Below are 220857 nucleotides of genomic sequence, written 5' to 3'. Positions count from 1 at the left end.
GCTGCTAATCTCCTTTACAGTGTTCAATACAAAAAAAAATCGCATTTATAGAAATGGTAAATACGTTCATTTTACAACTCGTCCACATAATCACAAGTTGTGGATAAAAGTTAACCAAAGGCTGTGATAAAAATTATCCACAGCATATTAACAGTTGTGGATAATTAAAATGTTCGTTTTAGTTTTCAACAAAGTGAAGCACAGTAATCGTATCAGAAAAACAAAGCCATTTCAATAGTTTGTGAAACTTATCCACATAGCTTATAGTTATGCACTTTGTAGTTGTCCACAAGCACTGCTTATGTGAAAAACCTGTAGATAATTGTTGTGGATAAAAAATAATGCAAAAAATACTATACACAACTCTGTGTAAAAAAGACAAGTACTCTGTGGATAATTATTTTTATATTTATGAATTAAAAATCTCGCTTGTAAAAATCTGAAGACTAAAAAATTGAAAATAGAATAAATACATAGTTCGACTGATTAAAAGAAATTTATGAAATTCATTGACAAAATAACTAGATACTTTATATAATATTCGAGTCTGTATGTTGAAAAATTCAACTCAATTCAGGAGGTGTCTATATACAATGAAACGTACTTACCAACCAAAAAAACGTAAGCACAGCAAAGTACACGGTTTCCGCGCACGTATGAGCACGAAAAACGGTCGCAAAGTTCTTGCTGCTCGTCGTCGTAAAGGAAGAAAAGTTTTATCAGCATAAAATAAGTCCACTGAGCCACATCAGTGGTCTTTTTTTTCTTTATTTTTGGTAAACCTAGAAATGAGGATCAAAAGATATTATCTAATAGCAGGTGAAAGAAATGAAAAAACGCCAACGAGTGAAGAAGAATGATGATTTTCAAAAGGTGTTTAAAAAAGGTAAATCTTTCGCTAATCGTCAGTTTGTTGTTTATTTTTTAGCAAAAGAGGGACAAACGGAATTTCGTGTAGGTTTATCAGTTAGTAAGAAGCTTGGGAATGCGGTAACACGCAACCAAGTAAAACGCTATATTCGACAAAGTATTCAAGAATTAAAAAATGATCTAAAGCCGAATATGGATTATGTTATTATCGCCAGACAACCGGCGGCCACTATGGATTTTCATGAAGTGAAGCAAAGTTTGCAGCATGTACTACGAATCGCAAAGGTAATGAAAAAAGTGTAATGTATGCAACCAAGTGGTGAAATTACGCCTGTACAGTTAGCAATAGAATAGAAAATGTGCAATTTTGCATACAATTATAAGTAAGTGAATTATACGTATAGGGGTATTTTTGGCGTGAGTTTTTGCTTAAATTTTGCTTAAAATATGTAAAATTCGCAACTTAACTCAGGAATAAGTGTATGTAGTTAGAATATTTAGTAGAGTGAACGTTATAGGCATGATAAAATAACTGATAACTTTATCTTCATCGAGGACTCTCAAAATTGGACTGAAATAAAGATAAGGTTACTGGCTGTTAACCGATTATGTCAGTATAAAAAGAAGCATATAGAAATAAGAAAAAGTGAATAGTAATTGTAGGGGGAAGAAGGTTGAAAAAACAACATTGGGTAATTTTGTCACTAGTATCAGTAGCCTTACTACTTTCTGGTTGTACAGAATTCAATGAACCAATTTCCAAAGATAGCACAGGCTTCTGGAATGAATTCATTGTTTGGCCGTTGGTATCAGCGATAAAATACTTTGCTGATCTGCTAGGTACGTATGCATGGGGGATCATTGCCGTAACGATTATTATTCGTTTAGCAATTTTGCCATTGATGATCAAACAAACAAAGAGTTCAAAAAAGATGCAAGAAATTCAGCCAAAATTGAAGGAACTGCAAAAGAAGTATGCTTCTAAGGATGCTCAGACACAACAACAATATCAGCAAGAAATGATGAAGCTAATGAGTGAATCTGGAGTAAATCCACTAGCTGGATGTTTACCAGTAATCATTCAAATGCCAATCTTAATTGGTTTCTATCATGCAATTAGCCGTATGAATGCTACATCTACATTTGATTTAGGGAATTTCTTTATCTTCCCGTTAGCAGATCCTGCACCTGCATTAGCCATTACTGCAGGTTTAATGCAATTTATCGTGTTACGTACAGGACCAGCAATGGATAATCCTCAAATGAAAATTATGATGTATATTATGCCATTCATGATTATTGGTTTTGGTATGGCCTTACCAGCTGCATTATCATTATACTGGGTGATCGGAAACATTATTTCGGTTTTCCAAAACTTGTATATTTATAAACCTTGGAATAAAGATAAAACACAACCTGCTCAAAATGGAGGGGCTAAAAAGTGAAACAACTTACGCAAATAGGCGCAACAACACAAGAAGCGGTCTCATTGGCGTTACAGAAACTTGGCAAAACCCGTGAACAAGTAGATGTTGAAGTTTTACAAGAAGGTAAAAAAGGATTTTTAGGTTTTGGTGCACGATCTGCAGAGGTACGTGTAACAGTAAAGGAAGTTCAGGTTCTGACAATTGAAAGTGACAATGCTGAAACGCAAATGGCAACTCAATTAAACGAACCAATAGTAGTAGATGATGTTGAAACACTAAGTTCACAAGTTTCTGAACAACCAAGTGAAATGGAAGACGTTCAACAAGTCGTTAAAGAACAAGATGAAGATGTAGACTCAGCAAATCCAATTGAAGAGGCAAAGGCTTATTTAATAAGTATCGCTGAACAATTGGCTATTCATGATCTTGATATTGCTACGACACGCGAAGGGAAATATGTATTATTTCAACTAAAAAGTGAGAAAGCTGCACTGCTTATAGGGAAACGTGGTCAAACATTAAATTCCTTACAGCAATTAACGCAACTCGTATTAAATAAAAGCGCTAAGCAGTTCTTAATGGTGAAATTGGATGTAGAAAACTATCGAGAGCGTCGACAAGTAGCTTTAGAATTACTTGCAGATCGAATGGCGGATAAAGCATTACGCTTAAATCAACGTGTGGCATTTGAACCAATGCCGTCTTACGAACGAAAGATAATTCATAATCAACTAGCAAATCGTCTAGATCTTGAAACGTATTCAGAAGGTACAGAGCCTAATCGTTATTTAGTAATTGAACCAGTAAAAAATAATTAGATGTTGCTCATCACCATACAGACAGACAATATATTTTGAAAGGTCATTTTATCTTCGAGATAAAATGACCTTTTTTAATGAAAAATAGCAAAGTTTGTCGAAAATAGGATTAGCGAAAAAATTGATTTTATCCACATTTGGAAATCATCCTTACTTTAGATTTTGCTGAAAATATGTTAGTCTAAGGTGTTAGTAAGTATTGGTCGGTTTTGATTATCCACATGTGGATAACGTCGAGGAGGTCATTAAATGGAGTTCGATACAATTGCTGCGATATCCACACCAATGGGTGAAGGTGCCATAGCCATCGTTCGTTTAAGTGGGGACGAGGCAGTGACGATTGCAGATAAAATATTCAAATCACCCGGGGGAAAAAGTTTAACAACGAAAGATTCGCACACTATTCATTATGGGCATTTAGTTGATCCTAAAACTAATGAGGTAGTAGAGGAAGTAATGCTATCGCTGATGCGCGGACCAAAAACATTCACGCGTGAGGATGTAGTTGAAATAAATTGTCATGGTGGACTAGTTTCAGTCAAACGTGTGTTGCAACTTGCCTTAACGAATGGAGCAAGGTTAGCTGAGCCTGGCGAATTCACAAAACGAGCATTTTTAAATGGACGCATAGATTTATCACAGGCTGAAGCGGTTATGGATTTAATAAGAGCTAAAACAGATCGTGCGATGAACGTTGCTTTGGGTCAAATGGATGGAAAATTATCGAGACTTATTGGTGATTTGCGCCAAGCTTTACTAGAGACATTAGCACAAGTAGAGGTTAATATAGATTATCCAGAGTATGATGATGTAGAAGAAATGACAGTACCTGTATTAGTAGAAAAATGTACATGGGTAAGAAATGAAATTAGCAAACTTCTACAAACATCTTCTCAAGGAAAAATTTTGCGTGAGGGATTATCAACTGTTATTTTAGGTCGTCCGAATGTAGGGAAATCTTCACTATTAAATAGCTTAGTACAAGAAAATAAGGCCATAGTGACAGATATTGCAGGGACTACTCGTGATATTATAGAAGAGTACGTCAATGTCCGTGGTGTTCCACTTCGTTTAGTGGATACAGCGGGTATTCGGGAGACAGAAGATATTGTTGAACGAATTGGTGTAGAACGCTCACGAGAAGCTCTTCGTGGAGCAGATTTAATTCTGTTTGTATTAAACTATGCGGATGAATTAACTGCTGAGGATGAGCGTCTATTCGAAACAATTGAAGCGATGGATTACATCGTCATTGTCAATAAAACAGATTTACCGCAAAAAATTGATTTGGCACGTGTCAAAGAATTAGCTGGTGAGCATCGCATTGTAACAACATCTCTGTTACAAGAGGAAGGTATTATAGAGCTAGAGGAAGCCATTGCTGTATTATTCTTTGAGGGACAAATCGAAGCGGGCGATTTAACATATGTTTCAAATGCAAGACATATAGCACTTCTGCACCAAGCGCAAGCAACGGTTGAAGATGCAATAGCAGCTGCACAGGATGGTGTACCAGTTGATATGGTACAAATTGATGTAACAAGAACATGGGAAATACTTGGTGAAATCATTGGTGACACTGTACAAGAAAGCCTAATTAACCAGCTATTTTCACAGTTCTGTTTAGGAAAATAATTTTAAGAAAGAAAGGAAGGTACGAGCATGCCAACAAAATATGAGGCAGGCACGTTTGATGTTATCGTGATTGGCGCAGGTCATGCAGGCTCTGAAGCTGCACATGCCGCAGCTAAAATGGGTGCTAACACATTAATGCTAACAATCAATTTAGATATGATTGCATTTATGCCATGTAATCCATCTATCGGTGGCCCAGCCAAAGGAATTGTCGTACGTGAAATTGACGCTTTAGGTGGCGTTATGGGAAAAGTGATAGATAAAACACATATACAAATGAGAATGTTGAATACAGGGAAAGGTCCTGCAGTACGTGCATTACGTGCACAAGCAGACAAAGTTTTATACCAACAAGAGATGAAACGTGTGTTGGAGGATACGGAAAACTTAACAATCCATCAAGGAATGGTTGAAGAGCTGATTATTGAGGATGGAGAAGTTAAAGGAGTCATTACACAAATTGGTGCCGTTTATCGTGCTAAAACAGTCGTTGTGACAACAGGTACTTTCCTACGTGGTGAAATCATTATCGGTGATATTAAATATTCAAGTGGACCTAATAATCAGCAACCGTCAATCCGCTTAGCTGATAATTTAAAAGAGCTTGGTTTTGACCTAGTTCGCTTTAAAACAGGTACACCACCGCGTGTGAATAACCGTACAATTGATTATGACAAAACAGAGATTCAACCAGGAGATGACGTTCCGCGTGCATTTAGTTTTGAAACAACTGAATTCATTATGGATCAGCTACCTTGCTGGTTAACATACACAAGCCCTGAAACACATGAAATTATTGAGGCGAATTTACATCTTTCACCGATGTACTCAGGCATGATTAAAGGGACAGGTCCACGTTATTGCCCATCTATTGAAGATAAAGTGGTACGTTTTAATGATAAGCCAAGACACCAAATCTTCTTAGAGCCAGAAGGCCGTAATACACGTGAGGTATATGTTCAAGGTTTGTCAACAAGCTTACCAGAGCATGTCCAAACACGTTTACTAAAATCTATACCTGGTTTAGAAAATGCGGAAATGATGCGTGCTGGTTATGCTATTGAATACGATTCAATTGTGCCAACACAATTATGGCCAACTTTAGAAACAAAACGTATTAAAGGCTTATATACAGCTGGTCAAATTAACGGTACATCTGGCTATGAAGAGGCTGCCGCGCAAGGGTTAATGGCGGGAATGAATGCTGCTGCCAATGTACTAGGTAAAGACGAATTAATTTTAAGCCGTTCTGATGCTTATATTGGCGTTTTGATTGATGACCTAGTGACTAAAGGAACAAACGAGCCATATCGTTTATTAACATCTCGTGCAGAGTATCGTTTACTATTACGTCACGATAATGCAGATCTACGTTTAGTAGAGTTAGCCTATAAAATGGGGATGATTCCACAAGAACGATATGCAAGTTTCAATGAGAAAAAAGAGCTGATTGAAAATGAAATTGCACGTCTTCGTGAAGTCATTATTAAACCAAATGAAGCGACTCAATCTGTTATTCGTTCTGTTGGTGGTAGTGAATTAAAAGACGGTATACGTGGCGCAGATTTATTAAAACGCCCTGAAATGCATTATGAGTTAATTTCTTCTTTAATTCCGGCAGAAATCGAATTGACGGATGAAGTGAAAGAACAAATTGAAATTCAACTTAAATATGAAGGCTATATCGAAAAAGCATTGCAACAGGTAGAGAAACTACACAAAATGGAAAATAAAAAAATCCCTGAAAATATTGATTACGATGCTATTTCAGGATTAGCAACAGAAGCGCGTCAAAAATTAAAACAAGTTACACCACTTTCTATTGCGCAAGCCTCTCGTATTTCTGGTGTTAATCCAGCTGATATTTCAATTCTTCTTGTTTATATTGAACAAGGTAAAATTGCGAAAGTAAGCAGCTGATCAACAACAGTAAGGTAAATAAGAGGCGGGCATACCATTGTGCCCGCTTCCTATTTTTAGGGCTATACTATTAATTGTAGTTGTATAGCTAGATCAACAAAGGAGACTTAACATGAACGAACAACAATTTATTGAGGCTCTGAAAGAGAAAGGTATCGAACTTTCTGATACGCAGATTGCTCAATTTAAAAAGTATTTTGAATTACTTGTTGAGTGGAATGAAAAGATGAATTTAACCGCTATTACAGATTTAGAAGGCGTATATTTAAAGCATTTCTTCGATTCAATTAGTCCTTCATTTTATTTTGATTTTGCAAAAGTAGTAACTGTTTGCGATGTTGGAGCTGGAGCTGGTTTCCCAAGTATCCCCATTAAAATCTGCTTCCCACATTTACATGTTACAATTGTCGACTCCTTAAATAAAAGAATTACCTTTTTAAATCATTTAAGTGATGAGTTACAATTAGAGAATATGCATTTTGTACATGCTCGAGCAGAAGAGTTTGGTCAAAATGTAAAATACCGTGAGCAATTTGATGTGGTAACAGCACGTGCTGTAGCTCGTTTATCAGTTCTATCAGAGTTATGTGTACCTTTAGCAAAACAAGAAGGGCATTTTGTTGCTTTAAAAGCCGCAGCCGGGGCAGAAGAATTAAAGGATGCTAAAAAGGCTTTAACAACATTAGGTGTTAAACTGAGAGAGGAATTTTCTTTCAAGCTACCTGTTGAAGAAAGTGACCGCATTTTATATATATTTGATAAAATAAAAGGAACACCGAAAAAATATCCGCGTAAGCCAGGTGTACCAAATAAAACACCAATTCAATAATTAGTGTTTCATGTGAAACTTCTCAAAGTGGAAAATATTTTTTCTATTTTGAGCATACATACTAGTTATGGATGGTTCACGCAAAAGACATCTATGAACTATATACATTTAAGGAAATATAATAAATAATAATAGAATGACACAGAGCAAGATAGTTACTTAAAGGTGGTGCCACTTGGATGAAAAGTCCTTTTTCACGTTTTTTTGGAGGCGGAAGTAAAACAGAGCCTATTGTGAAAAATGAAGTAGAACAAGCAGAGGCGGTTCATGCAGCGGAAGAAGTTATAAAGTTGCCTATTGATCAAATTGTACCTAACCGTTTTCAGCCACGTACTATTTTTGATGATGAAAAAATTGAAGAATTATCAAGAACCATTCATACACATGGTGTGATTCAGCCAATTGTTGTACGTAAAACATCAGAAAATCAATATGAAATCATCGCTGGTGAGCGTCGATATCGAGCGATGAAAAAGCTACAATGGACAGAGGTCCCTGCTATTGTACGTAATTTAACTGATAAGGAAACAGCATCTATTGCGTTAATAGAGAACTTGCAGCGTGAGGAGTTAACAGCAATTGAAGAAGCGGTAGCCTATCAAAAATTATTAGAGCTTCATGAGCTAACACAGGAAGCTCTTGCCCAAAGACTTGGAAAAGGACAATCCACTGTAGCCAACAAATTACGTTTATTAAGGCTGCCAGATGAAGTACAGCAAGCTATTTTGAAGCGTAAAATATCTGAACGACATGCACGTGCATTAATTGCTATTAAAGATCAACCATTGCAATTAGAAATTTTACAGCTAGCAATGGATAATGATTGGAATGTGCGACAGCTAGAGGAGCAAATCCAGGCCATATTACATCCTGTAGCTGACGAGCAGGAAGAAACAATCCCAAAGAAAGCTAAACCGAAACGTAAGGCCATAAGTAAAGATGTGCGTATTGCTTTGAATACCATCAAACAGTCGTTAACGATGGTAACGAAAAGTGGGATTACGGTGAAAACTGAAGAAGAAGATACAGAAGAATACTATCAAATTACAGTGAAGATTCCTAAAAAGAAAAAAGTGTAATAAATTATTTTAGTAAAGTAATTTATAATCAAATTCATCACTGTACAGGGGAGATATCTCAAAAGATTAATTGAGATATCTCCTTTTTTGTATATATTCTTAATATTTTATACAACTCTCTTCAATTTTTTTGATAGAATGAAAGTTAGATAGCGGATTAAATAGTGATTTTACAAATGATTTGTCAAAGTAAACTTTGATAGATGAAAGCAGGTGCTTTTAAATGGGTAGAATTATAGCAATCGCCAATCAAAAGGGTGGCGTAGGTAAAACAACAACTTCGGTCAATTTAAGCGCTTGCCTAGCATACTTAGGTAAGAAAGTGCTTTTAATTGATACTGATCCGCAGGGGAATACAACAAGTGGACTTGGTATTAATAAAGGAGAAATACAAGGGTGTATTTATGATGTGCTCATTGATGATGAAGATGTTGAAAATGTCATTCAAATAACCAATGTAGAAAATTTATCTATCGTGCCCGCAACCATTTCACTTGCAGGCGCAGAAATTGAATTGGTTTCGACTATTTCAAGAGAAGTACGTTTAAAACATGCTCTACAAAATGTGAAAGAAGATTTCGATTATATAATTATTGACTGTCCACCATCTTTAGGGCTTTTAACAATCAACGCTTTAACAGCTTCAGATGCGCTCATTATCCCTGTACAATGTGAATATTATGCATTGGAAGGGTTAAGTCAATTATTATCAACAGTTCGCCTCGTTCAAAAGCATTTGAATCAACAGCTTTACATCGATGGTGTTTTATTAACAATGCTAGATGCACGCACGAATTTAGGCTTGCAAGTTATTGATGAAGTGAAAAAATATTTCCAAGATAAAGTATATAAAACAATAATTCCTCGTAATGTGCGATTAAGTGAGGCACCAAGTCATGGTCAACCAATCATCACTTATGACGCAAAATCTAGAGGTGCAGAAGTTTATTTAGAGATGGCGAGGGAAGTGATTAAAAATGGCTAAGGGTCTAGGAAAGGGTATTGGTGCATTATTTCCAGGAGAGTCTTTAGAACACAGTGGACAAGTGGAAGAAATCCAATTAGATTTAATTGTTGCGAACCCATTTCAGCCTCGTAAAATTTTCGATGAAGAGAGTTTACAAGAATTAGCAGATTCTATCAAAGAACATGGGATTTTGCAGCCGATTGCCGTGCGTAAAAAAGCACGTAAGTTTGAAATTGTTGCTGGAGAACGTCGTTACAGAGCGTGCCTATTAGCAGGCCTAGAGGTTATTCCTGTTATTATAAAAGAGTTATCAGATGCACAAATGATGGAGCTAGCTATTCTAGAAAACCTCCAACGTGAGGATTTAACTGTAATTGAAGAAGCTGAAGCCTATCAGAGTTTAATGGAAAACTTACATTTAACACAGGAAGAGTTATCGAAGCGATTAGGAAAAAGTAGACCACATATTGCAAATCATGTTCGGCTACTTGCTTTACCAGAAGATGTACGTAAATTGATGAATGATGGAACATTATCGATGGGGCAGGGACGAGCTTTACTCGGCTTAAAAAATAAAAGAAGAATTTCAGAAGTGGCCAATAAGGTAATAAGTTTAGGATTGAATGTACGTCAAGTTGAATTATTAGTGCAAAACTTAAATGAAGAAGTTTCACGTGAAACAATCCCGCCTAAGAAAAAAGATATCTTTGTAAGTGCAAAGGAGTCACAATTACGTGATTACTTTGGCACAAATGTTCAAATTAAAAAAACAAATAATAAAGGGAAAATTGAAATTGAATTTTATTCTGAAGATGATTTAGAACGTATATTGGAAATATTAAACATACAGGAAGAATAAAATAATATTTCTATAACTTAATCAGAGCGCCAAGCAAACAGGCGCTCTCTATTTTTTAGAGAGAAAGAAGGCTTAAGTGTGGTATTACTAGGAGCTTTGATAAATGCTGTGTTAATTGTAGCAGGAGCATTAGTAGGGCGCATTTTTAAAAATATCCCTGAATCTATGAAGTCTACGGTCCTATCTATTATTGGTTTAGCCGTAACATTATTAGGGATAAAAATGGGCTTTGAAAGTGATAATTTTATTATATTGGTAGTAAGTTTAGTGGTAGGTACAGTAATAGGTGAGTGGTTAGATTTAGATAAGCAAATGAATCGTCTTGGTAAATGGGTAGAGAGTTTATTTCGTACAAAACGGGATGGCCAAAATCAAATTAGCATAGCAGAGGGCTTTGTTACTGCTTCCCTAATTTTTGTTGTTGGCTCAATGGCTGTTATCGGTGCACTCGATAGTGGTCTTCGTAATGATCATAATGTACTCATTACAAAAGGATTAATAGATGGATTTACATCCATAATTCTAGCATCCACATTAGGTATAGGTGTATTGCTATCCGCTGTACCTGTCTTTGTTTATCAAGGATTAATAGCACTTTTTGCAGGTGTTATAAGTTCCTTTATCCCTGATGCCGCACTACAAATGTTCATTACAGAAATGACGGCTGTTGGCGGGGTTATGATTATGGCAATAGGGTTAAACATTGCAGGCTTAGCTAAGATCAAAGCTGCTAACTTGCTGCCAGGTATCGTCATTGTTGGTATTATGGTGGCTATCTTCTACACTTTTTAGTGAATAACGATGAGCAGCCAGTAATAATGCTCTTGAAAGCTTTTCAGCCATTGCATAAGAAATATGAAGTCTTGTGTTTTGTAAAACAAGCATTTCCATAAAGCCTCCAATATTGACGATTCCTTTCACGGAAATGTCTCCAATTGGGGGTAATTCTTTTTTTACAGCTTTTCCAGGGAATATCGGTCCACTTTGAACGGAAATATGACCAACATTTTGCTCACTGCCAAGACAGGCATCAATCGCAATAATGAATGGTTTTGTAGTATGATTGTGTAGCTGTTGCATTGTAGAATCTAGGTTTAGAGCATGTAAAGGATCTTCTAAGGATCCTACAATTTCATAAGGAAAGCTAACAGATTTTTTTAAGAAACTACCAGTTAATGGCCCAAGTGTATCACCCGTACAACGATCACTGCCAATACAACAAAAAATTAGTCTTTCATGATGAAACGGTATATGTTCTAAAAATAATGTACTTAATTGCCAAACAGCATTTTTACTCTCGTGATGAAGGGAATAAGGTAGTAACAAATTTGGTATAGTATTCATAAAAAAACTCACTTTCTTTTTATTTTTAGAAGTGCTCAATTTTTATGCAGTATACGCAAATTTTTAGCAAGTTATTCAAGAGGTGGTAATGATGGAAAAGAATAAAAAATTAATGGAGAAATACTGGGATAAGCTCACATCTGAGGATCTTTGGGAACATGTTATTGATGCATCTATAGAAATTGTGCTCATTCTATTAGCTTCATGGATAGCGGTAAGACTAGGTAAAAAATTTATTAAAAAAGTGTTTTTAATCCGTATGCGTTCACCATTAAGCCACTCAGAGCGACGCCAACGAACAATTTCAAGATTATTACAAAGCGTGATTTCCTATGTTGTTTATTTCTCTGCAATCATTGGTATTCTTTCTTCCTTAAATATAAAGGTAGCAGGTTTATTAGCGGGTGCAGGAATCGTTGGTTTAGCAATAGGTTTTGGTGCTCAAAGCTTAGTAAAGGATGTTATTACTGGATTCTTTATTATTTTTGAAGACCAGTTTGGTGTAGGAGATTATATAAAAATAAATGCTGCAGAAGGTACGGTTGTAGAAATTGGCTTACGTACAACAAAAATTAATGGTGCTACTGGTGAACAGTTCATCATTCCCAATGGTGCCATTGGCGAAGTCGTCAACTATTCTGTTAACAACTCCAAAATTTTTATAGATTTACAAATGGCCACAGATGCTGATTTTGAAAAAGCAGAAGGGGTTATTAATAAGTATTTAGAGACATTGCCTAAGATGCATAAAGAATTAATTGCCGCTCCAGTATTTCTAGGTGTGCAAAATGTTAAAGGGACAGAAGTAACCATTCGTATAGCTGCTGAAACCTTACCACAGCAACAATATGGAGTAGCACGTATCATTCGTCGCGATATTACGAAACTCTTTGAAGAAAATAATATACCAATGGCCTATCCAAAAATGATGTTCTATGGCAAAGATGAGGGGAGAAGTGAGTAAGATGGAGGCAAAGAAATTTGGTTTAAATGATATTGTTGAAATGAAAAAACAACACCCATGCGGTACTAATAAATGGAAAATTATTCGTATGGGGGCGGATGTACGTATCAAATGCGAAGGATGTCAGCATAGTGTCATGATTCCACGTCGTGAATTTGAGAAAAAAATGAAAAAGGTTTTATTTTCTGCGAATGAGTCGTAACATCAGGCATATTAGACTTTTTCTGAGTGAATCAATATAATAGATAAGGTTATATGAGAGAAAATTTGAACTGAGTATAGAAAGGTTGTGTCCATTCATGGCATTAACAGCTGGAATCGTTGGTTTACCTAACGTTGGAAAATCAACATTATTTAACGCAATAACAAAAGCGGGCGCATTGGCTGCAAACTATCCATTCGCAACGATTGATCCGAATGTTGGTATCGTTGAAGTACCTGATGCACGTTTAGATAAATTAACAGAATTAGTTGTACCGAAAAAAACTGTACCAACTGCATTTGAATTTACAGATATCGCTGGAATTGTTAAAGGTGCTTCCAAGGGTGAAGGATTAGGAAATAAATTCCTAGCTCATATTCGTGAAGTAGATGCAATTTGTCAGGTAGTACGTTGTTTTGTAGACGAAAACATTACGCACGTTTCCGGTGCAGTAGATCCAATTGATGATATTGAAGTTATTAATCTAGAGCTTGCGCTAGCTGACTTAGAATCTGTAGATAAACGTTTACAACGAGTTAGCAAAATGGCGAAACAAAAAGATAAAGAGGCTATGATCGAAGAGCCAGTACTTCTAAAAATTAAAGAGCAACTAGAAAGCGGTAAACCAGCTCGTGCAGCTGAGCTATCGGATGATGAATTAAAGGTAATTAAAGGTCTTCATTTGCTAACAATTAAACCAATGCTTTATGTAGCAAACGTTTCAGAAGATGAAGTAGCAGATGCTGACAACAACGAGTATGTGAAAAAGGTACGTGAGTATGCATCGGCTGAAGGTGCTCAAGTTATTACAATTTGTGCTAAAATCGAAGAAGAAATTTCTGAGCTTGATGATGAAGAAAAAGCTATGTTCTTAGAAGAATTAGGGATTAAAGAATCTGGTTTAGATCAATTAATTCGTACTTCTTATGATTTATTAGGATTAGCTACGTACTTTACTGCAGGTGTACAAGAGGTACGTGCCTGGACGTTCCGTAAAGGAATGAAGGCACCACAATGTGCAGGTATCATTCATACTGACTTTGAGCGCGGCTTTATTCGTGCAGAAACAGTTGCATATGATGATCTACTAGAGGCAGGTTCTCAAGCAGCAGCTAAGGAAGCTGGTAAAGTACGTCTTGAAGGTAAAGAATATGAAGTACAAGATGGCGATATTATGTTATTCCGCTTTAATGTATAAAAACTAACATGGGCAATCTATATGGTTGCCCTTTTTCGATTGCATAGTTATCAGAATTTTTAGTGTATGGAGGCAACCTTTGAATGAATGTTATGCAAATTAAGGAACGTGGTTTAGAGTTTGAGCAATTGGGGATGCTGCCACAAGATGTCTTAGATTATATTTATGAACAACAACTATTCAAATTGTTCACTTCAAGAGAATTAGGTGGTAAGGATTTAGATTTAGTAGAAGGTGTAAAGGTATTCCAGCAGATGTCTGCACTTGATGGCAATTTTGGGTGGCTCATTACGATTGGTACAGGTGGAAATGCATTTATTCCAACATTCAGTCAGGAAATCTGTGAAAAAATCTATTCTCCTAAAGAAGCAGTTATAGCAGGTAGTGGATATCCAACGGGTATAGCTGTCAAAACAGTTGGTGGCTACTATGTAACAGGGCAATGGAAGTATTGTAGTGGTTCTAATTATGCCTCGACATTTACGATGAATTGCTTAATTGAAGAAGATGGTATCAAAACAGAAAAAATTATTAGCTGCTCAGTGAATCCACAAGATGTTGAGATTTTGAATGATTGGTCTGCAATGGGTTTGAAGGCAACAGCAAGTCATACAATCCGTGTAAACAACGTTTGGGTGCCTCAGGAAGCTACTTTTCAATTAGGTACAATCAGAAATGATTATGGCAATTCAGTGCATAGCTTTCCATTCACCACTTTTGCGGAGGCCTCCTTTTTAGGTGTTTGTCTTGGGATTACAGAGAATTTTTTAGAAGAAGCTTTTGCTTTAATGAAGCAACGAAATGATGATATAAGCAGAACTGAACGAATTGGAGCCTTACAATTTTTATGGATGCAGCAGCAGAAACGTTTCAAGCAATGTGAAGAGCAGTTCTTTGCAACATTATCTGTCTATTGGCAAAAGCATCAAATAGGTGATGAATTAACAGAAGAGGAATTATCACAATTTACCCAAATGACTAAGGATATAGCTGCTGCTTGCTTAGAGCTAGCGAATAATTTAATACGCAGTCTCGGTATGGATGCTATTACAGAAACATCCACGATTAATCGAATTTGGAGAAATTTATATACAGCAGCCCAGCATGGATTTTTAACTCCTTAAAGTATAAATAGAATCTGTAGCTATTCATTTTAATCTACAGATTCTATATGTTTATGTAGTCTTACTTTACTGGGCATCCTTTTTCTTTGATGTATAAACATACAGCTTTGGTAATTTGGGATCATCCTGTACGATAGCATTTCTCGGATATTTCCGTAGTTCTTTATACATGGCAAAATCACCTACGGCACCGGCTATTAACACCGCCCCTATCAAGATTAAAACGGTGCTGTTAAGATAAAACCCAATGATAGTTGGGAGTACACCAGTTGTCCAGAATGGCAGTAATAGAGCCTTTTTCATAGCATGATTGTAGAGAGGTTGCTCAGTAGTTGCATAGGCAATACCCAACTCTAAATTTACGCCATATTTCAAAGCTTTATAGGGCACTTTGCCAAAAATCATAAAGCCAATTAAATGAAAAGCCTCATGTAGGATAATAAAAATTATATACAGTACGACAAATAGTGCTGTGCCACAAACCATATTCCAAAAAGAAAAATGAAAATCTTTAAAGCAAATATATTGAATGGCTATAAATAATATGACAAGACCACTTGTAATGACAAAATTGTCGATCATTAATTTTTTTAAATCTAATTCGATAACGATAGGTTCCTCATCATTGATGAACATGAAGGCACTCCTTTCATAGATAATTGAAATATACTGTTATTATATAATGAATTATTAGTTTGTGACTTGAAAGACATGTACCTATATGTTACAATTCATTGATGTGAGTAATAATTAATTACTTGCTCCTTGCTCCCTTAAATAGGAGAGCCTAAGTCCATAAGGAGGTGTAAACAGATGAGAAAATACGAATTAATGTACATCGTACGTCCGAACATTGAAGACGAAGCGAAGAAAGCTTTAGTTGAACGTTTCAATGAAATCTTAACTTCTAACGGTGCAGAAGTCATCGAATCAAAAGAGTGGGGCAAACGCCGCTTAGCTTATGAAATTCAAGACTTCCGCGAAGGTTACTACCAAATCGTAAAAGTAAACGCTACTTCAGATGCAATCAACGAGTATACACGTCTTGCTAACATCAGCGAAGACATCATTCGCCACATTGCAGTTCGCCAAGAAGCTTAATTATTAAATTTTTACAAAATGCTGAAAAGGAGGTTGTATTCTGATGATAAACCGTGTCGTATTAGTTGGAAGACTAACAAAAGATCCTGAGCTACGTTATACACCGAATGGAGTTGCGTCTACAAGATTTACAGTAGCTGTAAACCGTGCATTCTCAAATCAACAAGGTGAACGCGAAGCTGATTTCATTAGCTGTGTTGCCTGGCGAAAACAGGCTGAAAACCTAGCGAACTTCATGCGAAAAGGGAGTTTAATTGGGGTAGAAGGTCGTATCCAGACAGGCAGTTATGAAGGACAAGACGGTAAGCGAGTATACACAACAGATGTCGTGGCGGATAGCGTACAGTTTTTAGAACCCCGTAATGGTAGCGGTGCTCCTGCTCCTCAATATGGTGGTGGACAAACTTACGGTAATAACCAACCGTCATATGGCGGTGGTCAACCACAACAACAGTTTGGTGGCGCTATGCCAGGGCAGGGTTCCTATGGCGGCGATGCTTATCAGCAAAATCAACCACCTATGAATCAGCCGAATTATACACGTGTAGATGAGGATCCATTTGCGAATAGCAAAGGACCAATAGAAGTATCAGAGGATGATCTTCCATTCTAATGCTTCTAAAAGATAAAAAAAGATAAGGAGGAGACACACTATGGCACCACGTCGCGGAGGCCGCAAACGCCGTAAAGTTTGCTACTTCACTTCAAACAATATTACGCATATCGATTACAAAGATGTAGATCTTTTAAAGAAATTCATCTCTGAACGCGGTAAAATTTTACCACGTCGCGTAACTGGCACAAGTGCAAAGTACCAACGTAAATTAACTTCAGCTATCAAAGTATCTCGTATTATGGGATTACTTCCATTCGTTGCTGAAGATAAATAAAATTTATTTATTAATAAAAGCACAACAAGGTTTTCATAACCTTTGTTGTGCTTTTTTTATTTATACTGTTTTCTCAAAGATCGTTGCTATAAAGGAAAGTTAGGATTATTCCACAATCGCACCCGATTGTGGAAGATCATAAGCATATTTCTTCTTAAACTAAATCACCTGTTAATTCAATTAGTAACACATTATTTAAGCAACGGTTGAAGACCTATTAGCAAGGGTGCATACACGATTAATGGAATAAGCAAAATTACTGCACCAATTTCTTTAATTCCCTTTTGTAATAGTAAAAGAGAAGTAATGAAAAATAATGGGTAAATAATAAACGCAATTATTAATATACCATCAACTAATTGATATAGTTTTCCTGAAAATGCGCCTATGAATGGGATTGAAATCCATTCTAGTAAGCTAAACGTAATAACTAATATCCATAACCATTTGAGTGTCATCACTAATCACCTCTAAATCCCTGATTGGTCAAAAAAGTAAAAAACCTTATTCCACTTTACATAATTATTTCAATGCATTGTATTATATTACCGAGAAAACTGATTTTTGTTAAATTAAATTACCTCTTTAGTTTAAGTAAAAATCTTCACGATAGGTACCTAAAATCGACATTCTTATCTACTATTGCAAACGAATTACACAATTTAATAAGGTTAGATTCGGATATAAGCCTATTGGAAAATATTTTTTCAATTTTAAGCACTGATCAGTTTTTAGGTAAGATTATTTTCTAAAATTATTTTATATAAAATGTCACCAAATGGTATCTTCATGTGTGTTATAAGTGAAAGGAGTTGATGGGTGTTGCAACAATTAGTTTGGTCGAACGAACTAGATATAGAACGAATTGTTGATAAATATGGAAATATGCTTTTTAGAATATGTCTTGTTATTCTTTGCAATGAGAATGATGCAGAGGATGTCGTACAAGACACTTTTATTACCTACCTAACTAAATCTACACCATTTAACGATTCAGAACATGAGAAAGCATGGTTGATTACTATTGCTACAAATCGCTGCAAGAATATGAGAAGGTACAATATTATTCGTAAACATATGGATATCAATGATTTGCAACTATATTGTAAGGGTGATGAAAACTATGGTTTAATCGAACATCTTATGAGATTGCCAAATAAACATAAGATTGTATTGTTACTTTATTATGTAGAGGGCTATAAAGTAGATGAAATAGCAAAAATACTTGTCATTACTACTTCAGCAGTTAAAAAGCGATTACAACGTGGACGAGAGCTTATTCGAGAAAGATATCGAAAGGAGAATGAATGATGAACTTTGATAAGATTAAAGAAGCTGTTAATTCTATTGAAATGTCAAAAACTATGAAAAATCGCCTGAAAGAGAATAGTAATTTTATTAAAAAGAAAAAATCGGGACAATTAAATTTTAAAAGGTGGATTTCTGTAGCTTGTGCATTTGGAATCCTATTGTCAATTATGATAGGCATTCCACTTTTCAATAAGAATGGAAACTTTCAAGGCGCAAATTTTGCAATCACAGCTTATGCATTGAGTAATGATGGGAATCAGTCTAATACCAAACTTTCATCAGATAAAGCCACTTTTGAATTATCAACTGAAACTAGAGGTATTACAATTGATCGAACTGGTGATACAGGTGGTTTAATTTTTACAAATATTATGCTAAATATAAGTGGAGAACATATCGACTCAATTACTTATACCATTAACAAAGGCAAGTTTTTAGAGGATGTTATACTAACAGCTAAAGAATATGCAGACAAAGACTGGTTATTGTCAGAAAAGATAGTCACCATTGGAAATTCGCCTGGTTCAGATATATATTCTGCTACAAAGGACATTGGAAATACCTATACAGTTAAGTATAATGAACAGGATAAATATAAATATTCATTTGTAATTCATCATGATGGTAATTTGGTAATAGATGATGACATAATAATCAAAGTAATTATAAAATATACAGATGGAAAGTCTGAACAACAAGATATTATTGTAACTCAAGAATCAAATTCTATCGAATCAAAATCTATTTCATTAAAGCTAAATTAAAATAATCGAGATGATAATACTACTGTACAAAGAACTAAGTTAACTGGAGAAAAGAAGAACTAGTAGAAAAATCTACAGGATAGATTAGAAACCAAACATTGGCGAGGATACTTATTACTCTTGGTAGTATTGTTGGCTACGGAATTTATGTAGGATTTAGAAAGTTAATTAGTACGTATATTTATATTTTATAAAATATGTAGAAACTTTTCTCCAACTAAACCATCCAATAGTTTGTCAATATTTATTAATGGAAAATAAAAATAGTTCATTTTATACTAAATTTGGGCATGCCAAATAACCGCTAATAACATTACGCATATCGACTATAAAGATGTAGATTTATTAAAAAAATTCATCTCTAAACGCGGTAAAATTTTACCACGTCGCGTAACTGGCACTAGCGCTAAGTACCAACGTAAATTAACTTCAGCTATCAAAGTATCTCGTATTATGGGATTACTTCCATTCGTAGCAGAAGACAAATAAGATTGATGATGGTAAGGTAACTGACCTTACATCAATTTTAAAAACCAGCATATTACGATATTCGTATCGGGTATGCTGGTTTTTTGTTATGGTTAAAAAGGAAATTACCAACCACTTAGGTAAAAGTCTGAATTAAAATTGAAAAAATAAAGACAATGTACATAGTGATCTAAGTGATTTTTGTTCAATACTATGAAAAAATGGTACAATAAAGGGTAGTAAGTTTGACTGAAAAAAAGGAAGGTTTTCAATGCCGAATAATCAAACAAAAGCGCTTGTACAAGGCTCAATGATGGTTGCACTTTTTACAATTTTAATGTTAATTTCTGCATATGTACCATTCATCTTTATAGTAGCTTTATTATTCGCTCCACTACCGATTGCTTGGTATAGCGCAAATTACAAGCGTTCCACATCAATACTCGTAGCAATAGTAGGCTGTATCCTAACCACTATAACGAGTGGAATATCCATGCTGCCATTTGCCTTTATTTTAGGGTTATTAGGTGTCGTTATGGGTAACGCCATTTATCTGAAGAAGAGTAAGCTTTATTTATTTATGTCCATGGGGATTGCTAATCTTATCTCGATGGCAGTTGTTTATATTGCCTATGTAAAGCTTTCAGGAATTGACTTCATTAACATGAGTTTAGAGATGGCGCGTAAAAATTATGAGCAATCTAATGAATTTGCAAAGAATGTAACAGGTCAAGTAGCCATAAATCCAGAACAGCTTGAGGCGATGTTTAAAACAATTGAACTGACTATGCCTGCAACGATAACAATCTCAGCATTTTTTGCTGCATTTATTATCATTACAGTAAATTTACCAGCTCTAAAACGACTAGGAGTAGATGTTCCTAAATTTGCTCCGTTCCAAAATATGAGATTACCACGCTCTATTTTATGGTATTACATGATTGTTTTATGCATTAATTTATTCATGCGTCCAGAGGCTGGTTCTACGCTAGATATCATTGTATTAAATGTTTCTTATATTTTATGGTTGTTACTCATTCTACAAGGAATATCTTTTATCCATTATTTTATTTCTAAAAAAGGGATGCCAAACGGTGTTAAATGGGTAGCTACTTTGTTAGCAATTCCTTTATCATCCTTCATGATCTTACTCGGTATTGTTGATTTAGGTTTTGACGTACGTTCACTTGTAAAGGGGAAGACTAAAGAATAAGGGGCTGATTGTAATGGGGACTTTTAGAAAACGACCAATTCGCTATCCGCTTTTTGTTCTTTCCATATTTGGAACTGTGACGTTCGTGCTTCTATGTATTTGGAATATCGGGATAGGTATCGGTTATGGAGTAGGTTTTGTTTTACTGATGACCTACACATGGAAGGTAGAAAAGATAGCTTATGAAGAAACGGAAAAGCATATTGAATCTATTTCCTTCCGTATGAAAAAAGTAGGGGAAGAGGCATTGCTTGAAATGCCGATCGGGATACTTCTGGTTAATGAGCAATATGAAATAGAATGGTCTAATCCATATATGCAAGGTATCCTTAATGTGGAATCATTAGTGGGTGAAGGTATTGTCAATATATCCGATGATATCTACGTGTTAATGAAGACCGAGGAAACAAATGAGGCTACGATTACATTACGTGATCGGAAATATCGGGTTTATTATAAAAAAGAGGAACGACTACTGTATTTCTTTGATATAACTGAACAGATTGCCATTGAAAAGCAATACTTTGCAGACCGTACAGTAATCGCTATATTGTTTGTCGATAATTACGATGAAATCACGCAAGCCATGGACGATCAACCACGTAGTTTAACTAACACAATGGTTACTTCAATTGTCAATGAATGGGCTGCGGAGCATGGTGTGTTTGTCAAACGAATATCATCCGATCGTTTCCTAGCAGTATTAAATGAATCCATTTTAACGGAGCTGGAAAAGAAAAAATTTGCTATCTTAGATACCATTCGTGAAAAAACAGCTCAAAAGAATTTATCGTTAACATTAAGTATTGGGGTAGGAGCTGGATCATCCTCATTAGTTGAGCTTGGTGAGTTGGCACAATCAAGTCTAGATCTTGTATTAGGACGAGGTGGTGACCAAGTGGCGATAAAGCAACCTACTGGAAAACTTAAATTCTATGGTGGAAAAACAAATCCAGTTGAAAAACGTACACGTGTTAGAGCGCGCGTTATTTCACATGCATTACGCGATTTAATTCAAGACAGTGATCAAGTGTTTGTTATGGGACATAAAAATCCTGACATGGACTCCATTGGTGCGTCTGTAGGTGTACGGAAAATGGCTCAAATGAATGATGTAAAGGGCTATGTCATCATCAATTTTGATGAATTAAATGGTAGCGTTACACGATTAATGAATGAAATAGAGAGTAAATCAGATTTCTATGAAAATTTCCTTACACCAGAGGAAGCCGCTGGTAAAATGACTGAGAAATCGTTGCTCGTTATTGTTGATACACATAAGCCGAATTTAGTAATTGATGCACACCTATTGAAGTTAGCTGAAAAGGTGGTTGTAATCGACCATCATCGTCGAAGTGAGGACTTTATCGAAAATCCTACACTTGTTTATATGGAGCCATATGCGTCGTCCACAGCTGAGCTAGTGACAGAGTTATTAGAATATCAGCCGAAGCGTGCAAAGATCAATATGCTAGAAGCTACTGCATTGCTGGCAGGTATTATTGTTGATACCAAAAGCTTTACACTTCGAACAGGAGCACGTACATTTGAAGCTGCTTCTTATTTACGAACGAATGGTGCAGATACAGTATTGGTACAACGTCTCTTAAAGGAGGACGTGGACACATATATAGAGCGCTCCAAAATTGTGCAAACAGTTAAGTTCGTAAAACCTGGAGTGGCTGTTGCTGTAGGTGAAGAATCGAAAGTGTATGACTCTGTCTTAATTGCGCAAACAGCAGATATATTACTAACGATGAAGGATGTTAGTGCATCCTTTGTCATTGCGCATCGGGCAGATGGAAAAATTGGTATAAGTGCACGCTCACTTGGCGAGGTCAATGTACAGCTAATTATGGAGAGGCTCGGCGGCGGTGGACATTTAACAAATGCTGCCTGCCAAATAGATGCTAAATCCATTGATGGTGTGAAAAAACATTTAGAAGAGGCCATAAATGAGGTCTTTGAAGGGAGTTCTGACTAATGAAAGTAGTATTTTTAAAAGACGTTAAAGGAAAAGGAAAAAAAGGTGAAATTAAAAACGTAGCTGATGGCTATGCACAAAATTTCTTAATTAAGAATGGCTATGCAGCGGAAGCAAATGCGCAAGCTTTAAGCCAATTAGATGGGCAAAAAAAATTAGAGGCCAAAAATGCGGCTGCTGAATTAGCTGAAGCACAAGCATTAAAGGAAAAAGTAGAAGCACTAACAGTTGAGCTAAAAGCAAAATCAGGTGAAGGTGGCCGCTTATTTGGCTCAGTATCTACAAAGCAAATTGCTGATGCATTACAAAAAGTGCATGGCATTAAAATTGATAAACGTAAAATGACTTTACCTGATGGAATTCGTTCACTTGGCTTTACAAATGTTCCTGTAAAACTACATCATGAAGTATCAGCAACGTTAAAAGTACATGTAACGGAAGAATAAGGAGCGACGATCCATGAGTGAACCGATGATGGACCGCGTTCCACCGCATAACCGGGAGGCGGAGCAATCGGTTATCGGTGCTATCTTCCTTGAGCCACAAGCATTAATAACAGCATCAGAAATTTTATTGGCAGATGATTTTTATTTAAATGCCCATAAGAAAATTTTCGAAACGATGTTGCGCTTGAGTGATCAAGGAAAAGCGATAGATGTTGTAACAGTTACTGAAGAATTATCAGCTAAAAAAGAGATTGAGGACGTTGGCGGGCTTTCTTATTTACTAGAGCTCGCCAATGCTGTCCCTACAGCTGCCAATGTCGCCCATTATGCCAAAATCGTTGAGGAAAAGGCCCTCTTACGTCGATTGATTCGGGTCGCTACGAAAATCGTCGAGGACGGCTATACGCGTGAAGACGAAGTAGAGGCATTATTAGGTGAGGCAGAGAAGAAAATGATGGAGGTTGCCAATCGTAAGAATGCAGGAGACTTTAAGCATGTTAAAGATGTGCTAGTGGAAACTTTCGATAATATTGAGCAACTTCAATCACAAAAGGGAGAAGTAACGGGTATACCAACTGGCTTCCGTGATTTAGATAACATTACTGCTGGCTTTCAGCGCAACGACTTAATCATTGTTGCTGCACGTCCATCTGTAGGGAAAACGGCCTTTGCATTGAATGTTGCGCAAAGTGTTGCCGTACAAGCGCGTGAAAATGTAGCAATCTTTTCTTTAGAGATGGGTGCAGAGCAACTGGTAATGCGTATGCTTTGTGCAGAGGGAAATATAGATGCACAAGTTTTACGTACAGGTGCTTTAACTACAGAAGATTGGGGTAAACTAACTATGGCAATGGGTAGTTTATCGAATTCAGGGATTTTTATTGATGATACACCTGGTGTACGTATCAATGAAATTCGTGCAAAATGTCGTCGTTTAGCACAGGAAAATGGACTAGGAATGATCTTAATCGATTATTTACAGTTGATTCAGGGTAGTGGCAAGCCAGGAGAAAACCGTCAGCAAGAGGTATCAGAGATTTCACGTTCCTTAAAGGGATTAGCCCGTGAATTAAAGGTACCTGTTATTGCTTTATCACAGTTATCTCGTGGAGTTGAGCAGCGACAAGATAAACGGCCAATGATGAGTGACTTACGTGAATCGGGAAGTATTGAGCAAGATGCTGATATTGTTGCGTTTTTATACCGTGATGATTATTACGATAAAGAATCTGAGAGTAAAAATATGATCGAAATTATCATTGCGAAACAACGTAATGGTCCAACAGGAACCGTTACATTGGCTTTTAAAAAAGAATTCAATAAATTCATTAATGTGGATTGGTCACAAATGCCACCACCACCGCCACGTGATTAGTCATGTTATTCGTCATTCAGATAAGTTGCCTATCCGTAATGAAATATTACCCTTAGAATGAATTAATCTGAATGTTCGATAATATTCATACCATTCTGTTATTAAACACGAACGTTGAATCAGATTTCTTGATTTTATGTTCGTGTTTTTCACTATTTTTTATTGACGAGTTGTTTCTATCATTGTTACAATAATTGAGGCTTGAAATTTGAGATACAAAGGTATCTAACGGAGGTGCTGATTATGACATCAGTAGTAGTTGTAGGAACACAGTGGGGAGACGAAGGAAAAGGTAAAATTACAGATTTCCTTTCGCACAAAGCCGATGCCATCGCTCGTTATGCCGGTGGAGATAATGCAGGACATACCATTAAAATTGATGGTGAAACTTATAAATTACATTTAATTCCATCAGGGATCTTCTATAAAGAAAAAACTTCAGTAATTGGTAATGGATTAGTTGTGAATCCAAAATCACTGGTAACGGAGCTTAAAGGTTTACAAGAGCGCGGTATTAATACAGATAATCTACGTATTTCTAATCGTGCACATGTTATTTTGCCTTATCATATTAAACAAGATATAGCTGATGAAGAAAGTCGTGGAGACAATAAAATCGGCACAACTTGTAAAGGAATTGGACCTTGTTATCAAGATAAAGTAGCACGTATTGGGATTCGTATGGCTGACTTACTTGATAAGGAAATCTTTGAAGAAAAACTACGTCATAATTTAGCCATTAAAAATAAATTATTTGAGAAATTCTATGAAGTTGAAGGCGTAACATTCGAAGAAATTTTCGAGGAATACTATGGTTATGGACAAGAAATTGCAAAATATGTCGCTGATACATCTAAAATCTTAAATGATGTCCTTGATGAAGGCGGTAAAGTGCTATTCGAAGGTGCACAAGGAATTTTACTTGATGTCGATCAAGGTACGTATCCATATGTAACATCTTCAAATCCAGTTGCAGGAGGAGTAGCGATTGGCGCTGGTGTTGGTCCATCACGCGTGACAAGTGTTATAGGTGTATCCAAAGCCTATACATCTCGTGTAGGAGATGGTCCTTTCCCAACAGAGTTATTTGATGAAGTGGGTCAACAAATTCGCGAGGTAGGTCGCGAATACGGTACAACAACTGGTCGTCCACGTCGTGTAGGCTGGTTCGACACAGTCGTTGTTCGTCATTCACGCCGTGTAAGTGGCATTACTCATCTTGCCCTTAACTCTATCGATGTTTTATCTGGTTTAGAAACAGTAAAAATTTGTACAGCATATAACTATAAAGGTGAAACAATTACAGAATATCCAGCAAATCTTCATATTATTGAACAATGTGAGCCGATTTATGAAGAGCTTCCAGGCTGGTCAGAGGATGTAACAAGCTGCCGAACTTTAGAAGAGCTACCTGAAAATGCACGCCGCTATGTGGAGCGTATTAGCGAACTAACGGGCATTCAAATTGCTACTTTCTCTGTTGGACCTGCACGTGAGCAAACAAACGTGTTAGTGGACGTTTGGGAAGCATAATGAAATAAAATGAAAAGGGCGTGCCAAATGCGGCATGCCCTTTTTTAGTGAATATCCTTCTTCTTAAAGCGACCACCTTTTACCTCGGCGATATTACCGATGGCTAGAAACGCATTGTCATCTATTTCAGCGACGATTGTTTTCAATTTAGACTCTTCTAAACGAGTAATAACGGTAAATATGACTTTCTTGTCATTCCCCGTATAAGCTCCTTCTCCGTGAAGGAAAGTAACGCCACGACCAAGTCGATCCATAATAGTTTGTCCAATTTCATCAATGTCATCACTTATGATATAAACAGATTTCGATTCTTCCAATCCTTGAATAACAATATCAATCATTTTATAGGCAATATAGTATGCAATGATGGAGTACATGGCTTGTTCCCAATTAAAAATAAATCCTGCCACCGTAAAAATAATGACATTGAAGAGCATAATGATTTCTCCAACTGAAAAAGGTGTCTTGCTATTAAATAAAATAGCTAATATTTCAGTTCCATCCAATGAACCTCCATAACGAATGACAATACCGACACCAACTCCTAAAATCATTCCTCCAAAAACTGTTGCCAATAATGTGTCTTCCGTAAATGGATGGATATTATGTAAGGCAAGTGTTGCGAACGAGAGTACGGTAATACCTAGACCTGTCGACAGTGCGAAGGTTTTACCAATTTGTTTATAGCCTAAAAAAATAAAAGGTAAGTTTAAAATGAAGATGAAAATACCAAGGGGTAAATTTAATAAATGAGATGTGATAATGGAAACACCTACGATTCCACCATCCATAATGTGGTTAGGTACTAAAAACAATTCTAAGCTCAATGCCATTATAATCGCACCTAGCGACACCATAACAATTCTTGCAAAAACTTTCCGCATGCTATTTTTCTGAGGTCTCAACATTTTTGTTGTGTTCTCAGAGGTTTGTGAATCACTCAATTTAATCGCTCCAATCAAATAGTGTACCTTCTATATACATTTTATCGGAATATTAAAAAAGTAAAAAGTATTAAGCCCAAATTCACTTGAAAAAAATTAAAGAATAGTATACCCATGATATTTTTTAAATTGTATTTTAAGAACCAGTATATGAATAAAAATACAGTATTTATAAACTATATAAAATATATTCTATGTAACAATAAGTAGATAAATAATACATTTACATTACAAAAGAGCGAAATCGTTCAAACGTCATTTTCTTTATGGTACATTATAGGGGTGCAAAAAATCCTTGTGGGTAAATCATCCTACAGTAGGGTAAAGTTGGAAGGGGCTTTATTGATGAATTCGTTTTGGAATAGAAAAGAAGAAAACAATAGATTCACCTACAATTTTTCTTCTTTTAAAAAGGCTTCAATCATTGTAGTTTTAATGACAAGTCTAACGATTAATATGGGATTTGCTAAGGAATATAACAAAGAAAACTTAAATAAAATTTACCACGTTTATGTGGGGAATGAATATATTGGTGCAGTGTCTGATGAGAAAGCGATTCAAGAAATTATTGCATCAAAAGAAAAAGTAGCAAGTCAGCAATTCAAAGGTTTATCCATTGATGCTAGCTCAGCTGTTAAAATAATCCCAGAACAAGTATTTACAAATGAAACAAAAGATGCAGAAACATTATCAAAACTTAAGCAATCTTTAGTAGCTAAATCTGATGCCTTTACATTATTAGTAAATCATAAACCGGTAGTATCATTAAAGAATACGGAAGCTTATGAAAAAACGGTTCAAATGTTAAAGCTACAATATGTTTCTCAGCAAGAATTAGAGAAATTATCTAAAAACCAACAATCTAATAATAATTTACCAGAATTACAGAATGGTGAGTCCCGACTTCTAGATGTTTCTTTTAAACAAGGAGTTTCAGGATTATCACAAAAAGTTACACCAACTGATATTGTATCACCTGAGCAAGCCGTGAAATATTTAATGACAGGCTATCTTGAGCAGGAAACGTATAAAATTCAATCTGGAGATGTGTTAGGGTCGGTTGCTAAAAAACATAATTTAACAACAGGCGAACTGTTAGCTCTGAATTCTGATATTACAGTGGATACAGTTTTACAAATTGGACAAGAATTAAATGTTACTGTGGCAAAGCCGTTTGTAACACTTGAAGTAAAAAAGGAAAAGAAAGTTGCGGATATCATTCCGTTTAAAAAAGTAGTCGAAGAAGATCCTACTCTGTATAAAGGCGAAAAGGTCATCAAGCAAGAAGGTGTTAATGGAAAAAAAGAAACAACCTATGCATTAACATCTGAAAATGGTACGCAGACATCAAAAGTTGCCTTAGAGGAAAAAATCCTTCAACAACCAGTAGATGAAATTGAAGTAGTCGGTACAAAGGTTATTTCTTCACGTGGAACTGGTGAATTTGCATGGCCAGCAGTCGGGGGCTATATTTCAAGTGGTATGGGTGAACGTTGGGGAGCCTTCCATCGTGGTATTGATATCGCTCGACCAAGTAACTATAATATTTTAGCTGCTGATAATGGTGTAGTTGTTGCAGCTGGCACTTCTGGCACCTATGGTAATCGCATTGTTATTAATCACAATAATGGTTTTACAACACTTTATGGACATCTATCTTCAATCAATGTTGAAGTAGGACAAGTAGTGGAAAAAGGTTCTGTGATCGGTATTATGGGTTCCACTGGAAATTCGACAGGTACACATTTGCATTTTGAAGTTGAAAAGAACGGTTCATTAGAAAATCCGTTATCTTATGTAGGCCGATAAACATGTTGAATAGAAGGCAGTCCAAATAATGGACTGTCTTTTTCTATTATTTCCCGAGAAATAATTGTTGAAATACATCGCTTTATGTCACAGTATTAGAAGGATCGAATATCGATTAATGCATAGAATGCGAAAGCATGATAGAGTTAAGAGTAGTGAATTTACCAATACACATTGTTTAAGAATAGATAAAAAGCGAAAGGGAGAGAATGTATGAACAAAACAATTTTAGTTGTTGACGATGAGAAACCAATCGCAGATATTTTGCAATTTAATTTAATAAAAGAAGGCTATAAAGTTATTTGTGCCTATGATGGTGATGAGGCATTAAAGAAAGTAGAGGAAGAGCAACCAGATTTAATGCTTTTAGATATTATGCTGCCAAAGCGTGACGGAATGGAAGTTTGTAGAGAGGTACGTAAAAAATACGACTTCCCGATTATTATGCTAACAGCTAAAGGCTCTGAGATTGATAAAGTATTAGGGTTAGAGATGGGTGCAGATGATTATGTCACAAAGCCATTTAGTACACGAGAGCTGATTGCGCGTGTGAAGGCCAATATGCGCCGTTTACAAGTGGTCGCTCCAGCAGCAGAAGAGGCTGAGGAAGAGTCGAATGAGATTGTCGTAGGATCGCTTGTTATTCAACCAGATGCTTATTTAGTAATGAAGCGTGATGAGGCAATTGAACTGACACATCGCGAATTTGAGTTACTTCATTATTTAGGGAAATATATTGGACAAGTAATGACACGAGAGCACTTACTACAAACAGTATGGGGCTATGATTACTTTGGTGACGTACGAACTGTTGATGTAACCATTCGCCGTTTACGTGAAAAAATTGAGGATAATCCTAGTCATCCTGCTTGGATTGTCACACGACGTGGTGTAGGTTATTATTTACGAAATCCTGAACAGGAGTAATAGGAATGCAGAAAGTGAGCTTCTTTAAATCGATTCATGTCAAACTAGTACTGATTTATATTTTATTAATATTACTTGCTTTACAAATTATCGGTATCTATTTCGCTCGTGAATTAGAACGAAATTTGAAGAGCAACTTCCAAGATTCCATTTTTCAGCGAGTTGACTTGATGCAATATAGTCTTCGTGAAGAAATTTTAAAGGAACGCGATGAAAGCATGCCTAAACTAGAGGAAAGCCTAAAGTCAATTGTTATGGAGTTTTCTACTGGTTTAAGGGATGTTTCGAATGGTGATATTTTAGAAATCCGTGTTATTGATGATAGACAAAGAATACTTGCAACATCTGAGCTTGAAAATCAAAATTTAATAGGCCAACGCTCTAATACGGATCTTGTACGTCGAGCAATATCTGCTGAAACACTATTTGATATTATTAAGCTGGACAATAAAACGAGAAATCGTGTGTGGGTATTAGCGAACCCCATTCGTGCTGGTGCAGGACCAGACGATGAAATCATTGGTGTACTCTATATTGAAGCCAATATTGAATCCGTTTTTGAACAAATGAATGATATCAATCAGATTTTCCTTGGTGGTACGGCAATGTCCTTGGTCATTACCATCTTCTTAGGTATTCTTGTGGCACGAACGATTACACAGCCAATTGCTGATATGCGAAAGCAGGCTCAGGCAATGGCTAAGGGGAACTATTCTCGGAAAGTGCGTGTATATGGTACAGATGAAATCGGACAGCTAGCCGTCACCTTTAATCATCTAACCAACCGTTTACAGGAAGCACAATCGACCACAGAAGCTGAACGCCGTAAGCTAGATTCAGTTCTGAGTAATATGACAGATGGTGTTATTGCAACAGATCGTAAGGGACGTATTATTCTAATCAATGACCCTGCACTAGAATTACTGCATATTTCAAGAGATATTACATTAGGGCGTCCTATCGCCTCCGTATTGGGGATTGATCAGGAATATAGCTTTGAAGACTTAATCCATATGAATGATGCAGTCAATTTAAACTTCAGTACATCGGATGCACCCTATATACTTCGCGCTAATTTCTCTGTTATTCAAAAAGAGACGGGCTTTATTAATGGTCTGATTACAGTATTGCACGATATAACAGAGCAAGAAAAGATTGAAATGGATCGTAGGGAATTTGTATCGAATGTATCACATGAGTTAAGAACGCCATTAACAACAATGCGCAGTTATTTAGAGGCACTAGCAGATGGGGCATGGAAAGATGAAAATATTGCTCCTACATTTTTAAATGTAACGCAAACCGAAACAGAGCGTATGATCCGTCTAGTGAATGATTTATTGCAGTTATCTAGAATGGATAGTTCAGATTATGAGTTGAATAAAGATATTGTCTTATTTAATTCATTCTTTAACCGTATTATCGATCGATTTGAAATGTCTAAGTCTGACAAAGTACAGTTTGAACGATTATTCCCTGAAACATCCTTTTATGTAGAAATTGATACGGATAAGGTCACACAAGTCATTGATAATATCATTTCGAATGCTATTAAATATTCACCAGATGGTGGGAATATTCGCTTTGGCTTTACTGGACAAGAGGACATGCTGAAGGTCATGATTTCAGATGATGGCATGGGTATTCCTAAAGAAAACGTTGGTCGTATTTTTGATCGCTTCTATCGTGTGGATCGTGCTCGTGCTCGTTCTATGGGAGGAACAGGTTTGGGATTAGCTATTGCGCGGGAAATGATTGAAGCACACGGTGGTAAGATTTGGGCTGAAAGTGAAGAAGGACAGGGTACAACAATTTTCTTCACATTACCATATGATGCAGATGAATTTGGTGAGGCAGGTGAGTGGGAATGAAATATATAGAGCCGGTTAAATCTGTTGTATTATTTCTACTTGTCATGCTGAGTGTGATCTTAACCTTTTTAATTTGGACTTATACACCTGATTATAAATACATTGAAAAAACAGAGGGAGAGGAAATTTTAATTAAGCCGCAAAAAGATATGGAGGATATTATTCGCCCATACAAGGCTATTTTCCGTTCTGAAGAAGAGTTTACAGGTACGGTTTCTAACGCAGCTATGAAAGATATGATGAAAGTATTTAAAGGCTGGAATGTTTTAGATTTAGTGCCTGTAAACAACAATCTTTCTGCAAACTATGTGAATCAAATTATTGGTGCAGATCATCGGATGACTATCTTTTTTACCGGAGAGATTCCCTTTTCAGCTTTTAACACGACTTTTCAGTTCACTGATAAGGAATTACCAGAAACAACGTTCAATCGTATGATTATAGATTGGAGTAATTATAATAGCAAAGAATTAATGTTGTATTACATTAGTGGCAATAACCAATCATTATTCCGCTCACATGTCAGTGTGCCAAACATGAATCAATTTATACAGGAAGTCATTGAGCCTGCAAAAAAATATGAGATTTTTAAAGAAGTGGAGAGAGAGGGCTATACATCTCTTTATCTGGCAAACAGTAATATTGAATCTGTAAAATATACGTACTTTATTGAGGATATTACACCAGAATTATTTAAAAATGTGTTATTCCCAGATCCAAATATTGTGCAGCGTAATGTTGAAAGTGCATCCTCTGAAAAATATACAGATGGTATGTCATTAATGACCTTAGAAACAAATCTAAAATCATTAAACTATGTATATCCAGCTGCAGAAAGTAGTATTAGAGTCGAGCCTTCCAAGCTTTTAAAGGATAGCTTTGAATTTATTAATGAGCATGGAGGATTTACGGCAGATTTCCGCTATGCTTCATCCAATACCAATAAAAATCAAATAGATTATCAAATGTATCTGCAAGGTTTCCCTGTCTATAGCAATCATGTCATTACACGAATGACAACAATTTGGGGAGATAGTCGAATTTTCCATTATAAGCGTCCATACTTCTCATTGGATATGGATATATCATTAGAGAAAGAAATTAAAGAATTAGCATCTGGTGCGGAGATCGCAGAGAGATTAAAAAGCGCTAACAGTATACCTTTGTCTGATATTGATGAAATTGTCTTGGGCTATTATTTAACACAAAATCAAGAACAGAATATATTTATATTCGAACCTTGTTGGTTTGTTATTCGTAATGGTAGCTGGACTAAACTGACTCCTGAAGTATTAGGAGGTGTTAAAAATGGATTGGAATAGAACAAAATCTATTTTTATATTCGTTTTTTTAATACTTAACATCTTCTTGTATTCACTTTATGTCAATCGCTATAATGAAGCGAAAGATATTGAGGTACCTGGTGAAAGAACAATAGAAGCTCGTTTAAAAGATGACAATATTACATATGGCACATTACCAAATAATATTGAATCTGCTTCGTATATGACAGCTCAAGTGCATAAATTCACACCAGCTGAATTTAGTAATAACAACCAACAAATTAAATTTAAAGATGATAATAATACAAAGGCACGTGTTATTTTTATGAGGCCTATTAAATTACGTAATGTGAGTGATGATGCAAGCTTTACAGATTTTGCCCTTGCAAACATTATTGAAGGAGCATCTTATGCTTTATGGAAAGTAGATCGCGAAGAACGAGTAGCGATTTTTTTCCAAAAGACAAACAACCGAATGTTCTATTATAGCGGTTCATTAAAAATCAAATGGAATGCAAATAACGAAGTAACAATGTATGAACAAACAATGATTGATAATATTGAAGAAATGGAACAGCAGGAAACAGTTATTCCACCACTTCAAATTATTCAAACTTTGTATGCAAAAGGACCGCTCAAGCCAGACTCGCGCATTACACAAATGAAACTAGGTTACTCAACGCTTGTTAAATTGACACGTACACAGGTATTGGTGCCAACATGGGAAGTTCAAGTGAAATTATCTGATGGGACAAAAGAGGAGTACTTTGTGAATGCAGTAGAAGGAAAAGTCATCGAAATCCAGGAGGACAAGCAAGAGAGCGAAGAAGAAGACTGGGGAGTTGAATAATGCGATTTAGTGTTTTAGCAAGTGGCAGTACAGGGAATTCGATTTATGTAGAGAATGACGATCATGCTTTTATCGTCGATGCGGGTCTTAGTGGGAAAAAGATGGAGCAACTCTTTACAAAAATCGACCGTAATATGAAGCAACTCAGTGGTATCTTTGTTACACATGAGCATAGTGATCATATTAAAGGAATTGGTGTACTGGCACGAAAATATCATGTACCAATTTACGCAAACGCCAAAACGTGGCAGGCGATGGACGGGCTTGTGGGTGACATTCCTGTTGAGCAACGTTTTGAATTTGAAATGGATACAGTGAAGCATTTTGGTTCTTTAGCTGTTGAATCCTTTGCCGTTTCACACGATGCAGCAGATCCAATGTTCTACACTTTTCATGAAAATGATCGCAAGCTAGTCATTATTACAGATACGGGCTATGTTAGTGATCGTATGAAAGGAATTATCCGCGGCGCAGATTCTTTTGTCTTTGAAAGTAATCATGATGTCAATATGCTTCAAATGGGACGGTATCCTTGGTCTATTAAACGTCGTATTTTAAGCGATGTAGGACATGTGTCTAATGAGGATGCAGCGATCGCTATGAGTGAGGTTGTATTTGATAAGACGACCAATATTTATCTTTCACATTTAAGTAAAGATAATAATATGAAAGAGCTAGCACGTATGAGTGTCGCACAAACTTTGCAATCTTGTGGCATCCTTGTTGGTGAGCATGTTCATCTTTATGATACGGATGCAGAAGAACCAACAAAATTAGTCACAGTTTAATCATAAGCTATTTAGGCAAAACTTGAAGCTGTTCAATGCATTTAAAAAAATGCATTGGGCAGCTATTTTTATGCCCATTTTATTTGTTTTTCATCTGATTTTAATGTTTGAATCGTAAGATTAGGGTAACAATTAACAAATAGCAATCAAAGGAAAGGATGAAGAACATGAGCTATTTCCAAGATGATGATAAAAACAGTGATTTCTTAAAAAATGATGAAGTACCGAAATCACCTCTTCAAGAAAGACTAGAGCGTGAGGAGCAAGAAATGCAGACTAAGCGTCTTAAAAAGAAAGGTGGCGGAGGAAAAGGCGGCTATTTCTTTAGTGGTCTGATTGGCGTCATTATAGGTGCTTTACTTGTATGGCTTATGCTACCGGGACTTGTCAACCAAATGCCTGGGACAACATCAAGTAATATAGAGAAAAATAACCCAACAATTAATCAAGTAGCAACAGAAATAACGACAGATGTGACAACAGCAGTTGATAAAGCCTCACCCGCAGTTGTTGGCATCACAAACATTCAAGAAGTCACAAGCGGAGGCTTTTGGAGTCCATCATCAACGACAACAAAAGAGGCAGGAAGCGGATCAGGTGTTATTTATAAAATCGAAGGTGACAAAGCCTTTATTGTCACAAATAACCACGTTATTGAAGGGGCAAAACAGTTAGAGGTCACAATGCCGGATGGAACAAAAGAACCTGCACAATTAGTAGGTCTAGACGTTTGGACAGACCTTGCTGTTATTTCAATAAGCTCAAAGAATGTAAAAACAGTAGCAACTTTCGGTAACTCTGATGTGCTAAAACAAGGCGAAACAGTTATAGCAATCGGTAATCCACTTGGCTTAGATTTCTATGGCTCTGTTACAAAAGGTGTTGTTTCTGGTAAAGACCGTTCTGTACCAGTAGACTTAAATGGTGATGGGACAGAAGACTGGCAACAAGAAGTGTTACAAACAGATGCAGCAATTAACCCAGGGAACAGTGGTGGAGCACTAGTGAACTTAGCCGGGGAATTAGTAGGGATTAACTCCATGAAAATTGCTGAATCCTCTGTTGAAGGTTTAGGTTTCTCTATTCCTATTAACTCAGCTATTCCAATTATTGAGGAATTAGAGAAAAACGGTAAAATGGAACGTCCAACAATGGGAGTTTCTTTAGCAGATTTAACAGATGTGCCATCATTCTATCAGCAACAAACATTAAAATTACCTACAGAAGTGACAACGGGTGTTGTGGTAACAGATGTAATCAATAACTCAGCAGCATCAAAAGCAGGAATCCAACAATATGATGTTATTGTTGAAATGGATGGTCAAAAAATCGAAACAACTATTGATTTACGCAAACATTTATATAATGACAAAAAAATTGGTGATAAATTAACGTTAAAAGTTTACCGTCAAGGTAAATTAGTCGAACTATCACTAACATTAACAAACGGTAATACAATGTAAACAATATGAAGAGCGGTGGAGATTTAATCAATCTCCATCGTTTTTTTGTGAGGATGGAGAAAATACTTTTATGAAATATTGTGGATAACTAGAAAATTGTGAATACTAATGCTACACAGGAAATCGTGAGTAAAAGGCACTTCTTCCATACATGCCATTCCTTTGTTACAATAGATTGTGGATAACATAGACTGATTTGTGAATAAGTTTGTGGAAATTTCGGAAAATAAGGAGACATCAGAAAATGGAAAAATACAGCTGTGAAAGCCATATAAATCACGCTTTAGACATGTTTGTAGCAGAACAAAAAGTGTTCCCAATTATGGATAAAATCGAAGAGGGTAAAAAGTTATCCACAAAGTGTAGCTACTGTGAACAGCCAGCAGAATATATTGTATCAAGTAAATAACTTTACACAATATATAGAAGTAACATGTGGATATGTTGATAACTTTTGTGGATAATTTGTTTGTAAATGAATTGTAAAGGTGGATAACGTGTGAATATAACGATTGTATCAGTCGGCAAACTAAAAGAAAAGTACTTAAAAATGGGGATCGATGAGTACGTAAAACGTCTTGGCGGCTATGCAAAAATGGATTTGATTGAAGTGCCAGACGAAAAGGCACCTGAACAACTAAGTGAAGCTGAAATGGACATCGTCAAGAAAAAAGAGGGAGAACGCATCCTAGCGAAAATCAGTCCAGATGCCTACGTAATCGCCCTAGCCATCAACGGAAAAATGAAAACCTCCGAGCAAATGGCAGCTGATATCGAATCTCTCATGACCTACGGCAAAAGCAAAATCGCCTTCGTCATCGGCGGCTCCCTCGGTCTGCATGATGATGTGTTAAAGCGTGCAGATGAGCAGCAATCATTTGGTAAGATGACACTTCCTCACCAGCTCATGAAGCTCGTGCTAGTCGAGCAGATTTATCGTAGTTTTAGGATTATGAAGGGTGAACCGTATCATAAATAAGTGTGGTTTTAAGAAAATTTCTTAATAATTTACTTCCTTTTTTAGGAATGGAAATTAAAATATAAATAGAGGAGGTAGATTATTATTAATTATTTAAGTGAACTTTTAATAGGAACTATAGGAGAAAACGAAATTTCAGACGTAACAAAAATTAGAAATAATTTATCGGATACTATTAATAATTTTTGTATTGAATTATTGGATTTAGATTTAGAAAATAGTAAACAAAGGTTACTAGCTCCTTTTTATGCTAGAACAATTTTAGAAGCTAGTATGACTTTACTGTTATTAAGGGTTGACCCGTTTAGGATATTATCCATTTATAAAGTTCAATCTTCCTCAAAGTATGATGTTACAAAAAAGTCTAATGTTGCGTTATTATGGACAGGTGATATTATTGCCGTATCTAAAGCTAAAGAGGATATTTGGAATCCAGAAAATAAGGTTTCAGATTTTGATAGGGCTTTACTTGGGAGACACTGGGGAGAATTGTTATGGATTCCTACATTAACAAAATTACAAGATCATATTGCAGAAAAACAAATAGAAAGTAATTGGTTAAACAATTTCTTAAGTGAAGAAGCAATAGCATATTATGAACGTATAAAGACAGATTCAATGAAATTGTTCTCATTTTTTTCAAAAGGGATACATTATGAGTTCTTAATAGATATTGAAAGTGCATATGACAATTTAACAATGCAAAATAATTTATATTCTATGTTCCAAAAACTGGCCTTACTTGCATTAGTTAGTCATTTTGATCCTAGTGTAAATCATAATATAAATAAAGAAGATTCAACAACTTTATTTCTAAAAATAGAGGAGGAGATCGAAAAATGGTATACGAAAATGAAACCGTAAATTTATTACTAGCGGCTGAGGATTTCTCCAATGAAGAGTTTGTCCGAAATCACCATTTCCTTTCCTATGAAGAAAGTATAATAAAAAATTTAATGGCCCATGGACCAATTTTATTAAAAGGCGGGCGTGGTACAGGGAAAAGTGCATTATTAAGAGAAGCGGCTAGAAGATTAGATGAAGAACCATATAAAAATGAAGTTTTAGGAATTTATTTAAGTTTAAGACATCTCCCACTATTACGTACAAGAGGTAAGATTTATGAAGTAGAGTTACTAAGAATATTAAGTGATAAAGTTAATGAGGTCACACAACAAAAATATAATATAGAATTCCCTAGTGTCTATGAAGTATATGACATGCACAATAATTTAACCAATTTATCACTTAAAATTGATAAAAGAATAGTTTTATTATTAGATGATGCGGCTCATATTGGAAGAGAGGCATCTTTAGAAGAGTTTTTTGATATTTTTAGAACTTTATCTAGTAGTAGAGTATCTTGTAAAGCAGCAATTTATCCCGGAGTGACTAGGTTTGGCAGTAGATTTGATATTTATAATGATGCAACTGTAATTGAAATTCAGCGTAGAGAAGGAAAACCAGGATTCAATGAGTTTTTTCAAGCTATAATGGAAACGCGTTTTCCAAAATCAAGAAATAAGGATGTTTTTGTTAACGAGTTAGATATAAAAAAGGTTTCAAATTTTCTAGGTATGGCTGTAGTTGGAAATGTGAGGTCTTATGTTAAACTTTGTGGAACGTTATTTGCAAATGGTGTTTATAAAGGTATTGGTTACACCAAAATATCAGAGACTTTATTAGAAGTAAGTAGTGACTATTATTGGCCGATGATTGAGGAAATTAAATTAAAATTAGGAGTTTATGAACCTCTAATTGAGCCTGCACAAGAATTTGCAGATATAATTTACTCACAATGTGGTCAAAAAGAGGTTCCCACATGTATTATACATCGAGATATAATGCTGAAAACAAATAAATTATTGGAAATTCTTGAATATACCGGTTTTTTATCTAAGCGTGAAGCTTCAAGGGGAATGAAATCAGGGGGAAGAGGAGCTAGATATTTTGTTAATTTATGTAATTTATTGGAGAAAGTTCCTGGTTCACGTTTGACAAAAGAATTATTTGAAGAGTGGGAAGGAAACAGGAAAGAGGATATACAATTTTCTAAATCCAGTGTTTTAGGTAAATATGATTTTGATTTAAAAATTGATTCTGATGGTGTAGATGATGTGCTTAGTATTTTAGAGTTGCCGATTGATAAACTGAAAAAATCTAATGTATTTCCTTATGGAATTACAGATAATAAATTAGAATTATTAGAATCAAATGGTTATAAAACCGTTTACGATTTAGCAAATGCTAGTGATGGGGACATTTTAAAAATAGATGGAATTGGTAGTAAAACTTTAGAAAGATTTAAAAGTGTATTAGGTCAAGCGATTTGGATGTAAATTAACCGCTTATAGATCAGTCACGGAGAGCCTTATCATAAGTAACTGCGGAAAATTAAGAAACCAGAACTGTTAACTTAAATAGTTCTGGTTTTAATCGATTTATAATTTATTTTTAGTTGTATTTTCTTTGTTATTTAAGTATTTAAGAAAAATGGAATCTATAAATGTCTCTTCATCAGTGATAGTTATATCTTTTTCTACAGTGCTATCATTGATATCTAAAAAACGATTTTCTAAATCTAAAATAGCATAATCTAATTTTGACATATTTAATCCTCCTTAAAATATTTATTATAAAAAGAATGATTTATTTCTGGAGTAAAATAGTGTTTTCTTTTAATCCATACAAAACCATCCCCCTTAGTAATTAATGCGACATCGATAGGCCCACCTACAGTTTCTAAAGCATCAGATGACTTTCTTTTAAAAGAAGTTATATGTATTAATGTTTCTGCCATTTCACTTAATTCTTCTTTTGGAAGGATTTTTACAATGTTTTTTATTGGTTTTCGGAAATTATTTTCTTGATAATTCCTGCTTAATTCTATGAAGCTATTGTTTTTATTTTGTAATAAATGATTAGTTGTTTCAAGAAGTTCATTAACTTTAATAGGATTATTAAAAGTGGTCTTGATACTTTCTTCTAGAACATTAAGAATATTTTTATCTAACTGTTTAAGCACCCTTAGTTGATATCTTTCTAAGTTTGGGTCTATGCCATTTAGAAATAACTCAACAACTTCACTTTGAGCAAAAGGAAGAATAGTATTGTATTGTTCTTCAGATGAATCTGTAATTGAAGCGTCTGAAATTTTTAATGTTCCTTCAACAATACCATCAATTTTAAAATCAAAAACAAGTGGTAGTACTTCATCTTCACCAAATCCTGCAATAACAATTCCTGTTGAATATGGTGAGAATTCTTTAATTAAATGATTCCAAACATTATTAAGTATTTTAGTGAAAATTTCTTCGGAAAAAATTAGACTTTTGAATATATGATTAACTAAGCCATTAATATGACTTTCTAATTCATTTGAAATTGTATCGGTATCTTCAAAACAATCTAAAATATTTTTTTTATCTAATCGGTCAGTTTCATTATCTAACATTTTCTCTAGTAATTCTTCAGAAAAAATTAAAAGTTGTTTTCCGGATAAATTCTTTTCTTCAGAAGTAGCTTTTAAGCTTCGTATATACTTAGAGTAGAACTGTTCTAGATATGCATTAATTACTTGAAGTAGATGTTTATCAACTTCTCTATTGGTACAAATCTGAGAATAACCATTATCTACAAGAAATTCAATAAAAGCATTTCCATAGTCGATTAGATTAGGGTGTTTAGATTCACCTAAATTTTTCCTGAAAAGTTTTATAATTGTTTCGAAGGGAACCCCTACAAAACTTGCATTATTATATATCATGATTCCTACAGGAGCATATTTAGATAGAGCAAACAATTTATTGGCACTGTTATATATTTTTTTGCCATTTCCAATTGTTACAGCACTATCTGCACCTAATGCCACACCAAGTTTATTTATAACGCAAATCTCTGCTGTCATATTATACCTCCTTTTCTTTATAATAACTTAAGATAGTTTTTAATTATATAGTATATTTTTGGCCTTAGTCACATTAGGGTGAACTGTATCATAAGTAAGTGTGATTTTTAAAAAACAGTCATATTTGCATGAAGCGAATGTGACTGATCTGATTTGATTTGAATCTCTACTAAAGTATCTATTTAAAGGATGTTTTTAAGATTACGAGTGATAATGGTATAATTATAGCTTCAACAAATAACGTGAACTTTGAAATGAGAAAGTTTAAAACATTTATTGATAAAGCATTCAAAGAGACAAATACACGTTACAAAATACTAGAACAACATCAGATGCCTGAGGATTTTGCTGTTCCACATTATTTTATAGACAAAAAGGATGAATGTAATGAAATATAATAAATCAATTATGCTAAAGCTAATCAATGAACATCGAACGTTGCATGATGAATTAAAAAAGCTAAAATCCGAAATGGGTTTAGAGAAAAATTTTGCAGTAAAGGCATTGTATCATTCATATGTTGCAGAGGATGGTCCTTATATGAAAGAATATCAGGACTTAGAGCGATTATAAATCGGGGTGCTACTAACAAATGGTTAGAAGGATAAGTGGAAATCTTTAGTTTAAATGATTCAAGAATTTCGGAAACACTTTTTCTATTTTCATTAAAACCACACTTTATTATGATACAGTTCTCCATGACTAGTCTAAATGCAGTTTTCATATTGCTTGTAAGTCGTATTCCATAGGGTAAGATTTTATAAAAAATCTATTTGACGTGCTGTACTATTTTTTGTACGATATTGAAGAAAAGAATGCCCGGACTAGAACGGGAGAGGTTCATAGCTGATACCCTCTATAAAAAACTATGGAAACATGACAATATGCCATGTCCATATCGGACGTGGCTTTTTTATGTTTTTACTTATGTTTTAATAGACTGATTGGTGATGCCTCTCTTGAAAAGTGTTGGGAAACATTTTTACAAGGAGGTTTTTTTATGTCTGGCAGAAGTCATGAAGAAGGATTAAAGGATTTAACCCTATTAGGTAATCAAGGTACAAAGTATTCCTATGATTATGCACCTGAGGTATTGGAGGCAGTGGATAATCTACATGCCAATCGAGATTATTTCGTTAAGTTTAATTGTCCAGAGTTCACTAGTTTATGCCCGCTGACAAATCAGCCGGATTTTGCCACGATGTACATCTCGTATATCCCGGATAAAAAAATTGTTGAGAGTAAATCACTAAAATTGTATTTATTCAGTTTTAGAAATCACGGCGATTTCCATGAAGATTGCGTCAATATCATTATGAATGATTTAATTGCATTGCTTGATCCACGATATATCGAGATTTGGGGGAAATTTACTCCACGTGGGGGTATCTCGATCGATCCATGGTGTAACTATGGGAAGCCAGGAACGAAATATGAAGAAATCGCCAATTATCGTTTAATGAACCACGATCTTAATCCAGAAAAAATTGATAATCGATAAATGAAGATTTGAATAGTTCAATCAAGAAAGAGGTTTTTAGCTACCCTCTTTAAAAAACTAAGAAGAAAGCAGCACTTTTTCTTAGAGTGCTGTTTTTTTGATATAAGGGAGTTTTATAGATGAAGCAGGAAAAAGCAATTGTTGTATTTAGTGGGGGTCAGGACAGTACAACTTGTTTGTTTTGGGCAAAAGAACGTTTTGAAGAGGTTGAGGCAGTCACTTTTGATTATGGTCAAAGGCATCGTCTTGAAATTGAATGTGCAAAAGAGATAGCGAGTGAACTTGGAATCAGGCATCATATTCTTGATATGTCACTCCTGAACCAGCTTGCTCCGAATGCTTTGACACGACAAGATATTAAAGTAGAAGACGGAGATAATGGTGAGCTGCCATCGACTTTTGTTCCTGGTCGAAATCTTCTCTTTCTTTCATTTGCAGGTGTTTTAGCGAGTCAAGTAGGAGCTAAGCATATCGTGACTGGCGTTTGTGAAACAGATTTTAGCGGATATCCAGATTGCCGAGATGTTTTTATTAAATCCTTAAATGTAACGTTAAATTTATCGATGGATGATTCTTTTGTAATTGATACACCATTGATGTGGCTGAATAAGGCACAGACATGGGAGCTTGCTGATCAGTTCGGGGCATTGGACTTTGTTCGAGAAAGAACGTTGACTTGCTATAACGGTGTCATAGCTGATGGTTGCGGTGAATGCCCAGCATGTAAACTACGAAAAAAAGGACTTGATGAGTATTTGCGTTATAGGAAGGAGTCTTAAGGCATGTCAGATTTTAAAATCGTCGAGAGACTTCAAAAAATTGATGTGGATATTCAAAGAAATCAATTGAACTATCATGCAAAGCGTGTTCTCGTAAGCAAGGAATTTACCTTCGATGCTGCTCATCATTTACATGATTATGAAGGGAAATGTAAAAATCTGCACGGTCATACCTATCGTGTAGTATTAGGGCTGAGTGGCTACACAGATGAACGTGGTTTGCTGATTGATTTTGGCGATATAAAAGAAATATGGAAACAAAAAATAGAGATTCATTTAGATCACCGCTATTTAAATGAAACACTTCCACCTATGAATACGACGGCAGAGAATATAGTTGTGTGGATTTACGAAAAGTTGACAGTGGCCTTGCTTGATGAAGGATATAACGGTGCGCGTGTAGAGTTTATCAAACTTTATGAAACTCCGACAAGCTATGCAGAAGCGAGACGGGAGTGGATGGAAGTTGAGTAAGATACCTGTGATTGAAATCTTTGGACCAACAATTCAAGGTGAGGGAATGGTCGTTGGCCAGAAGACCATGTTTGTGAGAACTGCAGGATGTGATTACTCCTGTTCTTGGTGTGATTCATCGTTTACGTGGGATGGCAGTGGAAAGCATCTTATTGTCCAAATGACAGCGGAAGAGATTTGGGCTGAGTTGAAACGACTGGGGGGCAATGGTTTTTCATTTGTCACGATTTCAGGAGGCAATCCTGCACTCAATCCGAATTTAGCAGAGCTCATTGCCATTTTAAAAGAAAATGACATGAAAATCGGGGTAGAAACACAGGGGAGTAGGTGGCAGAAATGGATGTATGAGATTGATGAACTGACAATTTCACCAAAGCCACCTAGTTCTGGAATGACCACAGACTATTCTGTGCTTTCTTATATCTTCGAAAAACTTAAAGATCGAAACAGCAATCACCATGTATCCCTCAAAATAGTCGTTTTTAATCAAGAGGATTACGATTATGCTAAACAAATTCACCATCGATATCCAATGATTCCTTTTTATCTTCAAGTCGGTAATGATGATCTCACGACAACTGATAATTCACAATTAATTATGCATTTATTGGATAAATATCATGCGCTGATTGATAGAGTAATGAAAGATGAAGAATTAAGAGATGTTAAAGTACTGCCACAGTTACATGCCCTTGTTTGGGGGAATAAAAGAGGTGTATAGTGTGCCATTACGAAAAAGCTTTTAAATTTACTTGAGGAGTAATAGTATGAGCGTATTATTTTATTTATTATCTATTGTTATCGCTAATGTGGTAACGGCAGCATTTGCACCATTGCACTTTGGTATGTTTATTGTTCCAATGGGGACACTTTTAATTGGGGCGACCTTTATTTTTCGTGACCTAGTACAAAATAAATATGGTAGAGCAAAAACGTATGTATTTATTATTACAGCTTTAATTTTATCAGCAGTGGTATCATTCCTACTGGGAGATACACTTTTGATTGTAGTAGCATCAGCGCTATCATTTGTTGTCGCTGAAACGGCTGATACAGAAATCTATACTCGATTAAAATTACCAATGGCTTGGCGTGTGTTCTACAGTGGAATTGTTGGAGGCTTTCTAGATTCTGCAATTTTCGTAGTAATCGGCTTAAGTCCACTTGGCGCCAATATATTGCCATGGGAAGCGGTACCTGCCACTATTTTGGGGCAAATTATTGTGAAGACGATTATTCAAATGGTTGGTGCAATCATTTTAAATAAAGTTGGACCAATGAAAGAAAAACATCTCATTTCAGGATAATTCTTTGAAATAGCCTTCCTTATTATGAAGATTCGTATCACAAGTAATTGTTTTAATAACAGGCCCATTCACTTTATGCGAATGGGTCTGTTTGATTTATATTCTTACTAAAGTGCATCTTTATGCCATTTTCTTTTGTTTATGATCTAAATGATAACTAAAGAAAGTTAGCAGACTTGCACAGACGGCAACTATACCACCGACCCATGTGACATTCATCAAATTTCCTTGATGATACACAATTCCGCCTAATGCAGACCCAAAGGCGATGCCTACGTTACTTGCCACTGGCATAAGAGAAGCAGCGAGTCCTTTAGCATCTGGTTTATAAATTTCGGCCAAATCTATTAAATAAAGCTGAGTAGATGTTGTTAAGAGGATGGCCATTAGTGACATTAATCCGATGTTTGCTAGTCCTAAAATAAAATGATTTGTCGTCCAAAATAAAGTTGTCAGTACAATTGCTTGGACGAGAAAAACAAACCGAAGTCGACCTATGGCATTGTGACTGGCAATTTTACTGGCAAGAATGTTGCTGAAAATCGAAAGAAACCCGTAACCGAATAAGATTAAACTGATAGAATTATTTGGTGCACCCATCCCCTTTAAAATAGGAACAAGGTACGTAAAGACTGCATAGGTTGCACCAAACCCAAGCGCAGGAATGAAAAAGGCAATTAAAATTCGTGGTTGGATTAGTAAAGAAAATTGATCGCGTATCGAGCTTCGTACTTGGCTGAGTCGAGTAGGTAAGACAAAAAAAGATGCCGCAAACGCCAACCCTCCGAGAAGAGTGGTTAACATGAAAGTGGCATTCCAGCCGTACCATTCGGCGATAACAATTCCAATGGGTACGCCAACTACATTTGCCAGTGTGAAACCACCGAAAACGAATGATATAGCAAGGCCGCGTTTGTTAGTCGGCATGGTTTCGCTTGCAACAATCATGGCTAGAGAGATCAATACGCCTGTTACAATCGCTGTCATAACCCGAAGTATAAGGAGCATACTATAGCTCGTTGAAATTACGCACAGAGCATTTAAGGCAATGAAGGAACCTATCAAAAACAGCATCCATTTACGCTTTGGAAAATGGCTTGTTGCTGACATCACGAGTGGTGTGGCTATGGCAAATGTAATAGCGAACGCAGAAACGAGTGTGCCTGCTTTTGCATTTGTCATATGAAGGCTTGAAGAAATATCAGTTAAGATCCCGACAATAACAAATTCGCTTGTCCCAAGAACAAATGTTAATAATGCTAGTGTTAAGATAAGTAACCAATGTCGCTTGGATAACTGTGTATGATGCATAAATACCTCTTTCTTAGATGAATGTAACTGTGTTACTTAGTAGACACAATTTAAACATCATAGCATAAAATGTTTTTATGAGAAATTAGATTGGTTTTCCTTATATGTTGTCAGTATTTGTTTCCAACGATTCCCCTTAAGAAGGATTTTGTAAATATTACTCGAATTTTCTATTGGAAGATTAACTTTAAAATTGTTTGATGTGTATAAATAATAAGGGGAAAAGGGGGATTCACATGATTCAATTCCTTCAGATGGGAGAAAATACAGTTATAAGTTCCCAAAAAGGTAGTGTTACTATTAGCTACGAAATGTCTAATTTGGTCGATATTTCGTTAACTGCATTTCTTTTAACGGATGCAAACAAGGTACAAGGAGATAACGGAATTATATTTTATAATCAACCAACTAGCATATCTGGTGCAGCTACCCTGATACCATCTGAGAATGTAGGGAATATAAAAATACATAAAATGAATTTTGACATGAGTAAAATTCCTGAAGGTATTACTAAAATAGCAATAACACTTACAGAAGATAATAGCCGAGGTTTTTCAAATGTGAAAAATTTAAAGGCAGAGATATGTACTGATAGCACTGTTATCGATTTAGCGCCATCTAAGTTCGCAAATGAGAATGGAATAGTAGTATTAGAATTATATCTAAGGAATAGTCAGACAAAGGTGAGATCTATTTGGCGTGGATTTGATTCTGGGTTAGAGGGGTTATGTAAAAATTACGGTGTTGAAGTTGAACCTGATGAACAAAACAAGCTTTCTGAATCTACAACTATAAAAAAACAAACACCGAGAGAACCTGATAAATCACTAACTGTTCAGGAAAATACAAATAGACAAAACATGTTGTCACCGATAAATCTTGAAAAGGTAAAGGGGAATGTCAGTCTTACCAAAGGTCAAAAGCCAGTTATCATTGATAAAACGCCTGAAATTACTGCTACGGTATCTTGGAAAACTGGTACTGACTACGATATATATGCTTTAGTCTATACAAAGGATGGTCAGCAGATCGATGTAGCTATGTTTGGGGCGAAAAAAACACCTCCACTGAGGAGTTTTGGCAACGGAGTAGTCGAACACATGGGGGATGTTGGGAGAGCTGGTGGATCAACGAAAACTGAAGTAATCAAATTGAGACTAAATAATAATGTTCTGGCAGTTGTTCCTGTCGTTTACTCCGCTCAATCAAATGGCACAGGCTCATTCTACAGGTATAAGGTGTCCATGAGTATAGATAATCATAATGGAACCTCCGTTACTATTTTCGCTAAAAATGCCAATAATAATGATAGAATTTATTCCTGTGTGCCTGGAATACTTCATAATACTCCGGATGGCGTGATTATCAGTCCATTAGAGCTTTATAGTGAACCGAATTCAGAACGTAGACCTCAACTGAAGATGGGGTCCTCTAATATGGTAGAAGTTCTAATGGATAAAGGTCCAATCAATGATTACAAGTAAAAGCAAATACAAGGGAGATTGGCTATAGCCAATCTCCCTTAGTGTTGAAAAACAAAACCATCAATAGAATTTTTGTGAAAGGTGAAAATGGTTTCCGTTACAGGCTACTTGCTTTCCTGTGGGCGAGCGCCGAATCGCTTCCTCCGCTACCGCTCCGTTTAGAGTTTTGCCTGTCTCGCTATCCCACGGGAGTCAAGTAGCCCTCCACTCCAACCTACAAAATGTTAACTTTTTAGAAAAGGTCTTCAAATAAAGTGAAGGTCTTCACTACCCATTTTATGGAGGGTTTTTGACACTCATCACTTCTTCGCAATGAAATTAAGAGTCTATCCTTTCTCTAATCATACAAATAATAGGCTAATTTGATTACTACGGCTAGCTAGTATGAAAGATAAGGAAAAGCCACTTTTGCAGCATGGTTGATTGGAGTGGAGCCAGCGTCACAGAGGAGACCCTGGAGCGAACGGAAGTGAGTGAAGCGGCTCATCGGACGCCCCCTGGAAAGGACGCTGGCCGAACGGAAATCAACCCCTCACCTTGCAAAGTTGCTTTTTCTGCCGTTGACATCCTCTTTATTTGTCGCAACTTATAATAAAGGTTTACTCCGTTAGTTCGAGGGCAATATACGCAGCTAGTATTTCACGGACTTCATCAGTAGAATTTGCGTTCAGTAATTGAACTCTCAATTGACTAGCCCCTTTGAAGCCACGTACATATATTTTAAAGAAACGCTGTAATGCTTTAAATGAACGCGTTTCGAATTCCTTGGCATAGTGGTCATGAAGATCAAGGTGTAAGTATAGTAAGTTAAGGTATTCTTTGGCGCTATGCTCTTTAGGTTCCTTTTCAAAGGCAAATGGGTTTGAAAACACACCACGTCCAATCATTACACCATCGATACCGTATTGCTCAACCAGTTTTAGACCTGTTAAACGATCAGGAATATCACCGTTGATTGTCAGTAATGTTTGAGGAGCAACTTCATCACGTAGTTTTTTGATATCTGCAATTAATTCCCAATGTGCAGCGACCTTGCTCATTTCTTCCCGTGTACGGAGATGAATAGAAAGATTGGCGATATTCTGTTTTAAAATATGGGTAAGCCACTCACGCCATTCTGCTACATCCGTAAAGCCAAGTCTTGTTTTAACACTAACTGGTAATCCACCTGCTTTGGCTGCTTGAATAATATCTGCGGCTAGTTCAGGGTGAAGAATTAAGCCAGCTCCTTTACCTCTTTCTGCTACATTATCAACTGGGCAGCCCATATTAATATCAATTCCCTTAAAACCTAATTCCTTCATACCAATACTCATTTGACGAAAATGTTCTGGGTTGTCTCCCCAAATATGTGCAACAATGGGTTGCTCATCTTCTGTGAAAGCTAAGCGATTACGTACATTATCTAAGCCATCTGGATGACAATAGCTCGTCGTATTGGTGAATTCCGTAAAAAATACATCAGGTCTCCCTGCATCCTGAATGACATGACGAAATACAACATCTGTCACATCCTCCATAGGAGCTAAAATGAAAAATGGCCGTGGTAAATCAAGCCAGAAATTATTTTGATTCATTGATAAATATCCTCTCTTTCCAAAATACTACCTTGCAAAAAGATATCATATTTACATTATTTCTACATAGTTAATTGGCTTAGCTTAAGGATGGAAATGCATAATCGTATTTAGACTTAGGTTCTCTTAGATTAGAGGAAAAAATATAATAAGTTAGAATTTAAAAAATCTGGCTCTGCACTGCGGATTTAGTCTCAGGTAGTTTGCCTATATTTCATAAATATTGACATTTATTTTTTAGACAACTAAGCTTAATGGAAAATAGAGTTGGGAGGGCTGCCAGTGGAATTTATTAAATTAAATTGTCCAAATTGTAATGGGAAAATTGAATATAAAGAAGAGCAAACATTCAAATGTCCTTTTTGTGATACTGAAATCATGTTAAAAGAGAATAAAGTTTATTATGTAGATCAAACGATTAATAATTATTATGGAACAGCTTCTCCTAATACAACATCCCGTCCAAAAACAAATTTAAAGCTGCTCCTTCTGCTACCAATTATCATGATGTGCGTATTCCTTGGGTATTTCCTTTTAAGCAGTAATCAAACAGAGCATGGAAACCGTGAAGAAATATCTGTTCGAACAATGCCTGAAAGTGAAGTTCTTCTGTTCTTTTTAAAAGATATTTTTGATAAAGGTGGGGCGATGCCAGCAAAAGAAGAGATGGCAAGTATTCGATATTTGGCTGCCTACTATTCTGACGAACAATGGCATTTTGATTATAGTCTAGAAGATCCTTTTACAAATAAGGAAGCTAAAATTTCTACGTATATCATTATGGATAAGATATTAAATACGCAAGAAATCCAACAAAAGGACTTTGAGGCCTTTACTGGATTAACGGTTTTAAAGCTCATGAATGATTATGAAATATCACAAAGTGAAAAAGTAAGCTTCCAACATCTTAAAAACTTAAAAAGTTATACAGGTAGCTTTAATGAATCATTTAGTAAAATTGCAGAATATTTTAGTGATAAGTCAAATGTTAAAGAGCTCTCTATCCAAATTAGAAGTAATGATGAACTTGCTTTATTATTAGAGTTTCCTAATCTTCAATCACTTGAATTATCTTATGTGACTGAAGAGGTGACGGATTTCCAGATTCTAAATAAATTACCACTGAAATCACTGTCCTTAAACTCAATCAATGATTTAAAGTGGCTGTCTACATTAACTAATTTAGAGTCGTTAGCAATAGACATTAGTGAAGCTACAGATTTTAGCCCACTTTACTCACTGACTCAATTACAAGAATTGAAGCTTACATCAGTAAGAAATTTAAAAACGCTTGATTTTATACAAAACATGCCTAAACTACAATCTTTAGATCTTGAATCCATGAATATAATCAATTTAGATAGGCTTAGAAATATGTCATCTTTAACAAAGCTACGATTAGCCTCTCCTGGTCAAGTGGAATTATTGGATATTGTGAACAGTCTAACGTCACTAACGGAGTTATCGTTAACTGGTTATCATGGTGATATGTCATCGATTGTAGCACCCCATTTGAAAAAAGCAGAACTAAAGAGTTCGTTTTTACCAAAGTTAGAGGCACCAGCTTTAAGAGATTTGACGGTTTCTATAAGCGGTTCGGAATCCCAATTGAATGGTGCAGAATTATTGAAATATCCACAGCTAGAACAGCTTACAGTCATGGAGTATGGAATTCTTAAAGGTATTCGTTCATTAAATGACCTACCAGATTTGCAAACAATCAATTTAAATGAGACCCTCTTTTATGAAGAAACCAATGACTTATTCAATTTACAGCACGTAAAAACGTTAAACTGTTATGAATGTAATTTTCAAGTGAATAGTAAACCATTTACGAACAACGTGCTAGAGCATTTAACTTTGAAGGATGTCTCGATTCAAATTGATAATGACAATTGGGTACAAGAAGTGGATAAGATCATGCCTTACTTTGCTGGCTTTTCAAATTTGCGTTCTTTCACGTTACAAGATAGTTCACTACAATCGTTAAATTTCTTGGGAAATTGGCAACAAATAGAGGTGCTTCATTTAGAAAATAACGCCATTTCAAATGTAGAGCCATTAGTGAATTTACCTAACTTAAAAAAGCTATATATTTTAGGAAATCAGGTACAAAATCAATCTGTTTTAGACAAAGGGATTATCATTTATTGAGGTCATGCACATTTATAAAACAACTAAATTCCAAATGTGTAAGCAGAGAATATTGTCATTTTGCAACATACCACTTTAATAGAGTAGAAATAAAAAGTAGAGACGATGATAGGAATATCCTGTCATTGTCTCTCTTAGATTTGTCCTAAAGATTGGATAGTTTTATAATGAATTGATGTTTAACAAGAGGAGTTGAAAAGGATATGTTCGCACGTAATAAAGGTTTGTATTTTATGCTATCACTACTTGCCATTATTGTTGTTTTGACAGGCTGTGGTACAGCTAAGGATAGTGATAAAACAGAGAGTAACACGGCTAAGGAAACGCAAGAAGCAGTGGATTATGCGTCAAAGGTGAAGGAAAATCCAATTGTGACGATTACGATGAGCAATGATGAAAAAATTGTTATTGAATTAGAGCCTACTGTAGCACCGAATACAGTAGCTAACTTTATTGCTTTAGTAAAAGATGGATTCTATGATGGCCTTATTTTCCACCGTGTTATTCCTGATTTTATGATTCAGGGTGGAGATCCTACGGGAAATGGTACTGGAGGACCTGATTATACGATTAATGGTGAGTTTTCTTTAAACGGATTTGAAAATAATATGAAGCATGAACGTGGTGTTATTTCGATGGCCCGTTCAGATGATCCAAACTCAGCAGGCTCACAATTTTTCATTATGGTAAAGGAAGCATCACATCTTGATGGGAAATATGCTGCTTTTGGGAAGGTGATCGAGGGGATGGAAACAGTCGATGCCATTGTTGCGGTTGAGAGAGACGCCACAAATAAACCACTAGAAGATCAGCAAATGAAAAAGGTAGAAGTGGATACAAAAGGCTTTGATTATCCAGCACCTCAGGTAAACAAGTAGTTTGTGTCTCAATGCTATTTGCTAAAATCCAAAACTTAATATAAACATTAGAAAGGCTAAATCAATTGAGATTTAGCCTTTTATATTTGTTAAAAAATTGAAATTATAAATATTTTTGCGTAATATGAGAAGAAATTTAAGATTGAGCGATGTTTTATATAAAGGATCCTTTATGTTGGTGGAAGAAAGGGTGTTTGCATGAGGGTAACAGATGAAAATTTTATAAAACATCTTAAGAAAAAACGGGAAGAAGCACTTCAATATGTCATTGATGAATATATGGGGATTGTCAAAGCGATTATTTATAATGCTCTAAAATCCTATAATGATCCTCAAATAATAGAGGAATGTATTAGTGATACATTTCTAGGGGCTTATGAAAATGCTAAACAATTTAGAGGCGATAAAGAGGATTTTAGAAGATGGATTTGCACGATAGCAAAGTTTAAAGCCATTTCACAACAAAGAAGGTTGTCTAAAACGCCATATTTTTATGAGCTAAATGAAACAGGTGAAGCCGCAATATCGGCTGAAGAGGAATACTTAATCAAGACAACGACGGAGGAATTGCTCATAATGATGAAGCAATTAGAGCAGTTAGACCGAGATATTTTTACGATGAAATACTTTTTAAATATGAAAAACGAAGAAATTGCTATCCATTGTGGTTTAACAAAAGCTGCTATCGATAATCGATTATATCGTGGGAAAAAACGATTACAGCAAATTCGTTTGGGGGGAAGTATGACATGAAAAAGCTATATAAACAATTTAATGATTTAAATCTTGATATCAATATAGAGCCGATGGAAGTGAGCACGGTTGAAAAAGAGAGAGTTAAAAGAAATGTCATGATGGTCAAAAAGAAAAGGCATTTCATTAAAAATTTTATTGTTGCAGCTACTTTTTTTATTGCGTTCAGTATGACACTTGGTTATACATTTCCTACATTTGCTGCAAAATTACCGTTTATCGGAAATATATTCGAATTGTTTATTGATGATGAAAGGTATGTATTTAACAATTATGATCACTATTCTACAAGTGTTGGAGTGAGCCAAGAAAGTAATGAAGTTGAAGTCACCGTTACAGATGCTGTATATGATGGCGAAAATATTACGATTGCTTACACTATTAAAAGTGAAAAGGATTTAGGAGAAAGGCCAGTATTATATGGTGAGAATCGTGAACTAACTGCTGAGGAATTTGGTAATAGGTATCGATATGACGGCTATTCAACAAATTATTTGGTTCAAAAGATAAACAGCAATGAGTATGCAGTATTGTATATTTTTGAACTCATTAGAGGCTCAAAGCCCGAGGAAGTTCACATTAATTTTCAAGGAAATCAAATTGTTGATTTAAATAATGTAAATAATTCAGTAGCAGGCGACTGGGCATTTGAATTTACTTTAGAGAAGCTTGAAAGTGAAACAATAAAGGTGGAAAAGGATAGTATGAAAACAGAAGGGGAAGGTATAAAAATTGAAGCTTTTAAAATAACGAAAACACCTATCTCTACGACATTTTATCTTTCCGAAGAAGTTTTGGTGGAAAAAGAAAATGAAGCTTGGCGAGGAGTTCTTATTGACTATATTGTGACAGATGATTTAGGGAATGATTATAATGTCATTCATTTTAGAGGAACTAGTCATAATACTGATTTTAAAGGGCGTGGAAATTTCCCTCGTATTGTTGCAAACAACTTTGATGAACAAGCTACCTCGATTATGATCACCCCTGTAGTAGGTGTATACAAAATTAAGGATAGTACAGGAGCATTAGAACCGATAAAAGAGCCGTATACATTGAAGCCTATTGTTGTTCCGATAAAGTAAAAATATGAAAAGAGTATGTAAGAAGAACAACCTTACATACTCTTTTTACTTGTCAATTTCCCTTGGTATCGAAATAAGCCATAAAAAATCATCTTCTATCAAGATTTGAATGTCTTGCCCCTGACTCATTAGCTGCTCGGCTTTATGCTGCTTGGCGCTTATACCGCGACGTTTATCACCAAGAATGACGAAATCCGTTTGCTGTGTAACAGCTCCCTGTAAATACCCTCCATAAGCTTTTACTTGTTTGGCGGCTTCGGAACGTGTCATGGTGGAAAGTGCGCCTGTAAAAACGATTTGTTTATTATAAAAAGGGTGGGTTAGATTTTCAACTGAATCAGAAAAGAAAATGATTTCTGCGTTGTCCTTATTGATCATATTCGTTACTCCTTAAAAATTCACTTTTAGATGCAATTTAATCAATAAATAAATCCACAAAATTTTATATGTATGCTACATTAAAATTAAAAATTTAAAGAGGTACATAGACATGAATTCGCAATTGACTGCTTTCATTACTCTTAGCTGTACATCAGGTGTACTAAATTTGTATTTATGTTTATACGTATTTCTACAACGCTACAATTATACAAAAATTGCTCAATTGTTTATTAGTTATACCGCATTAATTGCGGTATATTGTTTTGCCTCTGCTTTTGGTTTAATCGCTACAACATTGGGCACCATCAAGGTTTGGACAGCCATCCAATATGTAGGTATGGCTTTTTCAACGCCTCTCGGATTATTGTTTATCATGCAATACCTGGGTTTTCGTCTAACAAGGAAAAAGATAATGGCCCTTCTTGCCATCCCTTTTATTAGCTTAATTATGGTTGCTACAAATGACATTCACCATTTTCATTATAGAGTATTTGAAATAGATCCTGTATTAGGGACGCCATATGTTTATCAGGAAATTGGCATATGGTATATCATTCATGGCATGTTTACTTTTGGCTGTATGTTCGTATCTTTTTTATTAGTATTAATCCATTGGAAAGAGACTACTAAGGCCTATCGGCAACAATTAATTGCCCTAATGTGTGGTCAACTTATTCCTATGATAACAGCATTCATCTATTTATTGGGCTTAACACCTCAAGGGGTTGATCCTGTTCCTATGGTATTATGGGCTTCTTCATTTTTGTATTTATGGTCTATTAATTCCTCACGGTTATTTAGGGTGATGCCTGTTGCCAAGGATGCAATATTTCATAGTATCAATGATGGGGTTATTGTGTTAGATGAATCTGAACGATTAATAGAGTTTAACCAAGCCTGCAGCAAGGTATTCCCTCAGCTAACCAGATCCATGATTGGTAGGGACATTAGGAAAGCATGGCTTGAAGTAACTGGGCAAACGATGCCCTTTACATTGGAGGCAGCGGTGAATACGCAAGACATCGAGATTGTGCTTTCGAATCATACTTATCAAGTGCGCATTACAGAACTACAGCATGTTAATCATGGTAAGGGATTATTACTCATTTTCACTGATATTACAGAGTTAAAGGAGCTACAAAGACAATTAGAACAACAGGCTTATTATGATGAACTTACACAAATCAATAATCGTCGAGCCTTTTTCCAACAATGTAATCAAGCTTACAGCGAGGCAGGAGAAGCATCATCGGCTTTTACTGTCATTTTAATGGACATCGATCATTTTAAAAACGTCAATGATACGTATGGGCATGCTATTGGTGATCAATTACTAGTTCATGTCGTAAAGGTTTGTCAGAGTGTATTGAAAAAAGGAGAACTGTTTGCACGGTATGGCGGTGAGGAATTTGTTCTTGCGCTCAAGGACCATACATTATCAGAGGGACAAGCATTAGCTAATTTGCTCTGCAATAGCGTAGAATCCCAACCGCTTATGACTACGGAGGGAGCAATTCGTGCTACCATTAGCTGTGGTGTAGCTGAAGGTACAACAGGACAAGAGACATTGTATCAGCTTTTAAACAATGCGGATAAAGCATTGTATGCGGCAAAACAAGCAGGACGTAATCGAGTACATGTTTATCTAGAATAAAAAAGCTAAAATATACAATCATTGAGGGAATGATGTATATTTTAGCTTTTTACTTACCAATTTGTATGGAAAACACCTTCTGCATCAATTCGCTCATACGTATGCGCACCGAAATAATCACGTTGTGCCTGTAACATATTAGCATTAGATGAACCTGTTCGATAACTATCGTAATATGTGAGAGAAGCACTTAAGCAAGGGAATGCATTTCCTGCTTGGATGCCTTCACAAACTATTTTTCTTAATCCATTTTGATAATCCTTCGTCTTTTCTGCAAAGTATGGATCAATTAATAAATTATCTAGTGAAGGTTGCTTTTGATAGGCTTCACTAATAACATTTAAAAATTCTGCTCGAATAATACAACCACTACGGAAAATTAATGCAATATCTTTTAGTGGTAAATGCCATTCATAAAGCTCAGATGTCATTTTATATTGTGTAAATCCTTGCGCATAAGCACAGATTTTCCCCATGTATAAGGCTTGGCGAACGTATTCAATCCAGACATCCTTCTCTAGATTTTGCTGATTGTAATTTGGTACAGATAGTATTGCCTCTGCTCGAATTCGTTCCTCTTTTAATGATGAAATATAGCGGGCGAATAAGGCCTCCGTAATAATTGATGTAGGAATTCCATTATCTATGGATTGCAGGCTTGTCCATTTCCCAGTCCCTTTTTGACCAGCTTTATCAAGAATCATATCAATCAGCGGTAATCCTGTTACCTCATCTTTTTTCCGTAAAATTTCAGCTGTTATTTCGATTAAATAGCTTTTCAATTCGCCTTGATTCCATGTTTCAAAGATAGTAGCAATTTCTTCAACGGATAATCCTACATTTTTTCTTAAAAACGTATAGGCTTCCGCAATGAGTTGCATATCGGCATATTCGATTCCATTGTGTACCATTTTGACGAAGTGACCTGCGCCTTTAGGACCTATATACGTACAGCATGGTGTATCATTCACTTGTGCTGCAATCTTTGTCAGAATAGGTGCTACTTTGTCATAGACCTCCTGATCGCCACCAGGCATGATAGATGGCCCTGTCAATGCTCCTACTTCACCACCAGAAATACCAATCCCTAAATAACCGATTCCTAAAGCTTTTAGTTCATCGTATCTACGCTCTGTATCTTTATAATGAGAGTTACCGCCATCCATAATCACATCGCCCTCTTCAAGGAAAGGCACTACTGATTGAATAACTGAATCAATGGCTTTACCAGCTGTAACCATTAAAAAAATCTTTCTCGGTTTTTCTAAAGCTTGTACAAACTCTTCAATTTCATAGTAAGGAGTAAGCGCCTGTCCTTCGACTTTTTGTAGAAGCTTGTCGGTTAAATCTCGTGTGTAATTATAAACGGCTACTTGCTCGCCCTTATTAGCCATGTTTAAAGCGATATTACTGCCCATAACACCTAACCCAATAACGCCTATTGTATTTAACATTGTGCTTGCTCCTTTTTAACATTTTTTAAACAAATAAACTAAGTAATAAAATAAACCCTAAACCAGCCACAGATACAATTGTTTCTAGCAAGGTCCAAGTAGCGAATGTTTCCTTCATGCTTAACCCAAAATATTCTTTAAACATCCAGAAACCAGCATCATTGACATGGGAAGCAATTAAACTTCCTGCACCTGTTGCCAGTACGACCAAGGCAAGATTCACATCACTTTGACCTAACATTGGAATGACTAGCCCTGCTGTTGTTAAAGCAGCAACTGTAGCCGACCCTAATGAAATACGTAATATAGCGGCAATAATCCATGCTAGTAAAATTGGCGATAAGGTAATGCCTTGGAAGAGTTCAGCTACATAATCACCAACACCACCATCGATTAATACCTGTTTGAAGGCGCCACCGCCACCAATTATTAAGAGCATCATACCAATATGCGAGATTGCTGTTGTACATGATTCCATTACTTGCTTAATAGGAATTTTCCTTGCGATTCCCATTGTATAGACAGCAACTAATAAAGAGATTAGCATGGCTGTACCAGCTTCGCCGATAAAGCGGATACCTGCTAAGAAGCCATTATCTTCAAAGCCAACTGTTTTTTGTAACAGTGTAACAATAGTAGCAATGGACATTAAAATAACGGGTAGTAATGCAGTGAAAACACTTATACCAAAACTTGGTGTGTCCTCTAGTTCAAATGTTTTTTGTTCACCTAGAGAGGCAATATTTCCAGTTTTGTTGAATGATTCAGGCACTAACTTTTGCGCCAATTTTGTAAATAATGGTCCTGCTAAAATGACAGTTGGAATGGCGATGATAAAGCCATAAAGCAATACTTCACCAATGTTTGCCCCAAATTCACCAGCGATGACGGTAGGCCCCGGATGAGGTGGCAGAAATCCATGTGTGACTGATAATGCTGCTGTCATCGGAATTCCTAAATATAAAATAGAAACTTTTAATTGTCTTGAAATGGCAAAGACAATAGGGATTAATAGCACAAGTCCTACTTCAAAGAAAAGAGCGATACCGATAATAAAGGATGCGGCTACTACAGCCCATTGGATGTTCTTTTCCCCAAATTTATTCACAAGGGTCATGGCAATGCGCTGTGCACCACCAGAATCCGCAATTAACTTACCTAGCATGGCACCAAGTCCAAATATTAAAGCTAAGTGACCCAGCGTGCCGCCTAATCCAGCTTCAATTGTTTTGACAATAACATCTAAAGGCATACCGAGGGCTAGTGCGACACCGAATGAAACAATGATTAATGAGATAAACGTATTTAATTTAAAGCCCATTATTAAAATTAATAGCGCAATAATACCAATACCTACAATAACTAATGGCATGTATTCTCCTCCTCTTTAGTCAGGCTTAATTAAGCTCCTTTGATACTGAGCAATTGACGCATAGTCATCTGCTAACACTCTAGATAAACGAATGAAAATTGGGAGTAGCTGTCTATATTCTTTGGCCGCCTCTTCGATTGGTGTATGCTTATAAGTGTCACCAACCATATCAGCGACAACGTCAAAGGAATCGATTTTTCCCATAGCATATAAGCCTAAAATACAAGCACCAAGACAGGAGCTTTCATAGCTTTCAGGGACTACCACTTCCGATTCAAAAATATCAGCCATCATTTGTCTCCAAATCTCAGAGCGTGAAAAACCACCTGTTGCTTGAATACGAGTGACAGGGCTTTCCATACATTCGAGTAAGGCTAAATAGACAGTATATAAATTGTAGATAACCCCTTCGAGGGCAGCTCGTATCATATGTTCTTTTTTATGAGACATGGTTAAACCAAAAAATGAACCGCGCACATCTGGATTCCATAAAGGCGCACGTTCACCTGATAGATAAGGATGGAATAGCAGTCCATCAGCACCAGGTCTAACACGTTCAGCGATTTTCGTTAACACTTCATATGGATCAATACCCAGTCTTTTAGCTGTTTCAATCTCAGAAGAGGCAAACTCATCACGAATCCAGCGTAATACCATACCACCATTGTTTACTGGTCCACCAATGACCCAATGGTTTTCTGTTAAGGCATAACAGAAAATTCTACCCTTCACATCTGTTTTGGGTTTATCAATTATCGTACGGATTGCACCGCTTGTCCCAATTGTAACGGCAATCTCACCTTCTCTAATGGCATTCACCCCTAAATTGGAAAGCACGCCATCACTTGCGCCAATGACAAAAGGTGTTTGTGGGTCAATGCCAATTTGTTTAGCTAAATGGACATTGCAGTTAGAAAATAACTTAGTTGTTGGTACGAGTGTCGATAATTGTGCTCTTGAAATACCTGCAATGGTTAAAGCTTCCTCGTCCCAATCCAATGTGTGGAGGTTCATCATACCCATACAGGAAGCTAATGAATAATCCACAACATATTGGTCAAAGAATTTTTTAAAGATATATTCCTTAATACCGATATATTTCTTTGCTTTATGAGCGATTTCGGGATGCTCATTCACCAGCCAAGTGATTTTGCTTAATGGGGACATTGGATGTATAGGTGTACCCGTTCTTTTATAAACTTCATGTCCATTCCATTCATCTTTAATTTTATGTGCCCATGCTTCACTACGATTATCCGCCCAAGTGATGACAGGTGTTAACGGTTGGTCATTTTCATCTACAGCGATAACACTATGCATAGCACTACTAAAGGAAACAAATAGTAATGGTTTGTCGGAATGGACTTTCATAATACTGGTAATGGCTTGCAGTACAGCTTGAAAGATTTCTTCTGGATTTTGTTCAGCTGTCGAAATATCAGGGGTATATAAGGGATACCCGATATTTTCTTGTTGAATAACCTTTCCGTGTTCACTAAATAATACGGCCTTTGTGCTAGTAGTCCCTATATCAACACCTAACATATAGTTAGTCATCTTGTTGCTCAACCCCTTTAGATAGCATTTGCTGTGAACGCCATAGATCTTCTACTTTGCCTTGAACATCATCAAAATTTTCATGTAAGGATTTAATCATGAGTTCTCGGTCTTTGGCTCTAATCGCATCAATATATAGTTCATGATTTTTCACAATTCGAGTGAAATCCTCATATTTTTCTTTAAAGCGCATGCGCATAGATAGCAAAATCAAGCCTTCCATTACTGGTTTTAAATTATTCCAAATCATTGTGATATAGGAATGTCCAATGGAGCGAATGATAGCCTCGTGGAACATAACATCCTGGTAAGAAAATTCGTCCGCATCACTATATTTAATGGCAACCTTCATCATTTCTAATGTTTTGCTAAGCTCCATTGCTAAGTTCGTTGTATCCATTTTAATTAGACGTTCAAACACGAATGTTTCAATCAGCAAACGAACATCATAAATTTCTTCTATTTCCTTTTCTGATAAACCGATGACAACAGCGCCCATTTTTTCTAATCGAATGATATTTTCAGAAGCTAATATTCTTAAGGCTTCACGAATGGGTGAACGACTTACTTCAAAATCAGCTGCCAGTTTGTTTTCAGAAAGAATGGTACCGCTTTCAATTAAGCCTGAAATAATGCGCATTCTAAGTTCATATGCTACGCGATCTCCTGTTGACGCCTTAGAAAGCCATTTTTGTGGATATAAATAGTCCTTAGATTCGCTCATAATATCACCTTTTTTAGTTTTGAGTATACTTGTATACAAGTATTATAGTCAGAAAGAAAATAAGATTGCAAGCGACTTACGAACAATTAGAAATTGAAAAAGCCTCAACACTATACTTAGCTAAATAAAAAAAATAATGCACATTGTTTTTTTCTCATTGGACAAACTTTAGAATGAAAAGTTCCTAAAACACATAAACAGTTTTAAAGCTTTTCAAATAATCGATGGAGGATGGTTATGTCAAATATGAATACAAATCGTAACAAAACAACAAATGGTACGAGAAGTGCAAATAAAACAAACCAACAGCGTCAGAAACTTCATCGTGAGGAGTTTGGTGCTGAGTTTGAGCTTGATTCAGCTTCAGCACAGATTAACAACTTTGCTGAAACACAAGGAAAAACAGGTAGCAAGCAACCAGCCAGTGAGAGGACTGCCTGGCACTAATTTATATTTGACAACTATTTTTACATTGAGGGGGGAACTAAGGCAGTAGCCTTAGTTCTTTGATTATAGCCTGGGAAATATTGTGTTTTGTAACTTGGCGTTATTTTCTTCCATACATATTTTCGGGGCACTTCATAATACTACATCTAGAACAATGAAAACTTTTTAAGAAGGGAAGATGTATACATTGGCTAAGCACTCCGATACAAGTTGGAAGCAAGATCACCCTAGTATATTGTTTAGTAACTCCGTGCTAAAGGCAGATCGTTTGTTGAAGCATGCTAAATCACATCCAGAGGAAATAGCGCTAGAACATGCTTTCAATCAAATTAAGCATGCTGAAAATGCACGTTTCAATGCAGAGCAATATGGTGAACATTTGGATATTGTGCAGCAAAATAAAGAAAGCCTAGAGCAAATTAAACAGCAATTACATGAAATGAAAGACGATATGAATAAGTAATAACAGATAAAAACGGCTTAAATTCTCATAGTGAGGTTTAAGCCGTTGCTCATTTCAATGATGAGGTTAACACCAAACTATGATTTCGTACGGTGTGGTTTGGGCAGGAATACTTCTAGTGGAAGGGCCATAAATGACAATGAGGTTTCGATTTGCAGGATTATTGGAAAAAGGCTGCCCATTTTTAAGTGAGATAACCGTAGTGGGGGAAAGTTTTAATTGTAATTGTCCATCACTACTTAGCAATTGATGATTAAAAAAATCTACCTTTACATTTTGATAGTTGCTATCTTTAACAATAATTAAAGCACGATATTGAGGTGGGTAAATCATTGGAACAGGTGCATCTCCATCATAATATCCTGTTACCCATTCACCCGTTGTAACAATTTCACGATTAACAAAATAGGTGGAGGGAGAAATAATAAAATTGACAACCCCGCCAGCACCATCTTCTAAGGTCATCATTTTATAACAACCGTTCTTATCCCCGTTTTGCCCTACAGGAAAATCACTGATTTGAGTGATGACACCTCGAAAAGATTTAAAATTGACCATAGCCATTCCTTTCTTACATATTTCTCTTTTGTAGCGTATCATTTTAGTTTATGTAGCATTGTAAAATTAGGTGACAGGCAGTTAATAGGGATGCTATTTCATCCCAATCCATCTATACTTAACATGCTTACTATTACGTCAGAGGAGTGGAATCTATTGAATTGGATTTCTAAAAATAAGAAAATCTTTCTATTATTAATTTTTGTTATCGTTGTCATTGCAGGTGTACTCGATATTAAATATGAGGGCTTATTCTTTCAGCTATTACCAACATCTATGCAAACATTTTTAGCTGGTTTATTTTAATATGTTGAGAACCGTACCTTATAAGAAGGACGGTTTTTTTATTAAGGAAGGTTTTTTAAAGAAATTTTTCATTACATGCAACCAATTGTTTGGATTATCTACTTTATAAGTAAGAGTACATAAAAGGAGAAAAAGCAAATGGACGATGAAAAAATAGTTGCTTTATATATACAACGCTCACAGCAGGCTATTTTGGAAACAAGGGAGAAATATGGAGCATACTGTAGAGTAATTGCGAGAAAAATCTTGTCAAATTTGAGGGATGTTGAAGAATGTGAAAATGATGCCTACCTAGCTGCATGGAATACAATCCCACCACAAATACCAAGAAAACTATCTATTTTTTTAGGGAGAATCATCCGTAATATTGCGCTAGATAAGCACAGCTATAATACAGCAAAAAAGAGAAGTAATGAATTTGAGATGATTCTCGCAGAGCTGGAAGAATGTCTAGCTTCCTCTCACACAGTAGAAACATCCTATGAAGCTGGTGAAGTTGCACAATACATTAGCCAATTTTTATACACCCTAGATGAACAATCTAGAAATATTTTTATTCTGAGATATTGGTACTCCTATTCTATTAAAGATCTCTCTTTACACTTTCAAATGAGTAGTAGTAAAGTAAAATCCAACTTATTTAGGACACGTAATAAACTAAGATTTTATTTGGAAAGCGAGGGGATACAGATATGAAAAAAGAGGAGCTATATCGAGAGTTTGGATTAATAGAGGAAGAGTTAATTGAAGCTGCCAAACATGATGTAAAGAAAAAAAGTTTTTCTAAAAAATGGCTGGCTGTGGTAATAAGTATGATGATCGTAAGCTCCGTTTCTACTGCCACAATAGCAGCAGCTTACTATAAACATCAAAATAATGAGCTTTATATTCGTTATTTATCGGCAGAGGATATGGAATTAATGCCGGCTACAGAGTATGATGCAGAGAAATTTCTAAAAGCGCTAGATAGCGACAAAGAGGAGTATATCTATATTGCAATCAATAGATTGATCGAGAGCTATAATAATGAAAAGTTTAGAAATAAGGCGTTAAAGGCTATTCAGCCCTTTATACAAAGTGATAACGAAAAAATTGCGAATGCGGCTATTTTTGCAGTAGATATTTTATCAGGAAGCTTTAAAAGTCAGTATGTATATAAATTAGCAGATGGGAGTATCTTTTTTACTTTATTCAATAATTACTCTGACTACGGAAGCCAAAATGTTCTTTGGCGGATAAAAGATGATGTGCTAGAGGCGTATTCCAGCTTCTCCAGCCCCTCTATGTATATTAAAAAAATAATCCCTTCACCTGATCAAAAGTTAGTCGCCATTGTCACCAATTCTAATAAAAGCGAATTTGTCGAAGTAATCAACGTGGAAGAGCGTATGGTAAGTCCAGAGTTAGTTGAATCTTCTAGGGTTAAATATGGTGCTGAACAAGGTTTAGATACTTGGATTCGAACAGATCATGAAAACTATAGCTATGTGGATCATCTTAAATGGAAGGGAAATGCAACGATAGAATTTGAAGCTAGCCTTTCCTATGATGACACAGCGATTATTAAAAATGTGTTAGTTACTTATGAAATTAACCAAAAGAAATTAACCGTGAAAGAAATTGAATAATGACGTGGAAAGTAAAACAGATTTTCTATTTTTTGAATAGTATTGTAGAAGAAAAAGGAAGTGAATGATTGATGGCAAAATGGACAATAGCCTTAGAAACATTCTTAAAAGATTGGCAAGACAAAGAGGAAGTTGTAGGAGCACTCGTTTGTGGGAGCTATGTTACTGGAAATCCTTCTAAACGCTCTGATATCGATGTCCATATTATTTTGGCAAATAATGTGGAGTGGAGGGAAAGGGGCAATCGTGTTATAGATGGCTTTTTAATTGAATACTTTGCGAATCCACCAGGTCAAATTCGGGGATATTTCCAAGATGATTTTAAAAAACGAAGAACCATGTCGATGGTGCAATTTAAAACAGGTAGAATTTTATTTGATTATACTGGAATAATAAAAGATTTGAAATTTGAAGCAGAAGAGCGCCTCAAAGAAAACTATAAACAAATGAATAAAACGCTCTTAGAAATAAAAAAATATGAATTATGGGATGCACTAGACAATTTAAAGGATTGTTATGAGCAAGAGAGAAAGGACTTTTCCTTTACCTACCATCACTCATTAGCCATTTTGTTTTTAGCGTACTGTCAGTTTTTAAATCTAGAAACGATACCCTTCTATCAAATCCATGCCTATCTGGAAGATCCAATATACCTGCAAAAATATAGTAAGTCGGCTTTTCCAGATGCTGACTTTAAAGAAATTTTTATGAGAGCAATGCAAGAGGACCATGCTGAAAAGATGATGGCACGATATGAAGCATTAGTGGATTATGTGTTAATACAAATGGGCGGTTTTCATATAGATGGATGGTATGTAAAAAGTGCAATCGATAGTTAAGCTTGAAGGATGGAAGTTAGTTCAGAAACAAGACGAGCTACATATTTTATGTTATTATACAGATATAATAATAAAAAGAACCTATTTTTTATGAAAATGTCAACCATTTTTAGGCCGATTATTCCATTAAGCTTAAATTATTCAATTTTTATTTAGAACAAAAAGTGATTTTTTTGCTTGAATTATGAATGGAAAGGCTCGAAAAAAGCTGATAACTCTCATATAAATAGTTGATATTTTATTCTTGAACTAATTGTGATAAACTGCAATAAGGTAATAATTGATACAGAAATGGTGTGCTCCAAGGTTGCTCCATGGCTACAGTACTTCTAAAGTGGGAGTGCTTACATCCTTTCTGCAAATCTTAATATATAAGGAAGGTAAAAATGAGTAACAGACAAATTAAATCAGATGTTATCTTAATTGGTGCCGGAATCATGAGTGCAACTTTGGGAACATTACTCAAAGAATTAGCACCAGATTGGAAAATTACAGTGTTTGAAAAGCTTGAAAAAGCAGGCGAAGAAAGTTCTCACGAATTAAACAATGCGGGAACTGGACATGCTGCATTATGTGAGCTGAACTACACATCAGAGAAAAAAGACGGATCAATCGATATCAAAAAAGCGATTAATGTTAATGAACAGTTCCATGTTTCAAGACAATTCTGGTCGTATCTTGTAAACAATAAGCTGATCAATAATCCACAAGACTTCATTATGCCTTTACCACATATGAGTTTAGTACAAGGGAAAGAAAATGTTGAGTTTCTAAAGAAACGTCATGAAACGATGACAAAAAATCCTTTATTTGAAGGAATGGAATTTTCTAATGACCCTGAAACACTAAAAAAATGGATTCCACTTATTATGGAAAATCGTCCTGCTGGTGAAGACATTGCTGCAACGAAAATTGACACTGGTACAGATGTTAACTTTGGTGCTTTAACACGTATGTTAATTGACCACTTAAAAGCAAAAGATGTTGATGTTAACTACAATCATAGTGTTGAAAGTTTAAAACAAGCTAGTGATGGTACATGGGAAGTACGTGTGCATGATTTAGACGGCTGTAAAATGGAATATCATTCAGCAAAATTTGTCTTCCTTGGAGCTGGTGGAGGAAGCCTAGAATTACTACAAAAATCAGGTATTCCTGAAGGGAAACATATTGGTGGATTCCCAATTAGCGGTTTATTCTTACAATGTAATAATCCAGAAGTGGCTGAACAACATCATGCAAAAGTGTACGGAAAAGCAAAAGTTGGTGCTCCACCAATGTCAGTTCCGCATCTTGATACTCGTTATATTGATAATAAAAAATCATTACTATTTGGACCATTCGCAGGTTTCTCACCGAAGTTCTTAAAAACAGGTTCAAATATGGATTTATTTGCTTCAGTAAAACCGCATAATATCACAACATTATTAGCGGCAGGCGTAAAAGAAATGGGATTAACAAAATATTTAATCCAACAACTTATGCTTTCAAAAGAACAACGTATGGAAGAACTACGTGAGTTCATTCCAAATGCGAAGAGCGATGATTGGGATATTACCGTAGCTGGTCAACGTGTACAAGTTATTAAAGATACAGAAGCTGGCGGTAAAGGAACACTTCAATTCGGTACAGAAGTTGTAAGTGCTTCTGATGGCTCGATTGCAGCTTTACTTGGAGCTTCACCAGGTGCATCTACTGCTGTACATGTTATGCTTGAGGTTCTTAATAAATGTTTCCCTCAACATATCAAGGAGTGGGAACCAAAAATTAAAGAAATGATTCCATCTTATGGTTTATCATTAGCAGAAAACCCAGAGCTTCTAAAAGAATTACATGCAACAACAGATAAAGCACTTGGCTTAAAATAAAAGTAAGTCATGTAAGCGTTTAAGAAAGAGCTCTCAATCTACTCAGATTGAGAGCTTTTTTAATGTTGAAAAACAAAACAGTCAATTGAAAGGTGAAAATGGATTTCCGTTGCAGGCTACTTGCTTTCCTGTGGGCGAGCGCCGAATCGCTTCCTCCGCTACCGCTCCGTGCAGGGCTTCGCCTGTCTCGCTATCCCACGGGAGTCAAGTAGCCTTCCACTCCAACCCACAAAAGTGTTATCTTTTTAGCAAAGGTTTTCAGCTAAAGTGAAGGTGTTCACTACTCTTTATGAAGAGGTGTTGTCACGCATCACTTCTTCACATTAAAAATAAGTGCCTCTCCTCTCTCTAATAAGACAAATAGTGGGCTATTTTGTTCACTACTACTAGTATGAAAGACATTTTCAGAATGGTTGATTGGAGTGGAGCCAGCGTCACTCCTAGGGGATTGAGCGTCACAGAGGAGACCCTGGAGCGAACGTAAGTGAGTGAAGCGGCTCATCGGACGCCCCCTGGAAAGGACGCTGGCGGAACGGAAATCAACCTCTCACCTTGCAAAGTTACTTTTTCTGCCGTTGACATCATCTTTTTTCAACAACATGAGAGCTCTCAATCTACTCAGATTGAGAGCTCTTTTTAATTAGAATATATCCTTTCCTGGGAAATTTTTAATCCAGTTGTGTTCTTTTTAATAAAAGAACCGTCAAAATTAATATAAATCTTGCCTTGTATTTTATGACACTATAGCTCTATGTCCCATTGTTTTGTAAGTGGTTGTTTTCTATACTTTTTATAAATGTTAGAAGGGAGCCCATCTATAGATGATTAAGCTACAAGATATTGGAACATTTCAAGAACTACCAGAGCTTGCAATGCATATCTATACTGGCAATATTACTGCTTTGCAGGCTGCGAGGGATAAAGGCTGGAATATTGAAGAAGAGATACGTTTAAGTCCGCATACATCATTAAGCCCGTTGGATTTAGCATTGATTGCACAAAGATTTGAGGTAGTAAAATTATTAGTTGAATATGGGGTCAATTTAAATGTGGAAAAAAATCCTGCTTTTTTAAGAGCTGTTCGATATTGTAAGGAAACTATCGTACGTTACCTTGTTGAACAAGGGGCAAGATTAGATGGCTGTAATCAAGTTGGATCTGGGGCCTACTCTCAGGCGTACTATGGCAATAAAAGAAATATCCCACTTATTCATGAATTGGGACTTGATATAAAGCTGCATGGGGGAGTTGTATTACGTCAGGCTGTGTCGAATTTTGACAGGAAAACGGTCACTTATTTACTTGATCACGGAGTAGATATTAATTATCAAAAGCCTGACATGGTCTATCCCTATGAGGCAACACCATTAACAATTGCAACACGAATGGGTAATATCGCTATGGTGAAATACTTGATTGAACGAGGTGCAAATGTCACTTTAGCGGAGAAAGATGGGGAGAGGGCTTATACAATTGCAGTAGGTATGAAAAATATGGAACTAGCAAATTATTTGAAGGCTCTAGAACCTATTGAATTTCATACTTTAGAGAACAAAAAAGAGGCATTAAAAAAATACAAATTACCAGATGAATTGGTGAATTTTCTGACAGGCGATCGATTGCATCTCGAACTTGCACCAAATGACTATGGCATTCACTATATCGATTTTTTTAAACTAACCGATACAATTGAGATGAAGTTGGGTCGTCGAAAGCTCCTTCTTCTTTCCGCAAATATCGACAATTATTCTGATTTGCAAATAGTCTGGAATCCAAAAGGAGAGGGGCAAGTGGGGTGCTATGATGTAGAGCATGAGGAATATGCTGATTTATGTAGTTTTAAAGAATTTCTTGCTAGACCAGAAATATACCTTATCCATTTTCTTGAGGGGGAGCTTTAGCCGTGCTGATAAAAATGTGAATCAGCTAATAAAATGATCCTTCATGCTGTTCAATATTTTATGTGTTCTTGTAATAAATTTAATTTAAAGTTGTTGAGAGTAAGCATACTCCGCCCAAAAATATGCTTACTTCTTTTATTGCTCTATATTCGAAGGTTTGATAAACAAAAAACTATAGAACGTTTAATATATGTGGCACAAAAGAACAGCAGTAGAGCTATTAACAGTGAGAAGGGGATGCTGAACATAACTGGAAGAGCTACACCATACCAGAGGCCCATTTTAATTTGTTCCAGTCCGAATGTTCGTAAAAAGCCAGCGATTATGGATAAGCCAGCACTGAAAAGTAATCCAACATAAAGTACAGATAATACCACTAAAGCTAATAAGCAAAAAAAAGTCTTTAGCATTTTTAGGAGTGTCACTCTTTTTCCCTCCGTATAATGTGATGCACCTTTGCACTTGAAGCAATCGAATAATCATCTGTGTAGGAAAGTGTCCCGATTACACAATTTTCCCCCACTTGTACCACTTCACCTTCCACAAACTCAGCCTTTGTATTAGAGAATTGTAGGTGTTTACCGCTTACCGTGTGACAACGTAACATTTTCTTAAATAATGGAAGGAGCGTCATCCTATCCTTTTCGATGATCACATTTTCAGCCATTAACCTGCCAATTTCACTTTCTCCTGATAACTTCAAATGAAAATGATGAGCGATTATTTCCGCAGCCTTCACTATACCTATAGCGTCAAATTGCTCGCTTTGTAATTCCCCCTCAACCATTAGTTTTCCAGAACTATTGATTTTTTGGATTAGACCATTACGTATTTTAATATTACCGGCATTTGTCAGTTCTTCGATTTCACAATAATCCTTTAATGCACACGAGCCAGTGCTGTTAAATACCTGCGCAGTAACTGGATAATAAAAGGAGCTATGACCATGTGTGGACACTTTTTTTAAGTGTACTTCTTGATGTAGCGATACAGCTCCTCGAATATTTAATTGTTCATAACCAGCATTCAAATGTTTAATAGAGCCATTCGTTTGTGTTAGGGTACGGAGTTTTTGAAACAAAAAATTCACCTCATTATAATTTAATTAATATATATTTTAATTATTAAAATATATATTAATTAAATTATATGTAACTTCCATTTGTCAAGAACAAAAGCATTGCCTAAAAGTTGAGCAATAAAAAAAGGATTTCAATTTGTTGAAATCCTAAAGAATTTTATTCATTAATTGGTTTACTTCACGTAAGATATTGGCCATGTCTATCAGTTTATCCTGAGAAAACTTTAAAAAGATTTCTTGGACTTTCATGTCACCAGTATTTGTTAAAGCCATGATGACCACACGTCGATCATTATTTTCTCTAATTCGTTGTATTAGCTCTAGCTTTTCCAATTTATCGCACATGGAAGTTACAGCTCCGGGGGTTACACTAAAGAAATCAGCAATTTCTGTTGCCTTCATCCCATCATTTATTTTTAGTTGCAGAAGCAATATTAATTGGTTTTGTGATAACGCTTCCCCTTCAGATAAAAGATCTACAAACATTTTTGACTTCTGCTGTATTTCTAGCATTTCTTTCATAATAATTTCTACATTGTTTAGACTTTCTGCCATATAATCACGTCCGTTAAAATATTTAATAAGTAAATTATATAGCAATTAAACAAACGATGTCCATGTTGGAAATACAAGTGCCAATAAAAGTAATGAGGTCATGATTAAGACAAGATATTTAATGAACTTTTTAAAAGTTTTCATAGAATACCTTCTTTACATGCGTTTCATAAAAGTAGCATGATACATTCTTCTTTTATACACATAAAAGTACATACTTAGAGGCCACCATAGCGTAACAAAAACAGGGTAGATTGCCCATATAACATTTGGTGAAGAAACAACGTTAACTGTAATGAAAAAGATACTAATTAGTATAGTAGCTGTAACGGAGAATGCTACAAAGGTTTTTCGTTGTGCGTGATATAAGGCTAGAGGCCACCATATCACTAAAAATGCAGGATAAATTGCCCAAGGGTATTGAGGAGATACAATGATATTCAGTATAGTGTAATAGATGATTGTAGAAGCACAGCCAATTAGTGCTGTTTTTAACGTTTTAGCCTTTTCATCTAAGTACATTAGGATTGGCCACCAGATAATTGGATAAATAGCATAGACAAACCATAAATGATTCGGTGCGTATAAATAATTTTCAACTATAAGAAACGCAATAATTAAGGCACTACAAACGATTGAGTATTGTTTATACAATTTTTTAGCCATAAAGAATAAAGTAATTGGCCATAGTAGTAGCAATAAGCATGGGTATATAAACCACATTGTTTGAGGAGATGTCGTATAATTAACAATCCCTAAAAAAACCATTGTCATCAAGCTCCCAGCTATAGAAAAGTTAATAAAGTTCCTCATGTTTATTCACCCCATTTCTTGCGGGACCACACAAAGTACATAGATAAAGGCCACCAAAGAATGGCGAAAATCGGATAGATTGCCCAAATTGTATGTGGTGTGTAATAAAGATTAATAAAAATAAAAAATGCAATGATTAAGCCACTACCCCAAATTGAAAATTCTAGATTTAATTTTGCCATGTTTTTCTTTGCTGGCTCTTTAACACCTAATTCTTGCTTTAAGTCTTCAATATCTCCAAATTCTACGATGGCTTTATTGATGGCATCTTCTTGTTCTTTCCCTTGATCCATCAAATAAAATACTTTTTCTTCGAGATTTTCAATGATTTCTTGTTTAACCATTTCCGTTTCGTTATTACGAGGAATGTCTTTAAAAAGCTCATCAATATGGTTTTTTATTCTTTTCATTCTAAGCCCTCCATAAATAAATCGATTATTTCTTTTACTTCCGACCATTCTTTCACTAGCTCATTTAAATAGGCTTTACCTAATGAGGTAATACGGTAATACTTTCTTTTGCCTCCGTGTGAGACATCTCCATAATAGGCTTCAATAATTTCCTTTTTTTCGAGACGTTGAAAAACAGCATACAAAGTTGCTTCCTTGATTTGAAACCGATTGTTTGTACGGAGACTTATTTCCTGAGAAATTTCGTAGCCATAACGGTCTTTTTCTGAAATTAGCCGTAAAATAATCGAATCCAAATGTCCTCGGATAATATCACTGCGAACCATAAGTCACCTACTTTAATTTATTGCTCTATCTGACAGAGTAATAGTAACAAACATTACTCTGTCTGTCAAAGTAATTTATTTCACTTTTTTAGCCATGACGAGACCTTCCTATAAAAAAACTCCATTCGCAGAAAAGCCCAAAAGGACTGTTTCTTAGTGAATGGAGTTTGATTACTCTTTTTACATATACAACGCAGCAAGAAAAATCCCTAAAGATTCCTCGTAAATGTCATCAAACTGACTGACTGGTAAAGGGTTTGTGCCACTGCCTAACTCAACAGTGAAGCCAGGTCTACGCCAATCCTGGATAAACCAATCCTTATAGCCAGCATAGCTTCCAGCAGATTGAACGGGCTCATAGCCACTTACTCTACTAAATTCATTGACAAGAACCTCTGATTCGGGGGGCTCTAGATTTTCAAAGCCCCAATATATGACGCGTCCCTGTGTGTGAAAGGCTAATACTCTAGAAAAATCACGTTGCTTGGTCAAATCAGCCATTGCAATGGCTTCAGGTTCAGATAATGGTCTTTCACCTCCATAATCTCTTGGCCCTGGTGTTTTTGGATTACGGGCACTTTCAAGCTCCCATTCTGCAGGAAATTGGTCATTTAAATCAATTCCATGAATGTTTGCTTTCCAGCCAGAAAAATCAGCGCTATCATTATTCCATGCGATCAGTTGATTTCTTAACGCTTCATCATTTGGTGGGCCTTGTATCACTAAATCAACTCCATCAGGATTCACCATTGGTACGATGGAAAGGAATGCTTGCTGATAAAGAGAGAATGGAGAAATACCACGAATACTACTTTGATTGGTGAGAGCGAGCAAATAGTCATTTAAAAATGTTAGAATAATAGGTGTAGTAATCCATTCGTTCGCATGGAAGGAGCCATTATAGTGAACACGTTTTGCACCATGGCCAATTGTCAGCTCAGGTAGCTCTTTCCCTAAAACGGAACTGCCAATGTTTGAACTATGAAGAAAAGGATAGGCATCAAGGAGCTTTCTGAGATCATTCATCATATGGGTATACGTGTAATTTTGCTTACCTTCAACTAAACGCCATGTAATCCGTTGAGGTATGCGAATCATTTGACCGATTTGTAAGCGATTTGGATTGAGACCAGGATTAACGAGTAATAGGGCGACTAGGGGAAGGTTTCGACTCTGGGCAATCCGCCAAAAAGAGTCCCCTTGTTTAATTTGATAGTTGTTGGTCACAAAACCAGGAATACGAACGCGTTGTCCAACTCTTAAAAATTGGGGATTTATATTTTCATTGGAATCTAAAATGAGTTGAAGAGGTATTTTAAACACTTCACTGAAATGCCAAAGTGAATCTCCTGGCCTTACGATAATATCCACATGTTTTCTCTCCTTAATTAGAAATAGTTCAATATAAAATGTATATGAAAAATGCATAGACTTATTAATACAAAATAAGCAAAATTTCTTGTTACGAGTCCTAAAAGAAGAGCTAATCAGTTATTTTTGCATGTATACTAGTAATAATAATAGAGTTCAAGAAAGGTAAAGGTAGGAAAACCAAATGTTAAATAGATTGAAATTGGGTATACGCTCAAAGATTACATTAGGTTATATCGTAATCATTCTTTGCTTACTTGCGACGGTTGTCATATTAAATAATCAAATTACATCTCTGCAAAAGGAAAGAAATTATATTATTAAGTACGATTCCAATGTTCTATCTTTAACGAACGAAATTGAAAAATATATATTGGATATGGAATCGAGTCAGCGTGCTTTCATCATTACAGGTAAGCAAAGTTATTTGGAACCCTATGATGATGCAGCTGAGAATTGGAAAATAGATTTTAATGATCTCTATCAACAAATGAAAGATAAACCAAATCAGCAGGACAAACTAAAAGAGATTGAGGAAACAATTGAACATTGGATTGCCACTGCAGGCGAGCCGACTATTCAATATAAAAAGGATAATAATGTAGAAGCATTAAATGAGTTTTTTAAAGTAGATAATGGTCGTCAAGATATGGAGAAAATGCGCAAATTATTTGATTCATTCCGCGCCACTGAAAATGCTTATACACAGGCAAAGGCAAGTCAGTTAGACAAACAAAATAATAAATTAACAAGTGGTTTATTTGGGATCTTAATTTTAGTGTCTACAATAGCCATTGCAATAGCTAGTGGAATATCCCGTTCGATAGTAAAAACGATAACGGAAGTAACACAAACGATTCAGGAAATAGCCGCTACAAAAGGTGATTTCAAGAGAAGAATCCATGTGAATACTAATGATGAAGTGAATGAACTTGCTGATGCAACGAATAATCTTTTAGAGTCAGTGGAAAAGAGAGAATGGCTACAAAGTAATGTTGCTGAAATCGTGACAAATTATCAAGGCATTTCAGCAATTACAAAATTGGCGGAAACCTTCCTGTCAGAAGTAGCGCAGAAAACACAAGCATCACTTGGCGCATTCTATGTTCGAGAAGTAACAGAGAACCAAGTACAATTTGTGAAAAAGGCTGCTTTTGCTGACATGGATGATGGTGTTGGCATGGAGAGCTTTAAAATAGGACAGGGATTAATCGGTCAATGTGCATTAGAAAAAAGAGTATTATTCTATGATAATATTCCAAAAGAATATCGTTTAATTAGAACAGGAATAGGTGAAATAAGACCACAAAATATTTTATTGATTCCTATTATTTTTGAAAATGAAGTCATAGCGGTTGTTGAAATAGCAACAATGGCTAAATTCAGTAAGTTACAGCAAGAATTAGTTAGACAAGTCACTGAAACCTTTGGACTAACAGTGAATAGCGTTCTAGGGCGTATGGAAATTGTTCGTCTATTAAATGAATCGAGAGCAATGACAGAGGAATTACAGGTTCAATCAGAAGAGCTTCAGACACAATCAGAGGAATTACAAATGCAGACGGAAGAGCTGACAATGATTAATGAGCAGCTTGAAGAGCGCACGAAAGAGGCTGAGTCTAAATCAAGAGAGCTAGAGAAGGCGAAGAAGGAATTAGAAGAAAGTGCAGAGCAACTTATTCTTAACTCCAATTACAAATCCGAATTTTTAGCGAATATGTCACATGAATTAAGAACACCTTTAAATAGCATATTAATCTTATCAGAGATGTTAGCAGAAAATAGCCATCACAACCTAACAGACGAGGAAGCAGAATTTGCTAAAGTTATTCATTCTTCTGGAGAGGACTTGCTTGCTCTAATCAATGACATTTTAGATTTATCTAAAGTCGAGGCTGGAAAGCTTGATATTATTTTTAATGAAGTCAATATGAGCGAAGTACCTGTGCAAATTGAACATACCTTTGCACCAGTTGCGATGAAGAAAAACTTAGCATTCCATATTTCAAAGGCAGATCATGTAGTAGATATATTCTATACAGATGAAAAGAGATTCCAGCAAATCTTAAAGAATTTATTATCTAATGCCTTTAAATTTACTGAGAATGGATCTGTCACATTAGACATTAACCAGCTTACACCACAACAACTAACAAACAATATGCAGGATATAAGTACAGATTGGCTAGAAATTACTGTTTCAGACACAGGAATAGGTATTCCGAAAGACAAACATCAGCTGATTTTTGAATCATTCCAGCAAGCAGATGGAGCTACAGTTCGAAAATATGGTGGAACAGGCCTTGGACTTTCTATTTGTAAGGAGTTTGCCAAATTACTTGGTGGCTGGATTACGTTGCAAAGCGCTGAAGGTCAAGGTAGTAGCTTTAGATTAACAATTCCAAGTCTACCAAATGGAATCGAAGAGGAGCATTGCCAAAAGCTTGCCATGAACGAAGTGGCTGCTACGACGGTGAAAGAGGAAGAAGCACCAGAGCAACCACAAGCAATGGAAGAAGCTCTTCAACAAGAGGTAGAGGTTTTCCAAGGGAAGAATATCTTAATCGTTGATGATGATAACCGTAATATTTATGCGTTGAAAACAGCATTAGAAAAAAGAGATATGCATATTCTAGTTGCCAAAGATGGGCTAGAATGTTTAGAGGTCTTGCAAGCTAATCCTGATATCGATCTTGTTCTGATGGATATCATGATGCCTAATATGGATGGCTATGAAGCGATGACTATAATTCGTCAGCAAATGAAGCGTATTGATTTGCCGATTATTGCATTGACTGCTAAGGCGATGAAAAATGATCGTGATAAATCATTGCAGGCAGGTGCATCTGATTATATTAGTAAGCCATTAAATTTAGATCAATTAATATCAGTTTTAAGAGTATGGTTGGTTTCTAAGGGGAGTTAATGAACATGGAACAATTTCAGCCTTTGGAGCAAAATATACAATTAAATAAGCAGACAAATTTAGAAATTGATTTGTTACTAGAGGCTATTTATCGTTTATCTGGTTATGATTTTCGTCAATATAATCGTTCATCCATTTCGCGTAGAATCTACAATAGAATGGGGATCAATAACATTCCAACGATTTCTCGCGTACAGGAAAAGGTCATTCATGATAAAGAATTTTTAGAGCAGCTATTGAATGATTTTTCGATAAATGTAACGGAGATGTTTCGTAACCCTAGCTTTTTTAAAGCTTTTCGTGAAACGGTCATCCCAGTTTTGCGAGAATATCCAGAAATCCGTATTTGGCATGCAGGGTGTGCGACAGGTGAAGAAGTATATTCTATGGCCATCTTGCTGCAGGAAGAGGGGCTTATAGAGAGAGCTGTTATTTATGCAACAGATATGAATGAGCAAGTATTAGAAAAGGCTAAGAAAGGTGCTTTTCCAATTCATAAAATGCAGGCATATACGAAAAACTATATGCTGGCTGGAGGTGCCCATGCTTTTTCAGAATACTATCAAACAGATTATCAATATGCTTACTTCCATCCAACATTATTGAAAAATATTATTTTTGCTCAACATAATTTAGTAACAGATCATTCATTTAATGAATTTCATGTCGTCCTGTGCAGAAATGTTCTTATTTATTTTTCACCTAAGCTGCAGAGTCAGGTACATCAATTGTTTTATGAAAGTCTAAGTGACGAAGGATTTTTATGCTTAGGGGATAAAGAAACATTGCGATTTGAAGAGGTCATTTCAAAATATAGTGAAATTGCAGGCAACGAAAGAATTTATCAAAAAATGTATTAACGAGTAAGAGGCTATCTTTAATTGATAGCCTCTCATAGTGTTGAAAAACAAAACCATCAATAGAATTTTTGTGAAAGGTGAAAATGGTTTCCGTTGCAGGCTACTTGCTTTCCTGTGGGCGAGCGCCGAATCGCTTCCTCCGCTACCGCTACGTTTAGAGTTTTGCCTGTCTCGCTATCCCACGGGAGTCAAGTAGCCCTCCACTCCAACCTACAAAATATTAACTTTTTAGCAAAGGTTTTCAAATAAAGTGAAGGTCTTCACTACTCTTTATGAAAAGGTGTTGTCATTACACATTGAAAATAAGAGCCTATCTAATTATACAAATCATGGGCTAATTTGATTACTACGGCTAGCTAGTATGAAAGATAAGGAAAAGCCACTTTTGCAGAATGGTTGATTGGAGTGGAGCCAGCGTCACTCCTAGGGGATTTAGCGTCACAGAGGAGACCCTGGAGCGAACGGAAGTGAGTGAAGCGGCTCATCGGACGCCCCCTGGAAAGGACGCTGGTGGAACGGAAATCAACCCCTCACCTTGCTAAAAGGTCTTTTTTTTGCTAGTGACATGATCTTTTTCAACAACATAAGAGGCTGGGACAAAAGAAAAAATGTTAGACCATTTACAAGTTTGGTCTAACATTTTTTTGCGTTATTAGAACACATATACTTTAATAAATCGCAAAAATAACATTCATTTTTTGCTTTTTCTCAATAAAATGAGTTATGTCCCAGCCTCTGCTTTTTTATTTATATAGAATTAGTGCTAGCTTGAATCATTAATACACACATATCATCAGGCTGATTTTCTTGTTTATCCTTAGGTAATAGGTTATCGATTAGGCATTGTGAATAATCCCACTTGGAGGATGTTAGCGTTTGCAAATGCTTTTCGGATTCTATTTCACAAGGTCCCATCGCCTCTAATACACCATCAGTAAATAACACAATTTGAATATCATGCTCATATTGAATATATTGCTTTTTCACTTTAATTTCATCGAAGAAGCCGACTGCACAGCTACCCTGATCTAATGGAATACATGTTTTTTCATCGATTAGTGCATAGCCAGGAGGATGGCCAGCATTTATGTATTCGACTGTTTTGTGCTCTGTATCAATGATTAAATAAATCGCTGTAAAATAATAAAGATTATTCTCTTTACCATCTTGCAATAGTGTCATATAACGATTCAGTTCCTTGATGACAAGTTCGGGTTCGATCAATTGCTTAACCGCCTCTCTTAGAACAGAGGAGATGAACATACAAACAAGCGCTGCAGATATACCGTGACCCATCATATCCAATAGTATGATGGCATAACGATGATCGTCTATTTTGTACCAATAATACATATCCCCTGCTAAATTAGAGGAGGGTAAATAGGAAACCTCAATACGGATGTCCTTCTCATTTAATGGTGGACTAAGAAGACTTCTTTGTACATGGGTGGCTAAATCTAGTTCATATTGTATTTTCTTTTCATGCTGTGTGTGCCAGTCTAATTCCGCTTTTAAACGCAAGGCAACACGCATTCTGGCAAGTAACTCTGTTTTATTAATTGGTTTTGTAATATAATCTACGCCACCGATGTCTAGGGCTTCTGCCAGTTTATTTTTATCCTCGAGTGCTGTGACAAATATGATTTGAATATCTTTCAATCTCTCATTTTGCTTAATACGTTTGCAGGCCTCAATACCATCTACTTCCGGCATCATAATGTCTAACAAAATTAAATCTACTGAATTTCCTGTCGGATTGGGTGCATCTAATTGTAAATAATCAAATAGCTCATAAGCAGATGAAAGAGAAACACAGTTATCATAACCTGCATTTTTTAGTATTTTTTCAATGACAAATAAATTGACTTGATTGTCATCTACTAGAAGAATGGTCATAGTAATTTCCCCTTACTCTGATTGAATTGTGCAGATTATTTTCATGTATATAAAATACTTTCAACTTTATCATTATACAAAACATCAGAGAATAAAGGTATTTTAGCGATTTCAATAGGGGGATTTTATACTCTCGCTTTTTTAAATCCTTGATAGATATCAAATGCATTTGCTAAAACAGCAATAATTATACTAAATAGTAGGATTTTATCTATAGTAAAGGCAACCTTAGCTGATGTTGTTTCTAGGATAGCAGCCATGTATGGAATGGAGGCACTATGAATAAAATCTTGGTGCATCGCCATTAAAATAAACACGATCGTTCCTACACTTTGAAGTAGTGCATTAGTGATGGCGATAGGCACTGTCCACTGACCCGCACGCCATTTTAAAAAAGTTAAAGTGAGACTAAGGATAATACATAGTAAGACTACAGGAACAAACGATTGTAAAATATTTTGATTAAAGATTGGCATAACAAATTTCAAGCTCCCGTTGTCATTTGTTGTATAAATACCTAAAAGACGATAGGCATTCCAATAAACAAAAGAAAAAATAATGATTCCTAGAAGGCTAAAAATTGTGTCACTTAAAGTAATGATTTTATCTTTGGGAATCTTTTTAATCTGTACTAAATCATCAGGTGACCATTGCTTGGTATCTTTCAAAATGGGTAGGGAAATCTTTTCAGCACCAGAGCGTTCCTTAATGATAAAAATAACCGTAACCCAAAACAATACGTGAAATAATACAGCAATAATGGCAACAATGATTCCCACAAAGGCTGTAATAATGGCTGTGAGAAGTGCTTCTTCTCCCGAATAGAGCACCATTTTCTCTATTACTTGAACAATGATCGTAATGAGAATTGCCCAAGGAATAACTAGCTTGATGGTTCTTGTATATTGATCAAAAATCTCTGGACCAATTAAAAAACGGGGAGTATCCTGATAGCTTGCAGCAACCTCTACAGGGCTTCCAAGTTTCTTGAGTACTTCCTTCACCTCGGATTCTGAATATTGCTCTGGCAACATATCCTCAATTGTAGCTTTTAGTTCAATCTTGATTTTCTCACGTTTATTTTTTTGTAGCCTTTTAGACACTTCGTGAATATAAGAATCAATTAAAGTCATACATTTTCCTCCTTTACTCATTTTCAGTACTCATTATTTTGTCGTGGTAATATATGTTATTATGGGGTATAAAAATTCATAAATAACATGCAACAATGTGAAAATGGAGGGGACATGATGAGAGTTGTAGAGAAATTAGTAAAAGAACAAGATTTTGTATCCTTTGTGAATATCGTTATAGGAGCCTATCCAGGAAGAATGGATGGGGCACACACAACAAAAGAACAGCTGACAAAGCACTTTATGCAAAATCAAAGCAATGATGAATCTCTTCAGTATTATGGACTATGGGAAGATGACAAGCTCATTGGCGGTATGCGACTACATGACTTTCAAATGAACCTGTTCTCTACAATGCTACCAATCGGTGGGGTAGGGCTTGTTGCAGTTGACTTATTACATAAAAAAGAGAAGGTTGCAAAAGAATTAATCCAACATTTCTTTAACATCTTTTTAGAAAAAGATATTCATTTTGTGGCTTTGTATCCGTTTAGACCAGACTTTTATAAGAAAATGGGTTTTGGCTATGGACCGAAAATCTATCAATACTTGGTAGAGCCTTTAAGCTTCCCTAAAGGGCCAACCAAAAAGCACCTAAAATATTTGACAGTTGCAGATCAGCAACAGCTAATAGATTGCTACAACAGGGTAGTAGCTAAAAAACATGGGATGTTTTTTAAAACACAACCGGAGCTATCCTTTATTTTTAATAATCCAAACAACTATGTGATTGCAATGGAACAGGAGGGTACAGTACAGGGCTATATTGTTTTTTCTTTTAATAAGCAAAGCGAGAGTAATTTTATGCTAAATAATTTGGTGATTAAAGAGTGGATCTACGAGACTCCTGAGGCTTTGTTAGAGCTTAGTACATTTTTAAACAGTCAAGCAGACCAGGTAAACCGAATTGAATGGAATACACAAGAAGAAAATGTACATTTCTTTTTAGGGGATGTAAGAAATGGGACAAATCATTTGATTCCAAGTGTCTACCACGCAAGTGCTGTGTCTGGGGTTGGACTAATGTACCGTATTATTAATGTGAAAGGCTTTTTTGAAGAGCTAAGAACACGCAATTTTAACGGTGTCACCTTGACATTCAAATTGAATGTTACGGATTCGTTACTTGCTAAAAATAATCAGCAACTCATTGTTGAAGCTGTTAACGGCACAATTAAAATGATAGAAAGTGGTAGCTATGACGTTGAAGTCACGTTAGATGTGGCTGAGCTTTCATCACTGGTAATGGGTGTAGTAACGGTCCAAGAGCTATTTATGCTTAGTCAAATACAGATTAGTGATAATCAATATTTACAGGCTTTACAGCAATTTTTCTATGTGTTTGAAAAGCCTACATGTATATCGGCATTTTAGAATGGTAGTGAGAGCTTTTAATCTTTTTTGATGAGAATGGATGAACGTGTTGGTCTTTCAAGTGGCGTGATATTAATAATAAAGTAGCTTATGATTAGGATTAGGATAATTAATGAATAGATTAGAGTATTTAGAGGGTGGTCATGCTCCACAATAATTAATCGAATCATCGCTGTGATACCGATATAAATAAAGTATCGGAGTGGAAAATGGTAGTCCTCCTTAAAATATTTAATAATCATTGTGATGAATTCAAAATATAAAAAGAAAATAAGAATATTGGCAAGGAATAGTTTATAATCACCATCTTCCTTAGCAAATAGTAATATTTTAAGAAATTCAATTAGCTCCTTAAATAACAAAAAAGAAAGAATGAGTGCTAATAGTACAAGGCAAACATTGAGAAATAGCTGTAGAGATTTTGGCACAGCTTTAATGAGCTGTAAATAAGTCGTATTTTTTTGATTCATCCAATTCCTCCAATCGATTTTAGTAAATACATCATCCTATGGTTGAGTAGTAGAGTATTATGATATAAATATAACAATTTGCCGTAAATCTTTTCTGTTGTTTTTGTAAAGTTTTGGTATATTTTTATGAAAGAAAGTTTTCAAAATAATTTAGTGGTATGCTAAAATAGATGTGCATGAATATAAAATATAAAAGGGGTTTTTAAAATGGCAAAAGCTGCAAAAACTGATGCGAAAATTACACCAGAACGTTTAGAAGAAGCGTTAAATGTTCGTGATCGTCTTATTATCGAGCTATTGGTACAAGTACTTGATGAAAAATTAGTAATTGAGCGCCCTGTATTACGTGAACGTCTAGGAAACCTTGTAGATCTTGCTGATCATGATGCAGAGCTTAAGGAAACAATCCACGCAGTAATTAACAAACTATAATGTTAAGAAGAATGCTACGGATATGCGTAGCATTCTTTTTTATATGGTATTTTTCATGTAAAGCGTTCTACTAAGTCGTACATACGCTCTGCCTCAGTATGAAGCTCCATAGAGGAGTGCATGATAGACGTCACCGCTGACTTCTGTTCGTCAATGGAGGCGTTAATTTGTTCAGTAGCTGCGGCAGATTGTGTAGCGACACTTGCTATTTCATTAATAGCATTCATCACAACTATTCGATTTTCCGCCATGTCATTCATTCCTTTGTCTAGAGAAACAAGGTGCTTTGTAATATCATGAATGGAATCTGCTAGGAAAGTAAAGGCTCCCTTTACTTCCGTAATCGACATTGCCTGATTTTGTGAAAGTTGGAGCGTGTGTATCATTTTTGCATCTGAATTAGCAGTATCAACCTCAATACGCTGTAATAGATTTCTAACACGGTTAGTGGCTTCATTTGTATCCTCTGATAAATGGCGGACTTCCTCAGCTACGACAGCAAATCCTTTACCATGTTCTCCCGCACGTGCTGCCTCAATACTTGCATTTAGTGCTAATAGGTTTGTTTGTTCAGAAATGGATGTAATGGTTTGTACCACTTGATGAATTTCTTTCATTTGGCTCGTCAAGCTTGAGAAATTTGTACGTAACTCCTCAATTACTTGTGTAAATTCACTTGAATTTTGCAGTAATACATCTACTTTTTGTCTACCATTTTCTTGAGATTGATTAATGATATTCATATTTTCAGTAATCTCACCATATTTATCTGTAGCATTTGAGATAAGTGAGGACAGAGTTTCAACTTTACTAATGGCCATTTCTGCTTCTTCAGCTTGTACAACGGCTCCCTTAGAGATGTCATTGATTGCTTGATGAATTTCGTCAGCAGAAGCAGTAGTTTCCTCTGTAATGGCACTCAGCATTTCTGAAGAAACTCGCATTTGGGATGCACTATCCTTTGTGTTGTTGACCATTTCATGCAAGCTATGTTTCATATTATTCACGTTACTAGCTAGTATGCCTAGTTCATCCTCTGTAGTAACAGGTATGTCATCACCAGTTAGCTTGCCTTTAGCAATATCAGATGTGATCACCATAATTTTTCGTATATAGGTTGTCATTCGTCCAGAGAAGAACCAGAAGAGTGATACACCAATAATCGTTGCAAGGATTGTCATACCCAGTGTGTAATATAAAACATTATTAGTACCTGCATTAAAGTCCATTTCGTATGTACCAGCTGCTATAATCCAACCCCAATGCTTGTCCATTTCCACATAAGTAATTTTAGGCGCAACTATTTCAGGGTTTGAGGGAAGAGCCCAATCATAACGTACATATCCTCCTCCGGCTTTTGCTGCTTCAATCATTTCTCTTACAAAATAGCGTCCATCACCTGTTTGTAAATCTGAAATATCTTGTCCTTCAAGAGATGGATGGGTTTCAACCATACCGCTATCTTGGAAAGCATAGAAATAAAAATTATCTCCATATTTGACAGGATTATCGATGGATCGTTTATTATCTTCAATTTTTTTACCAACAATCTGTGTTCTTGCACTTTCCTGAGCTTCCTCTAGCGTTATTTTCCCATTTTGAACTTGAGTGTCTAACTGTGCAATTAATTCAAGTATGCCAAGTGTGCCATTTTTAAGACTATCTCGACCTACCTGATCGAGTTCTCCTTTCACCACAATATAATTGACGGTTCCAACTAGTCCTGTTGATAGTAGAATAACTATAATGGCAAGACTAACAAGTTTATTACGTACTGACTTCATTAGAAACAACCTCCGTCCCTTCATTACTTCAATATAGTTCTATTATAATATATAGTTTTTTAATAAAATAGAAAATTCTGAAAATAAATACCATATTTTAATTCATCACATTAAAAGAGATAGGTCTCCAAAAAATCACCCCAATCAAGAGTAAGTGGCTCTTGATTGGGGTGATGTTAGCGGGTATACACTAATTAGTACACTTTATCTCCGTTGAAAATAGAGTTTTTCACGATTACATAATCAACATTTCGAATAGCCTCTAGCTTTGTGCCACCAGCATAAGAAATAGATGACTGTAAATCTTGTTGCATCTCGATTAAAGTATCTTTGATGCTACCTTTATGTTCAACGTACATTTTCTTACCTTCGACGTTTTTACGTTCGCCTTTTTGGAATTCAGAAGCAGAGCCAAAGTATTCCTTCACTGTTCTACCTTCGATTTCGATTGTTTCACCAGGTGATTCTTCATGACCAGCAAATAATGAACCGATCATTACCATTGAAGCACCAAAACGTACAGATTTAGCGATATCGCCATGTGTACGAATACCACCATCAGCAATGATTGGTTTTGTAGCAGCCTTTGCACACCAACGTAATGCAGCTAGTTGCCAGCCACCAGTACCAAAACCTGTTTTGATTTTAGTAATACATACTTTACCTGGTCCAATCCCAACTTTCGTAGCGTCTGCACCAGCATTTTCAAGCTCACGCACCGCTTCAGGTGTCCCTACGTTACCTGCAATGACAAAGCTGTTTGGTAAATGCTTTTTAATATGTTGAATCATACGAATAACAGCATTTGAATGACCATGTGCAATATCAATTGTAATAAAATCAGGTACCAAATTAGCAACTGCTAATTCTTCGATAAATGTATATTCCTCTTCTTTTACACCAACGCTGATAGAAGCAATTAAGCCATTTCCTTGCATCTCTTGAATAAAGTTTCGACGAGTTTCTGGTTGGAAACGGTGCATGATATAAAAGTAACCGTTTTCAGCAAGTTTCTTAGCTAGATTTTCATCGATAATTGTTTGCATATTTGCAGGTACTACTGGAAGTTTAAATGTGTGTCCACCTAAAGTAACTGAAGTATCACATTCTGAACGACTTTCTACAATACATTTTGCGGGAATTAATTGAATATCCTCATAGTCAAATACGTTATCCATTATATACACTCCTAAAATACGAATATTTTTTAAGATTTAATTTAAATTGTTCGCCATTTGGTAATTTACATGATTTTTGAGTAAATGTCAAAGCTTTTGCGAAAATAAATAAAAAATTTAAAAAGTAGAGAAGCAAGCTTAGTTTGAAGATGAATTATTCTAGTTATAATTTGTGTTATGATTTGTAATCCATGTACAATAGAATTGCTTCAAAAAATGACAAAGGAGTGTTGGAAATGGCAGTAGAGGTTTATTTAAATTTTAATGGAAATTGTCGAGAGGCAGTAGCGTTTTATGAATACGTTTTTAATACGGACAAGGCTGAAATTATGACGTTTGGAGAGACACCACAAAATCCAGATTATCCATTACCAGAAGAAGCAAAAGATCTGGTCATGCATACACGACTTTCTGTATTTGGTAGTAGAATTATGTTCTCAGATACATTTCCAGGCATGCCATTTTCCACTGGGAATAATGTCACATTAGCTGTTGTATCCGATGATGAAGAGCAAATGCGTCAAGCATTTGATAAGCTTAAAGATGGTGGTAAAGTGAGAATGGAGCTTCAAGAAACATTTTGGAGCAAATGTTACGGCTCACTTACAGATAAATTTGGCGTTGAATGGCAATTTAGCCATGAGGTAAATGAATAATTAAATAGCATGATAAAAAGCACGATGATAGGGCTAAACCAAGTATCATCGTGCTTTCTTATTTAGTAATTAAAACGATCTACATAGCCTTGTAATTCATCTGCCATATCGAGTAATGTTTTAGCAGAAGAGGCGATTTCTTGCATGGAGGATAATGTTTGCTCCGTTGAAGCGGCAACTTCTTCAGATGCAGCTGCGTTTAGTTTTGCATGGTCTGACAGTTCAATAGCAGTTGCGGATACTTCCTCTACAACGGCAGACATTTCTTGTGCAGAAGCTGATATATCTTCCATTTTCGGAGCCATTTCTCGAAGGCTTTCAACGATACTTGTAAATTTCTTTTTCGTGTCCTCAGATAGCTGTAAACCTTGTTGAACGTCTGCTGAAGCTTTTGTCATCGTTTGTACAGATTTAGCTGTATCTTGTTGTATACCTGTAATAAGAGTAGAAATTTGCCCTGCTGATTGATGAGATTGTTCAGCTAATTTACGCACTTCATCTGCTACAACTGCAAAGCCTTTACCATGTTCACCAGCTCTTGCAGCTTCAATAGCAGCATTAAGAGCAAGAAGATTCGTTTGATCTGAAATAGCGCTAATGATTTCTATAATGGAGCCTATTTCTTTTGTTCGATCAAACAGGGATTTAATCATCATATCGGATTGAGCCACAGAATCATGGATGGAAACCATTTGATTAACAGTGTGCTCAACAGATTGACTACCTTCTTCCGCTAATTGGATGGCTTGGCTGGATAGGTCTGAAACTTGTAGTGCGCTATCTGCTACTTCTACAACGCCCTTTGCAATCTCCTCAATAGAAACAGCATTTTGATCGATTCCTGTTGTTTGTTTTTCAGTACTAATAGCAACCTGTTGCATAGCCTCTGTAACCTGCTCAGATGCAGCAATATTTTGCTCTGCGTTTGCTGAAAGACCTTGTGCAGAGGTTTGAACATGTTGTGAGCTTTGATCAACATTGCGAATTAGCTTTTTTAAGCTAACCTTCATTGAGATAAATGCTTCAGCAAGGTGTCCTATTTCATCTTTCGTATGAATATCAATATACTCCGTCAAATCACCCTCACTAATTTTCAGAGCACTCTGCTGTAGTTGTTTAATAGGGTTAACAATAGATTTAATCATAGAGAGCATAAAGATAATCCCTACGATAATAGAAATACCAATAATGAGTAATGTAATAGTAAAAGTTGCGGTAGCAGCATTAGTAGCCTCTGCAATGAACATTGTACCGATTATCTTCCAACCTGTGATTTCATTTGTTTCAAAGCGTAAATGACGGTCACCTTCAGTAATACTACCTTCCTGCTTTTCGTAAAGCTTTGAAACATATTCTTCTGTTGCCTCTGAGCCACTTTCCTTACCCTTTTGTGCAATATAGAGCTTATTATTATCTAACAGAGAGGCAAAACCAGTTTCTCCAATACGCGTTTGATCTGTCAGCGCACTTAGAAGAGAGATATTTAAATCTATGGCAATTACACCCGAATCATCAGGAAGAGTTTGCATGACTGTAACAACAATGTTATTTGTTGATTTTGAAATATAGGGAGAAGTGATGGATACTTGACCTTTATTATCAAGGGCTTCTATATACCAAGGTCGTTTCCGAGGATCATAATCACTTGCATAGTCATGGACGGGTTCATCAATGATTCGACCATCCGCAGTCCCTATATATAGCAGCTCCACTTCTGGATGTGTATTTACATATTCCTGAAAAAGAGTTTTCAATTCAGCTTTTTTATCATCTTGTAAATAAGATTCATTTATTTTCTTGGCAAAATATTCGATATCATGAACTCTAGGAGCAATTGTATTGGTAATATTACTATTAAGCATACGCACACTTTCCTTGGCGCTTGCTTGCTGCTCTTCTAAAATTTGGTTTTTGGTACTTTTAAAGGAGGTATACCCGATTAAAAGTGCGGGAATGAGAAGTATGACTAAAAATGCAAAGATGAGTTTCTTTCTTAAACTAATTCGTTTCATATAGTTTTCCTCCTTTAACGACATTATTCAATTGTAATACAACTAATTACTGGATTGGTTTTATTACTAGTAGTCTCCTAAGTCGTTCAAATGTTTAATCTGATTCTAAGAGGAAAATGAATAATAATCAACACAATTTTCTGAAAAATCTGGAAAATAAAGTTATGCTACGGCATTATTTGTAGAAAAATATCTTATTTTGTATTTGCCTTTGAATAAAAAAGATGATGTCAACTACAGAAAAGCAATTTTGCAAGGCGAGAGGTTGATTTCCGTTCCACCAGCGTCCTTTCCAAGGGGTGTCCGATGAGCCGCTTCACTCACTTACGCTCGCTCCAGGGTCTCCTCTGTGACGCTAAATCCCAAGGAGTGACGCTGGCTCCACTCCAATCAACCATTCTGCAAAAGTGTCTTTTCCTTATCTTTCATACTAGCTTCAGTGAACAAAATAGTCATTATCTGTAGTACAGAGAGAGGAAAGGCTCTTAATTTCAATGTGAAGAGGGATGAGTGACAACACCCCTTCATAAAGAGTAGTGAACACCTTCACTTTGTTTGAAATCCATTTCTACCTTTCAATTGACTGTTTTGTTTTTCAACACTAAAAAATCTGAGTTCAATACTAACTTGAACTCAGATCTAGAAGAGTATTAATATTTAAAACGATTCACATAGCCCTGCAATTCATCAGCCATATCAAGTAGAGTTTTGGCTGATGAAGCCATATCTTGCATTGAAGATAAGGTTTGTTCCGTGGAAGCGGCAACTTCTTCTGTAGCAGCAGCATTTAATTTTGCGTGATCTGATAGTTCAATAGCAGTTGCTGAGACTTCTTCCACCACTGCTGACATCTCTTGAGCTGATGCAGAAATATCCTCCATTTTCGGCGCGATGTTTCGTAGGCTTTCAATTATACTCGCGAATTTCTTTCTCGTTTCTTCTGTCAATTGTAAGCCGTCTTGAACATCTGTCGACGCTTTGACCATGGTCTGTACAGATTTTGCTGTATCCTGCTGAATAGTAGTAATGAGCGCGGAAATTTGCTCTGCTGATTGATGAGATTGCTCTGCTAATTTGCGCACTTCATCCGCCACTACTGAGAAGCCTTTGCCATGTTCTCCTGCTCTAGCTGCTTCAATAGCCGCATTTAGAGCAAGTAAATTTGTTTGGTCTGAAATAGCACTAATCATTTCTAAAATGGAACCGATCTCTTTCGTGCGGTCATAGAGTGCTTTAATCATTGTATCTGATTGCGTAACGGACTCATGAATAGAATTCATTTGCTGCACAGTTTGTTCGACAGATTGTCCGCCTTCTTCAGCCAATTGGATCGCATGGCTAGATAAATCAGAAACCTGCATGGAACTGTCTGCAACTTCTACAACGCCTTTAGCAATTTCTTCAACTGAAATGGCATTCTGGTCAATACCTGTTGTTTGTTTTTCTGTACTAATTGCCATTTGTTGCATGGCATCCGCCACTTGCTCTGAGGCAGCAATATTTTGTTCTGCATTGGCAGATAGATTTTGAGCGGATGTTTGGACATGTTGTGAGCTTTGATCGACATTACGAATTAGTTTTTTTAAGCTAACTTTCATAGCGATAAAGGCTTCTCCAAGCTGACCAATTTCATCTTTAGAATGAATTTCAATAAACTCCGTTAAATCACCGTTACTAATTTTCAACGCACTTTGCTTCAGTCGATTAATTGGGTTAACAATAGACTTTATCATGAAGAGCATAAAAATAACGCCAACGACAATGGAAACAACAATGATAATCAAATTTATATTCAATGTGGAGGCAGCAGCTTTTGCAGCTTCCGCCGTAAACATTGTACCAATTACCTTCCAACCCGTTAGCTCATTCGTAACAAATTGTAAGTGACGGTCTCTTTCAATGACAGTGCCGCTTTCTTGCTCATAAATTTTTGTAATGTAGCTTTCAGTTGCCTCTGTACCACTTGCTTTATCTGGCTGGGCAATGTAAATTTTATTACTATCTAAAAGAGAAGCGAAGCCCGTTTCTCCAATACGTATATTATTCGTAATATCACTTAATGTAGAAATATTTAGATCTAATCCTAAAACCCCAGAACCATCTGGTAAAGCCTGAGTGATTGTAATGACAATGTCACCTGTAGATTGTGTAACATAGGGTGCAGTAATTGAGGTCTTTCCATTATTATCTAAAGCCTGCTTATACCAAGGCCTTGTCCGAGGGTCGAAGCCATCAGGATACTCTTGAACAGGCTGGTCAAACAGTTTGCCTTCAGCAGTACCAATGTATATCAGCTCTACTTCAGGGTGCATATTTACATATTCACTTAATAAAGATTTAAGTTCTAAACTGCTATCATCTTGAAAGTAGGCTTTACTAAATTTTTGTGAAAAATATTGTACATCTTTCAACTTGGGTTTAATCATAGTTGTAATATTGGAATTAAGAATACGCACACTTTCAGTTGCACTTGCGTGTTGTTCCTCTGAAATCTGCTGTTCAGCACTTTGGTAAGAAACTATTCCAATTAATAGTGTTGGGATGAGAAGCATGGCTAAAAACGAAAAAATAAGCTTTTTTCTTAAACTTAGTTGTTTCAATTGTATTATCCTCACATAATATTTTTATTCTATACTTTTCCCTAGAAGGTAAATAATACTCATTCTATCAGAAATAAAGAAAAAGTTAAGTACTTTGAATTAATTATTTGATAGTAATATATATTATTGTCAATTGTTCGAAAGTTCCCTAAATTGAATTCCATAGAAGCTATATAAAGCTACTTTTTGATGTATACTAATGCTCAAAAGAGGAGGGAATGAAGTCATGATTCATCAAATTGGACAAGTAATGCTATATGTTAATGATCAAGATATGGCCGTGAAGTTTTGGACAGAAAAAGTAGGTTTTGTTGTTATTTCTGAACAGGAAGAGGCAGGTATGCGCTGGATTGAAATTGCACCAACCAAGGAAGCTCAAACATCCTTTGTACTTCATAACAAAGAAATGATTGCTAAAATGCAGCCTGAGCTAAATTTAGGAACACCTTCTATTATGTTTTACGCTGATAAAATTGAAGAGATGTACCAAGATTTTCAGGCAAAGGGCATTAAAGTAGGGGACCTAGTAATGATGCCAATGGGTAGAGTTTTTAACTTTGCTGACCCTGAAAATAACTATTTTGCCTTAGTTGAAAAATAAATGTAAATAACGGAATCTGCTTGTTTTTTGTTAGATTATTAAGTGAAAATGAGCAGATTCCAGCTTTGATGTTATTTAGTATTTAGATTTGACGTCTAGGATAAATCCTCTCCAAAAATCCCAACCGTTTGCCGATCTATTATAAATTCATGGCCATTCCATTTTAAAATATTTTGTACATAGCCTAATCCATCAGCATGATATCTACCTGCAATTTCTTGATACCCTAAAATTTCATATGTTCCATCTCGGTCATAATCAACAGGATATAGTCCACCAAAAGGATCTACCCAGCCTTCAATCGGTTGCTTTAAGGTACCGTCTGGATTATAAATTTCTGCTAAGTAATCAGCCCCTTTATACTGTAAATCGATTGTGTATTTTATAGCAGGAATGAAACTCCGAACAACAGCCTTGTAATGATCTACATAATTGACGTTATATTTAAGTTTGTTATTAAAAGACTCTGCATCAAAGATGGAACGAACTTGATTGTTGATGGAGGAAAAAATCTCACCATTAACAATTCCACCGCTACCCCCTGTATCAGACACAACTAGAATATCCTCAACATGATTACCAGTAAAATCGCCCAAAAAAATAGTCGGATTATAGCCCATATTTTGTTGCAGTGGAAGTTGTTCCATTTGACGTGTTTGCCCATAAAAAATAGTCAGTGTTAGGTTTCTCCATAAAGGACTATCTGGCTGTTTAGTGCCCATTAAAAAAATGGTTTCAAAAAAACCATCACCATTAATATCTCCAAACTTAGTTTGAATAACCTGTGGAGCCGAATGGGTTATGATTCCACCGTTTTGTGGAGAATTTATATTATTAGTCATCTATGCACCTCTTTCATTAGTCTTAGCATATGTTGTAAGCAAAGCTTGGTGCATAAATCAAAGGTAAAAGTTGAAACTTTATAATACATATTAAACTTACAAAAAAACTTGAATTTCACCCATTGACATTTTCTAATGCGAAAAGTATTATAAGTGTCAACGAATCAGAAAATTCAGTACCAAATAGTATCTCAACTACATTATGTAGCCAGAGATTTTTTTTCATTATCAATTCTTAGTAAATTTATATGATTTATATATATTAGGAAGAAGGAGATTCATTTGAAGAATTTATTTGTAAAAACTGAGCGACAACGATTTTGGTTAGATCAGCTAGCTACTATTGCTGAGCCAATCAAGGCAGAGGCTGTTGAGGTAGATGAACAATCTCGTTTTCCGTTTGAAGCACATCGGTTACTTTTGCAAATAGGCTATCCGCAACTCACTTTACCGAAACAATATGGCGGAGAAGGCTTATCTGTCTATGATATGGTCCTTGTACAAGAAACGCTAGCAAGCTATGACGAGAATGCTTCTCTTTCCCTTGGATGGACATTAGGCGTTGTCGGAGAAATATATGAAACTAAGCTATGGAGTGACGAGCTATTAACAGCGTTCGCTGAAGAAATAAAGAGAGGTGCCATGATTAATAGAGCTGTTAGTGAGGCAGCAACAGGTAGCCCAACACGAGGGGGGCGACCAGGAACAAATGCCATTTCTACAAAAGATGGCTGGTTATTAAATGGGCGCAAAATCTTTACGACTGCATCCCCAGTGCTAGATTATTTCCTTACTTCCGCTTGGATTGAAGAAAAGCAGCAAGTTGGTTTCTTCCTGATTCATAAGGATTCAGTAGGTCTATCCATTGAGGAGAATTGGGAAATGTCTGCAATGCGGGGCACAAGCAGCCATGACCTTGTGTTAAAAGATGTCATTGTGGCAACAGAGCATTTAGTAGAGTTACCAAGTCACCCGAGTGGTGGCAAGATAAATGGCTGGATACTTCATATCCCAGCAACATACTTAGGCATTGCACAAGCTGCTCGTGATTATGCTATCCATTTTGCCAATCATCATCAACCGAATAGCTTGAATGCTCCAATAAGTACATTGCCAAATGTACAACAGCTTTTAGGGGATATTGAATTAAAGCTCCATCAAGCACGATTTGTCTTATATGGAGTGGCCGAGGCTTACGATGACCCAGCTAGACGTGGATTAATAACAAATGAAATGGCTGTTGCGAAACATACTGTCACAAACATGGCAATAGATATAGTCGATAAAGCGATGCGTGTTGTAGGGGCAAAAAGCTTGCAGCTATCTAATCCATTACAACGCTATTATCGTAACGTTCGTGCGGGACTTCATAATCCACCGATGGATGATATGACGATTATTAAATTAGCGACTGCCGCTATTGAACACCAGAAATTAACTGAAAATTAATCATTACATTACGTGAAAAATAAGGAGAAATGACATATGAAGAAGAATAAGATATTTCAATTTGCAGCGATTGGTTTGGCATCTATAGCATTATTAACAGGTTGTAATTCAGGAGAATCTGCAGATAAAGATTCAGGTAATGGTGAAAAGGTTCGTACAGTAAAGATTGCCTACGATCAAGCGTCAAAGCCTATTAGTTACATCGACGATAATGGAAATCCAACAGGTTATGATGTCGAAGTAATGAAATTAGTAGATGAGTTATTACCTGACTATGAATTTGAGTATGTAGGTACAACAAGTGATGATTTGTTAATTGGTGTAGAGCAAGGGAAATATCAAGTAGGGGTTAAAAATGCATTCTTTACACAGGAGCGTACAGAGAAGTTTATTTTCCCAAAGGAATTTTTAGGTTTAAGTAGCGCTGGTCTAGTTTTACGTAAAGAGGATGAAGGTGTGAAAACATTAGCGGATTTTGCCAAAAAGGGCTATTCATTGGCACCAATTGCTGCAAATAATGCTCAATATACAATTATTGATGAGTATAATACGGCAAATCCAGATAATAAAGTAAAGCTTGAAGCTGGTGACGCATTTACAGTCGATGTAGTGCAGTGGGTAAATGAAGGTCGTGTTGATGGTGGTGTCATGATTGAAGGACCATTTAAACAACAAGTACTTGCAGAAGATGGCCCATATTATAACCTAAAAGATGATGTTGTCTATAACGAATTTGCTGTTATTAAAACATGGCCACTGTTCAATAAAAAAGAGCAGGAATTTGCTGACGCTTATGATAAAGCGATAGCTCAGGTTAAAGAACAAAAGAAAACAAATGAATTAAGTACAAAATTCTATGGCCGTGATTTATTTGAAGTACTGGAAAATGTAAATCGTTAGTTTATAACGGAACGAATTATAAGGCTGTTGAGTCAGTAAAGCTCAGCAGTCTTTATTCATAAAAACAAAAGTTGGTGAGGAAATGGATAAATATTTTGATGCAACCTACATTTGGAACGCAATTCCAGTGTTATTGCCATTTTTAAAAATTACGTTCTTAGTTGCAGGGTCCTCCATTATCTTAGGTACCCTATTTGGCTTATTGTTGGCGGCAGCTAAGCTATCTTCAGTGAAGTGGCTTATTAAATTCGCTAATCTGTATACAACGATTATGCGTTGTACACCATCCATTGTTTTGTTATTTCTTGTCTATTATGGGGTCCCAGCATTAGCAGAAAATGTTGGTCTTAATCTCCACTCAATTGAAACGGCCATATTTGTTGTCGTCACATTCACCTTACAATTCGCAGCAATAATGTCTGAGGTGATACGATCCGCCTACTTAGCTATTCCAAAAGGGCAGTTTGAAGCAGCTGTTAGTGTGGGGCTAACACCGTTCCAAGCCTATCGTCGAATTATTTTTCCACAGGCCCTGGTCGTAGCTTTGCCGAACTTTGGCAATGGCATGATTGCTTTATTACAAGAAGGTGCGCTCGCTTATACAATCGGTTTAATTGATATTGTAGGTAAGGCGAATTTAATTATTGCGAGTAACATCAATGCGCATGCTTTAGAAATTTATATTGCATTGGCTATTATTTATTGGGTGCTATCTATTATTATAGAAAAAATATTTACTATGTTAGAAAAAATATTTGGTAAGGGTAAGAAGACCTTAGAAACAACTTAAGGAGGCGTGAATGTGAATTATCAATTTTTACTTGAAACATTTTTCGTAGCATTATCTGGTGTTCCTATCGCACTCCTTGTCACAGTTGTTGCTTTGGCGATAGCTTTGCCACTTGGATTTTTGCTGGCACTAACTAGGATTAATAAAATTCCAGTTATCCATCATCTAGCAAAAATATATGTTTCTTTTGTACGAGGAACGCCGATTATTATACAAATTTTTATTATCTATAGCAGTATACCGTTAATGTTAAAAATTATTTTTGAAAAATATCATATTGCTTATGATATTTATAAAATCAATCCAATTTGGTATGCGTTTATTGTGTTTGCATTCAGTTCAACAGCGATTTTAATAGAGGTTTTTCGTTCTGCGTTAAGTACGATTGAAAAGGGACAATTAGAGGCAGCTCACTCAGTGGGATTGACAACATTCCAAGCATATACTCGAATTATCATTCCACAAGCATTAGTAGTGGCATTGCCAAATATTTGTACAGCTACGGTTAATCTCATTAAAGCTACGTCTCTAGGCTATGCAATGTCGCTTCCTGAAATTACGCTGAAGGCAAAAGTAGCCGCAAACGTTGGCTACAATTATGTGGAAGCCTATCTGGATATCTTTATCGTGTACTTAATTTTATGTAGCACGGTTGAATACTTGTTTAAGCGCTATGAAAAATATTTAAGCAAATACAAAATGGCAAATGCCTAAGGGGTGAACGAGCATGTTAGAAATTAAAAATATTCATAAATCATTTGGTGGCAATGAAATTTTAAAGGGTGTTGATTTAGCTATTGATAAAGGGGATGTTGTTGTTATTTTAGGCCCCAGTGGCTCAGGAAAAACAACATTATTACGTTGTATCAATTTTTTAGAGAAGGCTGATCAAGGCCATGCGACATTTGGAGAGATTCAAGTTGATTTTCAACATGTAAAGAAAAAAGATGTACATGCAATTCGCCAGCGTGTGGCATTTGTCTTCCAAAACTATAATCTATTCACAAATAAAACGGCATTAGAAAATGTAACGGAAGGGTTAATCATTGGACGTAAAATTCCGAAGGCACAGGCTGTGGAAATTGGTAAAAAGGCTCTTGATAAGGTAGGGTTAACAGAAAAATATAATGCCTATCCAAGTCAGTTGTCAGGGGGTCAACAGCAACGTGTTGGTATTGCACGCGCAGTAGCATTGAATCCTGATATTATTTTATTTGATGAACCAACGTCCGCACTCGACCCTGAATTAGTAGGTGAGGTTCTACAGGTCATGAAAAATATTGCTGCTGAAGGTACAACAATGCTTGTGGTGACACACGAAATGGGCTTTGCCAAAGATGTAGCCAATCGTGTAATTTTCATGGATGGAGGAGTTGTTGTAGAGGAAGGCAACCCTCATGATATTTTCGTCAGCCCAAAAGAGGAGCGCACAAAGAAATTTTTAAAACGTGTCATTCCAGAAGATTATACGTTCTATATATAAAGACAGCATGGAGAACAGGAGGATCTGTTATTTACAGATTTTCCTGTTCTTAGTGTTGAAAAACAAAACAGTCAATTGAAAGGTAGAAATGGATTTCCGTTGCAGGCTACTTGCTTTCCTGTGGGCGAGCGCCGAGCCGCTTCCTCCGCTACCGCTCCGTGCAGGGGCTCGCCTGTCTCGCTATCCCACGGGAGTCAAGTAGCCTTCCACTCCAATACATAAAAATGGTTCTTTTTAGTAAAGGTGTTCACTACTCTTTATAGAGCGGTGTTGTCATGCATTACTTCTCCACATTGAAAATAAGAGTCTATTGATTCTCTAATAATACAAATAATGATATATTTTGTTCGCTACGGCCAGTATGAAAGATAAAGCAAAGACACTTTTGTAGAATGGTTGATTGGAGTGGAGCCAGCGTCACTCCTAGGGGATTGAGCGTCACAGAGGAGACCCTGGAGCGAACGTAAGTGAGTGAAGCGGCTCCTCGGACGCCCCCTGGAAAGGACACTGGCGGAACGGAAATCAACCCCTCATCTTGCTAAAAGGTCTTTTTCTGCTAGTGACATGATCCTTTTTCAACAACATGACAGGAGGATCTGTTATTTACAGATTCTCCTGATCCCTATTATTGAAGGAAATAGGTTAATTTGTTGATGGAATAAATGTGCAATTCATGCATAGCTCTTGTACAGGCTGTATAAAAATAGTACCGTTCGCTTTCTCTTGAGTAATTAGCGGCAGATGCATTATAGATGATTACCGCATCAAATTCGATGCCTTTCGCCATATAAGCTGGAAGTAATAAAATACCCTTTTTAAATTGCTTCGTATTATGGTTGATCAATTGAATATCTACTCGATTGTTTAATTGTTTGTAAACAGCAGAGCATTCGGCTGCAGTTTTACAGATGACAGCAATTGTTTCAAATTTGGTAGATAAATGGTGGATGTTTTGAATAATTTGATCCATTAATTCGAGTTCATTTGGCACGATAGTAATCGATGGTTCAGGGCCAGTTCGGTTAAATGCTTCTACCTCACTACCATCATTCAAAATTTTGGAAGTGAGTTGAATGATTTGCTTTGTCGAACGATAGCTTTTCGTTAAAATCATTTTTTCTGCCTGCTCACCATATAATTGAGGGTCGAGTAGGGAAGGATTATTAAAGGTATGCGGGTGAATCGTTTGATGACCATCACCTAAAATGCTCATACGTGCTTTTGGAAATAACTGCTGTAAAACAGTCAGTTGGAAAGGCGAATAGTCTTGTGCTTCATCAATTAACACATGACGGATCATCCTATTGGTCTGCTGTCCTTCAATTTTGTCCTGTAAGTATAAAAATGGCGCAGCATCCTCGTAGGCAATCAAACGCTTTGCTAAATTAGGGAGTGTTTGCTGACAAATATCCCCCCAATTTTCTGGCATAAGGTGCTGTAAATCCTTGTTAATAGAACTATTCAAATCAAAGAGCTGTCGATACGTACCCAATATATGGACAAACTTTAACTGGCTAACGGAGTTACGTAATGGTTTAAAGTGTTTTTTGACAATTTGTCTCGCTAATTTAGAGCGTTCTTGATCAAAATCATCAAATGAGTTTTCAGTATAGCGTCCCTCATATAAAAGCTCACTATAAGATTTGGAGTAGTCTTCTTTATCTAATAGCTCAGTTGCTTCTTCTACCCATTCCTTTGTACGTTCGGCCTTTTCCAATTTTGTTAGTTGTTGCAATAACCATTCTTTTACTAATTGTAGGCGATCCGGTATCGACATGGTGGAAGGGAAAGAATAAAAGTATTCATTAATTTCTTTTGCAGTAATAATTCGTTCTCCACGAAAAACGATATTTTTAAATAACAAATCTTTATGGGATAAATAACTAACATATTGATCCATCAAATGTTTGTAAGCAAGACTCGCTTTAAAAGAAATGATGCTTAATTTTGTTTGATAATGAGCACTATCTTTTTCTGTTAACAGGTCTTCAAGTTGCTCATAAGGATATTCCAATTGAAACTGTCTACCTAATCGTTTTTCAGCATATTCTATAAACGTTAATTGCTGCATATTGTCTTCACCTAAATCAGGTAAGACTGAATGAACATATTGATTAAAAAGTTGATTAGGTGTAATTAGCAAAATTTGATCGGCAGTCATTTCATCACGATAACGATACAATAGATAGGCTACCCGCTGTAAGGCTACAGCTGTTTTGCCACTACCTGCAACGCCCTCAACGATAAGATAGCGTGAATTTACATGGCGAATAATCTTATTTTGTTCTGCTTGAATTGTTGCAACAATACTACGAATATGCTCATTTGCATTTTGTGCAAGGATATCAAGCAATAAGTCATCACCAATTGTAAGGCCTGTGTTAAACATGGATTGTAGTTGACCATTTTTAATAATAAATTGCCGTTTTAACAGCATTTCTCCATGAATTTCTTCACCTAACGTTTCGTAGGAAGCATCGCCAGGTGTGTAATCATAATACATACTTGATATAGGCGCTCGCCAGTCAAAAATGACGATATTTTCATCCTGTTTATCCAATAATGTGGCTACACCTATATAAATTTTTAAAGGGTCTTGTTGACCATTTTGTAAAAAGTCAATACGAGCAAAATAGGGTGACTGTTGTAAACGTTCATACACCTTCACGTTGCGAATTGCACGTTCCCGTGCAAGCTCTGAGTCAGATAAAAGCTCCGCCTGTTGCTTAATTGCAAAAAAGGTTTCGTCGACATCCTCAGCAGTATCTAAATTGACTCTAACATCGTTCCAAAAGGATTTCTTTAAGGCGACAGCATTTTCTTTAAAGCCTTTTTCTTTGTGCTGTAACTCTTTAATTTTGTGAACAATGATGTTTAAAGAATCCTCAAGGTGATGCTTTTCTTCTAGCCATTCTTTTTGATTTTCCAACGTTTACTCACATTCCTCTCCATAGTTATTCGCTTCCTTTGACAGTAACCCTCACCTCTATAGATGGTGAGAAGAAGGTAATTGTGATACTTTTTTAACTGGTTGTCCAACCACCCTTTGAATAAAGTGAGAGTATTCAAACGCAGGTGATATGGGGGGATTGAAACAGGAAATTTATCATACATCTACTTCGGAAAGAAGTATAGTCTAGAAATTATTGTAAATTTATGCTATAATAATAATATAAAGAACATAGAATTATAACGATAAAGGCTGGTCCACAAATAGGTGGAGCAGTCTTTTTTATATGTAGAAATCACACACATTATTCCTATTTTTGAAGAAATTATTATTATTTTTTGTTTTTCATCATTTATTGAGGTAGTAAAAAATAATTTGACGGAATTATCAAAAAATATTGACATTTTCATTTCTATTTTTTATTCTTTGTATAAAGTTTCCGTTAATCGGAATGTTTTTCCGTTGAATGGAAATTTGGAGTTTCTAAGAAAGTAATTCATTGATATTTTGCCCTATGTCTCGGTTCAAAGATTAAAGAAAATAATTGTTAGGGGGAGAAAGTTATGGTAAACCTGCAGCAAGAAAAAAAGATAGATGAACCACGCATAAAAGGAATTAATGCATTTGTATTAATGTTTATTATTATTTTAGTTATGTCTTTATTGACCTATATTTTACCAGCAGGTCAGTATGAAAGAGTCGAGAGTAATGGAAGAATGGTTGTAGATCCAGAATCCTTTCAATATATTAGTTCAAATCCTGTTGGTTTTCTTGAAATATTTAATAGTGTGCATTTGGGGATGCTTGAAGGTGCTTCCATTATCTTATTCGTCTTTTTATTCGGTGGAGCTTTAGGGATTATGCAAAAGACAGGGGCGATTGATTCTTTTATTAAGGTTATGGCCTCAAAGTTTGGAAGACAAGAATACGTATTAATCCCTATTCTAGTTTTAATATTTGCTAGTTTAGGAACACTAATTGGTTCCGCAGAAGATACGCTTGTATATATAGCTATAATTATCCCGTTAACGATGGCGCTCGGAATGGATGCGATTACTGGCTTTGCCATCGTAATGCTAGGTACCTTAGCAACGGGCTTTACCTCAGGTATTACAAATCCTTTTAACATCGGTGTAGCACAAACCATTGCAGAGCTTCCAATGTATTCAGGGATGTCATATCGAATAGTGGTATTCATTGTGTTTTATATTTTGACTGTACTTTATATTTACAGACATGCAAAAAAAGTGAAGAGTGATCCATCGAAAGGAATCTACGGAAAGTTTAAACGTGAAGAAAGCATTAAAATTGATTTGGACTTTAAGATGAGTCCACGACATTTGCTAGCGTTACTGGTGCTTTTGGCGAATTTTGTAGCATTGATTGTAGGGGTAATAAAATTTCAGTGGTATATAAGTGAAATTGGCGGAGTCTTTTTACTAAGTAGCATTATCATGTCGATTATTTGTAAAATTGGTCCGAATAAAATGGCTGAAGGTTTTATTTCTGGTGCTCGAGATATGGTGGAAGGGGCATTGATCATTGGATTTGCGCAAACAATTCTGGTGATTACTACAAATGGAGGATTAATTGATACCATTCTTCATTTTGTTTCGAATACTGTAAGTGTGCTCCCTGCTTCGATTAACGCGGTAGGAATGTTTTTACTTCAGCTTTGCTTAAATTTCTTAGTACCATCTGGGAGTGGACAAGCAGCGTTAACAATGCCGATAATGACACCTTTAGCAGATTTAATCGGTGTAACTAGACAAACAGCAGTATTGGCTTTCCAGTTTGGCGATGGTATCTCGAATATGGTAATTCCCACAAGTGGCGTTTTATTAGCGGGATTAGCAATAGCAGGCATTCCATTTTCAAAGTGGGTTAAGTGGGTATTTCCTTATTTTCTGATACAGACAGGCTTAGCGATTAGTTTGTTAGTCATTGCTCATCTCATGAACTATGGACCGTTTTAATAGAATATATAATAGGGGTGTTTAAATTGATTGAAACAGTAAATTTAAAACAACAGGTTATTAAGTGGCGTCAACATTTGCATATGCATCCTGAATTATCACATCAAGAGTATAAAACAGCTCAATACATTTATGATCAATTAATAACGTTTCCACATTTAGAGGTGAAGCGTTTAACAGAAACAAGTGTATGTGCCTTTTTAAAAGGGACAAAAACAGACGGTAAAGGGCATACGATTTTACTTCGAGCCGATATTGATGCTTTACCGATTGAAGAAGAAACAGATTTGCCCTTTAAGTCGAAGAATCCAGGTGTTATGCATGCGTGTGGTCATGATGCTCATCCAGCAATGTTACTTGGTGCCGCAAAGGCATTGGCTGAGCGTGGAACCGATTTTAATGGAGAAATTCGTTTTGTTTTTCAGCATGCTGAAGAGGTAACTCCAGGAGGGGCTGCTCAGCTGGTTTCACTAGGAATTGTAGAAAATGTAGATTACGCTTTTGCTCTACATGTAAGTCCTGATTATGAAGTAGGGCAATTTGCTATGAAAGATGGTAAATTCACTGCTGCAGCAGATGATTTTGAAATTAAAATTTATGGGCGAGGAGGTCATGCATCGACACCAGAGGTCGCCATAGATCCATTGATGATAGGTTCAGAAATTGTCGTAGCTCTGCAAACAATCGTGTCGCGCAAAGTTCCAAGTACACATGCTCCTGTTTTAACTGTTGCAAAGTTTCATTGTGGAACAGCTTTAAATATTATTGCAGATACAGCAGAGCTTGGAGGAACGATTCGTTCGCTAGATGCTAAAATTCGTGTAGATGCACGAAAATATTTAGAGAAAATAGTTACAAATATTGCTTTTATGCACGATGCAAAAGTAGAAATTAAATGGGAGCTAGGTTGCCCTTCTGTGACAAACGATAAAGAATTAACGGCATTATCCCGTAATATAGCTAGCGAGATTGTAGGAGCATCAGGTGTAAAGGAATTACCTGAACCAATATTCGGAACCGAGGATTTCGCAGATTTTTCAGAAGCTGTTCCTTCATCAATGCAATTTATAGGGGTACATAATAGAGAGTTTGGTGATGCGTACCCATTACATCATCCTCGTTTTAAAATTGATGAAGAAGCGCTTATTTATGGCGTTCGTTACTTTGAAAATGTAGCACGGACACTGTGTCCATAAGTGCCCTTATCTAGTTAGTTAAAAACTCATATAATTATGAAGGCATGAGTACGGAACATGACTCATGTCTTTTCATTTTCTTACTGCTAGAAATCTAGGCTAAAGGATTGTTCTTTTAATACGATATAGACATTTGAAGGGAGGTGAAAATAATGAAGGTAATCTTTACAGTAGGGTTGCCGGGGAGTGGAAAAAGTACATTTGTGAAACAACTAGCCCAAAGGGAGAATGCAGTTGTTCTTTCTAGTGACGCTATACGACAGGAATTGTTTGGTGATGTAACTAAGCAGAAATCACGTGTGGTCTTTCGCACATTATATGAGCGTCTGAATAGCTTAGTGGCAAAAGGGTTTTCTGTTATTGTGGATGCTACTAATATTGAACGGGAGCGCAGGATGTTTGCACTTCGTAAAATACCAAGTACAGCTCAAAAGGTATGTTATTACTTTGATACATCTTATTCAATTTGTGTAGCCAGAAATCAGCAACGGAAGCGGCATGTACCATTAATCGTGATGGAAAAAATGAGAAAGCATTTAGAATTCCCGACAGTAGGAGAAGGGTTTGATGAAGTGCATATTGTACATGAATCAAGTCCCTATGATATTTCTCGACAACAGTTTATTTCACTCATACAAAGCAACCCCACTTATGATGAACTTTTTCAAACACTTCAAGCAGTCCCACTTTTTAAAGAAATTTATCAATTCGATCAAGAAAACCCATTCCATCAATATTTACTATGTCAGCATACGTATTTTGTGTATGCGTATATGAATGAGTACTATTTGGAAAGCGATAAACTTGCTCTTCAAATAGCCGCATTGTTCCATGATGTCGGTAAACCATTTTGCAAAAAATATAAACCATCGCAACAACGTTATGGTTATTTTGGGCATGAAAATGTATCTGCTCAACTGGTTTGCCATTTTCTATTAGAGTTGGGCTTTGAAAAGGAATTTGTATTAAAGGTTGTTCATTTAGTGCAATTTCATATGTTAATCCAGTATGGGGGCGATAGAGGCGGAAGCCAAATTTATCATTTATTAGATGGTGATTTATTAACAAGGCTTTATTTTTTCCGTGAGGCAGATCAATTTGCCAAATAAACAATAGGAAAAGGAAGTGAAAATATGACAAAATTCATGAAATACCCAAGAAGTTTTCATTTACCGTGGAGCAGAGGCTATACCCATGATGATAAAGTTGCTAGAAATGTGAATCATTTTATTGGAAAAGAGGTTGTTGTCACTGAAAAGTTGGATGGAGAAGGTACAACACTTTACAGAGACTATATGCATGCTAGAAGTATTCATTCGGCAAATCACCCCTCAAGAAATTGGGTGAAAACATTCCATGCAAGCTTTGCTTATCGAATTCCAGATGGCTGGCGCCTATGTGGTGAAAATGTTTATGCAAAGCATTCTATTTATTATCAAGCATTAACAAGCTACTTTTACTTGTTTAGTATTTGGAATGAAGAAAATGTTTGTTTGAGCTGGGATGAGACGGTTGCCTTTGCAGCAGAATTAGGTATAGAAACAGTGCCTGTTTTATACCGAGGAATTTTTGACGAAGGACAGATAAAACGTACATTTACTGGTAAATCAATCTTTGATGGTGAACAAGAGGGGTATGTCATTCGAAATGCTGGCTCATTCCATTACGATGATTTCCGATATAATTTAGGGAAATTTGTGAGACCGCAACATGTTCAAACAAGTGAACATTGGCTACAGGAAGAAATTATGCCAAATAAATTAAAATCATAACCAATTAAGAAGAGAAGGGACTGAGAACAATGTAATACTATAGCAAGCATTCAAAAATCATATATTACGAGGTAGTTGCAAGGAGTGCATATCCCTTTTCACAGGGATTACGGGTTCGATTCCTGTTATCCTCACCATAAAAAAATGAACTCTCTTCATTAGTACGAGAGTTCATTTTTATTTGTTTATTTCGTGTAATTATCGAAGTAACCTTGAATGTAAATCATAGGTGTTCCTTTGTCACCTGAACCAGATGTAAGGTCAGATAGGGAACCGATAAGGTCTGTTAAACGACGAGGTGTTGTTCCTTGTGCAGCCATTTGACCTGTTAAATCTTCATCTTTATTTTGAATGTATTCAGAAATAGCAGCTTTCAATTCTTCGCCTCGAAGGTCTGCGAAATCATTGTCTGCTAAATATTTCAATTTAACCTCGTTCGGTGTTCCGTGTAATCCAGCTGTGAATGCAGGTGAAACAACAGGATCTGCAAGCTCCCAAATTTTACCTACAGGATCTTTGAATGCGCCGTCACCATAAATCATGACTTCTACTGTTTTTCCTGTAGCTTCTTTGATTTTTGCTTGGATACCGTCCACAATTGGTTGGCAAGTATGCGGGAATAATTTAACACTATCCTCCGTCGCTTTGTTTGAGCCAAGAAGACCATACTCAGCATTGAAACCAGAACCATTAATAGATTCAGCTAAAATATTATCAAGGCTGTAAACTTTTTCTGCACCGTTCGCTGTTAGAATACGTTTTGTGCGGAAACGTGAATGAATATCACACGTTAAGATACTCTTTGTGTAATTTAAAATTGTTTTTGGATTATTAGAGAAGATAACCTCACACGTAGCCCCTTCTGCTTCAATTAACTCTTTATAGTATTCAATATAATCTACACCAGTAAATGTGTGTTTTTTATAGCCAAAATGCTCGCGGAATTCAACCTCATTTAGTGTATCCGTCCATGGGTTAATACCTTTTACATCGAGCTCATCAATATCTACAAGGTGATTACCAACTTCATCAGATGGGTAGCTTAGCATTAATACAACCTTTTTTACACCTTTAGCAATACCTCGTAAACAGTTTGCGAAGCGGTTTCGACTTAAGATTGGGAAGATAACGCCTACCGTATCATCACCGAACTTAGCCGCTACATCTACAGCGATATCATCAATCGTTGCGTAGTTGCCTTGTGCACGTGCCACGACAGATTCAGTTACTGTCACAATATCACGATCCTCGATTGCATATCCTTCAATTTTTGCAGCATTTAACACTGTATCTACAACGATTTGTTCAATATTATCGCCTTCGTTAATAATAGGACCACGAAGACCTCTTACAACTGTACCGATTACACGTTCCAATTTAATCTCTCCTCATTCTATCTAGCGTAAAGTGAAATAAAATCCATATGATTTTACTATAAGGCTCGTTAATGATATAAGTAAAATTAATAGTTCATATAATAGCTATAAGAGGTGCTTATATGATAGGGAAATTAGATTTATATCGTGTTTTTAGTGTTGTAGCAAAAAATAATAGCTTTTCAAGTGCAGCAAAAGATTTATATATGACACAGCCAGCTGTTAGTCAGGCTATGATGCAATTAGAAAATGAGCTTGGTACACGTCTTTTTAATAGAACCCCTAAAGGTGTGACATTAACAACAGAGGGAAGCCTTCTTTTTGAATATACAAATTCAGCTTTAGGGCTTTTAGATGCTGGTGAAGAAAAGTTGCTTGAATTTAAAAATTTAACAACAGGGCAATTAAAAATAGGGGTAGGTGATACTATTTCACGCTTCTTTTTAATGCCCTATTTAGAAGCATTCCACACAATGTATCCGAATATCAAATTGCAAATGCTAAATGGTACTACCTCTGAAATATGTAATTTTATTAAATCGGGTGAGGTAGATATAGGATTTTGTAATTTTCCAATAGAAGATTCAACATTACAGTTAACGGTATGTACAGATATTCAGGATATTTTTGTCTGTGGGGAAAAATATAAAACACTTTCATCTAAAAGTTTAAGCTATGAGGATCTTTTGAAATTTCCGCTTATCTTTCTAGAGAAAAAATCAAATTCACGGAAGTATGTGGAAGATTATCTCTTTGCAAGAGGGGTTCATATAGAACCAGAGTTTGAGCTAGGTTCACATGATTTGGTACTAGAATTTGCTCGTAGTAACCTCGGCATTGCATGTGTAACAAAGGAATTTTCAAAGGACTATCTTCAACGAGGTCTTCTTTATGAATTAACTTTAATGGAAAGTATTCCAGCAAGAAGTATTGGTATGTGTTATTTGAAGTCAGTGCCCCTTTCTAGAGCTGCGACGAAATTTGTCGAAATCATTGAAAATAAGCGTTTCAATACGAGAAGAACGATAAAAAAAGCTTAGCGACGAGAAAAGTCAGCTAAGCTTTCTTAGTTAAGACATCAATCAATATGTCGACATTGCGCTTATTTTTTATCGTTGGTGAGCAAAGATAAGAAAATGTTCGCATAAAGTGCTGCCCTTCAAGGGGCAAAATGGTCATATCTCCATTTTTTAATTCACGTTCTATAACACAGGCAGACAATAAGGAAAGACCAAGTCCCTGTATAACACTCTCCTTTACTCCCTGATTACTGCTAATGGTCAAAAGTGATTGAATCTGCAGACCATTTGCTCTGAATAAATGATTCAGATAATAACGTGTTCCAGAGCCTTCTTCACGCGCAACCCAGCTTTGCTGCTGGAGTTTATCAGCAGTAAGAGAATGTTGCTTTGTAAGAGGATGATTACTGGCACTGACAATAAATAGCTCATCTTGCATAAATGGCTTAATGACGAGTTCATTATCATGAGCCTGCCCTTCAATTAAACCAATATCGACTTGCAGTAATTTTGTATATTGAATGATTTCTTTTGTATTGCCAATAATAATTTGAAGTTCTAGTTGTGGGAATTGTTGCTGTAGGCTGGCTATGATTGGAGGCAATATATATTCACCAATCGTAAAGCTTGCACCAATGACTAGTGTACCTTGTACCTCTTGATGATAGGCAGCGATATCTTCTTTTGCAGCTTCAGTGATAGCCATGATTTGCTTTGCTCGTTTATAAAGAATTTCACCAGTTGGTGTAATTTGCACCGATTTTGGTGAGCGAATAAATAAGGTTGTTTGTAATTCTTGCTCTAGGTTCTTAATGTGTAAGCTAACACTTGGCTGTGAAATATGAAGTATTTCAGAGGTCTTCGTAAAATTATTGACCTCGACCAGTGTGATGAATGTTTTTAAAGCATCATATTGCATATCTTCACCTCTATTATTAGAAATATTAATAATAACGATTATATATATGTATTTTACTAATAGTGTGCTCTTTATTAAAGTAATAATCAACAAGGGAGAAAGAAGTGAACAACATGGTTAATAGACAGAATAAAGTAAAATCCACCCTTAATCCAAATTTCTTGAAGGGAATATTGTTAACACTCCTTATTGCTTTAGTAGCGAAATATATTGCTACATTTCCTTTCTTTTCGATATTGGGACAGTTGGTTATTGCCATTATATTAGGGATGGCTTGGCGAGCAGCATTTAAAGTACAGGATTCATGGCAAGTAGGTATTGGATTTTCCAGCAAGAAGCTATTACGCTTCGGTATTATTTTATTGGGCATGCGCTTAAATTTGGCAGATATTTATCATGCGGGAGCAAACGTTTTTTTAATTGCAGTCATTAATTTGCTATTTGCATTAATTGTTGTGTATGGGCTAACAAAAATATTTAAAGTCGATCAGAAGCTAGGGATTTTAACGGCTTGTGGGACAGCCATTTGTGGAGCTGCTGCAGTAGTGGCAATCGCACCTCAAATTAAAGCAAATGAAAAGGAAACCGCCGTAGGAGCCGCGATTGTTGCGTTATTGGGGACTATATTTACACTCATTTATACGGTACTCTATTCCATTATCGATTTAACACCTTCTGCGTATGGTATTTTCGCAGGTGGTACATTACATGAAATTGCTCATGTGATTGCAGCTGCCTCTGCTGGTGGAAATGAAGCAATTGATATAGCAGTTATCGTGAAACTAACACGTGTTGCCCTGCTCGTACCTGTAGCGATTATAATTGGTATTTTCTATCGAAGAATGGACAAAAGCGAAGAGAAAAAGGCGTTTTCATTATCGATCATACCGTGGTTTATTTTAGGCTTTTTAGCGATGAGTGCTATCAATTCTTTAGGAATTATACCAGCGAATGTATCGACAGCATTTGTAAATATTGCTTATATCTTAATTGCTATGGCAATGGCCGGTTTGGGATTAAATGTTGAGATTAAAACATTTAAGGAGCTAGGTGTAAAGGCATTTATTGCAGGTTTAATTGGCTCAGTCTGTCTATCCGTACTGGGCTATCTACTAGTCATTCTTTTATATTGATTTAGTCAATGATTCTTATAGCAAGAAAAAAGACCCTGCATGATTGTTCAACATGCAGGGCTTTTTAGATAGAATCAGAAGATAATGTATAAGTAATTTAATTGCCGTTCATTAACTTAAAGCTTCGATAGAAGATGCTAATTCAGCCACTACTATTTTGCTGCCGATAATTGGACTGTCAGCTTTTTCTCCCTCAGAACCTGAATTTGGACGTTGATGGGCTGCAGCAAATGCATCGCTATTACGCCATGCTTGGAAATGCTCCTTGGATTCCCAATACATATTAACACTCATTTCGTCATAAGTAGGATCATCGGTTGAAATTAAAACCTCTACTTTATGAAAGCCTTCAAACTGTTGTAGAGGACCTGGCTTTGTAAAATTTGGTGCCATTCTCGTAGCAAAACCGGGTTTTACCTGAATACGATTCGTTACAATAATCATGCTTTTACCCCCCTTAATTTCATTTACTAGGTTTTCGAATGAATTATCATTGATTATCATTCGCACTCAATGATAAGTGGCTTAGGAAGACATTGTCAATAGATGACCTCTATATATTCTCTGCTAGTAGTTTTTGAACGATGGATAGGCTGACATTTAACTGACATAATCCGATGCTATAATGAACATAAGAGCAAACTAGTAACGAGGTGATTGACTTTGGCAAACATTTTAGTAATAGAGGATGAATATGCAATAAGCCAGGTTTTAAAGGTGTATTTACAAAAAGTGGGTTATAGTGTGACACAATGTTTCAATGGTGGCCAAGCCTTGGACATGTTTCGTGAAACACAGCCAGACCTAGTGTTGCTAGATATTATGTTACCTGAAAAAAATGGTTGGTCCATTTTAAAAGAAATAAGAGAACGAAGTACCTGCTCTGTTATCATGTTAACAGCATTAGGAGAGGTTAATTACCGTCTAGAGGGGTTTGATCATGGAGCAGATGATTATATTGCCAAGCCTTTTATCGCAGATGAAGTTGTTGCAAGAGTGAGGGCTGTTTTAAGGCGTGCTGAAGGCAGCCCAGATGCATCTGTTATTAAGCGGTATGGGTCTCTAGCAATTGATTGTAAAGCACATAGAGTGTTTTTGGGTGGAGAAGAGATTGTATTAACGCCAAGAGATTTATCGGTGCTTATGTTTTTAGCTGACCATCCCAATCAAACATTTACCCGTGATCAGCTTATAGATCAAGTTTGGGGTTGGGAGTATGAAGGTAGTGATCGTGCCGTAGATTTAGCCATAAAGAGACTTAGGAAGGCATTAAAAGAATGGGATGAGGCAGAAGGAGAAATAAAGACACTACGTGGATTGGGGTATCAGCTAAGTGTTCCAAAAAAATAAGCGTATATCCTTACTCCAATATTGGACGAGCCGTTATTTACTAACACTTTTCATAGGCTTAGCTATTATTTCGTTAATCTCAGCAGCATGGATTCGTCATACAACATTTGAAAATCGATTAGAATTGATGGAGTTTTTAGCAGACGAGACGGTCTATCGTTTAACGGATACAACAAATCCTAATAATGGACCTATAAAGGGTATTCCAGGTTTTATAGGGGATCGAGAGCGTTTTAATATGAAAGAGATCGATCCGATTTTGTACGTTGTAGATACTGAGGGCAATATACTGACAAGTAACCGTCCAGTACCACCTGGTAGTGCCAAAAATGTAGCTGGCTTGTTGGATGGAAAAGAAGGTACTAAGGAAATAAAGGATGGACTTGAACCTGAATATGTGGTGAAAAGAAAGATAGAAAATAATAATGAGTTATTGGGCTGGGCCCTGGTGATGGAGAAGAAGGAGAATTTAACAAGGGTTAATCAAGCATATGGACAGCTTGCCATATTAATAGGAGCGTTAGCTTTATTAGGCTGGATCGCTATTTACTTTTTGTCAAAGCGCTTGGCCCATCCCATTAAACAAGTAGCAGAGGCTGCCAAGCATGTACAGGAAGGCAATTATGCAATTGATTTGCCTCAAGATAGTAAGGAAAAAGAGGTCTATGAGCTTGTTTCCTCCTTTAAAAACATGGCAAATAAATTAGAACAGCTGGAGAAAACTCGAACGGAATTACTAGCAGGTGTCACCCATGAGTTGAAAACACCTGTCACCTCTATAAGTGGTTTATTACAGGCGGTAAGAGATGATGTTGTAACGGGACAGGATGCTATGGAATTCATTGAAATGGCTATGGTTGAAACGACAAAAATGAAAACAATGGTTGGGGACTTACTTGCCTTTAACCATTTTGCTGTCGATGCTATCCCCGTGCAGATAGAGTCCGTAGATGTTAATCAGCTACTGAAAGAGGCGGTGGCACAGTGGGAAGTAATGCAGGAAGAGGAACATGTAAAAGTTCATTTACATTTGTTAGAACAACCTATGCTGGTACAGGTAGATATTGTTCGTGTCCAACAAATCATTACAAACCTTTTAACCAATGCTAAACAGGCGATGGACAAAGGAACCATCACCTTGACGTTGATAGATCAAGGAGAAACTCTGTCGGTGAGGGTGAAGGACACAGGTCATGGTATCCCTCTAGAGGATCAGGCATTTATTTTTGAGCGCTTTTATAGAGGAGAAAATAAAAAATATACTGTTCGCGGCTTGGGTTTAGGATTACCACTTAGTAAAATGATGGCCCAATCTGTCGGAGGCGATTTGCGATTAATCGAAAGCAATCCCTCTGGAACACACTTTGAATTAGTACTGCAAAAGGCTACTGCGCTATAAGAGCGTGGTAGCCTTTTTGAGGGTTTAACCCGTCTCTCAGAAATCTGCTTTGTATTGTAAAAGATAAATGAAGAATATGTAAAGCTGACATCTGCCTGACACAAAAGCCCTTTATAGTAAACGATGTAGACGAGAAATGAACAAAGGGACGAGCATCAATAAGGGTTTGTCGGTTTGACACTAATACAAGTAGGGAGAGTGATGAAATGCCAATCGTTACTTCATTTAATCCAAACGGTCGCCAAGAAATTAAACAAGCGATCTCCTATCCAGATTATGCGTTATTAAAAACCAAGCTTCAGCATGTTATGCAGCGGGACAAGCATGCGGGTTTAGACGGTAAATATTTGATACGTAGTACGTACTTCGATAATTTTTCCAATAAAGTGCTAAATGAAAAAAAAGAGGGCTTTATCAATCGAGACAAATATCGGGTACGCATATACGGCAAGTCTAGTGCTGTTATTAATCTGGAGCGGAAGAGTAAACGTAACAATGTTACCTTTAAAACAAAATGTGCAATATCTCAAGCTGAGTATGAAAAAATGCGTATCGGGGAGATATCCTGGATGGAGAATGATGACCGAGGGTTAATTCGAGATTTATATCAAGAGATGAATTACAACCAGCTAAGACCTACTACGGTAGTGGATTATGAGCGAGAGGCCTATATCTATCCGTTTGGTAATGTGCGTGTGACGTTTGATAGTAAGGTGCAATCAAGTCTACGCAACACTGATATGTTTAATCAAAACTTGCCGATGGTGGATGTACTGGAGCCAAATCTTGTGATCTTAGAGGTAAAGTACGATGAATATCTGCCAGACATCATCAAGTATTTACTACAGTCGGTGGATACTCGTGCAGAGGCCTATTCAAAATATCAGCTTAGTCGTATGTACGGCTAATAATAAAGGAGAATGAACAATGGATACAATTAAATTTAGTGATATTTTTAAATCCAACTTTTTAGAAAAAACAACCTCATTTTCATTAATCGATTCCATTATTGGTTTAGTAGTCGCGTTTTTTATTGGGCTTTTCATTTACGCTGTTTATAAGAAAACCTTTAATGGTGTCATTTACTCACATTCATTCAATATCTCATTACTTATTATGACAATGGCAACAGCATTAGTGATTATGGGAATCAGTTCAAATGTTCTGCTGTCACTTGGTATGGTTGGTGCTTTATCCATTGTACGTTTCCGTACACCTATTAAGGACCCAATGGATTTAGTCTATATTTTCTGGGCAATTGTTTCAGGTATTTTATGTGGTGCTGGCTTTATCCCATTAGTGATTATTGGTGCTGTTTTAATCGGACTTGTATTGCTAATATTCGTTAATAAAATAACAGTAGAAAACCCTTATTTATTGATTGTAAAGTTTGAAGAAGAGCTAGCAAACGCTGAGATCGAGCGAATTATTGCTGCACAAACAAAAAAGTTCGCTCTCAAATCCAAATCCATTATGCAACAGAATGAAATCGAAACTACTTATGAAATTCGTGTAAAACAAAATGATGCAAAATTGATGGATGAGCTAACAAAGGTAGCAGGTGTAAAATCAGCCATTATGCTGAGCTATGATGGGAATTTCACAGCGTAATGACCTCATTAGCAAAAAGGACTACGATGAGAGGTGACGGCTATGATTAAAACACGAATTGTCTACCTGTGCATGGCAATTTTACTCCTTCTCTTTGTCGTGATATATGCTGTACTTCCGAATGTAGGCATTGAAACGAAAAATTCAGAGTTCTCCTATGAGAATATAGTATTTAATAAAAATAAAGTAACAACAGTTGATATTGAAATTGCGGAGGAAGATTGGGCTGATATGCTCGAAAATGCTTCGGCTGAGGAATTAAAACAGGCAGATATTACAGTAAATGGCAAGAAAATTGAGAATGTTGCTATTCGTACAAAGGGCAATCTATCATTACGATCGGTTGTCAATAGTGACTCAGATCGCTATAGTTTAAAAATCGATTTTGATTATTATGATGATACACAAAGCTTATATGGCTTGAAAAAATTAAATTTAAACAATAATTATAGTGATTCTACATTAATGAGAGAGTACATCTCCTATGAACTGATGGAGCAAATGGGCTTACCAACACCAGCACACTCCTATATGTATGTCACAGTGAATGGTGAGGAACGAGGCTTGTTCTTAGGAGTAGAAGCAGTGGATGAGACATTCCTAGCTAATAACTATGGCTCTAATGATGGCTTTTTATTTAAGCCAGATGGGACAGGCAGCGATTTAAAATATATTAGTGACAATATCGAAGACTATACAGGCATCGGATTAAAAACAAATGAAGGTAATATTGATCAATCCAAGTTGGTTGAAATGCTAGATGCTATTAATAATGGTGGAGACATAGAAAAGTATATTGATGTTGATGAAATGTTACGTTATTTTGCCGTCAACACAGCTCTTGTGAATTTAGATAGTTATCAAGGGAATATGAAACATAACTATTATTTATATGAACAGAACGGTGTGTTTTCTATTATTCCTTGGGATTACAACATGTCCTTTGGTGGCTTTGGGGCTGGAGGAGGTAGAATAGCAGGAGGAAACGGAGAAAATCCAGCTGACGCTTCTACTAATATGGAAAAACCAGTGGCACAAAACAATGGACAACCCACTCAGGCAGGTGATGGGGGTATGCAACAACGAGGTGGCGGCTTCAACATGGGAATGGGCATGTCCGGCGACTTGTTAGCTGATAGTGCTATTAATTTTAGTGTGACAACCCCTGTTTCTGGCACAACATTAGAGGAGCGGCCACTCCTAAATGCATTACTTGCTAATGAAGAATACAGTGCCAAATATGAAGGGTATCTAGAAGAACTAGCAACAACCTATTTAACAGAAGACTATGTCCAATCTATTACTAAAAACTTAGCGGTGCTATTAACTACCTATGTGGAAGCAGATCCAACTAAATTCTCTACTACGGAGCAGTTTTTGGAAGCAGTTGAAGGTGAAAAAAGCTTGCCTGAATTTGCTAAACAGCGCTCGGCATCTATATTAAAGCAGCTGTCTGGGGAGCTTGTAGTGGAAGCATCTACGTCTTCTCAGGGCAATATGGGTATGCCAATGCCAAATGAAAATGGTGAAATGAATTCGATGCCAGACGATTTTGATCCAAGTCAGCTACCAGAGGACTTTGATCCATCAAAGAGCCCGCCTTTTAATAGAGAGGGCGAGGGTCCGAGAGCAGGACAAAATGGGGAACAAATGCAACGCCCAGATGGAAATGGAGGTCCAATGGGGATACCGGGTGCGAATGGTGAAGCAGCCAATCAGGAACCTGTTATTGATAAAAATATGGTGTTTACAGCCATTACATGCCTAGTGCTACTCCTTTTCGCACTTCTCTTTGTTGTTAAATTTAAACGCAGAGGTCGTTAAAAAAAAACCATATCCAATATCTTTGGGTATGGTTTTTGCTTTTTATCGTGTTAAAATAAAGCATTCTTTTCTGAGGGGTCTTTTCATATGAATGAACAGCAATTTGATAAACATTTGCACATTAAAACGGTGGGAGAGCAATATGGTTTTCCTAAGCTTGCACACTATCACCGTTATGAGCCAACGCCATACAGTGGGTTGGAGCAATTATTCGCAGCGTATGAGATGCCTGACAATCCAGTATTTATTGATATGGGGTGCGGGAAAGGGCGAGTTCCCATTTATGTGCACCATAAGTTCCATATTCCAACTGTTGGGATAGAAATGGATGCAGGATTTTATGCAGAGGCAGAAGAAAATAAACGTAGTTATCTTCAAAAAATGAGAGCACATGCACCCATCAAATTTATTCATACAATAGCAGAAGCTTATGAAATAAAGTCACGTGATAATGTGTTTTTCTTTTTTAATCCTTTTTCCATTCACATTTTTCGTTCAGTCATTCATAATATTTGGAAATCCTACGAGCAGCGAATGCGAGATATTCATATAATTTTATATTATCCGCCTTACGATTATTTACAATTTTTACATCATGGAACACCATTTGAATTGCTTCATGAAGTACATTTAGAAAATGAAACAAATATAAATGAGCGCCTTTGTGTGTTTGAATTAAAAAAAGCTTAGAGTATGGGGGAACCCACTCTAAGCTTTTTCCTATTTACAGTACAGAGATAAACAATTTGTTACTCTTATTCTCATAATTATTTTCAGGGAAATAATCGTAATAGATGGAGGAGGTGTTTAAATCAACTAGACTTTATTGTGAAAAAACAATTTCATCTGATAGTTTTGTACTAGTCTATGGTTTGAATTAAAAGATAATTCACAAATAACTAATTATACTGAAAAATCACTCTAGACTAAATATAAAGAATGTTTTACAATGAAAAAGGCTTATATGAATAATATTTTTCTTTTGTTTTTAGATAGTTATAAATAATTATTTTAGCTATTGAGTAAATGATTTTAATTGTTTATAATTATCAGAAATATCTAATATTTGAGAAATTTTCAGGGGGAATTTAATTATGAGAGAGAGCAAAAAGCTTAAGAAGTTCGGTTCACTTTTAGTAGCATCTTCATTACTTGCTGGTGTTCTTGCTGGTTGCGGTAACGGAGACGATTCAAGTTCTGGCGGAGGCTCATCTGATGGCGATACAATTAAAATTGGTGCCAACTTAGAACTTTCAGGGAATGTAGCATCTTATGGTTCCTCTATTGGGCTAGGTGCAGAGCTGGCTGTAAAAGAAATTAATGATGCTGGCGGTATTGATGGTAAGAAAATTGAACTGATTAAAGTAGATAATAAATCAGAGAACTCTGAAGCAACTTCAGCTGCTATTAAACTAGCAACGCAGGATAAAGTAGTAGCAATGCTAGCACCTGCAACTTCAGGTAATACAGTAGCAACTGTTCAAATTGCAAATGATAATAAAATTCCTATTGTTACTGGTTCTGGTACAGCACCAAATATCACAGTAAACGAGGATGGCAGTGTTAATGAATATGCTTTCCGTACATGCTTTATTGACCCATTCCAGGGGATTGTAGCGGCTAATTTTGCTTCAGGTGAGCTAGATGCGAAAAATGTAGCTATTTTCGCAGATAATGCATCAGACTATGCAAAAGGTTTAGCAAAATCATTTAAAGAAACGATTACGAAGAGTGGCGGAAAAGTTGTAAAAGAAGAAGCTTATGTAGCGAAGGATACAGACTTCCGTACACAATTAACAAATATTAAAGCGGCAAATCCAGACTTTATCTTTATCCCTGGATATTATGAAGAAGTTGGTTTGATTGTTAAACAAGCACGTGAAATGGGCATTGATGTACCTCTAATGGGGGCTGATGGTTGGGATTCTCCAACTTTAATTGAATTAGCTGGCGCGGATGCATTGAATAACACATTCATCACAAACCACTATTCTGCTGAAGACCCAGATCAAAAAATTCAAGATTTCGTAAAGGCATTTAAAGCTGCAAATGGTGACAAAGCGCCTGACGCATTCAACGCACTTGGTTATGACACAATTTACTACATTGCGGATGCGATTAAACGTGCAGGCTCTACGGATGGGGAAGCAATTAAAAATGAATTAGCTGCAACAAAAGATCTTTCTTTAGTAACAGGTACTTTCTCAGTTGACGAAAATCATAACCCAATTAAAACAGCAACAGTTCTTGAATTTAAAGACGGTAAACAAGTGTTCAACTCTAAAGTTAATCCTTAATGTTTTGTAAGCAAGGGGGAGGCGGGTAAACACGCCTTCCTTTTTTGTGTGCTAGATAACTAGAATCGTAGTGCAAAACATAACTATTAGTATCGATCTATGTACTTATTTTTCAATTTTCAGAAAATTTAAAGGAGTGAATGCGCATGGAATGGATACAGCAACTTGTGAATGGTATTTCACTTGGAAGTATCTACGCGTTAATAGCGCTAGGGTATACGATGGTATACGGTATTATCAAGCTGATTAACTTTGCTCATGGTGATGTCTTCATGATTGGGTCATTTATTGGCTTTTACGCAATTGCTAAATGGGAACTTGGATTCTTCCCAGCACTATTATTGGCGATGTTAGTTTGTGCGATCTTTGGTGTTTTAATTGAACGTATTGCCTATAAACGATTACGAAATGCTACACGTATCGCAGCTTTAATTACAGCGATTGGTGTATCGCTATTAATCGAATATACAACGATTTTCTTCAGAGGGGCTCAGCCAGCAGCTTATCCTGAAGTTTTCAAAAATAAATCACTAGATATTTTTGGCGTACAAATCAGCAGTACATCCATCTTAATTTTATCAGTCGCAGTTGTACTGATGATTCTTTTACAATTCATCGTACATAAAACAAAAATCGGTAAAGCAATGCGTGCCGTTTCCCACGATGCAGATGCAGCTCGCCTAATGGGTATTAACGTTGACAATACAATTTCTGCAACGTTTGCGATTGGTTCAGCTTTAGCTGGTGCAGCAGGTGTTATCTTCGGTGTTTATTATACAAAAATTGACCCATTAATGGGTGTTATTCCTGGTGTTAAAGCATTTATCGCAGCTGTTCTTGGTGGTATTGGTATCATCCCTGGCGCTATGGTTGGTGGTATGTTACTAGGTGTTGTAGAGTCCTTAGTAAGTGCACTTGGCTTCTCGTTATGGCGTGATGCAGCGGCATTCGTTATCTTAATTTTAATCTTAATCTTCAGACCATCGGGTATCTTTGGTAAAAATGCCCGTGAGAAAGTGTAGGTGAGCGGTTTTATGAAAAAGTCTAAAGTTTTCTGGGGCTATGCCGTAATAGCGCTAGTCATCTATGCAGTTGTACAATTATTGATTACGACGGAAGTAATTGATTTGTACTATAAAAATATGTTGATCACGATGTGTATTAACATCATGCTAGCTGTCAGCTTGCATATTGTTATTGGGGTTACTGGGCAATTCTCTATTGGGCATGCTGGGTTCCTTGCAGTTGGAGCATATGTATCGGCTATCATTACAACAAAGTTAATGCTGCCATTCCCATTGGCTATCCTTTTAGGGGCTGCTGCAGCAGCAGTTGCTGGTCTCATTGTAGGGATTCCAACGCTTCGTTTAAAAGGGGATTATTTAGCGATTGCCACACTAGGGTTTGCCGAAATTATTCGTATTATCTTTTTAAATACGGATTATGTTGGTGGCGCAGCAGGGATGCAAGTTAAATATTTATCTAACTGGACGTATGCATTCTTTGGCGTAGTGTTAACGATTCTAGTCATCTCGAACTTTACAAATTCTCGACATGGACGTGCGTGTATCTCCATTCGAGAAGACGAAATAGCAGCGGATGCTATGGGTATTAACACAACTTACTATAAAGTTGTTGCATTCGCTATTGGCTCTTTCTTCGCTGGTCTAGCTGGTGCTATTTTTGCACATAACTTTTACATTATCCAACCGACAACATTTGGTTTCTTAAAATCATTTGATATTTTAATTTACGTTGTACTCGGTGGTTTAGGAAGTCTTTCTGGTTCAGTGATTGCTGCGATTTTCTTAACATTCGTGTCTACTTATCTCGCAAACTTCCCAGAAACGCGTATGATTATTTACAGTTTAGTATTAATTATCGTAATGCTTTATCGTCCAACAGGCTTGATGGGAACGAAAGAGATCACGCAATTATTTAAGTTTGGTAAAAAAGGAGGTACAAAATAATGACTGGAAACCTTCTTATCAATGTTGAAAACATGGGTATTCAATTCGGCGGTTTAAAGGCAGTACAGGGTGTTAATATGTACCTTAATCAAGGCGAATTGGTAGGACTTATTGGACCAAATGGTGCTGGGAAAACAACGAGCTTTAATATGTTAACAGGGGTATATACACCAACGGAAGGTACAATTACTTTTAATGATATGAAAATAAATGGACTTGCACCCTATCAGGTTACACAGAAAGGGATCAGCCGTACATTCCAAAATATCCGCTTATTTAAAGAGCTATCTGTACTAGACAATGTGAAGGTAGCCAACCATTCTCTTGCTAAGCATTCAATGTGGTCTTCTATTTTTCGTTTGCCAAACCATTTCAAAGGTGAGGCCGAAATGGAAAATCAATCAATTGAGTTCTTAAAAATCTTTGGTTTAGATGTCTATAAGGATGAGCTGGCAAAAAATTTGCCATACGGGATGCAGCGTCGTTTAGAAATTGCTCGTGCGTTAGCGGCAAATCCAAAACTACTGCTATTGGATGAACCAGCAGCAGGGATGAACCCACAAGAAACACATGATTTAATGGAGTTAATTGCATTTATTCGTAAAGAGTTCGGCTTAACAATTTTGCTGATTGAGCATGATATGAGCTTAGTCATGGGAATTTGTGAACGCATTTATGTACTCGATCATGGACAATTAATCGCTGACGGGACGCCAGAAGAAATTCGCAACAATCCAAAGGTAATAGAAGCGTACCTTGGTGAGGAGGTTATCGGCTAATGCTAAAAGTACAAAATATCGATGTTTATTATGGCAACATCCAAGCATTAAAGGGCCTCTCTTTAGAAGTAAACGAGGGTGAAATTGTAACGTTAATCGGAGCAAATGGTGCTGGAAAAAGTACGCTCTTAAAGACATTGTCAGGTTTATTGAAGCCAAAAGGCGGCATTATTGAATACGAAGGCTTCTCTATTGCTGGGAAAGCGGCACAAACTATTGTGAAATCAGGAATTTCCCATGTTCCAGAAGGTCGTCGTGTTTTTGCCAATATGTCAGTTGAAGAAAACTTAGAGCTTGGAGCATATCTGCGTAATGATAAAGCAGGTATTAAAAAAGATATGGATCATGTTTTCGAGTTATTTCCACGATTATTAGAGCGTCGGAAACAGCAGTCAGGCACATTGTCTGGTGGGGAACAGCAGATGCTTGCGATGGGTCGTGCTTTAATGGCCAAACCAAAGCTATTATTAATGGATGAACCTTCGATGGGTCTTGCACCGTTAATGGTTAAAAATATCTTCAATATTATTGAGCAGGTCAATAAAGAAGGAACAACCGTATTACTTGTTGAGCAAAATGCTAATATGGCATTATCGGTCGCTAACCGTGCCTATGTACTTGAAACGGGACGTATCGTTCTATCTGGTTCAGCAAAAGAGCTACAAGAGAGCGAGCAAGTAAAAGCAGCTTATTTAGGCGGATTATAAAAATGGTAGGGCATCTCATTTAATTTATGAGATGCCCTTTTAATGTTGAAAAACAAAACAGTCAATTGAAAGGTAGAAATGGATTGCCGTTGCAGGCTACTTGCTTTCCTGTGGGCAAGCCGCTCGTTTAGAGGCTTGTCTGTCCTGCTATCCCGGAAGTCAAGTAGCCTTCCACTTCAACCCACTAACTTTTTAGTAAAGGTGCTCACTACTCATTTTATTGAGGGGTGTCGTAACGAATCACTTCTCCATATTGAAAATAAGAGTCTATCCTACAAATAATGGGCAGTTTTGTTCACTACCGCTAGTATGAAAGATAAGGAAAAGACACTTTTGCACATGGTTGATTGGAGTGACGCTGGTGGAACGGAAATCAACCCCCGCCTTTCAAAATTCCTTTTTCCTCCGTTAAAATCACTTTTTTCTTGCATGATGAAAGAAAATCAGAGGTAGCATTTCTACTTTACTTTTTGGTAAGGTTGAAAAAAGGAGTGATGCTTTTTGAAGAATTCAGCACAATATTTTATTGAACATTTAAAGTTAGTCGAACATCCAGAAGGGGGCTATTACATTTCATCATTTCGTGCATCAGACGATATAGCCGTGAGAGATGTTCAGAGGCCCATTTATACAAGTATTTATTTCCTCTTACGCTCACAAGATATTTCCCATCTACATCGCTTGCAATCGGACGAGCTATGGTATTATCATGCAGGCAGCCCACTAACCGTTCATATGATTTTCCCAGATGGTACATATGAAGCGAAGAAGCTTGGTTTGAATGTAGAAGCAGGGGAAGTACCTCAAATTGCAGTGCCAAAGCATACAATTTTCGGTTCGTCGGTGGAAGAGTCTGATACGTTTAGTTTAGTTGGATGTATGGTGGCGCCAGGCTTTGACTTTGAGGACTTTGAATTGTTTACACAGGAAGAGCTTTTAGCAGATTATCCTCAGCACGAGGAAGTCATTCGTAAAATGGCCTACAAAACGATTGAATAAATCATGCCGTCTCAATTATTTTGAGACGGCATGATTTATTCACCATAATATTTCTTCAGGATAATTAAGTTGAATTTGAATATCATGCAATGCTTGTTTCGTTGCAATAGCTGCTTCCATCAGGTGGGATTTTAATGCTACATATTCATGGTCCTCTATCATTAATCGGACAGCAAATGCCGCTAAATGTGCTTGACGTTCCTCTTTACTTAATTCAATATATTCTAGATTCAGAACATCCACGTACTGTGTTGCAAAACGGAAGGTAAATGGATTTTTAGCATGTAACATTCTTAAAAACACAACATAATCTTCTTCACTCACCTCTTGTTCCAAACAATCAGCAATAGCCGCTTGAAATTTGCGTATAATAGCTATTTCATGATTCCACATAGAAGCATTGTTTAATTTTTGGTGCAGATCAATAAAATCATTTAATGCGATTGCACTAAAGATAATCTCTGGCCAAAGAATTTCTGTTGAAAAATAGACATTCTTATTTGGAAAGATTAATTCATGTTGTGTTAGAACACTCTTATTAAGTCCATTACTAACAAAATCTAGGTGATGTTCGCCAAGCATAGCATGTCTTAGTTTATAGCAAACGCTTAAAATACGTAGTCGAGGACCCTGATAATCATAGTATTTATTTTCATCACCAGTTACTTTATAAATAGCATTAATTAGTTCATCTAAATCCCAATAATCGGCGCTAATTCGAACTCCTGTTAGTTGCTCTGTGCTTTGAATGGATATCATAGTCCTCGTCCCTCCTCTTGAATGCCTATTTGAGTGTGTAATTAAGTAGTTTGAATAGTTCTGTTCGTTCCTTCTCTGTTAAATCACGCCATTGCCCCACCTTTAAGTTACCAAGCTTAATATTCATAATACGAATACGTTGTAGCCGCTTAACGGAATACCCTAGTGCAGAACACATTCGGCGAATTTGGCGGTTTAAGCCTTGCTCTAAAATGATTTTAAACACCTTATCCGAAATCCTTTCCACATGGCATGGTAAGGTTGTTGTATCTAAAATATCGACACCACTACCCATTTTTTGGATAAATTGTGTCGTTATAGGCTTGTCAACTTGAACAATGTATTCTTTTTCATGATGATTTTCAGCACGTAGAATTTTATTGACGATATCGCCATCATTCGTTAATAACAATAACCCCTCTGATTCCTTATCAAGACGTCCGATATGAAAAATACGCAAGGGATGATTGACAAAATCAACCACATTGCCTTTTATATGTCGCTCTGTCGTACTTGTAATACCAACAGGTTTATTTAGAGCAATGTAAACAAGTTGTTGTTCTTTCTTTACCTCTTTTCCATCAACGCAAACAATGTCCCCTGCTTCAACTTGACTACCGATTGTCGCCAGTTCCCCATTAATCGTTACTTTTCCTTCTTCTATCCATTTATCAGCGCCACGACGAGATATGATGCCTGTTTCACTTAAATATTTATTAATACGCATAATGTTCTCCTATATTTTATATTATTTTTAAGTATACCTTAACGCCATGCTTACAGTGAATGCTAGAAGCTTTTCTAGCAAAAATAAATTAGTTGGAAAAGTTTTTGAAAAAGTTGAAATTATTTTATGTTTCTGACAATATATTAGATGAGAGGGTTTCTATGAAAATATTGTTATTCCGATATAAAATAACGTTTTTTCTAGATAGTTCTCATTAAATTGTGTAAAGGGGAGAAGTAAAATGGTTTATGCATTTCCAAACACTGAAGGATCGGTAGTTCAATTCAAAGAGAAATATGATAATTATATTGGTGGCGAATGGACACCCCCAGTGAAGGGTCAGTACTTTGATAACGTTACTCCTGTTACTGGACAAGTTTTTACACAAGTAGCACGTTCCACAGCTGAGGACATTGAACTTGCATTAGATGCAGCACATGCTGCTAAGGATGCATGGGGCAAAACATCACCGACAGAACGCGCAAACATTTTACTTAAAATTGCGGACCGTATCGAGCAAAATTTAGAAAAGCTAGCCGTTGCCGAAACATGGGATAACGGTAAAGCGGTACGCGAAACATTAAACGCAGACATCCCTCTTGCAATTGATCATTTCCGTTATTTTGCTGGGGTATTACGTGCTCAAGAGGGCTCAGTAAGCCAAATTGATAATGATACAGTTGCTTATCATTTCCATGAGCCAATTGGTGTAGTTGGTCAAATCATTCCTTGGAACTTCCCATTATTAATGGCTGTATGGAAGCTTGCACCAGCACTTGCAGCTGGAAACTGTGTCGTATTAAAACCTGCAGAGCAAACACCAGCATCGATTATGGTGCTTTTAGAATTAATAGAAGACCTACTACCTTCAGGTGTCATTAATGTTGTGAATGGATTTGGCTTAGAAGCAGGGAAACCGCTTGCATCAAATCCACGTATTGGTAAGATTGCCTTTACAGGTGAGACGACGACAGGTCGTTTAATTATGCAATATGCTTCTCAAAACCTTATTCCAGTAACATTAGAATTGGGTGGTAAGTCACCGAACATCTTCTTTGAAGATATTATGGATAAAGATGATGCCTTTTTAGATAAAGCTGTTGAGGGCTTCGTACTATTTGCTCTAAACCAAGGAGAAGTATGTACATGTCCTTCACGTGCACTGGTTCAGGAATCTATTTACGATAAATTTATGGAACGCGTATTACAACGAGTAGAAGCCATTAAAGTTGGTAACCCACTTGATCCAAACACAATGATGGGTGCACAGGCTTCTAGTGAGCAAATGGAAAAAATTCTTTCTTATTTAGATATTGGTAAGCAAGAAGGTGCAGAATGTCTAATTGGTGGAGACAAAAATAATGTAGGTGAAGGCTTTGAAAATGGCTACTACATTAAACCAACTGTTTTCAAAGGGCATAATAAAATGCGTATATTCCAAGAAGAAATTTTCGGACCAGTTGTTGCTGTCACAACGTTTAAAACGAAAGAGGAAGCATTGGAAATTGCAAATGATACATTATATGGCTTAGGTTCCGGTGTTTGGACGAGAGATATTAATACAGCATATCGCTTCGGTCGTGAAATCCAAGCTGGCCGTGTTTGGACAAACTGTTACCACGCTTATCCTGCACATGCTGCATTCGGTGGCTACAAAATGTCAGGTGTTGGTCGTGAAAATCATAAAATGATGTTAGCTCATTACCAACAAACGAAAAACTTATTAGTGAGCTACAGTGAAAACAAACTTGGTTTCTTCTAAATCGTAGGGAGGTGCATGAGCGTGGTTGAACGTGTATTAGCAACGGAAGAAGCGCTGGCACTAATCGATCTATTAAAAGAGAAACATGGGTCCGTTATGTTTCATCAATCGGGCGGATGCTGTGATGGCTCCTCGCCAATGTGTTATCCAGAAGGCGACTTGCTAATAGGTGATCAGGATGTGTGCCTTGGTGAGATTGGTGGTGCTTCCTTCTACATGCACAAAAATCAATATGATTACTGGAAGCATACACAAATCATATTGGATGTGGTGGATGGCAGAGGTGGCATGTTCTCACTTGAGGGCGTAGAAGGCAAACGATTTCTAACAAGGTCAAGAGCCTTCACATCAGAAGAGCTACAAGAGCTAGGGTTAATTTAACGAAGCATTGGTACAGCGGCAAAGTTCTTCTGCCGCTGTTTTTTATCTTGAGTCAGAAATGTGTATTGTATGGAAAGTGAAGCGTTAGGACACACGACTTTCTATTTTTTAGGAGAGATCAATAACTGTTTTGGTATTCAAGTGTCCTCTGGAAGCCTCGATATTAATTTTTATGAAAAAGAGTATGTAAAGCGATATTTTTCGATGAATTTCGTAGAAAAAGGAATAGATTTAATCGATCCTTTAAGGTCATAGCAAATAATAGTTTTCTTGTGGTTTTTGCTAACATCGGCAATGCCTCCTTTTTAGGTTGTTAATATTTTCTATTAAATCAAATAAAGTAAGTAACATACATTAAATTATGTTTACTTTTTATGTTAATTGTTACAAAGAGGGTGAATCTTTCTTACATTATGTAACGTAAAACGAGTAAAGGAGTGTGCTAACTATGGATTATGTGATGATTGAAAATGAATTTGCAACTACGGTAGAGGATGTATCAAAAGCTGCAGGATGGACAGTGGACCGTAAAATTGTTTTGGCTATTGCTAGTACATTTGTAGCGTCAGGAAAAACTTTTGATGCAGCGAAGTATAAAAATGTTTTACAAGAAATGAAGAAGCAATCCTCATGGATGTCTCCTTTACGAACAACAGTTGGGTATAGTATTGCTGCCAATTTGATGGAGCAAGATGATGCTGAAAAGGCAGTAAAGAATATACTAACAAACGTGAGCATCTTAAAGGAAGCAAAATTCAGAAGCGGCAATTTTAGCTATATCGGGGCACAATTCTTGACAGAGGATGAAAACGATAAAAAGGCGCATGCACAGGCAGCTAGAGCCTTATTTGATGCTATTCGTAAACATCACCCATTTTTAACATCTTATGAGGACATTCCTTATGCAATATTATTAAGTAGTCCATCTGATGATGTTGAGCTGCGTGCGGAAACAATGAATCGATACTATAAAGAACTACGAACATATAATTTCAATGCTGGTAATGAGCTCCAATGGCTTTCACAGGTATTAACATTTTTATCACCACAATTTGATGGTCAGCTAGTACCAGATGTTGTAACACTTCGTGATACGCTCAAAAAGCAAAGTGTGAAAGTCAAGGCCATGCATTATCCTTTACTTGGCTTTTTAGCCATACTTAATCTAAATAAAGCGCAACTTCAAGGGATGATTGATTTATATCATGAATTAAAGGCCATGAAATTATTAAAATGGCATCATGAATTTGTGCTCTTTATGGCTGTACAAATTGCTATTTATGATATGGCCAAGGTGCAAAAATCTTTGTCCATGACCATTATGTCTTCGATTGAGTTATTAATTCAAGCACAGCAAGCAGCAATGATCGCAGCGGTTAGTGCAGCCGCCATTGCATCTAGTTCAAGTTCTTCGTGATAGAATAAAGAAGAACTTAATTATTTGGAGGTGCATTTGAAGGATGAAGGAAACAAAACTGTGGATTAATGGTCAGTGGCAAGATGCAGAGGAAAGCTATGAGCTAGCTTCTCCATATAGCGGTGAGGTTATTGCTCATGTAGCAAAAGCATCTATTCAAGATGTAGAGAGAGCTATCGAAGGTGCACAGCAGGCATTCCAATCGTTTAAAAAAACAACAGCCTACGAACGTGCCGAAATATTATATAAAGTTGTTGATAGAATGCGACAACGAAAAGAAGAACTTGCAGAGATTTTAGCCTTAGAGGCAGGAAAGCCTTTAGTCGCAGGATTAGCGGAAATTGATCGTACAATCGCAACCTATCAATTTGCAGCAGAGGGAGCTAAACAGTCAAAAGGTGAGACTGTTCCAATGGATGCAGCCCCTGGAGCAGGGGATCGAATAGGCTGGACAAAAAGGGAACCCTTAGGTGTGATATCGGCCATTACGCCATTTAATTTTCCATTCAATTTAGTGGCACACAAGTTAGGTCCAGCATTTGCAGTAGGTAATACCGTTGTATTAAAGCCAGCAACACAAACACCACTAAGTGCTATCGTTATGGCTGAAATTTTCCGTGAGGCAGGATTACCAGATGGAGCATTGCAGATTGTGACAGGAAGTGGAGGCGAGCTTAGTGACACACTTGTCACACATCCATACGTCAAAAAAGTAACGTTTACAGGTAGTGGTAAAGTTGGTTTGAGAATCAAAGAAAAAGTCGGTTTACGTAAAGTAACTTTAGAGCTAGGTTCTAATGCAGCAGTAATTGTCGAACCCTCTACGCCAATAAATAAAATTATCAGTCGTTGTGTAAGCGGTGCTTTTAACTTTGCTGGACAAGTATGCATTTCGTTACAACGTATTTATGTGCATTCTTCCATTATTGATGAATTAACTAAAGCATTTGTTGCAGAAACTGAAAAGCTTATAGTTGGAGATCCATTAAATAAAACTACAGATGTCAGTGCCATGATTCATTCAGACGAAGTGGAACGCATCAGAGAGTGGATTGAGGAGGCACAACAACAGGGTGCCGTGATTGCAACTGGGGGCGTATTTACAGAACGTACTTTAACACCAACAGTTATGACGAATGTGACAGCTGATATGAAAATTGTCTGCCAGGAAACATTCGCACCAATCGTCTCAATTGTTTCATATGAAACATTAGACGACGCAATTCGACTAGTAAACGAGTCGGACCTTGGCCTAAATGCAGGTATTTACACGAATATATTGTCAGATGCTTTATATGCAGCAGATGAATTACAGGCTGGTGCTGTCATTATTAATGATATTCCGACATTCCGGGTAGATAACATGCCATATGGTGGTGTAAAGATGAGTGGTTATGGACGTGAAGGAATTAAGTGGGCAATAGAGGAAATGACTGACATGAAATTTATTTCGATGAAAAAATCGTTCTAAATTTGCATCAGCTCTTTTTCTGCGATACGATGACGAAAGAACATCATGAGAAGGGAAGTTGCAAGAATTATGCCAAACAACGCTGTACCAATGAGCCAATCTCGTACGGTTCAATCGCGTCTCGTATTACCCCCAGACACAAATAATCACAATTCTATTTTCGGTGGAAGAGTGTTAGCTTATATTGATGAAATTGCTGCTATTACAGCAATGAAACACGCAAAAGGTCTTGTAGTGACAGCTTCTATTGACTCGGTTGATTTTTTATCCGCTGCACATGTAGGAGATATTCTTGAAATTGAGAGTATTGTTTCGTCTACAGGACGTTCTTCAATGGAGGTTTATGTTCGCGTTGTTTCTCGCAATATTGAGACTGGCGAGGAAAAATTAACGACAGAATCATTTGTCACGATGGTTGCAGTAAATGAGGAAGGGAAACCAGTACCAGTTCCTTCGATTTACCCTGAAACAGATGAAGAAAAGCGTTTATTTGAAACCGGGCCAGCAAGACGAGAGCACCGTAAACAAAAACGTGCATTGCCGCATTAAGGAAAAAGGGAACTCTAAATGAGTTCCCTTTTTTTACATATTTAGCTCATTGACAACATTAATGAGTGAGTCAGAAGAAGAGGAGACTAGCGTAGCCCCTTGCGATAATTCCGTAATTAAATTAGAAATGGCTGAAATATCTCTTGATGTATTTACATATTGTTGTTGAATGCCAGAAACTGCATCAGCAATATCATTAAATGACTTGGATAAACTTTCTTGTGTATTGACACTATGCTGAATTTTTTGATCGACATTCACAACTGAATTAGCCATTGTCGTAATATTACTTTCCGTTTCCTTAATGAGGTGAGAAACATTTTGTACGGCGTTTTTAGTTTCCTCAGCAAGTTTACGCACTTCCTCAGCTACTACCGCGAAACCTTTCCCATGTTCTCCAGCTCGAGCAGCCTCAATAGAAGCATTTAATGCTAATAGATTTGTTTGATCAGCAATGCCTGTAACAAGCCCAACGATTTCGGAAATTTTTTGAGAAGAGGTACGTAATTGATTCATCGTTACTTCAAGACCGTTGACACTTTGCAAAATAACTTGGATTAAATCATTTTGTTCTTTCAACTGCTGTTGGCCCCGTCTTGATTTTTCTTGTGTATCTGCTACGAAGCTCAATCCTTGCTTGGTCGCTACAGCAATATCATCTGTTTGCGAGGAAATCACTAATAATGATGCGGCCGTTTCTTCACTAATGGCATTAAGCTCCTCTGCAGTACTTTGAATCGTCGTTACAAGGGAATTTTTTGTTGCATCCGCTGCAGAGCGAATACGTTCTTCCTCTTTTTCATATGCCTCAATCACAAGTTGTTGCTCAAAGTTAATGATTTTACAAAAAGCATTTATAGCACGAATAGCATCTGTTTTGGAGATATCTACTTCGTTCACAAAGTTTGCGAAAGTAGTAGTGAGTGACTGAAATGAGGCAATATACCATTTTGACTGCAAGCCAATTCGAACGTGGGCCTCAGCAATGGCTTTTCGTTCAGCAATGTAGGCATCATTAATACGACTTTCAAAAATGTCACTTAAATGTTTATGTAACGTAATCTTCAAACGATCAATATGTGATGTTCTATTAATAATATCAAGTAAATCTTGGCTCAAACTAATGGCTACATAAAATTTCTCCACCATTTCAGGAATTAAGTCTTTAGCTAAAGGCTGTAGTTGCTTAATGATGGCTAAATCTTCAAGTGTTAAATTTAAAAGTTGTAATTGTTTTTGAAGATTGGGGTGGTTCAATACATCTAATTGTACACCGCTCTTAAAATTTTCAGGTGTTAATGTAATTGAGTAGCTAGAACTACTGTTTTTTGAAAACCAACTCATTATTATTTGCTCCATTCTTAATATCCATAATAAATTGTAAGTAAATAAGCACTTTTAGAATTTGTTAGGTTTGTAAACTTAATAAATAAATGGGATTAAATCTATTTTACTATTATTTGCTGAATATTTGGTTAAAAAATTGGTTATTTCTTTATTTTTTTACTTTATTGTTAGTCCAAATGGTGAAGCGATGTAGATTTGAATTTAAAATAGGAAACCTGTAAAATACGAACTGTTTAGTAATAGAAAAATAGTACGTAAAAAGAATAGGAGGAGGGATGGTATGGAGAAAAAACGTTTTAAATTTGTTATTCCAGTCATGGTGATTGTCGCCATTGGTTCCGTTTATATGCTGCGAAACTATCATGCTGAGGTACCAGATGTTGATCAATTATTAATTACAATATGCGCATCTTTAGGATCAGGGGTACTAGCCTACTTTTTATTTCCACAGCAGGGCGATAATAAAATTGATGACAGAGGACCGTATTAATAGATTGAAAAAACTGCTCGTTTTCGCAACAAAACGAGCAGTCTTTTTTATGGTTTAAATAGTTTAAACCAGCCCTTATGTTTAAAGATGGCCAACATAAAGATAACGATAATAATCATAATCCCAAGTACAATAAAATAGCTATATTGTCCATGAAGCTCCGGCATATTATCGAAATTCATCCCATACACACCAGCAATGAAGGTAAGTGGGATAAAGATTGTTGAGACAATTGTTAAAGTCATCATAATACCATTCATGCGACTAGAACTCATAGCCATATAACTATCCCGCATATCCGCTGTAAGCTCTCGATTGGATTCAACCATCTCTGTTAGCTTAAGTAGATGGTCATAGATATCTCCAAAATAAGCTCTTTCCGATTTCTTTAGTGAGAAACGGTAAGAATTAAGAACGCGATATAAAAGATCACGCATTGGTAAAATAGTACGTCTTAAGTCAAGTAAGTCACTACGGAACTCGAAGACAATCTTCATGGCATTTACGTTGCTTTGGTATGTAAGTTCACCTTCTAATGCATTTAGATGATCTTCAATTTTGTAAACGAGTGGAAAATAACTATCAACAATTTTATCAATGGTTTGATACGTTAAGTATACGGTACCGCGCTCCCAATTCTTCGGTTGGTTTTCTAGCATCTTCTGCACCTTATCTATTTCAGGGACAGGACTTTTATGGAAGGTTACGATAAATTTATTGGAGGCAAATATATTAACCTCCTCTGCAGCTAACGTCTCTTCGTTTACTCGATGAATGACAAAAAAATGAAAATCATCATAAAAGTCGAGCTTCGGACGCTGTAATCTCATTAAGCAATCCTCAATAGCAAGAGGGTGAAAGTGAAAAAATGTATCCAACAATGATTCTTCCTCGGCTGTAGGACAATTAAAATCAACCCAATACCATTCAAATTCTTGCTGATGTATCTCCTCTAATGGAAAATCCTTTAACAGTTGTTGTTGTTTTGTAATGCCAATGGTGCTTATCACGGTTTTCACCTCAAATTATTTACTACAAAATATAGTTAGTGCTCCTCTTTAAAGCATACCCAACCACCAAACAAAGTAGTGGCAAAAAATCTAGAAGGTTTTGTAAAGCCCGCACTTTGTAAAAGTGTTAAAATATCCTCTTCACTCATAAAAGAAAGAGAGCGAATGGATTTCTCCATCTCTGCTACATCAGACACAGAAAGTCTAGTATGTTGTAGCCAATAGGAACGCCATAAATCAAATTGTAGCTCTGTTTCTAAAGAGCCTGGCTGACCATACTTTGCAACAAGGACAAATGGTGCTCCAGGTTTTAAATATTTTGCTATTTCTTTTAATGTCACCAGCTTTTCTTCATCATCCCGAATAAAATGCAAGACGAGAATACAGCTTGCTGCATCATACTGTGTGGAGGGCAGCGGAGCATCGAGTATTGTAGCCTGATGGAATGACATATTATTAGGTAGAGCGAGCAAACGCTCTTTAGCTATGTTAAGCATGGATTCTGATGGATCAATGCCCGTGAATGACCAGTGTGGTCTTCCTTCTGCAAGCTGTAAAATTTCATTGCCACTCCCTGCACCCACAACTAACATGTTAGCATTTTCTGGAAGTTTGGAATGATAAAAGGTTTGTATTAAACGCAGCATGGCATCATAACTTGGCAACGTACGGCGAATTCCCTTTTCATATTCATTTGCTAATGTGTTGTTAAATTCCACCTCTCATCACAGCCTCTCAAAAAAATTTTTAAAAATCCTTTTTAATGTGAAACTATTGCGGGTATAGTTCCGTAAATAGTAGTACATAAAACATAGATAAAGTTCAAAGAAAGGGTTGATATATATGGAGACTAAATGGTCTAAAGTAATCATACACGCAAGTGCATTTTTTGCGCCATGGTTAGTGCCCATTATTTTCTTTTTAATTAGTTCGGATGAGGAAGTTAAGGCAATTTCTATTCAAGCATTGCTATTCCAAATTGTCATGGGCGTTTTAATTGCTATCTCTGTTGTTTTAAGCTTCGTCCTTATTGGCTTACCATTTTTAATCATTTTCGGCATTATGCTATTTGTTGTACCGATTATCGGTATTGTAAAAGCATTGTCTGATGAACCTTGGCGTTATCCAATTGTTGGTCGCTGGGTATAATTTTCATAGACGCAAGTATATGCTAGTTGCATATGCTTGCGTTTTTTCTATGACTAATAAGGGTACATTAGGTATATGAGGAAATTATAAAACCGTACACAAATGATCGAAAAGGTGTTATTTTCGGCGCTTAAAAAGGTATTTTCAAGACTTTCCACTTTTCTATGGGCGAAATCATTGCAATTTTTTTCAAGCGTTTTGTATAATATACTCAAAGAAAGTCAAAGATAGTCAAAGTCAGTGAAGCAAGCGAGGTGTATTCCTAAAATGCGTAATATATCAGACATCATAGAAGGTTACTTAAAGCAAGTACTTGAATTAGGTGGAGAAGGGCATATTGAAATTAAACGTAGTGAAATCGCTGATAAATTTCAATGTGTACCATCACAAATAAATTATGTCATTAATACAAGATTTACTGCCGAGCGGGGTTACCTTGTTGAGAGCAAACGTGGTGGTGGTGGATACATTCGAATTTTACGTGTCCGCGCGAATTCACAGATTGATTTAATCGACGATGTTCTCAGGCAAATTGAAGGTGGGGCATCACAAACGATGGCAGAAGATTTGGTTTATCGACTGATTGATGAGCAGGTAATTTCAAAGCGAGAAGCGAAATTAATGTTAGCAGCAATTGATCGCTCCACGATCGACTTGCATCTCCCATTAAGAGATGTCATTCGATCAAAAATATTGCGAGCAATGCTGACAACAATTAAATATGAACAGCAAAAATAGTGAGGTGATGGAAATGATTTGCGAACATTGTAAACAACGTAATGCGACAGTTACAGTAACACAAGTTCAAAGTGGGCAAAAGGTGGAGCACCATTATTGTGACGTCTGCGCCTCACAATTCCATCCATTTCATGCAGAGTTTAAACAAGAGCCAGTATCTATTCAACAGTTATTGTCTAACTGGTTTGGCTCTCCTACATGGCAAAAGGTGGGGGAAAAACAACAGGTACAGCCACAACAGCAAACTTGCCCACAATGTGGATTTTCGTATAAGCAATTTTTAAAAGAGGGAAAATTCGGGTGCCCAAGCTGTTATGACACATTTAGTGAACATTTGCCGAAGCTTTTTAATCGCATTCAGGCAGGTCCACAACACATTGGTAAAATGCCTGGTGCTCGCAGCAATGTGTATGTTATTAAAAAGCAAATAGAGGATATCCGCAAGCGTATGAAGTCCGCCGTAGAGGAAGAACAATTTGAAGAAGCGGCGAAGCTACGTGATGAAGTCAAAGAGCTAGAAAAACATCTACAATTTGAAGGTGGTGATGTGTCATGATGATTGAATCATTCTTAGAGCGTGCGACGCCAACCTGGATGCATATCAAAGATGATTACTCAGATATTGTCATTAGCACACGGATACGCCTTGCTCGAAATTTAGATGGGTATCGTTTTCCATTAGCCTTTTCAGAGAATGAGGCATTGCAGGTGGAACAGGCCGTTACACATGCTGTAAGCGATAGCCCAACGCTTCAAAATGATTATGCTTATTTTGCTATAAAGGATTTAACGCCTTTACAGCGTCAAATTCTTGTAGAAAAGCATTTGATTAGTCCGCAACTGGCTAAAAAAGAGCAAGTGGGCTCTATACTACTTTCTGAAGATGAATCCGTTAGCATTATGGTGAATGAAGAGGATCATTTACGCATTCAATGTATGACAGCAAGTTTTCAACTTCAAAGTGCCTATGAACAAGCAAATAAGATTGATCGTATCCTAGAGAAAGTATTACCGTATGCTTTTCGAGATACTTTTGGTTATTTAACAAGTTGTCCAACGAATATTGGTACGGGTCTACGAGCGTCCGTCATGATGCATTTACCCGCTCTTACACTAACGGGGCAAATGAATCAAATTATAAATGCCATGACACGCTTAGGGATGACTGTAAGAGGTATATATGGTGAAGGAAGCGAAAATTTAGGGAATGTTTATCAAGTGTCTAACCAAATTACACTTGGAAAGACAGAGGAAGATATTTTAGCAGACATACAAAGTGTCGCTGAAAAGATTATTCAAAAAGAACGACATGCAAGAGGTAAATTAATGGAAAAGGCAGAGCTTGCTCTAGAAGATAGAGTATATCGAGCTTTAGGCACCCTTACACATGCGAGAATTTTGACAAGTGAGGAAGCCGCGACTTGCCTATCTAATGTTCGTCTAGGTGTAGATTTACAGATGATTGATGGTATACAAGCAACAACCTTAAATGAATGTGTTGTTTGTATGCAACCAGGTTTTTTACAGCACTATGCAGGTGAGGTACTGCCACCTGCTGAACGAGATCGTGTACGAGCGGAAATGCTTCGCGAGACATTATCTCAAGAATATGCGAATAAGCCTATAAATGGGGAAAAAGGAGAGGATTTATATGATGTTTAATCGTTTTACACAACGCGCGCAAAAAGTATTACAGCTTGCTCAGGAAGAGGCTATTCGTTGGAAGCACGAATCTATCGGTACAGAGCATATACTATTAGGGCTTATACGTGAAGGCGGCGGTATTGCTGCGAAAGCGTTAGAAGCCATTGATATTAGTCCTCAAATGATTGAAGCTGGAATTGAAGAATTAGTTGGTAAGGGCAAAGAAGATGTCGGTCCAATCGTTCATTATACGCCAAGAGCTAAGAAAGTAATTGAACTATCTGTTGATGAGTCACGTAAATTAGGTCACTCCTATATCGGCACAGAGCATTTATTATTGGCGCTTATACGTGAAGGCGAGGGTGTGGCAGCTCGCGTTTTAAACAATGCGGGAGTCGGCTTAAATAAAGCTCGTCAGCAAGTATTATTGCTATTAGGTAATAATGATAATGCACAATCTGGTCAACAAGCAGCTCAAGCTGCCAATACACCAACATTAGATAGTCTAGCACGTGATTTAACACAAATTGCACGTGAAGGTACATTAGATCCTGTTATTGGGCGAAGCAAGGAAATTACACGTGTGATTGAGGTTTTATCGCGTCGTACGAAAAATAACCCTGTATTGATTGGTGAGCCAGGTGTTGGTAAAACAGCGATTGCTGAAGGATTAGCACAGCAAATTATCAATAATGAAGTACCAGAAATCCTTCGTGACAAACGTGTCATGACACTAGATATGGGTACAGTTGTTGCAGGTACAAAATATCGTGGTGAATTTGAAGACCGTTTGAAAAAAGTGATGGATGAAATTCGCCAAGCAGGTAACATCATTTTATTTATCGACGAATTGCATACATTAATTGGTGCAGGTGGTGCTGAAGGTGCGATTGATGCATCGAATATATTAAAACCATCTTTAGCACGTGGTGAGCTTCAATGTATTGGTGCCACAACACTTGATGAGTACCGCAAGTATATTGAAAAGGATGCAGCTTTAGAGCGTCGTTTCCAACCAATCCAAGTGGATGAGCCGACAGTGGAAGAAGCTATTCTAATCATTCAAGGCTTACGAGATCGTTATGAAGCACATCACCGTGTAAAAATAACAGATGAAGCGATTGAAGCAGCGGCAAAAATGAGTGATAGATATATTTCAGACCGCTTCTTACCCGATAAAGCGATTGACTTAATCGATGAAGCAGGTTCTAAAGTACGCTTACGTTCATTCGCAGTGCCACCGAACTTAAAGGCACTTGAGGATAAGCTTGAAAATGTTCGTTCTGAAAAAAATGCAGCCGTATCAGGTCAAGAATTTGAAAAGGCAGCAGCACTAAGAGATACTGAGCAAAAGCTGAAGGATGAAATTGAAGCTACACGAAAAAATTGGAAAGAAGAGCAAGGCAAAGCCGAATCTAAAGTGACTGTGGATGATGTAGCAGCAGTTGTATCAATGTGGACAGGAATCCCAGTAGCTAAAATTGCTTCTGAAGAATCTTCGAAGTTATTACAGCTTGAAGAAGAGTTACACAAACGTGTAGTAGGGCAAAGTGAAGCGGTAGAAGCCATTTCTCGTGCAATACGTCGTGCAAGAGCAGGCTTAAAAGATCCAAAACGACCAATTGGTTCATTTATCTTCTTAGGACCTACAGGTGTTGGTAAAACAGAGCTTGCAAGAGCACTTGCTGAAGTAATGTTTGGCGATGAGGATGCGATGATTCGTGTTGATATGTCCGAGTATATGGAAAAACATTCGACTTCTCGCTTAGTAGGTTCACCTCCAGGCTATGTAGGCTTCGATGATGGCGGTCAACTGACAGAGAAAGTTCGCCGTAAGCCATATTCAGTCGTTTTATTAGATGAAATTGAAAAGGCACACCCTGATGTATTCAATATTTTATTGCAAGTGCTTGAAGATGGTCGTTTAACAGACTCTAAGGGACGTGTAGTAGACTTCCGTAATACAGTGGTCATTATGACTTCAAACGTTGGTGCGGATGCATTAAAATACCAAAAGAGCCTTGGTTTCAATGTAGGCGGTGCAGAGTCTAAGCATAAAGACATGAAGGGTACGATGTTAGAAGAATTGAAAAAAGCATTCCGTCCAGAATTCTTAAACCGTATCGATGAAATGATTGTTTTCCACGCATTAGATAAAGAGCATTTAAAAGAAATCATTGCAATGATGGGCAATGCATTAACAAAACGCTTGAAAGAACAAGATATTTCGTTAGAGTTAACAGATGCGGCACTTGAAAAAATTGCTGAAGAAGGTTATGACCCTCAATATGGTGCTCGTCCACTACGTCGTGCATTACAAAAGCAAGTAGAGGATCGATTATCAGAAGAATTACTAAAAGGTAATGTAGAGAAGGGTAATCAGGTTATCATTGATTATGTAAACAATGAATTCATTGTAAAGAAAAAAGAGGGAGTATCCATCTCTAAATAATTTCATGGAAAGACAGTGAGGCTTTAAGTGCCAAGCTGTCTTTTTTTCTGTACAATTAAGAATAAGAACAAATATTCGAGGTGAAAGCAATTTGGCAAAGAAAAAAACGAAATTTGTATGTTCAGGCTGTGGCTATGAATCTGCAAAATGGATGGGAAGATGTCCTGGATGTGGTGAGTGGAATAAAATGGTCGAAGAAGTGGAGATGGTTGCTAAAGGTCCACGTGGAGCATTTCAACATTCTGCTACAGTTACCCAAAAGGCAATTCCGATTATCCAGGTTGAAGCTACTGAGGAATCCCGTGTAGCGACGGAAATGGGCGAACTCAATCGCGTATTGGGTGGTGGTATTGTGCCTGGTTCTCTAGTATTAATTGGGGGCGATCCTGGGATAGGAAAATCAACATTACTATTACAAGTTTCCGCATTACTTTCGAATAAAGGGCATCGCGTACTTTATATTTCTGGAGAAGAATCCATTCGTCAAACTAAATTACGAGCAGAGCGTTTAGGGGTGATTTCTCAAGAGCTTTACATATACTCCGAAACGAACCTAGAGTTTTTAAACCAAACCATTGATGAAGTCAAACCTAAGTTTGTCATTGTCGATTCCATTCAAACGGTCTTTCATCCAGAAATAACAAGCGCACCAGGTAGTGTATCACAGGTTCGTGAATGTACAGCAGAGCTTATGCGAATCGCTAAAACAAAAGGCATTGCTATTTTTCTAGTAGGGCATGTAACAAAAGAGGGGCAAATTGCTGGGCCTCGTATTTTAGAGCATATGGTTGATACTGTACTGTATTTTGAAGGGGAAAGACATCATAATCATCGTATTTTACGAAGCCAAAAAAACCGCTTTGGCTCTACAAATGAAATTGCCATATTTGAGATGCTTCAAGGAGGTTTAAAGGAAGTTCTAAACCCTTCAGAGTTATTTTTACAGGAGCGTTCACAGGGTGCAGCGGGTTCAACTATTGTTGCATCAATGGAGGGGACAAGACCAATCCTTGTGGAAATTCAATCCTTAGTTACACCTACAAGCTTTAACTATCCTAAACGTATGGCAACGGGTGTCGATCAAAACAGAGTACAATTGCTAATGGCTGTACTGGAAAAGCGTATGGGCCTCATGCTACAAGCTCAGGACGCATATATTAAAGTTGCTGGTGGTGTCAAATTGGATGAGCCAGCAATAGATTTAGCGGTGTTGACGAGCATTGTATCTAGTTTTAAGGATCAGGCAGTGCGTGCAACCGATTGTTTTATTGGTGAGGTAGGGCTGACAGGTGAAGTCCGCCGAGTGTCACGTATAGAGCAGCGAGTCATTGAAGCAGCGAAGCTTGGATTTAAAAGAGCTTTCATTCCAGCTTCGAATATTGGGGGCTGGGAATTTCCACAGGGAATTGAAATTTTTGGCGTAGAGACGATAAAAGATGCATTAAATGCTTGTTTTAGAGAGTTGTAAAAGAAAGTGTGCATGTTGGATATCATTCTGACATGCATTTTCCTTCATTTTTGAAGATCATATCGGAAACTCAAATAAAGGAATAATCGTCCTAAATAATAGCTGATGAAGGGATAAAGGATTGTCATTTTATACGTACTAAAATAGAAGTTTGTAAAATTATGTCTAACTGACCTATTCTTGTTTCACAACATCAAAAATAATGAGAATTTGATTGAGCTCATGAAAGATTTTCTGCCTTAAACTATGTATAATCTTAACTAAACAATTAGGAGGTGACAGCTTGTGAAAAAATTTGTTCAAATTGCGTTTTTACTGATTGGAGGAGCATTGGGCCTTGTTTTCTTACCGCCATTATACGAATTGCTTCATTTATCATCTAATCCTTGGCTAGATAATCCTTATGTATCAGTAGCTCTAGGCGCACTTTTACTGTTTACACTATCTTTTGCATTTTCCGATTACTTTGTAAGGCTCATTAGCTGGATGGAAGAAGTGCTGTTTAAGGTTCCTATCGGAGATTTATTATTTGGTACGTTTGGTTTAATAATTGGGTTGATTGTCGCTTACTTTTTAGGCTTTGCCATTGATAGTGTACCATTCCCTGTTATTACGGAAGTACTTCCAATTATCCTGTCATTTGTATTAGGGTATTTAGGGTTCCGTCTAGGTTTTAGAAAAAGAGATGAGCTCATACAGCTTTTTACATTACGTAGTACCAATACGAAGAAAAAAGCTGCTGAAGGTGCTGAACTTCAAGAAGTTCGTGGGAGCTACAAATTGCTAGATACAAGTGTTATTATCGACGGTCGTATTGCTGATATTTCTGAAACAGGTTTCATCGAAGGCGTTCTAGTTGTACCCCAATTTGTGCTCACTGAGCTTCAGCATATAGCTGATTCTTCCGATACATTAAAGCGCACAAGAGGTCGGCGTGGTTTAGATATTTTAAAAAAATTACAAGATGAGCGTAAGACAAAAGTTGAAATTACGGACGAGGATTTTGAAGATGTACAAGAGGTAGATTTAAAGCTTGTACGTCTTGCGAAAAAAATGGGTAACGACACACAAATTGTTACGAATGATTTTAACCTGAATAAAGTCTGTGAGCTCCATCATGTAAAAGTATTAAATATTAATGATTTAGCGAATGCAGTGAAGCCTGTGGTCATACCAGGTGAAGATATGCAGGTTGTGGTTATAAAGGATGGCAAAGAGCATAATCAGGGAGTTGCCTATTTAGATGATGGAACGATGATTGTTGTTGAAGGTGGTCGTAGTTATATCGGACAGGCAATTACAGTTACAGTTACTAGTGTGCTGCAAACATCAGCAGGTCGTATGATATTTGCTAAGCCGAAGGACGATTAGGATGTGGGAAAATGCAATATGAAGTAGTTCTACCTGCAGCAGGAAGTGGGAAGCGTATGGGTGCAGGGCAAAATAAATTATTTTTAAAACTTTTGGAGAAACCTATTCTGATACACACGCTAGAAGTGTTTCAACAAGATCCCTCCTGCACAGGTATTTGGCTTGCCGTTAAACCAGAAGAACGTGCATATATTCAAAAGCTGCTAGAGCAGTTTGAGATTACGAAAGTGAAGGGTTTACCTGATGGGGGGGCTGAGCGTCAGCATTCAGTTCATTCATGCATGAAAGAGATGCAACAGGTAGATATTGTGCTTGTCCATGATGCAGCACGTCCGTTTATTACGCATGATATCATTGCAAAGCTTGTACAGAACGCGCATGATCACGGTGCAGCCATTGCAGGGGTTCGTGCGAAAGACACGATGAAAAAAGTATCAACGAATGGCATTATTGAGGAAACGGTTGATCGCGAAAGCCTATGGATGGTGCAAACACCACAAGCATTCCGCTTTGAGTTAATTATGGAAGCGGAGGACGTAGCTGAAAAAGTAGGTTTTCTTGGGACAGATGAGGCGATGCTAATGGAGCGTCTTGGACACCAAGTACACATCGTAGAAAGTAGTTATGAAAATGTAAAAATGACGACACAAGAAGATCTAGTATTTGGTGAGGCAATCTTGCGTAAGCGTGAATCATTCAATCTTTAAGAAATATTATTTATATAGGCTATTCATTCGAAAGTGTTAAGGATGAATAGTCTTTTTATATGTTGTGATTCGTAAAATTACCTCTTTGTTTCGAAATATGTCAATTCATATAAGTACGATAATGATATAGGGATAGTCGAATGAGAAACGGAGGCGTGGGAAGTGGATAAAAGTTGGTAGTGGCTTAAATAAATTGGGTTTTATCCATGTGATCGTCTTACGTGTAATGAAATAGTGGATATATGTTTAATAAGGTAATAGAATAGATGAAAAAGATGTGAGGGGTGTTTATTGTGTCATTAAATGAATGGTTAAATCAAAAGGTTCCCGAAATTACAGGTTCATTAACAAGTATAAATAAACAGTACATCGACGTTGACAACTCAATAGGCTTTGATGGACGGGATCGGGTTATAAAAATAATAGATAATTTCCATGAGGTGCTGTTTCCTGGCATTTATACAAAAAGACCTATTGATGAAACAAGAGTGAACGTAGTTTGCAGTAATAAGCTGCGAGAAACAGCATTAGATTTACGGGATATTATCGAAAAAGTATTGTTTTATAATATGGAGGACAGTGATCCTGCCAATTGCGAGAAGTATTGCCGTGAACAAGCAGACAAAATTGTTATGAATTTGATTAATCGGTTTCCTGCCATTCGTCAAGTGTTACAAACAGATATTCAAGCGGCATATAATGGTGACCCAGCTGCTCTTTCCACAGAGGAAATTTTGCTAAGCTATCCATCTATTGTGGCTGTTTATATTCACCGAATCGCACATGAGCTATATGAGATGGGCGTACAAATTGTACCTCGTATTATGTCAGAATACGCACATCGATTAACGGGTATCGATATTCATCCGGGGGCTACCATAGGAGAATCATTCTTTATTGACCACGGAACAGGGGTCGTCATCGGTGAAACTTGTACTATTGGAAAGAATGTTAAAATTTATCAAGGTGTAACATTAGGTGCACTAAGCTTCCCGTTAGATGAAAACGGTAATCCGATTAAGGGCATTAAGCGTCATCCGAATATTGCTGACAATGTTGTCATTTATGCTGGTGCTACGATTTTAGGGGGCGAGACGACGATTGGGCACGATTCCGTCTTAGGGAGTAATATTTGGCTAACACATTCTGTTCCCCCTTATTCACGTGTTTACAATTCACAGCCATCACCGAATATTAGCAACAGTCAAATGAAAAATATAGAGTATCATATTTAAAAAATGTTGGGCAGTCTAGGGAGTATAGCTTTCTAAACTGCCCATTACTGCTAGAGGAGGATAATTATTAAAGCGCTTTTCAAACACCCTTTGGTAAACTTTGATATGATAATGATAAATATTAATTAAAGGAAGATGAATATGTTTCGAATTGGACAAGGTTTTGACGTACATGCATTTGAAGAAGGGCGTCCATTAATTATTGGTGGCATTACAATTCCGCATGAAAAAGGACTAGTAGGACATTCTGATGCGGATGTTCTTTTACACACTGTCACAGATGCAGCTCTAGGAGCAATTGGAGAAGGGGATATTGGCCGTCATTTTCCAGATACAGACCCTGCATTTAAGGACGCAGATTCAGCAAAATTATTAGAGTACATTTGGAAAATTGTTGAGGATAAGGGTTATGCTCTAGGTAATGTGGATTGTACCATTATGGCACAACGTCCTAAAATGGCACCCTATATTGGACAGATGCAACAGCGCATTGCTGAATTATTACACGCAGAGCCTTCACAAGTAAATGTTAAGGCAACAACAACCGAACGATTAGGCTTTACAGGTCGCGAGGAAGGTATAGCGGCAATGGCCACGATTCTTTTGATTAAGAAATAAATGTGGATGAACTCCGCTTTTATTTCCTGTAACAGAGTGGTAAAATGAACAAAGTCAATTTTTTGATCGAAAATTTAGGAGGCTTTTAATTATGACGAAAGAAGTTCGCGTTCGTTACGCGCCATCTCCAACAGGTTTTTTACATATCGGTGGAGCGCGTACAGCATTATTCAATTATTTATATGCAAAACATCATAACGGTAAATTCATTGTACGTATTGAAGATACGGATATTGAACGTAATGTAGAGGGCGGAGAAGCATCTCAGCTAGATAACCTAAAATGGTTAGGTATTGAATATGATGAGTCCATTGATATTGGTGGACCTTATGCGCCTTATCGTCAAATGGAACGTCTTGATATTTATAAAGAGCACGCTGAAAAACTATTAGAGCAAGGTGTAGCCTACAAGTGTTTCTGTTCCTCTGAAAAACTTGAAGCATCTCGTGAAGAACAAAAAGCAAGAGGTGTAGCAGCTCCAACTTATGATGGTACATGCCGCCACTTATCAGCAGATGAAGTCGCAGCGAAAGAAGCGGCGGGTGAGCCATATACAATCCGTATGCGCATTCCAGAAAATGTAACATATGAATTTGAGGACTTAGTTCGTGGACAAGTTACATTTGAGTCTAAAGATATTGGTGATTGGGTACTTGTAAAAGCAAATGGTATTCCAACATACAACTATGCAGTTGTTTTAGACGATCACTTTATGGAAATCTCTCACGTTTTCCGTGGTGAAGAGCATTTATCGAATACACCAAAGCAAATGATGATCTTTGATGCATTTGGTTGGGAATATCCACGCTTTGGTCATATGACATTAATTATTAACGAAAACCGTAAAAAGCTATCTAAGCGTGATGAATCGATTATTCAATTTGTTACGCAATATAAGGATTTAGGCTATCTTCCTGAAGCAATGTTCAACTTCTTTGCATTACTTGGTTGGTCTCCAGAAGGGGAAGAGGAGATTTTCTCAAAAGAAGAATTTATTAAAATCTTTGATGAAAAACGTCTTTCTAAATCACCGTCTATGTTCGATAAGCAAAAACTAACATGGATGAATAATCAATATATTAAAAAACTATCTTTAGAAGAAGTGGTCGCATTATCTTTACCTCACTTACAAAAAGCAGGCTTATTACCTGAAGAACTTACTGCAGAGCAACATGCATGGGCGACGGATTTAATTGCACTTTATCATGACCAAATGAGCTTTGGTGCAGAAATTGTCGAATTATCTAGCCTATTCTTTAACGAGCATATTGAATATGATGAAGAAGCAAAAGAGGTTTTAGCAGGAGAGCAAGTACCAGAAGTAATGGCAGCGTTTAAAGCGCAATTGGAGGAACTAGAAGAGTTCACACCGGATGCGGTAAAAGCTGCGATTAAAGCTGTACAAAAGACAACTGGCCATAAAGGTAAAAATCTGTTTATGCCAATCCGTGTCGTGACAACAGGTGAAACACATGGACCAGAGTTGCCAAACGCCATTTGTTTAATTGGTAAAGAGAAAGCAATTGACCGTGTAGAAAAATTTGCGCAATAAAGAGAAATTTATTGACAATTCATTCTTTCGTTGTAAAATGTATTTACATTGAAAAAGCGTTGATAAGGAGAAGTAAGTAGCGCATGCTCTTAAGAGAGGACCATCATCGGCTGAAAGTGGTCTGAGCCTAGGCAAAACTGAAATGCACCTTTGAGCATAAAGCTGAACGATAGTAGGCTTTATCGAGTCGTCCCCGTTAAAGGATGTCCAAAGTGGAAGGATTTTTCCTTCAATCAGAGTGGAACCACGCAAATCAAGCGTCTCTGTCATTCCTTTTAGGAGTGATAGGGGCGCTTTTTTATTCATCAGAAAAGGAGAGTGAAATACAATGGGTATTCAAATTTTTAACTCATTAACAAGACAAAAAGAAACCTTCGTCCCGCTAGAAGAAGGTAAGGTGAAAATGTATGTCTGCGGTCCAACTGTTTATAACTATATCCATATTGGGAACTCACGTCCTGTAATTGTTTATGATACAGTACGTCGTTATTTTCAATATAAAGGCTATGATGTAAAGTTTGTTTCCAATTTTACGGATGTAGACGATAAAATTATTAAAGCAGCAAATGAGCTAGGTGAAGAAGTGCATGAATTAACAGAGCGCTTTATTGCAGCCTATTTTGAAGATGTTATGGCACTAGGATGCAAAAAAGCAGATGTTCATCCACGTGTGACAGAGCATATGGACGATATCATTCAATTTATTCAAGTGTTAATTGATAAGGGCTATGCTTATGAGTCTGCTGGAGATGTGTATTATCGTACTCGTAAATTTGATGGCTACGGTAAATTATCACATCAATCAGTTGACGATTTAAAAATCGGTGCTCGTATTGAAGCAGGCGAGAAAAAAGATGATGCATTAGATTTTGCTTTATGGAAAGCGGCTAAGCCAGGTGAGATTTTCTGGGAAAGCCCATGGGGAGATGGCCGTCCAGGTTGGCACATTGAGTGTTCTGTAATGGCTCGTGAACATTTAGGAGATACTATTGATATTCATGCTGGTGGGCAAGATTTAACTTTCCCACATCACGAAAATGAAATTGCCCAATCAGAAGCACACAATAATAAGACATTTGCTCGTTATTGGATGCATAACGGGTATATTAATATAGATAATGAAAAGATGTCCAAATCTCTTGGGAATTTCATTCTTGTGAATGATATTCGTAAACAAATTGACCCGCAGATACTACGTTTCTTTATGTTATCTGTCCATTATCGCCATCCAATTAACTTTGCGAAGGATTTAGTAGAAGCTGCTGCTGCAGGTTTAGAGCGCATTCGTACAGCTTACAACAACGTGAAACATCGCCTTACGACTACAGTAAGCTTAGGTGACCATTCAGAAGAATGGCTTAGCAAAATTGCGGAACAAAAAGCACAGTTTGAAGAGGCAATGGATGATGACTTTAATACAGCCAATGCGATTTCTGTATTATTTGAAATAGCTCGTATTGCTAATATTTACTTAAATGAAGCCAATACTTGCAAGAAGGTATTAGAAACCTTTATTGAAACTTTTGAAGTACTAGGTGACGTCCTAGGTATTGAATTCGCAAAAGAAGAAGAACTATTAGACGAAGAAATTGAAGCATTGCTACAAGAGCGCGTGGAGGCACGTAAAAATCGTGATTTTGCTCGTTCTGATGAGATCCGTGACCATTTGCAAGCCCAAGGTATCATTTTAGAAGATACACGACAAGGAACTAGATGGAAACGAGGGTAATTAAGTTGGATAAACTTCGCAATGAAGATGTTAAACAATTAAATGCGCTGGCGTTAGCCTATATGGGTGATGCTGTATTGGAACAAAAAATCCGAGAATATTTGTTACGCTCTGGTCGTGTTAAACCTAATACACTTCATCGAGAGGCAACTCGCTACGTATCAGCAAAAGCGCAATCTATGATCGTTCATCGCATGATGGATGGAAATTATTTAACAGAGGAGGAATTGGCTGTGTTCCGCCGTGGACGCAATGCCAAATCCGGCTCTGTACCAAAAAATACTGATGTCCAAACCTATCGTAATAGCTCAGGCTTTGAGGCGGTGCTTGGTAGTTTATATTTATTAAATGAACTAGAACGCGTCTACGAAATCATTGCATATGCTATTCAAATAATCGAGGAATCAAAAGGAGTGTCTAAATAATGGCAGAACAAAATGGTGAAATTATTGCCGGTAAAAACCCAGTGTTAGAAGCACTTCGTTCAGGCCGCGATATGAATAAAGTATGGATTGCAGAAGGAGTAAAAAAATCGGGTGTCAATGAACTGCTAGATTTAGCCCGAGAACGTGGTGTTATAGTTCAATTTGTCCCAAAAAAGAAAGTTGATCAATTATCAAGTGCCAATCACCAAGGAATCGTTGCTTCTGTTGCCGCATATGAGTATGCTGAACTTGAGGACTTATTTGCAGCAGCAGCTAATAAACAGGAAGATCCCTTTTTCTTAATCCTAGATGAGTTAGAGGACCCTCATAATCTAGGGTCTATTATGAGAACGGCTGATGCTATAGGAGCACATGGTATAATTATTCCTAAGCGTCGATCAGTGAGTTTAACAGCAGTAGTGGCAAAGGCATCTACAGGTGCGATTGAACATGTTCCCGTTGTACGTGTAAACAATCTTGCTCAAACAATCGATGAATTAAAAGAACGCGGTGTATGGATTGCGGGTACAGATGCGAAGGGATCTGCAGATTATCGAAAGATGGATGCAACATTACCATTAGCCATCATTATTGGTAGCGAGGGCAAGGGAATGGGTCGTTTATTAAAAGAAAAATGCGATTTTTTATATCACCTACCAATGGTTGGGCATGTCACATCACTGAACGCATCAGTAGCAGCGGCTCTTTTAATGTACGAAGTGTATCGTAAACGTCAAGAAGCGATTGAATAACAATGAAAAACATTTTGCTTGTTGATGGCTATAATATGATTGGATCTTGGAAAGAGCTGCGGCCATTGCGTGATACGAATTTTGAAGATGCGCGAAGAAGGTTGATAGAACTCATGGCTGAATATAAAGCGGCAATGGGTTGGCGCGTAATTATTGTTTTTGACGCACACCTTGTACCAGGAGTAGAGCAATCTTATATAGAAAATGATGTAGAAGTCATTTATACACGAAAAAATGAAACAGCAGATGAACGTATTGAAAAAATGACGCATGAATTAAAGGCTAGAAATGTACAAATTCATGTAGCAACCTCTGATATGGCAGAGCAAAGTGTTATATTTGGGAATGGTGCTCTAAGGAAATCGGCTAGAGAGCTAGAAATTGATACAAGTATTATCCAACATAAAATTACGCATGATGTGAAGCGAAAACAAGAAAGTAAGCCACCTTCTCGTATAGAATTAAAGCCAGATGTTGCGCTCGCCTTTGAAAAATGGCGACGAGGGATGAAATGATTGATTGACGCATATTTTCCAATTCCGTTATACTGATTCTAATTATCTGTTGTGGCTGAGGTGATACCATGTTTAAAAATAGCATTGTACAAGTGACACAAGATTTTGAACGATTCAATGATGAAGAGCTTATTGAAATGGTGCATCAAGGTAATACAGATGCGTTGGATTATTTAATTACGAAATACCGTTTGTTAGTAAGAGCGAAGGCAAGATCCTATTTCTTAATTGGAGCAGATAAGGAAGACATTGTGCAGGAAGGCATGATAGGCTTATATAAAGCGATTCGTGATTTTAAAGGAGATAAGCTTGCATCTTTCAGGGCTTTTGCAGAGCTATGTATTACAAGGCAGATTATCACGGCTATTAAAACAGCAACTAGGCAAAAGCATATACCTCTAAATTCCTATATCTCTTTGGACAAGCCTATATTCGACGAAGAGTCAGACCGAACGCTTATGGATGTGCTAACAGGTGCTATTATGGATGATCCAGAAGAATTGATGATTCATAGAGAAGAGTTTGGATATTTAGAAGAAAAGATGAGTGAGATTTTAAGTGAATTAGAGCTACAAGTTTTAGCCTTATATCTAGACGGTCAGTCTTATCATGAAATTTCCGCTAAATTAAATCGTCATGTGAAATCTATTGATAATGCATTGCAGCGGGTAAAGCGCAAATTAGAACGTCATTTAGTGCTTGAGGAAATGTCTTAGTCCGTATAGGCCTTTATTGACATTGACAAATATAGGTGTTAGTCTTAAAAAGACAAAGTGCCGAAAAAGGTGATTATATGGCAAAAAAAGTCGTGCTAAATTGCGAGAAATGTGGTTCGAGAAATTACACGTTCCCAGCTAAAGAAGGCTCAACTGTACGTCTCGAATTAAAGAAATTTTGCTCGCATTGCAATGAACATACAATGCATAAACAAACGCTATAAAATGATATGTAAATAGACAGATTTGATTGATTCGGAGGTTAAGCTAGAATGGGCAAGATCAAAGGCTTTTTCAGCGATGTAATGTCGGAAATGCGCAAAACAAGCTGGCCGAAAAGTAAAGAACTGACGAAATATACAGTCGTTGTAATTTCAACTGTTGTCATTATGGCTTTATTTTTTGTGTTAGTTGACTTAGGTATTTCATCATTATTCCGCTGGTACTTAGATTTATAATTTAGTAAATAGCATATTTTTGAAATAGCCCGTCCATTGCAATAACGGGTTTTTTCGTTTGTTTTATCTTCATTCAGCAGAAAACGCCATCTAATGGATCGATGAAGTGGGTGGAGTGAAGAGCAGAGCAGTAAATCTCCTCATTATGATAAATACTACTAGGAGAGTATGATAGTAGCGATAGATGACTATGCTAGTTTCGGTATATATCATCGAGCTTTCGCAAGCAATTAGCGAAAGCTATATTTTTCTAATGAGATGTTTGTGAAAAGAGTAAAAATGCATTGAGCTTATCGCGATTCATTTTCACTTTTATTTGTAAGGGAGGGACGGACGAGAAGTCCTAGTAGTTATGGAGAAAAATTGGTATGTTGTTCATACGTATTCAGGGTATGAAAACCGTGTAAAAGCAAACCTAGAGAAACGTGTAGAAACAATGGGAATGCAAGATAAAATCTTCCGTGTGATTGTTCCTGAGCATGAAGAAACAGAAATGAAAGATGGGAAAAAACGTACAATGATGCGTAAAGTTTTCCCTGGTTATGTGTTAGTAGAGTTAATCATGACAGATGACTCTTGGTATGTAGTTCGAAATACGCCTGGTGTTACGGGCTTTATCGGTTCGTCTGGTGGAGGAGCAAAACCAACACCTTTATTACCAGAAGAAGCGGATCGTCTACTGCAACAAATGGGTATGACTGATAAAGTTGTAGAAGTGGATATTACTGTTGGTGAAGCAGTGGAAGTATTAGAAGGGCCGTTTGCTCATTTCCAAGGGCGTGTTGAAGAAATTGACACAGAAAAAGGCAAAATAAAAGTGACGGTTGATATGTTTGGACGCGAAACAATTATGGAACTAGATTTCGAACAAGTTCAAAAGTTATAGTTCTAACAATAGAATGTTACATGCTGATTGGTAGATGTTTCGCAGATTTTGTTAATTACTACTTGCTTAAAAAAATTAAAAGTGGTATCATTTCATAGGTCAGACTGTCATACTTTTGTTTGACGTCTGTAATGATAATTTTAATGTTATCGGCAATTAGCTGACAGACAGATATTGAGTGGGAGGGGCAACCCAATTACCACATCACGGACTTAAGGAGGTGTGTCTCGTGGCTAAAAAAGTTATTAAAGTTGTAAAACTTCAAATCCCTGCTGGTAAAGCTAACCCAGCTCCACCGGTTGGTCCTGCATTAGGTCAAGCGGGTGTGAACATCATGGGATTCTGTAAAGAATTCAATGCGCGTACTGCTGATCAAGCTGGTCTTATTATTCCAGTTGAAATTTCAGTATTCGAAGATCGTTCTTTCACTTTCATTACAAAAACTCCACCTGCAGCAGTTCTACTTAAAGTAGCAGCTGGTATCCAATCTGGATCTGGTGAACCAAACCGTAAAAAAGTGGCAACGGTTAAACGTGATAAAGTTCGCGAAATCGCTGAAACTAAAATGCCAGACCTTAACGCTGCTTCAGTGGAAGCTGCTATGTTAATGGTTGAAGGTACTGCACGAAGCATGGGTATTGTTATCGAAGACTAATCCCATTTACTTGATGTTTTGTTTTTTGGAAGGTTGCGAAGTTTCTTTGTGAACACGCAACCTTTATTCGTGGGAGGTAAAATCCGCTATAACCACAATCAAGGAGGAAATATATAATGGCTAAAAAAGGTAAAAAACTGCAAGATGCAGTAAAGTTAATTGATCGTAACTCACTATACAATGCACAAGAAGCAATCGAACTTGCTCAAAAAACTAGCACAGTAAACTTCGACGCTACTGTAGAAGTTGCTTTCCGTTTAGGTATTGATACTCGTAAAAACGACCAACAAATCCGTGGTGCAGTAGTGCTACCAAACGGTACTGGTAAAACTCAACGCGTATTAGTATTCGCAAAAGGTGAAAAACTTAAAGAAGCTGAAGCAGCTGGTGCTGACTATGTAGGCGATGCAGAATACATCCAAAAAATCCAACAAGGTTGGTTTGACTTTGATGTAATCGTAGCAACTCCTGACATGATGGGCGAAGTTGGTAAACTTGGTCGTGTATTAGGACCTAAAGGTTTAATGCCAAACCCTAAAACTGGTACAGTTACTTTTGATGTAACAAAAGCTATCGAAGAAATCAAAGCTGGTAAAGTAGAATACCGTGCTGATAAAGCTGGTATTATCCACGCTCCTATCGGTAAAGTTTCTTTCTCAGCAGAAAAATTAGTAGAAAACTTCTTAGCTGTTTTTGACGTAGTGCAAAAAGCAAAACCTGCTGCAGCTAAAGGTACTTACATGAAATCTGTAAATATTACAACTACAATGGGTCCAGCTATTAAAGTTGACGCTTCTAACGTAGTAGTAAAATAATTTATATATATGTATTGACGATAGTGGCTATACGTGATAATATAGTTGCTGTTGTGAATTATCCATTTGTACCGTAGACAGTAGGAGTGACTTGTCACTTAATGTTCCTACCGAGGACATCGGAATTCAGATTCTTATTTAAAGATGATGACTTTCAGCCTCTGTGTCTATTTGACTCGGAGGCTTTTCTTTTGTCGGTATAAATGACCCATTCTAATAGGAGGTGTCATCATGAGCAAAGCAATCGAAAACAAACAAGTACAAGTTCAAGAGATTACTGAAAAATTCCAAGGCGCTGCTTCTGTAGTAGTTGTGGATTACCGTGGTCTTAATGTTGCACAAGTAACTGAGCTTCGTAAACAACTTCGTGAAGCTGGCGTTGAGTTCAAAGTTTACAAAAACACTTTAACTCGTCGTGCTGCTGAAGCTGCTGGCCTTGAAGGAATCAACGAAGTATTAGTTGGTCCTAACGCAATTGCGTTCTCAAATGAAGATGTTGTAGCTCCTGCTAAAATCATCAATGAGTTCGCTAAGAAAAACGAAGCTTTAGAAATTAAAGCGGGTATTATTGAAGGTACTATCTCTTCTGTTGAAGATGTTAAAGCACTTGCAGAACTTCCATCACGCGAAGGTCTACTTTCTATGCTTTTATCTGTACTTCAAGCTCCAGTGCGTAACTTCGCACTTGCAACAAAAGCTGTTGCAGAACAAAAAGAAGAACAAGGCGCGTAATTTAATACGCACTAAAACTTCTGCGGCATGACCGCAAAAAATAAAACATTATCCAATTAGGAGGAAATTATAATGAATAAAGAGCAAATCTTAGAAGCTATCAAAGCTATGACAGTTCTTGAATTAAACGATTTAGTAAAAGCTATCGAAGAAGAATTCGGTGTAACAGCTGCTGCTCCAGTAGCAGTAGTTGCTGGCGGTGCTGCTGCAGCTGAAGAAAAAACAGAATTTGACGTAGTATTAGCATCTGCTGGTGCAGAAAAAATCAAAGTAATCAAAGTGGTTCGTGAAATCACTGGTTTAGGTCTTAAAGAAGCTAAAGAAGTAGTAGATAACGCTCCTAAAGCTCTTAAAGAAGGCGTTTCTAAAGATGAAGCTGAAGCAATCAAAGTTAAACTTGAAGAAGTTGGCGCATCTGTAGAAGTTAAGTAATCTCGCGTTACTTTTTAACAAAAGGAAAGCTCGTCATTTTGGCGAGCTTTTTTCTTCATTCTGAGGAGGCGTGAAAATGTCAGATCACTATTATACAAGTAAGCCTCAAACTGAAAGTAAACCACGTCACTGGACATTCAAGTTACTAGGGCATACGTTTTCATTTGAAACGGATGCAGGTGTATTTAGTAAAAGCGAAGTAGATTTTGGATCCCGTGTTTTAATAGACGCTTTTCAAATGCCTGATATTGATGGTGCGATTTTTGATGTAGGTTGTGGATATGGGCCGATAGGGTTATCGATTGCCAAAACTAATCCAGATCGTACCGTTTTTATGATGGATATAAATGAACGTGCAGTTGCGCTTTCGCAAAAAAATGCGCAAGTGAACGGTGTTCAAAATGTGCGAATATTTGTGAGTGACGGCCTATCGATGGTTGATAAAGATGTAGAAGCAGCAGCTATCTTAACGAATCCACCAATTCGTGCGGGGAAGGAAACGATTTTCCGCTTTTACGATGGAGCTTACGATCGGCTAGTGTCTTCGGGTGAGCTTTGGATAGTCATTCAGAAGAAACAAGGAGCGCCATCGACAGTAAGTTACTTGGAAGAAAAGTTTTCAGAAGTCGATATTGTAGAAAAGAAAAAAGGGTACTGGATAGTACGCGCAAAAAAATAAATGAAATATGTATAATTTATTGACTTGACAAATCGGCTATGATAATATGATACAATGCAAAAATATTATTTTGAGGTCGTATGCCCTTTTTGTATAGAAATGTTTTAATATGGGTATACTTGCCAAGATAAGTTTAGTTAACCGAAAATGAGATCTTTTTGAAGACTCGTTTTCTTTTTGTCTTTCGAAATCATACACTATTTGTATGAATTTGCAAAGACCTAATATCGCTTTATTGAGGGGTGAATGAGTTGACAGGTCAACTAGTTCAGTACGGACAACACCGCCAGCGTAGAAGCTTTGCGCGTATTAAAGAGGTGCTTGAGCTTCCAAATCTGATTGAGATTCAAACGGCGTCTTACGAGTGGTTCCTTGAAGAAGGTTTACGTGAAATGTTCCGTGACATTTCGCCGATCGAGGACTTTACAGGTAATCTTTCATTAGAATTCATCGATTATTCATTAGGTGATCCTAAATATGATGTTGATGAATGTAAAGAGCGAGATGTTACTTACGCAGCTCCATTACGTGTGAAAGTACGTCTTTACAACAAAGAAACAGACGAAGTGAAAGAACAAGATGTCTTCATGGGTGATTTCCCGTTAATGACAGAAACAGGTACGTTCATTATCAACGGTGCTGAACGTGTTATCGTTTCACAATTAGTTCGTTCACCAAGTGTGTATTTCCATGATAAAACTGATAAAAACGGTAAAAAAGGTTTTGGAGCTACAGTAATTCCGAACCGCGGTGCTTGGCTAGAGTATGAAACTGATGCCAAAGACGTAGTTTATGTGCGAATTGATCGTACTCGTAAGCTACCAGTAACAGTGTTACTACGTGCGTTAGGTTTCGGTTCAGACCAAGAAATTATCGATATTATCGGTGATAACGAGTATTTACGTAATACGTTAGAAAAAGATAACTCTGAAAGTACAGAAAAAGCACTTTTAGAAATCTACGAACGTTTACGTCCAGGTGAGCCACCAACAGTAGAAAGTGCGAAAAGTTTATTATACTCTCGTTTCTTCGATGCAAAACGTTATGATTTAGCGAATGTTGGTCGCTACAAAATGAATAAAAAGCTTCACATTAAAAATCGTTTATTCAATCAAACGATTGCTGAAACGCTTGTAGATCCAGAAACAGGCGAAATTTTAGTAGAAAAAGGTACTGTACTAGATCGTCGTACTTTAGATAAAATCCTACCTTACCTAGAAGATTCATCAAAAGGTATTGGTTACCGCACTTTATCACAAGTCGGTGGAGTGCTTGAAGATGATGTAACCATCCAATCTATTAAGATTTATGCTCCAAAAGATGAAGCGCAAAAAGAAATTAATATCATTGGTAATGCGTACATTGATGAAGAAGTGAAGAATATTACTCCTGCTGATGTTTTATCTTCAGTAAGTTATTTCTTCAACTTACTTTACCAAGTAGGAGCAACAGATGATATTGACCATTTAGGTAACCGTCGCCTACGTTCTGTTGGTGAGTTACTACAAAACCAATTCCGTATTGGTTTGTCTCGTATGGAACGTGTAGTACGTGAGCGTATGTCAATTAACGACACAGCTGCAATCGTACCACAACAATTAATCAATATCCGTCCAGTGATTGCGTCAATTAAAGAGTTTTTCGGAAGCTCTCAATTATCACAATTCATGGACCAAACAAACCCATTAGCAGAGTTAACGCATAAACGTCGTTTATCTGCATTAGGTCCTGGTGGTTTAACGCGTGAACGTGCTGGTTTCGAAGTACGTGACGTTCACTACTCTCACTATGGTCGTATGTGTCCAATCGAGACACCAGAGGGTCCAAACATTGGTTTAATCAACTCATTATCTTCATTTGCCAAAGTAAATAAATTTGGTTTCATTGAGACACCTTATCGTCGTATTGACCACGAAACAGGTCGAGTAACTGAACAAATTGATTATTTAACAGCTGATGAAGAAGATAACTACTATGTAGCACAAGCAAATTCATCGTTAAATCCAGATGGTACTTTTGCTAATGATGAAGTTGTAGGTCGTTTCCGTGGGGATAACACTGTATTCAATAAAGCGCAAATGGACTACATGGATGTATCGCCTAAACAAGTAGTCTCTGCAGCGACTGCATGTATCCCGTTCTTAGAAAACGATGACTCGAACCGTGCACTTATGGGTGCCAACATGCAACGTCAAGCAGTTCCACTTCTTAACCCAGAAGCACCATTCGTTGGTACTGGTATGGAACATGTTGATGCGCGTGATTCAGGTGCAGCTGTAGTAGCGAAGTATGATGGTATTGTTGAGCATGTTGAAGCTCGTTCTATCCATGTTCGCCGCATTGAAGTTGTAGACGGCAAAGAGGTTAAAGGCGATTTAACAAAATATAAATTACAAAAGTTCATTCGTTCAAACCAAGGTACTTCATATAACCAACGTCCACTTGTAAAAGTTGGCGAACGTGTGAAGCCTCGTGATATATTAGCAGATGGTCCATCAATGGAAAAAGGCGAACTAGCTCTTGGACGTAACGTATTGGTTGCATTCATGACTTGGAACGGTTTTAACTATGAGGATGCTGTTATTATGAGTGAGCGCCTTGTAAAAGACGATGTCTATACATCTGTTCATATTGAAGAATATGAATCAGAGTCTCGTGATACAAAGCTTGGGCCTGAAGAAATCACTCGTGATATTCCTAACGTTGGGGAAGATGCACTTCGTAACCTAGACGAACGTGGAATCATCCGCATTGGTGCGGAAGTACGTGACGGTGATATTCTTGTAGGGAAAGTAACACCTAAAGGGGTTACAGAATTAACTGCTGAAGAGCGTTTATTACATGCAATCTTCGGTGAAAAGGCTCGTGAGGTTCGTGATACATCATTACGTGTACCACATGGTGCTGGCGGTATCATTCTTGATGTGAAAGTATTTAACCGTGAAGATGGCGATGAATTACCACCAGGTGTTAACCAATTAGTTCGTGCTTACATTGTTCAAAAACGTAAAATACGTGTTGGGGACAAAATGGCCGGACGTCATGGTAACAAAGGGGTTATCTCTCGTATCTTACCGGAAGAAGATATGCCGTTCATGCCAGATGGCACGCCTGTTGATATCATGTTAAATCCACTTGGTGTACCTTCTCGTATGAATATCGGACAAGTTTTAGAGTTACACTTAGGTATGGCTTCTCGCTACCTAGGCGTTCATATGGCAACACCAGTATTTGATGGAGCTAATGAAGAAGACGTTTGGGAAACAATGGAAGAAGCAGGGATGAACCGTGACGGTAAAACAATCCTGTATGATGGACGTTCTGGTGAACCATTTGATAACCGTGTATCTGTTGGGATCATGTACATGATCAAACTTGCTCACATGGTTGATGATAAACTTCACGCGCGTTCAACTGGCCCTTACTCACTTGTTACGCAACAACCACTTGGTGGTAAAGCGCAATTTGGTGGACAACGTTTTGGTGAGATGGAAGTATGGGCACTTGAAGCATACGGTGCTGCATATACACTTCAAGAAATCCTAACGGTTAAATCCGATGACGTTGTTGGTCGTGTGAAAACATATGAAGCCATTGTTAAAGGTGAAAGTGTACCAGAGCCAGGTGTTCCTGAGTCATTCAAAGTATTGATTAAAGAACTTCAATCTCTTGGTATGGATGTTAAGATGTTAACAGTTAATGATGAAGAAGTAGAGCTTCGCGATTTAGACGAAGAAGAAGATCTTCAACCAGCTGATGCACTTAACATTGCACCACAGCCAGATACAGAAGAAGAGCCAGTAGAGTCTTTTGAATAATGGAAACCCAAATTCACAATCGTGAATAAGGTCAAACTTATTTTTCAAATTAGCCGGGCAGGATTTAACGCCCTGCCTGGCTTTTTCTTTTAATAAATCATTCTATTTCTAATCCTTTGCCAAAGAAACAATTCTTTGCAAGCGATTATCGAGCTGCGTAAAAGAGTCTTTATAAAGACCTATACTAGAGGGAGGTAGGCTCCTTGATAGACGTTAATGAATTTGAATATATGAAAATCGGTTTAGCATCCCCTGACAAGATTCGTTCTTGGTCATATGGTGAGGTTAAAAAGCCTGAAACAATTAACTACCGTACATTAAAACCAGAAAAAGATGGTTTATTCTGTGAACGTATCTTTGGTCCAACTAAGGATTGGGAATGTCATTGTGGTAAATATAAACGTGTACGCTATAAAGGCGTCGTTTGTGACCGCTGTGGTGTTGAAGTAACACGCGCTAAAGTTCGTCGTGAACGTATGGGACATATCGAATTAGCAGCACCAGTTTCTCATATCTGGTACTTCAAAGGTATTCCTAGCCGTATGGGTCTAATTTTAGATATGTCACCTCGTGCCCTTGAAGAAGTTATTTATTTCGCTTCATACGTTGTGATTGATGCAGGTGCTACTAATTTAGAAAGTAAACAATTACTTTCTGAAAAAGAATACCGTGCATACCGTGAAAAATTCGGAAACACATTCGAAGCATCAATGGGTGCAGAAGCAATCAAAAAATTATTAGGCAAAATTGACCTAGAAGATGAAACACAATCTTTAAAAGAAGAGTTAAAGTCTGCTCAAGGTCAAAGACGTACTCGTGCCATTAAACGTCTAGAAGTTGTTGAATCTTTCCGTAACTCTGGAAACTCACCTGAATGGATGATTCTGGATGTGCTACCTGTTATTCCACCAGAGCTTCGTCCAATGGTGCAATTAGATGGTGGTCGTTTCGCGACTTCAGATTTAAACGATTTATACCGTCGTGTAATTAATCGTAATAACCGTTTAAAACGTTTATTAGATTTAGGTGCTCCAAGCATCATCGTACAAAACGAAAAACGTATGTTACAAGAAGCTGTTGATGCATTAATCGATAATGGTCGTCGCGGACGTCCTGTAACAGGTCCTGGTAACCGACCATTAAAATCACTTTCACATATGTTGAAAGGTAAACAAGGTCGTTTCCGTCAAAATCTACTTGGTAAACGTGTTGACTATTCTGGTCGTTCCGTTATCGTAGTAGGTCCAAACTTAAAAATGTACCAATGTGGTTTACCAAAAGAAATGGCTATCGAGTTATTTAAGCCATTCGTTATGAAAGAATTAGTAGAACGTGGTCTTGCTCATAACATTAAATCTGCTAAACGTAAAATCGAACGTTTAAACAACGACGTATGGGACGTTTTAGAAGATGTTATCCGTGAGCACCCAGTATTATTAAACCGTGCACCAACGCTTCACCGTCTTGGTATTCAAGCATTTGAACCAACACTAGTTGAAGGTCGTGCTATCCGTCTTCACCCATTAGTATGTACAGCCTACAACGCTGACTTCGATGGTGACCAAATGGCGGTTCACGTACCATTATCAGCAGAAGCTCAAGCAGAAGCTCGTCTTCTAATGCTTGCTGCACAAAACATCCTGAATCCAAAAGACGGTAAACCTGTTGTTACACCTTCTCAAGATATGGTATTAGGAAACTACTACTTAACTCTTGAACGTGAAGACGCACGCGGTGAGGGTACTGTTTTCTATGGTCCAAACGAAGTTTTAATTGCATATGATACAGGTCATGTACACTTGCATACACGTATCGCGATTAAAGCAAGTTCATTAAATAATCCAACATTCACGGAAGAACAAAATAATATGTTCTTATTAACAACTGTTGGTAAAGTAATCTTTAATGAAATCTTGCCAAAATCATTCCCTTATATTAATGAGCCAACTGATTTCAACTTAGAGCAAGTAACACCTGAAAAATACTTCGCTAAGTTAACAATTGATGAAGAAACACTAAAAGAGCTTGAATCAGATAGTGCTTATAATAACTTAGATGAAAAAGGGAAAATTGATGCACAACGTACAGCTGTATTGCGCAAATACTTTGCATCAGTCCCTGTTGTAAATCCATTCCGTAAGAAATTCCTAGGAAATATCATTGCTGAAGTATTTAAACGTTTCCACATTACTGAAACATCTAAAATGCTTGACCGTATGAAAAACCTAGGTTTCAAATATTCAACACGTGCGGGTATTACTGTAGGTGTATCTGATATCGTGGTATTACCTGATAAAGGTGAAATTTTAGCAGAAGCTCAAGAGAAAGTAGATAAGGTTCAAGCACAATTCCGTCGTGGTTTCATTACAGAGGATGAGCGCTATGATCGTGTAATCTCAAGCTGGAGTGCTGCAAAAGATGAAATTCAAGCGAAACTGATGAAGTCACTTGAGAAAACAAACCCAATTTTCATGATGTCTGATTCAGGTGCCCGTGGTAACGCATCTAACTTTACTCAGTTAGCTGGTATGCGTGGTCTGATGGCCAACCCGGCTGGTCGTATCATCGAACTTCCAATCAAATCTTCATTCCGTGAAGGTTTAACAGTATTAGAGTACTTCATCTCAACTCACGGTGCTCGTAAAGGTCTTGCCGATACAGCCCTAAAAACTGCCGATTCAGGTTACTTAACGCGTCGTCTTGTTGACGTTGCACAGGATGTTATTGTCCGTGAAGATGACTGTGGTACTGACCGTGGCTTAACGATTGGTGCATTAATGGAAGGCACAGAACTAATCGAGGCTCTAGATGAGCGTATTGTTGGTCGTCATACGAAGAAAACAATCTTCCACCCTGAAACTGGTGAAGTTATTCTTGCAAAAGACGGTTTAATCGACCAAGATATCGCTCGTGTAATTATCGAGACTGGTATTGAAGAAGTGACAATCCGCTCAGCATTTACATGTAATACAAAACATGGCGTATGTAAAAAATGTTACGGCATGAACTTGGCAACAGGTGAAAAGGTTGAAGTTGGGGAAGCAGTTGGTATTATTGCGGCTCAATCAATTGGTGAACCAGGTACACAATTAACAATGCGTACATTCCATACAGGTGGGGTTGCCGGAGATGATATTACACAAGGTCTTCCACGTATCCAAGAGATCTTTGAAGCACGTAATCCAAAAGGTCAATCTGTTATTTCAGAAATCGAAGGTACTGTTTCAGATATCACAGAAATTCGTGAAGGCTTAAAAGAAATCACTATTCAAGGTGACGTAGAAACTCGTAAATATCAAGCACCTTATAATGCACGTTTAAAAGTTATCGAAGGTGATAATGTAGAACGTGGTCAAGTTTTAACAGAGGGTTCTATCGATCCAAAACAATTGTTAAAAGTCAAAGACGTTTCAACTGTTCAAGAATATTTATTAAAAGAAGTTCAAAAAGTATACCGTATGCAAGGGGTAGAAATTGGTGATAAACATATCGAGGTAATGGTCCGCCAAATGCTTCGTAAAGTACGTGTAATTGAAGCTGGAGATACAGATTTATTACCAGGTTCATTACTAGATATCCACCAATTTGCAGAGGCAAACGCAGATGCTGTCATGAGTGGCAAAAATCCTGCAACTTGTCGTCCTGTTATCCTGGGTATTACAAAAGCTTCTCTTGAAACAGAATCATTCTTATCTGCAGCATCGTTCCAAGAAACAACACGTGTATTAACAGATGCAGCAATTAAGGGTAAACGTGATGAGCTTCTTGGATTAAAAGAGAACGTAATTATCGGTAAACTTGTTCCGGCAGGTACTGGTATGCAACGTTACCGTCAAATCCGCATCGAAAAAGATGAGCTTGACACAGAAGGCGTTTCTGCTGAATAGACATTAAAATAGGACCGAAGAGATGGAATTCCACCGTCTCTTCGGACTTTTTAAAGATATTAGTTGACAGTGTAAATGAGTAATGATAATATATTGAAGGTTGATAGTTAACTGTCTGTACTTCGGAGGATATGAAAATGTCTTATGATAGAGTAAGGGCTAGTCAAACAATCATAGGTACAAAGCAAGCAGTAAAAGCAATGCAAGCCGGTTCAGTGAAAGAACTTCTTGTGGCACTTGATGCAGACAATTGGGTAACCGATTCGGCCATATCTTTCGCGAGAGAAATCGGTATACCAGTTATTCTTGTTGAGTCAAAAAAGGAACTGGGCAAGGCCTGTGGAATCCATGTTGGAGCTGCGGTAGTTGCAATTACTGTAGAGTAGTTTTTGTGTATTAAACACAAAGACTTTGTTTTTACCCAAAAAATGAACCACCTGGATGTGTGGTATTAACAAGGAATAAATGAAGGGAGGAAATATCGATGCCTACAATTAACCAATTAGTACGTAAGCCTCGTCAATCTAAAATCACGAAATCAAAATCACCAGCGTTAAACAAAGGATATAACTCATTTAAAAAATCTTTAACTGATGTTAAATCACCACAAAAACGCGGTGTTTGTACTCGTGTTGGTACAATGACACCTCGTAAACCGAACTCAGCGTTACGTAAATACGCTCGTGTACGTTTAACTAACCAAATTGAGGTTACAGCTTATATCCCAGGTGAAGGCCACAACTTACAAGAGCACAGTGTTGTTCTTATCCGTGGCGGACGCGTAAAAGACTTAGCGGGTGTTCGTTACCATATCGTACGTGGAGCTCTTGATACAGCTGGTGTAAACGGTCGTTTACAATCACGTTCTAAATACGGAACAAAACGCCCTAAAGAAAAAAAATAATTTAACGTTAGATAACGCTATTTAATACTGAGCCTCATACTAATTGTCACAAATATCGAATCTTGCTAGCAGATTTGATATTTGATCGACAAATACGATAAGGTCAACTTTATAAAATAATCGATAACTATTCGAAAGGAGGAAAACACATGCCTCGTAAAGGTCCTGTTTCCAAACGTGACGTGTTACCAGATCCAATTTATAGTTCAAAACTAGTAACTCGTTTAATCAATAAAATGATGGTTGATGGTAAAAGAGGTACTTCTCAAAAGATTTTATACGGTGCGTTCGAACTTGTTAAAGAACGTTCAGGTGAAAATCCAATTGAAGTATTCGAAGCTGCTCTAAATAACGTAATGCCAGTTCTTGAAGTTCGCGCTCGCCGTGTTGGTGGTTCTAACTACCAAGTACCGGTTGAAGTACGTCCAGAACGTCGTACAACTTTAGGTCTTCGTTACCTAGTTAACTACTCTCGTCTTCGTGGTGAAAAAACTATGGAAGAACGTTTAGCTAACGAAATTCTTGATGCTTCTAACAACACTGGTGCATCAGTTAAGAAACGTGAAGACATGCACAAAATGGCAGAAGCGAACAAAGCATTCGCTCACTACCGTTGGTAATTTAGCCTATGTGTTAGCTAACAGGCTAACACAAGGTCTCTTATACAGTCTTTACCCCAATATGGAAGGAGAAATTTCCTATGAAACGCGAATTCTCACTTGAGAATACTCGTAATATTGGGATCATGGCTCACATTGATGCTGGTAAAACAACAACAACTGAGCGTATCCTTTATTACACTGGTAAGATTCACAAAATCGGTGAAACTCATGAAGGCGCTTCTCAAATGGACTGGATGGAGCAAGAGCAAGAACGTGGTATTACAATCACTTCTGCTGCAACAACAGCCCAATGGGCAGGCCACCGTGTAAACATCATTGATACTCCTGGACACGTAGACTTCACTGTAGAAGTTGAACGTTCATTACGCGTACTTGACGGTGCTGTTACAGTACTAGATGCTCAATCTGGTGTTGAGCCTCAAACTGAAACTGTATGGCGTCAAGCTACAACTTATGGTGTTCCACGTATTGTATTCATTAATAAAATGGATAAAACAGGAGCAGATTTCTTATATTCTGTAGGAACTCTACATGACCGTTTACAAGCAAACGCTCACCCTATCCAATTACCTATCGGAGCTGAAGATCAGTTCTCTGCAATCATCGACCTAGTTGAGATGAAAGCTACTTTCTATGGCGACGAAAAAGGTACAGCAGTAACTGAAGGAGAAATTCCTGAAGAATACCGCGAACAAGCTGAAGAATACCGTGAAAAACTAATCGATGCTGTTGCAAGTGTTGATGAAGAAATCATGGAAAAATATTTAGAAGGCGAAGAAATTACTGTTGCGGAACTTAAAGCGGCAATCCGTCGTGCTACAATCGCAGTAGAATTCTACCCAGTAATCTGTGGTACAGCATTCAAACACAAAGGCGTACGTCCAATGTTAAATGCTGTTATCGATTACTTACCATCTCCAGTTGATGTACCAGCAATCAAAGGTACTTCAGTAGATGGTGACGAAGAGTTAGAACGTAAATCTTCTGATGAAGAGCCATTCTCAGCTCTTGCATTCAAAGTTATGACTGACCCATTCGTAGGTAAATTAACTTTCTTCCGTGTGTACTCTGGAACATTAGATTCAGGTTCATACGTGCAAAACTCTTCTAAAGGTAAACGTGAGCGTGTAGGTCGTATCCTACAAATGCACGCTAACTCTCGTGAAGAGATTTCAAAAGTATTTGCTGGGGACATCGCAGCAGCAGTAGGTCTTAAAGACACTACTACTGGTGATACTCTTTGTGACGAGAAGAACCTAGTTATTCTTGAATCAATGGAGTTCCCTGAGCCAGTAATTTCTCTTTCTGTAGAACCAAAATCAAAAGCTGACCAAGATAAAATGGGTCAAGCTTTACAAAAACTTCAAGAAGAGGATCCAACTTTCCGTGCTCATACTGACACAGAAACTGGACAAACAATCATCTCAGGTATGGGTGAACTTCACCTTGATATCTTAGTTGACCGTATGCGCCGTGAATTTAAAGTAGAAGCTAACGTAGGTGCTCCAATGGTATCTTACCGTGAAACATTCCGTAGCTCTGCAAAAGTTCAAGGTAAATTCACTCGCCAATCTGGTGGTCGTGGACAATACGGAGACGTAACGATTGAGTTCTCTCCAAATGAAGAAGGTAAAGGATTTGAATTCGAAAACGCTATCGTTGGTGGTGTAATACCTCGTGAATACATCCCTGCAGTTGAAGCAGGTCTTCGTGACTCTCTTGACCGCGGTGTAGTAGCTGGTTACCCTCTAATCGACATTAAAGCGAAATTAGTATTCGGTTCTTACCATGACGTTGACTCGAATGAGATGGCGTTCAAAATTGCTGCATCTATGGCTCTTAAAGAAGCTTCGAAACTATGTGACGCTGTTATCTTAGAACCAATGATGAAAGTAGAAGTTGTAATTCCAGAAGAATACCTTGGCGATATTATGGGTAACATTACTTCTCGTCGCGGACGCGTTGAGGGTATGGATGCTCGTGGTAACTCACAAGTTGTTCGTGCAATGGTTCCTTTAGCAGAAATGTTTGGTTATGCAACAACACTTCGTTCTGCAACACAAGGTCGTGGTGTATTCTCAATGACATTCGATCATTATGAAGAAGTACCAAAATCAATTGCTGCTGAAATCATCAAAAAAAATAAAGGTGAATAATTGAATTTTCATCTTGCATAAAGTATAACTAATTTGTAAGCTATGATTGCAGGATAGGGGATGGGCCCGTTCTCTGTCGGCATTCATTCTATAAATTTCAAAAATAAAACATATAATTTTGAGGAGGCAATCTCTAATGGCTAAAGAAAAATTTGACCGTTCTAAAACGCATGCTAACATTGGTACAATCGGACACGTTGACCATGGTAAAACTACTTTAACTGCTGCAATCGCTACAGTTCTTTCTAAAAAAATGGGTGGTACAGCTAAATCATACGCTGACATCGATAACGCTCCAGAAGAAAAAGAGCGTGGTATCACAATCAACACTTCTCACGTAGAATATGAAACAGAAACTCGTCACTATGCACACGTTGACTGCCCAGGACACGCTGACTATGTTAAAAACATGATCACTGGTGCTGCACAAATGGACGGCGGTATCTTAGTAGTATCTGCTGCTGATGGCCCAATGCCACAAACTCGTGAGCACATCCTTTTATCTCGTCAAGTAGGTGTTCCATACTTAGTAGTATTCATGAACAAATGTGATATGGTTGATGACGAAGAATTATTAGAATTAGTAGAAATGGAAATCCGTGATCTACTATCTGAATATGACTTCCCAGGTGACGATATTCCTGTAATTAAAGGTTCTGCTCTTAAAGCTCTTGAAGGTGAACCAGAATGGGAAGAAAAAATCGTTGAATTAATGGACGCTGTAGATTCTTACATCCCAACTCCAGAACGTCAAACTGACAAACCATTCATGATGCCAGTAGAGGACGTATTCTCTATCACTGGTCGTGGTACAGTTGCAACTGGCCGTGTTGAACGTGGTCAAGTTAAAGTTGGTGACGTAGTTGAAATCATCGGTATCGCTGAGGAAGCAAAATCTACTACTGTAACTGGTGTAGAAATGTTCCGTAAATTATTAGACTATGCTGAAGCTGGTGACAACATCGGTGCTTTACTACGTGGTGTTGCTCGTGAAGAAATCCAACGTGGTCAAGTATTAGCTAAACCAGGTTCAATTACTCCACACACTAACTTCAAAGCTGAAGTTTACGTTTTATCAAAAGAAGAGGGTGGCCGTCATACTCCATTCTTCTCTAACTACCGTCCTCAGTTCTACTTCCGTACAACTGACGTAACAGGTATCTGTAACTTACCAGAAGGCGTTGAAATGGTAATGCCTGGTGATAACATCGAAATGACAGTTGAACTTATCGCTCCAATCGCTCTTGAAGAAGGTACTAAATTCTCTATCCGTGAGGGTGGCCGTACTGTAGGCGCTGGCGTAGTTGCTTCTATCCAAAAATAATTTTAGCTTTCGCTAATTTTCAAACCAATCTGTAGGGACGCTTACAGATTGGTTTTTTGTGTTAAAATAAGGGAAATTAAATGGTTTTAAATAGTGTATGTATACATAATAGCTAGCATGTCATCTAGGATAAATAAAGGAGAGGAGAATTGAATATGGACATGAAAATTTTGCTCATTGAAGATGATCCATCAATTTTTAATATGATTCAAGAACGTTTTGCACAATGGTCATTACAAGTGGTTGGTCCAAAAAACTTTCAAAAGGTGATGGATGATTTTATAGAGGAGAAACCACATCTTGTGCTGATTGATATTCAATTACCTGCCTATGATGGCTTTCATTGGTGTCGAGAAATTCGTCATTTATCCAAAGTACCCATCCTATTTCTCTCTTCTCGAGACCATCCAATGGATATGGTGATGGCTATGCAAATGGGAGCAGATGATTTTATACAAAAGCCATTCCATATGGAAGTGCTACTTGCGAAAGCACAGGCGATTTTACGAAGAACCTATGACTATGTTGAAGAGAAAATGGACGTTACACGTTTTAATAGTGCCGTTATTGATTATACAAGAAGTGAAATTATGTTTGATGGAGCCACTGCTTCCTTAACGAAAAATGAGCTTTTCATTTTACGAATTTTAGTAGAACAGGTTAATCAGATTGTTTCAAGAGACGAATTAATGAGAAAGCTTTGGGATGATGAACGTTTTGTTAATGATAATACTTTGTCGGTAAATGTTAATCGATTACGTACAAAACTAGAGGATATTGGTTTACCCGAAGTGATTCTAACAAAAAAAGGACTTGGATATATGGCAGTCAGCCAGGGGACGTGAAAAACATGCTATTATTATTTATAAGAGAACGCTTTGCATGGATCGGTTATTTCATTTTCATTTTTACACTTCTAAATGTACTATTTTCTTTAGATGTTGGTTTAAATAGTATTTCAATATGGTATGTAAACATTAGTTTGCTTGTTAGTTTTACGCTCTTTTTTATCTGGCGTTATGTCACTGAAGTTGGGAAATTAAAAGATTTCCTGGGAAATATGGACGGCTACCACCTTGATGAAGCACATAAAAATCGACTCGTTTTAACTCCTTTTCAGGAAGCAAGCTTTCGAAAAATAGAAAGTGTCTTTTATGAGAAGAACATGGAGTTAAATCAAGCTAAAGTGCTGCTACAAGAGTATTCAGATGAGTTGTTGGCTTGGGTTCATGAAGTAAAGGCCCCTTTAACAACTATTAATTTGTTGTTAGAGCATGTTGAGGATATATCATTGCGTCGAAAATTAGAGAATGAATGGCTGAGACTACATCTTTTAGTCGATCAACAGCTACATCAAACAAGATTAGCCTCTATTGAAAAGGACAACTATTTAAATGAGGTTGAGCTGAAACCGATTGTCTATAAAGAAATTAGGGGTATGCAGGCTTGGTGTATTGAAAAAGGCATTGGCTTTGAAGTCGCTGAGCTTACAGAGACAGTTCTGACTGATGGCAAGTGGCTAGCGTTTATTGTTCGACAAATTCTCTCGAATGCCATAAAGTATAGTCCAGCAAATTCTGAGGTCACAATTTTTACTGAACATGACCCAACAGGTGCGACATTATTACATATAAAAGATGTAGGTTTAGGTATTCCTTTAGAGGATTTACCTCGAATTTTTCAAAAATCATATACGGGAACAGCAGGAAGAGAATCCTCACAATCTACAGGTATGGGTCTTTATTTGGCATCTAATGTAGCTCGAAAAATCGGTGTTCGTATTTATGTTCAATCGAATGTTGGAGAAGGCTCATTATTTACACTACGTTTTCCCTTACAAAATGAATATGTCAAACTAACAGGTAGATGACGAAATTGTCACCTACCTTTTTATATTGTCATGTAAAACGCACGAATGATTAGATGTGTCAGGGTACACTTGTACTATAGAAAGGGGCGTTATCAAGTGACAGTTTTAATTGGTCGTAAAATAAAGAAAGTGTACGGAAAAAAATCAACGGCTCAAGAGGTATTAAAGGGTATTGATTTAGAAGTGAATAAAGGTGAATTTGTAGGCATTATGGGCCCTTCTGGCTCAGGTAAAACCACGCTTTTAAATGTCTTATGCTCAATTGACTTTGCGACAGAAGGTGTTATTGAGATAAACGGTCACAGTTTACGTGGTATGAAAGAAAAAGCTTTAGCAAACTTCCGACGAGAGCAGTTGGGATTCATATTTCAAGACTATAACTTACTAGATACCCTCACAGTAAAGGAAAATATCCTTCTGCCATTAGCTATCAGTAAGTTACCGAAAGCTGTTGCGGAAAGTCGAGTGAAGGAGCTCACTTCTTTGCTTGGAATCACGGAAATTTTAAATAAATACCCCAACGAAATATCAGGTGGACAAAAGCAGCGTACCTCTGCTGCACGCGCACTTATTACCAATCCATCATTGGTATTTGCAGACGAACCCACTGGTGCATTAGATTCTAAATCAGCCACAGCCCTTCTTCAAAATCTACAAAATATTAATGAAACAAAAGAGGCAACAATTATGATGGTTACACATGATGCTGTAGCTGCAAGCTTCTGTACACGTGTTTTATTTCTAAAGGATGGGCTTATCTATAGTGAACTTTATAAGGGCGATAAAACAAGGCAGGCCTTTTTCCAAGAAATTATGCATACACAAAGTGTGCTAGGCGGTGACGGGTATGAGTCTTAGTAAGCTAGTGCTTCAAAGTATGAAGAAAAATATGAAGCACTACTATCTGTATTTCTTTGCACTTATTTTTAGTGTTACATTATATTTTTCTTTTGTCACATTGCAAAATAATTCTGAAGTGTGGGCTGCTGTTCAAATGAGTGGAACAGCTGCGGCAGGATTTAAAGCAGCCACTTATATTCTCTATTTTATCGTTTTGTTCTTCGTTCTGTATGCAAATCATTTATTTATGAAGCGTCGAAGTAAGGAAATAGGCTTGTATCAATTGATTGGTATGACTAAGGGGCTAATCGTGCGGTTATTAGCGATTGAAAACATCCTCTTATTTGTTGGAGCCGTTATTATAGGTATGTTGGCTGGCTTCTTTAGCTCTCGTGTGTTTGCCATGATTTTGCTACGTGTACTTGAAAAAGAGGCTCTTGTAACCATGACCTTTAGTACACAAGCTTTACAGCAGTCGATGATTGTATTTGCTATTTTATTGATCATCGTTCTTATACAGATGGCCTGGATGATTCATCGCGTTTCATTGTTATCACTATTTAGCGCAGCAAAACAAGCAGATGAGCGTGTGAGACGTTTTAGTGCATTACAGATGGTTATTGGCTTTATGGGTCTTATACTGATTGTTTATGGCTACTATGCGTCTACAAAGCTGTTTGATATCGAATCTGCTGGTAATTTATTTATTAATATGATTATTATTTTAGCTACTACAATAGGTGGAACATTCCTTGTTTTTCGTTTCTCTGTAGCATTTATTATGAATACTATTCGCTTAAAGAAAAAAGGGCATCTATCCATCCAAGATGTATTAGCATTAACACCCATAATGCACCGCATGAAGAGCAATGCAAAGTCATTAACGCTGATCACCGTGTTAACGGGCGTTTCTCTAGGTGTGACGACGCTGTCCTATATTGCCTACTATTCCTCAGAGGCATCTGCATATAGCCAAGTACCTGGTGATTTCATATTGCTTGAAGAGCAGGGGCATTCATTCTTAGAGAAGTTAGAGGAAAATAACATTGCCTATAATAAAATAGACTATCGTTTGCAGGGAGTAACTGCTTCTGTAGGTCAATTGTTGTCTAAAAAGCAGCAGGATAACCCTTTATATACGATGGAGGGGACAATCTATACCATTCCCCTTTCTGATTATCAGCAAAGTGTTCCAGAAGCCAAGTTATCGGGCAACGAGGTTATCCTAACAAACTATGGTGGTTATATGGCTGAGATGTTCCCGTTAGAGAAAGATCATGATTTAGTAGTATCTGCAGGAGAACTTGAAGAAACATTTCATGTCGTTGATGTTCATGATAAGAGTGTGATAAGTGGTATTGTAACGGCTGGGGGCGGGGGACCTATCTTTGTTGTGACAGATGATATGTTTAAAAGTTTAACTACGCAAGCAGCGCTTTATCCTTGGCATCATCAAACGACGATTACTTTAAAATCGAATGAAGATATAGCAGCAGCAGAGAAATTATATATTCAATCAAATGCAGGCATTATTATGGCTGTAGATGATAAGGGGAAAACACAGCAATATACACAATCATCCTACGAAGGAAAACGTAAAGACAATATTGAATCATTAGGTCTTACAATATTTACAACAGCATTTTTAGGTTTAGCATTCTTAATGACAACAGGTAGTATTCTATACTTTAAACAAATGTCTGAGGCAGAGGAAGAACGTGGTTCCTATACAATCCTCCGAAAGATTGGATTTGCCGAAAAAGATATCATGAAGGGTATTTATATGAAGCAAGCCTTTAATTTCGGAGTTCCATTAGTTATTGGGTTATTGCATAGCTACTTTGCTGTTAAGTCAGGGTGGTTTTTATTCGGGACAGAGTTAACAGCTCCCTTGTGGATTGCGATGTGCTGTTATATAGCCTTATATACGATTTTTGCGATTCTTTCGGTAGGCTATTATAAAAAAGTTGTACGTGAATCGTTGTAATATTATATAAGTAGAAATTCGAAAACAGTGTGGTGTTTATACATTACACTGTTTTTTAGTGCAAAAAATATTGAAATCGCAAAAAGCCTTGACTTTCAATTATCAGAATAATAAAGTTTAACATGTTAGTAATTTAGTGTATGAAAGCAGAGTGTAACAATGAATGCAGTAATTGCGGCAGTCGCCGTTATGTTAATATTAAGCTTACTTCGTATCAATGTCGTTCTTTCCTTAGTTTTAGGCGCCTTTGTAGGTGGTCTTACAAGTGGGATGGGTATTGAGTCAACCGTTCAATCATTTACAGAAGGATTAGGAGCAGGGGCAACCATTGCATTAAGTTATGGCCTACTTGGGGGCTTTGCGATCGCAATAGCCAAAACAGGAATACCCGAATTAATGATAGCTGGGATGTTAAAGATTTTAAATGGTGAAAGTAATAGAAAAGGTCTAGTGAAGGTATTAATATTTTTCCTTATTTTTGTGATGTCTATTTTATCTCAAAATGTCATTCCTATTCATATTGCCTTTATTCCATTATTAATTCCTCCCATTTTAAAGATTTTAAATATGTTAGAAGTCGATCGACGTATAATTGCAACGTTAATTGCAGTAGGTTTAATTGGTACTTATAGTTTTGTGCCTGCTGGTTTTGGAGCAATCTTTCAAGATATCGTTGCTACACAAGTGTCAGAAGCAGGAATGGCCGTATCTTCACGTGATGTACCTGCAGCAATGGGGATTCCTGTATTCGGAATGCTAATTGGATTGATAATGGCCTTTGTTGTATACCGCAAGCCAAGGCATTATAAGCATAGTGAAGTGGAGACGGAATCTTTAAATGTAAATGTCAGCAAATTTATGATGTTTTCGACGGCGCTTGCATTAGTGGTATCACTATGCGCTCAAGTGTTAACAGATTCAATGATTGTGGGTTCGTTTGCAGGTATTATGATTATGTATTTTACAGGTGCACTTAAATGGAAAGAAGCCGATGATATTCTTTCTGAAGGAATGAAGATGATGGCCTTTATTGGCTTTGTTATGATTGCTGCAAATGGTTTTGCAGCGGTTATAAATGCAACAGGTGATGTGGATAGCTTAATTACAAGCTCGATCACCCTACTAGAGGGAAATAGAAGTCTCGCTGTCTTCATCATGTTAGTAATAGGACTAGTTGTGACGATGGGGATTGGTTCATCTTTCGCAACGGTGCCTATCATTGCAACGCTATTTGTTCCGTTAGCACAAGGTTTAGACATGAGTCCTTTAGCGATTCTATGCTTAATCGGTACAGCGGGTGCTTTAGGAGATGCGGGTTCTCCAGCATCCGATTCTACATTAGGACCAACAGCTGGGCTAAATGTAGACGGCCAGCATCATCATATTTGGGATACCTGTGTTCCGACATTTATCTTCATTAACATACCACTAATCCTGTTTGGCTGGATTGCCTGTGTGTTCTTTCTATAACAAAGAGGTGGTTTCTATAAAGATAGAAACTACTTTTCTTTTTTTGAGTTATTTGAAATGTGCGAAAATGTTGATATGACAACCTTTAGTGTTGCAATATGTAGAGAAATTTTATATACTAATAAACGGCTTAATAAAGCGAAGAAGTAGTAGTATTAAGAATATCTACAACATTTAAAAGAATTTAGCGAAAAGACTTGCTTATTCTTTTTTTATTGTATATAATGTTGAATGTTGGTCTTTGACTGCGATGAAACGAGAGGTTGCCGACACACCCGGCCGCTTTGCCATGGCGGTGTGTGGGAAAATTTTCGTGGAGAATGTCTAGAAAATAGGCGAGAAGGAGGGAAAATAATGGCAAAACAAAAGATTCGTATTCGTTTAAAAGCGTATGATCACCGTATTTTAGATCAGTCTGCTGAGAAAATTGTGGAAACTGCAAAACGTTCAGGTGCAAGTGTATCAGGTCCGATTCCACTTCCAACTGAGAAGTCTGTGTACACAATTCTTCGTGCGGTTCACAAGTACAAAGATTCTCGTGAACAATTCGAAATGCGTACGCATAAACGTCTGATCGATATCGTTAACCCAACACCACAAACTGTTGATGCGTTAATGAAACTTGATTTACCATCTGGCGTTGATATCGAAATCAAACTTTAATGGTAAAAATAATATAACTTTTCAAAATTTACAGGAGGTGTGACAAATGGCTAAAGGAATCTTAGGTAGAAAAATTGGTATGACACAAGTTTTCGCTGAAAACGGCGATTTAATCCCGGTAACAGTTATCGAAGCTACGCCAAACGTAGTTCTTCAAAAGAAAACTGTTGAAACAGACGGCTACGAAGCAATTCAAGTTGGTTTCGAAGACAAGCGCGTTAAGCTTTCTAACAAACCTCAACAAGGTCACGTAGCAAAAGCGAACACTGCTCCTAAGCGCTTCATTCGTGAATTCCGCAACGTGAACGTTGGAGAATACGAAGTTGGTCAAGAAGTCAAAGTAGAAATTTTCGCAGAAGGCGATGTAATTGATGTAACTGGTGTTACTAAAGGTAAAGGTTTCCAAGGTGTAATTAAACGCCACGGACAATCTCGTGGTCCTATGGCCCACGGTTCTCGTTACCACCGTCGTCCTGGTTCAATGGGTCCAGTTGCTCCGAACCGCGTATTCAAACAAAAGAAATTACCTGGTCAAATGGGTGGCAATGTAGTTACAATCCAAAACTTAGAAATCGTGAAAGTTGATGCGGAGCGTAACTTACTACTTGTTAAAGGTAATGTTCCTGGTTCTAAAAAAGCTCTAGTTACAGTTAAATCTGCAATTAAAGCTAAGTAATCACTTAAGGAAAGGAGGAAACAGGAATGACAAAAGTATCTGTACTTAGTCAAACAGGTGCTTCAGTTGGTGAAATCGAATTAAACGATGCGATCTTCGGAATCGAGCCAAATGAAGCAGTATTATTCGACGCAGTAGTAGCTCAACGTGCTTCTCTTCGTCAAGGTAATCACAAGGTTAAAAACCGTTCTGAGGTTGCTGGTGGTGGTCGTAAACCATGGCGTCAAAAAGGAACTGGTCGTGCTCGTCAAGGTTCTATCCGTTCTCCACAATGGCGCGGCGGTGGTATCGTATTCGGTCCTACTCCACGTAGCTATTCTTATAAATTACCTAAAAAAGTTCGCCGCTTAGCTCTTAAATCTGCTTTATCAGCTAAAGTAGTAGAACAAAACTTCTTAGTTCTTGATGCTCTAACTCTAGCAGCACCAAAAACAAAAGAATTCACAAAAATTCTTAAAGATCTTTCTTTAGAGAAAAAATCTTTATTCGTAACTGCTGACCTAGATGAAAACGTAGCATTATCTGCTCGTAACATCCCAGGTGTAACAGTTTTAACTGCAAATGGAATCAATGTTCTTGATCTATTAGGTCATGAAAAAGTTGTATTCACTAAATCTGCAGTAGAAAAAGTTGAGGAGGTGCTTGGATAATGGAAGCACGTGATATTTTAAAACGTCCGGTCATTACTGAGCGTTCTTCAGAACTTATGGCAGAGAAAAAGTATACTTTCGAAGTAGACACTCGCGCTAACAAAACTCAAGTAAAAGACGCTGTAGAAGAAATCTTTGGCGTAAAAGTTGAGAAAGTAAACGTTCTTAACTACAAAGGTAAATTCAAGCGCGTTGGCCGTTACGGTGGTTACACTAACAAACGTCGTAAAGCGATTGTTAAATTAACTGCTGATAGCAAAGAAATTGAATTATTCGAAGTGTAATCCTTAATGGATTTATGATTTGAACACTCAAGAAGGAGGGAAAACACAATGGCGATTAAAAAGTATAAACCTACCTCTAATGGTCGTCGTAACATGACGTCATTAGACTTTGCGGAAATTACAACTAACAAGCCTGAGAAATCATTGCTTGAACCAACTAAACGCAAAGCTGGTCGTAACAACCAAGGTAAAATCACTGTTCGTCATCATGGTGGTGGTCATAAGAAGCAATACCGTGTTATCGATTTCAAACGTGTTAAAGATGGCATTCCGGCAAAAGTTGCTACTATTGAATATGATCCAAACCGTTCTGCGAATATCGCATTAATCAACTACGCTGATGGAGCAAAAGCTTACATCTTAGCACCAAAAGGTCTAGAGGTTGGTCAAACAATCGTTTCTGGTCCAGATGCTGATATTAAAGTAGGTAATGCATTACCATTAGCAAACATTCCAATGGGTACTACAATCCATAACATCGAGTTAAAACCTGGTAAAGGTGGACAATTAGTACGTTCAGCTGGTACTTCTGCTCAAGTACTTGGTCGTGAAGATAAGTACGTAATCGTTCGTCTTCAATCTGGTGAAGTACGTTTAGTGTTAGCTACTTGCCGCGCTACAATCGGTCAAGTTGGTAACGAACAACACGAACTTGTACACATCGGTAAAGCAGGTCGTAGCCGTTGGTTAGGTAAACGCCCAGAAGTTCGTGGTTCTGTAATGAACCCTAACGATCACCCACACGGTGGTGGTGAAGGACGTTCTCCAATCGGACGTAAATCACCAATGACTCCTTGGGGTAAACCAGCACTTGGTTACAAAACTCGTAAGAAGAAAAACAAATCGGATAAATTTATCATCCGTAGTCGTAAAAAATAAAGTGGTTAAACTACGGTTCTATGTGAGAGCCGTGGTGGAATCACGGAGGGAGGTTCCTACATGGGTCGCAGCTTGAAAAAAGGACCTTTTGTTGATGACCACTTAATGAAAAAAGTGGAAGTACAAGAGGCTTCTGAGAAAAAACAAGTTATCAAAACTTGGTCACGCCGTTCTACAATCTTCCCGAACTTCATCGGTTTAACGATTGCTGTATATGATGGACGTAAACATGTTCCTGTATACGTAACAGAAGATATGGTAGGCCATAAACTTGGTGAGTTCGCACCGACACGTACTTACAAAGGTCACGGTGCAGACGACAAGAAAACAAGACGCTAATTTTGAGAGGAGGTAAATCCTAATGACACAAGCTAAAGCTATCGCTCGTACAGTACGCATTGCTCCTCGCAAAGTACGTCTAGTTGTAGACTTAATCCGAGGTAAGCAAGTTGGTGAAGCAGTTGCAATTTTACGTCATACTCCAAAAGCGGCGTCTCCAGTCGTTGAGAAAGTATTAAAATCTGCAGTTGCTAATGCTGAGCACAACTACGATCTTGACATCAACTCTTTAGTAGTTTCTGAAGTGTTCGTTGATGAAGGTCCAACTTTAAAACGTTTCCGTCCACGTGCGCAAGGACGTGCAAGCGCAATTAACAAACGCACAAGCCACATCACTCTAGTGGTATCTGAGAAGAAGGAGGGTTAATCCGTGGGTCAAAAAGTACATCCAATAGGACTGCGCGTTGGTATTATTCGTGACTGGGAGTCAAAATGGTACGCTGAAAAAGACTATGCAACTCTACTTCACGAAGACATCAAAGTGCGTAAATATATTGAAACGGCTCTTAAAGACGCTTCTGTTTCTAAAGTAGAAATCGAACGTGCTGCGAACCGTGTAAACATTACAATTCACACTGCGAAACCAGGTATGGTAATCGGTAAAGGTGGTACGGAAGTTGAAAACCTTCGTAAATACCTTAGCGAGTTAACTGGTAAACGTGTACACATCAACATCATTGAAATTAAACGTGCAGATCTTGACGCTCGTCTAGTAGCTGAAAACATCGCTCGTCAATTAGAAAACCGTGTATCATTCCGTCGTGCGCAAAAGCAAGCGATCCAACGCACAATCCGCGCTGGTGCAAAAGGAATTAAAACACAAGTATCTGGTCGTTTAGGTGGCGCTGATATCGCGCGTGCTGAACACTATAGTGAAGGAACTGTTCCACTTCATACTCTACGTGCTGACATTGACTATGCACACGCAGAAGCTGACACTACTTACGGTAAATTAGGCGTTAAAGTATGGATCTACCGTGGTGAAGTTCTTCCTACGAAGAAATCTGTGGAAGGAGGCAAATAATATGTTATTGCCTAAACGCGTAAAATACCGTCGTGAACACCGCGGCAACATGCGTGGCGAAGCGAAAGGCGGCAAAGAAGTATCATTCGGCGAGTGGGGCCTACAAGCTCAAACTGCTAGCTGGATTACTAACCGTCAAATCGAATCTGCCCGTATCGCGATGACTCGTTACATGAAACGTGGCGGTAAAGTTTGGATTAAAATCTTCCCACACAAACCTTACACTAAAAAACCTCTAGAAGTCCGCATGGGTTCTGGTAAAGGTTCTCCTGAAGGTTGGGTAGCAGTAGTAAAACCAGGAAAAATTATGTTCGAAATTGCTGGTGTATCTGAAGAGATTGCACGTGAAGCACTTCGTTTAGCATCACATAAGCTTCCTGTTAAATGTAAGATCGTAAAACGTCAAGAAACTGGTGGTGAATCTAATGAAAGCTAATGAAATCCGTGACCTTGCCACTTCTGAAATTGAATTAAAAGTGAAATCACTGAAAGAAGAGCTTTTCAACCTTCGCTTCCAATTGGCGACTGGTCAATTAGAAAACACAGCTCGTATTCGTGAAGTGCGTAAAGCAATCGCGCGTATGAAAACTGTTATTCGTGAAAGAGAAATCAGTGCAAATAACTGATAAAGGAGGTTTTCAAGTATGACTGAGCGTAATCAACGCAAAGTTTACACGGGCCGCGTAGTTTCAGATAAAATGGACAAAACTGTTACTGTTTTAGTTGAAACTCACAAAAAGCACAAGCTTTACGGTAAACGTGTAAAATACTCTAAAAAGTTTAAAGCTCATGATGAGCAAAACCAAGCGAAAATCGGTGATATCGTACGTATCATGGAGACTCGCCCGCTATCAGCTACTAAACGTTTCCGTCTAGTTGAAGTTGTAGAAAAAGCGGTTATTATTTAATAACTATTTCGGAACAACCATTTCCGAAGGGAGGTAACCTAAGTGATCCAACAAGAAAGTCGTATGAAAGTTGCTGACAACTCAGGTGCACGTGAAGTTCTTACAATTAAAGTGCTTGGTGGCTCTGGCCGTAAAACTGCTAACATCGGTGATATCGTTGTTTGTACAGTTAAGAAAGCAACACCAGGTGGCGTTGTCAAGAAGGGTGACGTTGTTAAAGCTGTTATCGTTCGTACTAAATCAGGCGTACGTCGTAAAGACGGAACGTACATCAAATTTGATGAAAATGCTTGTGTAATTATTCGTGATGATAAATCACCACGCGGAACTCGTATTTTCGGACCTGTTGCACGTGAATTACGTGACAGCAACTTCATGAAAATCGTTTCTCTAGCTCCAGAAGTTCTTTAATTTCATGATAGTGCCAATCAAGGAGGTGCGACAGCATGCATGTAAAAAAAGGTGACAAGGTTAAGGTTATCACTGGTAAGGACAAAGGCAAAGAAGGAGTAATCCTAGCTGCTTTCCCTAAACAAGATCGCGTTCTTGTTGAAGGTGTGAATATCGTGAAAAAGCACGTTAAACCTAACCAATTGAATCCACAAGGTGGGATTGTAAGCCAAGAGGCTGCAATTCACGTTTCGAACGTAATGCTAATCGATCCTAAATCTGGCGAGCCGACTCGTGTAGGTTATAAAATCGAAAACGGTAAAAAAGTTCGTGTTGCAAAAAAATCAGGTGCAGTAATCGACTAATTAGTAAATAAAAGAAGGGAGGTACACACATGAGCCGCCTAAAAGAAAAATATTTAAATGAAGTTTCTCCTGCTCTTATGAGCAAATTTGGATATAAATCAGTTATGCAATTGCCGAAAGTTGACAAAATCGTTATCAACATGGGTGTTGGTGATGCTGTTCAAAACTCTAAAGCATTAGATGCAGCTGTAGAAGAATTAACAATTATCACTGGTCAAAAACCAGTTGTAACTAAAGCGAAAAAATCGATCGCAGGTTTCCGTTTACGTGAAGGTATGCCAATCGGTGCTAAAGTTACATTACGCGGTGAGCGTATGTATGAATTCTTGGACAAATTAATCTCAATCTCACTTCCTCGTGTACGTGACTTCCGTGGTGTTTCTAAAAAAGCATTCGATGGTCGCGGTAACTACACTCTAGGTGTTAAAGAGCAACTAATTTTCCCAGAAATCGATTACGATAAAGTTTCAAAAGTACGCGGTATGGACATCGTGATCGTAACGACAGCGAACTCTGACGAAGAAGCTCGCGAGTTATTGACACAATTCGGTATGCCGTTCCAAAAGTAATTTAAACAAGGAGGGCGAAAACGTGGCTAAAAAATCTATGATCGTTAAACAACAACGTAAGCAAAAGTTTAAAGTGCAAGAATATACACGTTGTGAACGCTGTGGCCGTCCACACTCTGTATATCGCAAATTTAAACTTTGCCGTATTTGTTTCCGAGAACTTGCATATAAGGGACAAATTCCTGGCGTGAAAAAAGCCAGCTGGTAATCCCCTAATTTGGGAAGGAGGTAAATGTAATGACAATGACTGATCCGATTGCAGATATGCTTACTCGCATTCGTAATGCGAACATGGTTCGTCACGAGAAGTTAGAAGTACCGGCTTCCAACGTGAAAAAAGAAATCGCTGAAATTTTAAAGCGTGAAGGTTTCGTACGTGACGTAGAATACGTGGAAGACAACAAGCAAGGTATTATCCGTATCTTCTTAAAATACGGTAAAGATAACGAGCGTGTTATCACTGGCTTAAAACGTATTTCTAAACCTGGTTTACGTGTATATGCTAAAACAAATGAAGTGCCTAAAGTACTGAACGGTCTTGGTATCGCTTTAGTGTCAACTTCACAAGGTTTATTAACAGATAAAGAAGCTCGCGCTAAACAAGTTGGCGGCGAAGTTCTAGCATACGTTTGGTAATTAGCAATAAATGAATGGAGGTGCAACTAAATGTCTCGTGTAGGTAAAAAAATTATCGAGGTACCAGCTAACGTAACTGTTACTGTTGCAGCTGACAACACTGTTACTGTTAAAGGTCCTAAAGGCGAACTTGTTCGTTCTTTCCACCAAGATATGAAAATTGAGCAAGAGGGTAACGTAATCTCTGTATCACGTCCTTCTGAATCAAAAGAACACCGCACAAACCACGGTACTACTCGTGCGCTTCTAGCGAACATGGTTACTGGTGTTTCTGCAGGTTTCGAAAAAGCTTTAGAACTTATCGGTGTTGGTTACCGTGCGCAATTACAAGGCAAAAAACTTGTACTTAACGTAGGTTATTCTCATCCAGTAGAGTTCACACCTGAAGATGGTCTTGAAATTGAAGTTCCTTCTAACACTAAAATCATCATTAAAGGTATCAGCAAAGAGCGCGTTGGTGCTCTTGCATCTAACATCCGTGACGTTCGTCCACCAGAGCCATATAAAGGTAAAGGTATCCGTTACGAAGGCGAATACGTTCGTCGTAAAGAAGGTAAAACAGGTAAATAATGCTGCCTAAGCATTAGAAAGGAGTGACCCTTGTGATTACGAAACAGGATAAAAATCAAGTTCGTAAAAAACGTCATGCGCGAGTTCGTTCTAAAATTTCGGGTACTGCTGAGCGTCCACGCTTAAATGTATTCCGTTCTAACAAGAACATCTACGCTCAACTTATCGATGACGTAGCAGGTGTAACAATTGTTAGCGCATCTTCTCAAGAAAAAGGTTTTGAAGGTACTGGTAGCAATGTTGACACTGCATCAAAAATCGGTGAAACAATCGCGAAACGCGCTGCGGAAAAAAATATTACTGCTGTAGTTTTTGACCGTGGTGGTTACTTATATCATGGACGCGTAAAAGCTTTAGCTGAAGCTGCACGTGAGAATGGTTTAGAATTTTAATAAGAAGGAGGGACACATTTCATGAGTCGAATTGACGCAAACAAACTTGGAGAACTTGAAGAACGCGTAGTTACTATTAACCGTGTTGCTAAAGTTGTTAAAGGTGGACGTCGCTTCCGCTTCACAGCACTAGTTGTTGTTGGCGATAGAAACGGTCATGTAGGTTTCGGTACTGGTAAAGCTCAAGAGGTTCCAGATGCTATCCGTAAAGCTGTTGAAGATGCGAAGAAAAACTTAGTAGAAGTGCCACGTGTTGGTGGAACAACTCCACACTTAGTGCTTGGTCGCTTCGGTGCAGGAGAAATCTTAATTAAACCTGCTGCTCCTGGTACAGGGGTTATCGCTGGTGGTCCAGTACGTGCAGTACTAGAACTTGCTGGTATTACTGATATTCTTTCAAAATCTCTTGGATCTAACACACCAATCAACATGGTACGTGCAACTGTTCAAGGTTTAACTGAATTAAAACGCGTAGAGGACGTAGCTAAATTACGTGGTAAATCAGTGGAAGAAATATTAGGATAAGGGGGGAAAGATAATGGCTAACAAATTAGAAATCACCCTTACTAAATCTGTGATTGGTACTAAACCTGCACAACGCAAAACAGTTGAAGCTTTAGGTTTACGTAAATTACACCAAACTGTAGAGAAAGCTGATAACGCAGCTACTCGCGGCATGCTTGATAAAGTAGCTCACTTAGTTACTGTAAAAGAAATTTAATTTCCAATTATTGAACAAGGAGGTGCCACCCACTATGAAACTGCATGAGTTAAAACCAGCAGAAGGTTCTCGTAAGCAACGCAACCGCGTTGGTCGTGGTATCGGTTCTGGTAACGGTAAAACAGCAGGTAAAGGTCATAAAGGTCAAAACGCTCGTTCTGGTGGCGGTGTACGCCCAGGCTTTGAAGGCGGTCAGAACCCATTATTCCGTCGTTTACCAAAACGTGGCTTTACGAACATTAACCGTAAAGAATACGCTATCGTTAACCTAGATGCTTTAAACCGTTTCGAAGACGGTGCAGAGGTAACTGCTGCATTATTACTTGAAACTGGTCTAGTGAGCAATGAAAAAGCTGGAATTAAAGTTCTAGGCAATGGAACGCTTAATAAAAAGCTTACTGTCAAAGCTCATAAATTCTCAGCTTCAGCGAAAGAAGCAATCGAGAATGCCGGCGGAACTACTGAGGTGATTTAATGTTTCAGACAATCTCTAACTTTATGCGTGTTCGAGATATAAGAAATAAAATCATTTTCACACTTTTAATGTTAATCGTTTTTCGTATTGGAACTTTCATTCCAGTACCTAACGTTGACGCTAATGTATTAAAGGCAACTGATGAGTTTAACCTCGTTGGTTTCCTCAATACTTTTGGCGGTGGTGCTTTAAAGAACTTCTCGATCTTTGCGATGGGGATTATGCCTTACATCACAGCCTCAATTATTGTTCAGTTATTGCAAATGGACGTAGTACCGAAGTTTGCTGAATGGGCAAAGCAAGGTGAAGTCGGAAGACGTAAACTTGCACAATTTACACGCTACTTTACTATTATTCTTGCTTTCATTCAATCATTCGCAATGTCATTCGGTTTTAATAGAATGTATGGCGGGTCATTGATTAAGGAAGAAGGAGTTTTAACATATGTTATAATTTCTATTGTATTAACAGCGGGTACAGCATTCCTAGTATGGCTTGCTGATCAAATTACTGCGCATGGCGTTGGTAATGGTATTTCTGTTGTAATTTTCGCAGGTATCGTTGCGGCATTACCTACAGGTATCAACCAAATCTATGCACAACAAATCGAGGGTGCTGGTGATAAATTATTTATCAACCTAATTATCCTTGGTCTACTTGTTTTAATTTTGCTTGCGGTTGTTATTGGAGTTATCTACGTGCAACAAGCACTACGTAAAATTCCAATTCAATATGCAAAACGAGTTACTGGACGTAACCAACAGACTGGTGGTCAACAAACGCATTTACCGTTAAAAGTAAATGCTGCAGGGGTTATTCCTGTAATCTTTGCTTCAGCGTTTATGATGACACCTCGTACGTTAGTTCCGTTCTTCGGTGAAAATAATGTTACAACATTCATAAATAACGCGTTTGATCATACAAAACCTGTTGGAATGATTATTTATGTAGCATTAATCATCGCATTCACATATTTCTATGCATTCGTACAAGTGAATCCAGAAAATGTGGCTGATAACTTGAAAAAGCAAGGTGCTTATATTCCAGGTATTCGTCCTGGTGAAAACACTCAAACGTATTTAACAAGCGTGTTATATCGTCTGACATTTGTCGGCGCGATTTTCTTAACTGTTATTTCAGTAATGCCGGTTATATTCATAAACTTTATGAATCTACCTGCCTCAGTGCAGATCGGTGGTACTAGTATTATTATCGTAGTCGGCGTAGCGCTCGAAACGATGAAGCAGCTAGAATCTCAACTTGTTAAACGTCACTACAAAGGCTTTATGAAATAATGTTGGTTTTTAGGGAACGTTCCATCGTTTCCTTTAATCAGCAAACCTTTTGTGGGAGGAATATTTCCTAATGAATATCGTTTTAATGGGTCTGCCAGGTGCTGGTAAAGGTACGCAGGCAGATAAAATTGTTGAGAAGTACGCAATTCCTCATATTTCTACAGGCGATATGTTCCGTGCTGCAATTAAAGAAGGTACTGAACTTGGCTTACAAGCTAAATCGTTTATGGATCAAGGTGCACTTGTACCTGATGAAGTAACGATTGGTATTGTTCGTGAGCGACTGGCTAAACCTGATTGTGAAAAAGGATTCTTATTAGATGGTTTCCCACGTACTGTTCCTCAAGCTGAAGCACTAGATAGCATTCTTGCTGATCTAGGTAAAGCTATTGAGCATACATTAAACATTCAAGTTGAAAAGGATGAGTTAATTGCTCGCCTTTCAGGTCGACGTATTTGTAAAACTTGTGGTACATCCTATCATTTAATTTTCAATCCTCCTACTGAGGAAGGGAAATGTGATAAAGATGGTGGCGAGCTTTATACACGTGCAGATGATAATCCTGAAACGGTTGCGAACCGTCTGGAAGTAAATATGAAACAAGCACAACCTCTACTTGATTTCTATCAAGCTAAAGGTGTGTTAACTAATATAGATGGACAGCAAGATATTAACAAAGTGTTTGCTGATCTTGATGCTCTATTACAGGGCAGCCGCAGCTGATACCCGGCTCCGGGCGCAGAGTACTGCTTCCGCGGGAGGCATGCGGGAGCAACAACGAAACATAATTTTTTTGAGAGTTGCAAAAGCATATTGTGCCCGGTATATATTTCTTCTTAAAAGTGCAACATACCTTTTGGAGGAGTATAATGGGTTTCGTGGAAGCATCTGTGTAACGGGTATGAATATCTCATCCAAGACATTCCGGTATTCGTGTAAACATGGGAGATTCAGTGCCCTTACTGGTTCTGTATATTCCGTGGATTGTGTGAAGCGAAACCAGACGAGCGTCTTTCAAACATCTCTCATACAATCCAAACATATGTTGAAACGAGGTTGCTTCTAAAGTTGCAGCAGATATCCGTTTGATGTAACGATGAGAACTTTAATTTGCATATAGAGAGGAGACAGAGTAGATGGCGAAAGATGATGTAATTGAAGTCGAAGGGACAGTTGTTGAGACTTTGCCAAACGCGATGTTTAAGGTAGAATTAGAAAATGGACATGTGATTCTAGCACACGTATCTGGTAAGATTCGTATGCACTTTATCCGTATTCTACCTGGAGATAAGGTTACTATTGAGTTATCTCCTTATGATTTAACTCGCGGTCGTATCACATACCGTTTTAAATAATCTTTTGCGCTCCGGACTACTAAGGAGGTTAGGTTAGATGAAAGTGAGACCATCTGTGAAACCGATCTGCGAAAAATGTAAAGTAATTCGCCGACGCGGTAAAGTAATGGTAATCTGTGAAAATCCTAAACATAAACAAAAACAAGGTTAATTCTAAAGGAGGTGCACAACGTACATGGCACGTATTGCTGGTGTTGATATTCCTCGCGACAAACGCGTTGTAATTTCATTAACGTACATTTTCGGTATTGGTAAAACTACAGCTCAGAAAGTACTAGCTGATGCAGGTATTTCAGAAGATACACGCGTACGCGACTTAACTGAAGATGAGTTAAACAAAATCCGTGAACAATTAGATTCTTACAAACTTGAAGGTGACTTACGTCGCGAAACTTCATTAAATATTAAACGTCTGATGGAAATCGGTTCATTCCGTGGTATCCGTCACCGTCGTGGCTTACCTGTTCGTGGTCAAAATACGAAGAACAATGCGCGTACGCGTAAAGGTCCTCGTAAAACAGTTGCGAACAAGAAAAAATAATTGGTAAAGGAGGTTCCTTCTTAACATGGCTCGTAAACAACAAACTCGTAAACGTCGTGTGAAAAAGAATATCGAATCTGGTATCGCACACATTCGTTCTACATTTAACAATACAATCGTAACGATTACAGATATGCAAGGTAACGCTGTATCTTGGTCAAGTGCTGGTGCTCTTGGTTTCCGTGGTTCACGTAAATCTACACCATTCGCTGCTCAAATGGCTGCAGAAACTGCTGCTAAAACATCCCTTGAACATGGTCTGAAAACGTTGGAAGTAACTGTTAAAGGTCCTGGTGCTGGTCGTGAAGCTGCTATTCGTGCACTTCAAGCTGCTGGTTTAGAAGTAACTGCTATTAAAGACGTTACTCCAGTTCCTCACAATGGTTGCCGTCCGCCAAAACGTCGTCGCGTGTAATGGGTGCGTCTCATATTGTATGAGAACATCATTTTTTGTACAGACTGTCTTGTGCAGATAATAAACGATACGTCATTGACGATCGAATCTATGATGGAAAGAACCTATACATTCGATGTTTTGAAGGAGGGTAAATAAAATGATCGAAATTGAAAAACCAAAGATTGAAACGGTGGAGATCAGCGAAGATTCCAAATATGGAAAGTTTGTTGTAGAACCGCTTGAACGCGGATATGGAAACACTTTGGGTAATTCTTTACGTCGTATCCTTCTGTCTTCATTACCAGGAGCTGCTGTCACTTCAATTCAAATTGATGGTGTTCTTCACGAATTCTCAACTGTAGAAGGCGTAGTAGAAGATGTAGCTTCAATCATTTTGAACGTGAAAAAACTAGCTCTTAAAATCTACTCTGACGAAGAAAAAGTTATTGAGATTGATGTTAAAGGCGATGGTACAGTTACGGCTGCTGACATTACACATGACAGTGACGTGGAAATTTTAAACCCAGATCTATATATTGCAACAATCGCTAAAAACGGTCATTTACGTATGCGTATGTATGCACAACGCGGCCGTGGTTACACTCCTGCTGATCAAAACAAACGTGAGGATCTTCCTATCGGCGTGATCCCGATCGACTCTATTTACACTCCAGTATCACGCGTCAATTTCCAAGTGGAAAATACTCGTGTAGGTCAGTCTTCTGACTACGACAAACTTTCTCTTGATGTGTGGACAGATGGCAGCATCGGTCCGAAAGAGGCGATTTCGCTCGGAGCAAAAATTTTAACCGAGCATCTTAACATCTTCGTTGGCATGACAGATGAGGCACAAACTGCTGAAATCATGGTCGAAAAAGAAGAAGATCAAAAAGAAAAAGTTTTAGAGATGACTATCGAAGAACTTGATCTTTCTGTTCGTTCTTATAACTGTTTAAAACGCGCTGGTATTAATACAGTACTAGAACTTGCGAATAAATCAGAAGACGATATGATGAAAGTTCGTAACCTTGGACGTAAGTCATTAGAAGAAGTAAAAGCGAAGTTAGAAGAGCTTGGTTTAGGATTACGCAAAGAAGACTAAGCGATTTAAACACAACTAACAAGATCAGATTTTTTTCTATAAAGGAGGGAAACATCCATGGGTTACAGAAAACTTGGTCGTACAAGTTCTCAACGTAAAGCGATGTTACGTGACTTAGCTACTGATTTAATCATCAACGAGCGCATCGAAACTACTGAGGCTCGCGCTAAAGAAGTACGTAAAGCTGTTGAAAAAATGATTACTTTAGGTAAACGCGGAGATTTACATGCACGCCGTCAAGCTGCTGCATTCATCCGTCGTGAACTAGTAACAACGACTGATGCAGAAGGTAACGAAACAACATCATTTGCACTTCAAAAGTTATTTGATGATGTTGCACCACGTTATGCTGAGCGTCAAGGTGGTTACACTCGTATTCTTAAAGTAGGTCCTCGTCGTGGTGACGGTGCACCTGTTGTTGTGATTGAACTAGTTTAATCATAAGAGAAAACTTGTGGTGAAGAGGGTGGGAATCACCACCCTCTTTCTTTATAAATGATTTATACGACAAATAATTAAGCTGAGCGTTATGATGAGCGGACACTTAAGGGTGTGGCGTCTCGTTTAGCTCTCCGCACCTCATTCAGGAGAAATAAGGGCTTGAGCACCCGTATTTCTTGTAAATGTAACGACTAGCGCATTTCTATCGAATGAGGTGCGCGCTTTTTTATTAGATTAGATGGCGCCAATTTGTGGTGCTTTTTTTAATATATGGATGGTATTTTGTTATTTAATAAGCCATTATTAATTTGAGTTGTTATTGTAGTATTTTTCTTTTATCAACATACGGATTGTAGTAGAATTCATACATAAAAAAGTGTAAGTTAGTTAGTAGAGCTGAGCGTAGAGAGAGGAGTTCTAGATATGCCTGAAATTTTATCTTTAAATAATGTGACTTTTTCATATACACCAGAAATTCAAAACAGTCGTAATGCTGTTGAAAATGTTAGCTTTGCTGTTGAAGAAGGCGAATGGATAGCTATAGTCGGACATAATGGTTCGGGTAAGTCCACGATTGCTAAGCTGATGAATGGTTTATTATTTCCTCAGCAGGGAGATGTGCGAATACTACGAGAACCCTTAAATGAAGAAAATCTTTGGGAATCCCGCTCCTTAATGGGAATGGTTTTTCAAAATCCTGACAATCAATTTGTTGGTGCAACGGTACAGGATGATGTTGCATTTGCTTTGGAAAACAACGGCATCCCCTTTGAAGAAATGGTGAAGCGTGTACATGCGGCACTGGACCAAGTAAAAATGAGTCAGTTTTTAGACCATGAGCCACATCATTTATCTGGTGGACAGAAACAGCGTGTTGCCATTGCTGGGGCACTTGCATTAAAGCCAAAGCTTTTAATTTTAGATGAGGCGACATCCATGTTAGATCCTCAGGGACGTGCAGAGGTTTTACAAACTGTCCAAACATTACGTGCGGAAACAGGATTAACAGTTTTATCTATTACACATGATTTAGAAGAGGCAATGTTAGCAGATCGTGTTCTTTTTATGAATGATGGTAAGAAATTTGCAGAAGGCACACCTGCTGAAATCTTTGCACTAGGGGACAAGCTGGTTGAATTTGGACTGGATTTGCCATTTGCCTTAAAGTTATCAAAGCTATTGCAAAAGGAAGGTGTTCCATTAATGGGACAACATATGACAGAAGAAGAGTTGGTGAATGATTTATGGACATCAAACTTCAACAAGTAAGCTATGCCTATGCAAAAGGAACTCCCTTTGAAAAACGGGCATTATTCGATGTAGATTTTGACATCCCATCCCATACTTATCAAGCGATTATTGGCCATACTGGTTCTGGAAAATCAACGATTCTTCAGCATTTTAACGCACTTCTAAGACCTACTTCAGGAGAAGTACATATTGGGGATCGCATAATTGTGGCTGGTAAAAAAGCGAAGGATTTAAAAGCAGTACGACAAAAGGTCGGCATTGTCTTTCAATTTCCGGAGCATCAATTATTTGAAGAAACAGTGTTAAAGGATATTATGTTTGGTCCAATGAACTTTGGTATATCAGAGGAGGAAGCTGAAGCTCGTGCAAGAGAACTGGTCAGCTTAGTTGGCTTGCCTGATAACGTTTTGGATAAATCACCGTTCGATTTATCAGGCGGTCAAATGCGTCGAGTAGCTATTGCAGGTGTTTTAGCGATGGATCCAGAGGTTATTGTATTAGATGAACCAACAGCAGGCCTTGATCCACGGGGTCAAAAAGAAATTATGGATATGTTTTATCAGCTGCATCAAGAACGTCATCTTACAACCATTCTAGTGACCCATAGTATGGAGGATGCAGCTCGATATGCAGATAATATTGTGATCATGCATGAAGGAAAGAATGTCTTAAGTGGAACACCACGAGTTATTTTTAAAGATGTTGATACCCTAAAGAAATTTCGTTTGGAGCCACCACGCATTGTCCGCTTTCAACAAAAGATCGAGCATATGATGGGTCGTTCTTTGTCTAAGGTTTGTTTGACAGAGGAGGAGCTTGCTGCTGAAATTGCTCAAGCGCTTAGAGAGGAGCGTGCGGAGTCATGATGGAAAAAATGATCTTTGGCCGCTTCTTACCGGGTGATTCACCCGTGCATAAACTTGATCCACGGTCAAAGCTAATCTTTGTGTTCGCCTTTATTATTATTGTGTTTTTGGCTAATAATACGGTGACATATGCCATGTTACTCGCTTTCACGCTACTGATTGTCTTAGTATCGCGCATTCGCCTGTATTTTTTAATTAATGGTCTCAAACCTGTGCTCTTTTTAATGGCCTTCACATTCCTTCTCCATATTTTTATGACGAAGGAAGGTGTCCCTATTTTTGAATCAAAATTCATTACGATTTATGATGAAGGGATTAAACGGGGAATATTTATTTCAATCCGTTTTCTAGTATTAGTATTTATGACGTCAATTTTAACGTTAACAACATCACCTATTTCTATTACAGATGGTATTGAAGTTCTGTTGAATCCATTAAAAGCAATAAAAGTACCCGTCCATGAATTAGCTTTAATGATGTCCATCTCATTACGCTTTATTCCAACCTTAATGGATGAGACGGACAAGATTATGAAGGCACAAATGGCACGGGGCTCTGATTTATCATCTGGACCAATTAAGGACCGTATAAAGGCAGTAGTGCCATTGCTTGTCCCGCTCTTTGTCAGCGCCTTTAAGCGAGCGGAGGATTTAGCAACAGCGATGGAAGTAAGAGGCTATCGTGGTGGAGAAGGACGTACAAGATACCGTAGGCTAAAATGGGATATGGGGGACACATTTGCGCTTGTATTATTAGTAGCAATAGGCGTATTGCTATTCTTCTATAGAAGTTAAAGGAGTAGGCTTTATGCGAAGATTAAAAGTAATTATAAGCTATGATGGAACGCTTTTTTCTGGCTACCAAGTACAGCCAGGGGAGCGCACAGTGCAGGCTGAACTTGAGCGTGTTCTAGCCATTATGCATAAGGGAGAAAAGGTGAAGGTAACTGCAAGTGGCCGTACTGATGCTAGAGTTCATGCGACAGGGCAAACGTTGCATTTTGATACACCACTCGCCATCCCAACAGAAAAGTATAGTAAGGCTTTGAATGTGCAACTACCTAGAGATATTCGCGTATTATCGGTAGAGGAAGTGGCACATGATTTTCATGCGCGTTACAGCGTGGCTGGGAAGCGATACCGTTATATTTGGTCTTGTGAGCCTATTCAAAGTCCATTCCGCAGATATTACACTGTGGAGACAAATGGAGTTAAACCCGACGTAGAGGCAATGCAAGAGGCTGCTAAGGCTATTATTGGTACACATGACTTTTCTTGTTTTTGTGCAGCGAATACAAGCGTGAAAGATAAAGTACGCACAGTAACAATGCTGCAGTTTGAATGGCATGGAGAGGAGCTACATATGGTGATTGAAGGTAATGGCTTCTTATATAATATGGTACGTATTATTGCAGGTACTCTTTGGGAGGTTGGCATTGGTCGACGGAAGATCGACAATGTGTCGCAGGTAGTTGCTTCAGGGGATCGTGATAAGGCAGGAAAAACCGCACCACCACAAGGTCTATACTTAGAAAAAGTGTTCTATTAGTGGTGTTCTACAATTCTGAACAACTTCACCAGGTGTTTAATGAAATTGCTTGACTTTAAAAGTCATTCATTATATGATAACAGATGGTATTTTCATTACCACCACAAATAAGCCCCGAAACTTATAGTGTAGTCTAATGAAAAATAACGGTAATCGAATCGATTAGGAGGATATATACATGCGTACAACATTCATGGCTAAAGGTCACGAAGTAGACCGTAAATGGTTAGTAGTTGATGCAGAAGGCCAAACTCTTGGACGTTTAGCTTCTGAAGTAGCTGCAATCTTACGTGGTAAACATAAACCAACATTCACACCAAACGTTGACACAGGTGATCACGTAATCATCATCAACGCTGACAAAATCCATTTAACTGGTAACAAATTAGAGGGTAAACTTTACCGTCACCACACTCAATTTGCGGGTGGTTTAAAAACTCGTACTGCTGGTGAAATGTTAGATAAATACCCAACAAGAATGATCGAATTAGCAGTTAAAGGAATGCTTCCTAAAAACTCTTTAGGTCGTAAAATGTTCACTAAACTTAATGTTTACACTGGAACAGAGCATCCACATGCTGCACAAAAACCAGAAGCATATGAGCTTCGCGGATAATATAAATTAAGAGGAGGATATTACTTTGGCACAAGTTCAATACATCGGCACTGGTCGCCGTAAAAGCTCTGTAGCTCGCGTACGTTTAGTACCAGGTACAGGTAAAATTGTTATCAACAAACGTGAAATCGAAGAATACGTACCATTCGCTGCATTACGCGAAGTAATTAAACAACCATTAGTAGCTACTGAAACTACAGGAAGCTATGATATCCACGTAAACGTTAACGGTGGTGGATACACTGGTCAAGCTGGTGCTGTTCGTCACGGTATCGCTCGTGCTCTACTTCAAGTAGACCCAGATTTCCGTGCTGCATTAAAATCAGCTGGATTACTTACTCGTGATTCACGCATGAAAGAACGTAAAAAACCAGGTCTACGCGGCGCTCGTCGTGCACCTCAGTTCTCAAAACGTTAATATCGGCTTTTCAAGACTCTTTTCACTTATGTGGAAAGGGTCTTTTTTATTTTTAGGAGCGTAGGATAAAAATCTCTAATACAGAATGGTCTTCTTAGACACATTTTCCAATTGCTAAGAAGTGATTTATTCATCATATAGATTCAAAATTCTAAAGAAACATGAAGACCTTAATCTATGTTGAGTACTTATAAAAAAGTTATGATAATCATTTACTAAAAGGAATATCTTATTCCATACAAATAAATATGTAAAAAGGATCTTCTGCCGCTCTTATGGTTGCTAGCAATAAGCAGTCACCCTTATATTCAAGAATGATCTGAGCTGACACTATCCATTTAACAATCAGCCTGTACTTTTTCTTGCGATGGATGTTAAATCTAAATATTTTTCAGAAATATGGTAACTGATATTGATTATTATTCTCATTGATTCTACAACAAAAGATGGACTAAGTAAACTGATCCAATCTAAAAAGGAATGGAGGATTATCTGTATTTTTGGGTGTAAAAATGATTTTAGCGGTGCCGATGTGTTTGCTGCTTTCTTTATTATCGACATGCATGTCAACAGTACTAACGAGTAACATAGAGTTATCAAATGTGGCGTCTGCATAGTCAAAAACAAATAAAATATTAAATATGGAATGAACGGGAACACAAGTAGCGACGGGGATTGTTGTAACAGTATACAGGCGTGTGGAGGTGCCAGTTTTTTCACAGTGGACTATAATTGCACTTTTTACTCAGGTAGGGGGTGTTATTTTTTTTGCGAAGAAATGGGTAAGTTCGATAATAAATAAGAAGGGGTGTTTGTGGTATGAAGATTGCGTGGCGTATTTTGTATAGTGCTAAAAGATACTGGTTACAGCTAAGTTTTGGGCTTCTGGGTGTAGTTGTAGCAACAATATCCGGATTTTATTTGCCATGGGCGTTAAGGGAACTGACTAGTCTAGCGACAGAGGGAAGCGAGAATTTTGCTACTGGTGCGCTGTATATTGGTCTTGCCTTGCTTGGGGCAACCGCCTTACAAGCAATCGCCACTTCAGCGGCTGGCTATTTGAATCATTATGCGGGTATGCATTATGTATCGGATTTAAGGACAAAGCTTTACGGAAAGTTTCAGCGAATGAGTTTACGTTATTTCAATAAAAGCCGAACAGGTGATTTGACTGGTCGAGTAGTGAATGATGCGATGGAGGCAGAGATCTTTTTGGCGTATGTCATTCCTGAGTTTGTGATCAACGTATTGACTTTTATTGGCGTAGGAATTTTGCTACTAACGATCAATGTCAAGCTGGCTTTGCTTAGCCTCACTACCATTCCTTTTCTTTTAGCAATTACGATTTGGCAAAGTAAGCGCCTATCGCCGATGTGGAAAGAGAATGCCAAGGCACGTGGAGAAATATCGGGCAAAGTGCAGGAGAACTTATCTGGAATTAAAGAGATCCAGATTTTCAATCGTCAGCATGTAGAACAGCGTAGGATATCACAATTATCATTAAAACAAGCGAACACGTATTTAAAAGCACGCTTTCTCTATGAGACTTCGTATCCTTTGCTCGCCTTTGTAACAGCACTTGGAACCGTTCTAGTTGTCATTGTAGGCGGTAGATTGGTAGCAACAGGGGAAATTAGCATTGCTGATATCATCGGTTTTATTGCTTACTTAGGGCTGTTTTATACCCCAGTTAAGACGTTTTCGGCATTGGCAGAAAGAGCAGGGCAAGCGAGCGCGGGTTGCAAACGCGTGTTTGAAGTTTTGGATCAACAATCGGATATTCAAGAAAAGAAAGATGCGATTGTTCTACCTCGAGTAACAGGAAAAATTGATTTTCAGAATGTTTCTTTTGCCTATCAAGATGGGATACCTATTATAGAGAATGTTAATTTAACGATTGCCCCTGGGCAGTCCATTGCTTTAGTTGGTACAACGGGTGTAGGTAAATCGACGCTGGCTAGCTTAATCAACCGTTTTTATGATCCCCAAGAAGGTTCAATCGAAATTGATGGCATTGATCTTCGTGATGTAACGTTGGAAAGTCTACGAAGTAATATCTCGATGGTTTTGCAGGATACGTTTTTGTTTGATGGCACAGTGTATGACAATATTGCATATGGTTGGAAAGATGCGACGAATGAACAAGTTTTGGAGGCGGCAAAAGCAGCGAATGCCCATAGTTTTATTGAACAGATGGACGAAGGGTATGACACAATTATCGGTGAGCGTGGCGTGCGTCTGTCAGGGGGACAAAAACAACGGCTGTCGATTGCCAGAGCGATACTGCGCAATGCCCCCATATTGATTTTGGATGAAGCGACCTCTTCTTTGGATACAAAGACCGAAAAGGAGATTCAGCAAGCGCTCGATGAGATTGCTAAAGGGAGGACGACATTGGTGATTGCCCACCGTTTGTCCACAATTCGTCGTGCCGATAAGATTGTAGTGCTTGATGGAACGGGGATTGCCGAAGTTGGTACCCATGATGAATTAATCAGTCTCGATGGAATTTACGCACACTTGCATGCTACGGGAAATGACGAACATCCTGCAGTTACAATGGGATCAAGAGAGGAGAGTGGACCTCCGATTTTTCAGAATAGTTAATGAATAGATTGAGAATACGTGGTGTAGAAGTGACACACGTAGTTTGGAGGAGCTAGCATAAATAATTCTTCCTAACCCCTACTCAGCCACAGCACAGCACACATAGGGTAATGTTCCCCAGAAGTGTAAAACTGATGCTGTGCTTCTTTTCTTGACGCTCAGATTTCGAATGCTCAGCGTGCTGTTTATAATCCCCCGCTCTCAGCGCATTTTAGTAAGTTTAATACGCTTTAGAACCCCTCCTTAAGTTAACGATTACAACTGCGCTCAGATATCGCTTCTTTTAAAATCTGCTCAATTTCATAAAAACCTAGTTTTTTTGCATGCTGTAATGGTGTGACCCCATCTCGATTGCCAATAGTCATATCAGCACCATAATCGACTAATAATTGCACAATTTCTTGGTGTTTCTCCCCACCATTTCCTAATATGACTGCCTCCAATAGAGCTGTCCAATGTAAATTGTTAATGTGATTGACATGAATGTCTGAGTGATTAAGTAGCTCACGGACTACCTCCACATGCCCACGTTCTGATGCAGGGATGATGGCGATCCCGCCAAAGCGATTAGTCAGCTTTGTATCTGCCCCTGCCGCTATGGCAAGTTTAACGATTTCTAAATAACCCGATGCACCTGCATGCAAAAGTACGTTCTCAAGGTTATTATCTCTTATATTAATATCAGCACCATGTTGGATGAGTACCTTCACAGTATCCACCTGATTATGGTAAGTGGCAGCTAGGACAGCGGTTCTTCCATACGGATCCGTTGTATTAATATTGATGCCATTTTGCAGAAGTGCTAATACTTTATCTGTATCACCGTTTGCTGCTGCAAGTATCAATTGAGCAATCATTTTTCCACCTTCATTTCTTTGGGTTGTCCACTAGTGGTATAGAACTGTAGCCGACTTTTTGTTTATAAAAATATGGTAACACGTAGTGAATTGCACGAGTAATATTTAAAAAATATGCTAGGCTTAGCTTTTTCATATAATAAAAAATGATGAGGTAGTTGTTTGCGTTTAAGTATATCTAGAAAATAATAATTAGCTTTTTTACATAAACACCACTATTTCTGTACAGATTTAATATATATTAAAAATATTTTCGTATAAGTTTATGTTTTTTTAAGAAATTATTTAGGGGGAGTTTAACATTCCACTTTAATATAAGTTTCAGAAGGTACAACAAACCTTTTATTTTACTTGAGATTTGTCATTATGGGTTTGATGTAACTCAAAAATATAAACTAACCGATGGAGGTAAGTAGGTATGAAAAAATTATTGATAGTATCTGTTGCAGCAATGGCATTACTTGCAGCATGTCAAGATAAGGAGCCTGCAAAAGGCAATGCTACGAATAGTGAGGAAGTCAAAACAGAAAGTGCTGCAACAGAAAATACAGTGAAGGATCCATTAACGAAGGGACAAGAAATGGCCAATATCCTAGGTAGTACGAATTGGCAAGGTACAAAAGTTTATGATAAAGATAACAATGATTTAACTGAGGCGAACGCAAACTTCATTGGTTTAGCAAAATACGATACTGAGACAGGTCATTATGAATTCTTTGATGCTACTACGGGTGAAAGCCGTGACGATAAAGGGACGTTTTTTATCACAAACGATGGGAAACAAAGAATTTTAATTTCTGATTCCAAAAACTATCAAGCTGTTGTAGAGATTACTGAGCTAAACGATAGCATTTTTACTTATAAAAGAATGGGTAAAGATACTGCTGGCAATGATGTAGAAGTATTTGTGGAACATATCCCATATAAAGAAAAAGAGTTGGCATTTACAGATTCAGATAAAACGCTAGTTGCTTCAACAGGTGATATTGTGACAGATGTTGACGGAGACAAAATTTTAGCTGGCACACTATGGCATGGAACTGTTGTGTTAGATGAAGCGGGTAATGATGTAACAGAGTACAATTCAAATTTCATCAGTATTGCAAAATATGATGCAGATACAAATAAATATGAGTTCTTTAATCCTGAAACAGGTGAGAGTCGTGGGGACTATGGTTACTTTGATGTCATTCATGATAACAAAATAAGAGCCCATGTTTCTATCGGTGATAATAAGTATGGTGTTGCTCTTGAAATTACTGAAATCAATGATAAGAAGTTCACATATAAGCGAACAGGTAAAGACAAAGATGGTAATGAGATCACTGTATTTGTAGAGCATGAGCCATATGAAGGTGAACTTAACCCTACATTTACAATGCAATAAATTTGTTCTTCCTCCCTTAATATAGAAGAAATTAAAACTCTCAAGTTTGTGACTTGGGAGTTTTTTTTACTTTCTGGCATAGTTCATCCACTAATTTCGTACACTAAATGTAAAAGGGTGGTGGATATGGGTGAAGCGCTGGCTTGCACTAGGAGTAATTATGCTTATGAGTATAGTGGTCGTGGCATATGAAACAAATGCTTCGGACCGTAACTTCTTCTTACCGGACCCACTTGGTGGCATAAAAATTGTCATTGATGCAGGGCATGGTGGTGAGGATGGAGGAGCTTCAAAGGGCGAAGTGATTGAAAAGGATATTACACTTGCAATTGCTCAGCATGTGGAGAAGCAATTAAAGAAAAAAGGCGCAACGGTTATAATGACACGAACAAAAAATGGGGATGTAATTGATGAGCATGCGCCATCAGAAAAATATGGAACATTAAGAGAACGAAAAAAGCAAGATATCTTCCTTAGAAAGGATATCGTGGAAAAGGAAAAGCCTGATGTATTTATAACAATTCATGCTAATGCCATACCTGAATCAAAATGGCGTGGCGCACAGGTATTTTACCATAAGGAAGGACATGCTGATGGGGAGATTCTTGCCAAGAGTATTCAACAATCCATTCGCACTAATTTAAAAAATACAGACCGCGAAGCATTGTCTATTAAGCAAATTTATTTATTGAAGAAAGTGGAAGTACCTGCAGCATTAGTGGAGACTGGTTTCATTAGTAATGATGAGGAACGAGCATTATTAATTGACAAGAACTATCAAGAAAAAATGGCAGATGCCATAGTTGAAGGTATAGAAGAGTATCTATTAGCTAAAATTGAGTAGAGCAACATCTACAACGTAAATTAAATCATTATGATATACTAATATCGAGACAATATAAGGGGAGTGTTCGTCGTGATTACTGAACAACAAGTACGAGAAATACTAGGACAACTACAAGATCCATTTTTACATAAATCGCTTGCAGAAACAGATGGTATTACGAACGTAGCAATAAAAGAAGAAAAAAATCATGTCAGTGTAAAAATTGCGATTGCTAAACTGAATACACCTGAGCAATTACAGCTACAAATGAAAGTTGTTGAGGTGCTGAAAGAAGCGGGAGCAAATACGGTTGGTATTCGTTTTGAAGAATTATCGACAGAAAAATTACAAAGCTTCCGTGGCACAGCAACAGAGTCAGAAGCACAAGATATTTTGTCTCCACTCAGCACAGTACAAGTAATTTCAATTGCTTCTGGTAAAGGTGGAGTTGGTAAATCTACAGTATCAGTTAACTTAGCTGTTGCTTTAGCACGTCTAGGAAAGAAAGTCGGCTTAATCGACGCAGATATTTATGGATTTAGTGTGCCCGATATGATGGGTGTGACGGATATGCCTAAAGTAGTGGATAATCGTATTTTCCCAGTAGATCGCCTTGGTGTAAAAATGATTTCAATGGGCTTTTTTGTGGAAAATAACGCACCGATCGTATGGCGTGGCCCAATGCTAGGTAAAGTATTAGACCAGTTCTTCCGTGATGTTGAGTGGGGTGAGTTAGACTATCTATTATTAGATTTACCTCCAGGCACAGGTGACGTTGCATTAGATATCCATCAAATGCTACCATCATCAAAAGAAATCGTTGTAACAACACCACATCCAACAGCAGCATTTGTTGCAGCTCGTGCAGGGGCAATGGCGCTTCAAACAGACCATGAAATTTTAGGCGTTATTGAAAACATGGCTTGGTTTGAATCTAAATCAGGTGACCGAGAATTTGTCTTTGGGCAAGGAGGAGGACCTAAGCTAGCTGACGAACTACGTACAGAGTTGCTTGGACAAATCCCACTTGGGCAACCAGATTGGACAGATGAAGATTTCGCTCCTTCTGTATATGCTGAAAAACATACAACAGGACAAATATATTTAGACATCGCGACGAAAATCATTGATAAATTAAATAAATAATAAAAAAACGGATTTCCACCAATTTATTGGGGAAATCCGTTTTTACATGACCAAGGTTACTCGGTACTTTTTTGTTCCTTATCCGATCCGCCACCACTATCGCCACTTCCTGATGAACCTGTTTCGCCACTTTTTTTAATAAGTTCCTGCCATTTAGATTGCATTAAAGGGCTTTCGATTGTTTCCTTTACGACTTCCTCCATTTGCTTGCGCATATTGGATGATTTGAGGATAGTTTCTAACTGCTTTTGCATATCGGGTTGTCCGAAAAATGCCTCCATATCCTTTTGGAAAGTCGGATCTTTTATTAAGTTCTTCATAATATCCTGTTGCTGTTTTTGCATGCTTTTCGCAACAGTTTCTTTAAACTTTGGATCTTCAAAGGTTTTCTTCCAAAAGTCTTCGGCTTCCTTGGAAAGTAAAGTTTCCTCGGTAGCTTTTTTCACTTCATCATGCTCTAAAATCAAAAGCTCACGGAAACTCGGCTCTTCCAAAAGCTGTCGCAATGCCTTTTTACCATCCTCTGTTTGCAAAGAGTCAATCATGATTTTTTTTATTTCATCATAGGACATGGTAGAGGTTTTATCTTGTGAACAGGCAGCAAGAAAAAGCATTAGAATCAGTAATAAGGTGAATTTTCGCATCGACAATCAGTCCTTTCTCTAGATAGACTCTTTCAATTATTGTTCACATTTCTCTGGACTTTATGTATTGGTTAGGATGAGAAATAGCTTTTTTAACAAGGCATTGATAAAATAAGGACAGATATATTGAGAAATTGGGGGACTTTTAGTTGTGACGATACGAAATTGGGCAAAGTTTTTCTTCTTTGCAATGCTCGTTGGTGGTGCAGTCAACGGAGTTTTTAGTTTATTTATTCGCTGGGAATTCTTCCAACCATACATAGCAAACGGTCAATGGGGTGAATTCTTCGCAGGACTTTTATGGATGGTTTTCTTAGGGTTTACAATGAGTGTTATTGCACAGGCTGGCTTTTTTGCTTATTTAACACTTCATCAAGTAGGTGTAAATATTTTTAGAACACTGACATTATGGAATTGGGTACAACTATTATTAATTGCCATCACGGTTTTCGATATTATTTTCTTCCGCTTTATTCCTGGTGTGAAGGATGGGCAAAGCTGGTTATTCTATGTTGGATTATTAATTGTTCTAATCTTTGGTGCTATAGCAACAGCTGTTCAAAAAGTAAAATTAACGGGGAAAAAACATGTAATGATTTCGGCTCTATTCTTTATGATTGTCATTACAACGTTGGAATGGACAATTGCATTGATGGGTCGCGATGAAAATATTAATGAGTATGTTGCGCTTTTATTATTCCCATTATTGGCGGTTAACGCGTATCAGTTATTAGTATTGCCTAAATATAATGCAAAATCCGATGAAGATCGTCAAAAATTAGAAGCACGCCGCAAAGCTCGTCGTGAACAGGCTAAAAATGCATAAGAAAAAAAATTGCCCCACTTTGTGTGGAGGCAATTTTTTTTATGGGGCTTTTTTAGTTTGAACTTTATAACCAAATATATTTTCTTCAACTGACATAAACTTATGTTGTTGTATTAGCGTGTTAAGCTCTTTAAAGGATATTTGATTGTTTTGATGGAGTGGGAAAAAGACAAAATCACCTTTTTGTAATTTAGTAGTTTTCTCACCTTGCCAAATAAGAGAAGGAGACAGCAAATTCATTTGTTGTTGAAATAAAGATTTCTGTAAATCCTGTGAATATTGATGGTTTCGGGTAGCAAACCATAAAGGCTTTTCTTTTAAATATTTTTCGTAAGTATCAATATCTTTTTGAATGAGCGTAATATCAACGGGTTTTTCTATTGAATCATCTGGACCAAGTAACCCTGTTGGCAATTTTCGTTGTTGTATAATTTTTAAATGATCGGGTGAACGTTTAATCCAGTCAGCGTCCAAAAGTAGAAGCGGATAAGGCTCTCTCACCGTTTGAAGCCATTCTAATAGAGAGTCATCAGAGAAAGAAATCTCTACAATAAGAGATGTGCCATAATGTCCTTTTGTGACCACTACTGGTGCATTCGCAATATTAAATACAGAAATCATCGTTGAATTTATAGGCTTGAGAAAAGCAAAGAGCGTTACGATTAAAAGCAGTGAAATCAACGTTTTACGGACCATAATGATAACCTCGTTTCTAAAATTTAAAATAAAAAATGAATCTCTTTAAAAAAACTTATGATTTAGTGTTGACTTTCATGAATAATCGATGTTATTATGTATAAGTCGCCAAGAGATGACAACGAAATAAAGAACATGAACCTTGAAAACTGAACAAGCAAAACGTAATCAATAAAGTTTTAAGTAGCTAGCTTCGGCGAGTGAACGAAACAAAAATTTTGGACATCAAAATTGATGCCAGCAAAACAATTTGAGCTAATCAAATTTCTTTTATGGAGAGTTTGATCCTGGCTCAGGACGAACGCTGGCGGCGTGCCTAATACATGCAAGTCGAGCGAACAGAGAAGGAGCTTGCTCCTTCGACGTTAGCGGCGGACGGGTGAGTAACACGTGGGCAACCTACCCTATAGTTTGGGATAACTCCGGGAAACCGGGGCTAATACCGAATAATTTGTTTCACCTCATGGTGAAACACTGAAAGACGGTTTCGGCTGTCGCTATAGGATGGGCCCGCGGCGCATTAGCTAGTTGGTGAGGTAACGGCTCACCAAGGCGACGATGCGTAGCCGACCTGAGAGGGTGATCGGCCACACTGGGACTGAGACACGGCCCAGACTCCTACGGGAGGCAGCAGTAGGGAATCTTCCACAATGGGCGAAAGCCTGATGGAGCAACGCCGCGTGAGTGAAGAAGGATTTCGGTTCGTAAAACTCTGTTGTAAGGGAAGAACAAGTACAGTAGTAACTGGCTGTACCTTGACGGTACCTTATTAGAAAGCCACGGCTAACTACGTGCCAGCAGCCGCGGTAATACGTAGGTGGCAAGCGTTGTCCGGAATTATTGGGCGTAAAGCGCGCGCAGGTGGTTTCTTAAGTCTGATGTGAAAGCCCACGGCTCAACCGTGGAGGGTCATTGGAAACTGGGAGACTTGAGTGCAGAAGAGGATAGTGGAATTCCAAGTGTAGCGGTGAAATGCGTAGAGATTTGGAGGAACACCAGTGGCGAAGGCGACTATCTGGTCTGTAACTGACACTGAGGCGCGAAAGCGTGGGGAGCAAACAGGATTAGATACCCTGGTAGTCCACGCCGTAAACGATGAGTGCTAAGTGTTAGGGGGTTTCCGCCCCTTAGTGCTGCAGCTAACGCATTAAGCACTCCGCCTGGGGAGTACGGTCGCAAGACTGAAACTCAAAGGAATTGACGGGGGCCCGCACAAGCGGTGGAGCATGTGGTTTAATTCGAAGCAACGCGAAGAACCTTACCAGGTCTTGACATCCCGTTGACCACTGTAGAGATATAGTTTCCCCTTCGGGGGCAACGGTGACAGGTGGTGCATGGTTGTCGTCAGCTCGTGTCGTGAGATGTTGGGTTAAGTCCCGCAACGAGCGCAACCCTTGATCTTAGTTGCCATCATTTAGTTGGGCACTCTAAGGTGACTGCCGGTGACAAACCGGAGGAAGGTGGGGATGACGTCAAATCATCATGCCCCTTATGACCTGGGCTACACACGTGCTACAATGGACGATACAAACGGTTGCCAACTCGCGAGAGGGAGCTAATCCGATAAAGTCGTTCTCAGTTCGGATTGTAGGCTGCAACTCGCCTACATGAAGCCGGAATCGCTAGTAATCGCGGATCAGCATGCCGCGGTGAATACGTTCCCGGGCCTTGTACACACCGCCCGTCACACCACGAGAGTTTGTAACACCCGAAGTCGGTGAGGTAACCTTTTGGAGCCAGCCGCCGAAGGTGGGATAGATGATTGGGGTGAAGTCGTAACAAGGTAGCCGTATCGGAAGGTGCGGCTGGATCACCTCCTTTCTAAGGATTATTTCGGAATACAAACCTTGGGTTTGTAAGATTACGTTTTGCGTTCAGTTTTGAAGGTTCATTCTTCTGAATGAAACACTTCAAAACTTGTTCTTTGAAAACTGGATAAAACGACATTGAAATTGTAACAAACACATTTATTTTTTAAGTTTTTTATAGGCTTAATAACTTGGTTAAGTTATTAAGGGCGCACGGCGAATGCCTTGGCACTAGGAGCCGAAGAAGGACGGCACTAACACCGATATGCTTCGGGGAGCTGTAAGTGAGCTTTGATCCGGAGATTTCCGAATGGGGGAACCCACTACGTTTAATCGCGTAGTATCTTGACGTGAATACATAGCGTCTTGAAGGCAGACCCAGGGAACTGAAACATCTAAGTACCTGGAGGAAGAGAAAGAAAAATCGATTCCCTGAGTAGCGGCGAGCGAAACGGGAAGAGCCCAAACCAAGAGGCTTGCCTCTTGGGGTTGTAGGACACTCAATACGGAGTTACAAAAGAGCGAGTTAGATGAAGCGACTTGGAAAGGTCCGCCAGAGCAGGTAAAAGCCCTGTAGTCGAAAGTTCGTTCTCTCCTGAGTGGATCCTGAGTACGGCGGAACACGTGAAATTCCGTCGGAATCCGGGAGGACCATCTCCCAAGGCTAAATACTACCTAGTGACCGATAGTGAACCAGTACCGTGAGGGAAAGGTGAAAAGCACCCCGGAAGGGGAGTGAAAGAGATCCTGAAACCGTGTGCCTACAAGTAGTTAGAGCCCGTTAATGGGTGATAGCGTGCCTTTTGTAGAATGAACCGGCGAGTTACGATTACGTGCGAGGTTAAGCTTTAGAAGGCGGAGCCGCAGCGAAAGCGAGTCTGAATAGGGCGAAATAGTACGTGGTCGTAGACCCGAAACCAGGTGATCTACCCATGTCCAGGGTGAAGGTGAGGTAACACTTACTGGAGGCCCGAACCCACGCACGTTGAAAAGTGCGGGGATGAGGTGTGGGTAGCGGAGAAATTCCAATCGAACTTGGAGATAGCTGGTTCTCTCCGAAATAGCTTTAGGGCTAGCCTCGTGATGAGAATACTGGAGGTAGAGCACTGTTTGGACTAGGGGGCCATCCCGGTTTACCGAATTCAGACAAACTCCGAATGCCAGATATTTATACACGGGAGTCAGACTGCGAGTGATAAGATCCGTAGTCAAAAGGGAAACAGCCCAGACCACCAGCTAAGGTCCCAAAGTAATCGTTAAGTGGAAAAGGATGTGGCGTTGCACAGACAACCAGGATGTTGGCTTAGAAGCAGCCATCATTTAAAGAGTGCGTAATAGCTCACTGGTCGAGTGACGCTGCGCCGAAAATGTATCGGGGCTAAACGATTCACCGAAGCTGTGGATTGACATCTACGATGTCAGTGGTAGGAGAGCGTTCTAAGTGCGTTGAAGTCAGACCGGAAGGACTGGTGGAGCGCTTAGAAGTGAGAATGCCGGTATGAGTAGCGAAAGACGGGTGAGAATCCCGTCCACCGTATGACTAAGGTTTCCTGAGGAAGGCTCGTCCGCTCAGGGTTAGTCGGGACCTAAGCCGAGGCCGATAGGCGTAGGCGATGGACAACAGGTTGATATTCCTGTACCACCTCCTCACCGTTTGAGAAATGGGGGGACGCAGTAGGATAGGGTAAGCGCGCTGTTGGATATGCGCGTCCAAGCAGTAAGGCGTGTGTGTAGGCAAATCCGCACACTGTAACGTTGAGCTGTGATGGCGAGTCCGTATGGACGAAGTTCCTGATTTCACACTGCCAAGAAAAGCCTCTATCGAGGTGAGAGGTGCCCGTACCGCAAACCGACACAGGTAGTCGAGGAGAGAATCCTAAGGTGTGCGAGAGAACTCTCGTTAAGGAACTCGGCAAAATGACCCCGTAACTTCGGGAGAAGGGGTGCTCTTGAGCGTGCAAGCGCATGAGAGCCGCAGTGAATAGGCCCAGGCGACTGTTTAGCAAAAACACAGGTCTCTGCAAAACCGTAAGGTGACGTATAGGGGCTGACGCCTGCCCGGTGCTGGAAGGTTAAGAGGAGTGGTTAGCGCAAGCGAAGCTGCGAATTGAAGCCCCAGTAAACGGCGGCCGTAACTATAACGGTCCTAAGGTAGCGAAATTCCTTGTCGGGTAAGTTCCGACCCGCACGAAAGGCGTAACGATCTGGGCACTGTCTCAACGAGAGACTCGGTGAAATTATAGTACCTGTGAAGATGCAGGTTACCCGCGACAGGACGGAAAGACCCCGTGGAGCTTTACTGTAGCCTGATATTGAATTTTGGTACAACTTGTACAGGATAGGTAGGAGCCAGAGATCTCGGAGCGCCAGCTTCGAAGGAGGCGTCGGTGGGATACTACCCTGGTTGTATTGAAATTCTAACCCATGCCCCTTAGCGGGGCAGGAGACAGTGTCAGGCGGACAGTTTGACTGGGGCGGTCGCCTCCTAAAAGGTAACGGAGGCGCCCAAAGGTTCCCTCAGAATGGTTGGAAATCATTCGTAGAGTGTAAAGGCACAAGGGAGCTTGACTGCGAGACCTACAAGTCGAGCAGGGTCGAAAGACGGGCTTAGTGATCCGGTGGTTCCGCATGGAAGGGCCATCGCTCAACGGATAAAAGCTACCCCGGGGATAACAGGCTTATCTCCCCCAAGAGTCCACATCGACGGGGAGGTTTGGCACCTCGATGTCGGCTCATCGCATCCTGGGGCTGTAGTCGGTCCCAAGGGTTGGGCTGTTCGCCCATTAAAGCGGTACGCGAGCTGGGTTCAGAACGTCGTGAGACAGTTCGGTCCCTATCCGTCGTGGGCGTAGGAAATTTGAGAGGAGCTGTCCTTAGTACGAGAGGACCGGGATGGACACACCGCTGGTGTACCAGTTGTCTTGCCAAAGGCATCGCTGGGTAGCTATGTGTGGACGGGATAAGTGCTGAAAGCATCTAAGCATGAAGCCCCCCTCAAGATGAGATTTCCCATTACGCAAGTAAGTAAGATCCCTCAAAGACGATGAGGTAGATAGGTTCGAGGTGGAAGTGTGGTGACACATGGAGCTGACGAATACTAATCGATCGAGGACTTAACCAAAACGTTTGAACCATTCAATGCACGTTTATCCAGTTTTGAAAGAATAATTCTTTCAACAAGGTTTTAAGATACTATGTATTTTAAAGCTTTCAAAAGGAACTTCTGCTAAGAACGCAACATCCGTGTTGCAACGCAGAAGCCAGCACATCCATGTGCAAGTCTAGTGATGATGGCAAAGAGGTCACACCCGTTCCCATACCGAACACGGAAGTTAAGCTCTTTAGCGCCGATGGTAGTTGGGGGCTTCCCCCTGTGAGAGTAGGACGTCGCTAGGCGCAAAAAGTCGCTACTGATACACTCAGTAGTGGCTTTTTTTTATTTAAGCTGATTTCTGGTAAGAAATATTTATAAACGCATAAAACAAGAAGGCATCCTCAATGGAGTGCCTTCTTGTTTTTGATATTTAACTTGTTTGAACTGGCGTAGCTCGTAGTTCGATACGGCGAATTTTCCCTGATGTCGTTTTTGGTAACTCCTCAATAAAGACGATACTACGAGGGTATTTATAAGGTGCAGTTAACGCTTTAACATGCTCCTGTAGCTCCTTTGTTAATTCTTCTTCATCACGCTCTTTGAAGCCCTCTCGTAAGATAACAAATGCCTTCACAATATGCCCTCTAATTTCATCTGGAGCAGCTACTACTGCACACTCTTGTACAGCTTCATGTTTGTTTAACGCATCTTCTACTTCAAATGGTCCGATCGTATAACCGGATGAAATAATAATGTCATCTCCACGACCTTCAAACCAGAAGTAACCGTCTTCATCACATTTTGCTTGATCACCTGTAATATACCAATCACCACGGAATGCAGCTTGTGTGCGTTCTGGTTCTTTATAATACTCTTTAAATAAAGCTGGTGAGGATTTGTGAACAGCAATATCTCCAACCTCGCCAACTGGTGCTTCGTTACCTTCATTGTCGATAATACGTACAATATTACCTGGAGTTGGAACACCCATGGATCCAGGACGTAATTCTGTGTTTTCGAGTGTACCGATTAATAATGTGTTTTCTGTCTGTCCATAGCCATCACGTACTTTGAGTCCAAAATGATTCATAAACGTTTCGATCACTGGGCGATTTAAAGGTTCACCAGCAGAAACGGCACTACGGAGAGATGATAGATTATAGACTTGTAAATTATCGATTTTCGCCATAATTCTGTATTCAGTCGGTGTGCAACAAAGGACATTTACTTTTTCATCTTGCATTAATTGAAGATAGGTTTTTGCATCGAATCCCCCATGGTAGACGAATGCTGTAGCACCGAGCATGATTGTTGATAAAAAAGGACTCCAAATCCATTTTTGCCAACCAGGAGCAGCTGTTGCCCACACTAGATCGCCTTCACGTACACAAAGCCATTTTGAAGCCGCTGTTCTAATATGTGCATACCCCCAACCATGTGAATGAACAACACCTTTAGGTTTACCAGTTGTACCAGAGGTATAGGAAAGGAATGCCATATCATCTCGTTTAGTAGCTACAGCTGTAAATGTAGCTGGCTGCGTGCTTGCCAAGTCATCTAGAGAAGTCCAATCTCCTTTTGCAGCACCGATGACTAGTTTATTTTTTAATGTGTCTACAGAAGAAGTAATTTGGTCAACTTCGCTAGTAAATGCCTCATAGGCAATCACTGCACTAGCAGAAGAATGCTCCATCCGATATTCTAAATCGCTTGCACGTAGCATCTCTGAACATGAGATAGGTACAATGCCAGCCTTTAAACAGCCTAGAAAAACGAAATAGGCTTCCGGTAGTCGAGGAATAATAACTAATACACGATCGCCTTTTTGAAGCCCCTTCTCCGTAAAAGCATTTGCGTATTGATTCATTTTTTGAATGAGCTCCACATAAGACACTGTACGTCTCTCTTGTTGTGTATTTAACCAGCGTATTGCTTGGCGATCACTATCTTGCGAAAATTTTTCTAATTCCTCTGTGATGTTATAAAATTCAGGTGCAATTAAATCGTTTGATACCATCTGAACATTCCTCCCCTGGGAAATTTGATAGAAAATTCTTAAAACTATTTTTATTTTAACAATTACAATAATATACAGCAACAATATTTAATACGTTAAAGAGAAATATTAGATTTAATAGAGAACTATTTATGCTCTCAGATGGATATATAGGCAAACTTCGACAAAAAAATATAAAAATTATCACAAAATGACTTGCATTATTTATAATGCTTGCTATAATAATAAATGTACTTAAGAGGTTGTCTAAAACCAAAGTGAATAGCATTGTTCCGAAGTAGCTCAGTTGGTAGTAGCACCTGACTGTTAATCAGGTTGTCGCAGGTTCGAGTCCTGCCTTCGGAGCCATTTTTTTGCCCTATTTTAGGTACTATAATACATAAAATAATTTATGAAAAAAGTATTGCAATTATGAATTAAAAATGTTATTATAATTCTTGTCTTGTTTAAGACATAATAATGGCCCCTTGGTCAAGTGGTTAAGACACCGCCCTTTCACGGCGGTAACACGGGTTCGAATCCCGTAGGGGTCACCATTTAAAACATAGGCTTTATAAAGAAAATAAACTGTGATATAACACCTGTTTCTATGGAGGATTAGCTCAGCTGGGAGAGCATCTGCCTTACAAGCAGAGGGTCGGCGGTTCGAGCCCGTCATCCTCCACCATTCTTATTGTGTTATTTCGGAGGGGTAGCGAAGTGGCTAAACGCGGCGGACTGTAAATCCGCTCCTTAGGGTTCGGCGGTTCGAATCCGTCCCCCTCCACCAGTTTTATAAATGATTGGGGTATAGCCAAGCGGTAAGGCAACGGATTTTGATTCCGTCATGCCTAGGTTCGAATCCTAGTACCCCAGCCATTTTTTCTTTTATGAGCCATTAGCTCAGTTGGTAGAGCATCTGACTTTTAATCAGAGGGTCGAAGGTTCGAGTCCTTCATGGCTCACTTTTTTAGAATAAAAATTATTCAAAAGTGTTATATTAACTACAGATAACTAATCTCTTACTGAAAACAGTAAGAGATTTTTTTATGCTATTTACAATTGAATAAATATGCAACTTTCTGTCGAGTTGAGCCAAGTGGTATGTAGGCTTTACAATAGTCTTATAACTTTTAGGGGGTATAAAAACATGAATAAACTTAATATTTCTATTATTGGAGTACCAACAGATTATGGACAAACACGCCGTGGCGTAGATATGGGACCAAGTGCTATTCGCTATGCAGGTGTTGTTGAACGTTTAGAAGCTATCGGACACGAGGTACAAGATCAAGGGGATATTCGTGTTAGTCAAAAGCTTGCAGACGCAGCAGTTGATGAAAAGTTACTTAATTTAGAGGAAGTTGTAGACGTTAGCACTGCTTTAGCAAATAGTGTGCATGAAGTAGTAGAACAGAAAAAGTTCCCACTCGTATTTGGGGGAGATCATAGTATTGCTATTGGAACATTAGCTGGATTAGGTGAGCATTACAAAAATCTTGGTGTTATCTGGTATGACGCTCATGCAGATTTAAATACACCTGAAACAACACCTTCAGGCAATATACATGGAATGCCGTTAGCAGTTAGTATTGGGCTAGGACATGAGCGTTTAGTTCAAATTCGCAACTTTGCGCCAAAAATTAAGCCAGAAAACGTTATTATTATTGGAGCTCGTTCAGTAGACCCTGGAGAGCGTGAATTGATTCGTCAACAAGGAATTAAAGTATATACAATGCATGAGATTGACCGACTTGGCATGACACGTGTGATGGAAGATGCACTTACTTATTTAAAGGAACGAAATGTTGATGGCTTACACTTATCACTTGATCTAGACGGACTAGATCCACTTTATACGCCAGGAGTTGGTACACCAGTTCCTGGAGGGATTACGTACCGAGAAAGCCATTTAGCAATGGAAATGTTACAAGAATCAGGGATGGTAACTTCAGCAGAGTTTGTAGAAGTAAATCCTATTTTAGATGAAAAGAATACGACAGCAAATGTAGCTGTTGCATTAATGGGATCTTTATTTGGGGAAACACTAGTTTAAAGAAAATTTGACAAAAAATTGCCTGTTGCCACATTGCATAAAAATCTTTTGCTATAATTGAAATAAAACGAAACTTTTCTTATCAGTGCGTCGTATAGTATAAGACAGTTGTAAAGGTGGAGAAGTTAACACAATGGATGCGTTAGTAAATAAGAGAATAAAACAAGTGCTTAAAGGCGATCAAAACGCATTTGCCGATATTGTGAGTCTCTATCAGCACAAACTGTACCAAGTATGCTATCGAATGTTAGGCAACAAACAAGAGTCTGAAGACATTGCTCAAGAAGCTTTTGTACGTGCTTATATGAACTTGCATACATTTGATCAGAAAAGAAAGTTTTCGACGTGGCTTTATCGCATAGCGACAAACCTCTGCATTGACCGTATTCGAAAAAAGAAACCGGATTATTATTTAGATGCAGAAGTAGCTGGTACAGAAGGTCTTGATATGTATTCGCAAATCGCAGCAGACGACCAGCTACCAGAGGAGCAGTTAGAACAAATGGAGCTGCAAGATCGCATTCAATATGAAATTGGACGATTGCCGGATAAATACCGTTCGGTTATAGTATTGAAATATATAGAAGAGTTATCGTTACAAGAGATTAGCGAGATTTTAGATATGCCGCTTGGAACGGTGAAAACGAGGATTCACCGCGGACGTGAGGCATTACGTAAGCAATTAAACAATCTGTAGGAGGGGGAGCGTCATGAATACTTGTCCAGAGCATATGATAGACTATATGCATGATTATTTAGACGGTGACATTAGTCGTGAGCATGAGCAAGAGTTGAAACAACACTTGCATACATGTAATGATTGTAAACAGTTGATGCAAGAATTGAGTGAAACAATCGCCTTTGTGAAGAGTGCTTCCCATATTACAGCGCCTCCGGATTTTGAAGCAGCAGTGATGGCTCGTTTACCAAAACCAAAAAGTCGAGTAGGTATACAAAAATGGATTCGCCGGCATCCGTTCTTTGTGGCGGCGGCAGTATTTTGCTTATTCATGAGTGCTACATTATTGGGTAGCTTCATGGATGACCAGCATTTCTCAGTAACCAAGCAACCTAATTTAGTTGTTGATGGTCAAACAGTGATTGTCCCTGAAGGAGAAGTGGTGAAAGGCGATATTGTTGTGAAAAATGGCGATTTGATTGTTGAAGGTGAAGTTGATGGCAACGTCACAGTGATTAACGGGCAATATATGGCATCTTCAGCGGTAGTTTCAGGGAGAATTGAAGAAATTGACGAAGTATTTGAATGGTTATGGTATACGATTAAAAATTCTGTAAAGACAGCCATGACATTTGAGGAAAAAGAAGAAACTAAATAACACTCTATACGTCCTAAAAAATAGTGCACGTGAGAGGCTGAAAGGTCTACTCTTCTGAGTAGACTTTTTATTTGAAAAAAGTTACATTTGTTAAGAATGTGATATACTTGAATGTGTATGGATTCGTAATGAAAAGTGGGGGATGCCACGTGCAAATTATCGAACATTTCACGGATTTAACGCCTGTGAATATTGTTATTAACTTCATTGATGTACTGCTCGTTTGGTACGTTGTTTATAAAGTCTTAACCCTCATTAAAGGTACGAAGGCTGTCCAATTACTTAAGGGAATATTCGTCATTATTATTGCGCGAATTGCAACAGACCTTTTAGGGTTACAAACACTTGGCTGGATGCTTCAACAAGTTATTGAATTTGGTTTCCTAGCGATTATTATCATTTTCCAACCGGAAATCAGACGTGGTTTAGAACAAATTGGGCGAGGAAAGCTATTCCAACGTTCATCTAGTCAAGAAGAAGAAGAACAAACAAGGCTTATTGAGGCTATGAAGAAATCTGTTAGTTATATGGCCAAACGTCGAATAGGTGCGTTAATTTCCATTGAAAAAGAAACAGGTCTTAATGAATATATTGAAACGGGTATAGGGCTAAATGCTGAAATTTCATCAGAATTACTGATAAATATTTTTATACCAAATACGCCGCTACATGATGGGGCGGTTATTATGCAAAAAGATAAAGTGACGGCAGCAGCTTGTTATTTACCTTTATCTGAAAGCCCATTTATTTCAAAAGAGTTAGGGACACGCCACCGTGCTGCTCTTGGCTTAAGTGAAGTCACAGATGCTATTACCATTGTTGTATCAGAAGAAACAGGTGCAATTAGCATAACATTAAATGGTAATCTCCATCGAAATCTTTCTCTAGAGGAGTTCGAAACATTATTACGAAAAATGTGGTTCGGATCAGCACAAGAATCAAATGCATCCTCTAAGTTGACTTGGAGGGGGAAAAAGAATGGATAAAATGATGGATAGCCCTTGGGTATTAAGAATCATCGCGCTATTTTTGGCATTTTTGCTTTTTTTCTCAGTTCGTACCGAGTTATCACCGTTAAATAAAGCTACCTCAAATGAACAAACGGATGTCATTCGCGATGTTCCAGTAGATGTTTATTATGATAATGAGAATCTTATTGTGACAGGTTTACCTGAAACCGTAGATGTAACGATAGAAGGTCCGATGGCATTGGTTTTAAAAGCAAAAGGGGCTAAGGATTTTTCTATATTTGCCGATTTAAGCAATTTATTGCTAGGAGAGCATGATGTCAAACTGCAATACGAAAATATTTCAAACAAGTTAAAGGTTACATTAGACCCTGCAACCGTTCATGTAAATATTGAGGAAAAGGTCACGCAGGAGTTCCGAGTGGACCCTGAAATGAACAATCGTCTAATCGAAGAAGGTTATATATTAAAAGATATGACAGCCAATCCACCAACTGTTTATGTAACGGGTGCAAAAAGTGCTATTGAAAGCATTAGCTATGTAAAAGCTACTGTTACAGGGGAGCAAGGCTTGAAGCAATCATTCTCGCAGGAAGCAGCGGTAAAAGTATTAGATCGAGATTTAAATAAGTTAGATGTGACTATTGACCCTGCAACTGTGAAGGTTCAAGTAGATATAGGGGAGTACAGTCGAGAGATCCCAGTTGTCCTCAAGGAAACAGGGCAAGCGGCGGAAGACATTATCATCAATTCATTAACATTTACACCGAAAATGATTAAAGTGTATGGTAGGAAATCAATTATTGACAGTTTAACGGCTATTCCAATAACAGTGGACCTGTCAAAAATTACTGAGTCCAAAACTTATGAATTTGATGTAAAATTACCAGATGGTGTGACAAAAATATCTGACAAGAAAATAAAAGTGAATGCAGATATTACAAAGGTTGAGCAAGAAGAACAACAGAAAACACCAGCTTCTACAGAGGAAACGCCACCTCCTACTGAAGAACCTGATGTGACAGATGAGAGCACTACAACTGATAAAAATACATCAACCGAAGAATCGGAAGATATTGATTCTTAAACAATATGTGACTATAATTTTATTTTGATTCTAAATCAAAAATCCAATCCAGGTTTGTCTTGAGTAGTAATTCAGGATTCATCAAACAAACTGACAGAGTGGAATATTAATAATTACCAATGAATGAATAAAAGCAGACTTTTCCAAAAGTAAGCGGACAAGTGTCTAATGCTTGATAGAAACTCATTAGGCGCGGTCTTGCATTGAAGGAGAGAATAAGTAGAATGGGTAAATATTTTGGAACAGATGGCGTCCGTGGCGTCGCGAATAGTGAATTAACACCAGAATTTGCATTTAAACTTGGACGTATAGGTGGCTATGTTTTAACAAAGGATGCAACTGAACGTCCAAAGGTTTTAATTGGTCGTGACACACGTATTTCAGGTGAGATGCTTGAAGGTGCACTTGTGGCTGGACTTTTATCAATTGGGGTAGAGGTAATGCGTCTTGGTATTATTTCAACACCAGGTGTGGCATATCTTACTCGAATTATGAGCGCAGATGCAGGCGTCATGATTTCAGCTTCACATAACCCAGTTGCTGATAATGGTATTAAATTTTTCGGTCCTGATGGCTTTAAGCTAACAGATGCCCAGGAAGCGGAAATTGAAGCGTTAATTGATGCGCAAGAGGACACATTACCACGTCCGATAGGAGCAGATTTAGGATCTGTAAGTGACTATTTCGAAGGTGGTCAAAAATATATTCAATACTTAAAGCAAACAGTGGATGAAGAATTTGATGGTATTCATGTAGCGCTTGATTGTGCACATGGTGCAACTTCATCATTAGCTACACATTTATTTGCTGATTTAGAAGCTGACATTTCTACAATGGGCGCTTCTCCAACAGGCTTAAATATTAATGCTGGTGTAGGCTCAACACATCCAGAAGGACTAGCTAAATTTGTTACCGAAAAAGATGCAGATGTTGGTTTAGCATTTGATGGCGATGGTGACCGTTTAATTGCTGTAGATGAAAACGGGAAAATTGTTGATGGTGACCAAATTATGTTTATCATTGGTAAGCATTTAAATGCGGTAGGACGATTGAAGAAGCAAACGATTGTTTCAACAGTAATGAGCAATATGGGCTTCTATAAAGCTGTGGCTGACAACGGGATGCAAAGTGTACAAACAGCTGTAGGTGATCGTTATGTTGTGGAAGAAATGCGTGCCAATGAATACAATTTAGGTGGCGAGCAATCAGGGCATATCGTCTTCCTAGATTTTAATACAACAGGTGATGGCTTACTGACAGGTATTCAGCTTGTCAACATTATGAAAGCGACGGGTAAAAAGCTTTCAGAACTTGCAGCTGAAATGAAAATCTACCCTCAGCGTCTTGTCAATGTGCGTGTAACAGATAAGCATGCTGTAACTGATAATGCGAAAGTCGCTGCAGTTATTTCAGAGGTAGAAGCTGAAATGGCTGGAAATGGTCGCGTTTTAGTACGTCCTTCAGGTACAGAGCCATTGGTACGTGTCATGGTCGAAGCGGCAACAGAAACAGATTGTGAGCGTTTTGTCGAGCGTATTGCGGATGTTGTACGTGCAGAAATGGGCTTAACAGAATAACAATATAGAAAACCCGATTTCCGTAAATAGGAAATTGGGTTTTACTTGTTTGAAAAGAATGTTTTAAATAAGCGAGATGGGGAACAGTAATTAGGAGTCACAATAACAAGGAGTGTTTTATTGATATGGCTAAAATTGCTACAGTTATAACAGATATGTTTGAGGACATTGAGTTTACAAGCCCTAAAAAGGCTTTAGAAGCAGCTGGACATCAGCTAGTAACAATTGATACAGAAGCGGGCAAGGAAGTTAAGGGCAAGCATGGAGAGTCAGTGAAAATTGATAAAGGCATTGATGAAGTAAAAGCTACTGATTACGATGCGCTATTTATTCCTGGTGGTTTTTCTCCTGATCTATTACGTGCGGATGATCGTGTAGTAGCATTTGCAAAGTCCTTTATGGATGAAATGAAGCCTACCTTTGCCATTTGTCATGGACCACAACTTCTTATTACAGCAAAGACATTAAATGGCCGTGATGCCACAGGCTATAAATCCATTCAAGTAGACTTAGAAAATGCAGGGGCAATCTTCCATGATGAAGAAGTATTTGTCTGTCAAAAGCAGCTTGTAACAAGTAGAACGCCAGACGATCTTCCAGCATTTAATAGAGAAATCGTTAAATTATTAGACAGTAAATAAAGGATAGGCACAAGCATCGTAATTGCTTGTGTCTTTTTTGTATGATCTATTGAATAACATTATATAGCTGTACAAAGCTAATCAAAGTACATGAGTATAACTTTGTCTACATATTTGTCACGAAAAAGCATTGGGACTAGGTGTTTTTTATAACGAAAATTTGACGGATAGCATATGATTGAGTATGATGGAGAAGTTGAAGATGAGGTCCGACCTTATCCTTTAACGAGCGCCCAAGGAGGGAAAGAAAGCGCAAAATCGGAAAACAATTATAGCGCCTGAGCTGAAGAAATCGGACGAAAAGATCTTCAGCAGACGAGGTGGAGGTTTATCGAAAATTCGGCGGATGCCTCCCAATCGACATACCCGATTGTCATTTTTCATTTTGAAAGCATTTGAGTGATTGAATGTACAGAAAATGGAGAAGGTATAGTAAAAGCAATAGATAAATAGAAGAAGCTTCACATATCGAAAATCTCTATTCAGTTGGCTGAGTGGAGTGAGTAGCTTGCATGTATAGGAGTGCTTTATTTTTTTATAAAAATAAAGCATCGCTTATCCATTCAAAAAAATTCGATAGGATGAGGCCTAGTTTGTCATTGCGTTAAATTGACAATATCGGAGGACGAGAATTATGTGTGGAATTGTAGGATATATTGGTGAATCAGATGCAAAGGAAATTTTATTAAAAGGTTTAGAAAAGCTTGAATACCGTGGTTATGACTCAGCGGGTATTGCAGTGCGTAATGAGGAAGGCGTAACGGTTTTCAAAGAAAAAGGGCGTATTGCAGATTTACGTGAGGCAGTAGACGAAGACATTGCAGCGAAAATTGGTATCGGTCATACACGTTGGGCAACACATGGTGTGCCAAACCGTTTAAATGCTCACCCACATCAAAGTGCATCAGGACGCTTTACACTTGTGCATAATGGGGTTATTGAAAACTATCATTTATTGCAAAAAACCTATTTAAAAGGCATTCCAATGAAATCTGATACAGATACAGAGGTTATTGTGCAATTAGTAGAGTTATTTGTGAAAGATGGTCTAAGCACAGCAGAAGCTTTCCGTAAAACGCTATCACTATTACATGGCTCTTATGCACTGGCACTATTAGATGCAGAAGCGGCAGATACAATCTTTGTAGCAAAAAACAAATCACCACTTCTAGTTGGGATTGGAGAAGGTTTCAATGTTGTTGCGTCAGATGCAATGGCGATGCTACAGGTAACAGATCAATACGTAGAGCTTCACGATAAAGAAGTAGTTATCGTACACAAAGCAAGTGTGGAAATTACAAAATTAGATGGTACTGTAGTAGAGCGTGCGCCTTATACGGCGGAGCTTGATATGAGTGATATTGAAAAAGGGACATATCCTCACTATATGTTAAAAGAAATGGATGAACAGCCTACAGTTATTCGTAAAATCATTCAGGCATATGAAGGGGACAATGGCGATTTAACAATTGATGCGGAGATTTTAGAAGCATTACGAGCAGCAGATCGTTTATATATTATTGCGGCGGGCACAAGCTATCATGCCGGTCTTATCGGTAAACAATATTTCGAAAAAATGGCGGGTATCCCAGTAGAAGTTCATATTTCTAGTGAATTCGGCTACAACATACCATTACTTTCAGAAAGACCATTATTTATCTTCATTACACAATCAGGTGAAACAGCAGATAGTCGTCAAGTACTTGTAAAAATTAAAGAGCTTGGCTATCCAACATTAACGATTACAAATGTACCTGGCTCTACGCTATCACGTGAAGCAGATCATACATTGTTATTACACGCAGGTCCAGAGATTGCAGTAGCTTCTACAAAAGCCTATGTTGCACAAGTAGCAGTACTTGCATTAGCAGCCTATGTAACGGCAAAGGCAAATGGCAAAGGCTTAGAATTTGATTTAAAACAAGAGCTTGCGATTGCCGCTAATGGCATCCAAACAATTATCGATTCAAAAGATGTGTTAGAAGACATCGCAGAAGATTACTTAAAAATCGCACGCAATGCATTCTTCATTGGCCGTAATATGGACTTCTATGTCAGCCTTGAAGGTGCCTTAAAATTGAAAGAAATCTCTTACATCCAAGCAGAGGGCTTTGCTGGTGGAGAACTGAAGCACGGAACAATTGCCTTAATCGAAGAAGGTACACCAGTGTTTGCGCTTGTCACACAAGCATCAGTAGGGTTAAATATCCGTGGTAATGTCAAAGAAGTAGCAGCTCGTGGTGCCTATCCATGTATTATCGCGATGGCTGGCATTGATGAAGATGGTGATCGTTTAGTCATTCCACATGTTCACGAATTACTAACACCACTTGTATCAGTAGTACCTTTACAATTAATTAGCTACTATGCTGCACTACATCGCCGCTGTGACGTGGATAAACCACGTAACCTAGCTAAATCGGTGACTGTTGAGTAAGAATAGAATATGAAGAATTATTGTATTGTAGCTTTGAAATAAAGTTGCGATGTTTATAAAAAAGTTAAGATGTTTAAAATAAAGTCGCGACGGTTGTAAAAAATTTGCGATGAAATGCCCCTTTAGATTATATTTGTCTAAAGGGATGTTTTTTATGTCTAAACGAGCAAGAACATCTAAAATCGAAAAATGGATTAAAGAAGGTCGAGGTTCTGGTATAGGGGCTGATTATAAACCTTGGTTAAATATTCAAGATGTTTCCTCATTGGGAAGGTCCACACGTTTAAGAGGCATTAAAACTAATAGACAACATGAGTTTTTATCGGATTTGGAACGAAACTACTTTTATTTAACTGAATATTCTAATTTCGTTATTGATATTCGAGAGCAATTTCCTTTATTACCGTTGGAAGAAACAATTGTCATTGCAGATGAGTTAGGTATTAAACATCCTACAGACCCAAAAACACATGAGCCAGTTGTAATGACAACGGATTTTTTATTAACAATAGATAAAGGCGAGGGATTAGTAGAACTTGCTAGAACAATCAAAATAAAAGATGAGCTTTTGAAAGAGCGGGTTATTGAGAAGTTTGAGATTGAAAGAGTTTATTGGGAGATAAGACAAATTGATTGGGGCATTGTAACGGAGCTAGAAATACCTAAAGAAATGGCGAGAAATATTAGCTATATTCATGATTACTACAGTCTTGAGCATTATGACGCTTTTCAAAGCTTAAATGATCAGTATATCGAAGACTTGTCTATGGCATTATTACAACGTCTTTTAACGAATGATGAAAGCGTAAGAGCTATTACAAGTGAATTTGATAAGGACACGCATATGCCTTTAGGGAGTGGGATAACACTGTTTTATCATTTACTCGCAACGAAAACGATTCGAGTAGATATGTTGGAGCCATTAAATGTGGAGCAACCAATTGTCATTGAGTCCATCGATGAAAGTAAGTTGAAGAAGGTGAAATATGGATGATTTATATTAACCAAGTATTACAGTATACTGCTGATTTGCAACGTATTCGGATCATTGAGATAGAGGAATCTTATGTCTATGTCGTAAATATTGATACAACGAGTGCTATGCCCAAAAGAGAATTATATAGCAACTTAGAATTAGAACTTATAGAGGGACAGTTACTCATCGTAGCGGATCCCTTTGCTAGAGCAATTCCAGATAGCGAATTAACGTCTGTACAAAAAAATAAACGTGATGAAGATTGGGAAATGGTCGAAAAGTATTTGCTCCCAAATATGAATGAGCTTTTGAAGAAAAAAGGACGCGAAGCAAAAATTATTGAAATTTCAGTACAGAGTGGTTTAGGAAAAACGAAGGTGAAAAAATTACTCAGCCGTTATTGGCAGCGTGGGATGAATAAAAATGCGATGCTCCCCGATTATGCAAATTCAGGTGGTCGAGGTAAGACAAAAAAGTTGAGTGATGAAAAAGTAGGGCGTCCACGTAGGGTGACAGTTAATGGAGAATATCGAAGCGGCATTAACATTACAGATGAGATTAAAACACAATTTGAACACGCGATAAATAAATATTACCGTAAAGCAAATAATTATTCGTTAAAGGATGTATATGAATTTATTTTGCGGGACTTTTACTCAGACCGCTATAAAGAAAATGGAGAAATCTATTACCGCATTTGGGAGCCGAATCGAATTCCGTCATACCACCAGTTTTATTACTGGTTTAAGAAATTAGAGGATCCTAAGAAGGACATCGAGTTTCGCAAAAGTGCAAAAGAATATGAGCTAAAGTATCGTCCGTTATTAAGTAATTCTAAAGTTGAAACAAATGGACCAGGCACACGTTTTCAAATTGACGCAACGATTGCAGATATTTATTTAGTGAGTTCTTTTGATGTAAATCGAATTATTGGTAGACCTGTAGTTTATGCGATTGTTGATGTTTATTCGCGCATTATTACAGGTATTTATGTAGGTTTAGAAGGACCTTCGTGGTTGGGAGCGATGATGGCTCTAGATAACATGGTTGCCGATAAAGTAGCATTTTGTAAGCAATATGACATCGATATTACAGATGAGCAATGGCCAACTCATCATTTACCAGAGATTATCATTGCAGACAGAGGTGAATTTGAAGGTTACGCAGTAGAAGGAATCATTAA

Annotated in this window: 220 protein-coding genes, 6 tRNA genes, 3 rRNA genes, 3 pseudogenes, 1 riboswitch and 2 other annotated features (1 of these 235 running past the window's edge); of the genes and pseudogenes, 190 read left to right on the top strand and 42 right to left on the bottom strand. The window is 37.7% G+C overall.

Annotated features, from left to right (window positions below):
- Positions 1–593 precede the first annotated feature (593 nt).
- The 11 genes from rpmH (at position 594) to MHB40_RS25270 (ending at position 11196) form a co-directional block, all read left to right on the top strand.
- Positions 594–728 carry a 50S ribosomal protein L34 gene (gene rpmH, locus MHB40_RS25320; RefSeq protein ID WP_004233310.1) on the top strand — a complete coding sequence of 45 codons (135 nt, stop codon included), beginning with the start codon at positions 594–596 and terminating at the stop codon, positions 726–728.
- A 100-nt stretch (positions 729–828) separates the two neighbouring features.
- On the top strand, positions 829–1173 hold the full coding sequence (gene rnpA / locus MHB40_RS25315) for a ribonuclease P protein component (protein ID WP_205446310.1): 345 nt from the start codon (positions 829–831) through the stop codon (positions 1171–1173).
- Between the two features lie 371 nt (positions 1174–1544).
- Positions 1545–2315: a membrane protein insertase YidC gene (gene yidC / locus MHB40_RS25310; RefSeq protein ID WP_342442108.1), complete on the top strand. Its 771-nt coding sequence runs from the start codon at positions 1545–1547 to the stop codon at positions 2313–2315.
- Entirely contained in the window at positions 2312–3115 is an 804-nt protein-coding gene (jag, locus tag MHB40_RS25305; protein WP_342533671.1) for an RNA-binding cell elongation regulator Jag/EloR, read from the top strand. Before yidC ends, jag begins: the two co-directional genes overlap by 4 nt.
- Before the next feature lie 249 nt (positions 3116–3364).
- Entirely contained in the window at positions 3365–4750 is a 1386-nt protein-coding gene (gene mnmE, locus MHB40_RS25300) for a tRNA uridine-5-carboxymethylaminomethyl(34) synthesis GTPase MnmE (protein ID WP_342533670.1), read from the top strand.
- Positions 4751–4777: 27 nt separating this feature from the next.
- Positions 4778–6670 (top strand): tRNA uridine-5-carboxymethylaminomethyl(34) synthesis enzyme MnmG, encoded by a 1893-nt coding sequence (gene mnmG / locus MHB40_RS25295; RefSeq protein WP_342442106.1) that lies wholly within the window; start codon positions 4778–4780, stop codon positions 6668–6670.
- Between the two features lie 112 nt (positions 6671–6782).
- On the top strand, positions 6783–7499 hold the full coding sequence (gene rsmG / locus MHB40_RS25290) for a 16S rRNA (guanine(527)-N(7))-methyltransferase RsmG (protein ID WP_342533669.1): 717 nt from the start codon (positions 6783–6785) through the stop codon (positions 7497–7499).
- A gap of 179 nt (positions 7500–7678) precedes the next feature.
- Complete coding sequence (gene noc, locus MHB40_RS25285; protein ID WP_205446304.1) at positions 7679–8578, top strand: nucleoid occlusion protein; 900 nt, start codon at positions 7679–7681, stop codon at positions 8576–8578.
- 223 nt (positions 8579–8801) lie between these two features.
- Positions 8802–9563, top strand: coding sequence for an AAA family ATPase (locus MHB40_RS25280; RefSeq protein ID WP_205446303.1), 762 nt, complete (start codon positions 8802–8804; stop codon positions 9561–9563).
- Positions 9556–10404, top strand: a complete 849-nt coding sequence (locus MHB40_RS25275; RefSeq protein WP_342442104.1) for a ParB/RepB/Spo0J family partition protein — start codon at positions 9556–9558, stop codon at positions 10402–10404. The genes MHB40_RS25280 and MHB40_RS25275 overlap by 8 nt, the downstream gene beginning before the upstream one ends.
- A gap of 78 nt (positions 10405–10482) precedes the next feature.
- Positions 10483–11196 carry a DUF554 domain-containing protein gene (locus MHB40_RS25270; protein WP_205446301.1) on the top strand — a complete coding sequence of 238 codons (714 nt, stop codon included), beginning with the start codon at positions 10483–10485 and terminating at the stop codon, positions 11194–11196.
- Here MHB40_RS25270 and yyaC read toward each other — a convergent pair.
- A complete protein-coding gene (gene yyaC, locus MHB40_RS25265; protein WP_338652191.1) occupies positions 11116–11748 on the bottom strand; it encodes a spore protease YyaC in 633 nt (210 codons plus the stop codon). The two genes, MHB40_RS25270 and yyaC, sit on opposite strands and share 81 nt — an antisense overlap.
- 91 nt (positions 11749–11839) lie before the next feature.
- Here yyaC and MHB40_RS25260 point away from each other — a divergent pair, with 91 nt between their 5' ends.
- The 4 genes from MHB40_RS25260 to MHB40_RS25245 all read left to right on the top strand — a co-directional run bounded on the left by MHB40_RS25260 (position 11840) and on the right by MHB40_RS25245 (position 15236).
- The gene (locus MHB40_RS25260; protein WP_205446299.1) at positions 11840–12712 is read left to right on the top strand and encodes a mechanosensitive ion channel family protein; all 873 of its coding nucleotides are present in this window, start codon (positions 11840–11842) and stop codon (positions 12710–12712) included.
- Position 12713: 1 nt separating this feature from the next.
- Positions 12714–12914 carry a DUF951 domain-containing protein gene (locus tag MHB40_RS25255; RefSeq protein WP_342443794.1) on the top strand — a complete coding sequence of 67 codons (201 nt, stop codon included), beginning with the start codon at positions 12714–12716 and terminating at the stop codon, positions 12912–12914.
- A gap of 97 nt (positions 12915–13011) precedes the next feature.
- The gene (gene ychF / locus MHB40_RS25250) at positions 13012–14112 is read left to right on the top strand and encodes a redox-regulated ATPase YchF (RefSeq protein WP_342533668.1); all 1101 of its coding nucleotides are present in this window, start codon (positions 13012–13014) and stop codon (positions 14110–14112) included.
- Positions 14113–14195: 83 nt separating this feature from the next.
- Complete coding sequence (locus MHB40_RS25245) at positions 14196–15236, top strand: acyl-CoA dehydrogenase (RefSeq protein ID WP_342533667.1); 1041 nt, start codon at positions 14196–14198, stop codon at positions 15234–15236.
- 66 nt (positions 15237–15302) lie between these two features.
- On the opposite strand, the gene MHB40_RS25240 is transcribed toward MHB40_RS25245, so the two are convergent.
- The gene (locus MHB40_RS25240) at positions 15303–15872 is read right to left on the bottom strand and encodes a DUF3267 domain-containing protein (RefSeq protein ID WP_342533666.1); all 570 of its coding nucleotides are present in this window, start codon (positions 15870–15872) and stop codon (positions 15303–15305) included.
- A 177-nt stretch (positions 15873–16049) separates the two neighbouring features.
- Between MHB40_RS25240 and rpsF the strand changes: the two genes are divergently transcribed.
- The 3 genes from rpsF to rpsR (MHB40_RS25225) are packed head-to-tail and all read left to right on the top strand — an operon-like array spanning position 16050 to position 17227.
- On the top strand, positions 16050–16337 hold the full coding sequence (rpsF, locus tag MHB40_RS25235; protein WP_205446295.1) for a 30S ribosomal protein S6: 288 nt from the start codon (positions 16050–16052) through the stop codon (positions 16335–16337).
- Positions 16338–16380: 43 nt separating this feature from the next.
- Complete coding sequence (gene ssb, locus MHB40_RS25230; protein ID WP_054610250.1) at positions 16381–16950, top strand: single-stranded DNA-binding protein; 570 nt, start codon at positions 16381–16383, stop codon at positions 16948–16950.
- A 40-nt stretch (positions 16951–16990) separates the two neighbouring features.
- Entirely contained in the window at positions 16991–17227 is a 237-nt protein-coding gene (gene rpsR / locus MHB40_RS25225; RefSeq protein ID WP_004233359.1) for a 30S ribosomal protein S18, read from the top strand.
- 191 nt (positions 17228–17418) lie between these two features.
- On the opposite strand, the gene MHB40_RS25220 is transcribed toward rpsR (MHB40_RS25225), so the two are convergent.
- Positions 17419–17685, bottom strand: a complete 267-nt coding sequence (locus MHB40_RS25220; RefSeq protein ID WP_342533665.1) for a hypothetical protein — start codon at positions 17683–17685, stop codon at positions 17419–17421.
- Positions 17686–18046: 361 nt separating this feature from the next.
- Here MHB40_RS25220 and MHB40_RS25215 point away from each other — a divergent pair, with 361 nt between their 5' ends.
- The 8 genes from MHB40_RS25215 (at position 18047) to MHB40_RS25180 (ending at position 26321) form a co-directional block, all read left to right on the top strand.
- The gene (locus MHB40_RS25215; RefSeq protein ID WP_342533664.1) at positions 18047–18538 is read left to right on the top strand and encodes an RNA polymerase sigma factor; all 492 of its coding nucleotides are present in this window, start codon (positions 18047–18049) and stop codon (positions 18536–18538) included.
- Positions 18535–19302: a hypothetical protein gene (locus MHB40_RS25210; protein WP_342533663.1), complete on the top strand. Its 768-nt coding sequence runs from the start codon at positions 18535–18537 to the stop codon at positions 19300–19302. Before MHB40_RS25215 ends, MHB40_RS25210 begins: the two co-directional genes overlap by 4 nt.
- Positions 19303–19584: 282 nt before the next feature.
- Positions 19585–19791 carry a 30S ribosomal protein S18 gene (gene rpsR, locus MHB40_RS25205; protein WP_342534819.1) on the top strand — a complete coding sequence of 69 codons (207 nt, stop codon included), beginning with the start codon at positions 19585–19587 and terminating at the stop codon, positions 19789–19791.
- A 250-nt stretch (positions 19792–20041) separates the two neighbouring features.
- Positions 20042–20983 (top strand): YybS family protein, encoded by a 942-nt coding sequence (locus tag MHB40_RS25200; RefSeq protein ID WP_342533662.1) that lies wholly within the window; start codon positions 20042–20044, stop codon positions 20981–20983.
- Positions 20984–20996: 13 nt separating this feature from the next.
- A complete protein-coding gene (locus tag MHB40_RS25195; RefSeq protein ID WP_205446293.1) occupies positions 20997–22967 on the top strand; it encodes a DHH family phosphoesterase in 1971 nt (656 codons plus the stop codon).
- Positions 22967–23413 (top strand): 50S ribosomal protein L9, encoded by a 447-nt coding sequence (rplI, locus tag MHB40_RS25190; RefSeq protein WP_205446292.1) that lies wholly within the window; start codon positions 22967–22969, stop codon positions 23411–23413. Before MHB40_RS25195 ends, rplI begins: the two co-directional genes overlap by 1 nt.
- A gap of 13 nt (positions 23414–23426) precedes the next feature.
- Positions 23427–24788, top strand: a complete 1362-nt coding sequence (gene dnaB, locus MHB40_RS25185; protein ID WP_342533661.1) for a replicative DNA helicase — start codon at positions 23427–23429, stop codon at positions 24786–24788.
- A gap of 243 nt (positions 24789–25031) precedes the next feature.
- Positions 25032–26321, top strand: a complete 1290-nt coding sequence (locus MHB40_RS25180; RefSeq protein ID WP_342533660.1) for an adenylosuccinate synthase — start codon at positions 25032–25034, stop codon at positions 26319–26321.
- Positions 26322–26365: 44 nt separating this feature from the next.
- Here MHB40_RS25180 and MHB40_RS25175 read toward each other — a convergent pair whose 3' ends face one another.
- On the bottom strand, positions 26366–27229 hold the full coding sequence (locus MHB40_RS25175) for a YitT family protein (protein ID WP_342443792.1): 864 nt from the start codon (positions 27227–27229) through the stop codon (positions 26366–26368).
- 381 nt (positions 27230–27610) lie between these two features.
- Between MHB40_RS25175 and MHB40_RS25170 the strand changes: the two genes are divergently transcribed.
- The 11 genes from MHB40_RS25170 (at position 27611) to MHB40_RS25120 (ending at position 39574) form a co-directional block, all read left to right on the top strand.
- A complete protein-coding gene (locus tag MHB40_RS25170; protein ID WP_342533659.1) occupies positions 27611–29074 on the top strand; it encodes a M23 family metallopeptidase in 1464 nt (487 codons plus the stop codon).
- Between the two features lie 213 nt (positions 29075–29287).
- Positions 29288–30001 (top strand): response regulator YycF, encoded by a 714-nt coding sequence (gene yycF, locus MHB40_RS25165; protein ID WP_342533658.1) that lies wholly within the window; start codon positions 29288–29290, stop codon positions 29999–30001.
- A gap of 5 nt (positions 30002–30006) precedes the next feature.
- On the top strand, positions 30007–31872 hold the full coding sequence (gene walK, locus MHB40_RS25160; RefSeq protein ID WP_205446289.1) for a cell wall metabolism sensor histidine kinase WalK: 1866 nt from the start codon (positions 30007–30009) through the stop codon (positions 31870–31872).
- Positions 31869–33194 carry a two-component system activity regulator YycH gene (yycH, locus tag MHB40_RS25155; RefSeq protein WP_342533657.1) on the top strand — a complete coding sequence of 442 codons (1326 nt, stop codon included), beginning with the start codon at positions 31869–31871 and terminating at the stop codon, positions 33192–33194. Before walK ends, yycH begins: the two co-directional genes overlap by 4 nt.
- Entirely contained in the window at positions 33181–34005 is an 825-nt protein-coding gene (gene yycI / locus MHB40_RS25150) for a two-component system regulatory protein YycI (RefSeq protein ID WP_205446287.1), read from the top strand. The genes yycH and yycI overlap by 14 nt, the downstream gene beginning before the upstream one ends.
- Positions 34005–34793 (top strand): MBL fold metallo-hydrolase, encoded by a 789-nt coding sequence (locus tag MHB40_RS25145; protein WP_205446286.1) that lies wholly within the window; start codon positions 34005–34007, stop codon positions 34791–34793. The genes yycI and MHB40_RS25145 overlap by 1 nt, the downstream gene beginning before the upstream one ends.
- Positions 34794–34960: 167 nt before the next feature.
- The gene (locus MHB40_RS25140) at positions 34961–36256 is read left to right on the top strand and encodes a trypsin-like peptidase domain-containing protein (RefSeq protein ID WP_342533656.1); all 1296 of its coding nucleotides are present in this window, start codon (positions 34961–34963) and stop codon (positions 36254–36256) included.
- 244 nt (positions 36257–36500) lie between these two features.
- The gene (locus tag MHB40_RS25135) at positions 36501–36665 is read left to right on the top strand and encodes a CxxH/CxxC protein (RefSeq protein ID WP_342442098.1); all 165 of its coding nucleotides are present in this window, start codon (positions 36501–36503) and stop codon (positions 36663–36665) included.
- 90 nt (positions 36666–36755) lie between these two features.
- Positions 36756–37235 (top strand): 23S rRNA (pseudouridine(1915)-N(3))-methyltransferase RlmH, encoded by a 480-nt coding sequence (gene rlmH, locus MHB40_RS25130; RefSeq protein ID WP_205446284.1) that lies wholly within the window; start codon positions 36756–36758, stop codon positions 37233–37235.
- A 198-nt stretch (positions 37236–37433) separates the two neighbouring features.
- Positions 37434–38099 carry a hypothetical protein gene (locus tag MHB40_RS25125; protein ID WP_342533655.1) on the top strand — a complete coding sequence of 222 codons (666 nt, stop codon included), beginning with the start codon at positions 37434–37436 and terminating at the stop codon, positions 38097–38099.
- Positions 38075–39574: a hypothetical protein gene (locus MHB40_RS25120; protein ID WP_342533654.1), complete on the top strand. Its 1500-nt coding sequence runs from the start codon at positions 38075–38077 to the stop codon at positions 39572–39574. The genes MHB40_RS25125 and MHB40_RS25120 overlap by 25 nt, the downstream gene beginning before the upstream one ends.
- Before the next feature lie 102 nt (positions 39575–39676).
- Here the strand turns inward: MHB40_RS25120 and MHB40_RS25115 are convergent, their stop codons facing one another.
- Positions 39677–39844, bottom strand: coding sequence for a hypothetical protein (locus MHB40_RS25115; protein WP_342533653.1), 168 nt, complete (start codon positions 39842–39844; stop codon positions 39677–39679).
- 2 nt (positions 39845–39846) lie between these two features.
- Entirely contained in the window at positions 39847–41142 is a 1296-nt protein-coding gene (locus MHB40_RS25110; RefSeq protein WP_342533652.1) for a hypothetical protein, read from the bottom strand.
- A 200-nt stretch (positions 41143–41342) separates the two neighbouring features.
- Between MHB40_RS25110 and MHB40_RS25105 the strand changes: the two are divergent.
- The 7 genes and pseudogenes from MHB40_RS25105 to MHB40_RS25075 all read left to right on the top strand — a co-directional run.
- A pseudogene (locus MHB40_RS25105) lies at positions 41343–41540 on the top strand (hypothetical protein); the annotation flags it as partial.
- Positions 41530–41715, top strand: a complete 186-nt coding sequence (locus MHB40_RS25100) for a hypothetical protein (RefSeq protein WP_205446268.1) — start codon at positions 41530–41532, stop codon at positions 41713–41715. The pseudogene MHB40_RS25105 and the gene MHB40_RS25100, both read left to right, overlap by 11 nt.
- A gap of 256 nt (positions 41716–41971) precedes the next feature.
- Positions 41972–42018: riboswitch (PreQ1 riboswitch) on the top strand.
- 124 nt (positions 42019–42142) lie between these two features.
- The gene (queF, locus tag MHB40_RS25095; protein ID WP_342533651.1) at positions 42143–42643 is read left to right on the top strand and encodes a preQ(1) synthase; all 501 of its coding nucleotides are present in this window, start codon (positions 42143–42145) and stop codon (positions 42641–42643) included.
- A 119-nt stretch (positions 42644–42762) separates the two neighbouring features.
- The gene (gene queC, locus MHB40_RS25090; RefSeq protein ID WP_342442089.1) at positions 42763–43422 is read left to right on the top strand and encodes a 7-cyano-7-deazaguanine synthase QueC; all 660 of its coding nucleotides are present in this window, start codon (positions 42763–42765) and stop codon (positions 43420–43422) included.
- A gap of 3 nt (positions 43423–43425) precedes the next feature.
- Positions 43426–43896, top strand: coding sequence for a 6-carboxytetrahydropterin synthase QueD (queD, locus tag MHB40_RS25085; protein WP_342533650.1), 471 nt, complete (start codon positions 43426–43428; stop codon positions 43894–43896).
- Positions 43889–44617 (top strand): 7-carboxy-7-deazaguanine synthase QueE, encoded by a 729-nt coding sequence (gene queE, locus MHB40_RS25080; RefSeq protein ID WP_342533649.1) that lies wholly within the window; start codon positions 43889–43891, stop codon positions 44615–44617. The genes queD and queE overlap by 8 nt, the downstream gene beginning before the upstream one ends.
- Positions 44618–44663: 46 nt before the next feature.
- Positions 44664–45203 (top strand): VUT family protein, encoded by a 540-nt coding sequence (locus tag MHB40_RS25075; protein WP_342533648.1) that lies wholly within the window; start codon positions 44664–44666, stop codon positions 45201–45203.
- Between the two features lie 120 nt (positions 45204–45323).
- Here the strand turns inward: MHB40_RS25075 and MHB40_RS25070 are convergent, their stop codons facing one another.
- On the bottom strand, positions 45324–46514 hold the full coding sequence (locus MHB40_RS25070) for an MFS transporter (RefSeq protein ID WP_205446262.1): 1191 nt from the start codon (positions 46512–46514) through the stop codon (positions 45324–45326).
- A 236-nt stretch (positions 46515–46750) separates the two neighbouring features.
- On the opposite strand from MHB40_RS25070, the gene MHB40_RS25065 reads away from it, so the two are divergent.
- On the top strand, positions 46751–47998 hold the full coding sequence (locus MHB40_RS25065) for a TerD family protein (protein ID WP_342442085.1): 1248 nt from the start codon (positions 46751–46753) through the stop codon (positions 47996–47998).
- 599 nt (positions 47999–48597) lie between these two features.
- Here MHB40_RS25065 and MHB40_RS25060 read toward each other — a convergent pair.
- A complete protein-coding gene (locus tag MHB40_RS25060; protein WP_342533647.1) occupies positions 48598–49575 on the bottom strand; it encodes a tRNA-dihydrouridine synthase in 978 nt (325 codons plus the stop codon).
- A 282-nt stretch (positions 49576–49857) separates the two neighbouring features.
- On the opposite strand from MHB40_RS25060, the gene MHB40_RS25055 reads away from it, so the two are divergent.
- From MHB40_RS25055 to MHB40_RS25040, 4 genes are all read left to right on the top strand, one after another.
- Complete coding sequence (locus MHB40_RS25055) at positions 49858–51729, top strand: leucine-rich repeat domain-containing protein (RefSeq protein WP_342442083.1); 1872 nt, start codon at positions 49858–49860, stop codon at positions 51727–51729.
- A gap of 203 nt (positions 51730–51932) precedes the next feature.
- Complete coding sequence (locus tag MHB40_RS25050; RefSeq protein ID WP_205446258.1) at positions 51933–52607, top strand: peptidylprolyl isomerase; 675 nt, start codon at positions 51933–51935, stop codon at positions 52605–52607.
- A 198-nt stretch (positions 52608–52805) separates the two neighbouring features.
- Positions 52806–53360 (top strand): sigma-70 family RNA polymerase sigma factor, encoded by a 555-nt coding sequence (locus MHB40_RS25045; RefSeq protein ID WP_205446257.1) that lies wholly within the window; start codon positions 52806–52808, stop codon positions 53358–53360.
- A complete protein-coding gene (locus MHB40_RS25040; RefSeq protein ID WP_342442082.1) occupies positions 53357–54445 on the top strand; it encodes a DUF4179 domain-containing protein in 1089 nt (362 codons plus the stop codon). The genes MHB40_RS25045 and MHB40_RS25040 overlap by 4 nt, the downstream gene beginning before the upstream one ends.
- A gap of 45 nt (positions 54446–54490) precedes the next feature.
- On the opposite strand, the gene MHB40_RS25035 is transcribed toward MHB40_RS25040, so the two are convergent.
- Positions 54491–54823 (bottom strand): BRCT domain-containing protein, encoded by a 333-nt coding sequence (locus MHB40_RS25035; RefSeq protein WP_205446255.1) that lies wholly within the window; start codon positions 54821–54823, stop codon positions 54491–54493.
- A 112-nt stretch (positions 54824–54935) separates the two neighbouring features.
- On the opposite strand from MHB40_RS25035, the gene MHB40_RS25030 reads away from it, so the two are divergent.
- Complete coding sequence (locus tag MHB40_RS25030; protein ID WP_205446254.1) at positions 54936–56480, top strand: histidine kinase N-terminal 7TM domain-containing protein; 1545 nt, start codon at positions 54936–54938, stop codon at positions 56478–56480.
- 53 nt (positions 56481–56533) lie between these two features.
- Here MHB40_RS25030 and gnd read toward each other — a convergent pair whose 3' ends face one another.
- The 4 genes from gnd to MHB40_RS25010 are packed head-to-tail and all read right to left on the bottom strand — an operon-like array spanning position 56534 to position 61587.
- On the bottom strand, positions 56534–57934 hold the full coding sequence (gene gnd / locus MHB40_RS25025; RefSeq protein ID WP_205446253.1) for a decarboxylating NADP(+)-dependent phosphogluconate dehydrogenase: 1401 nt from the start codon (positions 57932–57934) through the stop codon (positions 56534–56536).
- Positions 57935–57959: 25 nt separating this feature from the next.
- Positions 57960–59306: a GntP family permease gene (locus MHB40_RS25020; RefSeq protein WP_342442081.1), complete on the bottom strand. Its 1347-nt coding sequence runs from the start codon at positions 59304–59306 to the stop codon at positions 57960–57962.
- Positions 59307–59321: 15 nt separating this feature from the next.
- A complete protein-coding gene (gene gntK, locus MHB40_RS25015; RefSeq protein ID WP_342442080.1) occupies positions 59322–60863 on the bottom strand; it encodes a gluconokinase in 1542 nt (513 codons plus the stop codon).
- On the bottom strand, positions 60856–61587 hold the full coding sequence (locus MHB40_RS25010; RefSeq protein ID WP_205446250.1) for a GntR family transcriptional regulator: 732 nt from the start codon (positions 61585–61587) through the stop codon (positions 60856–60858). The genes gntK and MHB40_RS25010 overlap by 8 nt, the downstream gene beginning before the upstream one ends.
- Before the next feature lie 237 nt (positions 61588–61824).
- Between MHB40_RS25010 and MHB40_RS25005 the strand changes: the two genes are divergently transcribed.
- Together MHB40_RS25005 and MHB40_RS25000 are read left to right on the top strand one after the other, a co-directional pair.
- The gene (locus tag MHB40_RS25005; protein ID WP_205446249.1) at positions 61825–62034 is read left to right on the top strand and encodes a hypothetical protein; all 210 of its coding nucleotides are present in this window, start codon (positions 61825–61827) and stop codon (positions 62032–62034) included.
- A gap of 187 nt (positions 62035–62221) precedes the next feature.
- Positions 62222–62497 carry a hypothetical protein gene (locus tag MHB40_RS25000; protein WP_342442079.1) on the top strand — a complete coding sequence of 92 codons (276 nt, stop codon included), beginning with the start codon at positions 62222–62224 and terminating at the stop codon, positions 62495–62497.
- 66 nt (positions 62498–62563) lie between these two features.
- Here the strand turns inward: MHB40_RS25000 and MHB40_RS24995 are convergent, their stop codons facing one another.
- Positions 62564–63055: a hypothetical protein gene (locus tag MHB40_RS24995; protein ID WP_342442078.1), complete on the bottom strand. Its 492-nt coding sequence runs from the start codon at positions 63053–63055 to the stop codon at positions 62564–62566.
- A 156-nt stretch (positions 63056–63211) separates the two neighbouring features.
- On the opposite strand from MHB40_RS24995, the gene MHB40_RS24990 reads away from it, so the two are divergent.
- From MHB40_RS24990 to MHB40_RS24960, 7 genes are all read left to right on the top strand, one after another.
- Positions 63212–63361: a hypothetical protein gene (locus tag MHB40_RS24990; protein ID WP_243456363.1), complete on the top strand. Its 150-nt coding sequence runs from the start codon at positions 63212–63214 to the stop codon at positions 63359–63361.
- A gap of 138 nt (positions 63362–63499) precedes the next feature.
- Complete coding sequence (locus MHB40_RS24985) at positions 63500–64057, top strand: sigma-70 family RNA polymerase sigma factor (protein ID WP_205446246.1); 558 nt, start codon at positions 63500–63502, stop codon at positions 64055–64057.
- Entirely contained in the window at positions 64054–64989 is a 936-nt protein-coding gene (locus MHB40_RS24980; RefSeq protein ID WP_342533646.1) for a hypothetical protein, read from the top strand. Before MHB40_RS24985 ends, MHB40_RS24980 begins: the two co-directional genes overlap by 4 nt.
- A 71-nt stretch (positions 64990–65060) precedes the next feature.
- The gene (locus tag MHB40_RS24975) at positions 65061–65828 is read left to right on the top strand and encodes a nucleotidyltransferase domain-containing protein (RefSeq protein ID WP_342533645.1); all 768 of its coding nucleotides are present in this window, start codon (positions 65061–65063) and stop codon (positions 65826–65828) included.
- A gap of 386 nt (positions 65829–66214) precedes the next feature.
- On the top strand, positions 66215–67696 hold the full coding sequence (locus tag MHB40_RS24970) for a malate:quinone oxidoreductase (RefSeq protein ID WP_205446243.1): 1482 nt from the start codon (positions 66215–66217) through the stop codon (positions 67694–67696).
- A gap of 821 nt (positions 67697–68517) precedes the next feature.
- A complete protein-coding gene (locus MHB40_RS24965; RefSeq protein WP_342533644.1) occupies positions 68518–69597 on the top strand; it encodes an ankyrin repeat domain-containing protein in 1080 nt (359 codons plus the stop codon).
- A 192-nt stretch (positions 69598–69789) separates the two neighbouring features.
- Entirely contained in the window at positions 69790–69957 is a 168-nt protein-coding gene (locus MHB40_RS24960) for a hypothetical protein (protein WP_342533643.1), read from the top strand.
- A 61-nt stretch (positions 69958–70018) separates the two neighbouring features.
- On the opposite strand, the gene MHB40_RS24955 is transcribed toward MHB40_RS24960, so the two are convergent.
- From MHB40_RS24955 to MHB40_RS24930, 6 genes are all read right to left on the bottom strand, one after another.
- Positions 70019–70687 carry a hypothetical protein gene (locus MHB40_RS24955; RefSeq protein WP_342533642.1) on the bottom strand — a complete coding sequence of 223 codons (669 nt, stop codon included), beginning with the start codon at positions 70685–70687 and terminating at the stop codon, positions 70019–70021.
- Between the two features lie 138 nt (positions 70688–70825).
- Positions 70826–71233: a MarR family transcriptional regulator gene (locus MHB40_RS24950; RefSeq protein ID WP_342442071.1), complete on the bottom strand. Its 408-nt coding sequence runs from the start codon at positions 71231–71233 to the stop codon at positions 70826–70828.
- Between the two features lie 156 nt (positions 71234–71389).
- On the bottom strand, positions 71390–72046 hold the full coding sequence (locus MHB40_RS24945; protein ID WP_342533641.1) for a hypothetical protein: 657 nt from the start codon (positions 72044–72046) through the stop codon (positions 71390–71392).
- A 2-nt stretch (positions 72047–72048) separates the two neighbouring features.
- The gene (locus tag MHB40_RS24940) at positions 72049–72456 is read right to left on the bottom strand and encodes a permease prefix domain 1-containing protein (protein WP_342442069.1); all 408 of its coding nucleotides are present in this window, start codon (positions 72454–72456) and stop codon (positions 72049–72051) included.
- Positions 72453–72782 (bottom strand): PadR family transcriptional regulator, encoded by a 330-nt coding sequence (locus MHB40_RS24935; protein ID WP_004233468.1) that lies wholly within the window; start codon positions 72780–72782, stop codon positions 72453–72455. The genes MHB40_RS24940 and MHB40_RS24935 overlap by 4 nt, the downstream gene beginning before the upstream one ends.
- 180 nt (positions 72783–72962) lie before the next feature.
- Complete coding sequence (locus MHB40_RS24930) at positions 72963–74153, bottom strand: M14 family metallopeptidase (RefSeq protein ID WP_342533640.1); 1191 nt, start codon at positions 74151–74153, stop codon at positions 72963–72965.
- 184 nt (positions 74154–74337) lie between these two features.
- Here MHB40_RS24930 and MHB40_RS24925 point away from each other — a divergent pair, with 184 nt between their 5' ends.
- Both MHB40_RS24925 and MHB40_RS24920 read left to right on the top strand, forming a co-directional pair.
- A complete protein-coding gene (locus MHB40_RS24925) occupies positions 74338–77079 on the top strand; it encodes an ATP-binding protein (protein WP_342533639.1) in 2742 nt (913 codons plus the stop codon).
- Positions 77080–77084: 5 nt separating this feature from the next.
- The gene (locus MHB40_RS24920) at positions 77085–77939 is read left to right on the top strand and encodes a protein-glutamate O-methyltransferase CheR (protein ID WP_205446234.1); all 855 of its coding nucleotides are present in this window, start codon (positions 77085–77087) and stop codon (positions 77937–77939) included.
- A 747-nt stretch (positions 77940–78686) separates the two neighbouring features.
- On the opposite strand, the gene MHB40_RS24915 is transcribed toward MHB40_RS24920, so the two are convergent.
- Together MHB40_RS24915 and MHB40_RS24910 are read right to left on the bottom strand one after the other, a co-directional pair.
- Entirely contained in the window at positions 78687–79835 is a 1149-nt protein-coding gene (locus MHB40_RS24915) for a fused response regulator/phosphatase (RefSeq protein ID WP_342533637.1), read from the bottom strand.
- 125 nt (positions 79836–79960) lie between these two features.
- Complete coding sequence (locus tag MHB40_RS24910; protein ID WP_342533636.1) at positions 79961–80968, bottom strand: hypothetical protein; 1008 nt, start codon at positions 80966–80968, stop codon at positions 79961–79963.
- Positions 80969–81082: 114 nt separating this feature from the next.
- Here MHB40_RS24910 and MHB40_RS24905 point away from each other — a divergent pair, with 114 nt between their 5' ends.
- Positions 81083–82342: a GNAT family N-acetyltransferase gene (locus tag MHB40_RS24905; protein WP_342533635.1), complete on the top strand. Its 1260-nt coding sequence runs from the start codon at positions 81083–81085 to the stop codon at positions 82340–82342.
- 17 nt (positions 82343–82359) lie between these two features.
- On the opposite strand, the gene psiE is transcribed toward MHB40_RS24905, so the two are convergent.
- Positions 82360–82812 carry a phosphate-starvation-inducible protein PsiE gene (psiE, locus tag MHB40_RS24900; protein WP_205446231.1) on the bottom strand — a complete coding sequence of 151 codons (453 nt, stop codon included), beginning with the start codon at positions 82810–82812 and terminating at the stop codon, positions 82360–82362.
- 207 nt (positions 82813–83019) lie between these two features.
- Here psiE and MHB40_RS24895 point away from each other — a divergent pair, with 207 nt between their 5' ends.
- Positions 83020–83244, top strand: a complete 225-nt coding sequence (locus tag MHB40_RS24895; RefSeq protein ID WP_004233486.1) for a hypothetical protein — start codon at positions 83020–83022, stop codon at positions 83242–83244.
- Between the two features lie 53 nt (positions 83245–83297).
- Here MHB40_RS24895 and MHB40_RS24890 read toward each other — a convergent pair whose 3' ends face one another.
- Together MHB40_RS24890 and guaC are read right to left on the bottom strand one after the other, a co-directional pair.
- On the bottom strand, positions 83298–85028 hold the full coding sequence (locus MHB40_RS24890; RefSeq protein WP_205446230.1) for a methyl-accepting chemotaxis protein: 1731 nt from the start codon (positions 85026–85028) through the stop codon (positions 83298–83300).
- A gap of 194 nt (positions 85029–85222) precedes the next feature.
- Entirely contained in the window at positions 85223–86206 is a 984-nt protein-coding gene (gene guaC, locus MHB40_RS24885; protein WP_342533634.1) for a GMP reductase, read from the bottom strand.
- Between the two features lie 236 nt (positions 86207–86442).
- Between guaC and MHB40_RS24880 the strand changes: the two genes are divergently transcribed.
- Positions 86443–86862 carry a VOC family protein gene (locus MHB40_RS24880; protein ID WP_342533633.1) on the top strand — a complete coding sequence of 140 codons (420 nt, stop codon included), beginning with the start codon at positions 86443–86445 and terminating at the stop codon, positions 86860–86862.
- Positions 86863–86924: 62 nt separating this feature from the next.
- Here the strand turns inward: MHB40_RS24880 and MHB40_RS24875 are convergent, their stop codons facing one another.
- The gene (locus MHB40_RS24875) at positions 86925–88874 is read right to left on the bottom strand and encodes a methyl-accepting chemotaxis protein (RefSeq protein WP_342533632.1); all 1950 of its coding nucleotides are present in this window, start codon (positions 88872–88874) and stop codon (positions 86925–86927) included.
- A gap of 650 nt (positions 88875–89524) precedes the next feature.
- Entirely contained in the window at positions 89525–91474 is a 1950-nt protein-coding gene (locus MHB40_RS24870) for a methyl-accepting chemotaxis protein (protein WP_342533631.1), read from the bottom strand.
- A 226-nt stretch (positions 91475–91700) separates the two neighbouring features.
- On the opposite strand from MHB40_RS24870, the gene MHB40_RS24865 reads away from it, so the two are divergent.
- Positions 91701–92075: a VOC family protein gene (locus tag MHB40_RS24865; RefSeq protein ID WP_342533630.1), complete on the top strand. Its 375-nt coding sequence runs from the start codon at positions 91701–91703 to the stop codon at positions 92073–92075.
- Positions 92076–92170: 95 nt separating this feature from the next.
- On the opposite strand, the gene MHB40_RS24860 is transcribed toward MHB40_RS24865, so the two are convergent.
- The gene (locus tag MHB40_RS24860; protein ID WP_342442058.1) at positions 92171–92917 is read right to left on the bottom strand and encodes a hypothetical protein; all 747 of its coding nucleotides are present in this window, start codon (positions 92915–92917) and stop codon (positions 92171–92173) included.
- A 282-nt stretch (positions 92918–93199) separates the two neighbouring features.
- Between MHB40_RS24860 and MHB40_RS24855 the strand changes: the two genes are divergently transcribed.
- From MHB40_RS24855 to MHB40_RS24835, 5 genes are all read left to right on the top strand, one after another.
- Positions 93200–94366 (top strand): acyl-CoA dehydrogenase family protein, encoded by a 1167-nt coding sequence (locus MHB40_RS24855; protein ID WP_342533629.1) that lies wholly within the window; start codon positions 93200–93202, stop codon positions 94364–94366.
- Between the two features lie 36 nt (positions 94367–94402).
- Positions 94403–95266 (top strand): transporter substrate-binding domain-containing protein, encoded by an 864-nt coding sequence (locus MHB40_RS24850; RefSeq protein WP_342533628.1) that lies wholly within the window; start codon positions 94403–94405, stop codon positions 95264–95266.
- Positions 95267–95348: 82 nt separating this feature from the next.
- Entirely contained in the window at positions 95349–96056 is a 708-nt protein-coding gene (locus MHB40_RS24845; RefSeq protein WP_342442055.1) for an amino acid ABC transporter permease, read from the top strand.
- 12 nt (positions 96057–96068) lie between these two features.
- Entirely contained in the window at positions 96069–96770 is a 702-nt protein-coding gene (locus tag MHB40_RS24840; RefSeq protein WP_342442054.1) for an amino acid ABC transporter permease, read from the top strand.
- Positions 96771–96783: 13 nt separating this feature from the next.
- Entirely contained in the window at positions 96784–97539 is a 756-nt protein-coding gene (locus MHB40_RS24835; RefSeq protein ID WP_205446219.1) for an amino acid ABC transporter ATP-binding protein, read from the top strand.
- A 625-nt stretch (positions 97540–98164) separates the two neighbouring features.
- Here the strand turns inward: MHB40_RS24835 and helD are convergent.
- Positions 98165–100468 carry an RNA polymerase recycling motor HelD gene (gene helD / locus MHB40_RS24830; protein WP_342533627.1) on the bottom strand — a complete coding sequence of 768 codons (2304 nt, stop codon included), beginning with the start codon at positions 100466–100468 and terminating at the stop codon, positions 98165–98167.
- Between the two features lie 584 nt (positions 100469–101052).
- Between helD and MHB40_RS24825 the strand changes: the two genes are divergently transcribed.
- The 4 genes from MHB40_RS24825 (at position 101053) to MHB40_RS24810 (ending at position 105433) form a co-directional block, all read left to right on the top strand.
- Positions 101053–102465, top strand: coding sequence for a C4-dicarboxylate ABC transporter permease (locus tag MHB40_RS24825; RefSeq protein WP_342533626.1), 1413 nt, complete (start codon positions 101053–101055; stop codon positions 102463–102465).
- A gap of 17 nt (positions 102466–102482) precedes the next feature.
- Complete coding sequence (locus tag MHB40_RS24820) at positions 102483–103661, top strand: amidohydrolase (protein WP_342533625.1); 1179 nt, start codon at positions 102483–102485, stop codon at positions 103659–103661.
- Positions 103662–103813: 152 nt separating this feature from the next.
- The gene (locus MHB40_RS24815) at positions 103814–104770 is read left to right on the top strand and encodes an AAA family ATPase (protein WP_342533624.1); all 957 of its coding nucleotides are present in this window, start codon (positions 103814–103816) and stop codon (positions 104768–104770) included.
- 24 nt (positions 104771–104794) lie between these two features.
- Positions 104795–105433, top strand: coding sequence for an RNA ligase family protein (locus MHB40_RS24810; protein WP_342533623.1), 639 nt, complete (start codon positions 104795–104797; stop codon positions 105431–105433).
- 185 nt (positions 105434–105618) lie between these two features.
- Here MHB40_RS24810 and MHB40_RS24805 read toward each other — a convergent pair whose 3' ends face one another.
- Positions 105619–106809 (bottom strand): coenzyme F420-0:L-glutamate ligase, encoded by a 1191-nt coding sequence (locus MHB40_RS24805; protein WP_342533622.1) that lies wholly within the window; start codon positions 106807–106809, stop codon positions 105619–105621.
- A 122-nt stretch (positions 106810–106931) separates the two neighbouring features.
- Here MHB40_RS24805 and MHB40_RS24800 point away from each other — a divergent pair, with 122 nt between their 5' ends.
- A complete protein-coding gene (locus MHB40_RS24800) occupies positions 106932–107849 on the top strand; it encodes a LysR family transcriptional regulator (RefSeq protein WP_205446212.1) in 918 nt (305 codons plus the stop codon).
- A 16-nt stretch (positions 107850–107865) separates the two neighbouring features.
- Here MHB40_RS24800 and MHB40_RS24795 read toward each other — a convergent pair whose 3' ends face one another.
- Positions 107866–108747, bottom strand: coding sequence for a LysR substrate-binding domain-containing protein (locus tag MHB40_RS24795; RefSeq protein WP_342533621.1), 882 nt, complete (start codon positions 108745–108747; stop codon positions 107866–107868).
- Between the two features lie 113 nt (positions 108748–108860).
- On the opposite strand from MHB40_RS24795, the gene MHB40_RS24790 reads away from it, so the two are divergent.
- On the top strand, positions 108861–109880 hold the full coding sequence (locus tag MHB40_RS24790; RefSeq protein WP_342533620.1) for a YeiH family protein: 1020 nt from the start codon (positions 108861–108863) through the stop codon (positions 109878–109880).
- A gap of 111 nt (positions 109881–109991) precedes the next feature.
- Here MHB40_RS24790 and MHB40_RS24785 read toward each other — a convergent pair whose 3' ends face one another.
- Positions 109992–110324: a heme oxygenase gene (locus tag MHB40_RS24785; RefSeq protein ID WP_342533619.1), complete on the bottom strand. Its 333-nt coding sequence runs from the start codon at positions 110322–110324 to the stop codon at positions 109992–109994.
- 219 nt (positions 110325–110543) lie between these two features.
- Here MHB40_RS24785 and MHB40_RS24780 point away from each other — a divergent pair, with 219 nt between their 5' ends.
- The 12 genes from MHB40_RS24780 to MHB40_RS24725 all read left to right on the top strand — a co-directional run bounded on the left by MHB40_RS24780 (position 110544) and on the right by MHB40_RS24725 (position 122816).
- Positions 110544–111230, top strand: a complete 687-nt coding sequence (locus MHB40_RS24780) for a response regulator transcription factor (protein ID WP_342533618.1) — start codon at positions 110544–110546, stop codon at positions 111228–111230.
- A complete protein-coding gene (locus tag MHB40_RS24775) occupies positions 111214–112629 on the top strand; it encodes a HAMP domain-containing sensor histidine kinase (RefSeq protein WP_342533617.1) in 1416 nt (471 codons plus the stop codon). The genes MHB40_RS24780 and MHB40_RS24775 overlap by 17 nt, the downstream gene beginning before the upstream one ends.
- Positions 112630–112835: 206 nt before the next feature.
- Positions 112836–113537 (top strand): polyphosphate polymerase domain-containing protein, encoded by a 702-nt coding sequence (locus MHB40_RS24770; RefSeq protein WP_342442044.1) that lies wholly within the window; start codon positions 112836–112838, stop codon positions 113535–113537.
- Between the two features lie 19 nt (positions 113538–113556).
- Positions 113557–114240 (top strand): DUF4956 domain-containing protein, encoded by a 684-nt coding sequence (locus MHB40_RS24765; protein WP_131521792.1) that lies wholly within the window; start codon positions 113557–113559, stop codon positions 114238–114240.
- 42 nt (positions 114241–114282) lie between these two features.
- Positions 114283–116064 (top strand): CotH kinase family protein, encoded by a 1782-nt coding sequence (locus tag MHB40_RS24760; protein ID WP_342533616.1) that lies wholly within the window; start codon positions 114283–114285, stop codon positions 116062–116064.
- Positions 116065–116151: 87 nt separating this feature from the next.
- A complete protein-coding gene (locus tag MHB40_RS24755; protein WP_342533615.1) occupies positions 116152–116754 on the top strand; it encodes a class I SAM-dependent methyltransferase in 603 nt (200 codons plus the stop codon).
- A 404-nt stretch (positions 116755–117158) separates the two neighbouring features.
- Positions 117159–118361, top strand: a complete 1203-nt coding sequence (locus MHB40_RS24750; protein WP_313150522.1) for an ABC transporter substrate-binding protein — start codon at positions 117159–117161, stop codon at positions 118359–118361.
- A gap of 146 nt (positions 118362–118507) precedes the next feature.
- Positions 118508–119383, top strand: a complete 876-nt coding sequence (locus tag MHB40_RS24745) for a branched-chain amino acid ABC transporter permease (protein WP_016992164.1) — start codon at positions 118508–118510, stop codon at positions 119381–119383.
- A gap of 12 nt (positions 119384–119395) precedes the next feature.
- Positions 119396–120331, top strand: a complete 936-nt coding sequence (locus MHB40_RS24740; protein WP_205446203.1) for a branched-chain amino acid ABC transporter permease — start codon at positions 119396–119398, stop codon at positions 120329–120331.
- Positions 120331–121110 carry an ABC transporter ATP-binding protein gene (locus MHB40_RS24735; protein WP_342533613.1) on the top strand — a complete coding sequence of 260 codons (780 nt, stop codon included), beginning with the start codon at positions 120331–120333 and terminating at the stop codon, positions 121108–121110. The genes MHB40_RS24740 and MHB40_RS24735 overlap by 1 nt, the downstream gene beginning before the upstream one ends.
- Positions 121110–121817 (top strand): ABC transporter ATP-binding protein, encoded by a 708-nt coding sequence (locus tag MHB40_RS24730; protein ID WP_004233555.1) that lies wholly within the window; start codon positions 121110–121112, stop codon positions 121815–121817. Before MHB40_RS24735 ends, MHB40_RS24730 begins: the two co-directional genes overlap by 1 nt.
- Positions 121818–122318: 501 nt before the next feature.
- Positions 122319–122816, top strand: coding sequence for a cupin domain-containing protein (locus MHB40_RS24725; RefSeq protein ID WP_342533611.1), 498 nt, complete (start codon positions 122319–122321; stop codon positions 122814–122816).
- Between the two features lie 39 nt (positions 122817–122855).
- Here MHB40_RS24725 and MHB40_RS24720 read toward each other — a convergent pair whose 3' ends face one another.
- Together MHB40_RS24720 and rluF are read right to left on the bottom strand one after the other, a co-directional pair.
- On the bottom strand, positions 122856–123575 hold the full coding sequence (locus MHB40_RS24720; protein WP_205446200.1) for a hypothetical protein: 720 nt from the start codon (positions 123573–123575) through the stop codon (positions 122856–122858).
- A 25-nt stretch (positions 123576–123600) separates the two neighbouring features.
- Positions 123601–124302, bottom strand: coding sequence for a 23S rRNA pseudouridine(2604) synthase RluF (gene rluF, locus MHB40_RS24715; protein WP_342533610.1), 702 nt, complete (start codon positions 124300–124302; stop codon positions 123601–123603).
- 241 nt (positions 124303–124543) lie between these two features.
- Here rluF and adh point away from each other — a divergent pair, with 241 nt between their 5' ends.
- On the top strand, positions 124544–126064 hold the full coding sequence (gene adh, locus MHB40_RS24710; RefSeq protein ID WP_205446198.1) for an aldehyde dehydrogenase: 1521 nt from the start codon (positions 124544–124546) through the stop codon (positions 126062–126064).
- A 21-nt stretch (positions 126065–126085) separates the two neighbouring features.
- Complete coding sequence (locus MHB40_RS24705; RefSeq protein WP_342533609.1) at positions 126086–126445, top strand: DUF779 domain-containing protein; 360 nt, start codon at positions 126086–126088, stop codon at positions 126443–126445.
- Positions 126446–126608: 163 nt separating this feature from the next.
- Here the strand turns inward: MHB40_RS24705 and MHB40_RS24700 are convergent, their stop codons facing one another.
- Positions 126609–126734 carry a hypothetical protein gene (locus MHB40_RS24700; protein ID WP_279381318.1) on the bottom strand — a complete coding sequence of 42 codons (126 nt, stop codon included), beginning with the start codon at positions 126732–126734 and terminating at the stop codon, positions 126609–126611.
- A 159-nt stretch (positions 126735–126893) separates the two neighbouring features.
- On the opposite strand from MHB40_RS24700, the gene MHB40_RS24695 reads away from it, so the two are divergent.
- The 3 genes from MHB40_RS24695 to MHB40_RS24685 all read left to right on the top strand — a co-directional run bounded on the left by MHB40_RS24695 (position 126894) and on the right by MHB40_RS24685 (position 129882).
- Entirely contained in the window at positions 126894–127862 is a 969-nt protein-coding gene (locus MHB40_RS24695) for a DUF4003 family protein (protein WP_342442037.1), read from the top strand.
- A gap of 43 nt (positions 127863–127905) precedes the next feature.
- Entirely contained in the window at positions 127906–129333 is a 1428-nt protein-coding gene (locus MHB40_RS24690; RefSeq protein WP_342442036.1) for an aldehyde dehydrogenase family protein, read from the top strand.
- A 69-nt stretch (positions 129334–129402) separates the two neighbouring features.
- Complete coding sequence (locus MHB40_RS24685; protein WP_004233566.1) at positions 129403–129882, top strand: acyl-CoA thioesterase; 480 nt, start codon at positions 129403–129405, stop codon at positions 129880–129882.
- A gap of 33 nt (positions 129883–129915) precedes the next feature.
- On the opposite strand, the gene MHB40_RS24680 is transcribed toward MHB40_RS24685, so the two are convergent.
- The gene (locus tag MHB40_RS24680; RefSeq protein WP_205446194.1) at positions 129916–131226 is read right to left on the bottom strand and encodes a globin-coupled sensor protein; all 1311 of its coding nucleotides are present in this window, start codon (positions 131224–131226) and stop codon (positions 129916–129918) included.
- A gap of 283 nt (positions 131227–131509) precedes the next feature.
- On the opposite strand from MHB40_RS24680, the gene MHB40_RS24675 reads away from it, so the two are divergent.
- Positions 131510–131719, top strand: a complete 210-nt coding sequence (locus MHB40_RS24675) for a hypothetical protein (RefSeq protein ID WP_342442035.1) — start codon at positions 131510–131512, stop codon at positions 131717–131719.
- Positions 131720–131766: 47 nt separating this feature from the next.
- Here the strand turns inward: MHB40_RS24675 and corA are convergent, their stop codons facing one another.
- Positions 131767–132729: a magnesium/cobalt transporter CorA gene (corA, locus tag MHB40_RS24670; RefSeq protein ID WP_342533608.1), complete on the bottom strand. Its 963-nt coding sequence runs from the start codon at positions 132727–132729 to the stop codon at positions 131767–131769.
- A gap of 35 nt (positions 132730–132764) precedes the next feature.
- Positions 132765–133448: a class I SAM-dependent methyltransferase gene (locus MHB40_RS24665; protein ID WP_342533607.1), complete on the bottom strand. Its 684-nt coding sequence runs from the start codon at positions 133446–133448 to the stop codon at positions 132765–132767.
- 124 nt (positions 133449–133572) lie between these two features.
- On the opposite strand from MHB40_RS24665, the gene MHB40_RS24660 reads away from it, so the two are divergent.
- The 73 genes and pseudogenes from MHB40_RS24660 to MHB40_RS24300 all read left to right on the top strand — a co-directional run bounded on the left by MHB40_RS24660 (position 133573) and on the right by MHB40_RS24300 (position 195315).
- Positions 133573–133878, top strand: coding sequence for a DUF4870 domain-containing protein (locus MHB40_RS24660; protein WP_016992147.1), 306 nt, complete (start codon positions 133573–133575; stop codon positions 133876–133878).
- Positions 133879–134145: 267 nt separating this feature from the next.
- Positions 134146–134616, top strand: a complete 471-nt coding sequence (locus MHB40_RS24655) for a CtsR family transcriptional regulator (RefSeq protein ID WP_004233573.1) — start codon at positions 134146–134148, stop codon at positions 134614–134616.
- A gap of 13 nt (positions 134617–134629) precedes the next feature.
- A complete protein-coding gene (locus MHB40_RS24650; protein ID WP_205446188.1) occupies positions 134630–135172 on the top strand; it encodes a UvrB/UvrC motif-containing protein in 543 nt (180 codons plus the stop codon).
- A complete protein-coding gene (locus tag MHB40_RS24645; protein ID WP_205446186.1) occupies positions 135169–136278 on the top strand; it encodes a protein arginine kinase in 1110 nt (369 codons plus the stop codon). Before MHB40_RS24650 ends, MHB40_RS24645 begins: the two co-directional genes overlap by 4 nt.
- Entirely contained in the window at positions 136268–138712 is a 2445-nt protein-coding gene (locus MHB40_RS24640) for an ATP-dependent Clp protease ATP-binding subunit (protein WP_205446185.1), read from the top strand. The genes MHB40_RS24645 and MHB40_RS24640 overlap by 11 nt, the downstream gene beginning before the upstream one ends.
- Before the next feature lie 91 nt (positions 138713–138803).
- The gene (gene radA, locus MHB40_RS24635; protein ID WP_342533606.1) at positions 138804–140180 is read left to right on the top strand and encodes a DNA repair protein RadA; all 1377 of its coding nucleotides are present in this window, start codon (positions 138804–138806) and stop codon (positions 140178–140180) included.
- A 285-nt stretch (positions 140181–140465) separates the two neighbouring features.
- Positions 140466–141551, top strand: a complete 1086-nt coding sequence (locus MHB40_RS24630; RefSeq protein ID WP_205446181.1) for a PIN/TRAM domain-containing protein — start codon at positions 140466–140468, stop codon at positions 141549–141551.
- An 11-nt stretch (positions 141552–141562) separates the two neighbouring features.
- A complete protein-coding gene (ispD, locus tag MHB40_RS24625) occupies positions 141563–142258 on the top strand; it encodes a 2-C-methyl-D-erythritol 4-phosphate cytidylyltransferase (protein ID WP_205446180.1) in 696 nt (231 codons plus the stop codon).
- Between the two features lie 293 nt (positions 142259–142551).
- The gene (gene epsC / locus MHB40_RS24620; protein WP_342533605.1) at positions 142552–143493 is read left to right on the top strand and encodes a serine O-acetyltransferase EpsC; all 942 of its coding nucleotides are present in this window, start codon (positions 142552–142554) and stop codon (positions 143491–143493) included.
- A gap of 141 nt (positions 143494–143634) precedes the next feature.
- Positions 143635–144111 carry a 2-C-methyl-D-erythritol 2,4-cyclodiphosphate synthase gene (gene ispF / locus MHB40_RS24615; RefSeq protein ID WP_205446178.1) on the top strand — a complete coding sequence of 159 codons (477 nt, stop codon included), beginning with the start codon at positions 143635–143637 and terminating at the stop codon, positions 144109–144111.
- A gap of 91 nt (positions 144112–144202) precedes the next feature.
- Positions 144203–145663 carry a glutamate--tRNA ligase gene (gltX, locus tag MHB40_RS24610; RefSeq protein WP_205446177.1) on the top strand — a complete coding sequence of 487 codons (1461 nt, stop codon included), beginning with the start codon at positions 144203–144205 and terminating at the stop codon, positions 145661–145663.
- Between the two features lie 50 nt (positions 145664–145713).
- Positions 145714–145931 (top strand) — a binding site (T-box leader).
- Between the two features lie 60 nt (positions 145932–145991).
- Entirely contained in the window at positions 145992–147392 is a 1401-nt protein-coding gene (gene cysS, locus MHB40_RS24605) for a cysteine--tRNA ligase (RefSeq protein WP_342533604.1), read from the top strand.
- Positions 147393–147397: 5 nt separating this feature from the next.
- Positions 147398–147817 carry a Mini-ribonuclease 3 gene (locus tag MHB40_RS24600; protein ID WP_342442029.1) on the top strand — a complete coding sequence of 140 codons (420 nt, stop codon included), beginning with the start codon at positions 147398–147400 and terminating at the stop codon, positions 147815–147817.
- Positions 147817–148569 carry a 23S rRNA (guanosine(2251)-2'-O)-methyltransferase RlmB gene (gene rlmB, locus MHB40_RS24595; protein ID WP_342442028.1) on the top strand — a complete coding sequence of 251 codons (753 nt, stop codon included), beginning with the start codon at positions 147817–147819 and terminating at the stop codon, positions 148567–148569. Before MHB40_RS24600 ends, rlmB begins: the two co-directional genes overlap by 1 nt.
- Positions 148570–148571: 2 nt before the next feature.
- Positions 148572–149084, top strand: coding sequence for an NYN domain-containing protein (locus MHB40_RS24590; RefSeq protein ID WP_205446173.1), 513 nt, complete (start codon positions 148572–148574; stop codon positions 149082–149084).
- Between the two features lie 68 nt (positions 149085–149152).
- Complete coding sequence (gene sigH / locus MHB40_RS24585; RefSeq protein WP_004233587.1) at positions 149153–149800, top strand: RNA polymerase sporulation sigma factor SigH; 648 nt, start codon at positions 149153–149155, stop codon at positions 149798–149800.
- A gap of 77 nt (positions 149801–149877) precedes the next feature.
- A complete protein-coding gene (gene rpmG / locus MHB40_RS24580) occupies positions 149878–150024 on the top strand; it encodes a 50S ribosomal protein L33 (protein ID WP_004233588.1) in 147 nt (48 codons plus the stop codon).
- 48 nt (positions 150025–150072) lie between these two features.
- On the top strand, positions 150073–150258 hold the full coding sequence (gene secE / locus MHB40_RS24575; RefSeq protein WP_205446172.1) for a preprotein translocase subunit SecE: 186 nt from the start codon (positions 150073–150075) through the stop codon (positions 150256–150258).
- 352 nt (positions 150259–150610) lie between these two features.
- Positions 150611–151144, top strand: coding sequence for a transcription termination/antitermination protein NusG (nusG, locus tag MHB40_RS24570; RefSeq protein ID WP_004233590.1), 534 nt, complete (start codon positions 150611–150613; stop codon positions 151142–151144).
- A 229-nt stretch (positions 151145–151373) separates the two neighbouring features.
- The gene (gene rplK / locus MHB40_RS24565; RefSeq protein ID WP_004233593.1) at positions 151374–151799 is read left to right on the top strand and encodes a 50S ribosomal protein L11; all 426 of its coding nucleotides are present in this window, start codon (positions 151374–151376) and stop codon (positions 151797–151799) included.
- A 116-nt stretch (positions 151800–151915) separates the two neighbouring features.
- Positions 151916–152614 carry a 50S ribosomal protein L1 gene (rplA, locus tag MHB40_RS24560; RefSeq protein WP_205446171.1) on the top strand — a complete coding sequence of 233 codons (699 nt, stop codon included), beginning with the start codon at positions 151916–151918 and terminating at the stop codon, positions 152612–152614.
- Positions 152615–152667: 53 nt separating this feature from the next.
- Positions 152668–152813 (top strand) — a sequence feature (ribosomal protein L10 leader region).
- A 32-nt stretch (positions 152814–152845) separates the two neighbouring features.
- Complete coding sequence (gene rplJ, locus MHB40_RS24555) at positions 152846–153346, top strand: 50S ribosomal protein L10 (RefSeq protein WP_103119000.1); 501 nt, start codon at positions 152846–152848, stop codon at positions 153344–153346.
- Between the two features lie 72 nt (positions 153347–153418).
- Positions 153419–153778 carry a 50S ribosomal protein L7/L12 gene (gene rplL, locus MHB40_RS24550; protein ID WP_205446170.1) on the top strand — a complete coding sequence of 120 codons (360 nt, stop codon included), beginning with the start codon at positions 153419–153421 and terminating at the stop codon, positions 153776–153778.
- A gap of 76 nt (positions 153779–153854) precedes the next feature.
- Positions 153855–154457 carry a class I SAM-dependent methyltransferase gene (locus MHB40_RS24545; RefSeq protein WP_205446169.1) on the top strand — a complete coding sequence of 201 codons (603 nt, stop codon included), beginning with the start codon at positions 153855–153857 and terminating at the stop codon, positions 154455–154457.
- Between the two features lie 242 nt (positions 154458–154699).
- Positions 154700–158275, top strand: a complete 3576-nt coding sequence (rpoB, locus tag MHB40_RS24540; protein WP_205446168.1) for a DNA-directed RNA polymerase subunit beta — start codon at positions 154700–154702, stop codon at positions 158273–158275.
- A 203-nt stretch (positions 158276–158478) separates the two neighbouring features.
- Positions 158479–162162: a DNA-directed RNA polymerase subunit beta' gene (gene rpoC, locus MHB40_RS24535; RefSeq protein ID WP_205446167.1), complete on the top strand. Its 3684-nt coding sequence runs from the start codon at positions 158479–158481 to the stop codon at positions 162160–162162.
- Between the two features lie 137 nt (positions 162163–162299).
- The gene (locus tag MHB40_RS24530) at positions 162300–162548 is read left to right on the top strand and encodes a ribosomal L7Ae/L30e/S12e/Gadd45 family protein (RefSeq protein WP_205446166.1); all 249 of its coding nucleotides are present in this window, start codon (positions 162300–162302) and stop codon (positions 162546–162548) included.
- A gap of 98 nt (positions 162549–162646) precedes the next feature.
- The gene (gene rpsL / locus MHB40_RS24525; protein ID WP_010860613.1) at positions 162647–163066 is read left to right on the top strand and encodes a 30S ribosomal protein S12; all 420 of its coding nucleotides are present in this window, start codon (positions 162647–162649) and stop codon (positions 163064–163066) included.
- A gap of 149 nt (positions 163067–163215) precedes the next feature.
- Positions 163216–163686 (top strand): 30S ribosomal protein S7, encoded by a 471-nt coding sequence (rpsG, locus tag MHB40_RS24520; protein ID WP_155593039.1) that lies wholly within the window; start codon positions 163216–163218, stop codon positions 163684–163686.
- Positions 163687–163766: 80 nt separating this feature from the next.
- Positions 163767–165845, top strand: coding sequence for an elongation factor G (gene fusA / locus MHB40_RS24515; RefSeq protein WP_205446165.1), 2079 nt, complete (start codon positions 163767–163769; stop codon positions 165843–165845).
- 136 nt (positions 165846–165981) lie between these two features.
- Positions 165982–167169 carry an elongation factor Tu gene (tuf, locus tag MHB40_RS24510; RefSeq protein ID WP_004233614.1) on the top strand — a complete coding sequence of 396 codons (1188 nt, stop codon included), beginning with the start codon at positions 165982–165984 and terminating at the stop codon, positions 167167–167169.
- Between the two features lie 155 nt (positions 167170–167324).
- On the top strand, positions 167325–168014 hold the full coding sequence (locus MHB40_RS24505; protein ID WP_279381316.1) for a response regulator transcription factor: 690 nt from the start codon (positions 167325–167327) through the stop codon (positions 168012–168014).
- Between the two features lie 5 nt (positions 168015–168019).
- Positions 168020–169039: a sensor histidine kinase gene (locus MHB40_RS24500; RefSeq protein ID WP_205446164.1), complete on the top strand. Its 1020-nt coding sequence runs from the start codon at positions 168020–168022 to the stop codon at positions 169037–169039.
- A 96-nt stretch (positions 169040–169135) separates the two neighbouring features.
- Positions 169136–169897 (top strand): ABC transporter ATP-binding protein, encoded by a 762-nt coding sequence (locus MHB40_RS24495; RefSeq protein WP_016995265.1) that lies wholly within the window; start codon positions 169136–169138, stop codon positions 169895–169897.
- Positions 169887–171866 (top strand): ABC transporter permease, encoded by a 1980-nt coding sequence (locus MHB40_RS24490; RefSeq protein WP_342533603.1) that lies wholly within the window; start codon positions 169887–169889, stop codon positions 171864–171866. The genes MHB40_RS24495 and MHB40_RS24490 overlap by 11 nt, the downstream gene beginning before the upstream one ends.
- Before the next feature lie 159 nt (positions 171867–172025).
- Positions 172026–173336: a Na+/H+ antiporter NhaC family protein gene (locus MHB40_RS24485; RefSeq protein WP_342533602.1), complete on the top strand. Its 1311-nt coding sequence runs from the start codon at positions 172026–172028 to the stop codon at positions 173334–173336.
- Positions 173337–173690: 354 nt separating this feature from the next.
- Positions 173691–173999 carry a 30S ribosomal protein S10 gene (gene rpsJ / locus MHB40_RS24480; RefSeq protein ID WP_004233624.1) on the top strand — a complete coding sequence of 103 codons (309 nt, stop codon included), beginning with the start codon at positions 173691–173693 and terminating at the stop codon, positions 173997–173999.
- A 46-nt stretch (positions 174000–174045) separates the two neighbouring features.
- Positions 174046–174675: a 50S ribosomal protein L3 gene (gene rplC, locus MHB40_RS24475; protein WP_205446161.1), complete on the top strand. Its 630-nt coding sequence runs from the start codon at positions 174046–174048 to the stop codon at positions 174673–174675.
- Between the two features lie 26 nt (positions 174676–174701).
- Positions 174702–175325, top strand: coding sequence for a 50S ribosomal protein L4 (gene rplD, locus MHB40_RS24470; protein WP_012296062.1), 624 nt, complete (start codon positions 174702–174704; stop codon positions 175323–175325).
- Positions 175325–175609: a 50S ribosomal protein L23 gene (gene rplW / locus MHB40_RS24465; RefSeq protein ID WP_036124663.1), complete on the top strand. Its 285-nt coding sequence runs from the start codon at positions 175325–175327 to the stop codon at positions 175607–175609. Before rplD ends, rplW begins: the two co-directional genes overlap by 1 nt.
- Positions 175610–175657: 48 nt before the next feature.
- A complete protein-coding gene (rplB, locus tag MHB40_RS24460) occupies positions 175658–176488 on the top strand; it encodes a 50S ribosomal protein L2 (RefSeq protein ID WP_036124661.1) in 831 nt (276 codons plus the stop codon).
- Positions 176489–176548: 60 nt separating this feature from the next.
- A complete protein-coding gene (rpsS, locus tag MHB40_RS24455; protein ID WP_008181911.1) occupies positions 176549–176827 on the top strand; it encodes a 30S ribosomal protein S19 in 279 nt (92 codons plus the stop codon).
- A gap of 22 nt (positions 176828–176849) precedes the next feature.
- Positions 176850–177194, top strand: coding sequence for a 50S ribosomal protein L22 (rplV, locus tag MHB40_RS24450; protein WP_004233639.1), 345 nt, complete (start codon positions 176850–176852; stop codon positions 177192–177194).
- A gap of 3 nt (positions 177195–177197) precedes the next feature.
- The gene (rpsC, locus tag MHB40_RS24445) at positions 177198–177851 is read left to right on the top strand and encodes a 30S ribosomal protein S3 (protein WP_025116438.1); all 654 of its coding nucleotides are present in this window, start codon (positions 177198–177200) and stop codon (positions 177849–177851) included.
- A 1-nt stretch (position 177852) separates the two neighbouring features.
- Positions 177853–178287: a 50S ribosomal protein L16 gene (gene rplP / locus MHB40_RS24440; RefSeq protein WP_025116437.1), complete on the top strand. Its 435-nt coding sequence runs from the start codon at positions 177853–177855 to the stop codon at positions 178285–178287.
- Entirely contained in the window at positions 178277–178477 is a 201-nt protein-coding gene (gene rpmC, locus MHB40_RS24435; protein ID WP_004233646.1) for a 50S ribosomal protein L29, read from the top strand. Before rplP ends, rpmC begins: the two co-directional genes overlap by 11 nt.
- An 18-nt stretch (positions 178478–178495) precedes the next feature.
- Positions 178496–178759 (top strand): 30S ribosomal protein S17, encoded by a 264-nt coding sequence (gene rpsQ, locus MHB40_RS24430; RefSeq protein WP_008181723.1) that lies wholly within the window; start codon positions 178496–178498, stop codon positions 178757–178759.
- A 42-nt stretch (positions 178760–178801) separates the two neighbouring features.
- Entirely contained in the window at positions 178802–179170 is a 369-nt protein-coding gene (gene rplN / locus MHB40_RS24425) for a 50S ribosomal protein L14 (RefSeq protein WP_004233650.1), read from the top strand.
- Between the two features lie 35 nt (positions 179171–179205).
- Positions 179206–179514 (top strand): 50S ribosomal protein L24, encoded by a 309-nt coding sequence (rplX, locus tag MHB40_RS24420; protein ID WP_004233652.1) that lies wholly within the window; start codon positions 179206–179208, stop codon positions 179512–179514.
- Positions 179515–179543: 29 nt separating this feature from the next.
- A complete protein-coding gene (gene rplE / locus MHB40_RS24415; RefSeq protein WP_008181719.1) occupies positions 179544–180083 on the top strand; it encodes a 50S ribosomal protein L5 in 540 nt (179 codons plus the stop codon).
- 22 nt (positions 180084–180105) lie between these two features.
- Entirely contained in the window at positions 180106–180291 is a 186-nt protein-coding gene (locus tag MHB40_RS24410) for a type Z 30S ribosomal protein S14 (protein WP_004233656.1), read from the top strand.
- 29 nt (positions 180292–180320) lie between these two features.
- Positions 180321–180719 (top strand): 30S ribosomal protein S8, encoded by a 399-nt coding sequence (rpsH, locus tag MHB40_RS24405; RefSeq protein ID WP_008181717.1) that lies wholly within the window; start codon positions 180321–180323, stop codon positions 180717–180719.
- Between the two features lie 30 nt (positions 180720–180749).
- Positions 180750–181289 carry a 50S ribosomal protein L6 gene (rplF, locus tag MHB40_RS24400; RefSeq protein WP_008181715.1) on the top strand — a complete coding sequence of 180 codons (540 nt, stop codon included), beginning with the start codon at positions 180750–180752 and terminating at the stop codon, positions 181287–181289.
- 32 nt (positions 181290–181321) lie between these two features.
- The gene (gene rplR / locus MHB40_RS24395) at positions 181322–181681 is read left to right on the top strand and encodes a 50S ribosomal protein L18 (RefSeq protein WP_205446160.1); all 360 of its coding nucleotides are present in this window, start codon (positions 181322–181324) and stop codon (positions 181679–181681) included.
- A 21-nt stretch (positions 181682–181702) separates the two neighbouring features.
- Entirely contained in the window at positions 181703–182206 is a 504-nt protein-coding gene (gene rpsE, locus MHB40_RS24390; RefSeq protein WP_008181711.1) for a 30S ribosomal protein S5, read from the top strand.
- Positions 182207–182219: 13 nt separating this feature from the next.
- Positions 182220–182402, top strand: a complete 183-nt coding sequence (gene rpmD, locus MHB40_RS24385; protein WP_004233668.1) for a 50S ribosomal protein L30 — start codon at positions 182220–182222, stop codon at positions 182400–182402.
- A 34-nt stretch (positions 182403–182436) separates the two neighbouring features.
- Complete coding sequence (gene rplO / locus MHB40_RS24380) at positions 182437–182877, top strand: 50S ribosomal protein L15 (protein ID WP_004233670.1); 441 nt, start codon at positions 182437–182439, stop codon at positions 182875–182877.
- Positions 182877–184172 carry a preprotein translocase subunit SecY gene (secY, locus tag MHB40_RS24375; RefSeq protein WP_342533601.1) on the top strand — a complete coding sequence of 432 codons (1296 nt, stop codon included), beginning with the start codon at positions 182877–182879 and terminating at the stop codon, positions 184170–184172. The genes rplO and secY overlap by 1 nt, the downstream gene beginning before the upstream one ends.
- Before the next feature lie 70 nt (positions 184173–184242).
- A complete protein-coding gene (locus MHB40_RS24370) occupies positions 184243–184896 on the top strand; it encodes an adenylate kinase (protein WP_342533600.1) in 654 nt (217 codons plus the stop codon).
- A gap of 249 nt (positions 184897–185145) precedes the next feature.
- Positions 185146–185223: pseudogene (locus MHB40_RS24365) on the top strand (type I methionyl aminopeptidase); the annotation flags it as partial.
- 86 nt (positions 185224–185309) lie between these two features.
- Entirely contained in the window at positions 185310–185528 is a 219-nt protein-coding gene (gene infA, locus MHB40_RS24360) for a translation initiation factor IF-1 (protein WP_004233690.1), read from the top strand.
- A gap of 37 nt (positions 185529–185565) precedes the next feature.
- On the top strand, positions 185566–185679 hold the full coding sequence (gene rpmJ, locus MHB40_RS24355; RefSeq protein ID WP_000868344.1) for a 50S ribosomal protein L36: 114 nt from the start codon (positions 185566–185568) through the stop codon (positions 185677–185679).
- A gap of 24 nt (positions 185680–185703) precedes the next feature.
- A complete protein-coding gene (rpsM, locus tag MHB40_RS24350) occupies positions 185704–186069 on the top strand; it encodes a 30S ribosomal protein S13 (protein ID WP_004233729.1) in 366 nt (121 codons plus the stop codon).
- 25 nt (positions 186070–186094) lie between these two features.
- On the top strand, positions 186095–186484 hold the full coding sequence (rpsK, locus tag MHB40_RS24345) for a 30S ribosomal protein S11 (protein WP_004233731.1): 390 nt from the start codon (positions 186095–186097) through the stop codon (positions 186482–186484).
- 139 nt (positions 186485–186623) lie between these two features.
- A complete protein-coding gene (locus MHB40_RS24340) occupies positions 186624–187568 on the top strand; it encodes a DNA-directed RNA polymerase subunit alpha (RefSeq protein WP_004233733.1) in 945 nt (314 codons plus the stop codon).
- A 57-nt stretch (positions 187569–187625) separates the two neighbouring features.
- Positions 187626–188006, top strand: coding sequence for a 50S ribosomal protein L17 (gene rplQ / locus MHB40_RS24335; RefSeq protein ID WP_012296051.1), 381 nt, complete (start codon positions 187626–187628; stop codon positions 188004–188006).
- Positions 188007–188432: 426 nt separating this feature from the next.
- Entirely contained in the window at positions 188433–189278 is an 846-nt protein-coding gene (locus MHB40_RS24330; RefSeq protein WP_205446159.1) for an energy-coupling factor ABC transporter ATP-binding protein, read from the top strand.
- Positions 189254–190126, top strand: a complete 873-nt coding sequence (locus tag MHB40_RS24325; protein ID WP_342442022.1) for an energy-coupling factor ABC transporter ATP-binding protein — start codon at positions 189254–189256, stop codon at positions 190124–190126. Before MHB40_RS24330 ends, MHB40_RS24325 begins: the two co-directional genes overlap by 25 nt.
- Positions 190123–190920: an energy-coupling factor transporter transmembrane protein EcfT gene (locus MHB40_RS24320; RefSeq protein WP_205446157.1), complete on the top strand. Its 798-nt coding sequence runs from the start codon at positions 190123–190125 to the stop codon at positions 190918–190920. Before MHB40_RS24325 ends, MHB40_RS24320 begins: the two co-directional genes overlap by 4 nt.
- Before the next feature lie 13 nt (positions 190921–190933).
- The gene (gene truA / locus MHB40_RS24315; RefSeq protein WP_342442021.1) at positions 190934–191674 is read left to right on the top strand and encodes a tRNA pseudouridine(38-40) synthase TruA; all 741 of its coding nucleotides are present in this window, start codon (positions 190934–190936) and stop codon (positions 191672–191674) included.
- A gap of 178 nt (positions 191675–191852) precedes the next feature.
- Positions 191853–192290 (top strand): 50S ribosomal protein L13, encoded by a 438-nt coding sequence (gene rplM / locus MHB40_RS24310; RefSeq protein ID WP_004233742.1) that lies wholly within the window; start codon positions 191853–191855, stop codon positions 192288–192290.
- Positions 192291–192315: 25 nt separating this feature from the next.
- On the top strand, positions 192316–192708 hold the full coding sequence (gene rpsI, locus MHB40_RS24305) for a 30S ribosomal protein S9 (protein WP_004233744.1): 393 nt from the start codon (positions 192316–192318) through the stop codon (positions 192706–192708).
- An 819-nt stretch (positions 192709–193527) separates the two neighbouring features.
- Complete coding sequence (locus MHB40_RS24300; protein WP_342533599.1) at positions 193528–195315, top strand: ABC transporter ATP-binding protein; 1788 nt, start codon at positions 193528–193530, stop codon at positions 195313–195315.
- A 248-nt stretch (positions 195316–195563) separates the two neighbouring features.
- Here MHB40_RS24300 and MHB40_RS24295 read toward each other — a convergent pair whose 3' ends face one another.
- Positions 195564–196172: an ankyrin repeat domain-containing protein gene (locus MHB40_RS24295; protein ID WP_342533598.1), complete on the bottom strand. Its 609-nt coding sequence runs from the start codon at positions 196170–196172 to the stop codon at positions 195564–195566.
- Between the two features lie 505 nt (positions 196173–196677).
- Here MHB40_RS24295 and MHB40_RS24290 point away from each other — a divergent pair.
- From MHB40_RS24290 to MHB40_RS24280, 3 genes and pseudogenes are all read left to right on the top strand, one after another.
- Positions 196678–197559: pseudogene (locus MHB40_RS24290) on the top strand (DUF4822 domain-containing protein); the annotation flags it as partial.
- Between the two features lie 130 nt (positions 197560–197689).
- On the top strand, positions 197690–198403 hold the full coding sequence (locus tag MHB40_RS24285; protein ID WP_205446152.1) for an N-acetylmuramoyl-L-alanine amidase: 714 nt from the start codon (positions 197690–197692) through the stop codon (positions 198401–198403).
- Positions 198404–198475: 72 nt separating this feature from the next.
- The gene (locus MHB40_RS24280; RefSeq protein ID WP_205446151.1) at positions 198476–199531 is read left to right on the top strand and encodes a P-loop NTPase; all 1056 of its coding nucleotides are present in this window, start codon (positions 198476–198478) and stop codon (positions 199529–199531) included.
- A 56-nt stretch (positions 199532–199587) separates the two neighbouring features.
- On the opposite strand, the gene gerD is transcribed toward MHB40_RS24280, so the two are convergent.
- On the bottom strand, positions 199588–200175 hold the full coding sequence (gerD, locus tag MHB40_RS24275) for a spore germination lipoprotein GerD (protein ID WP_342533597.1): 588 nt from the start codon (positions 200173–200175) through the stop codon (positions 199588–199590).
- 151 nt (positions 200176–200326) lie between these two features.
- Between gerD and MHB40_RS24270 the strand changes: the two genes are divergently transcribed.
- On the top strand, positions 200327–201001 hold the full coding sequence (locus tag MHB40_RS24270; protein WP_205446149.1) for a KinB-signaling pathway activation protein: 675 nt from the start codon (positions 200327–200329) through the stop codon (positions 200999–201001).
- A 39-nt stretch (positions 201002–201040) separates the two neighbouring features.
- Here the strand turns inward: MHB40_RS24270 and MHB40_RS24265 are convergent, their stop codons facing one another.
- Complete coding sequence (locus tag MHB40_RS24265; protein ID WP_342533596.1) at positions 201041–201697, bottom strand: hypothetical protein; 657 nt, start codon at positions 201695–201697, stop codon at positions 201041–201043.
- A gap of 269 nt (positions 201698–201966) precedes the next feature.
- Here MHB40_RS24265 and MHB40_RS24260 point away from each other — a divergent pair.
- The 3 genes from MHB40_RS24260 (at position 201967) to rrf (ending at position 206901) form a co-directional block, all read left to right on the top strand.
- Positions 201967–203518, top strand: a 16S ribosomal RNA gene (locus MHB40_RS24260).
- 180 nt (positions 203519–203698) lie between these two features.
- Positions 203699–206626 (top strand): 23S ribosomal RNA (locus MHB40_RS24255).
- Between the two features lie 159 nt (positions 206627–206785).
- Positions 206786–206901 (top strand): 5S ribosomal RNA (gene rrf / locus MHB40_RS24250).
- Together the 16S, 23S and 5S rRNA genes form the textbook arrangement of a ribosomal RNA operon.
- A gap of 128 nt (positions 206902–207029) precedes the next feature.
- Here rrf and MHB40_RS24245 read toward each other — a convergent pair.
- The gene (locus MHB40_RS24245) at positions 207030–208616 is read right to left on the bottom strand and encodes an acyl--CoA ligase (protein WP_333719978.1); all 1587 of its coding nucleotides are present in this window, start codon (positions 208614–208616) and stop codon (positions 207030–207032) included.
- A gap of 271 nt (positions 208617–208887) precedes the next feature.
- Between MHB40_RS24245 and MHB40_RS24240 the strand changes: the two genes are divergently transcribed.
- The 16 genes from MHB40_RS24240 to MHB40_RS24165 form a co-directional block, all read left to right on the top strand.
- A tRNA-Asn gene (locus MHB40_RS24240) sits at positions 208888–208964 on the top strand.
- A 113-nt stretch (positions 208965–209077) separates the two neighbouring features.
- A tRNA-Glu gene (locus tag MHB40_RS24235) sits at positions 209078–209152 on the top strand.
- A 55-nt stretch (positions 209153–209207) separates the two neighbouring features.
- A tRNA-Val gene (locus MHB40_RS24230) sits at positions 209208–209283 on the top strand.
- 18 nt (positions 209284–209301) lie between these two features.
- Positions 209302–209385, top strand: a tRNA-Tyr gene (locus tag MHB40_RS24225).
- Positions 209386–209399: 14 nt separating this feature from the next.
- Positions 209400–209474, top strand: a tRNA-Gln gene (locus MHB40_RS24220).
- A 13-nt stretch (positions 209475–209487) separates the two neighbouring features.
- A tRNA-Lys gene (locus MHB40_RS24215) sits at positions 209488–209560 on the top strand.
- Between the two features lie 185 nt (positions 209561–209745).
- Positions 209746–210651, top strand: coding sequence for an arginase (gene rocF / locus MHB40_RS24210; RefSeq protein WP_205446147.1), 906 nt, complete (start codon positions 209746–209748; stop codon positions 210649–210651).
- Between the two features lie 133 nt (positions 210652–210784).
- Complete coding sequence (gene sigW, locus MHB40_RS24205; RefSeq protein ID WP_004225410.1) at positions 210785–211348, top strand: RNA polymerase sigma factor SigW; 564 nt, start codon at positions 210785–210787, stop codon at positions 211346–211348.
- A 13-nt stretch (positions 211349–211361) separates the two neighbouring features.
- Complete coding sequence (locus MHB40_RS24200; RefSeq protein WP_342442010.1) at positions 211362–211988, top strand: anti-sigma factor; 627 nt, start codon at positions 211362–211364, stop codon at positions 211986–211988.
- A gap of 149 nt (positions 211989–212137) precedes the next feature.
- Complete coding sequence (cdaA, locus tag MHB40_RS24195; RefSeq protein ID WP_016995289.1) at positions 212138–212974, top strand: diadenylate cyclase CdaA; 837 nt, start codon at positions 212138–212140, stop codon at positions 212972–212974.
- Positions 212967–214043 (top strand): CdaR family protein, encoded by a 1077-nt coding sequence (locus MHB40_RS24190; RefSeq protein WP_342442009.1) that lies wholly within the window; start codon positions 212967–212969, stop codon positions 214041–214043. The genes cdaA and MHB40_RS24190 overlap by 8 nt, the downstream gene beginning before the upstream one ends.
- Before the next feature lie 224 nt (positions 214044–214267).
- Positions 214268–215620, top strand: a complete 1353-nt coding sequence (gene glmM / locus MHB40_RS24185) for a phosphoglucosamine mutase (RefSeq protein WP_342533595.1) — start codon at positions 214268–214270, stop codon at positions 215618–215620.
- A gap of 125 nt (positions 215621–215745) precedes the next feature.
- Positions 215746–216261 carry a type 1 glutamine amidotransferase domain-containing protein gene (locus MHB40_RS24180; protein ID WP_205446143.1) on the top strand — a complete coding sequence of 172 codons (516 nt, stop codon included), beginning with the start codon at positions 215746–215748 and terminating at the stop codon, positions 216259–216261.
- 634 nt (positions 216262–216895) lie between these two features.
- The gene (gene glmS, locus MHB40_RS24175; RefSeq protein ID WP_342533594.1) at positions 216896–218698 is read left to right on the top strand and encodes a glutamine--fructose-6-phosphate transaminase (isomerizing); all 1803 of its coding nucleotides are present in this window, start codon (positions 216896–216898) and stop codon (positions 218696–218698) included.
- A 154-nt stretch (positions 218699–218852) separates the two neighbouring features.
- A complete protein-coding gene (locus MHB40_RS24170; RefSeq protein WP_342442005.1) occupies positions 218853–219692 on the top strand; it encodes a TnsA endonuclease N-terminal domain-containing protein in 840 nt (279 codons plus the stop codon).
- On the top strand, positions 219689–220857 hold the 5' portion of the coding sequence (locus MHB40_RS24165; RefSeq protein WP_342533593.1) for a transposase. Its footprint extends 988 nt past the window's final position; only the first 1169 of its 2157 coding nucleotides appear in the window; its start codon is at positions 219689–219691; its stop codon lies beyond the right edge, outside the window. The genes MHB40_RS24170 and MHB40_RS24165 overlap by 4 nt, the downstream gene beginning before the upstream one ends.

The organism is Lysinibacillus sp. FSL K6-0057 (assembly GCF_038630885.1).
Lineage (GTDB): Bacteria > Bacillota > Bacilli > Bacillales_A > Planococcaceae > Lysinibacillus > Lysinibacillus fusiformis_F.
This window is presented reverse-complemented; position numbering and strand designations above follow the sequence as displayed.

Bases quoted from the DNA above. Each gene is read 5' to 3' on its own strand.
- rpsJ (WP_004233624.1), top strand. From the start codon at position 173,691: ATGGCAAAACAAAAGATTCGTATTCGTTTAAAAGCGTATGATCACCGT.
- MHB40_RS24875 (WP_342533632.1), bottom strand. From the start codon at position 88,874: ATGAAACGAATTAGTTTAAGAAAGAAACTCATCTTTGCATTTTTAGTC.
- MHB40_RS24880 (WP_342533633.1), top strand. From the start codon at position 86,443: ATGGCAGTAGAGGTTTATTTAAATTTTAATGGAAATTGTCGAGAGGCA.
- rnpA (WP_205446310.1), top strand. From the start codon at position 829: ATGAAAAAACGCCAACGAGTGAAGAAGAATGATGATTTTCAAAAGGTG.
- rpsL (WP_010860613.1), top strand. From the start codon at position 162,647: ATGCCTACAATTAACCAATTAGTACGTAAGCCTCGTCAATCTAAAATC.
- MHB40_RS24325 (WP_342442022.1), top strand. From the start codon at position 189,254: ATGGACATCAAACTTCAACAAGTAAGCTATGCCTATGCAAAAGGAACT.
- MHB40_RS25030 (WP_205446254.1), top strand. From the start codon at position 54,936: ATGAATTCGCAATTGACTGCTTTCATTACTCTTAGCTGTACATCAGGT.
- MHB40_RS24865 (WP_342533630.1), top strand. From the start codon at position 91,701: ATGATTCATCAAATTGGACAAGTAATGCTATATGTTAATGATCAAGAT.
- MHB40_RS24200 (WP_342442010.1), top strand. From the start codon at position 211,362: ATGAATACTTGTCCAGAGCATATGATAGACTATATGCATGATTATTTA.
- mnmE (WP_342533670.1), top strand. From the start codon at position 3,365: ATGGAGTTCGATACAATTGCTGCGATATCCACACCAATGGGTGAAGGT.
- sigH (WP_004233587.1), top strand. From the start codon at position 149,153: ATGTTTAAAAATAGCATTGTACAAGTGACACAAGATTTTGAACGATTC.
- yycH (WP_342533657.1), top strand. From the start codon at position 31,869: ATGAAATATATAGAGCCGGTTAAATCTGTTGTATTATTTCTACTTGTC.
- MHB40_RS24745 (WP_016992164.1), top strand. From the start codon at position 118,508: ATGGAATGGATACAGCAACTTGTGAATGGTATTTCACTTGGAAGTATC.
- MHB40_RS25075 (WP_342533648.1), top strand. From the start codon at position 44,664: ATGAGCGTATTATTTTATTTATTATCTATTGTTATCGCTAATGTGGTA.
- walK (WP_205446289.1), top strand. From the start codon at position 30,007: ATGCAGAAAGTGAGCTTCTTTAAATCGATTCATGTCAAACTAGTACTG.
- truA (WP_342442021.1), top strand. From the start codon at position 190,934: ATGCGAAGATTAAAAGTAATTATAAGCTATGATGGAACGCTTTTTTCT.
- MHB40_RS24505 (WP_279381316.1), top strand. From the start codon at position 167,325: ATGGACATGAAAATTTTGCTCATTGAAGATGATCCATCAATTTTTAAT.
- MHB40_RS24925 (WP_342533639.1), top strand. From the start codon at position 74,338: ATGTTAAATAGATTGAAATTGGGTATACGCTCAAAGATTACATTAGGT.
- MHB40_RS24760 (WP_342533616.1), top strand. From the start codon at position 114,283: ATGATTAAAACACGAATTGTCTACCTGTGCATGGCAATTTTACTCCTT.
- MHB40_RS25010 (WP_205446250.1), bottom strand. From the start codon at position 61,587: ATGAGCGAATCTAAGGACTATTTATATCCACAAAAATGGCTTTCTAAG.
- queD (WP_342533650.1), top strand. From the start codon at position 43,426: ATGTCAGATTTTAAAATCGTCGAGAGACTTCAAAAAATTGATGTGGAT.
- MHB40_RS24340 (WP_004233733.1), top strand. From the start codon at position 186,624: ATGATCGAAATTGAAAAACCAAAGATTGAAACGGTGGAGATCAGCGAA.
- rplO (WP_004233670.1), top strand. From the start codon at position 182,437: ATGAAACTGCATGAGTTAAAACCAGCAGAAGGTTCTCGTAAGCAACGC.
- MHB40_RS24530 (WP_205446166.1), top strand. From the start codon at position 162,300: ATGTCTTATGATAGAGTAAGGGCTAGTCAAACAATCATAGGTACAAAG.
- rpsE (WP_008181711.1), top strand. From the start codon at position 181,703: ATGAGTCGAATTGACGCAAACAAACTTGGAGAACTTGAAGAACGCGTA.
- rplP (WP_025116437.1), top strand. From the start codon at position 177,853: ATGTTATTGCCTAAACGCGTAAAATACCGTCGTGAACACCGCGGCAAC.
- MHB40_RS24755 (WP_342533615.1), top strand. From the start codon at position 116,152: ATGAATGAACAGCAATTTGATAAACATTTGCACATTAAAACGGTGGGA.
- rpmJ (WP_000868344.1), top strand. From the start codon at position 185,566: ATGAAAGTGAGACCATCTGTGAAACCGATCTGCGAAAAATGTAAAGTA.
- MHB40_RS24800 (WP_205446212.1), top strand. From the start codon at position 106,932: ATGATAGGGAAATTAGATTTATATCGTGTTTTTAGTGTTGTAGCAAAA.
- MHB40_RS24320 (WP_205446157.1), top strand. From the start codon at position 190,123: ATGATGGAAAAAATGATCTTTGGCCGCTTCTTACCGGGTGATTCACCC.
- MHB40_RS24895 (WP_004233486.1), top strand. From the start codon at position 83,020: ATGGCAAAAGCTGCAAAAACTGATGCGAAAATTACACCAGAACGTTTA.
- MHB40_RS24190 (WP_342442009.1), top strand. From the start codon at position 212,967: ATGGATAAAATGATGGATAGCCCTTGGGTATTAAGAATCATCGCGCTA.
- MHB40_RS25115 (WP_342533653.1), bottom strand. From the start codon at position 39,844: ATGTCAAAATTAGATTATGCTATTTTAGATTTAGAAAATCGTTTTTTA.
- MHB40_RS25020 (WP_342442081.1), bottom strand. From the start codon at position 59,306: ATGCCATTAGTTATTGTAGGTATTGGTATTATTGCGCTATTAATTTTA.
- guaC (WP_342533634.1), bottom strand. From the start codon at position 86,206: ATGGATAACGTATTTGACTATGAGGATATTCAATTAATTCCCGCAAAA.
- MHB40_RS24740 (WP_205446203.1), top strand. From the start codon at position 119,396: ATGAAAAAGTCTAAAGTTTTCTGGGGCTATGCCGTAATAGCGCTAGTC.
- infA (WP_004233690.1), top strand. From the start codon at position 185,310: ATGGCGAAAGATGATGTAATTGAAGTCGAAGGGACAGTTGTTGAGACT.
- rpmH (WP_004233310.1), top strand. From the start codon at position 594: ATGAAACGTACTTACCAACCAAAAAAACGTAAGCACAGCAAAGTACAC.
- MHB40_RS25145 (WP_205446286.1), top strand. From the start codon at position 34,005: ATGCGATTTAGTGTTTTAGCAAGTGGCAGTACAGGGAATTCGATTTAT.
- cysS (WP_342533604.1), top strand. From the start codon at position 145,992: ATGGGTATTCAAATTTTTAACTCATTAACAAGACAAAAAGAAACCTTC.
- MHB40_RS24785 (WP_342533619.1), bottom strand. From the start codon at position 110,324: ATGATTATTGTAACGAATCGTATTCAGGTAAAACCCGGTTTTGCTACG.
- MHB40_RS25255 (WP_342443794.1), top strand. From the start codon at position 12,714: ATGGAGGCAAAGAAATTTGGTTTAAATGATATTGTTGAAATGAAAAAA.
- MHB40_RS24695 (WP_342442037.1), top strand. From the start codon at position 126,894: ATGGATTATGTGATGATTGAAAATGAATTTGCAACTACGGTAGAGGAT.
- MHB40_RS24915 (WP_342533637.1), bottom strand. From the start codon at position 79,835: ATGACCATTCTTCTAGTAGATGACAATCAAGTCAATTTATTTGTCATT.
- MHB40_RS24485 (WP_342533602.1), top strand. From the start codon at position 172,026: ATGAATGCAGTAATTGCGGCAGTCGCCGTTATGTTAATATTAAGCTTA.
- MHB40_RS25120 (WP_342533654.1), top strand. From the start codon at position 38,075: ATGGTATACGAAAATGAAACCGTAAATTTATTACTAGCGGCTGAGGAT.
- MHB40_RS25210 (WP_342533663.1), top strand. From the start codon at position 18,535: ATGATGAACTTTGATAAGATTAAAGAAGCTGTTAATTCTATTGAAATG.
- MHB40_RS25045 (WP_205446257.1), top strand. From the start codon at position 52,806: ATGAGGGTAACAGATGAAAATTTTATAAAACATCTTAAGAAAAAACGG.
- MHB40_RS24720 (WP_205446200.1), bottom strand. From the start codon at position 123,575: ATGATATCCATTCAAAGCACAGAGCAACTAACAGGAGTTCGAATTAGC.
- rplL (WP_205446170.1), top strand. From the start codon at position 153,419: ATGAATAAAGAGCAAATCTTAGAAGCTATCAAAGCTATGACAGTTCTT.
- dnaB (WP_342533661.1), top strand. From the start codon at position 23,427: ATGAGTGAACCGATGATGGACCGCGTTCCACCGCATAACCGGGAGGCG.
- MHB40_RS24845 (WP_342442055.1), top strand. From the start codon at position 95,349: ATGGATAAATATTTTGATGCAACCTACATTTGGAACGCAATTCCAGTG.
- rpsM (WP_004233729.1), top strand. From the start codon at position 185,704: ATGGCACGTATTGCTGGTGTTGATATTCCTCGCGACAAACGCGTTGTA.
- MHB40_RS25200 (WP_342533662.1), top strand. From the start codon at position 20,042: ATGCCGAATAATCAAACAAAAGCGCTTGTACAAGGCTCAATGATGGTT.
- MHB40_RS24795 (WP_342533621.1), bottom strand. From the start codon at position 108,747: ATGCAATATGATGCTTTAAAAACATTCATCACACTGGTCGAGGTCAAT.
- MHB40_RS25195 (WP_205446293.1), top strand. From the start codon at position 20,997: ATGGGGACTTTTAGAAAACGACCAATTCGCTATCCGCTTTTTGTTCTT.
- MHB40_RS24890 (WP_205446230.1), bottom strand. From the start codon at position 85,028: ATGAAGTCAGTACGTAATAAACTTGTTAGTCTTGCCATTATAGTTATT.
- adh (WP_205446198.1), top strand. From the start codon at position 124,544: ATGGTTTATGCATTTCCAAACACTGAAGGATCGGTAGTTCAATTCAAA.
- rpmG (WP_004233588.1), top strand. From the start codon at position 149,878: ATGGCAAAAAAAGTCGTGCTAAATTGCGAGAAATGTGGTTCGAGAAAT.
- rplQ (WP_012296051.1), top strand. From the start codon at position 187,626: ATGGGTTACAGAAAACTTGGTCGTACAAGTTCTCAACGTAAAGCGATG.
- MHB40_RS24950 (WP_342442071.1), bottom strand. From the start codon at position 71,233: ATGGCAGAAAGTCTAAACAATGTAGAAATTATTATGAAAGAAATGCTA.
- rplV (WP_004233639.1), top strand. From the start codon at position 176,850: ATGACACAAGCTAAAGCTATCGCTCGTACAGTACGCATTGCTCCTCGC.
- rplB (WP_036124661.1), top strand. From the start codon at position 175,658: ATGGCGATTAAAAAGTATAAACCTACCTCTAATGGTCGTCGTAACATG.
- gltX (WP_205446177.1), top strand. From the start codon at position 144,203: ATGACGAAAGAAGTTCGCGTTCGTTACGCGCCATCTCCAACAGGTTTT.
- MHB40_RS25065 (WP_342442085.1), top strand. From the start codon at position 46,751: ATGATTCAATTCCTTCAGATGGGAGAAAATACAGTTATAAGTTCCCAA.
- MHB40_RS25040 (WP_342442082.1), top strand. From the start codon at position 53,357: ATGAAAAAGCTATATAAACAATTTAATGATTTAAATCTTGATATCAAT.
- rpsH (WP_008181717.1), top strand. From the start codon at position 180,321: ATGACAATGACTGATCCGATTGCAGATATGCTTACTCGCATTCGTAAT.
- secE (WP_205446172.1), top strand. From the start codon at position 150,073: ATGGGCAAGATCAAAGGCTTTTTCAGCGATGTAATGTCGGAAATGCGC.
- MHB40_RS25175 (WP_342443792.1), bottom strand. From the start codon at position 27,229: ATGTTGAGACCTCAGAAAAATAGCATGCGGAAAGTTTTTGCAAGAATT.
- MHB40_RS24810 (WP_342533623.1), top strand. From the start codon at position 104,795: ATGACAAAATTCATGAAATACCCAAGAAGTTTTCATTTACCGTGGAGC.
- MHB40_RS24370 (WP_342533600.1), top strand. From the start codon at position 184,243: ATGAATATCGTTTTAATGGGTCTGCCAGGTGCTGGTAAAGGTACGCAG.
- MHB40_RS24980 (WP_342533646.1), top strand. From the start codon at position 64,054: ATGAAAAAAGAGGAGCTATATCGAGAGTTTGGATTAATAGAGGAAGAG.
- MHB40_RS24330 (WP_205446159.1), top strand. From the start codon at position 188,433: ATGCCTGAAATTTTATCTTTAAATAATGTGACTTTTTCATATACACCA.
- MHB40_RS24650 (WP_205446188.1), top strand. From the start codon at position 134,630: ATGATTTGCGAACATTGTAAACAACGTAATGCGACAGTTACAGTAACA.
- MHB40_RS25275 (WP_342442104.1), top strand. From the start codon at position 9,556: ATGGCTAAGGGTCTAGGAAAGGGTATTGGTGCATTATTTCCAGGAGAG.
- rplJ (WP_103119000.1), top strand. From the start codon at position 152,846: ATGAGCAAAGCAATCGAAAACAAACAAGTACAAGTTCAAGAGATTACT.
- MHB40_RS25280 (WP_205446303.1), top strand. From the start codon at position 8,802: ATGGGTAGAATTATAGCAATCGCCAATCAAAAGGGTGGCGTAGGTAAA.
- MHB40_RS24835 (WP_205446219.1), top strand. From the start codon at position 96,784: ATGTTAGAAATTAAAAATATTCATAAATCATTTGGTGGCAATGAAATT.
- MHB40_RS25260 (WP_205446299.1), top strand. From the start codon at position 11,840: ATGGAAAAGAATAAAAAATTAATGGAGAAATACTGGGATAAGCTCACA.
- glmS (WP_342533594.1), top strand. From the start codon at position 216,896: ATGTGTGGAATTGTAGGATATATTGGTGAATCAGATGCAAAGGAAATT.
- rpsK (WP_004233731.1), top strand. From the start codon at position 186,095: ATGGCTCGTAAACAACAAACTCGTAAACGTCGTGTGAAAAAGAATATC.
- MHB40_RS24975 (WP_342533645.1), top strand. From the start codon at position 65,061: ATGGCAAAATGGACAATAGCCTTAGAAACATTCTTAAAAGATTGGCAA.
- MHB40_RS25050 (WP_205446258.1), top strand. From the start codon at position 51,933: ATGTTCGCACGTAATAAAGGTTTGTATTTTATGCTATCACTACTTGCC.
- MHB40_RS24995 (WP_342442078.1), bottom strand. From the start codon at position 63,055: ATGGTCAATTTTAAATCTTTTCGAGGTGTCATCACTCAAATCAGTGAT.
- rpsS (WP_008181911.1), top strand. From the start codon at position 176,549: ATGGGTCGCAGCTTGAAAAAAGGACCTTTTGTTGATGACCACTTAATG.
- rplF (WP_008181715.1), top strand. From the start codon at position 180,750: ATGTCTCGTGTAGGTAAAAAAATTATCGAGGTACCAGCTAACGTAACT.
- MHB40_RS25180 (WP_342533660.1), top strand. From the start codon at position 25,032: ATGACATCAGTAGTAGTTGTAGGAACACAGTGGGGAGACGAAGGAAAA.
- MHB40_RS24860 (WP_342442058.1), bottom strand. From the start codon at position 92,917: ATGACTAATAATATAAATTCTCCACAAAACGGTGGAATCATAACCCAT.
- MHB40_RS25170 (WP_342533659.1), top strand. From the start codon at position 27,611: ATGAATTCGTTTTGGAATAGAAAAGAAGAAAACAATAGATTCACCTAC.
- rplE (WP_008181719.1), top strand. From the start codon at position 179,544: ATGAGCCGCCTAAAAGAAAAATATTTAAATGAAGTTTCTCCTGCTCTT.
- gnd (WP_205446253.1), bottom strand. From the start codon at position 57,934: ATGTTAAATACAATAGGCGTTATTGGGTTAGGTGTTATGGGCAGTAAT.
- rpmD (WP_004233668.1), top strand. From the start codon at position 182,220: ATGGCTAACAAATTAGAAATCACCCTTACTAAATCTGTGATTGGTACT.
- MHB40_RS24245 (WP_333719978.1), bottom strand. From the start codon at position 208,616: ATGGTATCAAACGATTTAATTGCACCTGAATTTTATAACATCACAGAG.
- rplI (WP_205446292.1), top strand. From the start codon at position 22,967: ATGAAAGTAGTATTTTTAAAAGACGTTAAAGGAAAAGGAAAAAAAGGT.
- MHB40_RS24985 (WP_205446246.1), top strand. From the start codon at position 63,500: ATGGACGATGAAAAAATAGTTGCTTTATATATACAACGCTCACAGCAG.
- ychF (WP_342533668.1), top strand. From the start codon at position 13,012: ATGGCATTAACAGCTGGAATCGTTGGTTTACCTAACGTTGGAAAATCA.
- MHB40_RS24825 (WP_342533626.1), top strand. From the start codon at position 101,053: ATGGTAAACCTGCAGCAAGAAAAAAAGATAGATGAACCACGCATAAAA.
- MHB40_RS24590 (WP_205446173.1), top strand. From the start codon at position 148,572: ATGAAAAACATTTTGCTTGTTGATGGCTATAATATGATTGGATCTTGG.
- MHB40_RS25035 (WP_205446255.1), bottom strand. From the start codon at position 54,823: ATGATCAATAAGGACAACGCAGAAATCATTTTCTTTTCTGATTCAGTT.
- MHB40_RS24765 (WP_131521792.1), top strand. From the start codon at position 113,557: ATGGATACAATTAAATTTAGTGATATTTTTAAATCCAACTTTTTAGAA.
- mnmG (WP_342442106.1), top strand. From the start codon at position 4,778: ATGCCAACAAAATATGAGGCAGGCACGTTTGATGTTATCGTGATTGGC.
- MHB40_RS24935 (WP_004233468.1), bottom strand. From the start codon at position 72,782: ATGGTTCGCAGTGATATTATCCGAGGACATTTGGATTCGATTATTTTA.
- psiE (WP_205446231.1), bottom strand. From the start codon at position 82,812: ATGAATCAAAAAAATACGACTTATTTACAGCTCATTAAAGCTGTGCCA.
- MHB40_RS25240 (WP_342533666.1), bottom strand. From the start codon at position 15,872: ATGTTCATCAATGATGAGGAACCTATCGTTATCGAATTAGATTTAAAA.
- MHB40_RS24700 (WP_279381318.1), bottom strand. From the start codon at position 126,734: ATGTTAGCAAAAACCACAAGAAAACTATTATTTGCTATGACCTTAAAG.
- ispF (WP_205446178.1), top strand. From the start codon at position 143,635: ATGTTTCGAATTGGACAAGGTTTTGACGTACATGCATTTGAAGAAGGG.
- MHB40_RS24265 (WP_342533596.1), bottom strand. From the start codon at position 201,697: ATGGTCCGTAAAACGTTGATTTCACTGCTTTTAATCGTAACGCTCTTT.
- MHB40_RS25005 (WP_205446249.1), top strand. From the start codon at position 61,825: ATGTCAAATATGAATACAAATCGTAACAAAACAACAAATGGTACGAGA.
- gerD (WP_342533597.1), bottom strand. From the start codon at position 200,175: ATGCGAAAATTCACCTTATTACTGATTCTAATGCTTTTTCTTGCTGCC.
- sigW (WP_004225410.1), top strand. From the start codon at position 210,785: ATGGATGCGTTAGTAAATAAGAGAATAAAACAAGTGCTTAAAGGCGAT.
- MHB40_RS24300 (WP_342533599.1), top strand. From the start codon at position 193,528: ATGAAGATTGCGTGGCGTATTTTGTATAGTGCTAAAAGATACTGGTTA.
- MHB40_RS25060 (WP_342533647.1), bottom strand. From the start codon at position 49,575: ATGAATCAAAATAATTTCTGGCTTGATTTACCACGGCCATTTTTCATT.
- rplA (WP_205446171.1), top strand. From the start codon at position 151,916: ATGGCTAAAAAAGGTAAAAAACTGCAAGATGCAGTAAAGTTAATTGAT.
- MHB40_RS24965 (WP_342533644.1), top strand. From the start codon at position 68,518: ATGATTAAGCTACAAGATATTGGAACATTTCAAGAACTACCAGAGCTT.
- MHB40_RS24750 (WP_313150522.1), top strand. From the start codon at position 117,159: ATGAGAGAGAGCAAAAAGCTTAAGAAGTTCGGTTCACTTTTAGTAGCA.
- MHB40_RS25100 (WP_205446268.1), top strand. From the start codon at position 41,530: ATGAAATATAATAAATCAATTATGCTAAAGCTAATCAATGAACATCGA.
- ispD (WP_205446180.1), top strand. From the start codon at position 141,563: ATGCAATATGAAGTAGTTCTACCTGCAGCAGGAAGTGGGAAGCGTATG.
- MHB40_RS24545 (WP_205446169.1), top strand. From the start codon at position 153,855: ATGTCAGATCACTATTATACAAGTAAGCCTCAAACTGAAAGTAAACCA.
- rplX (WP_004233652.1), top strand. From the start codon at position 179,206: ATGCATGTAAAAAAAGGTGACAAGGTTAAGGTTATCACTGGTAAGGAC.
- MHB40_RS25135 (WP_342442098.1), top strand. From the start codon at position 36,501: ATGGAAAAATACAGCTGTGAAAGCCATATAAATCACGCTTTAGACATG.
- rpsR (WP_004233359.1), top strand. From the start codon at position 16,991: ATGGCACCACGTCGCGGAGGCCGCAAACGCCGTAAAGTTTGCTACTTC.
- secY (WP_342533601.1), top strand. From the start codon at position 182,877: ATGTTTCAGACAATCTCTAACTTTATGCGTGTTCGAGATATAAGAAAT.
- MHB40_RS24770 (WP_342442044.1), top strand. From the start codon at position 112,836: ATGCCAATCGTTACTTCATTTAATCCAAACGGTCGCCAAGAAATTAAA.
- MHB40_RS24490 (WP_342533603.1), top strand. From the start codon at position 169,887: ATGAGTCTTAGTAAGCTAGTGCTTCAAAGTATGAAGAAAAATATGAAG.
- rplM (WP_004233742.1), top strand. From the start codon at position 191,853: ATGCGTACAACATTCATGGCTAAAGGTCACGAAGTAGACCGTAAATGG.
- rocF (WP_205446147.1), top strand. From the start codon at position 209,746: ATGAATAAACTTAATATTTCTATTATTGGAGTACCAACAGATTATGGA.
- MHB40_RS24660 (WP_016992147.1), top strand. From the start codon at position 133,573: ATGGAGACTAAATGGTCTAAAGTAATCATACACGCAAGTGCATTTTTT.
- MHB40_RS25110 (WP_342533652.1), bottom strand. From the start codon at position 41,142: ATGACAGCAGAGATTTGCGTTATAAATAAACTTGGTGTGGCATTAGGT.
- MHB40_RS24735 (WP_342533613.1), top strand. From the start codon at position 120,331: ATGACTGGAAACCTTCTTATCAATGTTGAAAACATGGGTATTCAATTC.
- noc (WP_205446304.1), top strand. From the start codon at position 7,679: ATGAAAAGTCCTTTTTCACGTTTTTTTGGAGGCGGAAGTAAAACAGAG.
- rlmB (WP_342442028.1), top strand. From the start codon at position 147,817: ATGGCAGAACAAAATGGTGAAATTATTGCCGGTAAAAACCCAGTGTTA.
- yycF (WP_342533658.1), top strand. From the start codon at position 29,288: ATGAACAAAACAATTTTAGTTGTTGACGATGAGAAACCAATCGCAGAT.
- MHB40_RS25245 (WP_342533667.1), top strand. From the start codon at position 14,196: ATGAATGTTATGCAAATTAAGGAACGTGGTTTAGAGTTTGAGCAATTG.
- queC (WP_342442089.1), top strand. From the start codon at position 42,763: ATGAAGCAGGAAAAAGCAATTGTTGTATTTAGTGGGGGTCAGGACAGT.
- MHB40_RS24295 (WP_342533598.1), bottom strand. From the start codon at position 196,172: ATGATTGCTCAATTGATACTTGCAGCAGCAAACGGTGATACAGATAAA.
- MHB40_RS24910 (WP_342533636.1), bottom strand. From the start codon at position 80,968: ATGACTTTAATTGATTCTTATATTCACGAAGTGTCTAAAAGGCTACAA.
- MHB40_RS24730 (WP_004233555.1), top strand. From the start codon at position 121,110: ATGCTAAAAGTACAAAATATCGATGTTTATTATGGCAACATCCAAGCA.
- queF (WP_342533651.1), top strand. From the start codon at position 42,143: ATGTCTGGCAGAAGTCATGAAGAAGGATTAAAGGATTTAACCCTATTA.
- ssb (WP_054610250.1), top strand. From the start codon at position 16,381: ATGATAAACCGTGTCGTATTAGTTGGAAGACTAACAAAAGATCCTGAG.
- MHB40_RS24945 (WP_342533641.1), bottom strand. From the start codon at position 72,046: ATGAGGAACTTTATTAACTTTTCTATAGCTGGGAGCTTGATGACAATG.
- rpmC (WP_004233646.1), top strand. From the start codon at position 178,277: ATGAAAGCTAATGAAATCCGTGACCTTGCCACTTCTGAAATTGAATTA.
- MHB40_RS24675 (WP_342442035.1), top strand. From the start codon at position 131,510: ATGGAGAAAAAACGTTTTAAATTTGTTATTCCAGTCATGGTGATTGTC.
- MHB40_RS24850 (WP_342533628.1), top strand. From the start codon at position 94,403: ATGAAGAAGAATAAGATATTTCAATTTGCAGCGATTGGTTTGGCATCT.
- rsmG (WP_342533669.1), top strand. From the start codon at position 6,783: ATGAACGAACAACAATTTATTGAGGCTCTGAAAGAGAAAGGTATCGAA.
- MHB40_RS24640 (WP_205446185.1), top strand. From the start codon at position 136,268: ATGATGTTTAATCGTTTTACACAACGCGCGCAAAAAGTATTACAGCTT.
- MHB40_RS25070 (WP_205446262.1), bottom strand. From the start codon at position 46,514: ATGCATCATACACAGTTATCCAAGCGACATTGGTTACTTATCTTAACA.
- rpsF (WP_205446295.1), top strand. From the start codon at position 16,050: ATGAGAAAATACGAATTAATGTACATCGTACGTCCGAACATTGAAGAC.
- MHB40_RS24690 (WP_342442036.1), top strand. From the start codon at position 127,906: ATGAAGGAAACAAAACTGTGGATTAATGGTCAGTGGCAAGATGCAGAG.
- rluF (WP_342533610.1), bottom strand. From the start codon at position 124,302: ATGCGTATTAATAAATATTTAAGTGAAACAGGCATCATATCTCGTCGT.
- MHB40_RS24680 (WP_205446194.1), bottom strand. From the start codon at position 131,226: ATGAGTTGGTTTTCAAAAAACAGTAGTTCTAGCTACTCAATTACATTA.
- MHB40_RS24940 (WP_342442069.1), bottom strand. From the start codon at position 72,456: ATGAAAAGAATAAAAAACCATATTGATGAGCTTTTTAAAGACATTCCT.
- rplD (WP_012296062.1), top strand. From the start codon at position 174,702: ATGACAAAAGTATCTGTACTTAGTCAAACAGGTGCTTCAGTTGGTGAA.
- fusA (WP_205446165.1), top strand. From the start codon at position 163,767: ATGAAACGCGAATTCTCACTTGAGAATACTCGTAATATTGGGATCATG.
- MHB40_RS25140 (WP_342533656.1), top strand. From the start codon at position 34,961: ATGAGCTATTTCCAAGATGATGATAAAAACAGTGATTTCTTAAAAAAT.
- MHB40_RS24500 (WP_205446164.1), top strand. From the start codon at position 168,020: ATGCTATTATTATTTATAAGAGAACGCTTTGCATGGATCGGTTATTTC.
- yycI (WP_205446287.1), top strand. From the start codon at position 33,181: ATGGATTGGAATAGAACAAAATCTATTTTTATATTCGTTTTTTTAATA.
- glmM (WP_342533595.1), top strand. From the start codon at position 214,268: ATGGGTAAATATTTTGGAACAGATGGCGTCCGTGGCGTCGCGAATAGT.
- tuf (WP_004233614.1), top strand. From the start codon at position 165,982: ATGGCTAAAGAAAAATTTGACCGTTCTAAAACGCATGCTAACATTGGT.
- rpsQ (WP_008181723.1), top strand. From the start codon at position 178,496: ATGACTGAGCGTAATCAACGCAAAGTTTACACGGGCCGCGTAGTTTCA.
- MHB40_RS24685 (WP_004233566.1), top strand. From the start codon at position 129,403: ATGCCAAACAACGCTGTACCAATGAGCCAATCTCGTACGGTTCAATCG.
- MHB40_RS24180 (WP_205446143.1), top strand. From the start codon at position 215,746: ATGGCTAAAATTGCTACAGTTATAACAGATATGTTTGAGGACATTGAG.
- yyaC (WP_338652191.1), bottom strand. From the start codon at position 11,748: ATGAATACTATACCAAATTTGTTACTACCTTATTCCCTTCATCACGAG.
- rpsG (WP_155593039.1), top strand. From the start codon at position 163,216: ATGCCTCGTAAAGGTCCTGTTTCCAAACGTGACGTGTTACCAGATCCA.
- MHB40_RS24645 (WP_205446186.1), top strand. From the start codon at position 135,169: ATGATGATTGAATCATTCTTAGAGCGTGCGACGCCAACCTGGATGCAT.
- MHB40_RS24920 (WP_205446234.1), top strand. From the start codon at position 77,085: ATGGAACAATTTCAGCCTTTGGAGCAAAATATACAATTAAATAAGCAG.
- MHB40_RS25220 (WP_342533665.1), bottom strand. From the start codon at position 17,685: ATGACACTCAAATGGTTATGGATATTAGTTATTACGTTTAGCTTACTA.
- MHB40_RS24905 (WP_342533635.1), top strand. From the start codon at position 81,083: ATGATGAGAGTTGTAGAGAAATTAGTAAAAGAACAAGATTTTGTATCC.
- nusG (WP_004233590.1), top strand. From the start codon at position 150,611: ATGGAGAAAAATTGGTATGTTGTTCATACGTATTCAGGGTATGAAAAC.
- rplC (WP_205446161.1), top strand. From the start codon at position 174,046: ATGGCTAAAGGAATCTTAGGTAGAAAAATTGGTATGACACAAGTTTTC.
- MHB40_RS24970 (WP_205446243.1), top strand. From the start codon at position 66,215: ATGAGTAACAGACAAATTAAATCAGATGTTATCTTAATTGGTGCCGGA.
- MHB40_RS24170 (WP_342442005.1), top strand. From the start codon at position 218,853: ATGTCTAAACGAGCAAGAACATCTAAAATCGAAAAATGGATTAAAGAA.
- gntK (WP_342442080.1), bottom strand. From the start codon at position 60,863: ATGACTAACTATATGTTAGGTGTTGATATAGGGACTACTAGCACAAAG.
- MHB40_RS24655 (WP_004233573.1), top strand. From the start codon at position 134,146: ATGCGTAATATATCAGACATCATAGAAGGTTACTTAAAGCAAGTACTT.
- MHB40_RS24815 (WP_342533624.1), top strand. From the start codon at position 103,814: ATGAAGGTAATCTTTACAGTAGGGTTGCCGGGGAGTGGAAAAAGTACA.
- rplW (WP_036124663.1), top strand. From the start codon at position 175,325: ATGGAAGCACGTGATATTTTAAAACGTCCGGTCATTACTGAGCGTTCT.
- MHB40_RS24790 (WP_342533620.1), top strand. From the start codon at position 108,861: ATGGTTAATAGACAGAATAAAGTAAAATCCACCCTTAATCCAAATTTC.